Source organism: Sulfurimonas xiamenensis (assembly GCF_009258045.1).
Classification (GTDB): domain Bacteria; phylum Campylobacterota; class Campylobacteria; order Campylobacterales; family Sulfurimonadaceae; genus Sulfurimonas; species Sulfurimonas xiamenensis.
In genome coordinates this window covers 1266707-1497392 of the sequence record NZ_CP041166.1, presented here as the reverse complement: position 1 = coordinate 1497392, position 230686 = coordinate 1266707, and the positions used below count along the sequence as shown (strand labels likewise).

The 230686-nt window shown below is 33.7% G+C and carries 228 protein-coding genes, 3 tRNA genes and 2 other RNA genes (2 of these 233 cut by a window edge); 121 read left to right on the top strand and 112 right to left on the bottom strand.

Annotated features, from left to right (window positions below; genetic code table 11):
* A protein-coding gene (locus tag FJR47_RS07545) for a tyrosine-type recombinase/integrase (protein ID WP_152299831.1) crosses the window boundary here: on the top strand, positions 1-1088 show its 3' portion. 205 nt of this gene lie to the left of the window's left edge; only the last 1088 of its 1293 coding nucleotides appear in the window; its start codon lies beyond the left edge, outside the window; the stop codon is at positions 1086-1088.
* A 21-nt stretch (positions 1089-1109) separates the two neighbouring features.
* Here FJR47_RS07545 and ssrA (FJR47_RS07540) read toward each other — a convergent pair.
* Positions 1110-1484: a transfer-messenger RNA gene (gene ssrA, locus FJR47_RS07540) on the bottom strand.
* A 180-nt stretch (positions 1485-1664) separates the two neighbouring features.
* Here ssrA (FJR47_RS07540) and FJR47_RS07535 point away from each other — a divergent pair.
* Complete coding sequence (locus tag FJR47_RS07535; protein ID WP_152299830.1) at positions 1665-2624, top strand: ArdC family protein; 960 nt, start codon at positions 1665-1667, stop codon at positions 2622-2624.
* On the opposite strand, the gene FJR47_RS07530 is transcribed toward FJR47_RS07535, so the two are convergent.
* From FJR47_RS07530 to FJR47_RS07495, 8 genes are all read right to left on the bottom strand, one after another.
* Entirely contained in the window at positions 2619-3590 is a 972-nt protein-coding gene (locus tag FJR47_RS07530) for a plasmid recombination protein (protein ID WP_152299829.1), read from the bottom strand. The two genes, FJR47_RS07535 and FJR47_RS07530, sit on opposite strands and share 6 nt — an antisense overlap.
* A gap of 155 nt (positions 3591-3745) precedes the next feature.
* Complete coding sequence (locus FJR47_RS07525) at positions 3746-4348, bottom strand: hypothetical protein (RefSeq protein WP_152299828.1); 603 nt, start codon at positions 4346-4348, stop codon at positions 3746-3748.
* Between the two features lie 216 nt (positions 4349-4564).
* Positions 4565-5494, bottom strand: coding sequence for a hypothetical protein (locus tag FJR47_RS07520; RefSeq protein ID WP_152299827.1), 930 nt, complete (start codon positions 5492-5494; stop codon positions 4565-4567).
* Positions 5478-6278 (bottom strand): AAA family ATPase, encoded by an 801-nt coding sequence (locus FJR47_RS07515; RefSeq protein ID WP_188093714.1) that lies wholly within the window; start codon positions 6276-6278, stop codon positions 5478-5480. Before FJR47_RS07515 ends, FJR47_RS07520 begins: the two co-directional genes overlap by 17 nt.
* 1 nt (position 6279) lies before the next feature.
* The gene (locus tag FJR47_RS07510) at positions 6280-6621 is read right to left on the bottom strand and encodes a hypothetical protein (RefSeq protein WP_152299825.1); all 342 of its coding nucleotides are present in this window, start codon (positions 6619-6621) and stop codon (positions 6280-6282) included.
* Between the two features lie 169 nt (positions 6622-6790).
* Positions 6791-7186, bottom strand: coding sequence for a hypothetical protein (locus FJR47_RS07505; RefSeq protein WP_152299824.1), 396 nt, complete (start codon positions 7184-7186; stop codon positions 6791-6793).
* Positions 7173-7646, bottom strand: coding sequence for a hypothetical protein (locus FJR47_RS07500; RefSeq protein ID WP_152299823.1), 474 nt, complete (start codon positions 7644-7646; stop codon positions 7173-7175). The genes FJR47_RS07505 and FJR47_RS07500 overlap by 14 nt, the downstream gene beginning before the upstream one ends.
* A 119-nt stretch (positions 7647-7765) precedes the next feature.
* Positions 7766-8044 (bottom strand): hypothetical protein, encoded by a 279-nt coding sequence (locus tag FJR47_RS07495; protein WP_152299822.1) that lies wholly within the window; start codon positions 8042-8044, stop codon positions 7766-7768.
* A 160-nt stretch (positions 8045-8204) separates the two neighbouring features.
* Between FJR47_RS07495 and FJR47_RS07490 the strand changes: the two genes are divergently transcribed.
* On the top strand, positions 8205-9146 hold the full coding sequence (locus FJR47_RS07490) for a hypothetical protein (RefSeq protein WP_152299821.1): 942 nt from the start codon (positions 8205-8207) through the stop codon (positions 9144-9146).
* 82 nt (positions 9147-9228) lie between these two features.
* Here FJR47_RS07490 and brxL read toward each other — a convergent pair whose 3' ends face one another.
* The 19 genes from brxL to mraY all read right to left on the bottom strand — a co-directional run bounded on the left by brxL (position 9229) and on the right by mraY (position 29928).
* Positions 9229-11253, bottom strand: coding sequence for a protease Lon-related BREX system protein BrxL (brxL, locus tag FJR47_RS07485; RefSeq protein WP_188093713.1), 2025 nt, complete (start codon positions 11251-11253; stop codon positions 9229-9231).
* 9 nt (positions 11254-11262) lie between these two features.
* On the bottom strand, positions 11263-13731 hold the full coding sequence (pglZ, locus tag FJR47_RS07480) for a BREX-1 system phosphatase PglZ type A (RefSeq protein WP_152299819.1): 2469 nt from the start codon (positions 13729-13731) through the stop codon (positions 11263-11265).
* Complete coding sequence (locus tag FJR47_RS07475; RefSeq protein WP_152299818.1) at positions 13713-14624, bottom strand: hypothetical protein; 912 nt, start codon at positions 14622-14624, stop codon at positions 13713-13715. The genes pglZ and FJR47_RS07475 overlap by 19 nt, the downstream gene beginning before the upstream one ends.
* On the bottom strand, positions 14624-16318 hold the full coding sequence (gene pglX, locus FJR47_RS07470) for a BREX-1 system adenine-specific DNA-methyltransferase PglX (RefSeq protein WP_152299817.1): 1695 nt from the start codon (positions 16316-16318) through the stop codon (positions 14624-14626). The genes FJR47_RS07475 and pglX overlap by 1 nt, the downstream gene beginning before the upstream one ends.
* Entirely contained in the window at positions 16315-17361 is a 1047-nt protein-coding gene (locus FJR47_RS07465) for a hypothetical protein (protein ID WP_152299816.1), read from the bottom strand. The genes pglX and FJR47_RS07465 overlap by 4 nt, the downstream gene beginning before the upstream one ends.
* Positions 17358-18326 carry a DUF3644 domain-containing protein gene (locus tag FJR47_RS07460; RefSeq protein ID WP_152299815.1) on the bottom strand — a complete coding sequence of 323 codons (969 nt, stop codon included), beginning with the start codon at positions 18324-18326 and terminating at the stop codon, positions 17358-17360. The genes FJR47_RS07465 and FJR47_RS07460 overlap by 4 nt, the downstream gene beginning before the upstream one ends.
* A 37-nt stretch (positions 18327-18363) precedes the next feature.
* Positions 18364-18618 (bottom strand): hypothetical protein, encoded by a 255-nt coding sequence (locus FJR47_RS07455; RefSeq protein WP_152299814.1) that lies wholly within the window; start codon positions 18616-18618, stop codon positions 18364-18366.
* An 11-nt stretch (positions 18619-18629) separates the two neighbouring features.
* Positions 18630-20267 carry an Eco57I restriction-modification methylase domain-containing protein gene (locus tag FJR47_RS07450; RefSeq protein WP_152299813.1) on the bottom strand — a complete coding sequence of 546 codons (1638 nt, stop codon included), beginning with the start codon at positions 20265-20267 and terminating at the stop codon, positions 18630-18632.
* On the bottom strand, positions 20267-20851 hold the full coding sequence (locus tag FJR47_RS07445; RefSeq protein ID WP_152299812.1) for an Abi family protein: 585 nt from the start codon (positions 20849-20851) through the stop codon (positions 20267-20269). Before FJR47_RS07445 ends, FJR47_RS07450 begins: the two co-directional genes overlap by 1 nt.
* An 84-nt stretch (positions 20852-20935) precedes the next feature.
* A complete protein-coding gene (gene brxC, locus FJR47_RS07440) occupies positions 20936-24418 on the bottom strand; it encodes a BREX system P-loop protein BrxC (RefSeq protein WP_188093712.1) in 3483 nt (1160 codons plus the stop codon).
* Between the two features lie 11 nt (positions 24419-24429).
* Positions 24430-25011 carry a DUF1788 domain-containing protein gene (locus FJR47_RS07435; RefSeq protein ID WP_152299810.1) on the bottom strand — a complete coding sequence of 194 codons (582 nt, stop codon included), beginning with the start codon at positions 25009-25011 and terminating at the stop codon, positions 24430-24432.
* The gene (locus tag FJR47_RS07430; RefSeq protein WP_241855392.1) at positions 25008-25571 is read right to left on the bottom strand and encodes a DUF1819 family protein; all 564 of its coding nucleotides are present in this window, start codon (positions 25569-25571) and stop codon (positions 25008-25010) included. The genes FJR47_RS07435 and FJR47_RS07430 overlap by 4 nt, the downstream gene beginning before the upstream one ends.
* 239 nt (positions 25572-25810) lie before the next feature.
* Complete coding sequence (locus tag FJR47_RS07425) at positions 25811-26113, bottom strand: MerR family transcriptional regulator (protein ID WP_188093710.1); 303 nt, start codon at positions 26111-26113, stop codon at positions 25811-25813.
* 293 nt (positions 26114-26406) lie between these two features.
* Positions 26407-26780: a transfer-messenger RNA gene (gene ssrA / locus FJR47_RS07420) on the bottom strand.
* Between the two features lie 88 nt (positions 26781-26868).
* A tRNA-Phe gene (locus FJR47_RS07415) sits at positions 26869-26944 on the bottom strand.
* 29 nt (positions 26945-26973) lie between these two features.
* Positions 26974-27049, bottom strand: a tRNA-Phe gene (locus FJR47_RS07410).
* Between the two features lie 58 nt (positions 27050-27107).
* Positions 27108-27668, bottom strand: a complete 561-nt coding sequence (purN, locus tag FJR47_RS07405; protein WP_152299807.1) for a phosphoribosylglycinamide formyltransferase — start codon at positions 27666-27668, stop codon at positions 27108-27110.
* Entirely contained in the window at positions 27665-28867 is a 1203-nt protein-coding gene (murD, locus tag FJR47_RS07400) for a UDP-N-acetylmuramoyl-L-alanine--D-glutamate ligase (protein WP_152299806.1), read from the bottom strand. The genes purN and murD overlap by 4 nt, the downstream gene beginning before the upstream one ends.
* Positions 28867-29928, bottom strand: a complete 1062-nt coding sequence (gene mraY / locus FJR47_RS07395) for a phospho-N-acetylmuramoyl-pentapeptide-transferase (RefSeq protein WP_152299805.1) — start codon at positions 29926-29928, stop codon at positions 28867-28869. Before mraY ends, murD begins: the two co-directional genes overlap by 1 nt.
* A gap of 89 nt (positions 29929-30017) precedes the next feature.
* Here mraY and gpmI point away from each other — a divergent pair, with 89 nt between their 5' ends.
* The 12 genes from gpmI (at position 30018) to accA (ending at position 42295) form a co-directional block, all read left to right on the top strand.
* The gene (gene gpmI, locus FJR47_RS07390; protein ID WP_152299804.1) at positions 30018-31493 is read left to right on the top strand and encodes a 2,3-bisphosphoglycerate-independent phosphoglycerate mutase; all 1476 of its coding nucleotides are present in this window, start codon (positions 30018-30020) and stop codon (positions 31491-31493) included.
* A gap of 73 nt (positions 31494-31566) precedes the next feature.
* A complete protein-coding gene (gene fabG / locus FJR47_RS07385) occupies positions 31567-32313 on the top strand; it encodes a 3-oxoacyl-ACP reductase FabG (RefSeq protein WP_152299803.1) in 747 nt (248 codons plus the stop codon).
* 21 nt (positions 32314-32334) lie between these two features.
* Positions 32335-33282, top strand: coding sequence for a YbgA family protein (locus FJR47_RS07380; protein WP_152299802.1), 948 nt, complete (start codon positions 32335-32337; stop codon positions 33280-33282).
* A complete protein-coding gene (locus tag FJR47_RS07375; protein WP_152299801.1) occupies positions 33279-34607 on the top strand; it encodes a cryptochrome/photolyase family protein in 1329 nt (442 codons plus the stop codon). Before FJR47_RS07380 ends, FJR47_RS07375 begins: the two co-directional genes overlap by 4 nt.
* A 276-nt stretch (positions 34608-34883) precedes the next feature.
* Entirely contained in the window at positions 34884-35147 is a 264-nt protein-coding gene (locus FJR47_RS07370; RefSeq protein WP_152299800.1) for a hypothetical protein, read from the top strand.
* Positions 35148-35203: 56 nt separating this feature from the next.
* Entirely contained in the window at positions 35204-36700 is a 1497-nt protein-coding gene (locus tag FJR47_RS07365) for an ABC1 kinase family protein (RefSeq protein ID WP_241855391.1), read from the top strand.
* A 16-nt stretch (positions 36701-36716) separates the two neighbouring features.
* Complete coding sequence (gene pdxH / locus FJR47_RS07360) at positions 36717-37355, top strand: pyridoxamine 5'-phosphate oxidase (RefSeq protein ID WP_152299798.1); 639 nt, start codon at positions 36717-36719, stop codon at positions 37353-37355.
* 111 nt (positions 37356-37466) lie between these two features.
* The gene (locus FJR47_RS07355) at positions 37467-37823 is read left to right on the top strand and encodes a hypothetical protein (protein WP_152299797.1); all 357 of its coding nucleotides are present in this window, start codon (positions 37467-37469) and stop codon (positions 37821-37823) included.
* 4 nt (positions 37824-37827) lie between these two features.
* Positions 37828-39252, top strand: coding sequence for a phytoene desaturase family protein (locus FJR47_RS07350; protein ID WP_152299796.1), 1425 nt, complete (start codon positions 37828-37830; stop codon positions 39250-39252).
* 548 nt (positions 39253-39800) lie between these two features.
* A complete protein-coding gene (gene acpP / locus FJR47_RS07340; RefSeq protein ID WP_137013889.1) occupies positions 39801-40028 on the top strand; it encodes an acyl carrier protein in 228 nt (75 codons plus the stop codon).
* A gap of 98 nt (positions 40029-40126) precedes the next feature.
* Positions 40127-41344: a beta-ketoacyl-ACP synthase II gene (locus tag FJR47_RS07335; RefSeq protein ID WP_152299795.1), complete on the top strand. Its 1218-nt coding sequence runs from the start codon at positions 40127-40129 to the stop codon at positions 41342-41344.
* 15 nt (positions 41345-41359) lie between these two features.
* Entirely contained in the window at positions 41360-42295 is a 936-nt protein-coding gene (gene accA / locus FJR47_RS07330) for an acetyl-CoA carboxylase carboxyl transferase subunit alpha (RefSeq protein ID WP_152299794.1), read from the top strand.
* Positions 42296-42316: 21 nt separating this feature from the next.
* Here accA and FJR47_RS07325 read toward each other — a convergent pair whose 3' ends face one another.
* From FJR47_RS07325 to rpe, 3 genes are read right to left on the bottom strand one after another with little or no spacing between them, the layout of a single operon-like run.
* Positions 42317-43150 (bottom strand): 3'-5' exonuclease, encoded by an 834-nt coding sequence (locus tag FJR47_RS07325; RefSeq protein ID WP_241690988.1) that lies wholly within the window; start codon positions 43148-43150, stop codon positions 42317-42319.
* Between the two features lie 13 nt (positions 43151-43163).
* A complete protein-coding gene (locus tag FJR47_RS07320; protein ID WP_152299793.1) occupies positions 43164-43748 on the bottom strand; it encodes a phosphoribosylanthranilate isomerase in 585 nt (194 codons plus the stop codon).
* Positions 43749-43750: 2 nt separating this feature from the next.
* Positions 43751-44392 (bottom strand): ribulose-phosphate 3-epimerase, encoded by a 642-nt coding sequence (gene rpe, locus FJR47_RS07315; protein WP_152299792.1) that lies wholly within the window; start codon positions 44390-44392, stop codon positions 43751-43753.
* 181 nt (positions 44393-44573) lie between these two features.
* On the opposite strand from rpe, the gene rpmB reads away from it, so the two are divergent.
* From rpmB to argJ, 3 genes are read left to right on the top strand one after another with little or no spacing between them, the layout of a single operon-like run.
* Positions 44574-44762, top strand: a complete 189-nt coding sequence (gene rpmB, locus FJR47_RS07310) for a 50S ribosomal protein L28 (RefSeq protein WP_152299791.1) — start codon at positions 44574-44576, stop codon at positions 44760-44762.
* A gap of 18 nt (positions 44763-44780) precedes the next feature.
* The gene (locus tag FJR47_RS07305) at positions 44781-45917 is read left to right on the top strand and encodes a potassium channel family protein (protein WP_188093709.1); all 1137 of its coding nucleotides are present in this window, start codon (positions 44781-44783) and stop codon (positions 45915-45917) included.
* Positions 45910-47088, top strand: a complete 1179-nt coding sequence (gene argJ, locus FJR47_RS07300; RefSeq protein WP_152299790.1) for a bifunctional glutamate N-acetyltransferase/amino-acid acetyltransferase ArgJ — start codon at positions 45910-45912, stop codon at positions 47086-47088. Before FJR47_RS07305 ends, argJ begins: the two co-directional genes overlap by 8 nt.
* A 78-nt stretch (positions 47089-47166) precedes the next feature.
* On the opposite strand, the gene FJR47_RS07295 is transcribed toward argJ, so the two are convergent.
* The 4 genes from FJR47_RS07295 to FJR47_RS07280 form a co-directional block, all read right to left on the bottom strand.
* Positions 47167-47781, bottom strand: coding sequence for a trimeric intracellular cation channel family protein (locus FJR47_RS07295; RefSeq protein ID WP_152299789.1), 615 nt, complete (start codon positions 47779-47781; stop codon positions 47167-47169).
* Positions 47782-47789: 8 nt separating this feature from the next.
* Positions 47790-48317 (bottom strand): gamma carbonic anhydrase family protein, encoded by a 528-nt coding sequence (locus FJR47_RS07290; RefSeq protein ID WP_152299788.1) that lies wholly within the window; start codon positions 48315-48317, stop codon positions 47790-47792.
* Positions 48318-48320: 3 nt separating this feature from the next.
* Positions 48321-50420: an RNA degradosome polyphosphate kinase gene (locus tag FJR47_RS07285; RefSeq protein WP_152299787.1), complete on the bottom strand. Its 2100-nt coding sequence runs from the start codon at positions 50418-50420 to the stop codon at positions 48321-48323.
* Positions 50421-50502: 82 nt separating this feature from the next.
* On the bottom strand, positions 50503-51741 hold the full coding sequence (locus tag FJR47_RS07280; protein ID WP_152299786.1) for an apolipoprotein N-acyltransferase: 1239 nt from the start codon (positions 51739-51741) through the stop codon (positions 50503-50505).
* 101 nt (positions 51742-51842) lie between these two features.
* On the opposite strand from FJR47_RS07280, the gene yajC reads away from it, so the two are divergent.
* The 12 genes from yajC (at position 51843) to FJR47_RS07220 (ending at position 66301) form a co-directional block, all read left to right on the top strand.
* On the top strand, positions 51843-52109 hold the full coding sequence (gene yajC / locus FJR47_RS07275) for a preprotein translocase subunit YajC (RefSeq protein ID WP_152299785.1): 267 nt from the start codon (positions 51843-51845) through the stop codon (positions 52107-52109).
* Positions 52099-53664, top strand: coding sequence for a protein translocase subunit SecD (gene secD, locus FJR47_RS07270; protein WP_152299784.1), 1566 nt, complete (start codon positions 52099-52101; stop codon positions 53662-53664). Before yajC ends, secD begins: the two co-directional genes overlap by 11 nt.
* Before the next feature lie 2 nt (positions 53665-53666).
* A complete protein-coding gene (secF, locus tag FJR47_RS07265) occupies positions 53667-54638 on the top strand; it encodes a protein translocase subunit SecF (RefSeq protein WP_152299783.1) in 972 nt (323 codons plus the stop codon).
* Between the two features lie 168 nt (positions 54639-54806).
* Positions 54807-55145, top strand: a complete 339-nt coding sequence (locus FJR47_RS07260; RefSeq protein ID WP_152299782.1) for a DUF6394 family protein — start codon at positions 54807-54809, stop codon at positions 55143-55145.
* A gap of 10 nt (positions 55146-55155) precedes the next feature.
* The gene (gene leuS, locus FJR47_RS07255) at positions 55156-57624 is read left to right on the top strand and encodes a leucine--tRNA ligase (protein ID WP_152299781.1); all 2469 of its coding nucleotides are present in this window, start codon (positions 55156-55158) and stop codon (positions 57622-57624) included.
* Between the two features lies 1 nt (position 57625).
* Entirely contained in the window at positions 57626-58156 is a 531-nt protein-coding gene (locus FJR47_RS07250) for an LPS assembly lipoprotein LptE (protein ID WP_241690989.1), read from the top strand.
* 53 nt (positions 58157-58209) lie between these two features.
* Positions 58210-59358, top strand: coding sequence for a bifunctional folylpolyglutamate synthase/dihydrofolate synthase (locus tag FJR47_RS07245; protein ID WP_152299780.1), 1149 nt, complete (start codon positions 58210-58212; stop codon positions 59356-59358).
* Entirely contained in the window at positions 59351-60298 is a 948-nt protein-coding gene (locus FJR47_RS07240) for a M23 family metallopeptidase (protein ID WP_152299779.1), read from the top strand. Before FJR47_RS07245 ends, FJR47_RS07240 begins: the two co-directional genes overlap by 8 nt.
* 59 nt (positions 60299-60357) lie before the next feature.
* On the top strand, positions 60358-63348 hold the full coding sequence (mfd, locus tag FJR47_RS07235) for a transcription-repair coupling factor (RefSeq protein ID WP_152299778.1): 2991 nt from the start codon (positions 60358-60360) through the stop codon (positions 63346-63348).
* Positions 63348-64157: a TIGR00282 family metallophosphoesterase gene (locus FJR47_RS07230; RefSeq protein ID WP_152299777.1), complete on the top strand. Its 810-nt coding sequence runs from the start codon at positions 63348-63350 to the stop codon at positions 64155-64157. Before mfd ends, FJR47_RS07230 begins: the two co-directional genes overlap by 1 nt.
* A gap of 81 nt (positions 64158-64238) precedes the next feature.
* On the top strand, positions 64239-64913 hold the full coding sequence (locus FJR47_RS07225; protein WP_152299776.1) for a response regulator: 675 nt from the start codon (positions 64239-64241) through the stop codon (positions 64911-64913).
* Positions 64907-66301 (top strand): sensor histidine kinase, encoded by a 1395-nt coding sequence (locus FJR47_RS07220; RefSeq protein ID WP_152299775.1) that lies wholly within the window; start codon positions 64907-64909, stop codon positions 66299-66301. The genes FJR47_RS07225 and FJR47_RS07220 overlap by 7 nt, the downstream gene beginning before the upstream one ends.
* Here FJR47_RS07220 and FJR47_RS07215 read toward each other — a convergent pair.
* The 3 genes from FJR47_RS07215 to FJR47_RS07205 are packed head-to-tail and all read right to left on the bottom strand — an operon-like array spanning position 66298 to position 70099.
* Positions 66298-67962: a DNA polymerase III subunit gamma/tau gene (locus tag FJR47_RS07215; RefSeq protein ID WP_152299774.1), complete on the bottom strand. Its 1665-nt coding sequence runs from the start codon at positions 67960-67962 to the stop codon at positions 66298-66300. The two genes, FJR47_RS07220 and FJR47_RS07215, sit on opposite strands and share 4 nt — an antisense overlap.
* A gap of 53 nt (positions 67963-68015) precedes the next feature.
* Entirely contained in the window at positions 68016-69776 is a 1761-nt protein-coding gene (locus FJR47_RS07210) for a GGDEF domain-containing protein (protein ID WP_152299773.1), read from the bottom strand.
* Between the two features lie 41 nt (positions 69777-69817).
* On the bottom strand, positions 69818-70099 hold the full coding sequence (locus FJR47_RS07205) for a hypothetical protein (RefSeq protein WP_152299772.1): 282 nt from the start codon (positions 70097-70099) through the stop codon (positions 69818-69820).
* Positions 70100-70232: 133 nt separating this feature from the next.
* Here FJR47_RS07205 and FJR47_RS07200 point away from each other — a divergent pair, with 133 nt between their 5' ends.
* Positions 70233-70424, top strand: a complete 192-nt coding sequence (locus FJR47_RS07200; protein WP_152299771.1) for a histone protein — start codon at positions 70233-70235, stop codon at positions 70422-70424.
* 48 nt (positions 70425-70472) lie between these two features.
* Here the strand turns inward: FJR47_RS07200 and murI are convergent, their stop codons facing one another.
* The 12 genes from murI to FJR47_RS07140 form a co-directional block, all read right to left on the bottom strand.
* A complete protein-coding gene (murI, locus tag FJR47_RS07195; RefSeq protein WP_152299770.1) occupies positions 70473-71216 on the bottom strand; it encodes a glutamate racemase in 744 nt (247 codons plus the stop codon).
* A gap of 1 nt (position 71217) precedes the next feature.
* Positions 71218-72555, bottom strand: coding sequence for a transcription termination factor Rho (gene rho, locus FJR47_RS07190; protein WP_152299769.1), 1338 nt, complete (start codon positions 72553-72555; stop codon positions 71218-71220).
* A gap of 117 nt (positions 72556-72672) precedes the next feature.
* On the bottom strand, positions 72673-73494 hold the full coding sequence (locus tag FJR47_RS07185) for a sulfite exporter TauE/SafE family protein (RefSeq protein ID WP_152299768.1): 822 nt from the start codon (positions 73492-73494) through the stop codon (positions 72673-72675).
* Positions 73491-74279 (bottom strand): ABC transporter ATP-binding protein, encoded by a 789-nt coding sequence (locus FJR47_RS07180; RefSeq protein ID WP_152299767.1) that lies wholly within the window; start codon positions 74277-74279, stop codon positions 73491-73493. The genes FJR47_RS07185 and FJR47_RS07180 overlap by 4 nt, the downstream gene beginning before the upstream one ends.
* Positions 74270-75295, bottom strand: coding sequence for a FecCD family ABC transporter permease (locus FJR47_RS07175; RefSeq protein WP_152299766.1), 1026 nt, complete (start codon positions 75293-75295; stop codon positions 74270-74272). Before FJR47_RS07175 ends, FJR47_RS07180 begins: the two co-directional genes overlap by 10 nt.
* A gap of 8 nt (positions 75296-75303) precedes the next feature.
* Positions 75304-77541 carry a TonB-dependent receptor gene (locus FJR47_RS07170; RefSeq protein WP_152299765.1) on the bottom strand — a complete coding sequence of 746 codons (2238 nt, stop codon included), beginning with the start codon at positions 77539-77541 and terminating at the stop codon, positions 75304-75306.
* On the bottom strand, positions 77534-78538 hold the full coding sequence (locus tag FJR47_RS07165; protein WP_152299764.1) for an ABC transporter substrate-binding protein: 1005 nt from the start codon (positions 78536-78538) through the stop codon (positions 77534-77536). The genes FJR47_RS07170 and FJR47_RS07165 overlap by 8 nt, the downstream gene beginning before the upstream one ends.
* A 10-nt stretch (positions 78539-78548) precedes the next feature.
* On the bottom strand, positions 78549-78860 hold the full coding sequence (locus FJR47_RS07160; protein ID WP_152299763.1) for a hypothetical protein: 312 nt from the start codon (positions 78858-78860) through the stop codon (positions 78549-78551).
* Positions 78861-78992: 132 nt separating this feature from the next.
* Positions 78993-79769, bottom strand: a complete 777-nt coding sequence (locus tag FJR47_RS07155) for a TOBE domain-containing protein (protein WP_152299762.1) — start codon at positions 79767-79769, stop codon at positions 78993-78995.
* Between the two features lie 12 nt (positions 79770-79781).
* On the bottom strand, positions 79782-80582 hold the full coding sequence (locus tag FJR47_RS07150; protein ID WP_152299761.1) for a metal ABC transporter permease: 801 nt from the start codon (positions 80580-80582) through the stop codon (positions 79782-79784).
* Entirely contained in the window at positions 80579-81331 is a 753-nt protein-coding gene (locus tag FJR47_RS07145) for a metal ABC transporter ATP-binding protein (RefSeq protein WP_241855390.1), read from the bottom strand. The genes FJR47_RS07150 and FJR47_RS07145 overlap by 4 nt, the downstream gene beginning before the upstream one ends.
* A complete protein-coding gene (locus FJR47_RS07140) occupies positions 81321-82148 on the bottom strand; it encodes a metal ABC transporter solute-binding protein, Zn/Mn family (protein ID WP_152299760.1) in 828 nt (275 codons plus the stop codon). The genes FJR47_RS07145 and FJR47_RS07140 overlap by 11 nt, the downstream gene beginning before the upstream one ends.
* Before the next feature lie 116 nt (positions 82149-82264).
* On the opposite strand from FJR47_RS07140, the gene surE reads away from it, so the two are divergent.
* The 11 genes from surE to FJR47_RS07085 are packed head-to-tail and all read left to right on the top strand — an operon-like array spanning position 82265 to position 91026.
* Positions 82265-83068: a 5'/3'-nucleotidase SurE gene (gene surE, locus FJR47_RS07135; protein ID WP_152299759.1), complete on the top strand. Its 804-nt coding sequence runs from the start codon at positions 82265-82267 to the stop codon at positions 83066-83068.
* On the top strand, positions 83058-83717 hold the full coding sequence (locus FJR47_RS07130; protein ID WP_152299758.1) for a ThiF family adenylyltransferase: 660 nt from the start codon (positions 83058-83060) through the stop codon (positions 83715-83717). Before surE ends, FJR47_RS07130 begins: the two co-directional genes overlap by 11 nt.
* Positions 83714-83965, top strand: a complete 252-nt coding sequence (locus tag FJR47_RS07125) for a thiamine biosynthesis protein ThiF (protein WP_152299757.1) — start codon at positions 83714-83716, stop codon at positions 83963-83965. The genes FJR47_RS07130 and FJR47_RS07125 overlap by 4 nt, the downstream gene beginning before the upstream one ends.
* Before the next feature lie 50 nt (positions 83966-84015).
* Positions 84016-84513, top strand: a complete 498-nt coding sequence (greA, locus tag FJR47_RS07120; RefSeq protein WP_152299756.1) for a transcription elongation factor GreA — start codon at positions 84016-84018, stop codon at positions 84511-84513.
* Entirely contained in the window at positions 84500-85504 is a 1005-nt protein-coding gene (argC, locus tag FJR47_RS07115; RefSeq protein ID WP_152299755.1) for an N-acetyl-gamma-glutamyl-phosphate reductase, read from the top strand. Before greA ends, argC begins: the two co-directional genes overlap by 14 nt.
* Positions 85494-86240 carry a UDP-2,3-diacylglucosamine diphosphatase gene (locus tag FJR47_RS07110; RefSeq protein ID WP_152299754.1) on the top strand — a complete coding sequence of 249 codons (747 nt, stop codon included), beginning with the start codon at positions 85494-85496 and terminating at the stop codon, positions 86238-86240. The genes argC and FJR47_RS07110 overlap by 11 nt, the downstream gene beginning before the upstream one ends.
* A 34-nt stretch (positions 86241-86274) precedes the next feature.
* Complete coding sequence (locus FJR47_RS07105) at positions 86275-87399, top strand: ABC transporter permease (protein WP_152299753.1); 1125 nt, start codon at positions 86275-86277, stop codon at positions 87397-87399.
* Complete coding sequence (locus tag FJR47_RS07100; protein WP_152299752.1) at positions 87399-88142, top strand: ABC transporter ATP-binding protein; 744 nt, start codon at positions 87399-87401, stop codon at positions 88140-88142. The genes FJR47_RS07105 and FJR47_RS07100 overlap by 1 nt, the downstream gene beginning before the upstream one ends.
* 39 nt (positions 88143-88181) lie before the next feature.
* The gene (locus tag FJR47_RS07095; RefSeq protein WP_241855389.1) at positions 88182-89144 is read left to right on the top strand and encodes an MlaD family protein; all 963 of its coding nucleotides are present in this window, start codon (positions 88182-88184) and stop codon (positions 89142-89144) included.
* A 2-nt stretch (positions 89145-89146) separates the two neighbouring features.
* Positions 89147-89749 (top strand): ABC-type transport auxiliary lipoprotein family protein, encoded by a 603-nt coding sequence (locus FJR47_RS07090; RefSeq protein WP_152299751.1) that lies wholly within the window; start codon positions 89147-89149, stop codon positions 89747-89749.
* Positions 89746-91026, top strand: a complete 1281-nt coding sequence (locus FJR47_RS07085; protein ID WP_152299750.1) for an aminopeptidase P N-terminal domain-containing protein — start codon at positions 89746-89748, stop codon at positions 91024-91026. The genes FJR47_RS07090 and FJR47_RS07085 overlap by 4 nt, the downstream gene beginning before the upstream one ends.
* On the opposite strand, the gene FJR47_RS07080 is transcribed toward FJR47_RS07085, so the two are convergent.
* From FJR47_RS07080 to gdhA (FJR47_RS07020), 13 genes are all read right to left on the bottom strand, one after another.
* Positions 91020-91451 carry a hypothetical protein gene (locus FJR47_RS07080; protein ID WP_152299749.1) on the bottom strand — a complete coding sequence of 144 codons (432 nt, stop codon included), beginning with the start codon at positions 91449-91451 and terminating at the stop codon, positions 91020-91022. The genes FJR47_RS07085 and FJR47_RS07080 overlap by 7 nt on opposite strands.
* On the bottom strand, positions 91452-91751 hold the full coding sequence (locus tag FJR47_RS07075; RefSeq protein WP_152299748.1) for a hypothetical protein: 300 nt from the start codon (positions 91749-91751) through the stop codon (positions 91452-91454).
* A 3-nt stretch (positions 91752-91754) separates the two neighbouring features.
* A complete protein-coding gene (locus tag FJR47_RS07070) occupies positions 91755-92144 on the bottom strand; it encodes a chaperone NapD (protein ID WP_152299747.1) in 390 nt (129 codons plus the stop codon).
* A gap of 82 nt (positions 92145-92226) precedes the next feature.
* Positions 92227-92670: a PAS domain-containing protein gene (locus FJR47_RS07065; RefSeq protein WP_152299746.1), complete on the bottom strand. Its 444-nt coding sequence runs from the start codon at positions 92668-92670 to the stop codon at positions 92227-92229.
* 18 nt (positions 92671-92688) lie between these two features.
* Positions 92689-93639 carry a WD40 repeat domain-containing protein gene (locus FJR47_RS07060; RefSeq protein ID WP_152299745.1) on the bottom strand — a complete coding sequence of 317 codons (951 nt, stop codon included), beginning with the start codon at positions 93637-93639 and terminating at the stop codon, positions 92689-92691.
* Positions 93639-94121: a ferredoxin-type protein NapF gene (locus FJR47_RS07055; RefSeq protein ID WP_152299744.1), complete on the bottom strand. Its 483-nt coding sequence runs from the start codon at positions 94119-94121 to the stop codon at positions 93639-93641. Before FJR47_RS07055 ends, FJR47_RS07060 begins: the two co-directional genes overlap by 1 nt.
* Positions 94121-94834: a nitrate reductase cytochrome c-type subunit gene (locus tag FJR47_RS07050; RefSeq protein WP_152299743.1), complete on the bottom strand. Its 714-nt coding sequence runs from the start codon at positions 94832-94834 to the stop codon at positions 94121-94123. Before FJR47_RS07050 ends, FJR47_RS07055 begins: the two co-directional genes overlap by 1 nt.
* Positions 94835-94836: 2 nt before the next feature.
* Positions 94837-95664 (bottom strand): quinol dehydrogenase ferredoxin subunit NapH, encoded by an 828-nt coding sequence (gene napH / locus FJR47_RS07045; protein ID WP_152299742.1) that lies wholly within the window; start codon positions 95662-95664, stop codon positions 94837-94839.
* The gene (gene napG / locus FJR47_RS07040; protein ID WP_152299741.1) at positions 95664-96455 is read right to left on the bottom strand and encodes a ferredoxin-type protein NapG; all 792 of its coding nucleotides are present in this window, start codon (positions 96453-96455) and stop codon (positions 95664-95666) included. The genes napH and napG overlap by 1 nt, the downstream gene beginning before the upstream one ends.
* A gap of 57 nt (positions 96456-96512) precedes the next feature.
* Entirely contained in the window at positions 96513-99335 is a 2823-nt protein-coding gene (gene napA / locus FJR47_RS07035) for a nitrate reductase catalytic subunit NapA (protein ID WP_152299740.1), read from the bottom strand.
* Between the two features lie 222 nt (positions 99336-99557).
* The gene (locus FJR47_RS07030) at positions 99558-100577 is read right to left on the bottom strand and encodes a type IV pili methyl-accepting chemotaxis transducer N-terminal domain-containing protein (protein WP_152299739.1); all 1020 of its coding nucleotides are present in this window, start codon (positions 100575-100577) and stop codon (positions 99558-99560) included.
* Positions 100574-101266, bottom strand: a complete 693-nt coding sequence (locus FJR47_RS07025) for a Crp/Fnr family transcriptional regulator (protein ID WP_152299738.1) — start codon at positions 101264-101266, stop codon at positions 100574-100576. The genes FJR47_RS07030 and FJR47_RS07025 overlap by 4 nt, the downstream gene beginning before the upstream one ends.
* Positions 101267-101509: 243 nt before the next feature.
* Positions 101510-102862, bottom strand: a complete 1353-nt coding sequence (gene gdhA / locus FJR47_RS07020; protein ID WP_152299737.1) for an NADP-specific glutamate dehydrogenase — start codon at positions 102860-102862, stop codon at positions 101510-101512.
* 190 nt (positions 102863-103052) lie between these two features.
* Between gdhA (FJR47_RS07020) and FJR47_RS07015 the strand changes: the two genes are divergently transcribed.
* The gene (locus FJR47_RS07015; RefSeq protein ID WP_152299736.1) at positions 103053-106643 is read left to right on the top strand and encodes a bifunctional proline dehydrogenase/L-glutamate gamma-semialdehyde dehydrogenase; all 3591 of its coding nucleotides are present in this window, start codon (positions 103053-103055) and stop codon (positions 106641-106643) included.
* Here the strand turns inward: FJR47_RS07015 and FJR47_RS07010 are convergent.
* From FJR47_RS07010 to FJR47_RS06995, 4 genes are all read right to left on the bottom strand, one after another.
* Positions 106627-106971 carry a translation initiation factor gene (locus tag FJR47_RS07010; protein ID WP_152299735.1) on the bottom strand — a complete coding sequence of 115 codons (345 nt, stop codon included), beginning with the start codon at positions 106969-106971 and terminating at the stop codon, positions 106627-106629. The two genes, FJR47_RS07015 and FJR47_RS07010, sit on opposite strands and share 17 nt — an antisense overlap.
* Positions 106968-107804, bottom strand: coding sequence for a DUF5718 family protein (locus FJR47_RS07005; protein ID WP_241855388.1), 837 nt, complete (start codon positions 107802-107804; stop codon positions 106968-106970). Before FJR47_RS07005 ends, FJR47_RS07010 begins: the two co-directional genes overlap by 4 nt.
* Positions 107794-109398, bottom strand: coding sequence for a ribosomal protection-like ABC-F family protein (abc-f, locus tag FJR47_RS07000; RefSeq protein WP_152299733.1), 1605 nt, complete (start codon positions 109396-109398; stop codon positions 107794-107796). The genes FJR47_RS07005 and abc-f overlap by 11 nt, the downstream gene beginning before the upstream one ends.
* A 221-nt stretch (positions 109399-109619) precedes the next feature.
* Entirely contained in the window at positions 109620-109838 is a 219-nt protein-coding gene (locus FJR47_RS06995) for a cold-shock protein (protein ID WP_137014185.1), read from the bottom strand.
* Between the two features lie 261 nt (positions 109839-110099).
* Here FJR47_RS06995 and FJR47_RS06990 point away from each other — a divergent pair, with 261 nt between their 5' ends.
* On the top strand, positions 110100-110303 hold the full coding sequence (locus FJR47_RS06990; RefSeq protein ID WP_152299732.1) for an RNA-binding S4 domain-containing protein: 204 nt from the start codon (positions 110100-110102) through the stop codon (positions 110301-110303).
* A 23-nt stretch (positions 110304-110326) separates the two neighbouring features.
* Here FJR47_RS06990 and FJR47_RS06985 read toward each other — a convergent pair whose 3' ends face one another.
* On the bottom strand, positions 110327-111043 hold the full coding sequence (locus FJR47_RS06985; protein ID WP_152299731.1) for a DUF445 domain-containing protein: 717 nt from the start codon (positions 111041-111043) through the stop codon (positions 110327-110329).
* A gap of 85 nt (positions 111044-111128) precedes the next feature.
* Between FJR47_RS06985 and FJR47_RS06980 the strand changes: the two genes are divergently transcribed.
* Positions 111129-111602 (top strand): hypothetical protein, encoded by a 474-nt coding sequence (locus FJR47_RS06980; protein WP_152299730.1) that lies wholly within the window; start codon positions 111129-111131, stop codon positions 111600-111602.
* A gap of 9 nt (positions 111603-111611) precedes the next feature.
* Complete coding sequence (locus tag FJR47_RS06975; RefSeq protein ID WP_152299729.1) at positions 111612-114698, top strand: efflux RND transporter permease subunit; 3087 nt, start codon at positions 111612-111614, stop codon at positions 114696-114698.
* Between the two features lie 112 nt (positions 114699-114810).
* On the opposite strand, the gene FJR47_RS06970 is transcribed toward FJR47_RS06975, so the two are convergent.
* Positions 114811-115209, bottom strand: a complete 399-nt coding sequence (locus tag FJR47_RS06970; RefSeq protein WP_152299728.1) for a rhodanese-like domain-containing protein — start codon at positions 115207-115209, stop codon at positions 114811-114813.
* 64 nt (positions 115210-115273) lie between these two features.
* Between FJR47_RS06970 and FJR47_RS06965 the strand changes: the two genes are divergently transcribed.
* The gene (locus FJR47_RS06965; protein ID WP_152299727.1) at positions 115274-115642 is read left to right on the top strand and encodes a hypothetical protein; all 369 of its coding nucleotides are present in this window, start codon (positions 115274-115276) and stop codon (positions 115640-115642) included.
* A gap of 11 nt (positions 115643-115653) precedes the next feature.
* On the opposite strand, the gene FJR47_RS06960 is transcribed toward FJR47_RS06965, so the two are convergent.
* Entirely contained in the window at positions 115654-116103 is a 450-nt protein-coding gene (locus FJR47_RS06960) for a hypothetical protein (protein ID WP_241855387.1), read from the bottom strand.
* Positions 116104-116181: 78 nt separating this feature from the next.
* Between FJR47_RS06960 and gdhA (FJR47_RS06955) the strand changes: the two genes are divergently transcribed.
* From gdhA (FJR47_RS06955) to FJR47_RS06935, 5 genes are all read left to right on the top strand, one after another.
* Positions 116182-117537 carry an NADP-specific glutamate dehydrogenase gene (gene gdhA, locus FJR47_RS06955; RefSeq protein WP_152299726.1) on the top strand — a complete coding sequence of 452 codons (1356 nt, stop codon included), beginning with the start codon at positions 116182-116184 and terminating at the stop codon, positions 117535-117537.
* A 70-nt stretch (positions 117538-117607) separates the two neighbouring features.
* Positions 117608-118225, top strand: a complete 618-nt coding sequence (locus FJR47_RS06950) for a TorD/DmsD family molecular chaperone (RefSeq protein WP_152299725.1) — start codon at positions 117608-117610, stop codon at positions 118223-118225.
* Entirely contained in the window at positions 118226-119329 is a 1104-nt protein-coding gene (locus tag FJR47_RS06945) for a 4Fe-4S binding protein (protein WP_152299724.1), read from the top strand.
* A 1-nt stretch (position 119330) separates the two neighbouring features.
* Complete coding sequence (locus FJR47_RS06940; protein WP_152299723.1) at positions 119331-120128, top strand: hypothetical protein; 798 nt, start codon at positions 119331-119333, stop codon at positions 120126-120128.
* Between the two features lie 17 nt (positions 120129-120145).
* Entirely contained in the window at positions 120146-120652 is a 507-nt protein-coding gene (locus tag FJR47_RS06935; protein WP_152299722.1) for a hypothetical protein, read from the top strand.
* 10 nt (positions 120653-120662) lie between these two features.
* Here FJR47_RS06935 and FJR47_RS06930 read toward each other — a convergent pair whose 3' ends face one another.
* The 5 genes from FJR47_RS06930 to FJR47_RS06910 all read right to left on the bottom strand — a co-directional run bounded on the left by FJR47_RS06930 (position 120663) and on the right by FJR47_RS06910 (position 125629).
* Positions 120663-121823, bottom strand: coding sequence for an MFS transporter (locus FJR47_RS06930; RefSeq protein WP_152299721.1), 1161 nt, complete (start codon positions 121821-121823; stop codon positions 120663-120665).
* 91 nt (positions 121824-121914) lie between these two features.
* Positions 121915-122421 carry a phosphatidylglycerophosphatase A family protein gene (locus tag FJR47_RS06925; protein WP_152299720.1) on the bottom strand — a complete coding sequence of 169 codons (507 nt, stop codon included), beginning with the start codon at positions 122419-122421 and terminating at the stop codon, positions 121915-121917.
* Positions 122422-122455: 34 nt separating this feature from the next.
* Positions 122456-123646: a sulfate adenylyltransferase gene (locus FJR47_RS06920; RefSeq protein ID WP_152299719.1), complete on the bottom strand. Its 1191-nt coding sequence runs from the start codon at positions 123644-123646 to the stop codon at positions 122456-122458.
* A complete protein-coding gene (locus tag FJR47_RS06915; protein ID WP_152299718.1) occupies positions 123624-124511 on the bottom strand; it encodes a response regulator in 888 nt (295 codons plus the stop codon). The genes FJR47_RS06920 and FJR47_RS06915 overlap by 23 nt, the downstream gene beginning before the upstream one ends.
* Entirely contained in the window at positions 124508-125629 is a 1122-nt protein-coding gene (locus FJR47_RS06910; protein ID WP_152299717.1) for a bifunctional 2-C-methyl-D-erythritol 4-phosphate cytidylyltransferase/2-C-methyl-D-erythritol 2,4-cyclodiphosphate synthase, read from the bottom strand. Before FJR47_RS06910 ends, FJR47_RS06915 begins: the two co-directional genes overlap by 4 nt.
* 200 nt (positions 125630-125829) lie before the next feature.
* On the opposite strand from FJR47_RS06910, the gene thiC reads away from it, so the two are divergent.
* The gene (thiC, locus tag FJR47_RS06905) at positions 125830-127197 is read left to right on the top strand and encodes a phosphomethylpyrimidine synthase ThiC (RefSeq protein WP_152299716.1); all 1368 of its coding nucleotides are present in this window, start codon (positions 125830-125832) and stop codon (positions 127195-127197) included.
* A 138-nt stretch (positions 127198-127335) separates the two neighbouring features.
* Positions 127336-128445 carry an Mrp/NBP35 family ATP-binding protein gene (locus FJR47_RS06900; RefSeq protein WP_152299715.1) on the top strand — a complete coding sequence of 370 codons (1110 nt, stop codon included), beginning with the start codon at positions 127336-127338 and terminating at the stop codon, positions 128443-128445.
* Between the two features lie 49 nt (positions 128446-128494).
* Here FJR47_RS06900 and glmS read toward each other — a convergent pair whose 3' ends face one another.
* Positions 128495-130309, bottom strand: a complete 1815-nt coding sequence (glmS, locus tag FJR47_RS06895) for a glutamine--fructose-6-phosphate transaminase (isomerizing) (protein ID WP_152299714.1) — start codon at positions 130307-130309, stop codon at positions 128495-128497.
* Positions 130310-132823: a [protein-PII] uridylyltransferase family protein gene (locus FJR47_RS06890; protein ID WP_152299713.1), complete on the bottom strand. Its 2514-nt coding sequence runs from the start codon at positions 132821-132823 to the stop codon at positions 130310-130312.
* A 189-nt stretch (positions 132824-133012) separates the two neighbouring features.
* On the opposite strand from FJR47_RS06890, the gene metK reads away from it, so the two are divergent.
* Genes metK through FJR47_RS06860 form a run of 6 tightly spaced genes read left to right on the top strand, consistent with a single transcriptional unit; the run spans position 133013 to position 140333 of the window.
* Positions 133013-134212, top strand: coding sequence for a methionine adenosyltransferase (metK, locus tag FJR47_RS06885; protein ID WP_152299712.1), 1200 nt, complete (start codon positions 133013-133015; stop codon positions 134210-134212).
* A 2-nt stretch (positions 134213-134214) separates the two neighbouring features.
* Positions 134215-135276, top strand: coding sequence for an aminofutalosine synthase MqnE (gene mqnE, locus FJR47_RS06880; RefSeq protein WP_152299711.1), 1062 nt, complete (start codon positions 134215-134217; stop codon positions 135274-135276).
* A gap of 7 nt (positions 135277-135283) precedes the next feature.
* A complete protein-coding gene (locus FJR47_RS06875) occupies positions 135284-136102 on the top strand; it encodes a glycosyltransferase family 2 protein (protein WP_152299710.1) in 819 nt (272 codons plus the stop codon).
* Positions 136095-138224 carry an STT3 domain-containing protein gene (locus FJR47_RS06870; protein ID WP_152299709.1) on the top strand — a complete coding sequence of 710 codons (2130 nt, stop codon included), beginning with the start codon at positions 136095-136097 and terminating at the stop codon, positions 138222-138224. Before FJR47_RS06875 ends, FJR47_RS06870 begins: the two co-directional genes overlap by 8 nt.
* A 58-nt stretch (positions 138225-138282) precedes the next feature.
* Positions 138283-139122, top strand: coding sequence for a UTP--glucose-1-phosphate uridylyltransferase GalU (gene galU / locus FJR47_RS06865; RefSeq protein WP_152299708.1), 840 nt, complete (start codon positions 138283-138285; stop codon positions 139120-139122).
* 2 nt (positions 139123-139124) lie between these two features.
* Positions 139125-140333: a glucose-6-phosphate isomerase gene (locus FJR47_RS06860; RefSeq protein ID WP_152299707.1), complete on the top strand. Its 1209-nt coding sequence runs from the start codon at positions 139125-139127 to the stop codon at positions 140331-140333.
* A 41-nt stretch (positions 140334-140374) separates the two neighbouring features.
* Here FJR47_RS06860 and FJR47_RS06855 read toward each other — a convergent pair whose 3' ends face one another.
* The 11 genes from FJR47_RS06855 to FJR47_RS06805 form a co-directional block, all read right to left on the bottom strand.
* Positions 140375-141553: a glutathionylspermidine synthase family protein gene (locus tag FJR47_RS06855; protein ID WP_152299706.1), complete on the bottom strand. Its 1179-nt coding sequence runs from the start codon at positions 141551-141553 to the stop codon at positions 140375-140377.
* A gap of 2 nt (positions 141554-141555) precedes the next feature.
* On the bottom strand, positions 141556-142122 hold the full coding sequence (locus FJR47_RS06850) for a Cj0371 family chemotaxis-regulating polar lipoprotein (RefSeq protein ID WP_152299705.1): 567 nt from the start codon (positions 142120-142122) through the stop codon (positions 141556-141558).
* A gap of 72 nt (positions 142123-142194) precedes the next feature.
* Positions 142195-142668 (bottom strand): Sua5/YciO/YrdC/YwlC family protein, encoded by a 474-nt coding sequence (locus FJR47_RS06845; RefSeq protein ID WP_241855386.1) that lies wholly within the window; start codon positions 142666-142668, stop codon positions 142195-142197.
* Positions 142629-145886: a carbamoyl-phosphate synthase large subunit gene (gene carB / locus FJR47_RS06840; protein ID WP_152299704.1), complete on the bottom strand. Its 3258-nt coding sequence runs from the start codon at positions 145884-145886 to the stop codon at positions 142629-142631. Before carB ends, FJR47_RS06845 begins: the two co-directional genes overlap by 40 nt.
* A 71-nt stretch (positions 145887-145957) precedes the next feature.
* Positions 145958-146719, bottom strand: coding sequence for a rod shape-determining protein MreC (mreC, locus tag FJR47_RS06835; protein WP_152299703.1), 762 nt, complete (start codon positions 146717-146719; stop codon positions 145958-145960).
* Positions 146712-147749, bottom strand: coding sequence for a rod shape-determining protein (locus FJR47_RS06830; RefSeq protein ID WP_152299702.1), 1038 nt, complete (start codon positions 147747-147749; stop codon positions 146712-146714). The genes mreC and FJR47_RS06830 overlap by 8 nt, the downstream gene beginning before the upstream one ends.
* A 9-nt stretch (positions 147750-147758) precedes the next feature.
* Positions 147759-149003, bottom strand: coding sequence for an ATP-dependent Clp protease ATP-binding subunit ClpX (clpX, locus tag FJR47_RS06825; RefSeq protein WP_152299701.1), 1245 nt, complete (start codon positions 149001-149003; stop codon positions 147759-147761).
* A complete protein-coding gene (lpxA, locus tag FJR47_RS06820; RefSeq protein ID WP_152299700.1) occupies positions 149000-149785 on the bottom strand; it encodes an acyl-ACP--UDP-N-acetylglucosamine O-acyltransferase in 786 nt (261 codons plus the stop codon). Before lpxA ends, clpX begins: the two co-directional genes overlap by 4 nt.
* Before the next feature lie 10 nt (positions 149786-149795).
* Positions 149796-150242 carry a 3-hydroxyacyl-ACP dehydratase FabZ gene (gene fabZ, locus FJR47_RS06815; RefSeq protein WP_188093769.1) on the bottom strand — a complete coding sequence of 149 codons (447 nt, stop codon included), beginning with the start codon at positions 150240-150242 and terminating at the stop codon, positions 149796-149798.
* Between the two features lie 51 nt (positions 150243-150293).
* On the bottom strand, positions 150294-151376 hold the full coding sequence (locus FJR47_RS06810) for an epoxyqueuosine reductase QueH (RefSeq protein ID WP_152299698.1): 1083 nt from the start codon (positions 151374-151376) through the stop codon (positions 150294-150296).
* 22 nt (positions 151377-151398) lie between these two features.
* Positions 151399-151902, bottom strand: a complete 504-nt coding sequence (locus FJR47_RS06805; protein ID WP_152299697.1) for a peptidylprolyl isomerase — start codon at positions 151900-151902, stop codon at positions 151399-151401.
* Positions 151903-151964: 62 nt separating this feature from the next.
* Here FJR47_RS06805 and FJR47_RS06800 point away from each other — a divergent pair, with 62 nt between their 5' ends.
* Together FJR47_RS06800 and FJR47_RS06795 are read left to right on the top strand one after the other, a co-directional pair.
* Positions 151965-153182: a sensor histidine kinase gene (locus tag FJR47_RS06800; RefSeq protein ID WP_152299696.1), complete on the top strand. Its 1218-nt coding sequence runs from the start codon at positions 151965-151967 to the stop codon at positions 153180-153182.
* Positions 153182-153838 (top strand): response regulator transcription factor, encoded by a 657-nt coding sequence (locus FJR47_RS06795; protein WP_152299695.1) that lies wholly within the window; start codon positions 153182-153184, stop codon positions 153836-153838. The genes FJR47_RS06800 and FJR47_RS06795 overlap by 1 nt, the downstream gene beginning before the upstream one ends.
* 22 nt (positions 153839-153860) lie before the next feature.
* Here FJR47_RS06795 and FJR47_RS06790 read toward each other — a convergent pair whose 3' ends face one another.
* Positions 153861-154727 carry a hypothetical protein gene (locus tag FJR47_RS06790; RefSeq protein WP_152299694.1) on the bottom strand — a complete coding sequence of 289 codons (867 nt, stop codon included), beginning with the start codon at positions 154725-154727 and terminating at the stop codon, positions 153861-153863.
* A 257-nt stretch (positions 154728-154984) separates the two neighbouring features.
* On the opposite strand from FJR47_RS06790, the gene FJR47_RS06785 reads away from it, so the two are divergent.
* The 8 genes from FJR47_RS06785 to FJR47_RS06750 all read left to right on the top strand — a co-directional run bounded on the left by FJR47_RS06785 (position 154985) and on the right by FJR47_RS06750 (position 163684).
* Positions 154985-156310: an OprD family outer membrane porin gene (locus tag FJR47_RS06785; protein WP_152299693.1), complete on the top strand. Its 1326-nt coding sequence runs from the start codon at positions 154985-154987 to the stop codon at positions 156308-156310.
* An 11-nt stretch (positions 156311-156321) separates the two neighbouring features.
* Entirely contained in the window at positions 156322-156636 is a 315-nt protein-coding gene (locus FJR47_RS06780) for a DUF485 domain-containing protein (RefSeq protein WP_152299692.1), read from the top strand.
* Positions 156637-158304 (top strand): cation acetate symporter, encoded by a 1668-nt coding sequence (locus FJR47_RS06775; protein ID WP_152299691.1) that lies wholly within the window; start codon positions 156637-156639, stop codon positions 158302-158304.
* Between the two features lie 81 nt (positions 158305-158385).
* The gene (locus FJR47_RS06770) at positions 158386-160200 is read left to right on the top strand and encodes a putative nucleotidyltransferase substrate binding domain-containing protein (protein ID WP_152299690.1); all 1815 of its coding nucleotides are present in this window, start codon (positions 158386-158388) and stop codon (positions 160198-160200) included.
* 2 nt (positions 160201-160202) lie between these two features.
* The gene (locus FJR47_RS06765) at positions 160203-160817 is read left to right on the top strand and encodes a 3'-5' exonuclease (protein WP_152299689.1); all 615 of its coding nucleotides are present in this window, start codon (positions 160203-160205) and stop codon (positions 160815-160817) included.
* A complete protein-coding gene (gene acs / locus FJR47_RS06760; RefSeq protein ID WP_152299688.1) occupies positions 160818-162773 on the top strand; it encodes an acetate--CoA ligase in 1956 nt (651 codons plus the stop codon).
* A gap of 65 nt (positions 162774-162838) precedes the next feature.
* Positions 162839-163522, top strand: a complete 684-nt coding sequence (gene pyrF, locus FJR47_RS06755) for an orotidine-5'-phosphate decarboxylase (protein ID WP_152299687.1) — start codon at positions 162839-162841, stop codon at positions 163520-163522.
* A gap of 71 nt (positions 163523-163593) precedes the next feature.
* A tRNA-Ser gene (locus FJR47_RS06750) sits at positions 163594-163684 on the top strand.
* 63 nt (positions 163685-163747) lie between these two features.
* On the opposite strand, the gene FJR47_RS06745 is transcribed toward FJR47_RS06750, so the two are convergent.
* From FJR47_RS06745 to FJR47_RS06710, 9 genes are all read right to left on the bottom strand, one after another.
* Positions 163748-164629, bottom strand: coding sequence for a tyrosine-type recombinase/integrase (locus FJR47_RS06745; protein WP_152299686.1), 882 nt, complete (start codon positions 164627-164629; stop codon positions 163748-163750).
* Positions 164630-165925 carry a rolling circle replication-associated protein gene (locus tag FJR47_RS06740; RefSeq protein ID WP_152299685.1) on the bottom strand — a complete coding sequence of 432 codons (1296 nt, stop codon included), beginning with the start codon at positions 165923-165925 and terminating at the stop codon, positions 164630-164632.
* 119 nt (positions 165926-166044) lie between these two features.
* On the bottom strand, positions 166045-167181 hold the full coding sequence (locus FJR47_RS06735) for a type II secretion system protein GspD (RefSeq protein ID WP_188093707.1): 1137 nt from the start codon (positions 167179-167181) through the stop codon (positions 166045-166047).
* The gene (locus tag FJR47_RS06730) at positions 167120-168208 is read right to left on the bottom strand and encodes a zonular occludens toxin domain-containing protein (RefSeq protein WP_152299683.1); all 1089 of its coding nucleotides are present in this window, start codon (positions 168206-168208) and stop codon (positions 167120-167122) included. The genes FJR47_RS06735 and FJR47_RS06730 overlap by 62 nt, the downstream gene beginning before the upstream one ends.
* Entirely contained in the window at positions 168209-168574 is a 366-nt protein-coding gene (locus FJR47_RS06725; protein WP_152299682.1) for a hypothetical protein, read from the bottom strand.
* Between the two features lie 2 nt (positions 168575-168576).
* On the bottom strand, positions 168577-170325 hold the full coding sequence (locus tag FJR47_RS06720; RefSeq protein ID WP_152299681.1) for a hypothetical protein: 1749 nt from the start codon (positions 170323-170325) through the stop codon (positions 168577-168579).
* 205 nt (positions 170326-170530) lie between these two features.
* A complete protein-coding gene (locus FJR47_RS06715) occupies positions 170531-170884 on the bottom strand; it encodes a hypothetical protein (protein WP_152299680.1) in 354 nt (117 codons plus the stop codon).
* A 160-nt stretch (positions 170885-171044) separates the two neighbouring features.
* Complete coding sequence (locus tag FJR47_RS09795; RefSeq protein WP_277871742.1) at positions 171045-171167, bottom strand: hypothetical protein; 123 nt, start codon at positions 171165-171167, stop codon at positions 171045-171047.
* A 294-nt stretch (positions 171168-171461) separates the two neighbouring features.
* Positions 171462-171809 carry a hypothetical protein gene (locus FJR47_RS06710; protein WP_152299679.1) on the bottom strand — a complete coding sequence of 116 codons (348 nt, stop codon included), beginning with the start codon at positions 171807-171809 and terminating at the stop codon, positions 171462-171464.
* A 565-nt stretch (positions 171810-172374) separates the two neighbouring features.
* On the opposite strand from FJR47_RS06710, the gene FJR47_RS06705 reads away from it, so the two are divergent.
* The 14 genes from FJR47_RS06705 to hypF all read left to right on the top strand — a co-directional run bounded on the left by FJR47_RS06705 (position 172375) and on the right by hypF (position 189184).
* On the top strand, positions 172375-172575 hold the full coding sequence (locus tag FJR47_RS06705) for a MerR family transcriptional regulator (protein WP_152299678.1): 201 nt from the start codon (positions 172375-172377) through the stop codon (positions 172573-172575).
* 8 nt (positions 172576-172583) lie between these two features.
* Positions 172584-173342: a hypothetical protein gene (locus FJR47_RS06700; RefSeq protein WP_152299677.1), complete on the top strand. Its 759-nt coding sequence runs from the start codon at positions 172584-172586 to the stop codon at positions 173340-173342.
* Between the two features lie 170 nt (positions 173343-173512).
* Positions 173513-176509 carry a MutS-related protein gene (locus FJR47_RS06695; RefSeq protein WP_152299676.1) on the top strand — a complete coding sequence of 999 codons (2997 nt, stop codon included), beginning with the start codon at positions 173513-173515 and terminating at the stop codon, positions 176507-176509.
* 55 nt (positions 176510-176564) lie between these two features.
* A complete protein-coding gene (gene dapE, locus FJR47_RS06690) occupies positions 176565-177662 on the top strand; it encodes a succinyl-diaminopimelate desuccinylase (RefSeq protein ID WP_152299675.1) in 1098 nt (365 codons plus the stop codon).
* Between the two features lie 32 nt (positions 177663-177694).
* Positions 177695-178069 (top strand): RidA family protein, encoded by a 375-nt coding sequence (locus FJR47_RS06685; RefSeq protein WP_152299674.1) that lies wholly within the window; start codon positions 177695-177697, stop codon positions 178067-178069.
* Between the two features lie 136 nt (positions 178070-178205).
* Positions 178206-178796 carry a TetR/AcrR family transcriptional regulator gene (locus tag FJR47_RS06680; protein ID WP_152299673.1) on the top strand — a complete coding sequence of 197 codons (591 nt, stop codon included), beginning with the start codon at positions 178206-178208 and terminating at the stop codon, positions 178794-178796.
* Between the two features lie 2 nt (positions 178797-178798).
* Positions 178799-179680 (top strand): NADH-quinone oxidoreductase subunit B family protein, encoded by an 882-nt coding sequence (locus FJR47_RS06675; protein WP_152299672.1) that lies wholly within the window; start codon positions 178799-178801, stop codon positions 179678-179680.
* Positions 179673-180932 carry a nickel-dependent hydrogenase large subunit gene (locus FJR47_RS06670; protein WP_152299671.1) on the top strand — a complete coding sequence of 420 codons (1260 nt, stop codon included), beginning with the start codon at positions 179673-179675 and terminating at the stop codon, positions 180930-180932. The genes FJR47_RS06675 and FJR47_RS06670 overlap by 8 nt, the downstream gene beginning before the upstream one ends.
* Before the next feature lie 156 nt (positions 180933-181088).
* On the top strand, positions 181089-182240 hold the full coding sequence (locus FJR47_RS06665) for a hydrogenase small subunit (RefSeq protein WP_152299670.1): 1152 nt from the start codon (positions 181089-181091) through the stop codon (positions 182238-182240).
* Positions 182241-182255: 15 nt separating this feature from the next.
* Positions 182256-183989, top strand: coding sequence for a nickel-dependent hydrogenase large subunit (locus tag FJR47_RS06660; protein WP_152299669.1), 1734 nt, complete (start codon positions 182256-182258; stop codon positions 183987-183989).
* 10 nt (positions 183990-183999) lie between these two features.
* Positions 184000-184713 carry a Ni/Fe-hydrogenase, b-type cytochrome subunit gene (gene cybH / locus FJR47_RS06655; RefSeq protein WP_152299668.1) on the top strand — a complete coding sequence of 238 codons (714 nt, stop codon included), beginning with the start codon at positions 184000-184002 and terminating at the stop codon, positions 184711-184713.
* 9 nt (positions 184714-184722) lie between these two features.
* On the top strand, positions 184723-185268 hold the full coding sequence (locus FJR47_RS06650; RefSeq protein WP_152299667.1) for a HyaD/HybD family hydrogenase maturation endopeptidase: 546 nt from the start codon (positions 184723-184725) through the stop codon (positions 185266-185268).
* Entirely contained in the window at positions 185265-186938 is a 1674-nt protein-coding gene (locus tag FJR47_RS06645) for a hydrogenase (RefSeq protein ID WP_152299666.1), read from the top strand. The genes FJR47_RS06650 and FJR47_RS06645 overlap by 4 nt, the downstream gene beginning before the upstream one ends.
* Entirely contained in the window at positions 186935-189184 is a 2250-nt protein-coding gene (hypF, locus tag FJR47_RS06640) for a carbamoyltransferase HypF (protein ID WP_152299665.1), read from the top strand. The genes FJR47_RS06645 and hypF overlap by 4 nt, the downstream gene beginning before the upstream one ends.
* Here the strand turns inward: hypF and FJR47_RS06635 are convergent.
* Positions 189169-189849 (bottom strand): transposase, encoded by a 681-nt coding sequence (locus tag FJR47_RS06635; protein ID WP_241855385.1) that lies wholly within the window; start codon positions 189847-189849, stop codon positions 189169-189171. The genes hypF and FJR47_RS06635 overlap by 16 nt on opposite strands.
* A 117-nt stretch (positions 189850-189966) precedes the next feature.
* Here FJR47_RS06635 and FJR47_RS06630 point away from each other — a divergent pair, with 117 nt between their 5' ends.
* From FJR47_RS06630 to FJR47_RS06460, 36 genes are all read left to right on the top strand, one after another.
* Positions 189967-190494, top strand: a complete 528-nt coding sequence (locus FJR47_RS06630; protein WP_152299664.1) for a HupE/UreJ family protein — start codon at positions 189967-189969, stop codon at positions 190492-190494.
* A gap of 23 nt (positions 190495-190517) precedes the next feature.
* On the top strand, positions 190518-190640 hold the full coding sequence (locus FJR47_RS09790) for a hypothetical protein (protein ID WP_277871741.1): 123 nt from the start codon (positions 190518-190520) through the stop codon (positions 190638-190640).
* Between the two features lie 38 nt (positions 190641-190678).
* A complete protein-coding gene (locus FJR47_RS09760; RefSeq protein ID WP_241855384.1) occupies positions 190679-190846 on the top strand; it encodes a hypothetical protein in 168 nt (55 codons plus the stop codon).
* 148 nt (positions 190847-190994) lie between these two features.
* Positions 190995-191783, top strand: coding sequence for a hydrogenase nickel incorporation protein HypB (hypB, locus tag FJR47_RS06620; protein WP_152299663.1), 789 nt, complete (start codon positions 190995-190997; stop codon positions 191781-191783).
* Positions 191783-192073, top strand: coding sequence for a HypC/HybG/HupF family hydrogenase formation chaperone (locus tag FJR47_RS06615; protein WP_152299662.1), 291 nt, complete (start codon positions 191783-191785; stop codon positions 192071-192073). Before hypB ends, FJR47_RS06615 begins: the two co-directional genes overlap by 1 nt.
* A 1-nt stretch (position 192074) precedes the next feature.
* Positions 192075-193217 (top strand): hydrogenase formation protein HypD, encoded by a 1143-nt coding sequence (gene hypD, locus FJR47_RS06610; protein ID WP_152299661.1) that lies wholly within the window; start codon positions 192075-192077, stop codon positions 193215-193217.
* A gap of 172 nt (positions 193218-193389) precedes the next feature.
* Positions 193390-193668, top strand: coding sequence for a hypothetical protein (locus FJR47_RS06605; RefSeq protein ID WP_152299660.1), 279 nt, complete (start codon positions 193390-193392; stop codon positions 193666-193668).
* Positions 193661-194659 (top strand): hydrogenase expression/formation protein HypE, encoded by a 999-nt coding sequence (hypE, locus tag FJR47_RS06600; RefSeq protein ID WP_152299659.1) that lies wholly within the window; start codon positions 193661-193663, stop codon positions 194657-194659. The genes FJR47_RS06605 and hypE overlap by 8 nt, the downstream gene beginning before the upstream one ends.
* 4 nt (positions 194660-194663) lie before the next feature.
* Positions 194664-196319, top strand: a complete 1656-nt coding sequence (locus FJR47_RS06595; RefSeq protein WP_152299658.1) for a hydrogenase maturation protein — start codon at positions 194664-194666, stop codon at positions 196317-196319.
* On the top strand, positions 196312-196653 hold the full coding sequence (gene hypA / locus FJR47_RS06590; protein WP_152299657.1) for a hydrogenase maturation nickel metallochaperone HypA: 342 nt from the start codon (positions 196312-196314) through the stop codon (positions 196651-196653). The genes FJR47_RS06595 and hypA overlap by 8 nt, the downstream gene beginning before the upstream one ends.
* Before the next feature lie 309 nt (positions 196654-196962).
* The gene (gene rplU, locus FJR47_RS06585; protein ID WP_152299656.1) at positions 196963-197271 is read left to right on the top strand and encodes a 50S ribosomal protein L21; all 309 of its coding nucleotides are present in this window, start codon (positions 196963-196965) and stop codon (positions 197269-197271) included.
* 26 nt (positions 197272-197297) lie between these two features.
* Complete coding sequence (rpmA, locus tag FJR47_RS06580) at positions 197298-197555, top strand: 50S ribosomal protein L27 (protein WP_152299655.1); 258 nt, start codon at positions 197298-197300, stop codon at positions 197553-197555.
* A 186-nt stretch (positions 197556-197741) separates the two neighbouring features.
* Complete coding sequence (gene obgE / locus FJR47_RS06575; RefSeq protein ID WP_152299654.1) at positions 197742-198848, top strand: GTPase ObgE; 1107 nt, start codon at positions 197742-197744, stop codon at positions 198846-198848.
* Positions 198849-198852: 4 nt separating this feature from the next.
* The gene (gene proB / locus FJR47_RS06570) at positions 198853-199617 is read left to right on the top strand and encodes a glutamate 5-kinase (RefSeq protein ID WP_152299653.1); all 765 of its coding nucleotides are present in this window, start codon (positions 198853-198855) and stop codon (positions 199615-199617) included.
* The gene (gene fmt / locus FJR47_RS06565) at positions 199617-200525 is read left to right on the top strand and encodes a methionyl-tRNA formyltransferase (RefSeq protein ID WP_152299652.1); all 909 of its coding nucleotides are present in this window, start codon (positions 199617-199619) and stop codon (positions 200523-200525) included. Before proB ends, fmt begins: the two co-directional genes overlap by 1 nt.
* On the top strand, positions 200506-201141 hold the full coding sequence (locus tag FJR47_RS06560; protein ID WP_152299651.1) for a biotin--[acetyl-CoA-carboxylase] ligase: 636 nt from the start codon (positions 200506-200508) through the stop codon (positions 201139-201141). The genes fmt and FJR47_RS06560 overlap by 20 nt, the downstream gene beginning before the upstream one ends.
* Entirely contained in the window at positions 201138-201923 is a 786-nt protein-coding gene (locus FJR47_RS06555) for a ParA family protein (RefSeq protein ID WP_152299650.1), read from the top strand. Before FJR47_RS06560 ends, FJR47_RS06555 begins: the two co-directional genes overlap by 4 nt.
* Entirely contained in the window at positions 201920-202762 is an 843-nt protein-coding gene (locus FJR47_RS06550; protein ID WP_152299649.1) for a ParB/RepB/Spo0J family partition protein, read from the top strand. Before FJR47_RS06555 ends, FJR47_RS06550 begins: the two co-directional genes overlap by 4 nt.
* Before the next feature lie 125 nt (positions 202763-202887).
* The gene (locus tag FJR47_RS06545) at positions 202888-203310 is read left to right on the top strand and encodes a FoF1 ATP synthase subunit B' (RefSeq protein ID WP_152299648.1); all 423 of its coding nucleotides are present in this window, start codon (positions 202888-202890) and stop codon (positions 203308-203310) included.
* 9 nt (positions 203311-203319) lie between these two features.
* A complete protein-coding gene (locus tag FJR47_RS06540; RefSeq protein WP_152299647.1) occupies positions 203320-203835 on the top strand; it encodes a F0F1 ATP synthase subunit B in 516 nt (171 codons plus the stop codon).
* Positions 203836-204369, top strand: coding sequence for a F0F1 ATP synthase subunit delta (locus tag FJR47_RS06535; protein ID WP_152299646.1), 534 nt, complete (start codon positions 203836-203838; stop codon positions 204367-204369).
* Between the two features lie 21 nt (positions 204370-204390).
* Positions 204391-205908 carry a F0F1 ATP synthase subunit alpha gene (atpA, locus tag FJR47_RS06530; RefSeq protein ID WP_152299645.1) on the top strand — a complete coding sequence of 506 codons (1518 nt, stop codon included), beginning with the start codon at positions 204391-204393 and terminating at the stop codon, positions 205906-205908.
* 10 nt (positions 205909-205918) lie between these two features.
* Positions 205919-206806 carry an ATP synthase F1 subunit gamma gene (atpG, locus tag FJR47_RS06525; protein ID WP_152299644.1) on the top strand — a complete coding sequence of 296 codons (888 nt, stop codon included), beginning with the start codon at positions 205919-205921 and terminating at the stop codon, positions 206804-206806.
* A gap of 11 nt (positions 206807-206817) precedes the next feature.
* A complete protein-coding gene (gene atpD / locus FJR47_RS06520) occupies positions 206818-208212 on the top strand; it encodes a F0F1 ATP synthase subunit beta (RefSeq protein ID WP_152299643.1) in 1395 nt (464 codons plus the stop codon).
* Positions 208213-208228: 16 nt separating this feature from the next.
* Positions 208229-208621 (top strand): ATP synthase F1 subunit epsilon, encoded by a 393-nt coding sequence (atpC, locus tag FJR47_RS06515; RefSeq protein WP_152299642.1) that lies wholly within the window; start codon positions 208229-208231, stop codon positions 208619-208621.
* Positions 208622-208624: 3 nt separating this feature from the next.
* Positions 208625-209191, top strand: a complete 567-nt coding sequence (locus FJR47_RS06510; protein WP_152299641.1) for a MotA/TolQ/ExbB proton channel family protein — start codon at positions 208625-208627, stop codon at positions 209189-209191.
* Between the two features lie 4 nt (positions 209192-209195).
* Positions 209196-209588: an ExbD/TolR family protein gene (locus FJR47_RS06505; protein WP_152299640.1), complete on the top strand. Its 393-nt coding sequence runs from the start codon at positions 209196-209198 to the stop codon at positions 209586-209588.
* The gene (locus FJR47_RS06500) at positions 209581-210345 is read left to right on the top strand and encodes a TonB C-terminal domain-containing protein (RefSeq protein WP_152299639.1); all 765 of its coding nucleotides are present in this window, start codon (positions 209581-209583) and stop codon (positions 210343-210345) included. The genes FJR47_RS06505 and FJR47_RS06500 overlap by 8 nt, the downstream gene beginning before the upstream one ends.
* Positions 210346-210347: 2 nt before the next feature.
* A complete protein-coding gene (tolB, locus tag FJR47_RS06495; protein WP_241855383.1) occupies positions 210348-211598 on the top strand; it encodes a Tol-Pal system protein TolB in 1251 nt (416 codons plus the stop codon).
* Positions 211599-211670: 72 nt separating this feature from the next.
* Positions 211671-212246, top strand: coding sequence for an OmpA family protein (locus FJR47_RS06490; protein ID WP_152299638.1), 576 nt, complete (start codon positions 211671-211673; stop codon positions 212244-212246).
* 3 nt (positions 212247-212249) lie between these two features.
* Positions 212250-213191 carry a tetratricopeptide repeat protein gene (locus FJR47_RS06485; protein WP_152299637.1) on the top strand — a complete coding sequence of 314 codons (942 nt, stop codon included), beginning with the start codon at positions 212250-212252 and terminating at the stop codon, positions 213189-213191.
* 69 nt (positions 213192-213260) lie between these two features.
* The gene (locus FJR47_RS06480; RefSeq protein ID WP_152299636.1) at positions 213261-213773 is read left to right on the top strand and encodes an FKBP-type peptidyl-prolyl cis-trans isomerase; all 513 of its coding nucleotides are present in this window, start codon (positions 213261-213263) and stop codon (positions 213771-213773) included.
* Positions 213763-214512, top strand: a complete 750-nt coding sequence (locus FJR47_RS06475; protein WP_152299635.1) for a helix-turn-helix domain-containing protein — start codon at positions 213763-213765, stop codon at positions 214510-214512. The genes FJR47_RS06480 and FJR47_RS06475 overlap by 11 nt, the downstream gene beginning before the upstream one ends.
* A 10-nt stretch (positions 214513-214522) precedes the next feature.
* Positions 214523-215461: an ACP S-malonyltransferase gene (gene fabD, locus FJR47_RS06470; protein ID WP_152299634.1), complete on the top strand. Its 939-nt coding sequence runs from the start codon at positions 214523-214525 to the stop codon at positions 215459-215461.
* A gap of 11 nt (positions 215462-215472) precedes the next feature.
* Positions 215473-216165: a 5'-methylthioadenosine/adenosylhomocysteine nucleosidase gene (locus tag FJR47_RS06465; RefSeq protein WP_152299633.1), complete on the top strand. Its 693-nt coding sequence runs from the start codon at positions 215473-215475 to the stop codon at positions 216163-216165.
* A 2-nt stretch (positions 216166-216167) separates the two neighbouring features.
* Entirely contained in the window at positions 216168-216926 is a 759-nt protein-coding gene (locus tag FJR47_RS06460) for a tRNA 2-thiocytidine biosynthesis TtcA family protein (protein WP_152299632.1), read from the top strand.
* On the opposite strand, the gene FJR47_RS06455 is transcribed toward FJR47_RS06460, so the two are convergent.
* Complete coding sequence (locus FJR47_RS06455; protein WP_152299631.1) at positions 216916-217407, bottom strand: hypothetical protein; 492 nt, start codon at positions 217405-217407, stop codon at positions 216916-216918. The genes FJR47_RS06460 and FJR47_RS06455 overlap by 11 nt on opposite strands.
* 98 nt (positions 217408-217505) lie before the next feature.
* On the opposite strand from FJR47_RS06455, the gene FJR47_RS06450 reads away from it, so the two are divergent.
* Entirely contained in the window at positions 217506-218216 is a 711-nt protein-coding gene (locus FJR47_RS06450; protein ID WP_152299630.1) for a YebC/PmpR family DNA-binding transcriptional regulator, read from the top strand.
* Positions 218217-218315: 99 nt separating this feature from the next.
* On the opposite strand, the gene FJR47_RS06445 is transcribed toward FJR47_RS06450, so the two are convergent.
* From FJR47_RS06445 to hslV, 12 genes are all read right to left on the bottom strand, one after another.
* On the bottom strand, positions 218316-219563 hold the full coding sequence (locus tag FJR47_RS06445) for a type II secretion system F family protein (RefSeq protein WP_152299629.1): 1248 nt from the start codon (positions 219561-219563) through the stop codon (positions 218316-218318).
* A complete protein-coding gene (locus FJR47_RS06440; protein WP_152299628.1) occupies positions 219563-221296 on the bottom strand; it encodes a GspE/PulE family protein in 1734 nt (577 codons plus the stop codon). Before FJR47_RS06440 ends, FJR47_RS06445 begins: the two co-directional genes overlap by 1 nt.
* A 13-nt stretch (positions 221297-221309) precedes the next feature.
* Positions 221310-221855 carry a hypothetical protein gene (locus tag FJR47_RS06435; protein WP_152299627.1) on the bottom strand — a complete coding sequence of 182 codons (546 nt, stop codon included), beginning with the start codon at positions 221853-221855 and terminating at the stop codon, positions 221310-221312.
* On the bottom strand, positions 221852-222718 hold the full coding sequence (locus FJR47_RS06430; protein ID WP_152299626.1) for a CDC27 family protein: 867 nt from the start codon (positions 222716-222718) through the stop codon (positions 221852-221854). Before FJR47_RS06430 ends, FJR47_RS06435 begins: the two co-directional genes overlap by 4 nt.
* The gene (locus tag FJR47_RS06425; protein WP_152299625.1) at positions 222711-223526 is read right to left on the bottom strand and encodes an ATP-binding protein; all 816 of its coding nucleotides are present in this window, start codon (positions 223524-223526) and stop codon (positions 222711-222713) included. The genes FJR47_RS06430 and FJR47_RS06425 overlap by 8 nt, the downstream gene beginning before the upstream one ends.
* Positions 223523-225049 (bottom strand): pilus (MSHA type) biogenesis protein MshL, encoded by a 1527-nt coding sequence (locus tag FJR47_RS06420; RefSeq protein ID WP_152299624.1) that lies wholly within the window; start codon positions 225047-225049, stop codon positions 223523-223525. Before FJR47_RS06420 ends, FJR47_RS06425 begins: the two co-directional genes overlap by 4 nt.
* 9 nt (positions 225050-225058) lie before the next feature.
* Positions 225059-225520, bottom strand: coding sequence for a hypothetical protein (locus tag FJR47_RS06415; protein ID WP_152299623.1), 462 nt, complete (start codon positions 225518-225520; stop codon positions 225059-225061).
* Positions 225520-226158, bottom strand: coding sequence for a type 4a pilus biogenesis protein PilO (locus FJR47_RS06410; RefSeq protein WP_152299622.1), 639 nt, complete (start codon positions 226156-226158; stop codon positions 225520-225522). The genes FJR47_RS06415 and FJR47_RS06410 overlap by 1 nt, the downstream gene beginning before the upstream one ends.
* A complete protein-coding gene (locus FJR47_RS06405) occupies positions 226155-227708 on the bottom strand; it encodes a hypothetical protein (protein ID WP_152299621.1) in 1554 nt (517 codons plus the stop codon). The genes FJR47_RS06410 and FJR47_RS06405 overlap by 4 nt, the downstream gene beginning before the upstream one ends.
* 460 nt (positions 227709-228168) lie before the next feature.
* On the bottom strand, positions 228169-229047 hold the full coding sequence (gene era, locus FJR47_RS06400; protein WP_152299620.1) for a GTPase Era: 879 nt from the start codon (positions 229045-229047) through the stop codon (positions 228169-228171).
* 8 nt (positions 229048-229055) lie between these two features.
* Complete coding sequence (gene hslU, locus FJR47_RS06395; RefSeq protein WP_152299619.1) at positions 229056-230384, bottom strand: ATP-dependent protease ATPase subunit HslU; 1329 nt, start codon at positions 230382-230384, stop codon at positions 229056-229058.
* Positions 230381-230686, bottom strand: the 3' portion of a protein-coding gene (gene hslV / locus FJR47_RS06390) for an ATP-dependent protease subunit HslV (protein ID WP_152299618.1). 240 nt of this gene lie beyond the right edge of the window; only the last 306 of its 546 coding nucleotides appear in the window; the start codon falls outside the window, past its right edge — the gene reads right to left on this strand; the stop codon is at positions 230381-230383. The genes hslU and hslV overlap by 4 nt, the downstream gene beginning before the upstream one ends.

Genomic DNA, 230686 nt, shown 5'->3' with positions numbered 1-230686 from the left:
AGAAAAAATTTATTGAGTCTATCAAGTCAAAAACTAAGCGTACAAGAAGAACAAGACAAAAGCAACCTATTATATCTATTCCTCAACAAGAAAAAAAGTTTTCAGTTCAAACCATTAATGATTTAGCCCAATATTATTTTAATAACAATCAAGACAAAAAAACAATCAACAGAGAAAAAAGAACTTATGAAATATACATTAAAGATGTCTTCGGCACACAGGATGCTAAAAATATAAAAGTGTCTGATGTAAAACTTTTTTATGCAAATCTCAAAGAAAAATTAGCAATAAAAACGGCTGGTAATATTATTTTGATGATGAAAAAATATTACAACTATGCCATCAAGCATCATTATTATACTGGCGTTAATCTTGTAAGTGAAATTGAAATAACTCATCCTGATAATACGAGAACAAAATATCTTACTAAAGAGCAAATTCAAGAGCTTGAAAATGATAAAAGAGTATTGGAGAATGAAGATATACATCTTTTTGTATTGTTATCAACAAGAACAGGAAGTAGAGCTGGTTCAATCATGAAAGCTACCAAGTTTGACGTAGATTTGGAAAAACATACAATCAAATTGCATAATTTTAAAAAGAAAGTAGAGGACACAAAAGAGTACACTGCATACTTTGATGACATTACAAGAAATGCACTTGAAAAAAGGTTTGAAACTTGTAAAACACATGAAAAAATCATCAAATCAACATATGCATCATTACGGAAAAAATTGCAAAGAATTTTAGATGACCTCTTCAATTATACAGATAGAGATAATGAAAAGGAATTAGATAGTAAGGGTAGAGTGAAAAGTTATAAACAGTTACTTTATTCAAAAAAAGGTTTAAGAAGTGATGAGGCTGTTAGTGAAGAAGATTTAGAAGTAAGAGCAAAAAGACGAAAAAATAGAATAGTCATTCATTCTATTAGACACTCATTTGCTTATAATTTTTTAAAACAAGAAAAATCATCAATTTTTAAACTGAAAAATTTATTGAACCACAGTGATATAAAAATGACGCTCAGATACGCCCATGATGATGAAGATGAGAACAAAGAAATTATTAAAAATATGTATAAGTAAAAAGTTATAAAAAGCCCTAAATGGTGGAGCTGAAGGGAATTGAACCCTTGTCCAAAAACAAATGAACCACGGCGTCTACATGCTTAGAGAAGTTGTTTGTGTTTAATTGTGCTTCACACAACTTGCAAAGCTACACACAACGAGCCTCAAAATTCGTACCAAGCCGAGACAAACTCAGTATATATCTGCATAAGGGTTATACTTCGAATCCTATCTATCCAGAGTCCATAGGTGAAGCAGCCCGTCCTCTAAGAGGGGGTAAAACTTAAGCTACTGCTAAAGCTGGGCGATAATTTGTATTGTTTGCGTTTAAGCAATTGTGAGCCGTGTAACGGAAATGCTCAGTCCGACATGCAACCGTAGCCTACTTGCTCCTGTCGAAACCAAGTCAGCCCCATATTTGGAATCATATTATAGCTAAAAACAATGAATATATAACTAACGCCCGTGCGGTTGTTGTTGAGTTATGTTCTTTCAGACTTTCACAACTCAATTTCTATAAGTTTCTTAATAACTTAATTTTTTCTTAAATACTTTTATACTCTTAGTAACAACCAACTAAAAAAGGAAATTACTATGGAGAACAACCTTAACCAAACCAATAACACAAATCCAGCAAGGGATAGATACAACGAGCTTGTCGAAAAGTTCATATCAGATTTAGAGCAAGGTGTAGAACCTTGGAAAAAATCATGGAACCTAAAAAATGGACTGCCACAGAGTGCTACAACAGGCGGTAACTATTCAGGTATAAATCTCATATCGCTAATGAGCGAAAATCAATATAATTCTAACAAATGGATTACAGCTAAACAAGTCGAAAAACTTGGCGGTACCATCAAAGAAGAGGAGCTTGAAAATGCCAAGGACATCTTCTTTTTAAAGAACATGAAAAAAATTATCGAAGAGGTCAATCAAGAAACAGGCGAAGTTGAAGAGAAAGAGGAGTCATATAAAATACTTAGAAGCTATAAGGTCTACAACACTCAACAAGTTGAGGGTATCAACTTTCAGCATGAAGAGCCGAAGTCCGATAACGAAAAAGTTCAAGAGATTGAAGAGTTCTTAAAATCCATCAATCCGATTGTTTTAAGAGGAGAACCAGCTTACAGCAAACAGGGAGATTGTATCTATATGCCTCATATTGGAGATTTTGAGGATAGTGAGAACTACTACAGCACTTTTTTCCACGAGTTGAGCCATTGGACGAACCATGAGACCCGCCTTGAGAGAGATAAATTCTTGCAAAAATACAAGGAAAAAGCTTATGGTGTTGAAGAACTAATCGCTGAGATGAGTTCTGCTTTTTTATGTGCGGAGAAAGGTATATCAATGCAGACCACCCAACACAGTGAGTATCTTGACTCATGGGTTAAAAATATTAAAGAGAATCCTTACATACTCTTCTCTGCTTCATCTCAAGCAAGTAAGGCAACAACTTATCTTGAAAAATTATCTGTCAATAACATTGAACAGAGCCAAGATAAAAAACAGACAAAGAGCAAGAACAAATTTGCCAGACCTAAAGCTTCATAATTTCATATGAAGCTTTTTTTGAATACGCTCAATATCAATCATCACTTCTGCGAGCAGACCCACTATCTCTTTTTTTAAACTCTCATAGAGTTTCATGTTGTCACTAAAATAAGCTCTATCCATCTTGTTTTGGAGTTTTCTGATTTTATAGACCTCTTCTTTTTTCTCAGGGCTTAATTTTCTCCATATAGAGCTTGGAAGCTGTATTAGGCTCGTGAACTCTTTTTTATTGCGGTAGGGTTGATTTTTAGCGATTAGAAAGTCATTCCAGTTATCTTGTAGCTTTTGAAAGATGGGAGCTTCAACATCTTTCATTTTTGGTATCTTATTACCATGCTCATCTAAGAGGTACTTACCTCTATCTTTGCCGTTCTTTACTTTTTTGTATTGAATCTCTCCATTTTTAACCATAGGCTTTTGCCCGACTGTTGGGGAGAAGAAATCCTTGTAACCCCAGTCTTTGTTAATTTTATCGAATGCAGAGAAAGTGACGTGTATATGAGGGTGCTGTGTCTCACCGCCTTGCATACCCTCATCATTATGACAAATAAGGTCAAGCAGTTCAAACCTCTCAATAATTCCCTCTTGTTTTAAGAACTCCACAATGAGCTTTGCTTTATCTTTTGCGAACTCTTTATCGTAGAACTGGTTTGCTTCCTCAACATCAAGGTCTTGAAAACTAAACACCATCTGAAACGCACCTCTCTGGTTTGCTCGATGGGGTATTGCTTTTAGTTTTTCAATCTTACTTGCATCCATTTTTTTGAAGTAGTGATTGAGATGCTCTTTTGATTTATCTATATGAGTATTTCGTTTGGTCTTTACTTCAAACTCATCAAGATATTCCTCTCTGTTGTTGTGACGCATTATCCCATAGCCTCCTCCAGCATCCAGCCCTTTTACAATCTTTCCTGAGATTGTCTTAGTGTTAAAGGTTATCGGTTGTATGGTCATCACGCACGTCATAAAGTTTATCCTGTATTGGTATATAACTACAGTATAAAACTTTTTGACAGAGTTTGTTTTTTCAAAAAAATTTGAGTGTTAAACAAAAGCCAGTTACTGTTTATCATTTCTGATAAACTACTGGCTCTTGCAGAGAGCCTTTTTACAATGTATTACTACACTGTTTTTTGTGGTGGTCTTCTTCGTTTAGGTTTTTGTTGTTGCAGGTGGTCAGTAGAACCTGATGAGTCTTTGTCATCACTATCATCATCTAAGATATTCTCAAAATCTTCATCACTAAGCTGTGAGAAGTCTTGATTGATTTCATCATCATCTTGTTCAACATTGTTGTACTTGGCATTTTCATTGATGAATCCATGCTTGCTTTGTGATAGATTCTTTGGTTTCCAAACTTTAACAGGAGGTTGTTCAACAATAAGTTTAGCATCATACCACTCTCTCGAGTTTTGGGGAATGGAATTGATTCTGTCATCTGCAACAATATCCCATCTGTTATATAGGTCCGTGACCTTATTTTCTACATCTTTGATGTCACTGATAACTTTGAGCTTCCAATCTGAGATATTATTTTTTACTTCACTTAGCTCTTTTGCTAATTTTTTGATGTCATCAGCATTTTTAAGTATGTAATTCTCTATCAACTGTTGATTATGTTCTATTAAACTGTTGGCATCTTCTTCTTTTCTTAATAACTGTAGAACATAGAGTGATAGAAGTATTGAAACAACTGGCAGTAGATTTAATATTGTCTGTAACATAGTGCTCCTTTTTAGTTTGATTATAATCTTCAAGGAACAAATTTATAAATTTATTACGGGGTCTATTACCCTAATAGAGGGAACCAAGTCACCTAATAGAGGGTAAAGACCAACCTAACAGAGGGAAATGACACGCTTGTAATCCCGTAACTACGGGTGTTGATTTATTTATATATATACTTATACATTTAAAATTGAAGCCTTGGATGGCTTCAATTATCTATTAACTACGATGTAAAGAGTTTTAGAACCTTCGATTGTGAGGGTATATGAAGAGTGATTATTTAGCTCGGCTATAGTTCTTTTCAACTTGGCACTTTGGTTGTATTTGCTTTTTTTTGACTCTGTTTTTACAAAGAGCTGAGAGAGTATCTCATCAAACTCAAATCTGCACTCCTTGTGACTTTGAGGCATCGAGGCAAATCTATACTGTATCTTTGAGTAGAGTAATCTTTGTAAATCACTTCCAAGGTCGTAATACTCAGAGTTATTGAGGATATAGTAACTCTGTTTAGGTTTGATGATGTGTTGGTTCTTACTCTCATACTGATAAGAGAGTAACGCAGGATTAAGCTGTAGATTTAAGCGGTTGTCAACACTTAAGAATATTAACAACGGTGCTGTGATGATGTTTCTCTTATCTTTTGTGTAGAGTGATAGTGTGACATGTGCAAGTCTATTTAGTGAGTTGATTATCTTGCTGTATATCTCTTTGGAAGCTCTTGGTCTGGTATTTGGATTTATGATTTGATAGAACTCATTGATACCGATTTGAGCTTGGTTGGAGTAGAGTTCTCTTCTAACTGGAAGATACTCTTCATTAAGTGATTTGGCTTCAATCATATTTGACTCATAGAGTTCCTCTTTTTGCTTATTGACACTTTGCATGATAGCTCTGAATATCTTTTGGTCGTATGCTGATAGATACATCCCTGTTATTTCAATATAATCAAACCCAGTTACAGACCTATCAAGCTCTTTTCTGATGGTCTGTATCTCATTTTTAGTTATGGTCACGGTGCCATCCAAGTTTTTTTCTTCGGTTTCGACATAGTAAGAGCTTGGCACAGCTTTAAAAAAATGAAACAGCACCTCAATAGATGCCATTCTTGCTTCTTTATATGTGTTCTTAGGCGACAAGTTCATGTTCAGATTCCTCACATATTAGAGCACCTTTATAAGCTCTCATGTACTCACATCTCGTTGGAGCAGAGAAGTTGGTCTTGATAGATTGGCAGATGATGCCTGTATCGTACTCATTTTTTGAGAGTGAGAGTACGAACCTTGAGTTATCGACCAAACTTGATGCACCTCTGCTTATGGATTGGTTTATATCAGCGTTTTGTCCGATAGCACCTTTGTTGGTATGATGCAGTAGTAAGACCGAGCATTGATTGTCTATAGCCATATTATTGAAGTGCGAGAGTACCATCGCCATATCAGCGTTGTTGTTCTCTTCAAAGCCCGTATATGACTTGATGAGCGTATCAATTATTACCAGTTCATACTTACCATCGGAAATAATGGAGTTTAGCTCTTGGAAGAACTTGTTATCTTTTTGGTTCACACCTTTTTCAATAAGTCTCTCTGTCGATTTGTTCTCAATAATTTTAAAATCAAGCTCCGTCTCTTGTAGTGTAGTTTCAGAAATATTGAGAGCTTTTTTATAGGCATACAAGCGTCTTTGAATATCTTCAAGTCTGTCCTCTAAACTTACATAGAGGGTCTTTACAGGTTTTTCAATAAGATGGTTATAGGTCAATCCGCAACTGGCTAAAATTAGGTTAAGCACGAACATACTTTTGCCCGTAGCACCTGGGGCGACCAGCAGACCTACTTCAGAGACAGGAAGCCCCTTGATGCTTTGGTGTTGCTCTTCTGGTATTTTTAGTATGTCGAATTTGTTGAGTTCGTTGTTGAAGTAATACATTTTAAAGCACCTCTTTGTAAGATACATAACCAGTAATACGGTTTCCATGAATTTCTAAACCGTTTATAAAATGTGTATCTAAAAATAGTTCCATGTCATCATGTTCTTTATCCACTATTTTAAAGTCATGCTTACCTTGCTCACTTACGATTAAATAAGCATACTCTTTTCTTAGCTCTAAAATCTCATAGAGTGTGGTAGCTGAAATTAAATTTACATTCTTTGTTCTGATAATCTCTCTTAAATATTTGATACCTTCATAGTTCTGCTGTTTTAAGTCATTTATAGTGTTTTTCACACATTTTAAAAATCTTTTAGTTGGAATAATTTTTTTTTGTAGCATAATTGCCCCTTATGTTAAGTGCGATTAAAATAATCGTGAGTCTGAACATATTGTTCAAAGCAGTCGAATCACTTGAATAGATAGGGTTTATAAAGTGGGTTAATATTCATTCCACTTAGTTAGATTTGGAAGCTCTGTCTAAATTGATTATTTTCATATTATTTTTTCCTTAATCAAGCAGTTTATAGTATTGCGTGAGTTCTACTTCTGTAAGTATCTTATGAATTGAGCTATTTAAATTTCCAAGCAAGTCATAAATTTCGAAAAAGAATGAGTCATTTTCCAAGCCTATTTCATAAAGTGCATTTATTGTCTCCGTCATGACAATATTATTGACGATACAACTAAAGGTTTTACTATTTAGTATTTCGTTATCAACCTTATACTCGGTATGATTAGCGAGCAAAAATAGCCATCCATTTTCAAGCTTTTCACTCTCCCAATACCCACCTTTATAGTTGCTTGATAGGTGTTGAGCCACAGTAAAATAAGTACGCTCTAATAGAGAAACAAGTTGCCAGTTCTTTGTAATATCATATAAATCTTCAAATTTATTTGTTTTCATTTAGCATCTCCTCTATAGTTTGCATTGCATCTAAAAGCATTTCATTGTATTCATCTTTGACATCCCTTAAAATATTGATGATTGTTAAATAAGACTCTAAACCTTTTGGTAAATTTTTCATCTGTTTAATATGAATTTTAGATGCTTTTAACCTACGATAAAAATGTTTCTTAAATAGAGCAACATAGGCTTCATCATTAAAATCGCCATGAGCCTCTTGTGTTAATAATTCTTTTGCTTTTTCAATAGCTCGTGTGAGAAGAATAGTTTTATTTTTAGGATAAAGTTTAAATTCCTTCATAGTAATTTTGATTGAACATTCTTGTTGTTTTTTAGACCATTGAGCAACTTCTTCTTTATGTGCTTCAAGGAAGTTTTTATCATGTATATAGCTTGTCGCATATTCATCATCACTGAGCATTTTTGCGTTGGTTCTCATTAAATTGTTAAAGTTTTGCATATTTATAATCCTTTGTTGTGTTTATAATATTTGGCTTCGTAAAGCACCGCAGATTTAGATTGCAATCTCCGTTGAACCCTCATAATGAAGGCTCAAAGAAAACAGCAAGAACCTTTATACTAAAGGCTCCAAGCAGGTTGATTTAGGAGTTCAACTTTATCAATGCTTGATGAAAAATTCTCATCACTTGGATATTGTTTTCCGTCTTTGCGAGTTATATATTTGCACACATGATTGTTCAGCACTTCATAAATCTCTTTATGACCGCACAGCTCACTCATCTTTTCCATGAACTCATCTGCCATAGCTTCTTCCACTATCACTTCATAGGTATAGTGACGAGTGATAATCTCTATTTCACTTGTCGTGACTTTTACAACTCGTTTTGTGTTTCTCATCTTTTTTTCCTTTTGTTTAGATTTTCCGTATTGTGACAGAAGAAAAAATTTGACTTCAAAGTTATAAATATCCCAAGAACAAGGGTTTTAATTAACAGATTTTTTAGTAAAATAAAGCATTAGCAAGGGTTTATATGAATTTTAAGGTGTTTTTAATAATATGATTTTGGTTATGAATAAAAAGCATGGTGTGGGCTGTACGTTGCTTACTTATAATTTAGGTAGATTGTTGAATCTTCCAATTTATGTCGATAAAAATAGCTATATGCTTGATGAAGAGCATAAGTATAAGTTCCCTCAAGTTGCTAAAATTACAGCAAGTAATAAACGGGGCATATTTGATATAGGTACTAATGTTGAAACAAAATATACAAAAAAATTTATTGAAAAAGCTAAGCTGATTGTAATTCCGTTTGAATATGGATATGAATGTATGCTACAAACCATCAAAACTTTAAAGTATATAGAGTCTGTAACATCACGAAAAATACCGACATTACTTATACTAAATAGACTTGATAAGCAAGATAGTGATAGAGATTTCAAGTATACGAAATATATGAAAGGAAAATTTATTGAGAATAATTATAGCTTTAAAAAAATATATGATTACCACGATAATAGTAATCTATACTTAGCATACTTACGAAACTCATATAGCTTACAATCAAACTTGGAGTCTGGAGAATATTTTTTAGATAAGATGTATAACAAAGACTATATACGTGACAGGTTAAACAATCTTAGTGAATTTCGTGCTATTAAAAACTTTGAGTATAGATTTTTTTTGTATTTGGCAAGAGACATAATTGGAAGAGTAGATTATGAAGATGAAGATATCTATAGGCAAGATAAGGATATGGTTATATTTAGAAATAACTATGCCCGAACATATATAGATAAAATAGAGCCTTCTTTGGAAAAAACACTTGAAATTGATATGAATAGGTATTTTGATTACAATAAAGGGCTTCCTCATAATGTATATGTAGATGATATAATAAATAAAATGTATGTAAATAATAAAGAAACAAAGCTCATAAAAGATATGGCTTATATATGTTATTTAACCGATGTGCTTTATCGAGACTTAGATTTTTAAAATTACCAAAAAAGTGATACAAAAGCCTTAGCTAAAAAGTAAACCACTATGATGGCTATGATTCCAGCTCCGATAACTTCCATCACTCAACCCCAACAGCTTTAAAAACAGCGTCAATTGGGTCAGAGTAAATTATTAACTGAAATTTACTCATCAGCTCAGGTGGTACTTTAACCATTTGAGCCATGTCAAGAGCAGGTAATAATATTTTTTTTGCACCGCTATCACTTGCGATTTGCAATGCGTCAGGAAGACTCTCAGTCCCTATAATGGTTCCACCAATGCTCATGCTCCCAAGAACGACCATTTGTGAAAGTAATGGTTTTTCAAGAACACCACTGCATAGCGATACGAAAATAGCCAGTTCAATATCTTTTGATTTGCCAATACCATTCAGGTCAGTAGCTTTTAGATGGTAATCAAAGTCTTTATACTTTGCATTGATAGATACTCTATGAAGATTTGCTTGGATGTAATTCGTTGCTTCTTTTATCTCTTCTTTAATAGCTGTACCGCTAAAGCCTGTACTATCGAGTTTACCATTACCAGACATAACTTGTAGGTCTAATCTAAATAGTCCTTTATGCCCATTATCAGGATTTGATGATACCGTATATAGTGAACCGTTTGGAAGTTGACCATCAGGTATAAGCGAGTTGCCACCGCTCTCAGGAACGGCTACTCTTATTTCACTATCATCTTCTATGTCGATATATGAAAAGTTGACATCATAAAACTCCATACCACCGATTTTTTTGAGCTGTTCTTTAATGCGTCTTCTACCAACCAGTGCATACTCTAAACATGTACGAACATCTTCTTTGTTGTACTCTCCATCTGGGTGCATAAGTTTTAAAAGTCCACTGACTGTTTTTTTGACGGCTTTACTGTCACGCTGATTAAGGTCATGTCCCAGTTTAAAGTATTTATCTATAGCATTGGAGAAATTATATTTTTGTAGTTCTCTCATCCACTCAGCCATAAAATCTGTGATGAATCCATACTCATTTGTAAAAAACTCAGGTCGCATTTTTGGTACTTCCCATCCTGGGAGATAGTTGTGAAATCTATCAAAGAATGCTGTGTCTATCATCTCTTTTGGAAATGGCGAAAGTAGATGAGAGGTTTTTACTATGTTTTCTATACTTCCATCGATATTCCCAACAAACACAAATGAAGCTTTTGCTTGTTTTTGCTCTTTTCCACGTGCAAAGCTTCCACTCTCCATGTAGTCTTTCATAATCTGTATACCGTCTTTGTCTTTGAAGTTTATTCCTGCGACTTCATCAAAGGCAACAATATCCCAGTTTCCAACAAGTCCGATAGTCTTACTGCTCATATTGTAAAAAAGGTTTGCAACCGTCGTTTGTCCACCACTCACTAAGATTGAGTTAGGCGATATCTCTTTATAAACAAATGATTTACCTGTTCCACGAGGTCCAAGTTCACACATATTGTAGTTATTCTCTACAAACGGAACCATACGAGCGAGTAAGTGCCATTTTGCTTTAGTGTCAAAATTGGTCGGCTCCATTCCTGTACTTCTGATGACGACATCCATCCATTCTTCATTATCAAATTTTTTTCTTTGAGATAGAAACTCTTCCATATCCATGTTTGGCATCTGAATTGGTTTTAGGTCTTGGATGTGAAAAGGCGACGCACCTTTTGCATTTTCATCGTAGTAATACTCAAGTGTGACAATAACCCAGATACCGCCAGCTAAAAGCTTTTGATACTGCTTGACATAATCTTCATTGATAACAATTTTGTTGATTCCAAGGTTACTAAACTCCGCTTCATAAACATCATCTTTTTCATTTAGTTTTACCGAGACCTTATCGATTACTTTGTATCGACCTTTTTCTTTTATGCGAGACTTTACAACCTCTTTTTCATCAGGACGGACATAGTTTTTTGCCAAAATATCTTTTACTTTAGCAACACCTTCAAGTATCTGCTCCTCGTTGTCTGTTGCACAGTACATTCCAAGTAGGTACTCTAAAACATATATAGGAACATTCGCTCCATCTTTAATCGATTTTGTAAGGTCTTTTCTAACTACTTTACCTATAAATTCGTTGTTTAGTTTGCTGTTTAAATCCATGTTCATATCCTAAAAATCATCATCGAAGTCATTGAAGAAAGAGAGAGCCAATTTCACTTCAAGTTCTTTATATATTGGAGTTTCACTACTGCCATCAAGCACTTTCTTTGTCACAAGTTTAATGGTTTGATTGTTATACTTATTTATATCTTGTTTAAATGTTAGTCTAAATCTTGACTCTCTGTTTGTATCGTACTGCTCAGTAGAGTCAAAAGTGTGTTTAAATTCATCAGAAAGAGTTACACCATCAACACTTTCAAAAGATATTTTCAGTGTTATTGGTTGCGTTTTTTCATCTACTATTTCAGATTGGTAAAGTGCTACATTGACTGTGTTTGTTGAGATGTTTCTCAGTGGAATAATCTCTACATTTACATCTTTAACATCAGTGCTACGAGCTTTTTTAACGCTTATGAGTGGTATCACTAACTCCTGTAGCGTTGCACCCCCATGTACAAAACGGTTACCACCACCTTGCACTCTGATTTTATTGATAGATTTTGCAATGAGAAAATCATTTTCTCCCTCAATTCCAAGAGATTTTCCATCATATTTGGCAACACAAGTCTGTTTACTTAAGCCTTGTCCTATGATGAAACGACGATTAAGCTTTATAGCTCCTTCTGCTTCTGCTTTACAAAACTCGCTTTCTTCAGTCGCTCTGTTAGTATATAAAAATCCATGGTCACTTGTGATGTAGATGGTAGAACCGTTAAAGTTTGAGATTTGTTTGACTACTTTAATGAGACTATCAAATGTACTAACAACTGCGTCAAAAGTTTTTATCTCATTTTTTTCGCCCATCTTGTCTATCTCGTCATGATAGATGTAGATGACACTGCTGTTTTTAACAAACTCTCTACCATTATTTTTACTAAACTTTAAAAACTCTTCATAGCCAATAGCAGAAGCGTTCTCTTCATATGATTTTAATATCTTATCTCTGTTTGCCATCCCTGATGATGACTTGCCATCAATAAATACGATGTCGTTTTTATCTCCGATAGAGAGCTCTTTATGAGGAAGTAAAGAAGCCATCCCAAGTTGAGTGTAAGATGGAAGTGAACTTACCATACTTTCACATGAAGAGCTGTATTTGTCCATGCTCTCTATTTTTGAGCTAAGTTCAACTCCACATTCATAACGCATTGCGTCTGAGATAATGACGAATACTTTTTGATTCTTCTTCAAATGTGCTTCTACAACATTGCTATAAAAATGTTGTTGATGTGAAGTTGTAGTTTGTGCCGTGTAAGTATCTGCAAAACTTTGCCAGTTGTCATTTAACTCTCTCAAATAGCCATTAAGATAGACATCTTCTATTTTAACATTGAGTGCTTTTAGTAGTTCAAGATGTTCAGCTTTACTTGAAGCAAGAGAGTACTCTCTATAGTATCTGTCTGCTTTATGCCAGTGAAGTGTATACTCTTTTATTCCATCATTAAAACTACTCATACTTAGACGAGTCTCTTTTACAAAGTCAAAAAGCTCAGAAGCACTTAGTATCGCCTGATAGATGTTTTGATAGTTCTCATACCAAAACGTATGCTCACGAATTGCAATGCTCTTTGACATCTCTTTTGAAGAGATATTATCACTATTTAGTTTAGTTAAAAGATGGCTTATTACTGCTTGGTCACATTTTTCATAAGTGTCACACATCATAAGTTTTGAAGCATCAGCGTCAGCTATGATGTTTTTAATATTGAGTTCATTCTCTACTGTTTTTGAGATTCTTTCAAAGCTTTCCTTATGTCTACTGCTGTCCATCCAGCTTTTTACAAATAGTCTGGCATCAGAGTTTAGTGTGCATTTGCTTTTGTCTAAGTAAAAATAAAAATGATTTTGAAGGAGTTTATGAAGTAGGTCTTTAAGACTCTCTCCTTCATAAGCGAACTTGCTTTTTACAGCTTTAAAAAAGAGTCCATCGAGTGCAAACTTACTAAGTGTCTCAAAATGTTTTTCATTTTCAAATACTCTTAGCATTATAGAAGCTATGTTATCATCACATCCTATACTTACAGCCATCATTTTAAGTCCTAAAGAGTCTTGAGTCTCTCTTTCACTTAATGTTGTTTTTAGAGCTTCTACTCGTGTTGGAGCATTAAGAAATTTATCGAATCTTCCTACAAACTCTTTAAAAGTGACATCCAGTCCTAAGTTTTGTAGTATAAGGCTTGTCTTATCAGCACTAAACATGTAGTTTGCAATGTTCAAATCCAGCAGCCAGTTTGCTTCATTTTTTGGTGCATGAGTTGGCGAGTAGATTAAAAACTTGTCATCAGGCTGAAGTTTTAATAGTTGGCGTTTAATGCTAAACTCATTGTTATCTATAACAAGCTTTTCAACACTATCAAGGCTGATGTTATCAAACTGTTCTTTTAGCTCAGCATTGTCGTCATACCAAAACACTAATCGCTGTTTTTCAAATATGCTTGTAAGTCTTTGTTTAATATCTATCATTTGACTATCTTCCATTCATTTTCTTCTAAAGATTCTACACTAACATTTTCTGTTGTTTCATTGATAATGTCAGTATTTTTCTTTTTTACTATTTTCAGCCCAGTTTTTTTGGAAACATATACTTTTTGTTCCACTGGCTTAAATTCTTGCTTTATTTTATTCTTCTTAATAACATTTTTTTTAGATGGTTTCTTAGCCTTTTTTTGATTCTTATTTATTGTAATAGATTGAAATTTATCAAGTTTTATAATTTTTTTATTACCCTTGGTATGCATTACTTCATTAGAGATATCAACACTTTGAGTAAAATCAACTTTACTTAATAAACTGATGATGTATTCTTGCATAATATATTGATTATTAAATCTTTTGTTATTACATAAATGATGATTTTTAAATTTTTTGGTTGTTACTATAATAGTTAAATAAAACCTACCATTGGATTCTCTGACTAAAATCATAGTATTTTGTGTCAGATTTTTATATAGAATATCATCGGTAGTATTAATTTTAATACTTTTTAGAAAACTTGGAACCTCAAATGTAGTCGACCTTCTTTCATAATCTTCATGACGCTGGTAGTAATTATGTGTAGGTATTATTAATGAGTATTTTTCGTCGATATTTTTTGGTTGATATGTTGCTGTAGAGGTACATGGATGTTTATCCCAATCAGGTGCAAGTGAATCAAAAAATACACGACCACCATTTGAACAATTACAATAGTAGACAGCTTCAAAACATTTGGGACATGATGTCAAGTATAGATAACTATCTTTGCTAAAATCACTATGAGCATAAAAGGGGTTATATATACTTTCATGTCTATAGCGTGCTGAATCAGACGAAACGCCATCTTGAACATGACGCTTCCGTCCATACTCGTCTGTATACCAGTAATCACTCATTATTTACAAAGCCCTGTAATTGGATAGAGTATCTCTTTGAATTTACAGTAGTTGACTTTTACTCCATCGTCCAAATCAATATCCACTCCATTTTGAGAGAAGCTCATCATACTTTCTCGGTCAAACTCTATTAGCTCTTTGAGTTTTGTTTCTATGTTTTTTATCTGCTTATCTGCGTCTTTTTTATCTTTGTCTGAAGCTGTTTCAGATGTAGTTGTTAGATGAAGTGTCTCTTTATGTGATTCAAGTTTGCTGATGTACTCTGTGAGGTAACTGTTTCTTACCCTTGCAAATACATCACTCTGGTATCGGTGCATGTATATGAGAACATTGAAACCTTTTTTAGGAGAACTTACCATCCAGTAGATTGGACGTTTTTTATAGCGTTTGATATGGTCTTCGTAGAACCCTTTTACAAAATACTTACGAATTGTTGTACCTAATGCGTTTTCAATAAAGCGGATGTTTTCTTGTAAACTATTCTCTCCAAAAGTAGTTTTAACAAACTGAACAAATCTTGAAGCTATATCATCTTTGAAGTAGTCATCTTCAAGCACAGGGATAACATTGTCATCATCTATCACAAATGTTGTAGAGGTTGGAACTTCTTGACCCATATTTGCAATCAACAGTCCATCACTATCAAGTGAGTATCTACCAAACATCACACCAACACCATAAGAGATAAACTGTTTCATAATCTCATCTGCTTGAAAGACTAACTCTCTATCAACTATTTTCGTTTCATTTTTTAGTATCGTTATATCTTTTAACTCTACCTCTGGTGTAAGTTCATCTTGAAGTTCATATATATCTATGAACAGTCTGTTTAGTTCTTCTTCGTTATGGTGTAGTGTGTTGTGTTGCTCTTTCCAATAGTTACAGTAGTTAGTGTATGCTGTTTCAATTTTAGAATCTGATTTGTGTTTTATGAGTTCATTTTTTGTGAAGTCCCACGATGTTTCTCGGCTGTCCCATTCCTCTTTTGAGATGTCTATGTTTTGTTGGGTTATAGTTTCTATTCTTTGCTTTATATCTTCTGATTCTGAAAAAATAATTGGAAGATTCAAAATGTTTTCTGTCTGAAAGCTTAATGTTTGATTTGTAATTTGAAGTAATGATTTAGCAATTGATAAGTTCAAAAAAGCAAGAATGTAATTATATTTATCTAAATCATTAAAACTAATATTCACTTCATCAAATGTGCATATTTCTGGCAATACTCTAAAACTTGCATTTTTAGATGAAATTTTACTCCAAGTAATACCTTTTTTATACCATAAATACTCTGGGATTAACCTTCCTACCTTATTCTTCTTATAGTGAGTTCTTGCCTCTTCACTCCAATTCATTACATATTCTAAGTTACCATACCATTTTCTAAAATCCCCACCCTTCATCATAAAAAGCCATTTATTATCTTGACCTATATCATTTAAGTTAATTTCCCATATTTGTTTTAGATATTCATCATTATTCCCAGTTACATTTTTTCCATCTGAAAATGAATATTCACTAATCTTTTGATTTTCAAATATTTTTTTCACTTTATCACTAACCCAATAAGCAATAGGGGATGTAGGGATTTTAGAAAAATCCTCTTGTTTAGCTTCATATCTATTTTTAGGTTTAAAAAAACCCTGCTCTTTTTCATCACTACTTTTGTAGTCTGTTAGGCGGACAAATGTGCTCATAGTTTTTCCTCAAAATTAAATAATGTTTTTGGTGTATTACTGATTTCAATAATAATTTTTGGCTTCAATACTCTTGTAGATGCCTTTGACTTTATCGTAGCTTCAAATACAATATCATGGTCATTTTTTTGAAGAATCAACTTTTTCTTAAACAGACTTACATTGTCTCCAACATGTAAATCTTTGATTGTAACAGAGCAATTACTATTTGTTATTTCAATCCATTTTCTAAAAGCATTAGGATTAGGTATATCAAAATGTGGTCTATTGAAGTCAAATGCTCTTTCATTTATACCCATCATCTGATTTAAGTTTTGGACTTCTGGTTTTTCAGGAGCCTTAGGTATTGATGGTATTAGTTTATATATATCCATACCATGACGTGTGATTTCTACTTCATTAAATACAATATTTTTATTTAAACAGTTTATATCAACTTGAATTTCAGAGTCCGATGTTATGCCTGTGTTTTCTATAGAAAAATCAATAAAGTAAAAAATATCACTCAGTTCATCTATTCTTGCAACTAATTTTTCTTTATATTTCTCAGAATTGGATATTATTTTTTCTAATTCACACTTGTAGGATGATAACTCATTATTATATGTTGTTGCTGTTTTAGTATGCAAACCAGCGGATGCTGATATAAGTGAAGATATTTGTGAATATTTCTCAACATTATCTACTTTCACATATGAAGGCATTGATGATAGTTTTTTTTCAACATCTAATCTAATACTCTCAAGCTGTTTTATCAATTCATCTTTTTTAAAATCAACAGGGTGTAGCACAGCTTTTATTTGATAGTTTGTTGGTCCTTCAAGCTTTTTTTCTAAATCTATTCTCTGAAGGTGTTCATCTCTATAAACTTGATATATTGCGTATAAAAATATAATTATTGGAAATCCGATTAAGACATAATCAGGAAATTTATATTCATAGTTTAAGTATGCATTTAATAAGTCATATAATGCTGGAATAAAACCTAAATAGATAATCCACTGTTTGAAAATTTTACTGATAAAATTGACGAATATTGTCATTTTTCTTCCTCAGTATAATTTTTAATGCAATGTTTCCTTACTTCATCTACCCATCGTTCGTACCAGTACCATTGTCCTTCAATTTCAATGCCGAAGTTATTTTTTGGATTTTTTCCATCTCGTTTTTGCCATAAGTAAGTATGTGATGAAATTGAGAACTCATTAAAGCCTTCTTGTTTCATTTTTTCTACGATTTTGCTTGGACGATATTTTTGTTTTTCTGTTTCTTTTATAACTGTATACTCTTTATTAATACCTTTTGCAAGAGGCGAGTCACTTTTTACAAATTCAATTACCTTATCAGCTTGTCCTTTATGATTTACAAGTTTAGGCACGAACAATACCCTGTAAGCATATTCTGGGCTATTGTATTCTTCTGTAGATAAGTCATCATCAAAGGTTTTAATATAGCTCAATATATTTGAAGGTAATTCTGTGTGTTCTTCCAAAAGCTCTTTTTGCTCAGTGTTGATGGTAGAAAATTGTAGACTAAAAGATAAATACTTTGAAATCGAAAATTTTTCTCCAAATAATTGAATGATATATTTGTTGTAATTTAAACACGCTGCTTGAAATCTTGCACTTAAAATTTCATCAATTTTGGAAGTCATTTGATGTTCTATTTCATGCCTCAATCCAATTAGAAATTTTAAATTGTTTGCAGTGTCTCTATCTATAGGTGAATCTTGAAAATTTAAACATTTTTCTAATTCCCAATGTTTATAGGCACCATTCTTGGTCTTTTGATACCTTCGTACACTACCTTTTATATCAAAATATCTGTATTCAATCTTTTTGCTTCTGTAATAAGCATGCAAAAGATATGTCCAAGAAATAATTGTTAAAACTATAAATGACTCAGCTTTAAATGTTATTGTAGGATTATTATATATTTGAACAGCAGCAAGAGTTGATTCCCTTGACTTTTTAACCAGTTCCATTTTTATTGAGCTTATTTTAGACATATTTTAAGTGCTTTTTATGCATTGTTCTACTTTTATTTTATAAACTGCATGGACATTCGCCAAACTCTGCAATAAGTTTATTGATTTGTTCTTCATTTTTATTTGACCATGTTTGTTCACAACGAGTATTGAGCTTTAAAGTGGAAGACATATGTTCCTCGTATTTAAGTGTCAAAACTCTGTTTTCTGGAGAAGACTTAATTTTTTTTCCTGAATCAGTTACTTGTGTTCCTCTTTCCCATCCATTAGGGGTTAAATGCCATTCTGTGTATTCGCCTGCTGTTGTATACATTATTGATTCCTTTATTTTAATTCTAATATTTCTCTATTCTCATTTAAATCATCAAGATTGATTTTAAAGTAAACAGCCTTTGTATTTTCATTCGGTTTTTGTTTTTTAAAGACTGTCGCTGATGTCCCAAATGCTATACCCATAACCATATTATCAAGATGTGCCATTGTCGTTATAGAATAATTTTTCAGTAATTTAACTCTTAGTTTTTCATAACTACTTAAAAACATCCATGATTGCATTGTAATCATTGCCATATAACCATCATTTTTAATCATCTCAAAACCTCGTTCCAAAAATACAGCAAACAAGTCAGACTTACTATTTGGGTATCGTTTTTTTACAAATTCACTCAACTCAGCATTCATTCCCTTGCCACCCATATATGGCGGATTTGTTACTACACAATGAAACTCTGATGTAAGTATCTTTTTTTGAAGTTTGTATTCTCTTGATAACATCCCTTCATCAAAATCCTCATCGCTACTTGGAACCATAAGAGAACCATAGTTCTTGATTCCATCAATACCTTCAAGTTCTACTATATTTGGCTTGACATCTTTTTTGAAAAATCTTTTATGGTACTGTCTTGCTTTCATCGTCAGTGCAAAGTTAGCAAGTACCGAAGCACGTTTGTCGATGTCACATCCAAACAGATTTTTTTCTAAAATGAGTGATGGGATGTCACTTTTACTGTAACCTTGTTCTTCGTAGATGAGTGTGAGCAAGTCAAACGCATATGTAAGTGTATGCCCACTACCACAACAAGGGTCTAAAAATGTCAGCTCTTCTGGAGTTCCCACTTTTATAAAAGTAGTGCTTTCTTTTTCGTTGTCTATATAGTACTTCATATGCTCTTTGAGGCTTGAGTTTGGATGATTCAACATCCAAAGTTTTCCTAAAGAGTTTTCAACCATATACTTTACTATCCAGTGAGGTGTAAAAAGTTGCGTAGCAGCAGGAATATTACTTGGAGTTATTTTCTTGTTCTTTTTCAGCTGAGCAAACACATCATCTTTTTTCTCTGAGATGTAAAACTGATACAACCATCCGATGATTTCAATATCTTGACAATCCTCTTCACTCATGGCTTTAACTACTTTAGCTCTGAGTGAATTTGGACTTAACATGTCATCTGGCAGTAGTAGCTCTGTATAGTCACTTATGCGTTCAAACATAGATGGCATAAGTAAAGAGAAGTGATTACATGTAGATATAAAGAGCATTTTATAGGCTTCGTTATCACTGTCTTTTATACCAGATACCTTTTTATCTATGAGGTCAAAAAAGCGTTCTCTGTTTAGGTTTAACTCTTCATCGATATCTCCAGCTTTAGCTTCGCTGAACATTTGAGGTATTGGCTGTTCATCAGATGTTGAGATTATAGGCGATGATGTTATCTCATTGACATCCATAAATCTAAGTGCTACGAGACGGTTGAACCATGTGTATGCTACTTCTTCTATGAAGTCTTCTTTGCTTTTTTCATATCTATCAGCAATCTGAGCAATGGCTACCTTGTTTGTATTATAAAGTGCTAAGTTTTCTCTATAGCCATCTGAGAGTAAAAAGTTTATCTTTGTTTTAACAAGGCTTATGAGTTCAAGCCTCATAGATGTAGCGAATTTTTTTAGTGCTGATTTGTTCATTAGTTATTTACCTTTGTTGCAAATTCATAGATGTCATTGTCAAAATATCTTAGTATTTCATTTATTTCTTCGAAAACCATATTGTAACCGTCTTTATTAACAACTTTTTCGTAGTGAAATACACGATTTCTGAAGTTTCTTATATGATTGAGTTCTTTGTATATTTTTTCTCTGTTAATAAGTGCAACACTTTTAGGTGGCAAATTTGGAAATATTTTTTTCAGGTCGTTTATTCTGAGTTTTTTGTCATATGGTTTTTTGAAAAGATTAACCCAAAAACCAAAAGAGAGTTCAGCAATGATTTTATGTTTAGAAACACTTTCTCTTCTTCGCTGAAGTAGTTCTATGGCTTGATTTATTTTAAATACACTGTCTTTTGTAAGAAAGCTTTCATCTGTATGCCAGTTTTCATCTACTTTATCACTCAGTAATGCGTCAATTGAATTGCGTAAAGAAACTTCTAAAATAGACAACGGAATATAGGCTCGTTTTGATATGTGTAGATTCTCTTCATACTCATAGATGTCCGCATAACTTTGGAACCGTTTATCAGTTATAAATTTTTTTATTAAGCCATCTTTCATTAACAATTTCCTATAATGCACTTGTAATTCTCTTGTAAGCCTACATCCTTGAGGTGTAGCCGAGAGTAATAATTACTTCTCATTCTACAATAACACCTGTTTCCCATTATCAATTTCATTCAAAAGATTCTCTTTTAACTTATCAATATACTCTTCGACATCTTGAGTGCTCTTGAGTGTGATTTTACTTTTTGGTGTCAGTGTTGCAATACGTACTGTTGTAGGTTGTGGAGCTGTTACTTCCTCTTGTGGTATTAGTTCAAAGAGCGTGTCCAATCCACGATTAAGTTCATCAGCTAAAGCCTCAGCGTTGGTTCTTTGTTTGATTGTATCTATGCTCGTTGTAAATGTTAGGCTATTTTTTAGCTCTTCCCTTGGACGAATGATTTTGTATCTGTCTGCTGATGGAACTTTTTCAAAATGTTCATTACTTTGAAGTTCTTTGATAATAGAATCTATCTTCTCAAAAGCTTCTAATCGTGTTTTTTCAACAAGTGGTTGCAATAATGCTTCAATAGCTGTAAGTGCTTGTTTTGCTTGTTGGATATGATTGCCACTGTATGGTTTTGTTTGACTTGACAAATCTTCAAGGAGACTTTTTTGGGTGTCGTTGATGTAGCGAAGATTGTCTTTGTTATCATGAACAAATTTGACAGCACTGTCATAGATACGACGCTTATCCCCGTTCATAAACTCCATAATTGGTTCAATGATGTCATCTTTAGTATCAAGTAGGTCATCTTCCATATTTGAAAGTTCATCAAATAAAGTCTCTGTAGTAAGCTTTTCAATTGGAGTTAAAATATCTATGATTTTTTGAAATTCACTATTGAAAGGATAGTGTAGGTTCATAAAGTTTTTACAAGTGCTTATGAGTTTCTGTGTCTCTTGTATAGCAATGTCATAAATATCTCTTGTTGAAGTAGAACTAAATGTCGCATTTGGATAAAGCTCGGAGAGTATCTCTTTTGTTTTTTTGACCTTTTTCTCATCAATAATGGTCTTTGGTACAACAAGTGTGTTGAATTGACGGTTATTTGTCAGAGCATTTAAAACCTCTTGCTTATTTAGCGGTGTTGAGTTCTGCTTTAAATCAACTTTTTGCTTCATATACATAGAAGCAATTTGGACTAAAATGGCATTTTGATACCATCCATATGGACGAACTTGAAAATACTCAAGTAGGTTAGAGATAGTCGTTGACTTATGAGACTTTTTCTGTCTATCTATGTAGGTATAAATCTCTTGCTCTGCTGGAGTTAATGCGTCATCACTACCTGTGAGTAAATCATCACTTTGATTTAATACAACACTTATATCTCTCTCTTCATATACTTGTGTTAAAAGTCCAATATATGAGTAAGTGCTGGTTATAAGCTCTTCAAACGCATTTTCAATTTTTGTTTTAATGTCTTTTGTAGCAATATCCAAAACTTTACCGCTTAGATATAGATTTGCCTCACTGATGAAATCTTTTAGGTCGTTTTGAAGCTTTTCCCTACGTTTGTTGTTATCGTTTGCTTTGTTGAATAGAAGATTTCTTTCATTGTCAGAAACACTACCGCCTTGTTTTTGAGGGATATACTTTTTTGTTTTGACATACAGCTCTAAGTCTTGAGAAAAGTCATAAGAACTTGGAAGAGCTAAGATAATACCACTGTCAGCAATAGATTTATGAATGAGCCTTTCAACATCGTAGTCTTGAGAGTTTAATGGTGTGATGATGTTGAGTGTCAACTCTTCTTCTTTGCCCTTGACAATCGTATCATCGAGTTTTCTTGTAAATGAGTAGTTTTGTTTATTGCCAGAGTATCGCACTTTATTTATTTTGATGATATCTTCATAAATCCAGTTGACCAGTTCTCCTACTATCTCAGAAGTCTCTACTGAAGTCGATTTAATCTCTTTTTCGATATCTTTTTCAACATCTGTCAAAAATTCATACTGTTCACCCACTTTTTGGATGTATGTTTGGTCTATAAGTCGGTTTAGTGCACTTTGAACCTGCTTTTTTAAATCGCTGATATCGACATTGATAATTTGAGGAACAAGTAGTGTAGCGATGTTGTCAACGTTTGGAGTGAACTCTTTTACATACTTAATCATAAAAAGAGTCTTTAGTACCTTTGACTCAAACGGTTCTAAAATATCAGAAGCCTTTTGGATTTGTGTTTGCACATCCCCACGGATAATAGCTGAGAGTCCATCAAAGAACATATCAAAAGTTGCAATGGTTCCTATCTCGCCTGTAGATATTCTTTTGGCAATGTTTTGAACCACATCGAGCATACTACGCTCACCCTTTGACTGGTGTTTCCCTTGAAAAACACTATGGTCTGAGAGTCCACTTATACATGACTGAAATAAATCCATCTGATATGGGACGAATGGGTAGACTAAAGTAAAGTGTTCACTATCTTTGTAGTTTTGATATTGTCTGCTTCTGTCACTAAAGTGAATAATTGAAGAGAGTGAATTTTGAATTTTACTGTGAATGGAGCTTAGGTCAACTTTTGCCTCATCAGTCTTCTCAAGAAGTCTTTTTTGTATAACTTCATTCGCATTTTGGCTCGTAAGGTTTAGCTTGACTTTGAAGCGTCCCATAATCTTAGAAAAATCATTTTCCATAGCCGATGTAGAATTTACTAACATATCAACCGCTGACTGAGATGTTACTATTACCCAAGCTTGACCGCCACAAACAGTTGCTAATGTTTCGACAATAGTTTGAAGGTTTAGCATGAGTTTTGTGTTGTCGCCGATGTATTGACCAACTTCATCCACAAAAAATACAAGTCTGAAATTTGGCTCTTTGGAATCTATATATGCTTTGACTTCTTTAGCGAACTCTTCGATTGAGAGTGAATAGTTCTCTTCATATTTGTCAATTAAATCCATTGCACTCTGCTCAGAGATGTCATCAACACTTGAAAGAGCTTTTGCTACGTTATCACTCTCTAAAAAGATTGTCTCTCTTCCACTTTCCCAACTCTCACCGCTTAGCTCTTTGAACTTCTCCTTGAAGGAATTGAATTTGCCACGTTTATCAAGGTCGCTCTCAAATTTAGCGATATATCCAAACTTAGGATAGTATCCACGCATTTCATTGAATACTTTCATAAAGACACCAAGAATAGCGTCATCTTGATTTTTACTACCTATGTCAGATTTTTGGTCTATGTTAAACAAAATCGTTTCTGATGGAGTCTTTAACGCTTTTTCAATGTTGTTTTTAAGCTCAAAATCATCTTCATCAATCTTAGTTAAAAACAGCTCCCCAATAAGGTCTGAATGCTTTCTCTCATTTGTAAGGATGTAAGAGAGAATTTTTAAAAGGTGTGATTTACCCGAACCAAAGTGTCCTGATATCCAAACGCCGACATTTTGAGTGTTTTTACCTATGCTGCCACTATATTCGCTGAAGAACTCATCTAACTTTTTATTGAGGTCATTGGTAATGACATACTCATCAACCTCTTGAAATATCGCTTCATCAGTTAAGTTGTCAGCTTTAATAACACCTTCTATGTTTCTATGAATATCTTTTTTAAATAGTCTTTCAATCACTGTCTCAATCCTTACAAGTTTAGTGTGTCAAGGTTAAATGCTCGGTAGTAGTTGTCATCTTTTAATCTTCCAAAAAGAGATAGGTCACTTCCATAAGTGCCTGGAAAAAACATCACTGTTGGTCTGTCTTTAATACTGTTTTGAAGATTGTTTAAAATAGTGTGAGAACGAATATATGGGAATACCTGTCCAATGCCAGTTAAAAATACTATTTGCGAAACATTCTCTTTACATAGTTCTTCGATACGAGGGATGAGTTTAGTTTCGCTATCAAGCACACCTTGAAGTGTTTTAAAGAGTTTTGCTTTTGATAGCTCACTCTCTTTGGCTACTATTTTTTCCAATACACCACGCTCCTCAAGCATTTCCAATGACAAATCAAATAAATTGATTTCAAAAACACTTATCCCATCACGAGAGAGTCTATCTTTGAGAAGTTTTGTTTTTAGAACGATATCATTCTCTTGCTCAGGGTTGTATGGTACGATATAAAAAGGTATCTCTCCACCCAGAGCACTCATGGATAAGAAACTCTCTTTACTTAGATTGTTAAATAATTTTTCATATTTTGTGTCTAATGATTCTAATTTCATTGATATCTCTTCATATAATCTTTAATTTCATTGTCATTGTATAAAAAAGCAGTTAAATATTTAGGGTCATCCTGAACGATGAGCTTAATAAGCTCTTCAGAAAGATACGGCTTTAGAATATTTTTTGTTTTGACACTATCTATCAAGCCAGCCTGCTCGTAAATTTTAAACATAACTTGCTTGAGTTTTTTCTGAGTCATCTCTGAAATTGTGTTGAGATTGTCATATGCTACTCGTTTACTGTCATAAAACGATTCGTAATCACTGTTTAGAATCTGAAAGTCAAAAAGTAGTAGTTTGTTTCGTATAACCTCTGATGAGAAATCATAGATGAACTGATATAGTTTGTAACAGCTCAAAAGAGTTAAATTTTTTATATCACTACTCGTTGCCTCTGTATAAAATAAGAGTTGAGCAGGAGTTAATGTTTCAAGTCTTTTTCGTATCTCTACGAACTTTCTTTTTCTTGTTGCTAATGTGTCCTTTTGTAAAGAATTATCATCTACAACGCTTTTTCTAACACTTGACCAGTCACTTAATTCATGATATAAATTTGCCATGATTTCCGCTTCATAAGATGCGAGTGATGTTGATGTGTATGATAAAATATAACTTGAACCCACTGAACTAAACCACCAATAAAAAATTAATTTTCTTAAACAGATATAAACGAAGAAAAGTAATCTATTTTACCATTTTTTTAATAACCAACATATAAAAGAAAGTAATTTTTTGTATTAAAATTTTATTTTGGTAAATTTGTATTGTATTAGAGCACTGAGAGTATTCGTAAGTTGAATTATGCAGCGTAAGCAGAGTTCTCATGCATTTGATTTGTAAGGTACTCCGCAACAGCTATAATAGGAAATAAAATTCCAGATTGCATAGAATCTCCAGTTTTAATGAATTTTATATTCATTGTGCCAGTACTCATTTTATTTGAGATTGTGCGAGGACTTTGATTTAAAACCTCCGCAAGCTCATTTTTAGTGAGTAATAGTTTTCCATACCTCTTTTGTAATTCATCTAAAAAATATTCATTGACTTGAATATTTAAATATGAGTTGTATGTATTATTTACTGCTTTTATATTTTCCATCATCAAGTCCTTGTATGTTTAAGATGACGAAAGTATTCCTAAAAAAAATCCACTACTTTAAAGTCACAAACCCCTATAAATAGGGATTTATATGAGTTAAAATAGTGATAAAGTGATTAAAGTAATTAATTTTAAGCTATTTTTAATATATCAAGATAAAATGGATGTAAGAATAGGTTTTATGGATGCACTATATTTACTTTATTAAGTGAGTTTTAAGTTAAATATAAGTGAGTTATAAGCTATGTGAATGTAGAATTTTTTAATAAATCCCTATAAATAGGCAATATATAGATAATTAGAGCAGGGCAATTGAACTCCAGTCCGAAACCACGCTACTCCTAATGTCTACATGTTTAGAAAAGTTGTTTAAGTTTAATCCTGCTTTACACAACTTGCAAAGCTACACAAGACGATCCTCTGAAGTTCTTTTTATGTTCGAGGCGTACATAAAATATATCTACATAAGGGTTATACTTCGAATCCTGCCTATCTAGAGTCAACAGGTGAAGCAGCCCACCTCTTGCGAGGGGTTAAAACTTATGCTACTGCGTAAGCTGGGCGGTAATTTGTATTGTTTGCGTTTAAGCAAGTTGAGCCGCGTAACGGAAGTGCTCAGTCCGACATGCAATTAGAAGCTACTTGATCCCGTCGAAACCAGATCAGCCCCATGAACGAAATTATATCTCAAAAAATTTAATTTTTTGGCAAATAAATAGAATATTGATTAGTTTTAAATTTCTTATAAGATAAAAGGGTGGTGGCCAATCTCGGAATCGAACCAAGGACACAGTGATTTTCAGTCACTTGCTCTACCGACTGAGCTAATTGGCCATTAAAAAATTTGAAAGTCTTTAAAAGGGTGGTGGCCAATCTCGGAATCGAACCAAGGACACAGTGATTTTCAGTCACTTGCTCTACCGACTGAGCTAATTGGCCATCTTTTAAAGAGCGCAATTATATAACTTAAGGACTGAAAGTTAGCTTACAAACTGGTTTATTTGATGTTTTTAAATGCTTCTACTATTGCAAGCTGTTCAAGTTTTTTGATTTTAGACTCTAGCGAATCTACGCTTTCATCTTTGCTAAGTGAGAGTTTTTTTTGTAAAAGTATCTCTCCGTCATCATAGTTTTCATTAACCAGATGAATGGTAACACCGCTCACTTTTTCTCTGTTTTTAATAACGGCTTCATGAACAAAGCGCCCATACATTCCAGTTCCGCCATAGTTTGGAAGAAGCGCAGGATGTGAATTTATAATTTTAAACTTTTTTGTTAAGACGCTTGATAGTTTTTTCATATAGCCGGATAAAAAAACATATTCACACTCATACTTTTTTAAAAGCTGTTCTATTTTTTGGTTTGGATCTGTATCAGTTTTTGAGTTTATAACAAAATTGTCAATTCCATATTGCTTTGCTTTTTGTAAAGCAACTGAATTTGAGTTATTTGAGATAACTACTGCTATCTCTATATTTATCTCTTTTTGTTGAGCGGCTTTATACAGCGCAACAAAACCGCTACCGTTGTGTGATGCCAGGATTGCAACTTTTTTCATTGAAGTTCTTTTACCTTATTTTTAAAAACTTCTCCTCTATGTGCATAGGAGGTAAATTCATCAAGGCTTGCAGCAGCGGGAGAAAGGAGAGCTATTTCATTTCCATGGAGCTGTTTATCAATCCTCTCTACGGCATCTGTTAAATTTTTGCATATCTCAAATGCAATGCTGTATTTTTTTGCAAGTTCACAGAGTTTGTCTTTGTTTGACCCTATGGCGTAAATCTTCACATTACAATTTTGCAGGTAGATAAAAAGTTCGTTCAAATCAACGCCTTTGTCATCTCCGCCTAAAATCAGATGTACATATTGTTTCTTGTATCGTTTGAGTGCGGCGATTGTTGCATCAAGATTTGTCGCTTTTGTATCATTAACCCAGAGCCGATTTTTATTGTCTCTGAGCTCCTCTTGTCTATGCGGATCTATAACAAATGCGTTGATTTTTTCGTAATGGGTTCTGTCAAAAAGTATCTTCTCTACCGACATTGCCAAAAGCGCATCTATCAAAAAAGCGCCTTTAAAATTGATTTTTTCTATATTTATGCCGAAATACGCTGCCAAATCACTCTCATCATTATAGGTAATAAGGTGTGCAGATGTTTTTATATCTTTATACGCTTCAGGTATGATTGCAACTTCTCCTTCGCGCATCATGGTTACAGGTTTTACTTTGGCGCTTATATATGCATCTATATCTCCATGCCAACTGAGATGGTCAGGAGTTATGGGAAGCAGAATATAGATATTTGGGAGAGCTTTTTTTGTGTAGTGAATTGTAAAAGAGCTCGTCTCTAAAATCCAAATAGCTGCATTTTTATCCATATCTGCCAAAGGTGTTCCGATGTTTCCGCCTGCTGCAGAGCCTCTCTCTTGTAAAAGATGCTGCATCATCTGTGTTGTGGTTGTTTTGCCGTTTGTACCGCTTATCCAAATCTTTAAAGGTGCAGTATCTGCAAAAACATCATATTCGCTGATGAGATTTTTAGCTTTTTTTATAAGTGCATTTTTCGGCGGTATACCCGGGGAGACAATTTCCAAATCTGAGTAGCTTGGATTAAACTCTGATGAAGGTTTTACTTTAAAGCCTTTCTCATCTATAAAAGGTTTGATGCATTTATCATCATAAAATAGTGCATTAGGATAGAGTTTTGTCAATGCCTTTGTTGTTTTGCCGTAGCCAAATAGAGAGACTCTTTTCATCAGCGTATCTTTAGAGTGATAAGAGCTATAACATTAGAGAGCATTGCAATAATCCAAAATCGAACAATTATCTTATTTTCTGCCCATTTTTTCATCTCAAAATGATGATGAATAGGTGCCATTAAAAAAACTCTTTTTTTTCTAAGTTTATAGCTTCCTACTTGAAGAATAACGGAGAGTGTTTCTATAACAAAAATAGAGCCGATAAGCAGAAGTAAAATTTCACTTTTAGAGATAATCGCAAGATAACCTAAAAATGCACCGATTGTAAGCGAACCGCTGTCACCCATAAAAACTTCTGCAGGATGGCAGTTGTACCATAAAAAACCTGTTAATGCGCCAATAAGAGCACTTGAGACGATTGCAACCTCTCCTATGTTTATATTTGGCATAAGCAGGTAGGAACTGATTGTAGCATTTCCGGTAATGTAGATAATAATGCTAAAAGATGAAAGAGCGGCCAAAGAGGGTACAGTTGCAAGTCCATCAAGTCCATCTGTCAAATTGACTGCATTTGATGTTGCTATTATCACTATAACCCAAAAAAAGATAGCAAAAAATTTCATGTCGCAAACCGGATTTTTTAAAAAAGGAATATAAAGGTTGGTGTTAAAATCAGATATAGTATATAGAAAAAGAGCTATAGCTGTTGCTGAGATAATTTGTAAAAGGAGTTTTGTTCTTGCTTTTAAGCCTGCTAAGTTTTCATTTTTTTTGATTTTTGCAAAGTCATCCTTAAAACCGATAAGGACAAATATGACAAGCGTAGCAATAGCGCCTAGAGCGTAAATATTTGAAAAATTTATGCTAATCAAAGAGGCTAAAATAGTTGAAAAGATAAAAATAACTCCACCCATCGTCGGGGTTTTTGCTTTGCCCTGATGTCTCTGGGGTGCCCAGCTGTTAATAGGTTGGACACTTGAGTTTTTTTGAGCCCATCTAATAAAACGGGGCATTAAAAAGAGTGTAAAAAACAGAGCTAAAAAGAATGATATTCCAGCACGAATTGTTATATATCCAAGTAAATTTATATGTAGAATTTCTGATAGCCAATATAGCAAAGTAAATAGTCCTTATAAAATAAAAATGACATTATAGTATAATTGCATAAAACTTTCGTTAGAAGAAGATTTGGTAAAAGGAGTCAACATTGACAAAAAAAGCTGTTTTAGTCATAACGGATGGTATAGGCTATAGTGCAAAGACTGAATATAATGCGTTTTATAACGCGACAAAACCTACTTATGACAAACTTTTCAATAGTACTCCGCACTCTTTGATTGATACTTTTGGACTTAGTGTAGGACTTCCTGAAGGACAAATGGGTAATTCTGAAGTCGGGCATATGACTATTGGAAGCGGGCGGATTTTATATCAAGATTTGGTAAAAATATCTTTGGCTTTAAATGAAAACAGATTTAAAGACAATGAAGAGTTTAAAAATCTTTTACTCAAATCAAAAAGATTGCATCTAATAGGACTTATGAGTGATGGCGGTGTTCATTCGCATATTGATCACTTTATGGGCATTGCTGATTTGGCTGAAAAAGAGGGCAAAGAGATCTTTTTGCATCTCATTACAGACGGCAGAGATGTGTCACCAACTTCTGCTAAAAAATATTTAGAACAAGTTTGTAAGCATGTTGGAGAAAATATAAAGATTGCCACAATTAGCGGCCGTTTTTATTCAATGGACAGAGATAATCGCTGGGATAGAGTCCAGAAAGGTTACGAAGCGATTGTAAATGCAACTCCAAAAACCGATATGCAGCCATCTGAATATATTGATGCCTCTTATGCAAAGGATGAGACGGATGAATTTATAGAACCTGTTGCATTTAGTGACTATGAGGGTATGAAAGAGGGTGATGGCATTTTAACGATAAACTTTCGAAGCGACCGAATGCGTGAGATAGTAAGTGCAATTGCAGATAAGAATTTTAACGGTTTTAAAAAATCTCATATAGATGTTAACCTTACAACGATTACAGAGTATGACAAAAGTTTTACTTACCCTGTTTTGTTTAAAAAAGATACGCCGAAAAATACCTTGGCAGAGGTTATATCCAAAGCAGGTCTTAGACAGCTTCATACTGCTGAGACTGAAAAATATGCACATGTAACATTTTTCTTAAACGGCGGAATTGATGAACCTTATGAGAATGAGACAAGAGTTTTGATTCCCTCTCCAAATGTAAAAACCTATGATGAAAAGCCGCAGATGAGTGCGCCGGAAGTCGGAGAAGTAGTACTTAAAGCAATGGATGATGAGTATGATTTTGTAGTTGTAAATTTTGCAAACGGTGATATGGTGGGACACACTGGAGATTTTGAAGCGGCAAAAATCGCTGTAAATACCGTTGATACTCAGCTTGGAAAGATTTTAAACAAAGCAAAAGAGAAAAATTATGCTGTTGTTATCACTTCAGACCATGGAAATTGTGAAGAGATGAGAGATGATGAGGGGCATATCTTAACAAATCACACGGTCGGAAAAGTGTGGTGTTTTGTGGAAGCTGAGGGTGTAAGCAAAGTTGAAAATGGTGGATTAAATAATATTGCACCGACTCTCTTAAAACTGATGGGGCTTGAGGTTCCTTCAGAGATGGATCATAGTTTAGTATAAAAATTTTAAATATTTTACTCTAAACAAATTGTTTGAACAAAAATATAAATCAAAAAAATTAAGGAGAAATAGTATGAAATTTAGCGGAAAAAATGTTTTAGTAACTGGTTCAAGTAGAGGTATAGGCGCAGAGATCGCAAAGGTTTTGGCAACTTACGGACTTAAAGTGTGGATTAACTACAGAAGCGGTGCGGCGGAAGCTGACGCCATAAAAGATGCTATCGAAGCGGCAGGTGGCAGTGCGGCTGTTATCGGTTTTGATGTAAGTGATGAGAATGCTTTTATAGATGCGATTAAAACTATCGTTGATTGTGATGGCGAATTAAGCTACCTTGTAAATAATGCAGGAATCACAAACGACAAACTTGCACTTAGAATGAAGAGCGAAGATTTTATGTCGGTAATCAATGCAAATCTTCTCTCATGTTTTGTTGGATGCCGCGAAGCTATGAAAGTTATGAGAAAGAAAAAATTCGGCTCAGTTGTAAATATCGCTTCAATCGTTGGCGAAACCGGAAATGCCGGTCAGACTAACTACTCTGCTAGCAAAGGAGGCGTTATTGCTATGAGTAAGAGTTTCGCACTTGAAGCGGCATCTAGCGGCATTCGCTACAACACGATAACTCCGGGCTTTATAGCAACCGAGATGACTGATGTTTTAAGCGATGAGATAAAAGATAGTTTTACATCTAAGATCCCTATGGGGCGTTTTGGAAACCCTGCTGAAGTAGCAGAGGCAACGGCATTTTTACTCTCAGATCACTCAAGTTATATTACGGGCGAGACGCTGAAAGTTAACGGCGGAATGAACATGGCGTAAGCCAAAAAAAAGGAACAAAAGATGAATATAGCAGTATCGGCATGTTTACTAGGGGAGAAAGTTCGATTTGACGGCGGGCACAAGCATGACAGATTTGTTACCGATGAGCTTGGAAAGTACGCCTCTTTTGTTCCATTTTGTCCTGAAGCCATAGCTTTTGGCACTCCAAGACCATCTATAAAACTTGTAAACAGAGATGACAATATTGCCGTTGTCTCAAACAAAGACGGCAGTAATTTAACTCAAAAGCTTCTTGATAAATCTTATGAGGAGATTCACAGAATAGCCGATGAGAAGCTAGACGGCATTATATTTAAATCCCGCTCGCCAAGCTGTGGTTTTGGAAGTGCTAAGGCATATCTAGACAATGGCTTTGCCGACTCAAAAACAGACGGTGTTTTTGTGAGTATTTGCAGAGAGAAGTTTCCTCTTTTGCCTATGGAAGAGGAGGGCAGGCTTCAAGATGCTTGGTTAAGAGAGAATTTTGTGATGCAGCTCTTTGCCTATGACTCTATCGAGAAGCTAAAAGAGAGCAGGCCTAGCATGAAAGAGCTTGTAGATTTTCATACAAGAAACAAGTTTTTGCTTCAGGCAAAAGATGAGAAGCTCTACAGAGTGCTTGGAAATATTGTGGGCAATCATGAAAACCTCTCTTTTGATGAGCTATTTGCAAACTATGAGCACAACTTCAAAGTTGCCATCTCGCAAAAAAGCTCGATAAAAAGAAACAGAAATGTACTAGAACACATGGCGGGGTTTTTCAAAAACGAGCTAAGCTCAGTTGAAAAAGAGAGCCTGCATGAGCAGATAGATGATTATGCAAAAAAGATAGTCCCGATCATCACTCCTCTATCAACTATCAAACTCTATGCTAAAAAATACAACACAAGCTATCTTTTGGCTCAAACATTTTTAGAGCCCTATCCAAAAGAGCTCGCTCTTCGCTCAAGTCTGCTTAGCTCCAAATGAAACGCATCCTTTGGTTTCGACGAGATTTGAGGGTTGGGGACAATCCGCTTCTCTCTTTTGGCACAGAAGTTCTTCCTATCTTTATATTTGATGAAAATATCCTCAAAAAGCTTCCTAAAAATGATAAAAGAGTCACTTTTATCTTCTATTATGTAGTAAAGTTAAAATCTGACTTGCAAAAGATTGGGCTTGATCTTAAAATATTCTATGGCAAACCCGAAGAGATTTTTAAAGAGCTAAAGGGTTTTGATGAGGTTGTCGCATCGGCTGATTATGACTCTTATGCGAAAGAGCGCGACACAAAAATCTCTCATATGCTGCACTTTCGCTACCTTAACGATACATACATCTTCAAACCAAAAGAGGTGCTAAAAGATAACGGCGAACCCTACTTTGTTTTTACCCCTTTTTACAAAAAAGCCAGAGCAACTCTTGAGCATAAAAATAAAGATGAGGTAAAAATAGCAGAGCATGTTTTGGCACAAGAGGATTATGAGGGCATTCAAATAAAAGGCAAAAAACTTCCGCTTGAGTTTGAAAGTATAGGGTTTATAAAACAAGACATCGAGATAGTAAATCCGCATGTAAAACTAAAAAATTTTTTAAAAAAGATAGATAAATATCAAGAGATGCGGGATTATTTGTCCTCTGATGCTACTTCGGGCTTAAGCGTTGATCTGCGTTTTGGGACTATCTCTATAAGAGCGGTTTTAAGAGTTCTCTTCTCTTTAAATGACTCAAAAATAGAACCGTTTGTCAGACAGCTTATCTTTAGAGATTTTTATGCCTATCTTCTTTTTCATATCCCGACATTGGAGATTCAAAACTACAAATATGACTTTAACGGTATAGAAGATGGTGAGAAGTTCAGAGCCTTTTGTGAAGCAAAAACTGGCGTTCCTATCGTAGATGCAGGGGTGAGAGAGTTGCTCGAAACCGGGCAGATGCACAACCGTGTGCGAATGGTTGTCGCCTCTTTTTTCACAAAAGACCTGCTTCTGCCTTGGCAATGGGGAGAGCGCTTTTTCGCATCACATCTGCTTGACTACGACCTAGCCAGCAACGCACTATCATGGCAGTGGAGTGCCGGAACGGGAGTTGACCCGCAACCCTACTTTAGAGTCTTTAATCCCTATTTACAGAGTAAAAAATTTGATAAAGAGGCATATTACATCAAAAAATGGTTACCTGAATTAAGAGATATCGCACCAAAATTTTTACATGATGAAACCTATCTTTTAAAAAACTCAATTCCAAATTATCCCAGACCTGTGGTAATACATAAAGAAGCGGCAAATAGAGCGATTTCACTTTTTAAAAAATAACCAATCGACAAAATAAAACTATGAAAAAAGTTTGTAGCAATGTAAAATACTTCTTTAAAATAAAACTTATACATCACTGAAATAAAAAGGAGTATTAATGAAAGTTGTAATGAGTATAGCTGGTTCAGACAGCAGCGGTGAAGATTGGGATGCTCTACTCCAAAGAAATTATTGGATTTATAGGAGAGCTGTTTGATTTTTTTATTCAGTTTGAATTTGATAAAATGTTTGCATATAGACATAAAATTACAAAAAGTATTTTAGAAAGGAAAAAAAATGTTTAAAGATTTACTCTACACGAGCATTGGTGCCGCGGTTGTTTTAAAAGAGAGAGTTGAGGCGGAAGTTAAAAAACTTCAAGATGAGGGAAAAATTAAAACAGATGATGCGAAAAGTTTTTTAGATTCTATCGAAGCAAAAGGAAAAGAGGAAGAGATACGCATCAAAGAGCAGTTTAAGAGTGCTCTCAAAGAGGTTATCGATGAGCTTGGCGTTGCGACAAAATCGGATTTAGATAAACTAAAAGAGGATTTAAAATAAAAACTTTTTTCAAAAATATTGATTTCTACTCACCTATGCGAGTGGTGAGAGTTTTTATGTTTTTGCTTAGCATCTATTTGGTTATAAAAAAGAAAAAGAGTTTCTTTGGTATTAAGCCATTAGGTGCAAAAGAACTCAAAGAGACCATAACTTATTTGGGAGCTAGTTTTGTAAAATTAGCACAAGTTTTAGCTACAAGAGCTGATTTTTTTGATAAAGAGTATCTTCAAGAGCTTAAAGAGCTTCATGATCAGCTTCCTCCGATGAACAAAGCGGAATTTAACGAGGTTTATTCAAAGGCTTTTAGGAGTGAAACCTTTTTGAGTTTTGAAAAAGAGCCTATTGCTTCTGCTTCCATAGGTCAGGTTCATGTCGCTTATACACATAAAGAACAAAAAGTTGCAGTAAAGCTTAGACGCCTAAATATCGAACAGATGGTAAGAGCAGATATAAAAATCATCAACTTTTTTAATACTCTTTTTAAGCCTCTTCTTTCTCACTACACAAAAAACTCTATTGAGGCAGTTGTAAGTGAATTTTCAAAAATGATTCTTCAAGAGGTGAGTCTTGCTCAAGAATTAAAAAACCTTCAGAAATTCTCATCTGTATATAAAGATGCAGGTATAAAGTTTCCAACTCCTTTGGTACAATTTTGCAGCGACGATGCTTTGGTTATGAGTTTTGAGGAGGGATTTCGTTTTGATGACAAAGAAAATATTTTAAAACACAAAGTAGATTTTAACTCCATCATATCTAAACTTGTAGATTTTTATACGACACAGATGCTAATTAAAGGCTATTTTCATGCTGATCCGCATCCTGGGAATTTGCTTGTAAACAAAGAGGGTGAGCTGATTTTGTTGGATTTTGGTATGGTGAAAACGGTGCCAAACAGCTCAAGGGTTGCTATCATAGAGCTTATAAAAGCGGCAAACGAGCAAGATTATGAACGCTATATCGCCGCATCGAAAAAATTAGGCACCGTTGCTTATGAAGCCCCTGTTGCAGAGGTGGCAGAATTTACTTCTAAAATGTTTGAGATATTTTCCAATGAAAATCTAAGCAGCGAATCAATGCAGCAACTTGCTTTTGAAGTTTTAGAATCTACACGAGGTTTGCCTTTTAAACTTCCAAGCGATGCTATTTATATTTTGAGAGTAAGTGCCATAGTTGAGGGCTTAGGAACAACATATATAGAAAATTTTAATGGCATAAAGGATATTTTACCTATTTTGCAAAAGAATATCCCAAGAGCATTGGGAGCAAAAGACAGCATCATAGAGACGCTTATAGATGAGATAAAAGAAATTCCTTTTTTTGCAAAAGATTTTAAATCGGCTCTAAAAAAAATAAGTGCTAATGAACTTCAAGTTGAACTTTCTCTTGATCAGTTAGAGTGGATAAAAAGAGATTTAAAAGAGAGTCATAAATCAAATTCTCTCTCTTTTGTATTTATGCTTCTGAGTGTTTTTATTCTTTTATATGACAAAGAGTTTGCAGTATTGGCTGTAGGGTTTTTCGCTTTTGGTGCAATAAGAATTTTAAACAAATAGATATTTGGAGAAACTGATGTTAAATCTACAAGATATGCGAAGAGAGTATAAACAGAGCGAACTTGATGAGAGCAGCGTAGATGCAAGCCCTTTTGTGGAGTTTGAAAAGTGGTTTAAAGAGGCTCAAAACGCACAAATATTAGAACCAAATACAATGCTCTTAGCTACTAGCAGTGCGCAAAATATTCCAAATATAAGAGCTGTTCTTTTAAAAATATTTGATGAGAAAGGTTTTGTGTTTTTTACAAATTACAACTCCGATAAAGCAAAAGAGATAGAACAAAATCCAAATGTTGCACTGGAGTTTTTATGGTTAGATCTCGAGAGACAGGTGCGTATTATCGGCGCATGTGAGAAAATTTCCCACACAGAGTCGCTCTCTTATTTTATGAAACGCTCTCGTGGCAGTCAAATAGGTGCATGGGTAAGTGAGCAAAGCACAATTATAAGCTCTAGAAAGCTTCTTTCTATCGCACTTGAGAAGATGAAAGAGAAGTTTGAAAGCGGTAAAGTTCCGTTGCCGGATTTTTGGGGCGGCTATAGAGTAAAGCCTAGCAAAATGGAGTTTTGGCAAGGAAGAGAGAGCCGTTTGCATGATAGAATTCTCTATACAAAAGAAGGTAATAGATGGAAAATTTCACGATTGGCACCGTGAGAAAGTTGTTAAAGAGTAATTAAAAGTTATTTATTAGTTAAAACGACAAAAAGAGGGTACAAAACTCTTTTAATTTAATATAAACTACATTAAAAAAATAGGGAGAGATTTATGCCACATATAGTTTTAGAAAATATTAACAAAGCAAGAGATGCTTTTAATGCCGTGCAGCCCTTTGCAAACAAGATAGAGGGTGGAATGTTGAAGGTTATGGATAAATACATAAATGCAAATGAGCAAACAGTTCTTATAGATTCTCTTGCGATAGAAAATGGAAAAAATCAAAACTTTTTTGTGCAGCTTAGTCAAAAAAAATCAAGCCTGACGGTGAGACTTTTACCTCTTACCGACCCTCAAAAAACAGATGGTGTTAAAATAATTATGGCGCATATTGCAAAGCAGATTAAAGATACAGATCCAAATATAAGTTATGGTAAAAATAATTTGGCAGATTTTTTAATAGATTAACTTTATGATAAAAGATTTTGCAGTAGTCGGTTCAGGCATCGGTGGGAGTTCTATAGCGGCGCTTCTGAGTTCAAAAGGCTTTGATGTTATTTTATTTGAAAAAGAGCCCTATCTTGGAGGGTGCAGCTCTTCATTTTCAAGAGCCGGCTACAACTACAACACAGGCGCTACAACACTTGCCGGATATGAAGATGGGCATGTTGTCAGAGAGATTTTTGATGCTATTGGAGTAGTGCCAAATCTTTTAGAGAGCGATCCATCTATTGTTATTATACACAATGAAAATGTAACTCCTAGATACAGAGATTTTGAAAAATTTTTTGAAATATTGCAACTCAACTATCCGCATAAAAAAAATAGAGTATTTTGGGAACTTATCTATGATATAAATAGAGAGTTTTACAGATTTAGCGGACATTACTATGCAAATTCAAATATCTTTTCAAAAGTAGAGTCACTTTTTAGTTTTTTGCCTATTTTTTTAAGGTTTAAAAAGTATCTTGTTGCAAATGCTCATTCGTTTATAAAAAATTTTTTTGCCGATGCGGATGATGAGTATATTGCATTTTTGGAATCTCAAATATTTATCGTTGCTCAAGCTCCACTTAGAGAGATAAACTTCTTTACTGCAGCGCTCTCTCTGGCTTATACATTTAATAAAAATTACTATGTTTTGGGCGGATTTAGCACTCTTTTTGACGATATAACGCAAAATGTCAAAGAGTTACATAGAAAAAGTGAAATAATCTCTATTTCTCGTCATAAAAATCACTTTGAACTTTATACTAAAAATGGGAGATATAAAGCAAAAAAAGTGATTCTTAATTCTACAGTGTATGATAGCGGCAAACTTTTTAATGATATTGAGATAAAAAATTACTATAAAAGGTATAAAAAACTAGATAATTATCAAAGTTCGTTTATGTTTTACATGACTATAAAAAGTGAGAAAAATTTTCATCATCACTACCAAATCATCCAAGAAGATACTCTTCCCTACACTCTTTCAAAGGCGCTATTTGTCTCTTTTTCTGATAAAAATGATACTTTGATTGCGCCAAAAGGGCACTATAGTATTACAGCTTCAATACACACCGACAGCAGATTATGGGAGAATAAAAGTTTTTATAAAGCTAGAAAAAAAGAGCTTGAGGATATACTGCGAGAAATAATTTTAAAGAAACTTGATATAAAAGAGGATGAAATAGTTCAGAGTTTTGGTGCAACCTCAAAAACATTTTATCGCTATATAAGAAGATCACAACTGGGAGGTAATGCCATGACTTTTAAAAATTTTCTTCCGTTTCTACCTGGAAATGATACCTCTATAAAAAATTTATACAATGTCGGTGATACTGTTTTTCCTGCTCAAGGCTGGCCAGGTGTAATGCTTGGTGTAAAAAATCTAAAAAGGCTTTTAGATGCATAATATAGCCCTCTATATAAAAACAAAAGATTGGTTTTATATCTTGTTTATTGGGCTGTTTTTTGGAATGTTTTTATCTCTGTTATTATAGGAGTTTTAACATACACTACTGGAGCGTTACTTTATAGATTTGCGAACAAAGTAAAACTTCATATATAGCCTATACCCAAACACTGGAGTGTGCCAAAGTTTTCCATACAGCTTATTGTAGAAAATGCCATTAAACACAGCTTTAAAGAGAATAAAAAGAGTCTTAATGAATTTCTCTCTTTTTATGAAGATAAGAAGAGTTAAAAATTTGAGGCAGGACTTTCAAATCTAAAATAAAAGATATTCAAACAGTTCAACAGAGCAAACTTAGTTTTACTTTTAGAAATATTTCTGATACCATAGAATCAAGTAAAGATGGTGCAAAAGCTTTTAGAAAAATTTTTGAATAAAAATCGATTATTATGCCTAAAGAGGCTCTTTTTAATTTTATTAGTCTGATAGTTTATTTAAGTTAAATATGCTACAATTACGAAATTTTATATATAAACATAGGAGCTAGAATGGCACTTTTAGATGATATTAGAGAAGTAGTAGTTGAGCAATTAGGCGTTAACGCTGATGAGGTAAAAGAGGATGCAAAGTTTGTTGAAGATTTAGGTGCTGATAGCCTTGATGTAGTTGAATTAGTAATGGCTCTTGAGGAAAAATTTGATATTGAAATTCCTGATGATGAAGCGGAAAAAATTCAAACTGTTAAAGATGTAGTAAACTATATCGAAAACAAGTAATTGTTTTAAACTCTACTGAGGACTCCTCAGTAGTAAGTATTTTTTAGTAATCATTTTTTTGATTTTTAAAAAGTATTTATATTTTTACGGAGATTTTAATGAGAAGAGTTGTAGTTACTGGACTGGGTACGATAAATGCAGTTGGAAATGATAAAGAGAGTTCTTTTAAAGCTATTTGTGAGGGTGAGTGTGGAATTGACACGATCACTCTCTTTGATCCGGAAAATTATAGTGTAAAAATAGCAGCTGAAGTTAAAAACTTTGATCCCTCAACTGTTATGGAAGCAAAAGAGGTTAAAAAAGCTGATAGATTTATTCATCTTGGATTAAAAGCTGCTCAAGAAGCGATGAATGAAGCTAATTTTTCTGAAGACACAGATATGGAAAGATTTGGCATAAGTGCAGCTTCGGGAATTGGCGGTCTTCCCTCTATTGAAAAAAATTCAATCATTATAGAGACAAAAGGTCCAAGAAGAATAAGCCCGTTTTTTATTCCAGGCGCGCTTGTAAATATGCTTGGTGGTTTTATATCTATAGAGCATGGAACAAAAGGACCAAACTTATCAAGTGTAACTGCATGTGCTGCTGGAACACACGCAATTAGTGAAGCTGTAAAGACAATTATGTGCGGCGGTGCGGATAAAATGTTGGTAGTTTCAGCTGAGTGCGCTATAACAGGTGCTGGTGTCGGCGGATTTGCTTCTATGAAAGCGCTTTCAACAAGAAATGATGACCCTAAAAAAGCTTCTCGTCCGTTTGATGCAGATCGTGACGGTTTTATTATGGGAGAAGGAGCTGCTGCACTTGTACTAGAAGTGTATGAAGATGCAGTTGCTCGTGGAGCAAATATTTATGCTGAAATTGTTGGTTTTGGCGAAAGCGGTGATGCAAATCATATTACTACTCCAAGTCTTGACGGTCCGGCTCGTGCAATGAAAGCTGCTTACAAAATGGCAGGTGAACCTAAAATTGATTATATAAATGCGCATGGAACAAGTACTCCTATCAATGATAAAAATGAAACAGCAGCTATAAAAGAGTTGTTTGGAGGCAAAGAAAATTGTCCTCCGGTAAGTTCTATCAAAGGGCAAATAGGTCATTGTCTCGGAGCTGCAGGAGGTATAGAAGCTGTAATCTCTTTAATGGCAATGCGTGATGGAATAATCCCTCCTACGATAAATTATGAAAATCCAGATGAAAATTGTGATTTAGATGTAGTTCCAAATAAAGCTAGAAAAGCAGAATTAAATACAATAATGAGTAACTCTTTTGGTTTTGGCGGAACAAATGGTGTTATTATATTCAAAAAAATCTAAGTATAAGGATCTGATTTGGCAACATATTTAGACTTTGAGTACAAGATTAAGTTTCTTCAAGAAGATATTATATCTGCGCAGGTTCGTCACGATGAGGGTGCAGTTAAAGCACTTCAAGAAAACTTGAATAAAGAAGTTTCAAAAATATTTAATAATTTATCACCTTTTCAGAAGCTTCAACTCGCGCGTCACTTAGATAGGCCATATGCACTTGATTATATTAATTTAATTATGAGAGATAAATATGAGATTCACGGAGATAGACATTTTCGTGATGACGCTGCTATTTTGTGTTATTTAGGATATATCGGTAATGAAAAAGTTATGGTTATCGGTGAGCAAAAAGGTCGTGGAACTAAAAATAAGATAAAAAGAAATTTCGGTATGCCTCATCCGGAGGGATATAGAAAAGCGCTGCGTGCTGCAAAGCTGGCAGAAAAATTCAACATACCTGTTCTTATGCTTATAGACACTCCGGGTGCGTATCCAGGAATTGGAGCTGAAGAGAGAAACCAGAGTGAAGCAATTGCTAGAAATCTGCTTGAACTCTCAGCGCTGAAAACTCCTACTATTTCTGTAGTTATTGGAGAGGGTGGAAGCGGTGGAGCTCTTGCTATAGGGGTTGCAGATAAATTTGCTATGATGCGATACTCTGTGTTTAGTGTAATCTCTCCTGAGGGTTGTTCTGCTATTTTATGGAATGATCCCGCAAAAGCAGAAGCTGCAACAAATGCTATGAAAATAACCAGTCAAGATTTAAAAGAGTTAAACCTTATAGATGACATCGTGGCTGAGCCTTTAATTGGTGCTCATAGAGACAGAGATGGTGCTGCTGCTGCAATAGGCGAGTATTTTTTATCTGAATTATCAAAACTTCGTGAAATGTCTGATGAAGAGAGAATGGAAACTAGATATAAAAAGCTTGTAAGTGTTGGAGCTTTCAGCGAGTAAGTATGCTTTTTTTAGCATTAGTTATTTGATTTTTAATTTATCTTCTTGCGTTTTGCATTGAGACTCTTTTTCTAAAAAAGGGTCAAATTTTAATCTTTTTAATTTTTTTGCCTCTTTAGTGAATTTTATAAAGTCTTCAACTGTCTTCACATCTTTTTTTATATTTGCCATTGATAACTTAAAGAGTTCGTAAGTTGTAAGGACATCGCTCATTGCTCTATGATGTGTTGCACTGGGATGCAGTCCAAATGATTTGTTTAAGTAAGAAAGGGCATATCTATATGATTCTATAGTTCTTTCTGCTAATGATAATGAGCACAAACTTCTATTTAAAAGTGGCGCTAAACCAATTTTTTGCATACTTAATGATATAAATTTATAATCAAACTTTACATCATGCGCAACAAAAACAGCATCTCCCAAAAAGTTTTTAAAATCATACATGACTTTTTTCAGATCTGGTGCATCGCTTGTGTCTTCTGCAGTTATGCCTGTTATTTCTGTTATATGCGGGTTTATCTCTTTGCAGCGAACAAGAGATTCATAGCTATCAATAATTTTGCTATTTTTTACTTTTATGGCAGCTAATTCTATTATTTGATGTTTATCTATTTTGGACCCATTTGTTTCTATGTCAACGATACAAAACTCAGCATCTTCAAGAGAGATAAATTTTGTTGCAAAATAAAAATTTCCCTGGTGTTTTAAAATCTCTAAACCTTGTGAATGCCAAAGTTCAAGCAGGAAATCCAAATCTTCATCTATCTGCTCTTTTAAGGTTTTTAAAGAGAGCCCTTTTGAAGATAATTTATATATGCTTTTAGCATCTAAAGAAAAATTATTATTAAGCAGCATCTACTATAATCCGTTATTTTGCATTTTTTATAAACTCTCTAACTTTAGATGCATCTTTTTTTCCATATGAGAGTTCTACACCGCTGCTTACATCAACAGCGTAAAAACCATACTGTTTAAGAGAGGATACATTTTGAGGATCGAGTCCGCCTGCTAAAATGATTTTGGAACAATCTACATGTTTAAACCACTCTATATTTAGTTTTTTTCCGCTTCCGCCATATGTTTCACAATAGGCATCAATAAGTCTATACTCATTACTAAATTGTAAAATATCTTTAGCCTCTTTTGCTCGTACAACTTTTATATATGGGACGAACAACTGTTCATAAAGTTCATATGGAGCTTCAAAGTGAACCTGGGCAAGTGTCGCCCCGGCTTCTTGGCAGTATGAGTTTATTACCTGTGCATCGCTGTTAACGAAAAGAGCCACTTTTTCTATAAACGGAGGCAGTTTGGCTATAATTTTTTTTGCATCCGATACAGAGATATATCTAGGAGATTTTTCATAAAATACAAATCCCAAAGCATCTGCGCCGGCATCTATTGCTGTCATAGCATCCTCATAAGAAGTAATACCGCAGATTTTAGTACGCATAGTTAAATTTTTAAAGAGGCAATTGCCTCTTTTTTGTCAAAATGATTAAAAACATAACTGCCTGCAACTACGATATCAACGCCCGCATCTTTTAAAAGAGCTATGTTTTTATCATTTACTCCGCCGTCTACTTCTATAAGGCAGTTCGGATTTATTTTATCCCTCATGGCACTTAATTTTTTTGCTTTAGGAATAACACTATCGATAAAACTTTGACCGCCAAAACCCGGGTTTACACTCATTAAAAGAATCATATCCAAATCAGCAAGCAGGTACTCTACAGACTCGGGAAGCGTATGAGGGTTTAAAACGATTGCCGGTTTTATGCCAAGTGAGCGGATTTTTTGGATCAATCTGTGGGGGTGTTTCTCCTCTTCTATATGAAAAGAGATATATTCAGGTTTTAAAGGAGCAAAAAGATCTACAAAAAATGTATTGTTTTCAACCATAAGATGAATATCAAGCGGTTTTGTAGCACATGCGGCAATAGCAGAGACTACAACCGGACCTATTGTCAGATTTGGAACAAAATGTCCATCCATTACATCTACATGTACAAAATCACAACCAGCTTCACAGATGGCTTTAACATCTCTTTCAAGATTGCCAAAATTAGCAGACAGGACACTTGGGGCTACATACATTATATTTCCTTTTTAGCATATAGAGACTTTTTTTGTTATTCTACTGTTTTGGTATTTAGAAGTTGCTTTTATTTTCTTAATTTAACAAAATAAAAATATTTATATTTGCCCTTAAGCAGAAGTTTTGTTTGGGCTTGATATAATTCGCAACTTTAATTAAACCTAACACAAGGAAGCTAAGATGGCAAGAAGATGTGCTATAAGCGGCAAAGGCCCGATGAGCGGGAATAATGTTTCTCATGCTAAAAATAGAACAAAACGTCGTTTTTTATTAAACCTTAGAACAGTGCGTATAACTTTAGAAGATGGCACTACAAAAAAGGTTAAAATCTCTGCAAAAGAACTACGCACGCTTAAGAAAAATTCTTAAGACTAACAGGAAATAAACTTGAATCTCTTAGAGAAGATTCGAAAATTCCTACATTGGGAGTCATCTCCCAAACCTCATATAACACTCAATAATGAGCTGTACTCTCAACTTTTACCATTTAGAACACCTTTAGTATTAATTCAACTTCTTATGATTATAGGAACTTTAGGCTATATTTATATTGAAGATTACACCATAATGAATGCAATTTTTCAAACCGGATATACTTTTACTACAGTCGGATTCGGTGCATTAAATGAGGGAGAATTTTCAGCAGCAGGGCAGATATTTACGGTAACTCTGATTATTTTAGGATTTACGGTATTTACGATTGCAATCGGTATTGTTGTTGATGTTGTCGGAAAAGGAAATCTTAGTAAAATAATTAAGGAGAGAAGAATGTTATATAGTGTAGCAAGATTAAAAAAGCATTTTGTTGTATGTTATCATAATGACTATACCCTTGAAGTCACAAAAGAGTTAAGAAAAAATCATATACCTTTTGTAGTTGTAGATCCAAGAGAAGAGATACATCAATGGGCCGAAGAGCATAACTATACTACATATTTAAAAGCTGAACCGCACGCAGAGCTCACCATGCTTAAAGCGCATCTCTCATCAGCAAAAGGTCTGATAACGCTCTCTAACTCTATATCTGACAATATAGCTTTGATAGCTTCAGTTAGACTTTTTGAAAAAGAGCATTTTTTGCCAAGACCTTATTATGTTATCTCTTCAGCTGAAACGGTAAGTGATATTGGAAAATTAAGAAAACTTGGTGCTGATACTGTCGTCTCTCCTACAAAGTTAACTGCTCAAAGAGTAAGCGCAATGGCAGCTCGTCCAGATATGGAAAATCTGCTTGAAGAATTTTTATATAAAAGCGATAATCCTCTTGATATGGAAGAGATAGAAGTACCAAAATATAGCTGGTCGGTTCTTAAAAAATTAAGAGAGACACATATTAGAGAGATAACAAATACATCTGTAGTAGGTATTACTAAAAAAGATGGTAAATTTTTAGCTATGCCAAAAGGAGATGTTTTGATTACAAGTGAATGCAAACTACTTGTTATAGGAACACAACAAGGTATTAATGTAACAAAAGAGCTCTTAAGAAGAAGAGACAAGCCAAAGGAGCTAAGATTTGTATAATATAGTATATTCGCAAGGCGGAGTATGCGCTAGTGACGGTTTTTTTGCAGATGGCATAAGTGCAGGACTTAAAAAAGGTAACGCTAAAGATATGGCATTTATTTATAGCGAAGATTTGTGTGAGGTGGCTTCTGTTTTTACAACAAACAAGATGTATGCGGCACCAATTAGACATTTTCGCCAAATGGGAGATTTTAAGACAAATTTTGTTCTTATAAATTCTAAAAATGCAAATGCAATGACCGGCCAGGCAGGAGTTGAAGATATAAAAGAGGTACTCTCCTTCTGTCCCTTACAAGCCAAAAATCCTATTATGAGTTCAACAGGTGTAATCGGTGTTCGACTTCCAAAAGCTAAAATTATAGATGGGATGAAACTTTTTGATTTGAGCCGAAGAGATTCTGCTTGCGCAGCAAAAGCTATTATGACAACAGATACATTTCCTAAAGAGATAGCTTTTAAAGTTGAGTTGGATGATGGAAGCAGTTTTAGTATGGGAGCTATAGCAAAAGGTGCCGGGATGATAAATCCTGCCATGGCTACAATGCTATGTTTTATCACAACTGATGCAAATGTTAGTAAAAGTGAAATGCAAGAGGCTTTAGATGAGATAAAAACTACGACTTTTAATGCCATAAGCGTAGATGGAGACACCTCTACAAATGATACTGTTTTGCTTTTATCAAATGGTAGAAGCGGTGCTTACAATAAAGAGGCATTTAAAGAAGTTCTTTTTAAAATTATGCATTTTTTAGCATTAGAGATGGTGCGTGACGGTGAGGGTGCAACAAAACTTGTAACCTACAAAGTAACAGGTGCAAAAGATGATAGAGAGGCGGAGATTGCTGCTAAAGCGCTCTCGGATTCGCTTTTGGTAAAGACTGCACTTTTTGGCGAAGATCCAAACTGGGGAAGAATCGCTTCGACGGTTGGTGCAAGCGGGGTAGAGGCTTATGAAGAGAAGTTGAAAATCTCATTTGACAATCTATGCGTTTATGACAGGGGAGAGATTCTTTTTGATGCTGAGATGGAGAAGAAGTGCGCTGTTATTATGCAGCATCAAAAATTTACTATTTCATGCGACTTAGGTGTTGGAGAGGGCAGTTTTAAAGCGTATGGATGTGATTTAGGACATGAGTATGTAAAGATAAATGCAGATTATAGAACATAAAATCTATTTTTTGCATAATATATTTAATTGACGCTCTTTTTTGCTAGTAAAGAGAGCTGTCCTTTACTTGAAATCTTCTTATTTGTTAAGCCTTGGCAGATGCCATCCTCTTTTAAATGCCAAGAGCCTTAGTGTTATGCTAAGAAGAGCGACAATAATGATATTAAATTCATTAATTGCATTAAAAAAGTTAAGCGCTCCAAGCAAAAATGCTACAATTACTGCGATAGAACCGTAAAAATCGCTAACAAGAACTGTAGGAACTTGATTTATCATAATATCTCTACTAACTCCTCCGCCTACCGCCGTAATAAAGCTTAAAATAACTATGCCAAAAAAATTATATTCTGCATTTATAGCCAAAAGAGCGCCGGTTATACTAAAAGCGACAAGACCAATTGTATCGCTTACTACAAACATCCACTTTCTTTCTATAGAGTCTTTTTTATAAAGCTTAAATATATATGCAATGAAAATAGTTGTTATAAGTGTAAGAGCAGGATGTAAAGTTGTAAATGCAAAGGGAGCAGAACTAAGTATGGCATCTCTAATGATTCCACCTCCAAGAGCAGTAAGTGACGATGCTATTAGCACACCCAAAATATCAAGATCATTTTTTATGGCTATTAAAAAGCCGCTTATAGTAAAAGCAGTAATTCCGATGATATCTGCAAATATAAAATATTCAGGCATAAATCTATTTATTTTTGATAGTGAGACTTAAACTCTACATAGCGTGATGCAGAAGCGTAGAGCTCTTTGACCTCTTCATCGTTTAGCTCTCTAATAACCTTTGCAGGGCTTCCCATGATTAGCGAACGGGGAGGAAAAACTTTGTTTTTTGTTACAAGAGCGCCGGCGCCAACAATAGATTCTTTCCCAATGACAGCACCGTCAAGTATAGTAGCACTCATCCCTATAAGGCAGGCATCTTCTATTGTGCATCCATGAAGCATCACACGGTGCCCAATAGTTACATCATTGCCGATAATAGTAGGATTTCCATCACTCCTATCCTCTTTTTTATAGTGAGTTACATGAACCATGCTAAGATCTTGTATGCTTACTCTATCACCTATTTTTATATAGTGAACATCACCTCTTATAACCGTTCCAAACCATATAGAGCAATCTTCTCCGCATGTAACATCACCTATAACATCAGCTGATTGTGCAACCCAGGTATTGGCGCCAAGTTTTGGTTTTATGTTTTTAAATTCATATAACATAAGTTACTCATTTTCCATAAATATGCGAGATGCTAATTCTTCAATTGAACTTGCAGTTTCTTTTGTTGTGGCTTTAACAATTTTATTTACATAATCTTCTAAAAGTTTATGATTGTTTATAGTTTTTGCACTCTCATCTTTTATCTTTATATATGAACCATCGCTTTGAAGTTCATGTGCTAAAGAGTTGTCCGCACATTGAAGATTAAGTATTTGTATAATCTTATCTTTAGATGTTTTATCTTTAATCGCAGTTAAAAGTTCTATACGCCTCATTAGATTTCTTGGCATCCAGTCAGCGCTTGAGATATAAACTTGAGATTCGTCATTTTTGAAATAAAATGCTCTTGCATGTTCAAGATATTTGCCTAAAATGGAGACAACTCTGATGTTTTCGCTTACATCTTTTATCCCTGGTTTTAAACAACATATACCTCGAACGATAAGATCAATCTTTACGCCGGCTCCACTTGCTTTATATAGAGCTTTGATTACATCTTCATCAACAAGTGAGTTTATCTTTGCAATAATACGGCCTTCAGGACCCCTTCTTGTCTCATTTTGAATAAGTGAAAGCAATTTAGGTTTAATTTGTGATGGAGACATATAGAGCTCATTTAGCTTGCCTTTTTTGCTAAAACCTGTCAAAAAGTGAAAAAATCGTGTCATATCGTTTGTAATTACATCTTTTGAGGTTAGGTAACTCATATCTGTATAGATTTTTGCAGTAGAAGGGTTATAGTTTCCAGTTCCTAAATGAGCATATTGCTTAAGTTTACCGTTTTTTCTTCTTGTAATTAGTGTTGCTTTTGCATGAACTTTAAAACCTTTGATTCCGTAGATAACATGTGCACCAGCTTTTTCAAGTGCTTTTGCCCAGATAAGATTGTTCTCTTCATCAAATCTTGCTTTAAGTTCAACCATAACTGTTACCTGCTTGCCCGATTCGCTTGCACTCATAAGAGCTTTAACGATTGGTGAATCAGTTCCCGAACGATAGAGTGTCATTTTTATAGAAACAACATCTGGATCTTTTGCAGCACTTTGAATCAGTTTTACAACAGGATCAAAGCTTTCATAAGGATGATAAAGCAAAATATCCTGTTTTTCCAAAGTAGTAAAAATGTTTTCACTCCCCTCTAAAGGCGGAATTGTTTTTGGTTTAAAAGGCTCTGTTAAAAGATGGGCAAGCTGTTTATTTGAAACTATCTGCCAAAGACCCGATAGGTTTAAAAAAGTATGATATTTATAGATATCATCTTTATATACATTTGTATGACGGTTAAAGAAATTAATAACCTCTTCATCAACATCACTTCCGATTTCAAGTCTAACCATAGCCCCTTTTTTACGAAGCTTCAATCCCTCTTCAAGTATTTCCAGAAAATCATCAGCTTCCTCTTCTTCAATCTCAATATCAGCATTTCTGGTAACTCTAAAAGAGGCATATTTTATAAGTGTATATCCCGGGAAAAGACTCTCTATATGTTGTGCTATAACGCTCTCTATAGGGATATAAACATTATTTTCAAGTTCTACAAATCTGTTTAAAACCCTAGGAACACGAATAATTCCAAATCTTTCTATGGATGTGTTGTCACTATCTTTTAATTTTACTATAAGTCCAAAACTAAGATTATTTAAATGCGGAAATGGATGTGTTGCATCAACAGCGATAGGAATAATAACCGGATAGATATTTTCATTAAAAAATCTGTTAAGTTGTTTTTTTTGATGCTGGCTTGCATCGTTATAAGATTTGATGCTGACATTTTGGGATTCAAGCTTTTTTAAGATACCGTTCATACAGTGCTCTAGTACCTGCTGCTCTTGGTGAAGATATTTTCTTATTTCACGAAGTTGTTGCAAAGGAGTTAATTTATCAGCACCCGAAACTATAATACCGGCAGCAAAAAGCTTTTTAAGTCCAGCTACTCTTATCATATAAAATTCATCTAAATTTGTTCCATAAATAGCTAAAAATTTAAGGCGCTCCAAAAGAGGAAGAGATTCATCTTGTGCTTGTTTTAAAACTCTTGTATTAAATTGAAGCCATGATAGTTCACGGTTGTTATACAAAACTGGGTTTTTTAGATTTAACATTAGCAAAAACTCCAAATAATTATTTTCTCTTATTATATCTAAGAAGTTGTTACATAAAAATTACAAATAGAGACACTTTTTATTATTTTATAACACTTGTACCTCTGTAATTGGCTGAATGATAGATAGTAGTTTTATTTTTACGCGCATAATATTTCATAAGAAGTTTTTGCAGAGTTGGCTCAATTGAGGGAGCGAACCAGGCATTGTTGCTTATAGCTATAACAAAATTCACATTACCTTCATAAATTTCTTGACATGTAGCTTCATAACAGATGGCATTTCTAAATTTTACATTTTTAATAATAAAATCAGTTGCCTTGTCAGCAGTTTTAAAATCAGATGCTCCCGCAAAAAAGAAGTCGTTTATAAATTTTTGTGCAAATTTCGGCAGGGGAATGTATTCGCCAAAGGGAACCAAAACCAATTTTTTTGCCACTTCATAATGGCCGTTGTTAAATATGTAGGTTACATTATAGTGCATATTCTCTTCACTAAGCAGAGAACCTGCAACGATGGCTATATCATATGATAATGTTTTTAACTTTTCTATAATAAGGGGCGCTTTGTTCATGTAAAAAGGAAAAACTGATTCAGGTAAAACAACGATGTCATATCCGCTGTTTTTTGCATCTTCTATCTCTCTAAAAATCAACTCAATAGTTGCAGATAGATTCCTTTTCTCCCATTTTTGGTCCTGTTTAATATCTGTAGCAACAAGTTTTATCTTTAAGGGAGCTTCTTTGTTTACTGGAGGATTAAAGTTTATAGTGAGTGCTAAAAGCAGCAGAGGAGTAAATTTATATCTTTTTTTTATGTAATTTGGTAAAGAGAGAGCAAGAAGTATAAGAAAAAGATGGTATTTAAATATTCCCAAATAGCTCTCTACAAACAGTAGTTCAATTTGAAGCCAGTTAAAATCAAAAGGTTCAATAAAGCTTAAACAAAAGAGTAAAACAGCTCGAAGCGCCACACTGTTTGTTAATGCCAAAATTCCGAAAAAAAGCATATAGACAATAGCAAAAAGTATGGTAATCAAAGGCTCCATATAACCAACGCCATTGTATTTGAAGCTATATCCAATCCAGTAAAACCAAAATAAACCTATAAAAAAACCTGCTACTAAAAGAGCTCTCTTTGGCATATATAAAAGCATAGACAGAGCCATAAGCCCAAAAATTGTATTTACTATTTTTATGGTTATGTCAAAATGTTCAAAATAGATAAATGCACTAAAAAAAGTCGAAGCTATAACTCCGCATAGTAAATCAAAGAGTGCAGGATTGTAATTATTTTTAATTTTTTGAAATTTTTCGATCATATTTTTACTCTATTTTTAGTGCAAATTATAGCAGTATTCAGTCTTTTATTAATATACTTTTTGTATAATCGTCTCAATTTATTCAAAGGAAACCCTAACTCATGGAAATATTAAGTCAGTTACTGCCATTTATAATTTTAATTGCAATTATGTATTTTGTAATTATCCGCCCACAGCAAAAAGAGGCAAAAAATAGACAAGAGATGATAGCATCTCTTAAAAAAGGTGACAAAATAGTTACTGCTGGCGGAGTAATAGCAGTGGTTTACAAAGTTGAAGAGCAATTTTTCAGTGTTAAAATCAATGATGAAACTATTGTAAAAATAACTAAAGAAGCAGTTGCTAGAAAGTATGAGGATGAAGCTTAATTATCGCGTAGTTATTTTTGCTTTATCTATAATATTTGGTCTTTTTTTTTCAGCTCCGTCTCTGTTTCAGATGCAAGACGGAAAAAAAATTACTTTAGGGCTTGATCTTCAAGGCGGACTTCATATGCTTCTTGGTGTAAAAACTGAAGAAGCTGTAAAATCCCGTATTAAATCAATTGCTGCAAGTATTAAACACTTTAGTGAGAGAAAAGATATCCTAATCGATTCTCTTCATTTTGATGAAAATGAGATAACATTTACTCTTTTAGATAAAGATGATGCAAAAACTGTTCAAACATTTTTACATGAAATAGAGGGTGCCGTTGTAGTTGTTGTTGATGAAAAAATTTCTCTGAGTCTTACTAATGAAGAGATAGCAGAGACAGAGAAACAGGCAATTTCTCAGGCGATTGAAACAATAAGAAACAGACTTGATCAATTTGGTTTGACAGAACCGGTGGTTGCTCGTCAAGGCGAAGAAAAAATTCTTGTGCAATTAGCAGGAATTAAGAGTGCTGATGAAGAGCAGCGTGCCCGTGAACTTATATCTCGTGCTGCAAAACTTGAGCTTATGGCTGTTGATGAAGATAGAGCTGCCAGAGTTCATACTATGAGCGAAAGTGATGCCGCAGCTTATGGAGATGTTATTTTAGAAGATGCCGCAAATCCGGAAATAAAACATTTGGTGCATGAAATTCCCATATTAGACGGAGGAATGCTTACAGATGCTCATGTAGGTTTTGATCAAAACAATCGTCCTCTTATTAATTTTTCACTTAATGCTGAAGGTGCTGAGATATTTGGCGATTTTACCGGTAAGAATGTTGGAAAACGCTTAGCTGTTGTTTTAGATGGCAAGGTTTATTCTGCTCCGGTGATAAATGAGAGAATTGGCGGCGGAAGTGGACAAATTTCAGGCAGCTACTCTGTTATGGAAGCAAAAGATTTAGCTATTGCTCTTCGTTCAGGTTCTTTATTGGCGCCAATTTATCTTATGGAAAAGCGTTCAGTCGGGCCAAGTCTTGGCGCTGACAGCATTAAAGCAAGTATGATTGCGCTTATTGGCGGATTTATATTGGTAATTGTATTTATGATTGCTTACTACAGAGTTGCAGGAATTATTGCAAATATTGCTTTGATTGCAAATCTCTTTATTATTTTAGCGGTTATGAGTCTCTTTGGCGCAACATTGACACTTCCGGGTATGGCGGGTATTGTTTTAACAGTCGGTATGGCAGTTGATGCCAATGTTATCATATCAGAGCGTATACGCGAGCTTATACATGAGGGTGTATCGACTCATAGAGCAATAGAAGAGGGTTATTCGAATGCAATGAGAGCTATTTTGGATGCAAATATTACCACACTTATTGCTGCTGTTGTTTTGTATGCGTACGGAACAGGAGCAATTAAAGGTTTTGCAATCACGATAAGTATCGGTATTTTAGCTTCAATGATTACTGCGATTCTTGGAACACATGGGATTTATCAAATGTTAGAAAAAAGAATTCAAAAAAGCAAAAACAATCTTTTATGGTTTGGAATTAAGGGTTAATTATGGAATTTTTTAAATATACAAGAACCTTTAATTTTATGGGCAAGTCAAAACTTGCAATGATTTTATCAATAGTTTTAGTTTTAAGTTCATTCGCTCTTTTGGCAACAAAAGGTCTTAATTACGGTGTAGATTTTGCCGGAGGAACAATAGTTCAGGTGAAGTACACAACAGATGCGCCAATTGATGATATGAGAGAGAAGCTAAAGGGTAACAAAATTTTTGAGGATGCCACGATTACAGAATTTGGTTCTGCCGAAGAGGTCGTTATCCGTATGAAAACAACTACCGGAAATGTTACCGTCGATATAGGCGATGTTACTCGTGAGTCACTTAAAGATACGGGAGAATTTGAGGTTCGTCGTGTTGATATAGTTGGTCCAAAAGTCGGAAGCGAGTTAAAAGAAAAAGGGATCATGTCTCTTATCTTGGCTATTGTGGGAATTTTAATCTATGTTGCATTTAGATTTGAGTGGAGATTTGCCGTTGCTTCTATTATCGCTCTTGTTCATGATGTCTCTATCGCTCTTGGTGCTATAGTTTTGGTCGGCTTGGAGGTAAACTTAGATGTTTTAGCTGCACTTCTTACGATTCTTGGTTACTCGCTTAATGATACAATAATTGTTTTTGACAGAATTCGTGAGAGTGTAGTAAAAACCAGAGAGAGTGAACTCTCAGAAATTATAGATGATTCTATTACAAAAACATTAGCTAGAACAACTCTGACTTCACTTACAACACTTTTTGTTGTGTTTACGCTTTTTATGTTTGGCGGTGAAATTATTCATGCTTTTGCATTTACTCTTTTGGTAGGTATTGTTATTGGAACTTATTCATCAATTTTTGTAGCTTCACCTATTTTGCTTCTATTTGGTTTTGATGTGAAAAAATATCATATTAAACTCGCTGAGAAAGCAAAAAGAGAAGCGGAGAAAGAGAGAATGAGATCTCAATTTGAATCTGGAGTTATGTAAAAAATTAAAAAGTCTCTATCTTCTTCTTTATATTTATTTTTTCTAGGCTTTTGCCTGGATAATATTTTCATAAAAATTATTTCAAAAACAACTCAATAAACACTTCAGTCACTACTTAAGATACTTTTTGTATAATCCTTCTAATTAATTTAAAACTAAGGTGTTGCTATGGATTGGGGTAAGGTAATATATGTATTTTTCTCGTTAATGAGTTTAACATCAATTGCGGGATTTTTGTATGAGCACAGTGCTGTGGCGCTATTTGTCGCGGGAAGTTTAAATTTAGTTTCAACATTTTTAAAAATAGGTGTTAGAAATCTTCTTTCTGCTGAGCTATTGGCTTCATCTCTCGTAGCTGATTTACATCTTATACCGGCATTTATATATTTGGAAGTTGTTGGAAATTTAGAGTGGGCTATCGCTTTGACTATCGGTGCATTGATAGCAAATTTATTCTCTATGGGACTTGTTTATATAGAGAGTTCGAAAAATCGTGATGAGTATTAGGAGATTATAGTTGGAATACAGTTCAAAAGAGTTAGAAAAAAAGTGGCAGGAGTATTGGGCAAAAAACAGAAGTTTTGAGCCTAATGAAAATTTTACAAAAAAGAAAAAATATATCTTAAGTATGTTTCCCTTCCCAAGCGGAAGATTGCATATGGGACATGTTAGAAATTATACTTTAAGTGATGCTTTTGCAAGATATTACCGCCAACAAGGTTTTAATGTTCTTCATCCAATCGGCTTTGACAGTTTTGGCATGCCTGCTGAAAATGCAGCTATAAAAAATGGCTCGCATCCAAAAAAATGGACTTATGACAATATTGATTATATGAAAGAGGAATTTAAATCTCTTGGATTCTCTTTTTCAAAAGAGAGAGAATTTGCAACAAGTGATGAGCTCTATACAAAGTTTGAACAGGGTTTTATCATCGATATGTATGAAAAAGGACTTCTTTATCGTAAAAAAGGATTTTTAAACTGGTGCCCTAGTTGTCAGACTGTTTTGGCTAACGAGCAGGTAATTGACGGCTGCTGCTGGAGATGCGATACGCAGGTAGTTAAGAAAGATATGAATCAATACTATTTTAAAATCACCCAGTATGCAGATGAGCTTCTTTGCGATTTAAGCAAACTTGAAGGGGGCTGGCCAAAACAAGTTTTAACTATGCAGGAGAACTGGATAGGCAGATCAAACGGTTTGGAATTTAAACTCTGTTTTGAGGAAGCATCTTTAAGCAAATTGGATAATAAATTTGATGGTTTTGATGTGTTTACAACACGCCCTGATACAATCTATGGAGTAAGCTATGCAGCTCTGGCTCCTGAGCATGATATTGTAACTTATATGATTGAGAACTCACTTTTAGATGATGAGACAGTTGTAAAAATCAAAGAGATGAAAAATGCGTCATCTATTGATAGACAAAAAACAAAAAGCGGTGTAGCTTTAGATATAGATGTAGTTCACCCTCTAACAAAAGAGAAGATTCCTGTATGGGTAGCAAATTTTGTTTTAATGGATTATGGAAGCGGCGGAGTAATGGCAGTTCCTGCTCATGATGAGAGAGATTTTGAATTTGCCAAAAAGTACAATCTGCCAATTCGCCCAGTAATCAAATCTTTTGAGGGCGAATTAAGTGATGATCAAGCATTTACAGAAGTGGGTGAATTGTTTAACTCTGCTCAATTTGATGGACTAAACTCCAAAGATGCACAGTCAAAGATAATAGAGTATTTTGAAACAGAAAAAATAGGTAAAAAAACAACCAACTATAAACTTAAAGACTGGGGAGTTTCCCGTCAAAGATATTGGGGAGCACCTATCCCTTTTATTCATTGTGATAAATGCGGCATAGTTATGGAGAAAAAAGAGAATCTTCCAGTAGCGCTTCCTGAAGATATCGAGATTACGGGTGAGGGAAATCCGCTTGAGAAACATCCGACATGGAAGCATTGCAAATGTCCTAAGTGCGGAGAGGATGCAATTCGTGAAACAGATACAATGGATACATTTGTAGAGTCTTCATGGTATTTTTTAAGATTTTGTGCATCATCTAAAAATTGGGAAAAAGAGGCTTTTTCAAAAGAGCAGATTCAGTACTGGATGCATCAGCAAGGGTATCAAGGTGTTGATCAATATATCGGCGGTATTGAACATGCAATTTTGCATCTTTTGTATGCAAGATTTTTTACAAAAGTTTTTCGTGATTTAGGTTATTTGGATTTTGACGAACCTTTTGATAAACTTCTCACTCAAGGCATGGTGTTAAAAGACGGTGCCAAAATGAGCAAGTCCAAAGGCAATACGGTTGACCCCGATGCTATAATAGAGAAGTATGGAGCAGATACAGCAAGACTCTTTATTCTTTTTGCAGCTCCTCCAACACAAGAGTTGGAGTGGAATGACAGTGCTGTTGAGGGTGCGTATAAGTTTATAAAAAGATTTTATGACAGAAGTTCAAATATTTATGAAACAGATGCTGTTCCTGTTATTGAACATGCATCTCTCTTAAAAGAGGAAAAGTTTGCCAGAAAAAAGGTGTATGAAGCATTGGTTCGTTCTATTGATGTTTATACAGAAAAATACACTTTTAATACTATGATAGCCGGTGTTATGGAAGCAATGAATGCTCTGAATCTTCAAACAAATAGAGATGTCTGGTGTGAGGGTTATTGGATTTTAACTTCTATTATGGAGCCAGTAATTCCGCATGTATGTTCTGAAATAAGCAATAAATACTTTAATCTTAAAAACTTGACACCGCAAAAAGTTATAGAAGATGTTTTTGTTGAAGAGGCTGTAACACTTGCTGTTTCAATCAATGGAAAAAGAAGATGCGAGATAGAAGTTGCTGTTGATGCAGATCAGAATAGTATTCTTGAAGCTGCTAAAGAGAAGGCACAAAAATGGCTGGAAGGAAAAACTATAATCAAAGAGATCGTAGTTCCTAAAAAATTAGTAAATTTAGTTATCAAGGGTTAAATTGAAACTGTTTTATAATATTAAAATCTTTTTATTACTATTTTTAGTTTTCATCATATTAAGCGGTTGCGGGTATAAACCCAGTGCTAAATTTTCTCGGGATGTATTAGGAGAGAAGATAAGCACAAGCGTTATAATCTCTGTGCAAGATCCTGAAAATACAGTTGTAATAAAAGATGAGATTGATAGAGCAGTTGTAGAAGTTTTCCAGGCGTCGCTAGTAAGCAGATCAGTATCAGATACGCATTTGGTAATAAAAATGAATGAACCTAGTTACGCGCCAATTACCTATGATGTAAATGGTTATATAACAGGCTATCGAATGAGTGTTGTGTTAAATATTGAAAAATACACAAACGGCTCTTCAAAAAATTATACCACAAGAGGGTTTTATGATTTTTCAGTAGCACCAAATGCTATAGTTACTGATCAAGATAGATTTGAGGCTATTGGATTTGCTGCACAAAGAGCTATTAAATCATTTGCAGCTCAAGTTTCTGCTGAAGGAGCAAGAGCTGAAAAACAGCAGTAACTAAAGTTAATCAAAATAAAGCAAAAAAATTCGAAAGAAAGAATAATCTATAAATGACACTACAAGAGTATTTAAATACTAAACCGCTCTATTATGAGAAGATTGATTATACTCGTATGCCGCGAGTATATGAAAAAATTAAATCATTTTTAAATCATCCTAAGATAATTCATATAATTGGAACAAATGGAAAAGGCACAACCGGCCGTTTTTTGGCTAATGCTTTGTACTCAATGGGTTTTAGTACAGGTCATTATACATCTCCGCATATTTTAGAGTTTAATGAAAGAATATGGAAAAATGGTAAAAATGTAAGTAATGCAGAGTTGGAAGAGGCATATGCAGAGCTTCAAAAAATTTTGAGCAAAGATGATGCATCTTCACTTAGTTACTTTGAATACACTACACTTTTAGCAGTGATAATTTTTAAAAAGTGTGATTATATTATAATGGAAGCTGGCCTTGGCGGAGAGTTTGATGCAACTGCGGTATTTGCTAAAACATTAACACTTGTAACTCCTATCGCATATGACCATGAAACTTTTTTAGGCTCAGATATAGAGCAAATAGCTGCTACAAAATTAAATGCAATTCAAAACAATGCTATATTGGCTATGCAAAACTACAAAGATGTTTATAAGGTTGCTGATAAATTAAGTAGTGAAAAAAAACTCAATATTTACAGAGTTGAAGAGCTTTTAAGTAGTGCAGATAAGCAAAAAATAGAAGAAATTTCAAAAAAACTCTCTCTAGTGCCGTATTTAATAGAAAATTTATCATTAAGTATAGCTGCATTGAACTTTTTAAAGCTTGAATATGCAGCAGCAAATTTCCAAAATCCGCCTCTTTTTGGAAGAGTGACAAAAATAAATGAAAATATAATAGTTGATGTGGGGCATAATGTCTTAGCGGCAAAAAGCTTGGTGAACGCCCTAATAGGAAACAAATATATTGTGATTTATAATAGTTACAAAGATAAAAATTACAAAGAAATCTTATCAATACTTAAGCCAATTATTTTGCAAGTGGAGATAATTGTTATACATGATCAAAGAGCTGCCAAAATAGAGGATATTCAAAGCACTTTAAATAATTTAGAGATAAAACATACTATTTTTCAAGAGATAAAACCCGGATATAAATATTTGGTTTTTGGTTCTTTTAGTGTTGTTGAAACATTTTTAAAGAATTATTATGAATAACCATTTTACTATTACAATAGAGGATGATAGAGGTGTAAAAGAGTTTAATCTTCATAAATTTATAAAAAAAGTTATCTATTATGCTCTTCTATTTATAGGAACTTCTGCTTTTATTGCCGTGGGGACAATTTTATACTTAAATTATACAGTAGAAAAAATAGAATTAAAACGACAAAATATGCAAAAAGCGTATCTGGCGCTTAAAGAAAAAAACAGAGTATTAGATGAGAGCATAAAAGAAACGCAATTATCTCTTATCGATAAAAAAAGAGAACTTGCGGAGGTTTCAGAATCACTTTCTGAGATAGAGACATTAATTGGTTTGACTCCCGCAGCAGAGATGACGCTTGCCGAGAGAGTGAATTTAACAAAGTTAAATTCTGAACATATGACAACGCTTATGCAGTTTGTGCCAAGTGGTTCTCCTGTAGAGTATAAAGGAATTACAAGCAAATTTGGTTATAGAGTACATCCTATATTAAGATCAAAAGAGTTTCATCGAGGCATCGATTTGCGAGCAGCGATTAATACCCCTGTTTACGCAACAGCTGATGGAATTGTTGAATGGGCGGGTTATCATAAGAAGAGCGGCTTCGGCAATCTCGTGATTCTTCAGCATAATTATGGCTTTAGAACTTATTTTGGGCATTTAAACAAAATTGTGATAAAATCAGGAAAATTTGTAAAAAAAGGTGATTTGATTGCATATACCGGCAACTCAGGTAAAAGCAGCGGTCCACATCTTCATTATGAAATCAGATTTATTCAAAGAGCGGTTAATCCTTTGGAATTTGTAAAGTGGAGTCTTAAAAATTATAAAGATATATTTGAAAAAGAAAATAAAATACCATGGCACTCTTTAATAGAAGCTACCGTTTATATAAAAGTTTCAAACCCGACACAATCACTGCCATCATTACAAATGGATTTACAGCAGTAACATGATTGAATGGTTGCAAAATATAATAATTTTAATAAAGATTGGTATAAATTAAATTAATGTCACAAAATACACTTTTCCAATACTATAAAACTGATAAAAAACAAGATTTAGAACTCTTGATCTGTCAAGACTCCAAAGAAGCCCATGAACTTGAAAATGTAGCAAAGTTTTTTAAGCAGGATGTTCTGGTTTTTCCCGATTTTAGAGCTGCTTTTGGAGATGATTTAAGAGTATACAAAGAGGAGCTTCATCAACTTTTTTCTTGTTTGAGAAGATATTATGCTCTGAAAAAAAAGCCTTTGATTATATCGCCTCTTAAGACACTTTTGTTCTATCTGCCAAATGAGAGTTTGTTTGACTCTGTTTCTTTGGAGTTTGGTGCAAAGATAGAGCTGAAAAAATTTCAGAAAAAGATGCTGTTTTGGGGATACAATTTTGTAGATATGGTGCAAGTTGAGGGGGAGATATCTTTTCGCGGAGATATTATTGACATATATCCGCCTTCAAGTAAAATGCCTTTAAGAATTTCACTTTTTGATGATGAGATAGAGCAGATAAAGTATTTTGAATTAGAATCTCAAAGAACCCAAAAAGACGAGATTGAGAGTATTGAAATAACACCGGCTTTTTACTCTTTGAGCGAGGAAAAGTTTGACAGTTTAAATGAAAAAATCAAACAAAGTGAATTTAACTCTTTAGTCAAAGATATAGCATCTTTGGGTTTATGGTATCTTGGTGACAGCGCCATAAATTTTTTAGAGGGTAAAAACGCAAAATTAGTCAGAAATTTAGATGCTCTTTTGACTGATGCTTATGTGCTTAATAAACCTATGCTCTCAAGAGAGTCTTTTGATCTTGAAATTTTACCGACTTCCGATGATTTTAAAGAGCTGGTCGTAACAGATGTTCACTCTCTTTTAAGAGTGCATAAAGATAAAAAAACAACTATTATTGCTTCAAATGAGGCTGTTGTAAAGCAGGCCGGATTGTTTGATTTAAATAAGATTGAGATAGTTTATGCTCCATATATTTTAAATATTCTCAGTAAAGACGAGCTTGTTATTTCTCTTAATAAACCTCAAAGGGCTAAACGAAGAAGAAAAAGCTCAATTTTGCTTGATGATTTAAAAACGGGTGATTATGTTGTTCATGAAGATTATGGCGTCGGTATATTTGAAACCATAGAGCAGACTGAGATTTTAGGCGGTGTTAAAGATTTTATTGTTATCAAATATGTAGGTGATGATAAAATTTTGCTCCCCGTGGAAAATTTAGATGCGATAGACCGCTATATTGCATCAAGCGGTTCGATTCCTGTTTTGGACAGACTTGGTAAAGGGAGTTTTGGCAAACTAAAAGAGAGTGTTAAAAAAAGGCTTATGGAAATTGCAGGTCAAATAGTCAATACTGCAGCTGCAAGAGAGTTGATTCAAGCTCCTAAGATTAGCATCGATACCAATGAACTAAAAGAGTTTCAAAAACTCTCAGGTTTTGAGTATACGGATGATCAGATACAATCTATAAATGAGATAATTGCGCAGATGAGTTCCGGGCATATTATGGACAGGCTTCTTAGCGGAGATGTCGGTTTTGGCAAAACTGAAGTTGCAATGAATACCATATTTGCAGCATATAAATCAGGTTTTCAGTCAGCTTTTATTGTTCCTACAACACTTCTTTCGGCGCAGCACTACCGTTCACTGCATGAAAGATTTGATGCTTTTGGCATTAAATGCTCAAAACTCGATCGCTTTGTAAGCGCAAAAGATAAAAAAAATATTATTAAAGCTTTGGCAAGCGGAGATCTGGATGTCGTTGTCGGGACACATACTCTTTTTGATCTGGATTTTAAAAATTTGGGCGTTGTTATTATAGATGAAGAGCATAAGTTTGGCGTAAAGCAAAAAGAGAAGATAAAAGAGCTTTATCACAATGTGCATCTTCTTAGCATGAGCGCAACCCCGATTCCGCGCTCTCTCAATCAGGCTCTAAGTTCTATAAAAACGATGTCACAGCTGCTTACTCCGCCAAGCGAGAGAGAGCCGGTGAGAACATTTGTCAAAGAGTATGAAGAAAAATTTATTAAAGAGATTATTTTAAGAGAGATTAGACGCGGCGGGCAGATATTTTATGTTCATAATTCAATTGATCATATGCCGATAAAGTTTGGCGAATTAAAAGCACTTCTGCCGGAGTTGAGAGTCGTAATGCTTCATTCAAAAATTTCAGCAACAGAAACAGAGAAAGAGCTCTTAAAGTTTGAAGCAGGCGAGTATGATTTGATGCTTGCTACCTCTATTATAGAGTCAGGTATTCATATGCCTCGTGTAAATACCATAATAGTTGACGGTGCAGACAGATTTGGAATGGCAGATCTACATCAGCTGCGAGGTCGCGTAGGAAGAGGAAAGATAGAAGGATTTGCATATTTTATTGTAGAAAATAGAGAAAATTTAACAGATGATGCAAAAAAAAGACTTTTAGCTCTTGAGTCAAACTCATTTTTGGGAAGCGGCTCAATTTTAGCATACCATGATTTAGAGATTCGAGGCGGCGGAAACCTGGTAGGCGACGCTCAGAGCGGGCATATTAAAAATATAGGCTACTCTTTGTATCTTAGAATGTTAGAAGATGCTATAAAATTACTGAGCAATCAGGCACAGAGCCAAAAGATAAAGGTTGATATAAAACTCACCATCTCAGCTTATATTTCTGATGAGGTTGTAAAAGAGGATAGACTTCGTTTGGATATCTATAGACGCCTCTCGGCGTGTGAGCAGAGTGTAGAGATATATGAGATACAAGAGGAAGTGATAGACAGATTTGGGGAGATTGATACTCCTACAAAACAGTTTTTTGAACTAATGGTTATTAAACTTTTAAGTCTAGAAAAAAAGATAAAAAGTGTAACAAATTATGGACAAAATATTACATTTACATATATGGATGAGAAAAAAAAGAGCATAAAATCAGACTCCAAAGATGATGATGACATTATTAGAGCAACGCTTCTTTATCTTAGAAACAATACATTAAAGGCAGTATGATGAGAGTGGCATTTATAGGCGATATAGTGGGGAGCCCCGGCAGAGAAATGTTAAAGAGTTATTTGTTAAAAACGAAAGAGGAGTATAAAATAGATTTTGTTATAGCAAATTATGAAAATGCTTCTCATGGTTTTGGGCTAACTACAAAAAATGCAAATGAGATTGTTAGTTATGGTGTTGATTGTATGAGCGGCGGAAACCACACATGGGATAAAAAAGAGATTGAAGCACTTTTTGATACCCATGAAATTTTAAGACCGCATAACTATCCAGATGAGGTAAAAGGAACAGGCTGCAAGGTTTATGATGTAGCTGGGGAAAAACTTGCAGTTTTAAATCTGATGGGTCATTATGCAATGCCATATACAGATAATGCTTTTAAAAAGGCAAAAGAGAGCGTTGAAAAGCTTCATTTAGATGGAGTTAAAAATATTTTTATAGATTTTCACGCAGAAGCAACAAGTGAAAAAAGAGCGATGATGATGCTGCTTCAAGGAAGTGTGAGTGCAATAATCGGAACACATACCCATGTAGGAACTGATGATTTTCAGATAGCAGATTCAACTGCATACTTAACTGATATGGGACTTACAGGATGTAGAGATAATGTAATAGGTATGGATAAAAAAGTACCGCTTAAACAGTTCCTTACAGGTCTAAGAGGTCATTTTGATATTTCAAAAAAGTGTAAAAAAATATTTCAGATAGCTATAATGGATTTCAATGAGGGTAGATGCAACAGCGCTTTTAAGTTAAAAATATTTGATGACGGAAGGGTTTTTAAAACGCAAGCTTGGATTGAAGAGTAAGCGTTTGTTTTATGATTTTAAGTGTAATAAAAAAGAGATTCTTTTTTGATACAATAGTAAAAATAAATTTAGGAACGCTTTATGAGTGCAAAAATTGTTATTGTAGAAGATGAAGAGGATATTCTAGAGCTCATTGAGTATAACTTACAAAAAGAGGGGTATGAAGTTATAGGCTTTTTAAATACAAAAAGCGTAGAGCAGATGCTTGTTGAAGAGGATGTCGATCTTCTTATCATGGATAGAAATCTTCCGGGTGTTGAGGGAAGTGAATTTGTCCAAACTCTTAGAAAAGAGGGTTTTGCAACGCCTGTTGTTTATCTAAGCGCAAAAAATCTTGACTCTGAGATAGAGGAGGGCTTTTTAAGAGGCGCAGATGACTATATAACAAAACCTTTTAATATGAAAGAGTTGATGCTTCGTGTTAAGGCGGTTTTGCGCAGAACTTCTAAAAAAATTGAAGATGGTATTTTAAGCTATAGAGACCTAGTTTTAGATAAGAGTTCAAGGACTCTAAAAGTTGATGGCAAAAATGTAGATGTCACAAAACTGGAATTTAATCTGCTGAGTGAGTTCATTTTAAATAAAAACAGCGTGCTTGATCGCGACTATCTTTTGCAAAATGTTTGGGGCGAGGGCGAAGAGTATCAATATAGAACTGTAAATGTTGCCATAAACAGATTAAAAGAGAAAATAGATCCCGATAAAACAAAAGAGTATATATATACAGTTCGAGGTGTAGGTTATAAACTGTGCTAAAAATACATCAAATATTTATACTAAAATTTTTACTGCTTTTTATAAGTACACTTTTGATTACATCCATAATCAGCTATCTTGCTTTAAAAGATATAATAATACAACACAATAAAAATCATTTAAAACATGCTATTGAGTTTATAGAAATTGAGTTGGAAAATATAGAAAATTTAGATAATTTTGTAATGAAAATCAACAAAAAAACCTCTCTGAGAGTTACAATTGTGGATAAAGATGGTTTTGTCTTGGCAGAATCAAATGCAGATAAAAGTAAAATGGATAATCACGCTTCTAGATTTGAGATAATGCTCTCTAATCGAGAAGATTACGGAGATATAACTAGATACTCAAAGACTGTTAAAACTGATTTTTTATATGTAGCAAAAAAAACTGTATATAAAAATGAGCCGGTTTATGTAAGACTCTCTATGAGTTTAGCGCAGATAATGTATGATTTTTACTCTTTGTGGACAAAACTTTTGTTTGTTTTTTTCATAATTGTAATAATAGCTGCTTTTGTATCTAAAAGCATGAGCCAAAAGGTTCTCTATGATATTGATCAGATTACAAAATATTTAGATGAAGTTTCAAACAAAAACTATAAAGCCATTATAAAAACAAAATATTTTTATGAATTTTTACAAATCTCTTTACTCTTAAAAAATTTAGTAAAAAAATTGAGTAAGAATGAGAAAAAAAAGATAAAAAATATGGCTAAACTAAGGCTTATAAATAAACAGAGAAATGATATATTGTCGGCTATCTCGCATGAGTTTAAAAATCCTGTTGCCTCAATAATAGGATATGCTCAAACTATACAAGGCGATGCAGACATGCCGCAAAACATTAGAGATAAATTTTTGTCTAAAATTAACTCAAACGGTGAGAAGATATCAAAAATGCTAGATAGGCTGGCTCTTTCTGTCAAGCTTGAAAACGGTGATTTGACTATAAATAAAAGCGAATTTGATTTAAAACAGCTATGCAATGAAGTGGCCCTAAACCTTGCAACAAAATATAAAAACAGAGAAGTGATTGTTCAAGTGGATCAAAAGATGATATTTAGCGATAAAACAATGATGGAATTAGTACTTATCAATTTAGTGGATAATGCTTTAAAGTATTCAAGCGGCGATGTTATTATAAAGCTTGAAGGAACTAATCTCTCAGTAGAAGACAGCGGAATAGGAATAAAAGAGGAACATTTAGAAAAAATTACAAATAAGTTTTACAGGGTAGATAAAAACAGCTGGGATAATTCTATGGGAATAGGTTTGGCGATGGTCAAATATATTTTAAAAGCACTCGGTTCTTTGTTGGATATAAAATCAGAGTTTGGCAAAGGTTCAATATTTAGTTTTAATATAAAAGAGATGCTAAAGAGTTAAATTTTTGACTGGATAGTCATTTTTTTAGCTTCAAACAACTCTAATGCTTTTTTTACCATAGGCTCATCTTTGATTTCAAGTGCATCTATTTCTCTTGATGATTCACGACTATCGCACTCTGTAACACAACTCCCGCTTCCGCCAATCTCGGCTTCTTCAACCATAGAAGAAGATTGGGCATAAAGCATTGAGGGCTGCCCTAGATTTGAATCAAGATTCTCTTGTTCTATCTTGTTTTTTTTTTCTTCTTTTGGGTTTGTGCATAATTTATATTTTATTTTTGTTTCAAATCCAAACACCTCTCTTACTAATTGTTTTATAACAGAGTAGCCGTGAGTTAGGATTTTTTTACATGTTTCATCGGCACAGCTCTCCCATGTAAGTGTATTGTTTTCAAAAGAGATAAAAGAGATGCTTTTTTCAAAACACTCCCCAAGTTCAAAATTTCTATCTTTTATTTTGAGGATAAGTTTTGCAAATAGCTCTTTATAAGAGTTTTCTTCTATATTTTGTTTTTGTTTATTCTCTTTATCTTTAGGTTCTGGTAACTTGTCTTCAGAAATTGTGGATGTGCACGATATGGCAGGTCTGTGAATCTCTTTTTGCAAAGACTCTATCATCTGATCTACCTCTTTTATGCGCAATGCTTCTACCATTTTAAAAAAGATAAGCGAGAGTACAAAAGAGCCATCCGCATTTATACTAAAGAGATATTTAGAGTCACTTAATATTCTAAAAAATCTATCAAGAACAAGTGTGGAGAAGAGGGCATCGTCCTCGTACATTCTCTCTTTGAGGTAGGCTATAAGCTCATCTACTACCATTTCAGCTTCATAATCCTCTAAAATCTTAGCAAGCTCTATAAGAGTGTTATAGTCTTTTGCAAAAACTGCACGAAACAGATCAGAGATAAATTTTGGATCAACAAGTCCAAGCATATCTGTGACGGTGCGGACATCGACATGATTTTTTGAGTAGATGATAGCCTGATCCAGTAGCGTAAGTGTGTCTCTAAGACTTCCGTTTCCGCTTCTAGCAAGAATTTCCAATGCTTCAGTTTCATACTTTATACCTTCAAGGTTAAGTATATGCGCTAAATGGTCTGTTATTTTGTTTGCAGCAATTGATTTAAACCGAAAGTGCTGTGTACGGCTTAGAATAGTAGCTGGAAGTTTGAGAGGATCAGTTGTTGCAAGGATAAATTTTACATATGAGGGCGGCTCTTCTAATGTTTTAAGCAAAGCATTAAAAGCCTCTTTTGTAAGCATGTGAACTTCATCTATAATAAAAATTTTAAATCTTGCAGTTGTAGGTTTATACTTTGTCTGCTCTATTAAATCTCTTATATCATCTATTTTTCTCGATGAAGCCCCATCCATCTCTACAATATCCATATGACGATTTTCAAGCGAGAGTAGGCAGTTTTGGCATACGCCGCATGGTTGATGTGTAATTCCCTTCTCACAAATAAGAGCTTTTGCAAAAATACGCGCAGTAGATGTTTTACCGCTTCCCCGAAGCCCAGAAAAGAGGTAGGCGTGAGAGAGTCTGTTTGCATCAAGCGCAAGCGAGAGAGTTTGGGAAATAATCTCCTGCCCAATCAGCTCATCAAAACTTTTCGGTCTATATTTTCGCGCTAAAACTTCTGAACTCTCTCTCACATATACTCTCCATCTTTAGTTGAAGTGATTCTAACATTTATAGGGTTAAAAAATCATAACAGACAACTTATAGAGATGTGGCTGCTCTCCTGTTTTGCAACTTTTTTTTGAAGAGATAGGATGTTGTTTATATAATCAGCGTTTCTTCTGTTTGCATTACTGCGCACTACTAGCACTGAAGCGCTTACGCAAAGAAGAGGAAACCTTTTTTTATTCCCTTCTCTATCCGTGGAGATGATGTAGTTTTTCTCTTTATCCTCTTTTGAGTAGAGTTCTCTTGTGTCATACTCAAATTTTTGTACTATTTTAGAGAGTGCTTCCGTGTACTTCTCTTCATTCTCTTTTGTTGATTCAACGGCTACAAAAAAATCATCTCCTCCGATATGCCCTTTAAAAAACTCTGTAGGCAGGTTTTTTCTTAAAATATCTGCAAAAAGCATAATCGCTCTATCTCCGTTTCTAAAGCCGTATACATCATTAAAGGCTTTAAAATTGTCTAAATCAAAGTAGCATAAAATATAAGTTTTTTCACTCTCTATAATCTCTGAGATAAGTTTTTCTATCATGGAGTTTCCGGGGAGTTTTGTCAGAGGATTTTGCTCCCTTGCATGGATGATATTTTGCTCGCTCATAATTGTAATAATTGCTCTTGCAGACAAAAAACCGTAATATTTTGAGTTGTTTGTAAGGATAATGCCGATGGATTCCGAGTTATTTGAAAATAGCTCAATAATTGTAGATATGTTACAGTTTATCTCTGTTGTTCCGCACGGTTCTATAAGATTTACCAGCTTTGATCTTTTAGCAGCGTTGTTTGTCAGCAGTGATCTTCCATAAGGAGAGTAGATAAACTCCTTAATCTTGTTCTCTTGCAAAATGCCCATCGGTTCGTTGTTGGAGTTTACAATAGTAACAGTTTCTGCTTGAGGATTTTTTTGAAAATGCTTTACGATGTTTTTTATTTCGGTATCAATAGAAAAAGGGGGTGTTTTATTTAAAAAGGTCTCAATTTTGTAACTACTCTCGGTCACTCTTTTCTCACTGTTTAAAATATTTAAAACATGAGGATACTCCTGCGCTATTTCCGATGCAAGCAGAGTCGGTTTTTGGATAAAGTATCCTTGAACGAAATGGCACCCTATATCTCTGCAGGTAAGGAGCTCCTCTTTGTTCTCGATTCCCTCGGCTATAACTTTTATGCCAAGTTGAATCGCTAAATGAGTTATGCTTCTTGCCATAAGTTTTTTTTTCTCATCTTTTTGTATGTCGCTTAGGAAAAACCTGTCTATTTTTATGATGTCTGGTTTGCTCTCATAAAGAAGTTTGTATCCTGAATAACCGACTCCAAAGTCATCTATGGCTATGCAGAAATTCTCGCTTTTATAGTGTTCTAAAACCTCCTGCATCCTTGAGCTGTTTGAGATTTCATGTCTCTCTGATATTTCAAAGCAGATGCTGTTTTTACAGATATCGTAGTGTTTTAAAAGTTTGCCGGTATTTCCATGTTTGAAATTTGGCATCTCAAGGAGTCTGTTGTCAAGGTTGTAAAAGAGTTTTATGTTCTCATGAGCGTTGATAGTTGTAAATTTTTTAAAGGCTTTTTTTCTGAGTTTTAAGTCAAACGAGTAGAGCAGATTGTCTTTATACACAGCATCAAAAAGATCAAAAATGGAGTTGAAACCGACTTTCTCATAGTTTCTAAGAAGTGCCTCAACGGCAAAAATTTTCCCTGTATGAATATTAATAATAGGTTGAAATGCAACATCTAAAGTTTTTAAGTTATGAATCCATTTTTTAGGGAGCTCTAATCTCATAACAGAATAATAATGCTCAATTATTTCATAAATGTTACAGATTAAATCTTACTGTTTTCTTTCTCTTTAGGCTCTTTTTTGGCAAAACCAGCACCTTCTTTTGTTTTGGCTTTTAAATTTAATGCTTCTATGATCTCTTTATAGTCAATATTTGCATCTTTCATTGATGCAAAACATGCGGCAATTACAGCTATGGTATTTGGTATCTCTTTTTTCTTTTTGTATGCTTGAATATTTTTTTCGCTCACTTTTATAAGTTTACTAAATTTAGGCAGGCTTATATCTGCGTCAAGAAGTAATTTTTTAAAATCAATAAATGTCATATATCTTCTTTTTTGTAAATTAATATGAAATTATAACATATCTCTATATTTTCTTGACAAAGATATATATAAACTATATAATGACTATAAATTATTACTATTTTTTGGTGATAAAAAATTAAAGGAGTCCTAAATGGCAAAAGAGTTAAAGAAAAAAGATGTAAAAGCAATAGCAAAAAAAGCTATCAAAAAAGTTGATATTGCTAAAAAAGATGTTAAAAAAGCTACAAAGAAAGTGGCAAAAAAAGTTAGTAAAAAAGCTTTAAGTGAAAAAAAAGATGCTAAAAAATTAGCAAAAAAAGTTGCAAAGAAGATTGCAAAGTAGTTGATTTTTGAAAGTGGTTACAGAGCCACTTTCATTACTATGAACAAGCTACAGCTTTAGCCATTTTTTGGCAATTGATTTAAGTGCTTCGGGATTTTCTGAAGCAAAAAATTCAAGTTTGGGTTTTTTATGTTTTGTATTTAAATTAAAAGTTTTTTCTAAATACTCTACTATAGCATCACCAGAGTGAATAAGTATACTATCTTTTCCAAAATGATTTTGCAGTGCTTGAGCAATAAGAGGGAAGTGTGTACAACCTAGAATTATTGCATTTGGGGTTGCTGTGGTGTTAAAATAGTGTTTAAAAGCAGCATCTAGTATTTCACCCTCATAAATCTCCTCCTCAACTATCGGAACAAATAGTCCCGTAGCCTTTACCTGAAGATTATAAAAACCTTCCATTTTTAGTCCAATTTCATAAGCTTTAGAGTTAATAGTTGCTTTTGTCCCAAGTATAAGTATATTTGAGTTTTTATCCTTAAGCGCATTTGAAGTTGCTAAAATACCGGCTTCAACAACGCCTATAACAGGGCATGAAGAAACCTCTCTCATCTCATCAAGCGCATATGCGCTGACTGTGTTGCATGCTACAATAATTAAATCAATTTCAAAATTTTTAAAAAACTCTACAGCTTCTATTGCATAACGAATAATAGTTGTTTTGTCTTTTATACCATATGGAACGCGAGCAGTATCTCCATAATATATAATCTCTTCAAATAGTTGGTTTTCTAATAGTGATTTTACAACTGTCAAACCACCAATTCCACTGTCAAATACGCCGATTTTCATTTTAGTTTGTGTTCATACTCTCTAAAAATTCTTCGTTTGTAGCTTTTTTACCCATTGTAGAGTAGACAAACTTAAGTGCTTCTATCTCATTTTCTTGTTTGTGGATCATTTGACGCAGGATAAATACTTTTTGCAGAACTTCGGGACCGATAAGGAGTTCATCTTTTCTTGTTCCTGATTTAAGAATGTCTATAGCAGGGAAAATGCGTCTGTCTGCTATTTTACGATCAAGAACAACCTCTGAGTTTCCTGTTCCTTTAAACTCTTCGAAAATAACTTCATCCATTCTGCTCCCTGTATCTACAAGAGCAGTCGCAATAATAGTCAAACTTCCGCCGTTTTCTATGTTTCTTGCAGCACCGAAGAATCTTTTTGGTTTGTGTAGAGCGTTTGCGTCAACACCGCCTGAGAGAACCTTGCCGCTTGAGGGTGTAACTGTATTATAGGCGCGGGCAAGGCGGGTAATGGAGTCAAGTAGAATAACTACATTGCGACCGAGTTCAACGCGTCTTTTTGCCTTTTCTATTACCATCTCTGCAACTTTTACATGATTTTTTGCAGGCATATCAAAAGTGGAGCTGTAAACCTCGCCTTTAACGCTTCTTTCCATATCTGTTACCTCTTCAGGTCTCTCATCAACAAGTAAAACCATTAAATCAATTTCGGGATGGTTAGCAGTTATACCGTGAGCAATCTCTTTTAAAAGTTCGGTTTTACCGCTTCTTGGAGGGGCAACGATAAGTCCGCGTTGACCTTTTCCTATAGGAGCAAAAAGATCCATCATACGGCCTGTTAAACCTTTTTCTCTGTATTCAAGCTTGATTTGATCTGTTGCATAGAGTGGAGTGAGATTTTCAAAGAGAGGTCTTTTTTTGCTCTCTTCAGGAGGGAGGCCGTTAACTGCTTCTATCTTGATGAGCGCGTAATATCTCTCCTGCTCTTTTGGAGGACGAACCTGTCCGGTGACAACATCACCGTTTCTTAGGGCAAAGCGTCGAATCTGGGTATTTGAAACATAAGCATCGTTTATACTCTCATCAAAACTTTTGTCAATCGAGCGGATAAAACCGTATCCATCCTGCATAATTTCCAAGATACCGCTAAAGAGGATAAACCCTCCCTGTTCGGTTTGTGCTTTTAAAATTTCAAAGATAAGATCTTGTCTTTTTAGCTCATTTGGATGTTCTACATTGAGTTCTGCCGCAATAGCCGTTAACTCTTCTATGCTTTTTATACGCAAATCATCTACACTTGCGCCTTTTGCCGGTTTGTGAGTTCTTGTTTTTGTGTTGTTTTTGTTACTGTTTTTGCGAGGTTGTTGTGGAGTATTTTCGCTCATACGATTAGCTGCCTTAGTTTTTTTAGATTTTGCCCAGTAGGTATTTCTTGTAAGAAGTATAGGGAAAGTGTAAGAGTTCTTTACACAATTTGATGCCGTATTTTACACTAATAGAAGCTATGATGTCAAGTTTTTGTTTTTTTTAAAGAGTTTGTACGCCGATAACAGCAGTATAAAGCTTAATCCTGCTTCAAGAAATAGAGCATTTACCATGCCAAACAAGAGTGAGCCTAAAAACGCTCCTAAAATAGATCCTAGAGTCATAAAAATAATAATATTTTTAAAAGTTAAGACTTCGATCAATCTCTTATTTTTGTGATACTTAAAAAGTGAAACAATAAGAGTTGGAAGTGAAATTGCCAAACTTAATGTTCCAGCCAATTTTATATCGGTTCCGTAAAGAAGTATAATGGTGGGAATAAGCAGCTCTCCGCCTGCAACGCCTAAGAGCGAACTAATTATGCCGATTCCAAGGCCGGTTATAAAGCCGATGCTAAGCTGCAGGATATATGGAAGCTTTATTGTCTGTGTAAAATCAAGGAAAATATGACTAAAAAGAACAATGCTTAAAAAAAGCAAAAGATAAAAAATATAAGTATTGAGTCTCTCTTTATTGACACTTGTGGCAAAATTTACTCCTATCCATGCACCTGCAAGAGTTCCTAAAAGCAGATTTAAAACAATATAGCCATAAGAGAAAATATGCGCATCTACACCTCTAAAAGCAAGGGCAAAAATTACCGTAACAAGTGAGATTAAAAGATTTAAAATAATAGCATGGAGTGTATCTATCTTTAAAATTCCTACTAAAAAGGGAAGTCTAAACTCTGCTCCGCCAAGACCGATAAGTCCACCAAGTGATCCAATAATCGCTCCTCCTAAAAAACTTTTTGTTTTTAAAGAGATTGTATTTTTAGAAAATTTTTGTTGAGATTTCATTTTATTCCTTGTGCAAAAATCGGTACACATCTTTTGTGTCTATCGTGTGTAATAATGTCGGCGTTAATGCCGTAAACATCTTCTATAATAGAGGATGTTATGATTTTATCGGGTGCTCCGTCTGCAATGATTTTTCCGCCTCTCATAACGATTATGCGGCTGGATATAAGAAGAGCGTGATCCGGATAGTGGGTGGTTTTTAAAAATGTATAACCTTCACGGTTTAGTTCATTTATAAGTTCTAAAAGTCTGATTTGGTTTCCATAGTCAAGGCCGTTTACAGGCTCATCCATAAGAAAAACAGTTACCTCTTGAGCAATAGCACGGGCAAGCAGTACAAGCTGTTTCTGCCCGCCGCTAAGTTCGCTAAAGGCTCTGTCTTTTAAATCTAAAATACCGATTTTATCAAGGGCGTTATGCGCTGTTTCATAGTCATAAGCTGACGGAGATGCAAATATTGAAAGTTTTGAGACGCGTCCCATAAGAACCATTTCAAGCACTGTGTAGTTAAATGGTACGGTATGGTATTGCGGAATATATGCAATATGCGAAGCAATCTCTTTGTGAGAATAGTTTTCTAACTCTCTGTCGTGCAGGGTTATACTGCCATAAGCAGGAAGAAGTTTGAGCATTAAACGCATAAGTGTACTTTTTCCGCATCCGTTTGGTCCTAGAAGCGATATCACTTCCCCTTTATATAGATTTAAATTTATTCCGGACAATACAGGGTTGTTTTTGTATGAGAAATGAAGATCTTTTATTTCAATAAGCGGTCTTAGTTCCATGCTGCCCTCGCTTTTTTTAATACAATGATGAAGATAGGAATCCCTATAAGAGAAGTTAAAATTCCAATTGGTATCTCAACACTAAAAGTCAGTCTGGATACAGCATCAACAAGAAGTAAAAATGCTCCTCCAAAAATCGCTGATAAAGGAATCAGCAGACGATGAGAAGGCCCCACTGCCATACGGATAATATGCGGTATGATAAGTCCTACCCAGCCTATAATTCCTGCCATTACAACAGCAAGAGAGCTTGCAATTGTAGCAAAGAGTATTGCAAGAGTGCGTATAAGTTTTACATTGATGCCGAGTGCTTTTGCCTCCTCATCCCCCAAACTTAAAAGATCAAAATATTTACTCATAAATATCATTGCAAAAATACTAAAAAGTATGGGAGCAGCTATAAGAAGAACTTCATTCAGCTCTGCCATGGAGAGTGAACCCATCAGCCAATGAACAATTGCGGGAAGTGTACTGTATGGATCTGCTATATATTTTATAATTGAAAGTAGCGAAGTAAAGAGTGACCCGCTGATAACACCGCCAAGAACAAGCATAACCGTTGAGCGTGAGGCAGTTATGGTTGAGCCGATAAGCAGGGCAATTGCAACGGCGACAAAACCAAAACAAAAAGCAAATATTTGAACTATATACCAATGCTCACTTATAAGCATGCCCAAAGCCGCTCCAAAAGATGCTCCAGAGAGCACTCCTAGTATTCCAGGAGAAACAAGCGGATTGACAAACATTGCTTGAAAAACAGCCCCGGAAGTTGCAAGTGCCGCTCCTATCAAGAGGGCTAAAAGGATTCTGGGAAGACGAATTTGCAAAATAATATTATCTATAAGCGCAAAAGCATCAGCTTCCATAGTAGTGCTGCCCAAAAATTTATACTCTAAATATTTTATAAAAGTTGTCATATCTATAGGATACTGCCCCCATAAAAGGGAGAAAGTTGCTGCTGCTAGTAAAAGCATCGTTGCAAAGATTAAATATTTGCTATAACTTGTTTGATGCATCAAAAACCTTAATATTTTAGATTTGCACTAAAGTAGATAGCAAAAGGTGCACCTGTTTGATAGGTGCTTGCTGTTGTTGATGCTGCTAAAATATTATCTGCTGCATTAATGGTAGAGATATATTTTTCATCTGTTATATTTGTAGCAGTTGCTCTGAAAATGGTATTTTTTGAACCCATAAATGAGGATGCCTTATAGGAGATATCCATATCTACAAGAGTAAAAGCATCTATTTTTTGTGTATTTTCTACATCCCCATAACGGCTTGATGTATAACGAATGCTTGGAGTGAAGCTCCATTTCCCCAAGTAGTACGAGATCGCTGTTTTTGCCATATATTTGGGTGCATCCGGGAGCTGATTGCCTTTAATATCTGTAGTGGAGGCGGCTGAGCTTTGAAAATTTTGACTATAAGAGTATCTGTTATAGGATAAGCCGAGTAAAAATTCTGTATTTTCACCTATAAGTCCAGATGCTGAAAATTCAGCTCCGTAGCCAAAAGCATCTCCAACATTTGCAGGATAGTTTACATTGTAAGATGAGTCATAAATATTTGCCTGTTTGTTTTTCACAAATGAAACAAAAAGAGACGGATTTAAAGTAATTGCACCTAGATTTATTTTAGCACCAAAATCTATATTATCTGAAGTTTCAAGCTCCAGTGTATCCCACAGTTCTTGAAGAGTCACCCCTTTGCTTACAAAGTTACTTCTTTTATTGAGATAGGTTGAAAAAAGATTAACATCAAAGCCATATGTACGAGAGTAGTCCATATAAAGAGCACTATTCTCAGTAGCTCTATATCCCAAATAGAGTGATGGAAGATAGGTTTTAAATGTTTTTGTATCTACACTTGAGTAGGGATCAAACGCGGCGCTTGTAATCGCTGTATCATAATCACTGCTTGTTGAAGCGTCTGATGCATAACTTTTAATAGCACCTACTTCAAATGTTTGGTACTGAACTCCTGCACTATAATTAAACCTCTCAAATTTGCCGCTAAATTCTAAAAAAGGAGACTGAATGATATGATCATCAGTTTTGGCAAGCGTTGCATAACCATTAAAGACAAGCTCACCATCTACAACTGCATATTTTTTTTGGTCGCTTGCAGGTCCAGGAGGCTCTTGACGATGATAAGAGTAGCCGATTTTGCTTTTTAAAGCGGGCGAAAAGATATGCTCATACGCGGCAATTGCACCATATACTTCATGATCTATATCCCAATTTATAACACGGTTCTTTGATACATCAGCATTTTCTCTTGAAAACCAGTACTCTCCTTTGTCTTTTTTATAATATGGTTTAAAGGTTACAAGATCATCTAAAGTCGCTTGAAGTTTCAAATTTGCCACAACTGTTGTCGTGTCAAAATCTTGCTTATTCCAGTCATAGTAGTTTATGTCATTTGAGGTCGTTGGTTTTATGGTAGCATAATCTTTATTGAAATATCTCTTTAAATCTTGTGTCTGTTGGTAGGTTAAACTATCGTAATTATGATGTTCATCACTGTTTTTTATTGCGTAAATATCAGTTTGAAAAGTATCATTTGGATTATATGAAACTCCAACCATTGCGTTTGTTCTTTCTAAATCTCCGGCGCCTTTTGTTTTATTGTTGGAGAGAGTAGATAGTGAGCCAAAAACTCTAAAATCTCCTATTTTTCCGCTATCAACTCTAATAAAGGTTCTTTGAAAGTTATCAGAACCAAAGGATTGCAAGAGAGTTGTTTTCGTCTCTTCTGAGGGCGCTAAAATATTCATATTCACTTTTCCGATGAGACTTGAAAACCCTAGATTTTTATCAACGCTCATATACCCTTTTAGCAGGTCAATAGATGCAATATTTTGTATATCTACCATCTGTTTTCCGCCGCCTGGATTGCTTGATACAGGCATAGAGTTTATCATAAAAACTCCACCAGGACCTGTCTGGGATTTGCCGCGGATACGAATAGGATCATGAAATGAGGGTTCATTTGAGCCTGCTGCATCGGCCGGAGTAAAATTAACAGAGGGCGAAAATGCTATTACCGTGTAAGAGTTCATGTTGGCATGTGTGCTAAGTGTTGAGATACTTCTTGATGTAAAAGTTTGTATGTTTTTTGCATCTGATAGATTTGTATCATCTACAAAAAAATAAGCATCCTCCTGTACACCGTTTACAACTATCTGTTCTATACTAATCTGGTTGGCGGCAAGTATACCTGCTGTAATGAAAGATAGAACGATACTTTTTTTATTCATCTATTTCTCCCAATAACTGTTTTATATCTTTATCTGTTAGTTCTACATTAAAAAAGAGCTTATAAAACTCAGCTGTTTTTTTGTGAATGTTTACTGCGTACTCTTTTGGATGAAAGAGGTTTGCCAGCCACTGAATTCCCATGATGCGCATAAAAGATGTAGGTCTATCTACCCAGTTAAAAGGATTGTCCGGGATAAGATGGATATTTTTGTTTTTTACTGCCTGCAGATGTCTCCAAAGAGGATTATTTATAATCTTGTTGTAAGTAAAGGCATTTTGGACTATTATAATCTCTGGATTGTAGGATAAAAGCGTCTCAAAATTTATTTTTTCCAGCCCCAAAAGTCCTCTTTGTCGGCATTTATGAACATTTTCTCCATTTGCAAAGTTGAGTGCCTCTACATGAAAAGAGCTGTCGCATTCGGTTGAGAGTCCATCAAGCCCTTCAGCATAGTAGTAGCGAATCGGTTTTGTATCTTTTAGAGATGATTTGATTTCATCAATAATATTATCGGTATAAGAGCTAAGAAGTTCTCCTCTTTGCTCCTCGTCTATAGTTGTTGCGGCTAATCTAATCGATTTTGGCATATCTTCTATTTTTCTAAAAGGGATGGAGATGGTCGGTATATCTGTTTTTGCTATCTCTTTGGAAATTTTTTCTATTAACATATCATCTTCCCAGACAAGAATTAAATCCGGTTTATGCTTAAGAAGCTTTTCAAGGTTTATGCCTTGTCCCTCGCCGTGAAAAGTACCAAGAATAGGCAAAGATAAAAATCTATTGTTAAGAAACTGCTTACCAGCACAGCTGTTTTGCTCTTTTATTTTAAAATTTAATCCTACTGTTTTTTCCGGGTTGAGTGCGTATATAAGATAGTTCATAGGCGGCGATGAACCAAAGACTTTTTTTGTTGTATTTAAATCTTTGATTACTCCGGCATTTAATGATATATTTAAGAGAAGTAGAAAAATAATTGATTTTATGAGCAGAGACATTTTATGTTCCTTATGATTTTTTGTAAAAAAAAGAAAATTGGTTTAAAAAAGAGAGTTGTAATCTAGTGAAGTGCTTTTTTTGTTGTATGGCTGCAACTTGTTTTGGACATCTAACAAGAGAATATAATAAGAAAGGAGAAATTTGCTTCATTTTGCATGGAGCAAAAAAAGATTCACTAGATAAATGAGGCGTAGACGCCTCAGAAAATAGTGCTTTTTTTTGCGCTATTTTCTGAAGAGTCTTTTCTTTGATTTGAAATATCTTATATTCTAATATGTAGTATATCTTTTTTGATACAACGGTAAAATTTAAAGAATTCACTTTTTTCCTTTTTTAAGTTTTTATAGAGATATATAAATAAATAACTTCTTAGCTTTGGATAATCTTCTTTATATCTTAATTGATATAACGAATGATAAACAAAAATTTCTTATATATTTATTAAAGTTACATTCAAGAGCCTATAATTATATTTTTTTTGTTGATTATTGCGTAGGCTTTGGAACCTATCTTTAGAGAATCAATATCTGTTTTATTTAAAAGAGCTATTAATGTTGTGTGTTTGTTTATAGCAAAAGATACTTCTGAAGAGTCTTTTGAGATTTCTATCGTTTTTATAGTGCCTTCTAATATATTTAAATTTTCATTATCATCCGGAACTTTATTTACTATATTTATATCGCTGGATTTGATAATCGCATAGATATCATCGCCAATATTTAGTCCCATATTTTGAACTGATTTAGCTGTGATTACAGAGGTTAGAGAAACACCGCCAGGGAGTGACATAACTATTTGAGCATTAAGTTCATTTAAATTAATAGCATTTATTTTAGAAGGGATCTGATTTCTTGCGCTTGTTGTTAAAAAAGTTCTCTTAAGTATTTTTGCTAATCGTTCCGGATCATCACCGGCTTCGGCAAAACGCTCTATAAATTGGCGGTGTAGTTCATCGAGGCGGTTGTATGTTTCTATAAGTTTATGTGCATAGGGAGTAAGTGTTGTCCCGCCGCCACCTTTTCCGCCGGTTTTTCTTTGAATCAGCGGCTCATCAGCAAGATTGTTCATTCCGTTGATTCTCTCCCATGCAGCTTTATAGCTCATTTTCATCTCTTTTGCCGCGGCATTGATCGAGCCTGTTTTTTCAATCTTTTTAAGAAGTTCAATGCGTCCGGCCCCTAAAAAACTCTCGTTATCTTTTGTAAGCCAAAATCGTCCATCTATCTTCATTTGCAAAAGCCTTTATTTAAATTTTGAGATAAACATAAAAATCATTAGTGATACAGCAGAGACTAAGATAATGCAGGCACCTGAAGTTAAATTAAAACTATAAGAGAACCAAAGACCGATAATTGTAAATAGAGATGCGATAAATCCGGAGAACAGCATCATGCTGTAGAGTGAAGAGGAGAGATTTTGTGCGATATATATAGGAATTGTAAGAAGTGCTATAACCAAAATCAATCCTACAACCTTTATGGCGATTACAACGGTTAATGCTGATAAGATAAGTATCAGTGTATAAAAAAATCTTACATTTATTCCGCTTAGTGCAGCATATTCGCTATCATAAGATACAGCCAAAATATCGCGGTACCAAAATGTTACAGCAAATAGAACAACTGCAAAAAGAATCCCCATAAAATAGAGGTCTTCGCTGTTTACTGCTAAGATAGAGCCAAAGAGATAGCTCATCAAATCTACATTATATCCCGGTGTCAAATCAACCAAAATGATCCCAATAGCCATTCCTACGGCCCAAATAAGCCCTATGAAGGTATCAGTTTTTTCCCTTTGATTTATAGTAACAAAAGCCATAAATAGCGCTGCGACAACGGCAAAAAGAGAGGTTCCTAAAAATATCGGGATGCCGGTAAAAACAGCTATTCCTATTCCGCCGTATGCCGCGTGCGCAATTCCGCCGGCTAAAAAAACCATTCTGTTTGCAACGATTAGAGAGCCGATAATTCCAGAAATAAGGCTGACAATTACTCCGGCAATTAAAGCATTTTGCATAAATTCATAAGATAAAGCTTCTATCATTTTTGCTTTCCTAACATTTGAAGAAGTTCAACTTCACAAAAGTGTTCACCGCTTGTATAAAACTCTTTTTTGATAGAACTTAAATCGTGAAAGAGCAGCTCTTTATTGATATAAGCCACTTTGGAAGCGTATTCTAAAATAATAGATATATCATGGCTTACAACAACAATTGTTATTTTTTTATTTAACTCTTTTAAGAGTTCATAAATACGCTTTTGTCCATCTGCATCAATACTTGAAGTCGGCTCGTCTAGCAGAAGAATTTTTGGGTCCAAACAGAGGGCTCTGGCTATCATTACTCTTTGACGCTGACCACCTGAGAGCAAACCTATTTTACTGTGGGCAAAATTTTGCATGCCTACTTGCTTAAGCATCTCCATAGCATGTGAAACTTCCTCTCTTGAGTAACCAAAAAAAGAGCGTTTTTTTGAGCCTTTTCCCATCATAACGACCTCTATCGCTTTTATGGGAAAATCAAGGTTTACATTTGTGTTTTGCGGAACATAGCCTATTTGTGAGAGGCTTTTGTGTAAAGGTTTGTTTAAAATCTCTATAGAACCTTTTTGCATAGAATTTATACCAAGCATTAGTTTTATAAGAGTGCTTTTTCCACCCCCATTTGGACCGATAAAAACCATAAAATCTTTTTCATAAATTTTAAGATTTATATCTTTTAATGTCAGTTCTTTATCATAAGCAAAAGAGAGATTTTTAATTTCTATAATAGGTGAATTTTTATCAGTTTGCAATTGCTTTTGCCATGTTTATTAGATTTTGTGACCAGTTAGGATTTAGCGGAGAGATTTTTTTAACCACAACGCCGGCTTCCTTTGCAATAATTTGAGCACTTTTATCTGAAAATTCAGGTTGAGTAAAAATTACTTTTATATTCTCTTTTTTTGCTTCATCAATAATTTTAATCATCTCTTTTGGTTTTGGCTCTTTGCCTTCTACTTCAACTGCTATTTGCGTGAGATTGTACTCATTTGCAAAATATCCCCATGATGGATGAAAAACCATAAATTTACTTTTTGGTTCTGTTTCTTTAAGTATCTCTTTTATCTGTGCATCTGTATCTCTGATCTCTTTTATAAAATCATCAAAGTTTGACTTGTAAAGGTTTTTATTTTTCGGATCTACTGTAATAAGCGCTTTGTATATAGAGTTTGCCATTATCTCTACATTTTTTGGTGAAGTCCATATATGAGGATCGTTGTTGTTGTGTTTATGATTGTCTTTTTTTATGGCTATTTTAGGGATATTGTCGCTTATATTTATAAATGTAAGATTAGAGTTTTGTGATTTTATTTTACTTAGCCATACATTTTCAAATTCAACGCCTATACTAAAATATATATCAGCTTTAGAAACAGCTATCATTTGTGAAGATTTCGGTTCATAAGAGTGAGGAGAGTTCCCCGGTTCGACCATAACGGTTATATCTGCCATATCTTTTGTTATTTTTTGAACAAAAGTTTTTTGTGGAAGAATGCTGACTATAATGATAGGTTTAGCAAAAGCTAAAGATGTAAAGAATATAAACAGTAGAAATAAAATTTTTTTCACACACTATCCTTGTGCTATTTAAAAAGAATTGTACTTTTAAGCCACTTAAAGAGATCTTAGTTATATTTTACTTAAAAATTAAGCTCATTTGTAATTACAATGAGTAAAATATCGTTATGAAAAATAAGTATAAAATTTTAGTCACTAATGATGATGGGTATGAAGCAAAAGGTTTGCTCTGTTTAGTAGAAGCTTTAAAAGAGTTGGATGATGTTGAAGTAACGGTAGTAGCTCCCGCAAGCGAGAAATCTGCATGCGGGCATTCTCTAACTATAATTCGTCCTCTTCGTTTTGTTGGAGTCGAGGATAATTTTTTTAAATTGGATGACGGAACTCCCAGTGACTGTATCTATCTTGCATTAAGCACAATGTTTGTAGATGTTAAACCGGATCTTTTAATTAGCGGTATAAATCGCGGTTCAAACATGGGTGAGGATATTACCTATTCGGGAACGGCAGCGGGAGCAATGGAGGGTGTTTTACATAATATTCCATCAATCGCCATTTCTCAAGTTATGGATTTTACAAATCCTCAGGGTGATTTTACTTTAGCGCAAAAAACTATTAAAAAATTGGTTTTAAAGATCAAAGAGGGCACATTTCCTTTACCTGAAAGAGAATTTTTAAATGTAAATATCCCTCCAAACATTGATTTAAAAGATCCAAAAATTTTTATAACATATGCCGGCTACAGGCTTTATGCAAACGATTCGCACCTTCATAGAAATCCTAGAGGAGAGGAGTATTACTGGCTTGGAACTCATCCTCTGAATTTTTCTGCTCGAAAAGGAAGAGAGGGCATAAGCGATTATGAAGCAATAACATCGGGAAATATTTCCATAACCCCGATCAAACTCGATATGAGTGCATATAAAAGCATGAAGAAGCTTAAAACATGGATAGAAGAGAATGAGATATGAGCGCATAAAATCTCTTTTGCAGGATGATTTTTACAAACTTAAAAATGCAAATATTTTACTTTTAGGCGTCGGCGGAGTCGGAGGACATTGCCTTGACTGTTTAAGCAGAAGCGGTGTTACAAATATAACAATTGTAGATTTTGATATATATGATGAAACAAATCAAAATCGTCAAATACACTCAGAAATGCACATAGATGAATTTAAAGTTGAAGCTCTTCAAAAGCACTATCCGCATATAAAGATTATAAATGCAAGAGTTGATGAAGAGTGGATAATAAATTTTGATTTTGATGAATATGATTTGGTTTTAGATGCTATAGATGATACAAAAGCAAAACTTGCTCTTGCTCAAAAGTGTCATAAAAAACTGATCTCATCATTTGGTTCAGCAAAAAGACTTGATCCCACAAAGGTTCAAGTATCAGATATCTGGAAGAGTTATGGCGATAAATTCGGTTCAAAAATTCGTTATGAGTTAAGAAAAAAAGGTTTTGACAAAAAGTATAAAGTTATCTTTAGTTCAGAAGAGGCAAAAGTAAAAGATAAGGGTAGTTTTATTGGTGTGACTGCCACTTTTGGACTTGTTATGTGTAGTGAAGCAGTTAAGATGATAGTGTCAAAAACAAAAAAGGAAATATTTGAATGATTTATGGTTTTAGTTTAGATAGTCCGCTTGCGTGCGAAGGCATTATTGGCGACGGTTGCGGGGGCGGAAGATGGTTTTTGGTAGATGATGAGATGCTTAAAGCGTATGATCCGCAAAGCAAAGAAGTTATAGTTTTGCTGCAAAATGTAAAAAATGCGAAAAAGATAAGCAAAAGCGGATGCGACATTACGATTGAATGTATAGATAAAAATATAAAATTTAACCTCTCTACCATGAGAGAGGGTTGAATTTTTTTGCTATAATGAGTTAAAAATTTATTTCTCAGGGTGATTTATTAATGGAAAAAATTGAGCCGATGACACTGTTTGGATATAAAAAACTCCAAGCAGAAGTAAAGTATTTAAAAGAGGTAAAAAGACCTCAAATCGTTAAAGATATAGAAGAAGCGCTTGAACATGGTGATCTAAAAGAAAATGCGGAGTATCATGCTGCAAAAGAACAGCAAAGATTGACAGATGACAGGATTGCAGAACTTGCAGAGCTTATCGGGTCATCTAAAATAGTTGATCCAAGCGAGCTTGAACACTCAAGAGTAAGCTTTGGTTCAACTGTTGTGATGAGTGATACTCAAACAGATGAAGAGGTTACATATACAATTGTTGGTGGTTGTGAAAGTAATCCAAATATTGGTTTAATCTCTTTTAATTCGCCCTTGGCAAAACAGCTTTTAGGCAAAGAAGAGGGAGACGAGGTTAAAGTACAGCTTCCAGGGGGCAAAAAAGAGCTAGAGATAGTTGAAATAAGATATCAGGAGATAGTCTTTGAGTGTCACTAAAGTCGGTGTTATAGGTGCAAGCGGTTATACCGGGCTTGAACTTTTAAAAATTCTTATAAATCATCCAAAATTTCAGCTCAGTTATGTAGCAAACTCGGAAGGAAATACAACTTTAAGCCAACTTCATCATTCTTTAAATAAAGTATATGAGTGCGATGTTTTAAAAGCTGATATAGATGAGTGTGCAAGTAGCTGTGAGCTTGTTTTTTTAGCACTTCCACATAAAACAGCTATGGTGTATGTAAAACCTCTGATATCAAAAGGCTTAAAGGTTGTTGATCTTTCAGCTGATTATAGACTGCCGCAGGATATTTACGAGCAGTTTTACTGTCCTCATACAGATACAGAAAATCTTTCTCATGCGGTTTATGGTCTGCCTGAGCTCTTTCGCGATGAGCTTCGCAGCGCAAAACTTGTGGCAAATCCGGGATGTTTCCCTACTTCTGCAATTTTGGGTGTTTTGCCATTTATGAGCAGAAGAGTTAAAAACACTCCAATTATAGTAGATGCAAAAACCGGTGTCAGCGGAGCCGGCAAAAAGTTAAGCGATAATACGCACTTTGTAAATGTAAATGATAATCTTTTTGCATATAACCCTCTTATGCATAGACATGCACCTGAAATTGCGCAAAAACTTGGGGTTGATTTTGATGAGGTTCATTTTGTCCCTCATTTAGTACCTCTTACTCGTGGGATGATAAGTTCAATATATATACAGGTAAATAGTGATTTTGATGCTTATGAAGTTCTTGAAGAGTTCTATAAAGAGGCGAAGCATGTAAGAGTATGTAAAAATCCTGTAGATATGAAGAGCGTGGCTGGAACAAATTTTTGCGATATTTATGTCAAAAGAAAATCAAACATGCTTTTTATTTCAAGTGCGATAGATAATCTAATGAGAGGTGCATCATCTGCTGCAGTCGTTAATGCAAATTTGATGATGGGATTTGATGAAGATTTAGGAATACCAAATATAGCCTATGTCCCATAGTTTAGAGATAAGAGAGGGTGCATTTGTTGTTGCAGATGCACACTACTCGTATAAACGCCCGGATTTTTTAGAATTTTTAAAAGATATCTCTACAAAAAAACTCTCTCCTACGCAATTAATTCTTATGGGAGATATTTTTGATGCTCTTTTTGGAGAGATTCCCTATACACATAAAAAAAATCAAGAAGCTATTGAAATTTTAAATAAGATATCTTTTGATATAGAAGTTATCTATTTAGAAGGAAATCATGATTTTAATCTTAAGAGCATATTTCCAAATATAAAAGTATTTCCAATCTCTCTTCAGCCTGTTGCATGCAGATTTGAAAATAAAAAAGTTTTGCTTGCACATGGTGATATAGAGAGTGATTTTGGATATAAAGTATATACGACGGTTATTAGAAATTTTGCAGTTTTGCATTTTTTAAAAGTAGTGGATTTTTTAAGCGGGCATTATATTTTAAAATGCTTAGATTTATACCTTGGTAAAAAAGATGATTGTAAAGAGTTTACAGGATTAGATAAATTTATGTCGCAAAGACTAGATGAAAAGTATAACTGTGATTATTTTGTAGAAGGTCATTTTCATCAAAATAAAATGATGGAGTTAAAAAATTTCACTTATATTAATTTAGGTGCTTTTGTATGCAATCAAAGATATTTTATTGTAAAATCAGACGGAGATAGAGGATTTTTACAAGAAAATTTATTTAAAATGGATTTAGAATATGAATAAAACAATAAAACAGAGAGGTTGTTGACTTTTTATTATGCATGACTCATCTTTGGATATTTTATATATTGACAATAAGCTTTTTTTAAAATTTAAAGGAGAGCTTACTCTTTATAACCTTACAAAATATGAAAAAAGAGTAAACACTGCAGATTTAAGTAAAGTTCATAGTGTAGTTATAGATTTAATGCAATTGCACTTTTTAGACAGTGCTGCATCTATTTTTATATATAATTTACAACAACAACTCTTATCAAAAAATATTTTGCTTGAAGGTCTGCTTTGTGATAATCAAGAAATTTCAGATATGCTAGAACTTGTAAAAAAACAAAAGCTACAGTCTAAAAAAGTTTTACATCGTAAAAAAAGAGGTTTTTTAGAAAAACTGGGCGAAGATACATATAAAAATTATTTTGTTTTTTTATCTTTTTTATCATTTATGGGTGAACTTTTTGCAAATAAAATACAATATCTTATATATTATAAAAATATAAGATACAAAGAGATAGCTTTTGAAATAAATGAAACTGCTGTAAAAGCATTTGGTATTGTTGCTTTGACAAGTTTTTTGATTGGTCTTGTTGTGGCGTATCAATCAGCCTATCAGTTAAAAATATATGGTGCAAATATATTTATAGTTGATATGCTTGGAATATCTATTTTTAGAGAACTCTCACCACTTATTACGGCAATAGTTATTGCAGGAAGAAGCGGTTCGGCATTTACAGCGCAGATAGGAGCAATGAAGATAACGCAAGAATTGGATGCAATGCAAACAATGGGTTTTGATCCTTATAAATTTTTGGTTATTCCAAAGATTGTTGCTCTTATGATTGCTATGCCGATACTTATTTTTATATCAGATATCATGGCAATTATTGGCGGAATGGTTATTGCAAATTTAGATTTAGGCATTACAACTGATATGTTTTTAGATAGATTCAATAGTGTTGTTGCACTGAAGCATTTCCTTGTCGGTATAGCAAAGGGACCGTTTTTTGCTTTTTTAATTGCTTCAATTGCAATATATAGAGGAATGCTTGTAAAGGACAATACGCAAAGCATAGGACTCAATACAACAAAAAGTGTGGTAGAGTCAATTTTTGCTGTTATTATATGTGATGCGATTTTTTCAATTGCTTTTACAAATTTGGGAATATAATGAATAATATTATTGAAGTAAAAGATATAGAAACTAAATTTGGAGATAAAGTTGTCCATGATAAAATTAGTTTAAGTGTGCCAAAAGGGAGTATATATGGACTTTTGGGTCCAAGCGGATGTGGAAAAACAACTCTTTTACGAGAGATGCTTATGCTTCAAAAATTTCAAGATGGAGAAATTGAAATATTGGGGCATAAACTTAGTTCTATTAAGTATAAAGAAGCAGTAAAGTTAAGAAAAGAGTGGGGTGTTTTGTTTCAATCGGGAGCACTTTTTTCATCATTGAGCTTAAAAGAAAATATAGCGCTGGCACTTGTTGAGTATAGTGATTTATCAAAAGCTATGATTGATGATATAGTGGAATTTAAGATAGCTCTTGTCGGATTAAACTCTAGCGATGCAGATCTCTACCCATCTCAAATAAGCGGCGGAATGAAAAAAAAAGCAGCATTGGCTCGTTCTCTTGCAATGGATCCAAAACTTCTATTTTTGGATGAACCTACAAGCGGGCTTGATCCAATTTCTGCTAGAGAATTTGATGCTTTAATATTAAAACTTCGTGATTTACTTGGTTTAACAATTGTTATGATTTCACATGATTTGCAATCAATTTATGATACACTCGATAAAGTTGCAGTTATTGATAATAAAAAAATAGTGTATGAAGGTGATTTGGACAATATATTTGTTGTTGAAAATAGATTTGTTAAAACTTTTTTTAAAGGGACAAAAAGTGTATGATAATAAAAAATATTTGTTACATGAAAGAGAAAAAAAATTATGAATAATAGAGTAAACTATAGCCTAATCGGGTTTTTAGTACTTTTTTCTTTATCTCTTATGATGGCATTTGGGTATTGGCTTTTAAAGCCCTCTAAAGAGATTGAAATGAGAATGTATGCTATCTATTTTAATGAGTCAGTTTCAGGTTTAAACTTAGATTCTCCGGTAAAATACAGAGGTATTGATGTCGGTAAAGTTACAGCACTAAATATTAATCCAAAAAATCCGGAACAAATTGAAGTTTTAGTAAGTATTTTAAAATCCACTCCTATAAAATCATCTACGGTTGCACAACTTACTTCACAAGGCATTACAGGGCTTAGCTATATCAATTTAAGTTTTGGCAATGAAAATGCTGAACCTATAACAGTTCAAAAAGGTGAGAAGTATCCGGTTATCAAAACAATTCCTTCACTACTTATAAAAATTGAAAATACATTTGGAAATGTATCTATAAATATGGTTGAGATACTTCAGAGAATACAGCATTTATTAAAAGATGAAAATCAGGAAAATATCTCTTTAGTGCTAGAAAATAGCGCTCTTTTGCTCTCTAAAATGAATCAGATATTAGATGATAAAACAATTCTTAATTTTAAACAAACTATTGAAAATTTAAATAACTCTTCAAAAAAACTTGATGAAATGATGCCAAAAATAACTGTTTTAATAGAAAAAAGTACTAAATTTGAAGATGATATGGCTTTATCGCTTAATTCAATAATGAATAGTTACCTTGAAGTAGAAGATTCAATGTCAACATTTAAATCCGCATTACAAAGCGGAGAATTTAATATAAAAGCAATTACGAGTGAGATGGTGCATAATATAAACGGGACACTTTTTGAGATGCAACAATTGATTGTAAAAACTCAAGAAGTTATTGACAAATATGAAAGAAGTCCGGCTGATGCTATATTTTTACAAGAAGAAATTAAAAAAGGACCTGGAGAGGAGTAGAGATGAAAACAGCTCTAGCTATAATTATGATCTTGTTTATATCAGGATGTACAACAATTAAACCTGCTGTTACAAAGTATAAGCTTGTTTCAACAGATAATTCAAAGATATTTAGTGCCGATGTAGATGGATGCAAAGATAAGATAATAAAAATTTCTCAAGCATTTAGTTTATCGTCTTTAATGCATTCAGATATGAAATATACAGAGTTTCAAAATAGAGTTTTTTCATATTCTCAAGCTCAGTGGCAAGAGTCACCTAATGATTTTATAACTTTAGAAATTTTAAAAAGCATACGAAACTCTAACTTATTTAAAAGTGTTCAATCTTCAAAATCAAGAGGGGAAAATGATTTTATATTAGAGAGTAATATAGAAGAGTTTATGCAGTTTTACAGTGAAGATTTAAAAAATTCATATGTCAATATGGTTATAAGCTTTACGCTGATTGATTCTAAAACAAACACTATAATTGAATCAAAAACTTTTAATTCAAGAGTTGATGTTAAAACTCCTAATGCACAAGGTGGTGTGGAGGCTTTAAATATTGCTTTGTCTGAAATAATTTTTAAAAATATAGAATGGCTTAATGGAGTTTGCAGATGATAAAAGAGAGTGAGTATAAAAAAAGAAGAGATCTTCTGGCTAAAAAAATGCTAAATAATTCAGTTGGAATTATTTTTAGTGCTGAGTATACAACAAGGTCCCATGATACACAGCACCCTTTCAGACAAGATAGTAACTTTTACTATTTGACTGGTTTTAAGGAGGACAATGCTGTTTTGGTTTTTATAAAAACTAAAAACAAATATAAAACAGCTCTTTTTGTTCAAAAAAAAGATGAATTATTAGAACTTTGGACAGGAAAAAGGCTTGGCGAAAAAGAAGCTAAAAAAAGATTTCAAGTGGATGAGGTATATACAAGCGATGAATTTAAAAAAAGATTTAAAAGCTTTGTAAAGAATAAAAAAAATATCTATTGTGAAGTAAATTCAAAAAAACAAGAATTTAAAAAGATTTTAAAATTAGTAAAAGATTTTAAAAATAGATATGACATTACACAAATAGTACAAAAAATGAGATTATTTAAATCTCCTGCAGAAATAGAGTTGATTAAAGAGTCAATCGCTATAACAGCCAAAGCACATCACAGAGCTATGTGTTTAAATAAAAGAAACAAATATGAGTATGAGCTTCAAGCAGAGATAGAGCATGAGTTTAAAATAAACTCTGCTTACAGCGATGCGTATACATCTATTGTTGCATGCGGCAATAATGCAAATACGCTTCATTATATAGAAAATGACAAGCCTATGATAGACAAAGAGCTGATTCTTATTGATGCAGGTTGCGAACATAACTATTATGCAAGCGATATAACAAGAACAATTCCAGTAAACGGAAGGTATACACAGCCACAAAAAGAGCTCTATAATCTTGTTTTAAATACACAGCTAAAAATTATCAACATGATAAAACCGGGAGTAAAAAGAACTCACTTGCAGGAGATTGCAGAAAAGATGTTGACAAAAGGGATGGTTGAATTGGGAATTTTAAAGGGTGATTATAAAAAATTGATAAAACAGCAAAAGCATAAGAGATATTATCCTCATGGAATAGGGCACTGGATGGGAATAGATGTTCATGATCCTGCGCCATACAAAGATACAAAAAACCAAGAAATATCACTCCAAAAAGGCATGGTTTTAACTATAGAACCGGGTTTGTATATAGATAAAAATGATAAAAGTGTGCCGAAAAAATATCGTGGTATCGGAATAAGAATAGAAGATGACATTCTGGTTACAAAAGATGGAGCACAAAACCTCTCTAATGCTATCGTAAAAAGTATAGAGGAGATAGAGGCTTTAGCTAATTATTGATTATAAGAGTAGCTCCAACCGGTTAAACTTTTCTCTTTTGCTTCATGAAAATTTTCGGAATCAGCGAGAAAATCTATAACAAACATAGGCACATTCGGTATATCTTTTTTGTCTTCCTGCTTAATTAAAAGCATAGGCATAAAAGTTTCTTGAGTTCCTTGAGAAAATCCTACAGGCATAATTTTGCTCATAACTTCTGCAGGATTTTTTATACTGTTTTCATTTAAAAATTTATTAAAAATGGCTTCTTGAATATCTCTTGGCAACTCTTCATGTGTATTTAAAAATATAGTAAAATGAATAGGCGTATTTTTAAAATGCTCAGGAGCGGGTGCTGCCATAATAATATATTCAACACTATTTAAATGCTTTTTAATTTCAGGGATACTTAAATATTTGAGAGTTTTTATAGCTTTTGCTTCCACTTAGCTATTTTCCTCTTTAATAATAGGTTCACCTCTCTCTTCTTCAATCTCCTTTTGGAGTTCTGCCATTTTAAATCTGATTTCATTTATTATTATGGGATGAATATCTTCATTTTTATTCCATTTGACTTCATCTATAATGCCACCATATTTATTTCCAAGTTCTTCTATTTTTTTGGAGTACTCTTGTAAATCTTTGCATATTTCAATAGTGCCATCAATAGTATCTTTGAGTTCAATATACCAATCAGTTTTACTACCTTCAACCATTTTTATAGTTGATTCAAATATAATAGACAAAATTTACCTCTTTGTTTTATCAAAATTTTTAGCAAATGTCGTTAAATCTTCTTTTTTCTTTAAATCACCATTGTATCTTATTGCAGATGCAGGGATACTGTCGTCATTTAACATTTTTGGAACTGCATCGCCATTTGCAATAACTTCCATATGTGCATCGAGCTCATCTTCACTATAAGACATCTGCATATCAGCAGTTATTACATGTGGAATAGCTTCTATAACTCTTAGTTTTTCCAACTCTTCTGAAACTGCTTCACCTTCGATTGTTATAATAATTCGCCCTTTTTCATCATGCATATGATAATCACATACTTCACAATCTTTAAGATTCTGTACCACTTCGTCTAAATATTTTGGTAATGTTTGAACGACAATGCTTGAAATATTCATTTTTTTTCCTTTTGTTTTTAAATTACCGGTGAAATAAATTTTCACAGGCTTTATCAATTCTCTTCTTAAAAGAGTTTTTCAGTTATTCGTAAATTACTCTTCTTGTTTTTTCACCATTTTCTTTACGCATTTTATCGTATAATTTTTGATGTTCTAACTTTTCGTCATACTCTATTGGAGTTCTTAATGATTTATACTCAACAAGCTCTCCATCTTTGTACACACCAGAGACTATAGCTTTGACCCAATAATGACCTTTGTCTTTTCGTAGATTTTTAACAACACCTATCCATTGATTTCCACTTTTTATTGTATCCCATAACTCTTTGTAAACGCTCTTTGGCATATCAGGATGCCTAACAATGTTATGAGGTTTTCCTAAAAGTTCTTCAAGAGAATAGCCGCTTATTTCACAAAAAATTTCATTTGCATAAGTAATATTACCTTTTAAATCCGTTCTTGATGTTATAACTTCATCGTAAGGCACTTCTGTCTCTATTAAAAATTCACTTTCATTATACTCCATCTTCTTCCTCCTGGTTTGTTATTTTACATTATATAAATTAATAACATTTGCATCACTTGAAACTAAAAATTCTTTTTCATTTATAAAAACTATTTTTGAAATTGTCATAGGATTGCCGCCGTATATACCGATCTTGGATTTAGTAATAGTATTTACTAAAGTTACATTGTTGGCTTCATCGCTATAGTATCCTACAATTTTACCGCTTGGAGATAGCCCAACACTGTAAATTAAAAAATCAGATTCTAAATAATAGGATGAGTTTAATTTTGGAGTATATATAACAGTTCTTCTGTCTTGACCGGCTGTTGCAATAATACCGTTTTTATAATCCACCTGAAATACATTGTCTAGGTTTTGACCGGCTAATAATTTTATGCGTTTTCCATCTTTTGTACTATGAATTTTTAAATCTCCGCTCTCATCAGCAACCACAACTTCAGACTTTGACTCATTTAAAACAAAGTCTGAAAATTTTGCGGCTGAAACTTGAATTATCCAATTATTAGAATTATTTTTTATATTGTATGAAACAAGCTCGTTGCTTAACAATCCCAATAAAATAGTATCGCTATTTAAAAATTTAGCTTTTGCTATTGTAAGTGCTTTATTATAATCAAATAAAAGTTCAGTTTTTCCGTTTTGATGAAGATGAACTCTTCTAAAACCCTGTTTGTCCTGTGATAAAATTAGTATTTTATCATCGATAACATCAACAGAGTAAACCTTTGAGTGCACAACATCACCCATAAAATCTGTTATTTTAGGTATCTCTATTTTTTTGATAAGTTCTCTGCTTTTAAAATCAAAAATATCTACACAGCTGGCATTTGTTGCACTGTATACCTTTCCATCTTTATATAACAGATCTACAACTGGTCCGCTTGAAGTAAATTGAGAGACAGGTTGTTTAATCTCCTGTGAAAAAAGAAGTGTTAACAGTAGTGTTATTAGAGTAATGATTTTCATTATAATACCTTTATATGTATTGCATTTGTCGGACACCTGCTTATGCAAAACCCACAAGCTGTGCATTTATCATTTATTGTCGGCATAAACATAGCCTGAAAATCTATCGCATTATCTAAACATGGATCTTTGCAAGAAAAACACATTGTATGATTCCAACTTAAGCAACTGTTTTTATTTATCGTTATTGTAGCATTAATGAGCTTTTTGTTTTCTATATTTAATACTCCAAATTTACATGCTTCAGCACACTTGTCGCAATATGTGCAACCACTATTTGAAAATACTAAATATGGTGTTTTATCATCTGAAATTTTAATTATATCTTCTTCACAAACAGTGGCGCACGCTGCATCACATTTGCTACACTCATTATGAAAAAGAGATTCATCTGTATAATATGGCGGTCTTAATAATTTCTCTTGCTTTCTGCTGCTTTTTAAAGAGGAAGCAAGAGAGCTAAAGAGCTCTCTTCTTTGCATTAGTGAGCTGCACCCTCTAAAACACCAGCTTTTGATTCGCTGTTGTCAAGATCTTCTTCAGTTACATAGCTTGGACCGCCAATAACAGTATCTAAAGATTCAGTAAGCTTTGTTCCGTTCCAGCTTGATTTTTCTGCACCGTCTGCCGATGTATACACAGGCTCAAATGTATTTTCTACAAGTAGATTACCTTGAGATTGCGGAGCATGACATTGTGAACAGTTGTATCTTGCACCTTGAAGTTGTTTATTCTCTTTAATAGCAACTTCATTTTTTAAGTTATCTACTGCTTTTGTAAAAACACCGTTAACCATCTTATGTTTAGGTCTAAAATCCGTGAAATGTGATACAGGAATTGGTGTAGCACCCATTGCAGTAGCTATTTCCGGCATATGGCAGCCAGTACACTGATTGTCACCGATCTTAATCGGTAGCATACCAGTTGTATCATGAGGAACCATTGGCGGAGCATCTTGAAATGCTCTTTGGATTCTTGAACTTGTTGTAGCTTGCGCTGTTCTATATTCAGTTTTTGTAGATACAGTAGCATCTTCAGAGTATAGGTCAGTTTTTCTTAAACCTAATGACTCTTCAGATACAGTTTGTACTACTTCTGTTTTTGATGAAGATTTAGCATTAGTATCACCTACACAACCAGTCATTAGCAGTGTAGCAGCAACTAAACCAACCGATATTTTTATCATTGTTTTCATTATTACTCTCCCTTTTTTTTATCATTTACTAGTTTTCTTATTGAAAAACCAAGAGCATCATCATCACATACTTCTATACATCTTCCACAATTCGTACACTCTCCAGAGAGTACAGGAATGCTTTCTTTACCAATCATATATAGAACCTGCTGCTCAGGACAAACAACTTTGCATTTCATGCATAAAGTACAATTTTCTTCATTGTGATGTACTCTTACTAAGCTGTTCTTGCCTATTAATGAATAAAATCCACCAAGTGGGCAGATATGTCCACACCAACCATTTTTTAAAACAAAAAGATCAAAAAGAAAAATAATGAGCATTGCTGCCCACCCAAAGCCAAAACCAAATATAACACCTCTATGTAACATAGAAATAGGTGATATGTATTCAAAAGCTGTAACACCCATCATAAAGGATATAATCAGACTTAGTCCTAAAACCCAATATCGCATATCGCGTGAGGCTGGTTGTTTTTTTGCAATGTTGTCAATTTTCAACTTTCTTCTTAGTAGAGCTGCTGCATCCGTTATGAGATTTACAGGGCAAACCCAGCTACAAAATGCACGACCGCCGACTATCAGATAAAATATTGCAATTATCAAAGCACCTATTAGTAAATCTGTTGCTATTACAGCACCAGCTGCAAACATTTGTAATGCTGCGTAAGGATCACTTAAAGGAATGATTTCAAATACTAATGATGAACTGAGATTTCCCATAAGGACAGTCCAACCCCATGCATTTGCTCCAAAATACAAAAACAACAAGCCAATTTGAGTGGTTCTTCTAAAGAAAAGATAGCGATATTTATTCCAAAGTGTTTTCATTAGTATAAATCTCCCATCCCGCTATTTAAAGAGTCCATGGCTTTCTCTTTGCTTAGCTCTGTTTCTGTTTTTATTTCTGTAGCTTCTTCCATACGGCTTTCATCAGATTTATCCCAGCCTTTTATGTAGTAATTACCAGCTTTACCCATTGCCACCTCTCTTGGAAGTACAAAGATAGATGCTTTTTCCGTAACACAAGCTTTTTCACAAAGTCCACAACCCGTACAAGCATCTGCATGAACAACAGGTGTCAAATATGCGTGTTTTCCTGTTCTCTCATTTTTGTTGTATTCGACAGTTATTGCTTCACCTAATATCGGACAAGCTCTATAACATGCATCACATTGAATACCCCAAAAAGCAATACAAGTTTCTCTGTCTATAACAGCAAGACCCATATCCGCGATGTTTATGTCAAGTTTACCATCCGTTGTAACACTTGCTTCATCAAGTGCACCTGTAGGACATACAGGCACACATGGAATATCTGGACACATATAACAAGGAATATCTCTAGGAATAAAATAAGGCGTACCTAAAGGTTTGTTATCACCTGGTTTTGCAAGTAATAGAGTATCATAAGGACATGCCTCAACACAAAGTCCGCATTTGATACAAGTTTTTAGAAAATCTTCTTCCTTTATGGCACCAGGCGGCCTGAGTATAAGAGAGCTAGCTGTAACTTCATCTACATATGCGCTCCATACTAAACCACCTAGAGCTGTAATACCAGCACCTCGAGCCATTGTTAAAATAAATTTTCTTCTATCACTTTCTGTTTTGTTTCTCATTCTATATAGATAGCTTTTTATTTATAAAAGCTATCTCTCCTTTTTGTTTTTAGTAAATTACGCTTTATAAATTTTTACAGCACATTTTTTATAGTCTGTTTGTTTTGACATTGGACATGTCGCATCTAAACAAACTTTATTGATAAATACTTTTTCATCGAACCACGGAACAAACACTAAACCTCTTGCAGGTCTGTTTCTACCACGAGTTTCAACTCTAGCTTTTACCTTTCCACGGCGTGATTCTACCCAGCATAAACCGCCTTGTTTAAGGCCTTTAGCTTCTGCATCTTTTGGATTCATGTAGCATAAAGCCTCTGGAACAGCACGATAAAGTTCAGGTACACGCATTGTCATAGTTCCTGAGTGCCAGTGTTCTAGTACACGACCTGTACATAACCAAGTGTCATATTCTTCATCCGGCATTTCCGGTGGATCCATATATGGACGAGCAAATATCTTCGCTTTGTTTGCTAATGATTTTTGTTCAGTATTTTTATCCATTCCAGTTAAGTTACCAAATTTAAGTGATTTAGCAAGTGTTCCATAGAACGCATGTGAATTACCTGTCTCTTTTGTAGCTTTAGCTGCATAAGGATCATATTTAGCGTTAAATCTCCATTGTGTTTCTTTACCGTCAACAACCGGCCATTTAAGACCACGAACTTTATGGTAAATATCAAACGGTGCAAGGTCATGACCATGTCCGCGTCCAAATGCCGCATACTCTTCAAAAAGATATTTCTGAATAAAGAAGCCATATCCTTTAAATACTTTTCCGTCACTTCCTACAACATTTCTGCTGTCTCCGTAACCTTCACTATTGTCATATCCTTTTTGAATTGGATCATTTTGGTCAAGTTTGTATGACTTAGCAATATCGTTTGCATAAAGAATTTCAAACATAGTAGTATCTTCACTATATCCCATTGCTTTTGCTTGTTCTATAACACTAGGAAGAGCTTTTTTTCTTGGACCTGAAGGTGCCCATTCACCCCATAAATCTTTAACTGTAAATCTTTTTGAGAGTTCAACCCACTGCCATGTATCACTCATAGCATTTCCTACTGGAAGAACTTGTTGTCTCCAAAGTTGTGTTCTTCTTTCAGCATTACCATATCCGCCCCATTTTTCATAAATCATCGCAGATGGTAAAACGAGGTCAGAAACTTTTGCAGAGATACCAGGGTATCCATCAGAAGTAACAATAAAGTTGTCCATCTCACGCGCTGCTTTAATCCAGTGTGTAGCACTTGCAGAATCTTGATACGCATTACAAACATTTACCCATGCAAATTTGATAAGCCCATCTTCGATATCACGATGAATTTTCATAATATGTTGTACGCCAACTGGGTTGATTGTTCCTTCTGGAACCATCCATTTGTTTTCAGTGATTTTTCTATGTTTTGGATTTGCAACCATCATATCAGCTGGAAGTCTGTGACAGAATGTACCAACTTCACGAGCAGTACCACAAGCAGACGGCTGACCTGTTAAAGAGAATGCTCCAGAACCAGGAACAGCTTGTTTGTTTAACATAAAGTGTACATTGTATGAAAGTGTATTTACCCATGTACCGCGAGTATGTTGGTTCATACCCATTGTCCAGAATGATACTACTTTTCTATCTTTTTCAATATATAGATCTGCTAATGCTTGAAGTTTTGCTTTAAAGCTCTCTAAATCTTCATCCGGATCACCTTTAACTATCCTAGCTGTGTAGTCTAAAGTATAAGGTTCTAAAGATTTTTTATACTCTTGAAATGAAATTTCCCAGTGACCAAGAGTACCAGGAATATTTTCCATTACATCACCCTCTTTATATCCATAAGGCTCTAATGCAGGTGCTTCTTTTGCAGAAACTTTTTTCTTCATCTCTTTAGAGATAGTTTCCATCTCTTTAGCAGTATATTTACCGTCTTTAATTGATTTTTCATCACTTCTTCTCATACCATAACCAATGTTTACAGGCCCTACTGTAAAGATGATATGTTTTTTAATGAAATCCCAGTCAATAATGCCTTCTGCCTCATCTCTCATTACAATTTCTCTAGCGATATAGTTCCATATTGCCAAGTCTGTATTTGGTGAAAAGATAATCTCTATATCTGCAATATCTGATGTTCTATGTGTATATGTTTGGATTGACACAACTTTTACACGATCTGGATCTGAAAGTTTTCTGTCAGTTACACGAGACCATAAAATCGGGTGCATCTCTGCCATATTTGAACCCCAAGATACAACAGTATCCGTCAACTCGATATCATCATAACATCCTGAAGGCTCATCAATACCAAAAGTTTGATAAAAACCAACAACCGCAGAAGCCATACAGTGACGAGCATTTGGATCAAAAGCATTTGATCTAAATCCGCCTTTCATCATTTTTTGAGCTGCATAACCCTCCATAATAGTATATTGCCCTGACGCAAATACACCGACTCCTTCCGGTCCAGCATGTTTTAGTGCTTTTTTAATATGGAATTCCATCTCATCAAAAGCTCTTTCCCATGATACCGGAGCAAATTTACCTTTTTTGTCAAAGTTTCCATTTGCATCAACTCTGAGAAGTGGTTGAGTTAATCTATCAGCACCATACATGATTTTAGCATTAAAGTAACCCTTAATACAGTTAAGACCACGATTTACCGGTGCAGCTGGATCCCCTTTAACAGCAACGATTTTACCGTTTTTTGTTGCCATCATAATACCACAACCTGTACCACAGAAACGACAAGCTGCCTTGTCCCATCTCCAGTCGCCTTCAGCTTGATTAGCCGCTGCTTTTAGCTCTGTCGGCACATTCATACCAACAGCTGCTGCTGCAGATGCTGCCGCTGAACTTTTAAGAAACTCTCTTCTTGAAAGTGACATATTTTCTCCTATATGATAATTTTTAAAACACTTGTAGTAAAAACTACGACTACTATAATTTTTGTTAAGGTGTCCATTAACAAATCTATAATATCACTTTGGAGCTTTTAAAATCTTTGATCTATGTCAAAATATTAGTTTTTTAAGCTAAGAATAATTTTATATTTCGAATATGTAGATATAAGTAGCACTTAAAAATAAAATAAAATTAAGTATATTTTATTAAACTTTTTGATTCTTAAGATCTTGACAGCTTTTGGTTAGTTTTTCAAGCTCTTTTTTTAGATTCATTAACTTTTTTGTTGAATTTATAAGTTCTTCTGTAGACTCAATAACAATATCTTCACTATTGTTTAAATGCTTAGTTACTAATGATTTGTTTTTTAATTTATTGATAATAGTATCAAACTCATCAGTAAGTTCTTCTAATTTTGATGAAGCTTTTTCCGACTGGTTGAGTGCTTCATTTGAGTACTCAACTGCTAAATTTATTTTTTTGATAAAACAGTTTATTGTGTCACTTACTTCAATAATTTCACTTTCGCTTTCAGACCCTACTTTTAATGGAGCTAAATTTGATATATTTTTACTTTTTACTAACATTTTTGAATATTTCATAAATGAATTAACATGAGATTCTATTGATTTTAACTGCATAAGCGAGTATGCAAAAAGTAAAAAAAGTATTGCACCTGATGTATATTGAAAAGTTTTTATAAAATTTGTTTTATCTTCACTGTATTTTGTGTACATTGCAACCAGTTTATCTACATTGTCGAGCAATATTGTATTGTTTTTGTATATAGATAAAATTATTTCTTTTAGTTTAGCTTCATTGTTTTTGTTTGAGTTTATAATTACTTTGAAATTTTGAACATCTTTGTAAAAAGAGTTCCATAAATTGCTTACTACAATGAGTTGAGTAGATATTTCATTCGTAGGAACAGCTAACACTTTTTTATTGTTATCTGTGTTTTTTAGGATGCTTAGCCCGTTAGCAAATTCATCACAAGCTTCGTCTAATTCAGTAAAATTTTGTGTAGAATCATAATTTATATAGAAAACATTTTTTGCTATTTTTTGGGTTAGCATTCTTTGTTTTCCGGCAATATTTATCGTCAAAGCATCTTTAATATTTTGTTGATTTAAATATATTGTTGTTGCTATAACACTTGTTATTAAAAATATTAGTAAAGCACCGATAAATTTTATTTTTGTACTAATTTTTTTTGTTTTAATCATAATATTTCGCCTCTATATAAATTTTGGAGCATTTTATTGTTTAAAATAACAATCTTTGATTTTTCTATATCTATAATAGAATTTCTTTTAAGTTTTTTTAAAACTCTAGATAAAGTTTCAGGCTGTATATGAAGCATAAAAGAGACTTCATGCCTTTTAAGAGAGTTAAACATCTCTAAATCATCACATAAAGAAAAAGCAACTTTTGCAGTTGCATCAAAAACAAGTTCTCTATTTATAACACAATGTAGTTGTTTTGTTTTTAATAATATTTCATTTATAAATTCATTGTTTAATATATTTTTGGATAAAAAATTCGCTTTAAATTCTAAAAAATCAATCTCTAAAACAATGCTTTCTTCCATAAATTCGGCATTTGACATGCAGTATATTGTGTCGTTTTCGAGTGTTGTAAGCTCAGATATAAGAGAGTCTTTATGTATATGATATAAAAATATTTCATTTTCAAATTTATCTATTTTATATATTTTTAAAAGACCTGATACTAAAAAAAAGAGTTTATTGTTTAAATCATTTTCATAAAAAAGTATAGAGTTTTTTGGATAAGTAATGATTCTTGATATATTATTAAGGATATCTAATTTTTCATTATCAAGAGAATGAAAAAAAGAGAGCTGTTTTATAAAATTTAATTTTTCATTTGTATCTGTTATGTTTTTTTCTGTCATATTTACTTCTTTTTGACTTTTTTAACCAATATTTCGCTGTTGATTTTATCTTGTATTATAAAAAAATTTTAATAATATAATTTTTTTGTTTGATATGGCATTTTTATTTTTAATAAAAATATATTTATTTAATGAATTTCGCAAGAATAGTACAACTAAAAATATGAAGCAATTATCTTAATATATATTTAAATATTTTAGCTTCGAAATTTATTCGAAGCTAAAAAAATTTAGCAAAAATGATTAAACTAACCCCTGCTCAATCATGGCATCTGCCACTTTTCTAAATCCTGCAATATTTGCACCCAGAACTAGGTTTGTAGGCTCACCAAATTCAGCCGCAGTTGTACTTGCATTTACAAAAATATCTTTCATTATTTGAGCCAATTTAGCATCCACCTCTTCAAAAGTCCAGCTGCTCATAGAAGCATTTTGCTGCATTTCCAGCTGGCTTGTAGCAACACCGCCTGCATTAGCAGCTTTACCAGGACCGTAGCAAATTTTTGCGTCAATGAACGCGTGAACCGCCTCAAGAGTTGAAGGCATATTAGCACCTTCGCTTACACAAACACAGCCATTTGCAAGAAGATTTTTAGCATCGTTTAGGTTAAGTTCGTTTTGAGTAGCACTTGGAAATGCTGCATAACAAGGAATACTGTAAACACCATTGCAACCCTCAGGGTACTCTTCAACAGGAGTATATTTTGCATTTGGTCTACTTTTTACATACTCTGTTAATCTTTCTCTTCTTACCTCTTTTAAATCTTTTAAAAGTTCTAAATCGATTCCATCTTCATCATAAATCATACCGTTTGAATCACTGCATGTAACAGGGATTGCTCCAAGATGGTAAAGTTTTTCAATTGTATAGATAGAAACATTACCGCTTCCTGAAACTACACATCTTTTACCCTCTAAAGTCTCACCTCTATCTTCAAGCATATATTTTGCAAAATATACCGCACCATAACCTGTTGCTTCAGTTCTTACCAGTGAACCACCCCATTTAAGTGATTTTCCTGTAAGTACGCCTTCATATCTATTTGCAAGTTTTTTGTACATACCAAACATATAACCGATTTCTCTGCCGCCTACACCGATATCTCCAGCCGGAACATCTGTGTTCGCCCCAATATGTCTGTAAAGTTCGCTCATAAAAGCTTGGCAAAATCTCATAATTTCATTGTTTGATTTGCCTTTTGGATTAAAATCACTTCCGCCTTTTCCGCCGCCGATTTGAAGACCTGTCAGTGCATTTTTGAAAATTTGTTCAAATCCCAAAAACTTAATTACGCCTGCATTTACGCTTGGGTGAAATCTAAGACCGCCTTTGTATGGCCCTAAAGCCGAATTGAACTCTATCCTGTAACCTTTGTTTACTTGGATTTCGCCGTTGTCATCAACCCAGTTTACTCTAAAGAGTATTTGTCTCTCAGGTTCAACGATTCTCTCTATAATTTTGTGCTCTCTATATTTTGGATACTTCTCCATTAACGGTCTCAGTGACTCCAAAACCTCTTCAGCAGCTTGATAAAATTCTGTTTGAGACGGACTTGATCTCTTTAAATATTCAAAAACATCTTTTACATATGGCATATACTTTCCTTTTGTTTGGTTTCAAATAATATTACTATAAGATATATTAAATCTTTATAATATTAATAAAAATTAATGAATATTTAAATAATTCAGCAGATGTTAAGTTGTTTTTAATTTGACAACTTAACTACTTTTTTGTTAGTCTAGTAGTAGATTATGCAAAATAGAGTAGGGAGAGTTGTAAATTATGAAAATATCTAAAGAGAGATTTGACGAAGCAAAAATCGTTGCAAAAGGGTGGCAGCAGTATATAGAACAGCATAGAGAGTCAGTAGAGCAAAAATTTCATGACACAATGGGCAGAATGCTAAAAGACCCCATGAACAAAATGTTTTTGATTGAACTGTTAGATCAGAGTTTTCGCTCAAGAAATCCCCACAGAGTAGCGGACCAAATAGAGTATATTTTCAACAAATATAAAGACACAACATTTTTTACTGCCTTTGAAGAGCTTCTTGTTCTCTCTTTTCGCAAAGTTGGTATTTATATGACCAATGTTTCTGTACCGATTTTTATAAAATATCTTAGAAATGATATTAAAAATGTAGTTATTCCGGGTGAAGAGAAAGCTCTTATCGAGCATATCAAAAAGAGAAAAGCGGAGGGAACCCGTGTAAATATCAATATAATAGGGGAGATAGTTTTAGGAGAAGAGGAGGCTGATTATAGAGTTAATAAATATATTAAAGCCCTTCAAAACCCTAATATTGACTATATTTCTATAAAAATATCTACTATATTTTCTCAAATCAATCCTCTTGCACATGACTGGAGCGTAGAACAGGTTTCAAAAAAACTGGAAAAAATTTATAGTGTTGCTGTAGAGAATAGATTTACAGATATTGATGGTAAAGAGAAAGATAAGTTTGTAAATCTTGATATGGAGGAGTATAAAGATATACATCTTACTATTGATGTTTTTAAAAAAACGCTCTCTCTTGAAAAATTTAAATCTCTTCATGCCGGTATTGTGCTTCAATCATATCTTCCTGATACTTTGGCATTGACAAAAGATCTTGTTCAATGGGCAAAAAAGAGAGTAGAAAATGGAGGAGCACCTATAAAGATTCGTCTTGTAAAAGGTGCAAATCAGGAGATGGAACTAACAGAAGCTAGTTTGAGGGAGTGGGAGTGTGTTACTTATACGAAAAAATCGCAGAGTGATGCAAACTTTAAAATAATTATGGATTATCTTTTGAAACCTGATGTAGCTCCTTATGCACATTTGGGAGTAGCTTCGCACAACCTTTTTGATCACGCATTAGGAATGCTTTTGGCTAAAGAGAGAAAGGTTGAGAAATTTTACAGTGCCGAGATGCTTGAGGGCATGAGCGAGACTGCTTATAAGGTTTTGAAAAAAGAGGGTCTTGATGTCATACTCTATGCGCCGACTGCGACAAAAGAGACTTTTACAAATGCAATCGCCTATCTTGTAAGGAGGTTTGATGAAAATACTGCCCAGCAGAATTTTTTACGCCACAGTTTTGGACTTAAAGTTGATTCTGAAGCTTGGAAAACTCTTATAAAAAGTTACGACGATGCTATAGAAGAGATAAAAGATTTAAGACTTACTCCCTACAGAGTTCAAGATAGAAACAAAGAGCCTGAAAAACCTGATGTTGATCTGGATAATTTTATTTATAAGAGTGAGCCTGATACCGACTTTGTTTTACCGCAAAATAAAAGATGGGCAGAATCTATTGCTGATAAATGGAAAAATATAGCTAAAAGCGGAGGATATAGTGCAAAACCTGTCGTAGCTTCCAAAGAGATTGAGAGTGATGATGCTGTAGAAGTAATAGATAAATCCCAGTATCATGATGGTGTTTTGGTCGGTTCATATGTAAGAGCAGGTGCAGAAGATATGCATGAAGCTGTAAAAATTGCAAAAGAGGATCCAGACGGATGGAGAGATTTAAGCACAAAAGAGCGCCAGAAGATACTTTTAGATGTGGCACATGAGTTTAGAAAAAGAAGAGGAGATCTTATTGGTGTTGCTGCAGCCGAAGTAGGAAAAGTTTTTACAGAAACAGATGTTGAAGTTTCAGAAGCAGTTGATTTTTTAAACTTTTATCCTTACAGTATGAGAAAAATAGAGGCATTAGAGGGTGTGAAAACGACTCCAAAGGGAGTAGGCCTTGTAGTCAGCCCATGGAACTTTCCTGTTGCAATTCCTACAGGCGGTGTTGCCGCAGCACTTGCAGCCGGAAATACGGTTATACTAAAACCTGCATCAGACTCTGTTCTTTGTGCTCAAATGGTGTGTGAATGTTTTTGGAGTGCGGGTGTAAGTAAAAATACGCTTCAGTTTCTTCCATCAAGCGGAACTTTGGCAGGAGAGAATCTTGTCACAAATAGAGATATTGATTTTACTATCTTTACGGGCGGTGAAAAAACGGCTTACAGCATGATAAAGCAGCGACCGGATATTTATCTAAGTGCTGAGACTGGAGGAAAAGATGCTACGATAGTTACATCAATGGCTGACCGTGATCAGGCAATAAAGAATGTTATAGCTTCTGCATTTAATAACTCAGGGCAGAAGTGTTCGGCAACATCTCTGCTTGTTTTAGAGGATGAGCTTTATAATGATAAAGATTTCAAACAAACTTTAGCAGATGCAGCCTCTTCTTTGAAAGTCGGTTCTGTTTGGAACTTTGAAAATAGAATAGGGGCGCTCTCCTCAAAACCTTCAGGTAATTTAGAAAAAGCGCTTGAGTATCTTGATGATGGTGAAGAGTGGCTTATAAAGCCCTCTTGTGCTGAAGAAGAAAACCCCTATATGTTAAAGCCCTCTGTTAGATGGGGGACAAAAAGCGGTGATTTTTGTCATATGAATGAATTATTTGGACCAGTTTTAAGCGTTATGAGAGCAGATGATTTAAAGAGTGCCATAGATATAGTAAACTCTACAGGATACGGTCTCACCTCGGGAATAGAGAGCCTTGATGAGAGAGAGCAAAAAATATGGAAAGAGAAGCTCTTAGCCGGAAATCTATATATAAATCGTGGTACAACAGGTGCTATTGTAATAAGACAACCTTTTGGCGGAATGAGAAAATCTGCCATAGGAAGCGGAAGAAAAGCAGGCGGGTTTAACTATGTAACACAGTTTGTAAATATAGATTCTCAAAATAAAAATATCAAAGAACTGTTATCTCATCCTTTTATAAAAAAGATTGAAAAGTTAGCTTTAAATGACACTTTTTCAAACGAGATTCTTGAAGCATCAAATATAGCAAAAGGATTTTCATATTGGCATGAGAAAGAGTTTGCAAAAGAGCATGATTATGCAAATGTCAGAGGTGAAAGCAATATTATCAGATATTTAGGAGTAGAGAGTGTTCTTTTAAGATGCGAAGAAAGTGACAAATTTCAAGAGATACTTGCATCTATCATAGCGGTTAAAATTGCAAAGGCAAAATTATATATATCTTTACCAAAAAGTATAGAGAATGATGCACTTGTATGGCTAATAAATAATTCTAAAAAGATTTTGGAAAAGGACGATTCTTTGCAGTTGCAAAATGAAGAAGAGCTTATAAGCGCTATGAAAAAAGTTCAGAGAATTAGATTTTTAAATCCAAAACATGTAACCAAAAAAATATATGATGGTTTAAAAGATGAGGCAAAACATATATCAAGTGAGCCATTTATATCTCATGGAAGAGTTGAGCTGCTTCACTACTTTATAGAGCAGAGTGTTACAAATTCATATCACAGATATGGAAATCTAGGAGTTAGAGGGCTTAAGGATAAAGCTAATGTCCACTCTTAAATCTAAAACCATCTTGGGCAAGCAAAGCTCTTAATTTATCTTTAAGTTCGCCTTGAAACTCCATCCAGCCGTCTTTAAAAGTTCCGCCGCAGCCGAGTTTTTTCTTTAAAGCCTTTAACAGTGCTTCTGAGTCGTTTTGCGGTGTATGAAATTCGCCGACAAGAGTTACCGTCTTGCCGCGTCTCTTCTCTTTTTTAAAAACTAAAAAATGTTTAGAAGGCTCTAATATCTCACCTGATATGACACTTTTTCTGGGAGTCTCAACTTTTGCCCAGCCATCTTCTATTTCTGCACCGATAAAGAGGTCAAGCTTTTTTCCTCTGCTCATAAGATTACTTTTTGTTTGAGAAGACTCATATTTGAAGACTCAAAACTACTCTTTTTTATGCTTTTGATTACATCATCCAAAGAGAGTTCCGTATGACTGTAAAGCACTACAAAAACCTCGTCTCCCTCTTGCAAAAATGTGCTCTCTCCATAAGAAGTATATCTTGTGGCACCTATGCTGATAATGGCATCTGAAGGATTATTACATGATGCTATATAGTCGCTTAAGGGCTCAAGGGGACCGAAATCTCTCTGGATATTTATCTGCTCTACCATCCACTCTTGGAGTTTTTCATAGAAGTAGCTGTAGCCTTTTAGTTCAACATTTTCACCGTAAGCATGAAGTTTGCCATCTCTTTTTAAAAAACTGCAAATGGAGTAGTTATCCATTATGCCGCCATCGCTAAAGCGGTCTATTTTGATGAGATTTTCACTCAGTCCTTTAGAATTTTCGCCCCAGTTTTTTTTGTCACTTATCTTGGAAGCACCTGCAACTCTGATTGAACAGTCATTGTATGCGCCAAAGTGTGTAGGAATTATTTTGCTTGGTTTGTTGTTTTCGTATTCAAGTCTGCAGATAAGAGCGACTTCAGGCTCTGCTTGAATATTAAGTTCTTTGTTTGGTATTTTAATGGTGGAGCTTGAGAGAGGGTAGGTGCTTAAGATCTCTTTGGCTTCTCTGACTCTTTTTGGCAGATAAAAAGGAAACATCCCTTTAGGTGCTGCCTCATCTGCCGTGATAACATCTTTAAAATCTTCTAATTCTCCTGCTTGAGCTAGGTGCAGAGCAAAATTACCTGCGATCCCAAGACCTAAAAAATCTCTATAGTTCACCTTTTTCCTTAGCTTCTGCAAACTCTTCATAACTTCCTTTGAAATCTACGAAAGTGCCGTCTTCTCTTAGTTCGATTATGCGGTTTGCAAATGCATCCAAAAGTTCACGGTCATGTGATACACAAATAACATTGCCTTTAAAGTTGTAAAGTGCCTCTCCAAGTGCCACGATTGCCTCAAGGTCAAGATGGTTTGAAGGCTCATCCAGAACCAAAAAGTTTCCACCCTCAAGCATCATTTTAGAGAGCATCATTCTATGTTTTTCACCACCTGATATGCTAGCAACCGATTTTTCTTGTTGTTCGCCTGAGAAAAGCATTCTTCCCAAACAGTTTCTAATCTCTGCTATATCTCGTTTTGGGTCAAATCCTCTTAGCCAGTCATATAGAGTTCCATCACCTTTGATAATGTCTGCTGTATCTTGAGGAAAATAGCTGTTTTCTATGGTTGCTCCCCAGTGAATCTCTCCGCTTGTCGGCTTCATCTCTTCCATTATAATCTTTAACAGAGTTGTTTTACCTACACCGTTTGAACCTATAAGAGCAACTTTTTCATCCGGATCAAATTTAAGATTGATATCTTTTAAAACTTCATTGTCGCCGTAAGAGTGGTTTACTCCAATAACTTGAAGTGCTTCATCTCCCATAACTCTTTTTGCTTTAAAAACAATGCTCGGGTCACGGCGTGAAGATGGCTTGATATCATCGATTACTAGTTTTTCAAGCTGCTTTTGTCGTGAAGTTGCCTGTTTTGCTTTTGAAGCATTTGCACTAAAGCGGCGTACAAAAGCCTCTAGCTGCTCTTTTTCTTTCTCTTTTTTTGCATTGTTAAGCTCTTGCTGTTTTGCTATTACATTTGCGGCAATATACCAATCATCATAATTACCCGTAAACTCACGAATTTTTTGATAATCAACATCGAGAATATTTGTTACAACAGCATTTAAAAAGTGTCTATCGTGAGAAATAACTACCATAGTACCTTCATGACGCTTTAGTTCATCCTCTAGCCAGCTAATTGTTTCAATATCAAGATTATTTGTAGGTTCATCTAAAAACAAAACATCAGGTTTTGGAAAGAGAACCTGTGCAAGAAGAACTTTAAATTTATCTGCACTGTCAAGCGTGCTCATAAGCTCATTGTGCTGATTTGCAGGAATTCCCACATTCTCTAATATTTTTGCAATATTGACATCATATTCATAGGTAGGATCTTCTTCAACGGAAATTACTTCTAATTCTGCAAGGCGATTATTTACAGAATCATCTTCAAAGTCTCCTGTTGCATAAAGATGCTCTTTCTCTTTTATTGCATCATAGAGTCTTTTATTTCCATATAAAACTGCATCTGCTATGGTGAAGTTTTCGTAAGCATATTGATTTTGACCTAAAACACCTACTTTATTTGATTTTGGGATAATAACTTCACCCTCATATTCATTGATCTGACCGCTAAGTATTTTTAAAAAGGTTGTTTTTCCGGCACCGTTTGCTCCGATAAGTCCATATCTTTTATGACGATCTAGTTTTAAATTTATATCTTGAAATAGAACTCTATTTCCATAACGCATTGTTAAATTTTGTACAGTTACCATTGTTAGTTTCTTTCATGCAGGCACATATATTACGCACCTATTTATTTTTCGCGATTATATCCAAGAGTTGTTTAAAGCCTATTTAATAATTGAATATAGTGTAAATTTATATATTATAGAGTATTGTAGAATTGAGGGTATTAGTAAGAAAATATAATCTATTTTTAGTTTTATAAAAAAGTTATATAAAAATTGCAGGCGCTAAGCCTGCAATATAAAAGTTATAGCGGAGTTACATTCTCAGCTTGAGGACCTTTTTGTCCTTCGCCTAGTTCAAAAGTTACCCTTTGACCTTCAGCTAAAGAGACGCGACCTGGTCCCGTTCTGTTCACTTGGCGAAAGTGTACGAATACATCTTTGCCACCATTGTCTTGTTGAATAAAACCATAACCTTTTTCTTCATTGAACCATTTAACTGATCCGTCTAGCAATTCTGCCATGTTGTAGTACCTCTTTGGTAAAAATTCACTTCTTTTAGAAGAGGAGTCAAAATATAGGGGAGTCGTTTGTCTAGCAGAATATACTAATAGATGAGCTCACACACACAAATCTTTCATCAAAAACATTATATCAAAAGTTTTTAAATTTTGTATGTAAATATAAAAATTTTATATAATTTTCAATTTTCGATAATTTGTATATATGTTTTATATCTATTCATATTATAATTATATAAGAAATTTTAAATAAAGAAGAAAAGTATGAATTATAAGTTAAAAGATGAGTATATAGAACTTTATAAACTTTTAAAAGTTCTAGATTTGGTCGATAGCGGAGCAGAAGCAAAGCTAATAATTGCTAATGGTCATGTCAGAAGAAACGGTGAAGTTGAGTTAAGAAAAAGAGCAAAGATTCAAGTGGGTGATATTATAGAGATTGCTGATGTAGTTATAGAAATCTCTTAAGTTGGATTTTGTTAAGTTTGAAGCTACATTGATAGCATAAAAGAACTTAACAAGCCAATCAGTCCACCAAAAACTCCACCCCAAACTATAAGCCAAGAGAGATGTTCTTTTATAAGCTGTTGTACTATCTCTTTTACCATATGTGGAGTTAATTCGTTTAATCTAATTTCAATAATATTTTCAATAGATTGAATCATATCCTCACTTAAAGATGAATTTTGCAGATGCTTTTGCAGAGTGTAGTTAAAAGTTTCGCTCTGTACTATTTTAATAACGGCGTTTTTCATTTTTAAAGAGAATGGTTCACGAAGTCCTTCAAGTGCATTTGCTCCTCCAAACATCCCAAGCATTCCTCCAAAAGAGGACTCCATAACAGTTTTGCTTAACGCGTCAAAAGCGGGTGAGAAATCAGTTTTTTCTATAATAGGAACTAAATTTATCTTTCTCTCTTCACTTTTAAAAAAGTTATCTAGTTGATTTCGGGTGAAAAATTGGCTCATCATAAGGTTTTTAATAGCATCTTTAAAAGCTTCAAATCTAGCAGGTATTACTCCTGAACCATATAAAAAAGGTACTTTTTCAAATAGCATATGAATTGCAAGTTGATTTGTTACTGCACCCGAAAGTGCAAATAAACCTGTATATAGCAACAAAGAATTTAAAGTACTTTCAAATAAAAATGATAAAAAAACAAGTATTACGGCGATGCTGTTTGTAAGAAAAGTTTTAGATAACTTCAATTTTTGCTCCTAGATAATAATAAAAGCAAAATTATACTAAAAGTATTTTATAATGGCACAAATTTAATATAAAATGAGTATTTGAATGAAACAGCAAAGTTATGATCTTCTTAAAAATGCAGATATACAAACAATTTTACAAACTTTAGAAGATGAACTAAAAAGTAAAGAAGAGTCTCCTTTTTGGAAAGACAGAGTAATCCCTTTTAGTCAAGCTATTTTGAGTGTTTTGATTCCGCTAAGAGATGCAAATATGCTTTTTAGTCCTGAAGGAATTGCTCAAGATGAGCTTACTCCGGAACTTTTTTTAAAGTGGAGCGATCTTGTAAGTTTAAAAACTTTGGCATTTACGATTCAAAAATCCAATGAAGCGGGAGTTTTGTTAAGAACTGAACTTAATGAAAATGTCTGTAAAAATTATAAGAGTATAGATTTAAAGATATTGGGCGATTATCTATCAAAAAACAGTATAAATCTTCAAAACGAATTTTTGGATTTTCCAATAGCAAACTATAACTTGCATCAGGGTGTAAGCAGTGTAATAAAATCGCTTTTATAAGAGTGTTCATTGAATAGATTTATTGAATATTTTATAAAAAACAGCAGATTAAATTATGCTTTGCTGGTTTTTCTAATTTTTATGGGCATTGATGCTTATATAAAAATACCCAAAGAGATTTTTCCTGATGTAGAACTTGATAAAATCAGTGTTTTAGGCTCTTACCGCGGAACAAGCGCCAATATTATGGACAAAATGGCTGTTCGTGATATAGAAGATGAGATAAGCAATATTAGCGGTATTGATAAAACAGAGACCACCATCACTCCCGGTGCATTTGCGATACTGTTAACACTTAATGAAAATGCAAATAAAGAGATAACGCTTGGTCGTGTGAAAGATGCCATAGCGCTAAGCAGACAGTATCTGCCTTCAGATATGAATGAACCCGTTGCACAGTTGCTGGATAAAACAAGACCTCTTATAAGGTTGGCTCTTTCATCATCTACCCTCTCAATAGGCGAATTGACTCTTATTGCCCAAGATTTGAAATCAAAAATATCAAAACTAGATAATATTAGTGAAGTTTTGATTCGCGGTGATTCTGATGAAGAGGTGATTATTAAAATAGATTCAGAAGCGGTTTTGGCATATGGACTTCAGCATGCAAGTGTACAAAAAGCGATAGCAAATTTATCATACATATATCCTGTCGGCAACATAGAGCAAAAAGGAAAATTTGCTTATGTATCAACTGTTAACGGAAAAGCCGACGCACAAGAGTACAAAGAGAGCATTTTAAATATTGATGAAAAATATATAAAGCTGGGTGATATAGCTGAGGTAAGCATAGAGTATCCGCAGACTGAAACTTTGGCAACTTTTAACAATAAAAAAATAATTTCTTTAGTTATATCAAAAGGAACAAAAGGTGATGCGCTTGTTCTATCAAAAGTACTTAGAGAGTATATTAAAAATATAGAAAAAAATTATGATGGAGTTGATTTTAATTTTTATCAAGACTCTTCTAAACCCATAAAAGAGAGACTGGATACCATTATTTCAAATTTGATGTTTGGTCTGATTTTGGTTTTTATATCAATGTATATATTGATAAATTTAAGAGTTGCATTTATTGTGACTCTTGGAATTCCGTTCTCTTTTATAATAGGACTTTTAACTATTTACCATTTGGGATATTCAATAAATATGATTTCTTTGCTTGGAGCATTGATAGTTATAGGTATAGTAGTTGATGATGCAATTGTTGTAGGTGAAAATATTCAACGATATATAGATGAAGGGATGGACAATTACAGTGCTGCAATTAGAGGTGTTAAAGAGATGGTGCTTCCCGTAACACTTGCAACTGTAACAACAGTAGCAGCATTTTTGCCCATCTTTATGATGCAGGGGGAGATAGCACTTTTTATTTTGCTTATTCCTATTACTGTAGTTATAATTTTAATAGCTTCTCTAATAGAGAGTTTTTTCTTTTTGCCTCTTCATGCACAGGAATTTTTAAGAAAAAGCAATAATTTAATTAGCTGGGTACCTTTACAAAAGTTTTATGTTAGGCTGATTTTACATTTTTTACATTTTAAAAAAATATCATTGTTGCTTTTTTTAATCTTAATTCCGCTGGCAACCTTTTATATAGCACAATCTATGAAATTTCAATTTTTTCCTAATTTTGATGGAAACTATCTATATATATCAGGAAAACTAAATATCAATACTCCGTTGGAAGATACATATGAGATATCAAAAGAGATTGAAGCAAAACTGATGGAACATTCAGAAGAGTTTTCTCTTAAAGCAATATCTTCTGTTGTCGGTTATAGAAGAAGCCTCTCAGGAGAGACGCAAAGAAACAATAGTGTTTTTATGATTACCATGGAGCTTTATGACAGGGTTGATACAAACTGGGTTGACAAATATATAAATCCAATTTTAAATTTTAGTTTTGAATTTGACAATCCTAATAAAATAAGACAAAAACAGACCTTTGAACTCTCTCCGCGAGCAAAAGAGATAATTGATGTTTATAGAAGTAAATACAATATGGAAGATCTTGGTGTTATGGAAGATAAACCGGGACTTATTAAGAGCGATATTCAGATAAATTTATCTGGAAGCAATGATGAGATACTTCAAAAAAATATAAAAAAACTAGAAGATGAACTCTCTAAAATGGAGTATATTAAAGATTATAGCAATAATATAAAATATGGAAAAATGGAGTATAAAATTAAAATAAACTCTTATGGGGAAAGCTTGGGGTTGAGTGAAGCTTCTGTTGCTAAAACACTTAGCGCTTATTTTTTAGAGCAAAAACAGACAACCACTTTTAATGAATCGGGAATAATGGAGATAAAAACAGAAGATAGTTCAAAAGACAATATTGAAAGATTTTTAAACTTTAATTTAGCGCTAAGTGATGGTAGATATGTGAAATTATCTGATATTGCCGATATTTCAGAGATAAAAGATTATGAAAAAATAGACAAGCTCAATGGAAATATAATTAAAACGGTATTTGCTAATGTTGATAAGAGAAAAATTACAGCTGAAGAGATTTTAGAAAAATTAAAACCGACATTGGATTCAATAGCAAAAATGGGTGTGCATGTTGAACTTTTAGGAGAAAAAGAGAAGAATGAGCAATTGAAAAATGATATGAAAAAAGCAGTTTTTTTAGCAATATTTTTGATTTTTTTAACTCTGCTGCTTATTTTTTCAAAAATAAAATATGTGCTTATGGTCATGAGCGTTATTCCTCTCTCTGTATTAGGAGCCCTGATTGGGCATAAAATAATGGGAATAAATCTCTCTATGGCTTCAATAATAGGAATTTTAGGATTAGCAGGCGTTGTTATTAATGATGGAATAATAATGATAGATTTTTTGCATGGAACTCATAAGCTAGAAGATTTTCTACAAAGAGCAAAACTGAGACTTCGTCCAATTATTATAACATCGGTAACAACATTTTTAGGACTCTTCTCACTTATATTTTATGCAACGGGACAAGCTGTTATACTGCAACCGATTGCAATATCTTTAGGTTTTGGTCTTGTTTGGGGAACATTTTTAAATCTTATTTATCTGCCCACACTTTATGCCATGGTAAATAAAATAGAGCCAACTAAATAAAAATGGCATATAAGAGTGCCCAAAGCAGAAAAACAATAAGCGCTATAATAGCAAAAGTCAAAAAAACTCTTGTAGTGAAATAGAAAAGAAATTTTAAGAATTGCATAATTTTTTAATTAGGTTTATAAGGCAAAATATCCAATTTTAGATATTTTGCATAAAGAATACCTCTTTTTATATTTATAACATCATAATTTAATTTTTGAGATAAAAAAGATGCCAGAATTCTTGTTCTGCTTCCTGTTCTGCAGATGATAGCAAAAGGCTTTTTTGTATCAACAGCACTATTTAGTTTTTGTAAAAAATCATTTATATCATAATTGCCTTTTTCATCAAAAAACATAATAGGTATAGAGCCTTTTAAAAGTCCAGTCTCTCTCCACTCGGCAGGAGTTCTTATATCAACAATCGGTATTTTTGAATCAAGCAGTGCCTGAGAAGCTTCTTCATTTTTAACAGTAGCAAAAAGCCAAGTGGATAAAAGCAAAAGTGATAATATTGTTTTTTTCAATATAATTCTCCATTATAAATAATTAAGTGTATAATTATACTAACAAATAAATAATAGGTTAAAAATGGCATCACAAAAAGCGATAAACAATTCACTTAGACTTCGTTATATAAGAGCATTAGAGAGATTTCACAAGAGTGTTGTTTCTTATTTGTCGAGTACATCAGATATCACTAAAGAGGGATATGAAAAAAAAGTCAATAACAGTTTAAAGCTACTACAAAGGGTTGAAGAGACAGCTCTTTACAAAGGTGACTTTCAAGATCTTGAAAAGTTGATTAAAAAGATTATCAACTATAAAAACAGTGATAAAAACATAGATGATATAAAAGAGGAAATTCTTTATGAATCAAATCAGTTAGATAAAACTAAAAATGCCAGACATTATAAAAAAGACAAACATTCCCACTCTAAATTTAATGACTGGGAATAGTTTAACTGCCGTTATAAAAACATAAATTGTGATAATAAAATAATAATTACAACCAGGCTAAATGGGAAGAAGTGGCTTTTAAATACCCAGGGGTTTATTTTAAAAAGTTTCTGATTGATTCCTCTTATGCCTAACCATAAAGCAAAAAAAGCTTTGATGGAGAGTAGAGTTTGAAAATATGAGAGTGTACCGTTTTCTATTTTTCCAAATATTTGAGAAATAAGGTACAATCCGCTTGCAACAGCTACCATTAAAGCATATGGAACAACTTCTCTTACATGCATCATAATAGCTTCTCTTGCTTTTGCATGTTCGTCATCGTTTAAAGTTTCTTTCATTTTAGAAAGAAATAAAACATCAACAAATAAAAATCCGCCGTAAATAAATACTGAGAAAATATGAATTGTATGAACTAGAGTATAAGTGATGGAGTATCCTTTTTTTGATTTGAATTTTAACATAAAATAGGGCTGATATATTTGTTTTATATTAATTGTTGTAAAATGTAAAAATAAATTTATAAAAAAAAATGGAAAAATATGGATATAACACGGGAAAATATTAAAAAATCATTGACAGGTGATAGTGCTCAAAATAATGTTTTTTTTCAAGCGGTTCAAGAAGTTCTTTACTCTATATCTCCACTATTAGAATCAGATAAAAGATATGATAAATACTCTATTTTAGAGAGATTGGTAGTACCGGATAGAGTTATAAAATTTAAGATAGTTTGGTTGGATGACAGTGGGAAGATTCAAGTTAATACTGGATATAGAGTTCAGTTTAACAATGCTATTGGACCATATAAGGGCGGACTTCGCTTTCATCCAAGTGTTAATGAGGGTATCTTAAAATTTTTAGGATTTGAGCAGATTTTTAAAAATTCACTTACAGGTCTGCCTATAGGCGGAGGAAAAGGCGGAAGTGATTTTGATCCTAAAGGAAAAAGTGATTTTGAAATTATGAAATTTTGTTCAGCTTTTATGACTGAGTTGCATAAGTATATAGGTCCCCGCATAGATGTTCCTGCCGGAGATATCGGAGTGGGAGCACGAGAAATAGGGTATCTTTTTGGAGAGTATAAAAAAATCACATCATCTTATGACGGTGTTTTAACAGGAAAGCCATACATGTTTGGAGGCTCACATATGAGACCGGAAGCAACAGGATATGGAGTTATATATTTTACTCAAGCAATGCTTGAGATGGAAAAAAAAGAGAGTTTAGTCGGTAAAAAATGTGCAGTAAGCGGAGCAGGTAATGTTGCTTTGCATGCAATAGAAAAACTTTTACAAATTGGGGCAATTCCGGTTACATGTTCAGATTCAAAAGGAACAATATATGATTCTCGAGGCCTTGATTTAGAGCTTTTAAAAGAGTTAAAGTTAGAAAAAAGAACTTCGCTTGAAAAGTATATAGAGTCTCATCCAGAAGCTAAATATATCCCTGTTTGCGATTATATTGACGGTGAGCATGCAGTTTGGAATATTGAGTGTTATGCCGCTTTTCCGTGTGCAACACAAAATGAGCTCAATGAAGCAGATGCTCAAAACTTAATCTCTAATGGCTGTGTATGTATAAGTGAAGGAGCAAATATGCCTTGTACCCCTGAAGCAATAGATGCTTTTTTAAATCACAACATCTGTTTTGCTCCGGCAAAAGCTGCAAATGCCGGCGGTGTCGTAGTCAGCGAATTTGAAATGAGTCAAAATGCTTCTATGCAGAGATGGAGTTTTGAAAAGATAGATTATAAACTAAAAGATATTATGCAACAGATTTGTAAAAGAGTGGTACTTACCGCAAAAGATTACGGGGTTGAAGGAAACTATGTTGATGGTGCAAATATAGCAGGATTTAAAAGAGTCGCAGATGCTATGATAGCAGAAGGAATTTAGTTTTTTACTCTATATTTAGACTTTTTTGATAAAATCTAAAATAAAAAAAAATTATATATAAAGAAGAAATATGCAAAACACAAAAGCAAGAGTTAATATCTATGCACTTTTATCTCGAATATTATTGCAAGAGTTAGATGAAAATATGCTAGATACAATAAAAAAAGATGAAAATATTTTGGATTTTCTCCCAACTTTAAAAAATTGGGAGCCTTTTAAAGAGTTGCAAAATAACAAACTACTGGAGGAGTATTTTAATCCAGATTTTGTAAATCTCTCTCTTTTGCATCTTATCCCTTATGAAACATTTTACACTAGAGAAGATCAGAAGATTGAGACAGGCGGAGCAAATCCTGTAACCGATATATACAGCGCATATGATTTTATGGTTGATTTTGAAGCAGCTCGTACTATTTCAGCGGATCATATCGGAGTTGAACTTGAGTTTATGCATCATTTGGCAGAAGCTGAATTAAAAGCTATTGAAAATAATGATAAAGATGCTATAAAAAATCTTAGAGAAGTGCAAAAAGAATTTTTAAATAAACATCTTTTACAATGGGCTCCGATGTATTTGATAAATGTTAAGTATGAGGCGAGAACTCCTCTCTATTATGATACTGCGGATATGACTTTGGAATTTATCTTAAGTGATAATGAATATCTCAACAAAGAGTTAAGTGCGTAAATGATACAACTTAAAGCCAGTCGTTGTATTCGTTCTCTCTCAAAAGAGAGTAATTGCAACAGATGTGAAATTATCTGCCCGACAGGGGCTATTGTTGTAGGAGACAATCCTCTTCCGGCAATTAATTTTTCTTCATGTGTGGGATGCGGAGCGTGTGATGCAGTCTGCCCGAATGAGGCACTCTCTTTAGATGATTTTAATTCTACAAATTTCTTTTTTAAATATATAGAAGAGAGTGATAATCTTATCTCATGCAGAAAAAATGTTCCATGTATAGCAGCTTTAAATGTAGAAAATATAATCTCGATGGCTCTGCTGAAAAAAAAGATGATTTTTGATATTGGACATTGTGATGCATGTGCAATAGCACATAAGTGCAAACCTGAGATAGAGAAAAACTATGAAGAGGCTTTATATATATTAGAGGCTATACAAAGTGATGCCGTTATAGAATTAAAAGATGTTAAATATGAAGATAAAGACGAAGTAAAAGAGAGTAACAGAAGAGAGTTCTTTAGCAGAATAAATTTAAAAAATGTCGCTAAAACCAAAATGAAATTTGAAAAAGAGATACAAAAAGCAACTGATGCATTAGTTGAACATACTTTGCAAAAAAGTGATATTGCACTCTTAAAACAAAAACGCATAACAGATAGAAGAAAGCTTCTGTTTATGGCTCTTAGAAGGGTCGATAAACCATCTATATATCACACAATTGAAGCAGGTGAACTAACATTTACCTCAATGAAACAAATAGATAGCAAAACATGTACTGCCTGTCAAATGTGCTATAGAGTCTGTCCGAGCGGCGCACTTAGTTCAGATATAAAAAATTCAAAGATAGATTTTGATCCGTTATTGTGTATAAAGTGTCATATTTGTCATGATGTGTGTGAACCTAATGCAATCATACTTTCGCCTGTTTATAAAATAAAAGAGTTTTTTGAACCTGAAGTTCACAATTTGATAAAATTTAATGTTAAAAGATGTGATGAGTGCAATATGATTTTTAGTACAAACAATAGCAGTGATAAACTCTGCTACAGATGCAAAGCAGAAGAGGAAGAGGCTAGAGAACTTTGGGGAATAAAGGAAAATATATAATATGATGAACAATGCAAATGAGATATCACATCATACAAAGCTTTATGGTTTTATAGGGGAATTTGCAGGACAGAGTAGTTTGTCTGCAATATTAAATAAGCTTTTTAAAGTAAAAAACAAAGATGCCATGATGATACCTATGAACATTAGGGAGGATGATTTTTATTATACTGTAGCAAATATGAAAAAATCGCATGTAAATGGTGCGTTTATATCCAATGAGTATACAAAAAATGTAGTAGAACTTTTGGATGAAGCAAGTGAGGCAGTTTTAAAATCAGGCATGTGTGATATTATTTTAAGAGAGGGAGAAAAACTTATTGGTGATATTTTGGGCATAAATGTATTGGCAAAATTTTTAAAAAACAGAAATTGTAAAAAAATAGCACTCATTGGAATTGATTCAAGAGCGAAAGCATTTTGCTTTTTAAGAGATGATTTTGAAATAAGTTACTTTTATAATGATTTGGAAAATCTTATGAATTTTACTATTGAGATGGGAGTAATAAATCCTGATATAAATCGTATATCAGATAGTGTAAATATCGATTTTTCAAATTATGATGCAGTTATAGATTTTTCTGATTTAGAGAGTTTGGATATGGTCGATAAATTTAGTGATATAAATTTGGATATGAAGCAAAAAAAAGAGTTTTCAGCACTTAAATTAAGAGCAGATGAACTTAAAGCAAATTATATTGGGTTTGATGCTATGTTAGAAGAATTAAGCAGCGCTATTTTTGAATTTTTAGAAAAGAAGCAGCATCTAGATTATGACAAAAGCAATATGAGATTTTAAAAAAATAAAGGAAAAAAATGAATCAACATGATTTAAGTGATTTAAGAGCAGAGTTTGATAAGTTTGTAAAAGAGAGATGTTCAACAGATCCTGAAAATTTGCAAGAGCAAAATCCGGATGCTTCAGACAAAGAGGATGAAGAGAGTGTTCCACAATTTGTAGAAACACTTACAAATAAGCTTTTAGCACCTGCAATTAGCGGCGTCTATCTCTCAAGACTTGATATAAAGAGAATAGCTGAAGCTATAGATGAGTCTATTCCTATTAAGGAGCGTATTAAAATGATTCGAGCTCTTTTTAGACATACAACTACAAAACAGTATTTAGAAGATGCTTTTGCTGAAATAAACAGACATATCAATGGCCGTATCTTAATCTATCAAGAACTTGGTGAAGCATTTCCGGCATCTAAAGCAATCTTTGATGAGCATTCTAACAAGGCGAGAAAAATTATGAAAATATTTGAACACATTATAGAAGATTTTGAAGAGATAGAACCCTCAGAAGATCCTTTGTTTGTTTAGTTTTGAAAGTTTAAACGAGAAAATGTCTTCTCATTTTGTAGAGCAGTATAGATAATAGTATCGCTGCTATCGATGCAATCATAAAAAGAGTAGTGCTCCCATAATTGTCCCACAGCCATCCGCCAATAGTAAGCGATAGCAGGGTCATTACTCCTATGGAGGTATAATAAACTCCATATGCAGTTGCTTTAAGCTCCTTAGGTGAAGTGTCTGAAATAATGGCTTTGGCAAGTGCATTAAAACCGCCGGCGAAAAAGCCGTAGATACCAAATCCTATCCATGCTCCCCAAATATCTCCTGAAACCATAGCAAGTGCTCCCAATCCAAAAGCCATATAGACAACGGATAAAAGTGTTGCTTTCCCAAATCGATCTGCCATTTTTCCAATTGGTATGGCAAAAATCGAGAGAATAAGATTATAAAGAGTATAGGCGAGCGGAATAATTGCTAATGCCATGCCGTTGTCTTGAGCCTTAAGAATCATAAAAGAGTAGTTCATTGCAAAGAGGCTGAAAAGACTCTGAAAAATGAGCAACCAGTAGAACTGCTTACTTAGTGATTTAGGACGAAATTGTTTTAGAGGCACCGGTGTAAAAGAGGTGTCTGTAACAAAAAAGATAAGAATTGCCATGGCAATAAGACCGGGAATAAGACTTAGAGCAAAAATAGTTCGAAAAGATGCCTCGCTCTCTCCCAAAAACCAGAGCAATCCAAAGGCACTTAAGCTTCCTACAACGGCTCCTGCACTGTCCATCATTTTATGAAAGCCAAAAACAAAGCCGCTGGACTCATTTTGAGCAGAGTCGCTGATAAGAGCATCGCGAGGTGCGCTGCGGATTCCTTTGCCGATGCGATCAGCCACTCTTATGGTGGCAATCATGGCAGCACTCTGAGCAAAAAAAGCAAAAGGTTTGATGATGTTAGAGAGACCATATCCGATAATTGTGAGTACTTTGCGTTTTCCGATTCGATCAGAATAAAAACCAGATAGTGCAATTAGCAGAGCAACTCCGAGCTCAGCCACTCCTTCTATTAGACCGATTTCTCCTTTGCTTGCATGTAAAAATCTATCTAAAAAAATGGGCAAAAGAGGAAGTATCATTTCTGTTGAGAAGTCTGTAAAAAAGCTATTCGCACCTAATGCGATAACATTTTTATCTATTTTATTCATAAGAACATATCCTCTTTTATCTGCTTCCAACACTACTGTTGTAAAAGCAAATTGATATAGAATTAAGACTATTTATCTTATATAAGTTATGCTACATCATGCCTTGAAGTTGTAAAAATCCCTGCCAAAGAACAGCACTTAAAATTCCCGCTACAAATCCTGCAACGATATCATCGCCAACGACGCCGACACCACCTTTGGCCTCTCTGTCCAGTCTACCGATAATAGATGGTTTTTTTATATCAAAATATCTAAACAGTACAAAAGAGAGTAAACTTTGAATTAAAAAACCATTTTGCAAATCAGCAACTTCATTTAAATTTACACTAATTGCAGGTGCAACGCTAAGAGCAAACCACATTCCGATCAACTCATCAATAACTATGCGTTTATCATCATGTATAGCGCTTTTTTTTTCGTACTTGTTTATTTCACGAATGGCTATTGCAGAGATTAAAACAGTAGCTAAAAAAAGAGTTTGAGCATCAAAATATATAAGTATAAGCATACCAAGAGGCAAAGAGACGAGTGTTCCGACAGTTCCCGGAGCTTTTGGTGCAAGCCCGCTGTATCCCAAAGTTATAAAAAACCAGTTCATTTTTTTCCTTCAGTAAATTTGTAAAACAACAAAATTATGTTAATGATGTTGTTTGATAGAGTTTCATTAGTTCCAAGTAGAAGTCATTTTCAGTATGCTCTTCTAAAAGCCCTTTGCTAGGGAGTATGTCATAATAGATTTTTTCTAAATTTTTAAATCTATTTGGATGAAGTTTAGATAGGACTACGGCTGAAATCTCTTTTCTCATTAGTATTGTAGGCGGTAAAATGCCAAGTTCTAAAAGTTCCAGTATGGAGTTTGAATGATAAGAAATTTGATGATGCTGGCCATGCGGGCAAGTATTTTTACTCACAAGTGTAGTACATTTGTCGCAATAAACATACTCGCTTGCAACGGTGATTTCAATATCTATTCCTATTACTTTGTCAATGATGGATTTATTTGAATTACAATCATAAAACATTCCAAGCCCGGCATGATTTCTGCCAATTGTTAATCTGTTGCAGCCATAGTTTTTAGCAACTACAGCATCAATTATTATTTCATTGTATCCTGCAAAAATATAACTGTTTTCAAGCGGTACAACAACTACATGATTTTTTGTTAAAAAATTATTTATAAAAAATTCAAGAGACTCTTTTCTTATTTCAAAAGATAAATTTGATTCTGAATATGGTTTTAATAAAAAAATTACAAGCAAATCAGTGCTGTCGAGTGTTTGACGAATCAGTTTTTCATGTGCTCTATGCAGGGGATTTCCTGCCATTACAAGAGCTGTTGTATGTTTTGCATTTATAAGTTTTTTAGCTTCTTGTATTTTTTGTTTGTTTGTATTGCTGGATTTATTTAAGAGAGTATACTCTCCGCTGACGGCCAATGAACCAAGTCTGTTCAGTGTTGTCATAACACCGGGATGAGAGATGTCATCTGTTCCATATATATGTTTTATTCTATCTCTGGGGTCTATATGAAAAACTTCATCAACTATTAAAGAGGCAAAAGGTTTTTTATCGAAGAGAATAATAATCTCCTCTCCTTTTTGCAATGAACGCAATACCTCTGCATTTATTTTGCCTGATGGGGCCAAAATAAAGGGAAAAGGAAAAGATTTACCATTGATAAGCCCTGTTTTTAGTACGCTTTCACTCTCTTTTTTATTCATTAACGACTCAACTGGAGAGAGTAAGCCGTCTTTGAGAAGTTCAAGTGCCGCCGCTGCTTCTTTGTCTATTAAAAGAGTTTTATTTTTTCTTGACAATGTCATACTTCTTTCTTTTTTCCCATAAACTTTTACGGCTGATTCCTAATTTTTTTGATAGTTCGGTATCAGGAAATTTATGTTGATAGTTTAAAACGATAAATTTTACATAATCTTCAATAGGGAGAATTTCTCCCTCATCGAAGATATTGTTTTCACTTTTAATTTCTATAATATCATATGTTTCATCATCTATTTTGTCAGTACTTGAAATTATAGCTTTTTTATTTTCAAGTGATGAATAAAGAGCTTTTCTCTCGCTTTTTTTAAGAGTTTGAAAATCTATAATATAAATAAGCGAATTATCTGTAATTGATTCTATCTCATTTATGGCTTTTGGGTCACTAAGGGTTATAAAATGTAGTGGTAAATTTTTCTTTTTTGCATATTCAAAAGCGAAAGAGTCTGCATGTTTCTGATATGGTGAAAAGATAAAAAGAGGAAGTTGCAGATTATCAAAGTTGTGCTCGCTGTCAAGAGATGCAAAGGAGTGTGTCAAATATTTTTCATAAGCTTTATTTCTTCTTTTTAACTTTTCATACTCTTGATAATGATTTATCTTCCTAATAAGTTCTTCAATCATAAAAGGTTTGAGTATATAATCTTTTGCCCCTGCCGAGAGAGGTTTAGACACGGTATCGTTGCTTATATATGAAACCATAAGAATTATAATAGATTTTTTAAATGTCTCTATTACAGGATTAAAATCCTGACCGTTTATGTTTGTTGAAAGCAAAACGACATCATAGTTGTTGCTTTTTATTGCATCTCTTGTTGATGTGCACATTTCACACACATGACCCAGTTCACTTAGTTTTGTAGCTATGCTTTGCGCTAAGTAAACTTCATTTTCTATAATTAGTATCTTCAAATTTTTGTCCAATCAAAATATTTTAAATTTGCGTTGGCAATAACACCAACACCTTCGCATCTGCCGATAAAACCAAGTTTTTCAGTTGTTGTGGCTTTTATGTTTACCCTTTGGCTCTCTATATTTAAAATAGTACTGAGCACTTTTCTCATTTGCAGCTTATAGTTGCCGATTTTAGGTTTTTGGGCTGCTATTGTCAAATCTACATTTATAATTACAAATCCAAAATTACAAAGTGTTGTAACAACTCTTTTTAAGAGCTTTTTTGAGTCTATATTTTTATAAGCAGTATCATTGTCCGGAAACATCATACCGATATCTCCCATTCCGGCAGCGCCGAGAAGAGCATCAATAAGAGCATGAATTGCCACATCACCGTCACTGTGAGCTTTAAATCCATATTTGGAATCTATCTTTACACCGCCAAGATACATTTCGCCCTTTTCATCAAAAGCGTGAACATCAAATCCAGTTCCGCTTAATATATCATTTGAGGGCGGGGTAAGGCATTGTAACTTTTTTAAATCTTCTATATGAGTTATTTTATGGGCACTGCTTTGGCCTAAAATAAACTCTCTTGAGCCTCCGTTTGCAACTATTGCACTGCTCTCATCCGTAAATTCCTCTTTTTGCTCAAGAGCACTTATGAGTGCAGAGGTAATTGAAAGTTGTGGTGTTTGAACAACTTTTACTCTATCTCTGTCAATTGTTTGATCATCATATACTATAGTATCATTTACTTTTAAGTAAGGAACAATGCAGTCACTTTTTCCTCTATATGAAATAATATTTTGCAAAAATTCTTCACTTATGCAAGAACGGGCAATATCACTTACTAAAACAAATTCTGTATCTACCTCTTTAAGAGAGTTTTTTAAAGACTCTTGTCTGCTGTTTCCGCCCTCTATAAATACAAAATCAGAGTAATATTTCATAAATTCTATATCATCTAAAGATGAAGTTATGATAATTTTTTTAAAAAGTTTTGTTTTTTCACATTTTTCGGCGACAAATTGCCATAATGGTTGATTTCCAACTCTAAGCCATTGTTTCTTTATATCTAGTTCAAAGCGTGTTGAACTGCCTGCTGCAAGTAAAATAAGTGTTACATTAGACAATAAAACTCCTAAAATATATAAGTGTTACGAAATTATACACATCAAAAGCTTTTTTTTCTCTTGAAGCAGGTAATAATTTCGCAAAAATTTAATTTAATATATAAATTATTAGAGCAGATAATCAACTTAATATTATATTAACTTTATTTGACTATATTTTCAGTGCATGATAGTGGTATATAATTAAAGTGGGAGAGAATATGAGAACTTCATGGGTAAAAAAGCGTCAAAACGACCCTGTTAAAACACAAATGCATTACGCAAAGCAAGGTATTATTACCGAAGAGATGGAGTATGTGGCAAATATAGAAAATCTATCTCCTGAGTTAGTTCGCAGTGAAATAGCAAGAGGAAGATTGATTATTCCTGCAAATGTAAATCATACTTCACTAGAACCAATGGCAATAGGTATTGCAGCAAGATGCAAAATCAACGCAAATATTGGTTCGTCCGCAATAGCATCTGATATACAAGGCGAGGTTGAAAAGATTCAGGTATCTCAACATTACAAAGCTGATACTGCGATGGATCTTTCAACAGGGGGCGATTTGGATGAAATTCGCAAGGCTGTAATTGCTTCATCTAAAATACCTATAGGAACGGTTCCAATTTATCAAATACTACATGATGTCGGAAATAAAATAGAAGATTTAAGCATAGATGTAATGCTTGAAGTACTCGAGCGTCAAGCAAAACAGGGTGTTAGTTATTTTACTATTCATGCAGGATTTTTATTGGAGAATATGCCAAAAATTGCTAAAAGAAAAATGGGAATAGTAAGCCGCGGAGGCTCTTTAATGGCTGCATGGATGATGCACTATCATAAAGAAAATCCTTTCTATACGGCATATGACGATATTTTGGATATTTGTGCAAAATATGATGTTGCACTTTCTCTAGGTGATTCTCTTCGTCCTGGATGTTTGGCAGATGCAAGTGATGATGCTCAGCTTGGCGAACTTAAAGTATTGGGTGATTTGACTTTAAGAGCATGGGAGAGGGATGTTCAAGTTATGATAGAAGGACCGGGGCATGTTCCATTAAATCAAATTGAACGCAATATGAAACTTCAGCGTGAACTTTGTCATGAGGCACCTTTTTATATTTTAGGACCATTGGTAACAGATATTGCTGCCGGATATGATCATATAAGTTCAGCAATCGGTGCTGCGGTCGGCGGATGGCACGGAGCATCAATGCTTTGCTATGTTACTCCAAAAGAACATCTAGGACTTCCAAACGCAAATGATGTAAGAGAAGGTATTATTGCTTATAAAATTGCTGCTCATGCAGCTGATATTGCAAGAGGGCGCAAAGGTGCTAGAGATGTTGATGATGCGATGAGTGATGCAAGATATAGTTTTAATTGGGAAAAACAATTTGAACTTGCGCTTGATAGCGAAAGAGCTAGAGAGTACCATGATGAAACGCTTCCTCAAGATGTTTTTAAAGAGGCGGAGTTTTGTTCAATGTGCGGACCGAAATTTTGTTCATATAAGATAACGCAGAATATTATGGATAATCCGCAAGCAATTGATAAAATCATACAAGATTCAAAAGAAAAATAAAAAATAGTTTATAAAATAAATTTTATTGATATAGGATAATTTTTGTCTTATTTAATTATGGTAAAATTTTGTTCTAAAAACAAATAGGGCTTTGCCCTAAAGGCGTTATTAAATTAAATAAAAAGGAAAATATATAGAATGACAAAAGATATTGTAAATTCAGCACTATCAAAAGTTATGTATCCAGGTTTTACAAAAGATATCGTAACTTTTGGTTTTGTTAATAGTATAGAAATTAACGGTAATGATGTTAGTTTTAATGTTGAAATTACATCAAGTGCTCCAGAGGTGAAGCAACAAATTATTGATGATGCAACAAAAGAGCTAAAAGCAGTCGGTGCGGGGAATGTTACGGTAAATATTAATGCTCCGAAAATGCCTGAGCCTCCAAAGCCAAAGAGCAAAAATATTGCTCCGCATATTAAAAACTTTTTGATGGTCAGTTCAGGAAAGGGCGGAGTCGGTAAATCGACAACATCAGTAAATATAGCTATTGCTCTTGTAGCACAAGGTAAAAAAGTCGGTTTACTAGACGCAGATATCTATGGACCGAATATTCCTCGTATGTTAGGTGTAGCAGATGTTAAGCCTGAAGTTTCAGGAAATAAAGTTCTTCCAATTAAAGCGTATGGATTAGAGATGATTTCAATGGGCTCATTGATGGAAGAGGGAAAATCTCTTATGTGGCGCGGACCAATGATTATAAAAGCAATCGAGCAGTTCTTAAGTGATATATTATGGAGCGATTTGGATGTTTTAGTTATAGATATGCCTCCTGGAACAGGTGATGCACAATTGACATTGGCGCAAAGTGTACCGGTTACTGCGGGTCTTACAGTAACTACTCCTCAATCAGTTTCGCTTGATGATTCTCGTCGTTCACTTGATATGTTTAAAAAATTAAATATTCCAATTGCAGGAATTGTAGAAAATATGAGCGGTTTTATTGCACCGGATACAGGTGTTGAGTATGATATTTTTGGTAAAGGAACTTCACAGCCAATGGCAGAAGAGTTTGATACTAAAATAATTGCTGAAATTCCTATCGAACCAAGTATAAGAACCGGTGGAGATGAAGGAAAACCAATTACATTTGTTAATCCAATGAGTGAAAGCTCAAAGCGTTATATGGCTGCCGCTGAATCTATTTGGGCTACTATCGAAGAGGTAAATGCAAGTGGTGGAGTTAGCAATGAAAATGTTCAACCAGTCACAGCACCAGGCGGTAAATCTGCTTGCAGTATGTAAAAATATGACGCATTTTATGCGTCATATTATTTATAAAGCTAGAAAATAATTACTCTACAGTTACACTCTTTGCTAAGTTCCTTGGCATATCCACATCATTTCCCAATCTTATAGATATCTCTAAAGACAATAGTTGTAAAACTACCATCATCTCGAAAAATTCCAGCATATAGTGCTCACAAGAGGAGATTTGTATAAAATCATCTGCTTTATCAAACTCACTCTGACTTATTGCACAAATAGTAGAATCTCTGGCACTGAGCTCCTCGACATTGCTTTTTGATTTTTCATAATGAAGATGTTTTGGAAGAAGAGCAATGGTAAATAGTTCTGGATCTGCAAGGGCGATCGGACCATGTTTCATTTCACCTGCGGGATAACCTTCTGCATGCAGATAAGAGATCTCTTTAAGTTTTAGTGCACCTTCAAGAGCAAGCGGATAGAAGATATCTCTTCCGATAAAGAAAAAACCATGTCCGTGGAGATATCTTTTGGATAATCTTTTGATTCGTTCATGCATAGCATCTGTTACTTTTATATGTGAAGGAACCTCACGAAGCAGTGAAATATGTGAAGCTATCTCTTGTGCATTTAGCGAATTTTTTCTCTTTGCAATATATAGGCTTAACATCCAAAAAACACTAACTTGCGTAGCAAAAGCTTTGGTTGAAGCCACTCCTTTTTCTATTCCTGCTCTAGTTAAAATAGTTGCATCTGCCAATCTTACCATTGAAGAGTTGTCAACATTACAAATAGCTAAAGTTTTAAGATTAGCAGCTTTTGCCATTTTGAGGGTTTCCAAAGTGTCAGCTGTTTCACCGCTTTGAGAAATAACGACAAAAAGCGTGTCTTTTGTCATAATTGGTTCTCTGTAGCGAAATTCGCTTGCAATTTCTAATGAAGTTTTAATTTTTGAATATCTCTCAAAAAGATATGAAGCACTCATAGCTGCATGATAAGATGTTCCGCATGCGCAAAGTTTTATCTCATTTATACCGTCAAAAAGAGTTTTGTCAAGTTCATCAAAAATAATTTCATTTTCACCCAATCTTCCCATTAGAGTATCTGAAATTACAACACTCTGCTCATATATCTCTTTTTCCATAAAGAATCTGTAGCCATCTTTTTGAGCAAGAAGTTTATTTTGTGAAAGTGCGGAGAATTTTAACTCTTTCTTAGCTCCATCTTTGTTAAAAACAGCTATCTCTTTAGAAGTTGCATATCCGTAATCTCCATCTTCAAAATAGTTGACGCTTTGACAGTGTCCAATTAACGGCGTGTCGGAGGATGCGAAATATTTTTCATTTTCTTTATTTATTCCAATTAGCATCGGAGAGCCATACTTCGCAAAAAAGATTCTATCAGGTTCATTTTTTGTAACAAGCAAAATTGCATAAGCGCCTTGAAGTTCGCTTACAGTTTTTGCAAATGCCTCGAAAGAGTTTTTTGCGCTTTTTTGATTTTTTTCAAATTGGTGAACAATCACTTCCGTATCAGTTTGGCTTAAAAACCGTGCGCCATTTGCTTGAAGCTCTTTTTTTAACTCTACATAATTTTCAATGATTCCATTGTGAACAACATAAGAAGATTCTCCTAAATGCGGATGTGCGTTTAGTTCTGTAGGCTTTCCGTGTGTTGCCCATCGCGTATGCCCGATGCCGAGTGCAAAGCCTTCTGTTTTAAAATCTTTTGTTTTTTCTTTAAGGTTAACAAGTTTGCCTACGGCTTTGTAGTTTGAAAAATTTCCATTTTGTAAAACGGCTATTCCTGCTGAATCATATCCGCGATACTCTAACTCTTTTAGACCCTCTAGTAAAATCTCTTTTGTATTTTTTTGTCCAAGATAACCAACAATTCCGCACATCTATTTGCCTTTTGTAATCAATAATTTATAAATATTTTCGACATTATTACATAGTTCGTTTTGTTTTTCTATTAAGAAACTGTCTCTTACTTTATGTTTTGTGCTGTGAATTTTTGCTGATACAATGTTTATGCCAAGTTCTTCAAAACACTCCATTATGTAAGCTAAAAGACCCTTTTGGTTTTGTGTATTTATATTTATTTCTGCATGTGTAAGCGAGTGCTCAAAATCTATGTTTATTTCATGTTTATATATTGTAACTTCTTTTAGTTTTATATGCTTGCTCATATCAAAAGCATTGTTTATAATATTTTCTATTTGACGAAGCTCATCTTTGCCGACATGCTCGATAAATTCAATTTTAAAATATTTTATATCATCAAAAAGTGTGAAAATCTCCATAGATGCAACATCGAGATGACTTAAAGATGCAAGAAGATATCCAATGTTTAATGGAATTTTTCTATAAATTTCTATAACAAGAGAGCTCTCTGTAGAGATTGAAAAATCATACTTTTTTGTTTCTTTTGCTTTTTTTGCAATTTCTATGATATCTAAAGGCGTGTGTTTAAAAAAGAAAAGATTTGATTCAATGCCTAAGAGTTTCTTTTGAAGTAATTTTGGAAGTTCAAGAAATTCAGGAAGTTTTTGAACCCTTTTTTCACTGTTTATTCTTTTGGAAGCATCTGTAATTCTACCTTTGTTTTGTGCAACTTCAAGAGCATTTATATAGAGTTCGCGAAGAAGTTTTGAGCTAAAAGAGTTATAAACTCCTTCACCCACACCATTAATATCGGCATAAGTTAGAACATAAAGAAGTTTTAGATTTTTGATATCTTCCACATTTGACATAAACTTATAGAGTGTTTTTTCATTATGAATATTTTGTCTAAAAGCGACATTGCTCATGGTTACATGTTGCTTTACTAAAGTTATAGATCTATGTATATCTTCATCTTTTAGTTTCATTTTTTTAACAAACGGCGCTATAAGTTTTGCACCTACCTCGCTATGGTCTTGAACTCTTCCTTTTCCTGTATCATGAAAAAGAGTTACAATTTTTAGCAACAGTTTTTCATCATTGCCAAATTCATCATAAAGTTTTTTAATAAACGGCTCTTCAATATTTTCCAATGCTTCTACACATTTTATGGAGTGAATGTCTACGGGATAGTGATGATATCCGTCAAATTGCGGCAGATGAAGCACTTTTTTAAAATTATGAAACAGATGATGAAGTATGCCTGCATCATAAAAGAGTTTTAAAAAACAGTACATATGTCTTTTTTTAAAGAGTTCTTTGAGCAGCATATATGTTTTTGATTTTAGCGGATACTCTATCTTTGTATAGGTAAACTGGTTTAAAAATCCGGCATCAAAATGGTATGTTTTATTTTCAAGAGAAACTAAAATTTCTAAAAGCTTGTTTAACGGCTGAATCGCTAGATTGTAAGAGGCGTAAATTCTGTTATCTAGTTCGTAAATACCTCTGCTTAAGCGGTGATGTCTAAATTTTTTCACATTAGAGATATCCGCAATATATGGTCTAACCATTTTTTTAACAAATATTTGAGTAAAATTATTTATGCGCCATTGCGCCTCAAGTACTTTTGTAATCATCTTTTGCTGATTTTTAAAACCAAGCATATGACTTACCTCTGGTATATACTCTAAAAGAAGTCTATCTTCTTGTTTGCCTGTAATAAGATGAAGAGCACTTCTTACGCGAAACAACAATTCTAGTGCTACTCTGTACTCTTTATACTCTTCATCAGAATAGAGAGAACCTGTTAAATCTTTTAAGCTTGTAATTGCATAAATAGTCTGTGCTATCCAAAATATAAAGTTAGAATCTCGAAGCCCGCCAACGCTCTTTTTGATATTTGGCTGCATCGAGTTTGGATATTTTTTTCTTCTAGTTTGAGCCTCTTTAATTTTTGCAAGAATAAACTCTTTTTGTTTATAAAGTCGTATTCTATTTAACTCTTTGCTTGCTGCATGCCAAGTCAAACTTGATCCGGTAACAAATCTTGCTTCCATAAGTGAAGTTCTTATTGTGATATCTTCATTGCTGGCTTTAAAGAGATCATCTACCTCATGTACTCTATGGCTTAGTTTCAGTCCTGAATCCAAAATTAGATAGAAAAATTTTTCTATAATAAGCTCACTGTTAAAGCCGTCAATTTTTTTATAAACTATAAGCAGATCTATATCGCTGTGAACGCATAGCTGTTCCCGCCCGTAACTTCCAAGAGCAACAACGGCTATGGGAATAGAGCTTCTCATGGGAAGGTAGTTTCCAAATATACGCCTTAAAGTAGTTTTGTACATTAATGAGATAATGGAATCTAGCTGTTTTGTGTGGCAAACGAGAAAATCTTTGCCTTGATTTTTTTTAAAGAGCTCACTAAGAGAAGCTTTATACTCATTTATAAAAGTTTTGAAGAGTTTAGATAGCTCAAAATCACTACCATTTTTTTCTATTATATCTTCAATATGAACTGCTAAATCCAAGGCAATTGTCCTGCTTTTTTTATAATTATAGTGTAATTACTCAAACAGGGCAGAGACAAAGAGATAAAATAGTATAAATTTTAATTTTTGAAAAAGATTACGAAGTACAATTAAAGTTAGTAGATGCTAATATTACGACTTTAATATGCAAAAAAGCATCAGGATTATAATAGTTAGGAATAAATAAAAATGTATCTATTTACAAGTGAAGTAGTCAGCCCGGGGCATCCTGATAAGTGCGCTGACATTATAGCGGATAGCATAGTCGATAGACTAATTATAGGAGACTCAAAATCAAGAGTTGCATCAGAGGTTTTTGTTGCCGGAAAACATATAGTAATCGGTGGAGAAGTAACATCAAAAACTAGAATAACTACCGAAGAGTATAAGAAAATTGTTCATGACGCTCTTGTAAATATCGGTTATGACGGAAATCCATACTTTACGAAGGAGGAGTGCCTTCATCCTGAAGATATAGAACTTCAAGTGCTTTTAAATGCGCAGTCTCCCGATATTAATCAAGGAGTGGATCAAGAGAGCGGCGAGATAGGTGCCGGTGATCAGGGAATTATGTTTGGATATGCTGATATTGAGACGAAAAACTATATGCCAAGTGCTATCACATATGCAAGAATTTTGATGGAAAAAGTTTATAACTATGCAAAAGAGAATCCATCTAAACTTGGTGTTGATATCAAAACACAGGTTACTATGGATTACGGCAAGAAAGAGAATTTCGAGAGCTGCAGACCTCAAAAAATTCATACTATTGTTGTTTCAGCTCCTTGTGTAAATACGATGGATATAAACAGTGTAAGAGCTTTAATACAAGAGTTGATAGATGATGCAGGACTTCCTGAAGAACTTTACAATAAAAATGAGTGCATTATTCATATCAACCCGACAGGAAAATATGTATCCCACTCATCTCTGCATGATTCAGGACTTACGGGAAGAAAACTTATCGTTGACAGTTTTGGCGGATATGCACCCATCGGAGGCGGAGCGCAGAGTTCAAAAGATTATACAAAAGTTGACAGAAGCGGTTTATATGCAGCCAGATGGATAGCCAAGCATATTGTAGCTGCAGGTTTAGCAAAAAAAGCGCTTGTACAGATCTCTTATGCAATCGGGGTTGCGCGTCCAACCTCTATTGCGGTCGATACATATGGAACAGTAATACAAAGCTTGGACGATGATAAACTTTCAGAATTTGTACAAGAAAATTTTTCTCTTACTCCAAACTGGATAACAAATAAATTTAGTCTTGACAAACCATCAAAAGAGACTTTTTTATATGCTGATGTAGCTGCTCGTGGACAGGTTGGACAGAGTGATTATCCTTGGGAAAAGCTTGATGAGCTTGAAAAATTTGAGGCATTAAGATAATTATGGATTTAAAAGAAAAAATTTTGGCAGGAAAACGGGTAAATTTTGAAGAAGCGCTTGCGCTTTATGATATGGATCTTTTTGATCTTGGTGAGCTGGCGGATGCGATTCGCAAAAAAAAGCATGATAAAAAAACATACTTTAATATCAACCGTCATATAAATCCGACAAATATTTGTGCTGATGTGTGCAAATTTTGTGCATACAGTGCAACAAGAAAAAATCCAAATCAGTATACTATGAGCCATGACGAGATTATGGAGATTGTAAAAGATATTGACTCCCGTGGCGCAAAAGAGGTCCATATAGTTTCTGCTCATAATCCAAATACAGGTTTGGAGTGGTACCTTGATATATTTAAAAAGATAAAGAGTGCTTATCCTCATCTGCATGTAAAAGCTCTTACTGCCGCAGAAGTTGATTTTTTATCGCGTCAATATGGTAAAAGTTATGATGAGATACTTGATTTGATGGTTAAAAACGGTGTGGATTCTATGCCAGGAGGCGGAGCAGAAATATTCGATGAGAAAGTAAGAGATTATATTTGTAAAGGTAAAGTCACATCAGATCAATGGTTTGAAATTCATAAAAAATGGCATGAGAGAGGAAAAAAGAGCAATGTTACAATGCTCTTTGGACATGTTGAGAGCAGGGCAAATCGCATAGATCATATGATGAGAATTAGAGAGCTTCAGGACAAAACCGGCGGCTTTAACTGCTTTATCCCTCTTGTTTATCAAAAAGAGAATAATTATTTAAATATAAAAGAGATTATAACTGCAAACGAGATTTTAAAAACGATAGCAATAAGCCGCATAGTTTTGGATAATGTTGATAATATAAAAGCATACTGGGTAACTTCTACAGTAAACTTGGCATTAGTTGCTCAAGAGTTTGGCGCAAATGATTTAGACGGAACGATAGAAAAAGAGTCTATAAATTCTGCAGCGGGTGCAAAAAGTGCACATGGCATGAAACTTGAAGATTTTACTGCGCTTATAAAAAACAGCGGTTTTATTCCGGTTGAAAGAGATAGCCTTTATAATGAAATAAAAGAGTGGTAAGAAAAATATGGATATATCGGTTATAATCCCAACTTATAACCGTTTTGAACTTCTTAAAAGAGCCATAAAATCTGTATATGCGCAAACTTTTAAACCAAAAGAGATTATCGTTGTTGATGATGGTTCAATTGACAGTACTTTAAAAATCCAAAATTTATTTCCAGACATCAAATATTTTTATCAAAAAAACTCAGGTGTCTCAAGCGCAAGAAATCTGGGTATAAAAAAAGCTGCGTATAAGTGGTTGGCGTTTTTAGATTCTGATGATGTATGGCATAAAGAGAAGTTGGCTTTTCATGCGATATTTCATAAAAAAAATCCTCACATATTGATGAGTTACACAAATGAGAGATGGATAAGAGATGGTGTTGAAGTAGCTATGCCTCAAAAATATCAAAAATTTCACGGAGATATTTTTGATGCGTCCCTTTCTCACTGCATTATTGCTCCCTCGGCAACGCTTATGCATAAAAATTTATTACAAGATGTCGGCTTTTTTGATGAGAATTTAGAAGTTTGTGAAGATTATGATATGTGGCTAAGAGTGGCATTAAAAAACAATATAGGGCTTATAGATAAAAAGCTTATTACAAAATATGGCGGAGCAGACGATCAGCTTAGTACAAAATTTTGGGGAATGGACAGATTTAGAGTTAAGGCTTTAGAGAAGCTGCTTGATTTAGAGCTGCCAAAAGATAAAAAAGATTTAGTTATAAAAACATTAGTGCATAAGTACACACTACTATTAAAAGGCGCCATAAAATATGATAGAATATTGGATATTAATGCGTATAAAACAAAAATAGAGAGATATACATTTGAATAATTTAACACAAAGTACAAAAGTAACACTGCTTTATATAGCGATAGCGTTTCTGTTTTCAGTTGCTATAAGGATGATTTGGTTTTATCAATTTTTTGGGTATGAACCTTTTATGTTTAATTCTCAGCTTATGATAAACACAAATGATGGCTATTTCTGGGCAGAGGGTGCCAGAGATATTCTTAGCGGCATAAGTCAAGAAAACGATCTCTCTCCCATAACTACTGCTGCTTCGCAGTTAACTGCACTTTTTGCTTATATATTGCCTTTTTCGTTTGAGAGCATAATCTTATTTATGCCTGTTTTTTTAAGTTCGCTTGTTGTTGTTCCTATAATACTTATTGCAAAGAGTTTAGATAATTTAGAGATGGGTCTTATAGCTGCACTTTTAGCTAGTATTGCATGGAGTTACTACAATCGAACAATGATTGGTTATTATGATACCGATATGCTAAATATAGTACTTCCAATGTTTCTGCTTTGGTCGATAATTTGGGCTATAAGAACAAATGAAAACAGGTATCTTCTTATAACAGCTCTTGATATTTTAGTTTATAGATGGTGGTATCCTCAAAGCTACTCTTTGGAGTTTTCATTTTTTGGTTTAATCCTTTTTTACACACTTGTTTGGGATAGAAAAAATTTTTATAACTATAAACTTTTAGCTTTAATGATGCTTGCAATGGTAAATCTTGACGGCTTTATTAGATTCCCTCTGGTTTTGGCTGTTTTTTATATCTTTAAAGATAAAAGATTTGATAAATATACATACTCTATTTTAGTTGCTTCAGTTGTTGTGTTTTTCGCATCAGGCGGTTTTACCCCTATCTGGAATCAGTTAAAAGGATATGTATTTAAAGATGCCGTAACTGCAGCCGATGAGGGCTTGAAGCTTCACTTCTTCTCTGTAATGCAGACAATAAGAGAAGCAGGACATATACCCTTTGAGACATTTGCAAACCGCATAAGCGGACATGTAATTACTTTTATTTTATCTCTTGGAGGATTTATATATCTCTCCTACAGACATAAAATAATGCTTTTTGGACTTCCTATGATAGGTCTTGGTTTTTTGGCTTATTTCGGAGGGTTGAGATTTACTATCTATGCAGTTCCAGTTTTAGCTTTTGGTGCTGCTTTTTTAATAACAGAAATTGCAAGATATATGCCGACAAAAAGATTAAAGTTTTTAGCTATAACTGCTTTTACATTAGCAGTTTTATATCCAAATATAGCTCATGTACAGGAGTATAAAGTTCCAACGGTATTTAATGTTAATGAGATTAAGGTTTTAGATAAGTTAAAAAATATAGCAGATAGAGAGGATTATGTAATTGCATGGTGGGATTATGGATATCCTATTCGATATTACAGTGATGTAAAAACATTGGCAGATGGCGGGAAACATAGCGGAAGTGTGAATTTTCCTGTTAGTTTTACGCTAACCAGTCCTCAAAATATTTCAGCAAAAATGGCAAGACTTGATGTTGAATATACTGAAAAAACATTTAGATTTAAAGAGGAGAATAAAGAGCGTATTGAAGATGAAAATATAACGATATTTTCAAATATAGAACAGATGACAAAAGAGTACGGTTTTGATGATGCAAATGATTTTCTTCTATCGCTTCAAACTGATATAGAACTTCCTTCAAAAACAAGAGATATCTATTTTTATCTTCCATATAGAATGTTAGATATCTACCCGACTGTCAAGGCATTTTCAAACATTAATCTTATGAATGCAAAGATGAAGAGTTCACCTCTTTTTTATATGAGCAGAGTATTTAAAGAGGAGCAAAGCGGTATAAATTTGGGGCAGGGAATTTTCTTGGATCTTCAAAATTCAACTATAACTTTTTCAGATCAAAAAATGCCAATTAAAAGATTTGTACAGACTTCATATGATAAAAATATGAAATTTAAAAAAGATGTAAATATTTTAAATATAACGGCAGATATAAATGTTATTTATATGTCAAGCTACAATACATTTTTAGTGCTTGATGAAAAAACCTACAACTCTTTGTATATACAGTTAATGGTTTTAGAAGAGTATGACAAAACTCTCTTTGAAGAGGTTATTTTAACCCCGCATGCAAAAGTTTATAAACTAAAAATTTAACTTTTTTTATGGCGCAGTTAGATAAAATAAAATAAATATAATTAATGAAGGTTAAAAGATGCCAAAAGATAAAACAAAAGTTAAAAAATGTCTTTTTCCGGCTGCCGGATATGGAACAAGATTTCTTCCCGCTACAAAAGCGATTCCAAAAGAGATGCTTCCTGTACTTACAAAGCCTCTTTTGCAATATGGTGTTGAGGAGGCAATAAGTGCCGATATTGACACAATTGCCATTGTAACGGGGCGCGGAAAAAGAGCAATTGAAGACCATTTTGATATATCTTATGAGCTTGAGCATCAAATAAAAGGCACATCAAAAGAGCACTATCTGACTGAAATAAAAGATGTTATTGAAAAATGCACTTTTTCTTATACCAGACAGATGGAGATGAAGGGTTTGGGACATGCGATACTTACCGGTGAAACTCTTATAGGGGATGAGCCTTTTGCAGTAATTTTAGCAGATGATTTGTGTGATAATAACGGCGAATCTGTTATTTGTCAAATGACAAAATTATTCGAAGAGTATAAATGCTCAATAGTGGCTGTTGAAGAGATTCCTCCGCAAGACAGCAATAAGTATGGTGTTATAGCAGGTGAAGCGGAAGAAAATGGCGTTATTAGAGTTTCTGATATGGTGGAAAAACCTGATCCAAAAGATGCACCTTCAAATTTGGCGATTATAGGCAGATATATCTTAACGCCTGATATTTTTGATATTTTAAGAGAGACAAAACCTGGCAAAGGCGGAGAGATTCAAATAACAGATGCGCTTTTAGCCCAAGCAAAAAAGGGTAGAGTAATTGCTTATAAATTTAAAGGTAAAAGATTTGATTGTGGAAGCGTAGATGGTTTTGTAGAGGCTACAAACTATTTTTATAACAAAAGCAAGGATTGAACATGAAATATCAACATAACTTTAATCCAACAATATCTGATGAAGATATTTTTAGCGAAATTGTAAAAGAGAAAGAGTATATAGGGTACTATAATCTTGTTTTTCAAGATACATTAGAGTATAAAGAGTATGCTAAGTCCGTTAAACAAAAAAATATAGTCGTAATTGGAATCGGCGGAAGCACACTTGGAACTTACGCTATATATAAGTTTTTAAAATACTCTAAAAACTTAACTAAAAAACTCTATTTTTTGGAAACTACAGATCCGATTGATATAAAATCAAAATTGGAAAATATTGATCTAAATGATACTCTTTTTATAGTTATATCAAAATCTGGAACCACAATTGAGACTATTTCTATTTTTAAGTATATAAACTCTCTTATTACATGTGACAGAGACAATACTCTTGTTATAACAGAAAATGATTCTAAACTAAATGAATACGCAAAAGCAAATAAGATAAAATCCTTTGAAATACCAAAAAATGTAGGTGGAAGATTTTCAGTTTTTAGTGCAGTTGGATTAGTTCCGTTGGCTATCGTTGGAATAGATATAGATGAGATTTTACATGGTGCCAAAAAAAGACATGATTCATTTTTTACTCAAGGCAAAACATATGCTCGAATAGTTAAAAAAGCAAGATTTTTTATAGAGTATAAAAATAGTTTTAATATAAATGTGGTTTTTTCATACTCATCCAGACTTGAAGGATTTAACAAATGGTATATACAACTTTGGGGAGAGAGTCTGGGCAAAGTTGATATAAACAGCAGCAGACAAGGCTTAACTCCTATTGGAATTATAGGTCCGATAGATCAGCACTCCTTTTTACAATTAATTGTAGAAGGCAGAAGAGATAAAACGGTTACTGTTATAAAAGTTGATGATTTTTACAATCATTTAAAAATACCAAATATAGAGTTAACGGGCTTAAGCGAGCTGAATTATGTTGATGATATAGAGTTTTCTCTGCTTATCAACAAGCAGGCAGATGCTACAATAGAGTCAATTAATAATTTAAAAGATATACCCTGCGATGTAATTACAATAGATAGTGTGAGTGAGAGAAGCATTGCCGGTTTGATGTATGAGTATGAACTTTTAACATCTGTTTGCGCTAAATTTATGTATATAAATGCCTATGATCAACCGGGTGTAGAAGCCGGAAAAATTATTTTAAAACAAAAGCTTCAGACAAAAAGTTAAAAGTATTTGCTAATGTAGGAGAGATGCATCTCTCTTACAAACTAAGCGATAAAGTGTCCCACGAATTTGCTCATATTGTTCATAATTTCTGAACCTTTTCTAAAGCTGAGTCCGCACGCCTCATAGGCAAAGAAAACACCTGCTTGATACTTCGCACCGCTCTCATCCATATTTAGTTCCACATACTCCTGATAAACCTTTTTATAGTTGCCGTAAGGCCCATCTTGCTGGTTTAAAAGCTTTTTATCTGCACTAAATATTTTTATATTTGCACCCTCTCTGCCAAAAACACTTTTTTCTACATGCTTTACTCCCTCTAAAGGTTCAAAAGATGTTTTTAAAAGATATGGTGAGTCGGGAAATAGATCATATAAAATTTTCAGCATGCCTTTGGATTGAAAAAGCAGAGTGTATGCCGGATTTAAAATAATAGCACTTTGATTTTGCATAATATTTGTAAGTATGGTAGCAAGCTCGGGCTCATCTACTGCTATATCTTCCCATGGATAGAGTTTAAACCAGTATTCATATTGATTGTCATCTCTGTCAAAGATTCCATTTTCATCAAATTTTACATTTTCAAGATACTCAAAACCGGTGTTAAAACCTGCATCTGTTGCAATTTGCTGCAGAAGCCTTGTAGTTGCCTCCTCCTCTTCATTGCCATAAATCGAAGAAAAAAGTATCTTCCATCCATCATATCTTTTATCAAAAAGCTCTGTATCATCAAAGAGTGTTATTACTCTTTTAAAATTTTGCTGGATAGCCTCATAAACACTATTAAACTGCTTACTTTCATCCATTGCATTTTCTTTGAGAAGAGCCCATTGTAAAAGAGCAGTTTCAAATAGAGATGTTGGAGTGTCTGCGTTAAACTCCAAGAGTTTGATTGGTTTTTCGTCAATACCGCCGGCTAAATCAAATCTGCCGTAAATATGCCAATGAACATCATTTTCCCAGCTTTTTTTAATTGCATCAATAAGGTTAAAAGGGATTCCCAGCTCAAAAAATAGATTATTCTCTATAACATACTCTGCAGCTTGAACATACATATCATAGAGTTCATTTGCCGCGTTATAATAAGCTTGCGCTTCATCTGTAGTAATTTGTACCAAACTTTCACTTATATATTTGCTATTGTCGCTATCAGTGTGCCATGTAAAACCCAACTCCTCGAGCTGCTCATTTTTAAGAGGCTTAATTTTATTTAATTTAACCAATGTTATCCGCCATATCTTGTAGTTGTTGATGATGAAGCTGTACTAGAACTGCCAAAAAAGCTTTTTCTAGCAGATGTGCTGCTTCTTGATGCACCTGCAGCAGAACGACTGTAAGCACTTTTATTTACAGAAGATGCTCTTGAAGCAAAATTTTTATTATTCATTAAAGCATTTCCGATCATATTCCCTAAAAGCGAACCTGCTGCAACAGCAAGTATAGTTCCTGCAAGCCCCATACCGGCACTTCCTTCACTGCTTTGTAGTGTTTCAGATGTACCTTCTTGAACTTTTTGATACTCTTGTTCGGCTAATGCTTTCATCTCTTCTTCGTTCATAAAACGCTCAATTGTATTGCCGTTTTCATCTTTTTCGCGGATAATTGCTCTGTTTGGACCTTCTGTGGGCATCTCTTCAACTACAATGTATTTTCCGCTTGCTTGCTGTTCAATAACCAAATATCTGTTTTGCGGCTCCTGTTGTTGCGATGTACATCCGCTCAGTACGCTCATCATAACAATACCGGTACTTCCAAGTGCAATTCCGTTTGCTATCGAAGAAATATATTTCAATATTCTGTCTCCCTTTTGCTAAGTTTGATAACTCTTTTGCAACTATATTTTTTATTCATTAAAACAACTCTCTTATCTTATTTTTTTACTTTTTACTCTATTTATTTTTATAAGAGCTGATGATTTTTTTTCAATTAAACCATTTATATCTTCTATTATTATGTCAGCTTTTGATTCACAAAAATCTCTACTAAATTTTTCACTGCTTTTATTTGCAGATGTGGAGTAAAACCATGAAATATCTCTTAATAGTTGTGAATTTAGGGGAATAGGTGCAACTCTAAAAGCAAAATCATTGATGATAAATGTAGTTTTTTTAGCGCGTCTGACTAAATTTTTTCTATTTTCAACAACTCTATTGCCATCAGCTAAAAAGCTTTTAAAATCTTTATAAACTTTTATAAAAGGTTTTGTTGAGGGACGAGATTTTATCTCATAAAGTTTTTGTGAATTTTGAGATAAAAAACCGACAGTAGTGTCGGTTTGGGTTAAGAAAACAGGCATTTTTATGCTAGAAAATCTTGCAGCGCTTTTGAGTTTGACCATGAATCATCTTTCATTTCATCAAGGGCAAGAATAAGTGCTCTTGCAGCACTTAGGGTTGTAAAGTAAGGAATATTTCTTTTTAAAACTTCTTGACGGATAACAATAGCATCTTTTTTTGAAGTATTGTTGTCAGATGTATTGATTGCCATATGAATTGCATCGTTTTTCATACTGTCTTCAATATTTGGACGGCCTTCAGAGATTTTTAAAACCACCTCACACGGAATTCCTGCATTTTCAAGTACTGCTTGAGTTCCTTTTGTGGCAACTAAAGTAAAACCATGTTCTACAAGACCTTTTGCTATCTCCGGCGCATGCTTTTTATCTGTATCTACAAAAGATAAGAAACAAGTTCCCTCTGTAGGAATTTTATTTCCCGCTGAGAGTTGAGCTTTTGCGAAACTAATACCAAAGTTTGAGCTAATTCCCATGACTTCACCGGTTGATTTCATCTCAGGACCTAAGACCAAATCAGCACCGTATAATTTATGGAAAGGAAAAACTGCTTCTTTAACAGAGATATGACCTTTTAAACGAGGTTTTAAAAGTCCATTTTCTTCTGTAACAATATTGTATTTATCATAATATTTAAGCGCATCTCTTAGAGTCTCACCAACCATAACGCGTGTTGCAACTTTTGCCAACGGCATTCCTGTAGCTTTACTTACAAACGGAACAGTTCTAGAAGCTCTTGGATTTACTTCAATTAGATAGATCTCATCTTCATAAATGGCATACTGAACATTCATCAGCCCGCAAACTCCAAGACCAAGCGCGATAATTTTTGTCTGCTGTTCAACCTTTTCAATCATCTCTTTTGATAAATTTACAGGAGGAAGAGAACATGCACTGTCGCCTGAGTGAATACCAGCTTCTTCAATGTGCTGCATAACAGAACCGATATAAACATCTTTACCGTCGCAAATAGCATCAACATCAAGTTCAACTGCCTGATCTAAAAATTTATCTATTAAAACAGGAGCGTTGTTTGAAACTGATACTGCCAAATCCATATATTGTTTAAGTTCATCTTCGCAATAAACAATTCTCATTCCGCGGCCGCCAAGAACAAATGATGGTCGAACCAGTACCGGATAACCAAGTCTTTTTGCAATAACATAAGACTCCTCTTTTGTTCTAGCCAATCCGTTTGCCGGTTGTTTTAATCCATGTTGATTTACAAAATTGGAAAACTGCTCTCTATCTTCAGCCAAATCAATGACAGCAGATGGAGTTCCTGCGATTTTTGCTCCGATTTGAGTCAAGCCATTTGCCAGTTTAAGAGGAGTTTGTCCTCCAAAATGAACAATGATTCCATCAGGTTTTTCATAATCTATAACTTCTCTTACATGTTCTAAATCAATTGGCTCAAAATATAGTACATCAGAAGTATCATAATCAGTTGATACTGTTTCAGGATTACAGTTATACATTATGGTCTCTATGTCCATCTCTTTAAGGGCAAATGCAGCATGAACACAACAGTAATCAAATTCAATACCTTGACCGATCCTATTTGGCCCACCGCCGAGGATAAGAATTTTTTTCTTATCGCTTGCACGATTTGCTATATTTGGAAGTTTTGTAATATTTGTTGTAGAGTAAAGATATGGGGTTAATGCTTCAAATTCAGCAGCACAAGTGTCAACTTCATTATATTCTAAATTTATATCCATAGCTTTTCTAGCACTATAAACATCCTCTTCATCTATCTCTTTATTTGTATTTTTAGATATTAGCTGAGCAATTTTTTTATCTGAAAAGCCATCAACTTTTATCTTTCTTAAAAATTCTTCATCAGATAAAATTTTATCTGTAATACTATTTTCTGTTTTTACTATCTCTTCTATTTGATACAAAAACCAAGGATCGATATTGCAAGCCTCGAACATCTCCTCAACGCTCATTCCACGACGAAAGCCCTCCGCTACATAAAGAACTCTGTCCATATTTGGACGGCGAATCTCATGTTTAATAAAGTCTATATCTGAATTTATTTCATCAAATCCACACAAGCCGGTTTCAAGTGAACAGAGAGCTTTTTGCATAGACTCTTTAAATGTTCGCCCGATAGCCATAACTTCACCGACTGATTTCATACTTGTGCTTAAAGTGTTTTCTGCTTCAGGAAATTTTTCAAATGTAAAACGAGGAATTTTTGTAATTACATAATCAATTACCGGCTCAAAAGATGCAGGAGTTCCTGTAATGTCATTTGTAATTTCATCAAGAGTAAAGCCAACAGCTAAAAGAGTTGCAACTTTTGCAATAGGGTATCCAGTTGCTTTGGAAGCAAGAGCTGAAGAGCGCGAAACTCTAGGATTCATCTCAATTACTATCATACGCCCTGTTTTTGGATCAACTGAAAACTGAACATTGCTTCCGCCGGTATCAACGCCGATTTCACGCAAAATAGCAAAGGAAGCATCACGCATTCTTTGGTACTCTTTATCTGTTAATGTTAAAGCAGGAGCAACAGTAATACTGTCTCCCGTATGAACGCCCATCGGGTCAAAGTTTTCAATAGAACAGACGATAATGCAGTTATCTGATCTATCACGGATGACTTCCATCTCATACTCTTTCCAGCCAAGAAGAGACTCTTCTATTAAGATTTCAGTAACAGGAGATTCGTCTAACCCGCGCTTTGCAAGTTTTTTGAACTCATCCATATTGTAAGCAACGCCGCTTCCGCCGCCTGCTAAAGTAAAAGATGCACGAATAATTATAGGAAATCCGATTTTTTCCGCTGCAGCAAGAGCGTCATCCATATTGTAGGCGTACATTGAAAACGGCAGATCCATTCCAATTTTTATCATAGCCTCTTTAAATGCTGAGCGATCTTCGCCTTTATGAATAGCTTCAGGGGATGCACCTAAGAATTCTACTCCTTCTAACATTCCTTTTTCATACATTTTTGTAGCTACATTAAGTGCAGTTTGTCCTCCCATTGTGGGCAAAACTGCATCTACTTTTTCATCTTTGATAATTTTAGCAATTATCTCTTCTTTTATAGGCTCAATATATGTTCTATCTGCAAATTCAGGATCTGTCATAATTGTAGCTGGATTAGAATTGATTAGAATTACACGATAACCTAGCTCTTTTAGTGTTTTTACGGCTTGCGTTCCTGAATAATCGAATTCACAAGCTTGACCAATGATTATTGGACCTGAACCAATAAGTAAAATAGTGTTAATGTCGGTGCGTTTTGGCATTTTTTACCTTTTGTATTTATACATAAAAAAATTTGTTTATTATAGGCAAAAAGCACTTAAGATTTGATGAGTTATTTTACTTTTTTTATTATGTGAAAATAATTTGGATTATTTGCTTTATAGTACGGTTCTATAGTAGCAATTTGATATCCTTGAGATTTATTAACAGATAAAACAGTTCCGACTTTTAAATCTTTAAAAAATATTTCATCCAGTCCTGATGTAATAACTTCATCTCCCTCTTTGATGTGATACCAAGCAGGGATAAACTTGACTATTAAATATTGCGTATTGTTTCCATGCACAATTCCTGGTGCTTTTTCTTCGCCAATGTAGACTGCATAGGAACTTTTTATGTCTTTATTTAGTAGTCCCAAAGCTCTTCCTTCATTTGAAACTACAATTCCTGCGGCGAGTTCTTTATATACAAGTCCGTAAACTTTTGACGCATTATAATCTTCTATTTCTAGCCATATTCTGTTAAAATCGCCAAATTTTTGATATGAGATGGTTCTTACAAGTTCTACATTTGGGTCTGTTTTTAGAGAAGAGTTGTTTTGTGCAAAAAAATCATTTATTTCAGAGGCCAACTGCTGCATAATTAAATGATCTTTTTCATATTTTTGAAGTTTTTTTTTCAGTTCTGATATTTGTTCAGCTTGAAAAAAGTGTCTATCTAATTGATCTTGTATAAATTCAGTTGTATCATGATATTGCGATTTAATATTGTTTAAAGTAGAGATAAATGGAGATTGAATAGATTTTGAAAAATATAATGCACCCATCAAGAGTGCAAAAAATATTGAAAAAAAACCAAATAATCCTTTATTCATTTTCAAAAAGTTCTTGCAATAAATCTATCTCTTCAAGTGCTCGACCTGTTCCGCGGGCAACTGCAAGAAGCGGTTCATCTGCAACATAAACAGGGATTTTTACTATATCCGAGAGGTATTTGTCAAGTTGGCGGATAAGTGCTCCGCCGCCGGTTAATATAATACCGTGATTTACTATATCACCTGCTAAATCAGGCGGCATCTGCTCTAGCACATCGCGAAGAGCTTCTCCTATCTCTTTAAGCGGATCTCTCATCGCTTCTCTGGCATCTTCGCTTGTAAGTTCAACAGTGCTTAAAAGTCCTTCTACCTGGTCTCTTCCTGTTATTGTCATTTTTAAATCTTCATCAAGAGCTACAGCTGTTCCAATAGCGATTTTAATCTCTTCGCCAACTCTTTCTCCGATTAAAAGATTATATTTTTTTCTGATAAAGTTTACAATGCCCTGATCTATTTTATCTCCGGCTGTACGGATTGATTTTGAAAGAACAAGTCCGCCTAGTGATACAACACCGATTTCGGTAGTACCTCCACCTATGTCAACTACTAAATTTCCTCGTGGTTCTCTTATCTCTATACCGGCCCCAATTGCTGCTGCCATTGGTTCTTCTATTAGAAAAACTTCTCTTGCTCCGGCACTTAATGCAGATTCTCGAACAGCTTTTCTCTCAACCTGTGTTAATCCGTAAGGAACACAGATGATAATTCTAGGGCTTACAAGAGATCTTCTTCCATGTGCTTTTTCAATAAATTTTCTAATCATTTTTTCTGTTATATCAAAGTCGGCTATAACACCGTCGCGCATAGGACGGATTGCTTTGATATTGCCTGGAGTTTTTCCGACCATCTCTTTTGCTTCTTGACCGACTGCCAAGACTCTCTGTCTGCCATATTTTTCAGTTTTTACCGCAACAACAGAGGGCTCATTTATAATTATGCCTCTGCCTTTTGCTATAACAATTGTATTTGCAGTTCCTAAATCGATAGCTAAATCATTTGAAAAAAGACCGACTAATTTGTTAAATATCATTGTATTGCCTTATGCTATTTGTTTTGAGTGTTTTTTTATATAGACTGGAGCTTCGCCATCATCAATTACAGCTTTTGTAATTAATAGTTCGTATCCACTATACTCTGGAAGTTCATACATAATATCTATCATATTTTCTTCTAAAATAGCACGAAGCCCGCGAGCACCGGTTTTTCTCTTTAGAGCTTTTGTTGCAATAGCTCTTAATGCATCCTCTTCAAAATTGAGTTCAACATTATCAATTGAAAATAGTTTTTTGTATTGTTTGATAATCGAATTTTTTGGTTCAGTCAGTATTCGAACCATATCATCTTCAGTAATTTCATTGAGTGATGCAATGATAGGAAGACGCCCTACCAGCTCTGGAATAAGACCATAACTTACCAAGTCATCAGGCTCAACTATGTCATAGCTTAGTTTTTGTTCATTTTTGCTCTTTTTCTCATGACCGAAACCTAAAATATTTTCGCCCTGTTTTCTTTTTAGTATCTCATCAAGACCGTCAAACGCACCGCCGCAGATAAATAAGATTCCTGTTGTATCAATTGAAATAAACTCTTGATTAGGGTGTTTTCTTCCACCTTTTGGCGGGATATTTACAACAGCACCCTCTATAATTTTTAAAAGTGCCTGCTGTACGCCTTCGCCTGAAACATCACGAGTAATAGAACGGTTTTCGCTCATGCGCGAAATTTTGTCTATCTCATCTATAAAAACTATTCCTCTTTGTGCTTTTTGAACATCACCCTCAGCTGCTTGCAGCAGCTTTGTTAAAATATTTTCAACATCTTCTCCGACATATCCAGCTTCAGTAAGACTTGTAGCGTCAGCTATGGCAATAGGAACATTTAGGACTCTGGCAATTGTTTGAGCCATAAGAGTTTTTCCGCTTCCTGTCGGTCCAATAAGAAGTATATTTGATTTTGCAATTTCTGTATCATCATCTTCTAGATTTTGATTTTTAAAAATTCTCTTATAATGATTATAAACTGCAACACTTAAAAGTTTTCTTGCTCGTTCTTGCCCGATAATATAATCAGATAAAAAGTTGTTTAACTCTTTGGGAGTCATAAGATTTTCAACAGTTTCCATCAACCCTTCATCTTGTGAAGAGATTGAAGCGCTGTCGTCTCCAAACATTATCTTATATGCCGAAATAACACAATTTTTACATATATACACACCGTTTCCGGCAATTAAAGGATTCGTGTCACTCTCTTTGGCACCGCAAAAGCTACATGTTCTGTTGATCATAAATTTTTCCTCTCATATGGAATTCCGCGTTTTGTTTTAAGAACAAAGTTGCAAAGTTTTTGAACATTATGGTTTTTAGTTTTTTCAAGCAGCTCATTTGCAACATCTTTTAGCGGTTTTCCAGCTTCAAATAGCTCTCTGTAAGCAGATTTTAACTCATCTATATCTTCACGGCTTAAATTTCTTCTAAGTCCTGTTAGATTTAAGCCTCTAAGCGTTGCACGATTTCCCTCTGCCATACAAAATGGGGGAATATCCTGCGCTAAAGCAGAAGCTCCTGCAACCATTGCGTAATCACCGATATGAACAAATTGATGGATAGGAGTCATTCCGCCGATAACTGCATAATCTCCCATTTCTACATGTCCTGCAAGTGTTGCTGCATTTGCTAAGATACAATGGTTTCCGATAATTACATCATGTCCAATATGCACATATCCCATAAAAAGGTTGTGTGAGCCGATAATTGTTTTTCCGCCTCCGCCTTTTGTGCCTGGATTGAAAAGTGTAAACTCTCTGATTTTATTGTTATCACCTATAATAAGCTCTACATCTTCACCGGCAAATTTGAGATCTTGTGGAGCTGAACCTATAACGGCATGTGAAAATATATGATTATTTTTGCCTATGGTTGTTTTTCCGTAAATGGATGTACTTTGCTCTATTTTTGTGCCGTCACCGATAGTGGTAGCCGAAGAGATAAAGCAGTACGGTCCGATCTCAACATCTTTGCCGATAACAGCACCTTTTTCAATAATTGCCAGGGGAGAAATTTTATTCAATGATCTACCTTTATTTATCTACAATCATAGCTTTGAGTTCAGCTTCTGAAACTAAAACATCATCAACATAAGCTTTGCCATCAAGCATCCAGATAGCACCTTTATTTTTTATAACCTTAAGACGATACTCTAGTCTATCTCCAGGTTTTACAGGATTACGAAATTTAGCTTTGTCAATACTCATAAAATATACAACTTTATTAGCAGCTTCTTCCTCTGTCATATTTCCCATGCTTTTAAATGCCAAAATACCGCCTGCCTGAGCCATACCTTCTAAAATCATAACGCCTGGATAGATGGGATGACCCGGGAAGTGGCCTTGAAAAATATTATCACCGATTGTTATATTTTTAAATCCTACTAAATATTCATTTTCTTTGATCTCAGTAACTCGGTCTAAAAGTAAAAAGGGATAACGATGAGGTATAATTTTTTGAATCTCTATAACATCCATAATCATAATACAAAAGCCTTTATAATAATTTTGGCTATTTTAGCGAAAAAAAGATTATAGAATCATTAGTTTTTCTTTAGTGTCTTCGTAAACTTTAGCATCAAGTTCTATAGTAAGTTTTGTTTGAGGGATTTTATCAATTATGATGATTGGGCTTAAATCATAATTTGTATTTGTTAAAATTTTTCTAAATTTTAGTTCATCATCATAAGCCGGAGGATTAAAGAGCAGCTCTTTTAATGTTTTATAATGTAAGTTGCATGTTTGATTAAAAAAATCCAGTGTTACAAATTTTATCTCTTCTCGATTAAAATAACCGATATTATTGTGTAAAAACTCTATTTTTCCCTGTGTTTTTTTTCTTGGAAGAGTAGAGTAGAAGAGAGCATATGCGGGGATAACTTCACTTTTTTGTGAAATTAGTTTAAAGTTAAATTGGCGATAGTTTAAAAATTTCTCTTTTATGATTTTATAAGTAATATTTTTATCTTCAAGTTTTATGCGATATCTGTATAGCTCTAAACGCTCTTCTATTGATGCTGGCAAGATTTGGTTTGAAACTGAAGAAAACATCTCATCCATTAAGCGGTTTTGTTGCTTTCTTTGCATAGTGAGTCCATAAATGCACCCGCAGTAATCCTGGCGATAGAGCTGCTTCTCTTTTGTTACACGGCTCTGATCCTGTGTTCCTCCGTTTGAACGATAATCAACAGCTATAAATGAAACGCCATATTTTTTAAAAAAAAGATCACCGCTTTTTTTAAGCTGTTGCTGTGATTTTAAAGGACTGACAAGCAGCGTTGTTGTTACTTTTTTTTCACCAAGTTCAAGAGCTTTTTGCACACTTACTTCAAATCTTTTATCGAAGCATGCCTCACATCTTTTACCTTTTTCAGGTTCATCTTCCAAGCCTTTTACTGTTTTTATCCATGTTTCAAAATCATAAGGACCTTCAAGAAGTTCAATGCCCAGTTTTTTACATGAACGCTTTACATCAAGCAGACGAAGCTGGTACTCTGAATAGGGGTGAATATTTGGGTCATAGAAGAAGCCTATCAGCTTCTCCTGCGGATAGTCACGCTGCAGCTTTTGTAGAAAAAAATGTGAATCAACGCTGCAGCAGATATGTACTAGCATAAAATTTTATTTACTGTTTTTTTTATTTACGAGTTTCAAAAATCTCGATAGAGTTGATTCCGTCTTGACCTTGGATACTATCAAGAACTGCAAAACTTTGGGCATCATCTTCTTCAATAACACCAAAAACAGTGTGCACTCCATCAAGGTGCGGTGTTGGAACAAATGTAATAAAGAATTGGCTTCCACCTGTATTTGGTCCGGCATGTGCCATAGATAGAGCACCTCTTTTGTGTTTTGTAATGTTTTTGTCTGTTTCACAAGGAATTGCCCAGTCAGGTCCGCCCGTTCCTGTTCCATGTGGACAGCCTCCCTGTGCCATAAATCCTGGAATTACACGGTGAAAATTAAGACCGTTATAAAAACCTGATTCTGCTAAATGTGCAAAGTTTGCCACAGTATTTGGAGCTTCTTCGGGAAGCAGTTTTAACCATATATCGCCTTTACTTGTTGCAATTTTTGCCCATTGAAATTTATTTATCTCTTCAGCGCTTAATTCATATCTTCTTAGTTTTTTTCCAAACATATTTTTGCCTTTTTATTTTTTTTAGAATTATAATCTAAGTTTAATAATATATAATCATATACATGAAAATAAAATCAATTTTTCAAAATATAACAATAAAACGGGCTAATCTTTTTACAATTTTGTTTATATTTTTACTTACTATGATTTTTGTTACTCTTCTTGTTGATGAGATGTATAAAGATTATGAGAGAGCACTTCAGCAGAGCTCTTTAGTTAAAAGTGATACTTTTTCAGATTCCAAAAAATTAGAGCAAAATAAAAAAAAGTTAAAAGCGCTTCTTGTAAAAACAGTTTTAGCAATTATGACGCTCTCTTTTATACTGTTTGGAGTTTTTTTAGGTTTTAATACTCTTTTTAACAAATTACTACAGAGAGATACGCAAACTTTTTTGGATTTTTTTAAAAAAGCTGTTGACCATGATGAGGCGATAAACCCGAATACCATATTTTTTCAGGATTTTAAAGATATGGTCGGTTATGCAAATGAGATGGTCAGTAAAATTAATGAGCAAAAGAAAAGTCTCAAAGAGCTTAATCTTGGGCTTGAAGAGAGAGTAAAGAAAAAAACTGCGGCACTTTTAGAGATTAATAAAAATCTAGAAGAGGAAAAAACATTTTCGCAAGATCTTCTTAATGCTCAAAAAGAGTTTTTGCGTTACACGGTTCATGAAACAAATACGCCTCTTAGTGTTATATTAACAAGTATTGAGCTTTATTTAATGAAACATCCAAAAGATAGACAGCTATCTAAAATAGAAGCTGCCGTTAAAAATATTTTTAGTATATATGATGATTTGAGTTACTTGGTGAAAAAAGATCAGATAGAGTATAAAAAAACTGTAATAAATTTAAATAATTTTTTAAACAGCAGAATAGATTTTTTTACAGAAGTTGCTGAATTTTCAAAAATACATTTTAACTTTATCTCTCCTGATGAAGAGTTATATATATATTTTAATGAGACGAAACTTCAAAGAGTAGTAGACAATACATTGACAAATGCTATAAAATACACGCTTCCGGGTGAAAATGTTTATATAAAATTAGTAAAAGTTGGTGCATATGTAGAGTTTATAGTAAGCAGCAGATCAAAAATTATTAAAGATACAGATAAAGTGTTTGAAGCTTACTATAGAGAAGAGAAGAGCAGAGACGGATTTGGACTTGGACTTGGACTAGTAAAAAGCATATGTGAAGAGGAAAATATAGAAGTAAGTGTTACCTCCAGTGATAAATTAACTACATTTAGCTATAAATTTAAAATAATGGGAGACTGATGAAAATATTGCTTTTAGAAGATGAGGTAATGCTTAATGAGTCAATTTGTGAATATCTTGAATCTGATGGACATCAAATAGAGAGCTTTTTTGACGGAATTGATGCACTTAAAGCTATAAAAGATAACTCTTATGATCTGCTGGTACTCGATATTACCGTTCCAGGTCTTGATGGTCTCTCCTTTTTAGAACATATTCATGCGTTGAAGATTCATGTACCTGCCATCTATATAAGCGCTTTAGTCGATATTGAAGATATTTCAAAAGCTTATGATTTGGGATGTAATGATTATCTAAAAAAACCTTTCCATTTAAAAGAGTTATTGTTGAGAGTAAATAGAGTAAAACTTCTAGTCAATACCCCAAGAGTACATCTAAGACTCTCTAAAAACTATAGTTACGATCAGGAACACAGCAGATTGCTTTTTAACCAAGAACCGCAAATTCTTACAAAAAGACAGTCTCAAATCATAGATATTCTTTCCCGTAATCGCGGACGCATTGTTGATTTTGAACAGTTTCAGAGCTATGTCTGGAGTGAGCAGATGGTTGATAACGCTACTATTCGTGCAGAAATAAACAGGTTGAAAAAAAACCTCAAGGAAGATTTTATTATCAATGTGCGCGGCATGGGATATATGATAGATAAGCCGTAATACCCCATGCTATTTTATAAAGTTAATTATCATCCTTTGGCGTTGCTTCTTGAATAGTTTTATAAAAATAACCAAGCCCTACAAACATAATTGTTGTTCCTATAAGCAGATAAAAGGCTGAGAGCATATTTGAAAGATCTCCAAGTGCAATTTTAAACACTACCATTAGTGATTCAATAGATAGTGCGATAATTATAGAGATTAAAAATTTACCCAATACTTTGTACTGTTTATCTTCAGATTTATGAAATGACTGATACATAACCTCATGTTCAAAAATTTGTTTTGCAAGATCGTAAATTGCCAATCCAAGGGTTATGGAAATAATTGACCTGAATATATCATTTAGAAAGTTTGACATTGATAGAGAAAACATAAGCATAAAAAACACGAATACGCCATATCCTATAAGAGCGATAGAAACCAGAGCCAGAGAAGTAGAGCCAAAAAGGTAGACAACTCTTTTGACTTTATCATGAAAACTGTTGTATTCAATTAGTTTAAGCCCTTCAAGCAGATGGATAAGATCTATATCAAAAACATAATATGTTGAATCTACTAAATGAACAACTGAGATGCTTGCCTTACCTGTTTTATAATGAATATATGGGTTCGAGATATAAATATTATCTTCATCAAGATTGAGTTTTACAAAATAGTGGCTTTTGTTGTTTCCTATCTGAGAAGTATCAGACTCTTTTTTATATACAGTAGGTGTTGATTGCTTAAATTTAGCATCAACGCCATATATAAGCTGTATATAATTATATCTACTAAATATTTTTGCAGACTCTTTTATATAGTCACTCGGCAAACTTTTTATAAGAGTCTTAATATAAGAATCTACACTGATTTTTTGTTTTCTATAAACATTTATAATTTCTCTCATTGTGTCCATCCCTCTTTTATAAATTTAGATATCTTATTATAAAACAATCATTATAGTATGGTGTAAATATATTAAGTATTTTTTTTATGGAAATTTAAAAAATTTCTTTTAAGGTGAGCTAGATATTAAAAATAAGTTACTTTTCTACTCATTTTTTGAAATTAAAAATTTAAAACATAACTTTTCTTCACATTGCTATGTTCGTGCTATTTTTCTTTTTTACTATTAGTTTGATGAAATTCTTTAAAGGAGAAAAAATGAAAAAAGGGTTGATGTTAAGTGTAGTAACATTTGGATTAATTGCTTCTTCGCATTTAAATGCTGCGGAAGATTTAAGCAGTATGTTTTCTGAAGGAAAAGCTAGCGGTCAAATTCGTATGTTTTATATAGACAGAGAGTATCAAGGAAGTGCAGGAAATACAACACATAGAGGTTCAACTGCAATTGGCGGATATTTAAAGTATGAGACGGCTTCTCTTAACGGTTTAAGTTTTGCAACTGCATTTTATACTACAAATGAGATAGATTCTCGCGAAACTATGGATCCGACTCTATTTGGTGAAGGCAATGACAACTATTCAATGCTGGGTGAAGCTTATCTTCAGTACAAATTTGAAAATACAACATTTAAAGCAGGACGCCAAAAACTTTCAACTCCTATGCTGGGTGATGATGATGCAAGAATGCTTCCAAACTTATTTGAGGCTTATGTTTTAACAAACAAAGATATTACAGATACAACGCTTACTCTTGGACATGTAACAAAGTTTGCACAAGGAACATTTGGTCGTGCTTATAATGGTGGAATTTTATCTGCAACAGCAGGTTACTCTTATGTTAATTCTCAAGATTATGCGGGAGAATTTAAAAATGTAGGAACATATGCTTTTGATGAGTCAACAGACGGTATCACAATGGCTTCTGTTACATATACAGGCATAGATAACTTAAAACTTCAGTTGTGGGATTATTACGCACATGATATTATGAACATAGTATATGGAGAGGCTAACTTTTCATGGAACTGTTTAATAACTGATGCAATCAAGCCTTATGCAGGAGTACAGTTTATCAAAGAGAACTCTGTCGGAGATGAATTTGGCGGTGAGATAGAGAGTACATACGGTGCGGCAAAAGTTGGATTTAAAGTACAAAATTTTAATCTATCGTTTGCTTATTCACAAACAGGTGAGAATGATGCAGCAGACAATAATAACTATCTTGAAAATGCAATTGTGTCTGCGTGGGGTGGAATGCCGGCATATACACAAGGTATGGTAACGCGCCATATGTTTTTAGCTGGTACAAAAGCTGCAAAGGTAGCTGCATCATATAATTTTAAAGATATGGGCACAAACTTAACAACTGCAGCTTATTATACTGAGTTTGATATGGATGAAAACAGTGGATATGGTGTAGAGAGAACTGCTAGTGAAGCAGGATTTGATGCAATCTATAAGCCACAGGCTGTAAAAAATCTTCAACTTCGTCTCCGCGGAAACTTTCCAAGAGGTTTTGCAGAGAGCACAAGCGGTAAAACTGGCTGGAATGAGTACAGATTTATTGCAAACTATAACTTTTAAAGGAAAAAAAGATGCATAAAGATATCGTAGAAGTGGTCAAGAATGACCCAAATTATCAAGAGTTAGTAGCAAAGAGAAGCTCTTTTGCCGTGATGCTCTCCATCATCATGCTAGTAGTCTATTTTGGATTTATCCTTATGATTGCCTATTTTCCAGAAGTGCTTGGAACTCCGCTATCTGAGGGTTCTGTAACAACGGTAGGAATTCCAGTCGGGATGGGAGTTATCTTTTTTGCTTTTATTTTAACGGGTATTTATACAAAAAGAGCAAACGGCGAGTTTGATGACTTAAATAACAAAATCAAAGAGAAAGTGAAGGGAATGTAGATGATAAATAGAATATTTTTATTTTTAATTCTCGGCAGTGTTGCAGTTTTTGCAGCAGGAGCAATTGAGGGTGAAGTAGCAAAACAAGATCTTAATGTACCTGCAATTGTAATGTTCGTTATTTTTGTCGGTGCTACACTGGGAATAACATATTGGGCTGCAAAGCGTACAAAAAGTGCAAAAGATTTTTATACTGCAGGCGGTGGAATAACAGGTTTTCAAAATGGTATGGCAATTGCAGGTGATTATATGTCGGCAGCATCGTTTTTAGGTATATCAGGACTTGTTTATCTTAACGGATATGACGGACTTATCTACTCTATCGGGTTTTTGGTCGGTTGGCCGGTTGTTCTATTTATGATTGCAGAACCGCTTCGTAACTTAGGAAAGTATACATTTGCCGATGTTGCATCGTATAGATTACGCCAAACACCTATTCGTATTTTAGCGGCATCGGGTTCGATAGCAACGGTTATTTTGTATCTTATTGCTCAAATGGTTGGTTCTGGAAAACTTATTCAACTTCTTTTTGGTCTTCAGTATGAAATAGCTGTAATTATTGTAGGTGTTTTAATGATTCTTTATGTAACATTTGGAGGTATGCTTGCAACTACTTGGGTTCAAATTATTAAAGCATTCCTGCTTCTTGCAGGTGCAACATTTATGGCACTGGCTGTAATGGCACACTATAACTTTAACTTTGGTCAGTTATTTGCACATGCAACAGAGTTAAAAGGAATTGAGATTATGAGTCCGGGTGGTTTGGTAAGTGATCCAATCTCAGCGATTTCTCTTGCAGTAGCTCTTATATTTGGTGTTGCAGGTCTTCCTCATATCTTAATGAGATTTTTTACCGTAGGTGATGCAAAAGAGGCTAGAAAGTCGGTATTTTATGCAACAGGTTTTATCGGTTACTTTTATATTTTGACTTTTATTATCGGTTTTGGTGCTATCGTTATGGTTTTTCAAAATCCTGAGTATTTGGATGTTGCTAAACAAGCAGTAAGTGGTGGAGCTCCGATACTTGGCGGAAACAATATGGCGGCTATTCACTTAAGCCATGCAGTTGGCGGCGACTTCTTCCTGGGCTTTATCTCAGCTGTTGCATTTGCTACAATTTTAGCGGTTGTTTCAGGTCTTACACTTGCAGGTGCTTCTGCAATAAGTCATGACCTTTATGCTTCTGTTATTAAAAAAGGACAGATTGACTCTATTACAGAGATGAAAGTTTCAAAAGCTGCTACTATAGCGCTTGGAATTATCGCGATTATTATGGGTATCTTGTTTGAACAGCAAAATATTGCGTTTGTTGTGGGTCTTGCGTTTGCTATTGCGGCATCTGCTAACTTCCCGATTCTTTTCCTTTCAATGTACTGGAGAGGTTTAACAACTCGCGGTGCTGTTATTGGCGGTAGTTTAGGTTTAGCGACAGCTGTACTTTTAGTTATCCTTGGTCCAATTGTGTGGGTTGATATTTTAGGAAATGCGACAGCAATTTTCCCTTATAAATATCCGGCACTCTTTTCTGTAATTGTTGCTTTTGTTGGAACTTACATCTTCTCTGTAACTGATAAATCTCAGGGAGCAAAAGATGAAGCAGAAGCTTTTGAAGCGCAATATATCAGAGCACAAACTGGTATCGGCGCTGAAGGTGCGACTGAGCATTAATAACATTAGAACAAAAGGAAAAAATTCCTTTTGTTTGTATAGTGAAATTTTTTTAAAAGAGTCAATAATGGAGTTAATCTTGTGAGTATACATGATCAAAGAAAACTTATAGAATCTATCCATCCCTTTGAGCTTTTAAGTCCGATTACATTAGATAATTTGATGAAAAAGATTGATATAGCTTACTACCCAAAAGACACTCTTCTTATCTCAAAAAATCTCCCTTCTGTTGCATTTTACATTATTATCAAAGGCTCTGTTAAAGAGATTATTGACGGAGAGATTCATACAGTTTTTACTCGAGAAGACAGCTTTGATGCTGATGCTCTTATATATGAAAAATCAAATGGAGATTTTATTGTAGAAGAGGATCTGATCTGCTATGAGATAAAAAAAGATGATTTTATAGATCTTATGCAAGACAAACGAGTTCAAGGATATTTTTTACAAGATTTTGTAACCCGTCATCAACATTTAAAAAATTATGCAACGCAGAGTGAATTAACACCTTTTCTTATCTCAAGAGTAAATGATATTTTTCTGCATAATGCATGTATGGTAGATGAGACTGTCTCTATACAAGATGCACTTAAAAAACAAAAAGAGTTAAAATCCAGTGTGATAATTGTAAAAAATGTTGATGAATACGGGATAATTACAGATAAGGATTTAAGAGAAAGAGTTTTGCTTGCTAGTATTGATGTAAAAGATAAGGCGTATAAAATAGCGACATACGGTTTAGTTTGCATCGATAAAAATGATTTTTTGTTTAATGCACTTTTATTGATGACACAAAAAGAGATAAAAAGGGTTGTCGTAAAAGATAAAGAGACTATTGTAGGTGTTTTAGAGCAATTGGATTTGCTTAGTTATTTTGCAAATCATTCACATTTAATAGCAGTTCAGATTGATAAAGCACAAAAACTTGATGACTTAAAAGCTCTTGGAGATGATCTAAAAAATTTAATCATATTGCTTAGAGCAAAAGGTGTGAAAGTAAGATATATTACAAAACTTCTCTCCTCTTTAAATGAGAAAATATATAAAAAACTTTTTGATATGTGTGTTGAAGATGATTTAAAAAAAGATTGTGCTTTAATAGTTATGGGAAGCGAAGGCAGAGAAGAACAGACTATAAAGAGTGATCAAGACAATGCGCTTATTATTAGAGACGGTGTGGATGTAAATCTATTTACAAAACCTATGATGAAGTTAAATGCATATCTGCTTGAGCTTGGATTTCCAAAGTGCGGCGGAGATGTTATGGTAAGCAATGCATTTTGGCGTAGAAATATGACTTCTTATAAATCGCTTATAGATGAATGGACATATGAGATGAGTGAAGAGAGTGTTAAAAATCTTAGCATATTTTTAGATTCAAAATGTGTCGCAGGTGATATCTCTTTATTGAATGAGTTAAGAGAGTATCTTCACAATAATTTTTATTCAAGAGATGATGTACTGGCACATGTAGCAAAGGCGATACTCCATTTTGATACGCCTTTGTCTCTGTTTTCGGGTTTTGTAATAGAAAAAGAGCATGACAATAGGTTAAATTTAAAAAAAGGTGGCATTTTTGCTTTAGTTCATGGCATAAGAACATTAAGTCTTAAGCATGGAATAGATGCTACAAATACAATTGAGAGAATAAAAGAGCTAAACAATATAGGCGTAATTGATAAAACATTCGCAACAGAACTAATAGAGAGTTTTGACACGCTAAGTTCTATTCGTTTACAAGCTATGCTTGAAGCGAAAAACATTGAAGAGAGTAACTATATTAATCCAAAAAAATTGGAGAAAATACAAAGAGACTTGTTAAAAGACAGTTTTAAAATCATAAATAAGTTTAAAAAATTTATGGTTTTTCATTTTCATCTTAATATGGTTTCTTGATAATGTTTTCATTTATCTCAAAGCTAAAAACTAAAGCAAATTTTTCTAAACTTAAAGATAAAAATTTTAAATTTTTATTTGATGAAGATAAAAGCGGAGAACTTGTTGTAGTAGATACTGAAACAACAGGTTTAAACACAAAAAAGGATGAAATACTTTCTATCGGGGCTGTTAAAATTAAAGACAATAAAATTCTTACATCACAAACTTTTGAAGTTTTTTTAAAGAATTCTAAGGAAATAGACTCTAGCAGTATTAAAATTCATGGTATTCGTCCATTTGATTTAAAAAATGCAAAAACAACAAAGGAGGGTATTTTAGAGTTTTTAAATTTTGTAGGTTCTAGACCACTTGTAGGATATTATTTAGAATTTGATGTGGATATGATAAATAAATATACCAAAGAGATTCTTGGAATAACACTTCCTAATAGAATGATTGAAGTATCTGAAATATACTTTGACAAATCAATTTCTTTGATTCCTCAAGGAAATATTGATTTAAGATTTGATACAATTTTGAAAAACTGTGACATCCCTAATATGGGGACACATAATGCTGTCAATGACGCAATTATGACGGCAATGATCTATTTAAAACTAACAAAGGAAAGATAAATGACAAAAAATATTTTCAAACCAAATAAAGAGTTTGCGAAAAATGCTAGAATTAAAAATATGTGTGAATATCAAGAGTTGCAAGATGCGGCGATGGAAGATTATGAAGGTTTCTGGGGCGGTTTTGCAAAAGAGAAATTAGACTGGATAAAACCTTTTGATAATGTACTTAATGAAAGTAATTTCCCGTTTGTTAAATGGTTTGAAGGCGGAAAATTAAATGTTTCAGCTCAATGTATTGATCGTCATTTAAACAGTCGTAAAAACAAAGCGGCTATTATTTTTGAGGGTGATCGCGGAGATAAACAAATTATTACCTATCTTGAACTTTATTATAATGTAAACAAGTTGGCAAATCTTCTTAAAAATGAGTTTGGTGTAAAAAAAGGCGAGCGTGTAGTTATCTATATGCCGATGATTCCGGAAGCTGCTTATGCAATGCTTGCATGTGCTAGAATCGGAGCAATTCACTCTATAGTATTTGGCGGTTTTTCTGCTGAAGCATTAAGAGACAGAATTGTTGATGCTGAAGCAAAAGTAGTTATTACAGCTGATGGAGCTTATAGAAAAGATAAGCCTTATATGTTAAAACCTGTAGTTGATCAGGCTCTTGAAGAGAAAACAACAGTTGAGAAAGTTTTAATTGTTGAGAGAAATAATGAGGATATAACCTGGGTTGCTGGGCGTGATTATTCATATAACGAATTGATTAAAAATCAAGATGTTACATGCGAGCCTGAAGTTATGGATGCAGAAGATCCTCTTTTCTTATTATATACATCAGGAAGTACTGGAAAACCAAAAGGTGTACAGCATAATTCTGCAGGTTATATTCTTTGGGCTCAAATGACTATGGAATGGGTATTTGATGTTAAAGAGAATGATACATATTGGTGTACTGCAGATGTCGGTTGGATTACGGGACATACATATATCGTATATGGACCATTGGCAATGGGTGCAACAACTGTTATGTTTGAAGGTGTTCCAACATATCCTGATGCAGGGCGTCCATGGAAAATGGTAGAAGAGTATAAAATTAACCAATTCTATACAGCGCCTACGGCTATCCGTGTTCTTCATAAAACAGGAGAAGATGAACCTTCTAAATATGATCTTTCAAGCCTGAAAGTTCTTGGAACAGTTGGTGAGCCGATTGACCCTCCGGCATGGAAATGGTACTATGAAGAAGTTGGCGGAAGCAGATGTGCAATTGTGGATACATACTGGCAAACTGAAACAGGCGGACATATTGTTTCTCCTCTTCCTGGAGCTACACCAATCAAACCTGGCTGTGCAACCATGCCTCTTCCTGGAATTATGGGAGAGATTTTAGATGAAAATGGAAACAAAGCAGAAGTTGGAGAAAAAGGGTTAATGTGTGTAACTCGTCCATGGCCATCAATGATAAGAGGCGTTTGGGGTGATGAAGATAGATTTATAAAATCATACTTTGGCGATGTAAAAAAAGATGGCAAACCAGTTTACTTTACAGGTGACGGCGCTATTTATGATGAGGATGGATACATTACTATTACTGGAAGAACTGATGATGTTATCAATGTAAGCGGGCACAGAATGGGTACTGCTGAAGTTGAAGCGGCTATTAAAAAGCATCCAAATGTTGCTGAAGTAGCAGTTGTAGGAAAACCTCATGATATCAAAGGTGAAGGTATTTTTGCTTACATAGTTTTAAAAGAAGATAATGGTATTGCTGATGAAGTTGAAGAGGTAAAAGCAATTAATAATGTTATTAAAAAAGAGATTGGAAATATCGCTCTTTGTGATGATGTTGTTTTTGTTCCTGGACTTCCAAAAACTCGTTCTGGTAAAATTATGAGAAGAATTCTTCGTTCAATAGCAAAAGGTGAAGAGATTACACAAGACACATCAACTCTTGAGGATCCTTCAATAGTTGCAACTATTGCTACTGCGGTTCAATCTTGTAGATTATAAAAAAATAGAGTAGATTTTTCTACTCTATACCCCTTCATTTAAAATAAAAATACAAAAGAGAAACAATGGAACTTTGCGTAGCCCTTGATTTACCTACAAAACAAGAAAATTTAGATTTAATTAAAAAAATAAAAGATTATCCTCTTTGGCTAAAAGTCGGACTTCGCAGTTATATTCGCGACGGCGAAGAGTTTTTAAAAGATATTAAAAAAATAAATCCCGATTTTAAAATATTTTTAGATCTTAAACTTTATGATATTCCCAATACAATGGCAGATGCTGCTGAATCGATTATCGGACTTGGAGTTGATATGTTCAATGTGCATGCAAGTGCAGGTAAGCGCGCTATGAAAGAGGTTATGGATAGAATAGCTCCGTATGAAAACCGCCCAATAGTTTTAGCTGTTACCGCATTGACTTCTTTTAATGAGGAGGAGTTTGCAGAGGTTTATGAAAGTAAAATAGCACAAAAAGCTGATCAATTTGCAAAAGACGCATATGACAGCGGACTTGACGGTGTCGTCTGTTCTGCTTATGAGAGCGCATCTATTAAAAAAATAACAAATGAAAAATTTATGACATTGACTCCAGGGATTCGTCCTTTTGGCGAAGATGCACAAGATCAACAAAGAGTAGCTGATGTAGCATTTGCAAAAAAAGCAGATGTAGATTTTATAGTTGTCGGTCGTCCAATATATAAATCTGATAATCCTGCCTTAGTTGTCGCGAAAATATTAGAACAAATTTAAATATATAGCTTTGCGTGAATAAGTTTTAAGCTATATATTATTTATATATGACTATAATTGCACTCTTCAACGGATAGATGGGTGAGTTGGCTGAAACCACATCCCTGCTAAGGATGCGTATGGGTAACTGTACCGAGGGTTCGAATCCCTCTCTGTCCACCATAAAGCCCTATTTTTAGGACTTTAAAGACACTTTTTTAAAAAATAAAAATCCCCTACTTACCATTATTTATAAATAGAAATACTTCTGTCAAAATCTTTATAATTTGAATCAATATAACTAACATAAACATCATAAACCATTTGAGTATTTGCATGCCCTAAAAGTTGTGCAAGTTGTACAGGAGATACTAAACTGTTATAAAGCATATTTGTTGCATATGTATGTCTAGTATTATACGGTCGTCTATAATCTATCTGTAACTTATCAAGACTTGGTATCCAATACTTATTGGTAAAAACATTAGTATCACGATAAGGTTTTTTATATTGAGTAATAAAAAGATATTCATTATCATGTAAATCAAAAAGTTCTTTAATATAAGGCTCTAAGAGTTGTATGATAGGAATCTCTCTTATACTGCCTCTTGTTTTTGGAGTACTCTCTCCAAATCTATTACGACTTCTTTTTACATATAAAACTTTATTTTTAAAATCAATATCTTCTTTTTTTAGTCCTATTATTTCACCAGAACGCATACCGGTATAAAATGCTATAGCTAAATAGTACTTATAGTTATTATCTTTAACATTATTCATAATCATTTTTACTTCATCAGCATTAAAAGGTTTAATATCAGGTTTATTATATTTTGGAAGTCTTACAAGCTTTACAGGATTACGCTGAATAACTTCATCAAAAAGAGCCTCTTGAAAGATACCACTAAGAACACCAAGATAATGTCTTTTACTCTTTGAACCTACATCATCAATACTATAAAGCCATTTTTTAACATCACTCACTTTTATATCTACTATATTTTTATCTCCAAAAAAAGGATCTACTCTATTTTTAACTATATTTGTATATTTATCAAGAGTAGAGTTTTTTAACTCATGTTTTTTAAAATCAAGATATAGAGATGAGTAATGAGAAAATTTAGTCATTTAAAATAATTCACTTTCAAATTTAAAAAAATCATCTTGATATGAAGCTAGATTGATTTTAGACTCATCTAATAAACCTTTGTCTATTAAAATATTTTTAGTATATGCATAATGATTTAAATCTACTGTTTCAATATCTATATTTTGATAATAATCCCAAAGCTCATAAACATTCATTTGATAAGGCTTTTTAATAACTTTAGAATATCTTTTATTAAAATAAATATATGATTCACCATCAATAATAACATCAATAGGTTTTTCAATTTTTTCTTTAAATAACGGCTCAAATTCAGCTTCTAAATATGTATAATCTTCTAATTTTTCAGCCCAATTAACAGGTTTACGAGTATAAATAATGCCATGTTCATTGTCTATTCTAAGAACTTGCTTAGTTTTAGAATCAATATAAATATTAATATCCTCATTATGATATGCAGCTGTTAAGTCCAAGAGCGTATACATGCCGTTAAGTTTGCGATACACTTCAAGAGCTACAAAAGTGCGGCTAGTATAAAATCTGCAAATGCCGTGATAGAGATACCAGAGTGTAAGATTTGTTATTTTGTCGCTATCCTCTCTTAAATCATCAAGAGTTTTTAAAATATATTTCATCAAGTAAGAGATAGGCGAATTTACATCTGTTTCAACCTTAGAGAGTGGAGCAGGGAAGAGCCTATTTACTGCATTAACAATTGAATCAAGACTATCAGCAGGAACAAAAAGAGAAATATGTAAATGTGGTGTACCGTCCTTATGAGGCTCTGTAACACGAAGATAACATCTATCGTCTTTTTCGATATTTTTATAACTTCTATCATCAAATATCTTTTTTAACATTTTAGAAAGCTCTTTAGAAGCATTATGAGGAGTATATTTTTCAATAGTATTACTAAAATCAAGAATTGGATCTATAAAAGGAACTCTTTGAATAACATGACAATTTAAAAACTTTATTTTATTGATTGTAGTAATATATTTACGACCACCAAATTTTCTATTATTTACAAGTTTATTTTTATAAGTTTTTTTAGGATGCCAATGAGATGGCAAAGTAAGAGTAATAAAAACATTTTTTAAATCTTTTTGTTTAGCATAGTCAAATATAGACCAAGCTCTATGTTGCAGTTCAGCAATGTATCTATCTGCATTCATATAGCTATTTGCCACAAAATCAGCAAAAGGAATAATTTTATTATCAAGATGTATTCCATTATTATGCATAAACTCTTTATTTTTTGCGAGTTTTTCTTTTGATTTTTTAATTTGATATTTTGTTAAACCGTAATTTATCATATTGTCACTTCCTATTTTTAATTTTTAATCGTGTCCGATAACTTTTTATAGATAGCCAAGAGGCTCACCGCCGTTTGGTCGCAAGCTCCCAAAGCGGCGATGAAGCCCAGACTACAAAATCACCTAATAACCTCTATCGCAATAGATATATTAGACTTAACCTCTGATTCACTCTTATATTTAAAAAGCTCTCCAAGATATGGAATATTGCTAATAAAAGGTATAGAAAAATCTGTTTTATTTATTTTTGTTTGATTAATTCCACTTAAAATAAGAACTTCGCCATATTTAAGATTTGTATTTGATTTAAGTTGCCGTTTATATGTTGTAGGAATATTATTTGTAGTACTCAATATATCTTCAATAATTAGATCTAAATCAAGATTTACATAATCGTCATAAATAGAAGTCTTACCATTAATTTTAAGACCAACATCTTTATATTCTATACTCACCTGTTCTGATGTGTTTGTAGCCTGTGTAACAGTAGTAGAAGTCTGATAAGGTATATTATTAACAGCAGAAAAATTAAAATCTTTATTATCTTGAACTAAAATATATGGATTTTGAATAATTTTAAAAAATTTAAACTCATTAAAAAGTTTTAATGCACTATAGAAAGTAGACCGCATAAAAATAGGACTAGTAGACTGAAAAGGTAAAACAAAAGTATTTAAAACATTCTTATAAGTATCATCTGCTGATTGATAAGTAGTTGAAAATTCAAAACCTTGTTCTTTTAAATCATCTTGATTAATTTCTATAATTGTAAATTTAAGAGTAACTTGTTTCTTTTGAGAATCTATTTTTAAAATATCTTTATAAAGTGCTGCATAATCTTGCTGTTTACAAAAAAAGATAATTACATTAGTAGTATCAATATACTGGTATTGTATATTTTTAAAAGTAAGATATTTAGATACAGCTTCAAAACTATTAGTTTTTAAATCAAAAAAATAAGAATAAACATCATCTAAAGGTATTTTAGTAAGATAATAAGTATTATTAAAACTAGTAACTTCATAACCCAACTTTTTAACTGATTCACGATAAAGATATAAAAATTCATTATTACTGATATACTCAGGAACAAAAAGAGAAACTTCTTTAGATTTTATATTTTCATCAATATAAACATTAATATTATTTTGAGTACTAAGCTGCTCCGTTAAATCAAGCAAAGTAATATTTTTTTCATTTGCTACTAAATACGGAACTATGAGTAGAAGTATCATCAACAGTTTTATAATCATCATCTTTTCGCCTTTTATTTGAAATATATTTATAAAAATCATCAGTAGAATCTAAATAAAACTTAGATGAATTTTTATTGATTTTTACAGAATAAAAAAAAGTAATAGATTGATTTTTAATAAAATATTCAAGTAATGCAAGAGGAAGCAATATATCTTTATTATAGCAATTTGTATTATTGCAAGTGAGATTAAAAAATTGTCTATTATTAGGATCAATAGAATCATGAGAATTAATAGAAGAAGCAGAAACATTTTGAGAATTTTTATCTATAACAACAGAAGTAGAATTATTATCAATAGGTTTATTATCAAAAACTTCTTCAGGATAAGAATCTGAAAAATAAGCATAAGCAAAAACAACACCTAAAAAAATCATAATTAAAGAAAAAATAATGAAACGAACTAATATATTTTTAGAATTAACAGAATCACCACTCTGGTAAAGTTCAAAAACTTCTTTAACCTTTGGTAATTTTTCTGTGTGACTTCTAGCATTCATAGATAGACGGGAATTTATATAAACATCATATTTAAAAGTATTTCTATTTAATGATACAGTAGTCGCTTTAGCTCTATAAAAATACTCTGAAAAAGATTTATATTTTCCAAAAACAAGAGAAAGATTTTGAGTAATTAAAAAAATATCTTGATATAAATGTCTATGATAAGAAAGCCACCAAATAAGAACAGGATCATTTTTATCAAAAATATTATGACATTCATCTATAACAAAAAGAGTCTTATAAATTTCATATTCTTTACATTTTTCAATAAGAAACTCATCGGTTACTTTATCTTTATAATATCTATGTAACTGTTTTAATTTACGCTTTAAATCATCGAAATCAAGCGGATTAACATCATGAACTTTATCAAATTTAAATTCATTTATATTTGTATAACAATTATAATAATCTTTTTTTACATCTTTTTTAGCTTTTTCATCTGTAGAAAAATTATTAAAAATAGTATAAACAGCTTTATATGTTTTACCACTTCCAGGAACGCCAACAAGATAAACTATCATTTATTTAACCAACGGAGAAATAATTCTTAAAACAGTAAAATAAAGAGATACAACTTGAGCATAAAGTATACGCCAGAGCAAAAATAAAATTGCTGCAATTAAAACAGCTTTTTGATCATTTAAAGCATTTGTAAAACCAATACAAGATAATAAACCATAAACTTTATCTATCATATCACCTGAAGAAGTTGCAGTAAAATTTAAAAAATTTGTAATTAAATTATAAAAAACTACAAAAGCAGCAATAAAAGAAACAAACATAGAAAATAAAATAGTATAAAAAGAAATAGCAGCAATAGAATAAAGATATTTTCTAGCATATTTTAAAGCTAATTCAAATATGTAAGCAAGATTAAGTGTCGGCATAATTAAACCCTCATTTTAAATGCAAGATAATAAATTTTTAATGCAGCAAATAAAAACAATGCAGTAAAAATATAATAAAAGACAGAATAAAACTGACCAAACGAATCACATAAATTTATACATAATTGTTTTCCAAAAACAACAGCACAAAATTCCGGAGCGGAACCGCTAGACATTGAAGAAGCAGACAAACCACCATCTAACATGCTTTTCATATTATTAAAATCATTAGTAATATTGTCTAAAAAAGTATAAAACTCAGACAAAGAACCATCTATATTACCTCTATCAGTTGCTTGTCCATCAGATTCAGTATAATCTCCAGAAACATTAGAATCACCATCAGAAGAAGTATTTAAATCTGTTATAAGACCTTTAATATCTTCTAAAAGAGTATTACCAGTGTCTTGACCATCAACTAATTGACCTAAAAGATTATTACTATTAACAACACCAACATTAATACTATCAAGAGAATCACCTATAACTTTTTGATTTGAAGTTGCAACAGCGGAAAAATTTTTTAAAGAAGATTCAATATCTGTAAGTTTAGAATTTGCACTAACTAGCTGTAAACTTTGAATTTTTGATTCAGATAATAAATCTAACTGAGTTGATTCTTTAGATGCCGCATAAGACTCTAAAGCAACTTTCATAGAAGCAGAAACATCTAAATCAGCCGAAGCATTTGAATCTATCAATAAATCTGTAGGAAGTGTTTTATTAGTATCATCATTTAATCTTAAATCATCTAATTCCGAAGCATCATCTTTAATATTAGCACATGAAACTTCTTCATAAAAATAACCAGTTGTTGAATCTGGAACAGGATGTTCAACTGTTAAACAATCACAAGATTTAAAACAAGAAACATTAGGAGATACACCAAAAGAAATAATACGACAAACAGAACGACCAAGACAATCATCTACATCTGGTACAACACTTTGACAACGACCATCTTTTATAGCTTGACCATAAGGACATGTTAAAACATCAGCCATACAAGATTTACGACAATCGTCCCACATTACATAAGAAACATATCGAAGTTCACCATCAGGAACAGTAAACAAAGGATTTGACATTGAACAAGAAGCTTCATCTTTAACAGGAGTCATAGTCAACGCAGTAGCAGGACATACCTTACTGGAATCTTCTGAACTTGAATCTGAATCATTAACATAAGGATTTGAATCATTACCATTTAATATTCCGTCACCGTCAATATCAGAATCAACACCATTTAATATATTGTCACTATCACAATCTAAATTTTCAAAATCAGGATTATCAGGGTCACATTCATTTAATATGCCATCGCCGTCATTATCAGGATTAATACATTGTTCCAAATTAACATCGAAATATTCACCATCTGCACAGGTAGGCTTTTGTTTTAAAATATATTTTCTAGCATATTTTTTAGCAGAAACATAGCCAGAAGAACAAGTTTTACCCGGAGTTGAAATCAAAACTGTAAAATAAGTAGTATGTCCAACAGTAGAACCACATGTGCCTGAAATTAAACTTAAACTACTTTCACACGATAAACCACCATAATAATCAGAATAAGGCTCATAAACACCATAATATTTATTTGCATAAAAATTCAATTCAGGATTTTTACTATCACAGTATGAAGTAACATTTTCATTTGTTAAATCTGATTCAGAGCCTAAAACATAATCAGCAAATAAGGAAGAACTAAAAATAAAAAGAGTTATAATAAAAAATAATATTTTTTTCATAATATTAGACCTATTTTTTCTAAATAACTAAAAAGAAAAAAAGAAATTATTATTAATGTAATTGTTTGAAAATAAAAAAATAAATTCATTTTTTAATGCCTTGTAAGTGCTAAAGCACCAAAAAGAGGGGCTATAACAGCAGTTAAATTTATAAATATACTTGCAAAGTAATTTATTATTTGCATATCTGTAAGTTCTATTAATATCATCTACGACCGCCTACAGTTGTAAAAATTTGAGTAGTAAAAAACATAAAAACAGCTCCAAAAATAACTCCAACAATACCTAATAAAAAGTTGTATTCTGTTTCTTGCATACCTAAAATAAAAGCAGGATTTGCAACACATTTATTTAACTCAGTATCAAAAATAAAATTAGGAATTATTGTTTTTACTTGTTCTAAATCTGTAGATGAATACCAGGTATTATTTGAAGATTTTAAAAAATAGAAAGTTTGATTTTGTAGATAAAAATCATCTATACAAGTATTTTGAGAATCTAAAAGCATAGAAGCATTTAAAAAATTTAGTAATAAAATTAAACTTATTAAATATTTCATTTTTTCCTCTTTTTATATAATCTCAAAAGCTCCTAAAAGCTAATGAGATTTAGCAATTATTATTACTTTATTTACAGCCCAAACAGAAGCAAGAGCAGTTAATACAATCGTAAAAAGTGCAAAAACTACATCTAAATTAATGTTAGGCAACTCAGGCATTTTAAGCTCTATTTGCCATAGAAATAGCTTTAATTGCACCCCAAATAACAGCAGTTGCTGCTAAAACCAAAGAAGCTACCGCTAACACATCAGTTGTGTTAAATGCTACACCAGTTAAATCCATTGTGAAACCCCCATGTTTCTAAAAGTATCGGGCATACTCTTAACCGCTATCTGCGACCCCGTATATTTAAAAATTAAGTTCTTTTATCTCTCGAACAAACTTCATCTTGCCTTTATAATATTCTGGCGAGTGTCTAGCGTAACTAAACCGTGCTTGAACCGATTTGGCAATATCATTTAGGAGAAAGATTTCATCTTTCAACTGGTCTTTGCTGCCATAAGATTTTTTGTAAACCTAAAATTTTTAATCCCTTAGCGATGGGACACAACGGGCTACGCCCTCTACCTGCGGTGCTTATTTTGCTACCGTCTTAGATTTTCTCTCAAATTTTGAATAATCAAGAGGATTTTTTTCAAGAACAAGAACAGGCATAGAACGGTCAGGATAAACTTTAACACCGTATTGGTCTATTTTCATAACATAAGGAAGAGATACAGTAAAACCGATTTTTTCTTTTAGATCATCGTAATACTCTTCATCTGTAGAGATAGTTTCAACAGAGATTTTTTTATATCCCTCTTCATCTACACCATTAAACATCACTGTAAGTTCAGTGTTGTAATTCATCTTACCTGTCTTTTTATCCTCGTACTCTGTAGGTTTTACTTCCATTAAAGTACCTATCATATGTAAAGTTGCCATTTGTCACTCCTCAGTGAAAGATTTTTTTTGACTTAACCACTGTCGTAATTAAGTTTTAAGAACATATGTAAAAGCAGTCCGCCATACACGCCTCTGAACCTTATATATGCTCATAAAACCTAATTTATCACTCTGTTTTAACCCGCCAGAAGTGACTGAGGCGGAAAGACTAGCTTTTAACGGGTTCAAGCTCATTGCCCGTGATATCAACGACTTACATCAAACTCTGTATACAGTTCCGTGATTGCGTATCTATCTTTCTTAACGACTTATTGAACATCAGAGTGAAAGCGTTGATTTGATTTAAGAAATTTTTTATTATATTTTTATGGTTTATGGTAATATTATGAGTTGAAGAAGTGACAACACCATATTTTTTTAAATTATCTACATGAGATAACTTTTGATTCTGAAAACTGTTAGAGTCAATAAATTTGTTTTGTGCCTGCATGTGTCACTCCTTAAATATGCAATATTTGCGTATAATTAAAACTATATCTGCAAAAACATAAAAGAAAGCTTAAGTTTATGCAATAATTGCATAATTAACAAGGAAAATACGAAAATGACAAGAAAAGAACTAGCTGATATACTTGGAATATCATTAAGAACTTTAGATAATTGGGAAAAAGAAAAACCTGATCTAGTTAGACTGATAAATCAAGGCATGGCATTAGATGAAAGTATAGAGGCAACAAAAAAACATTTACAAGAGTTAGAAAACATAAAAGCAAAAGCCAACAATGGAAAATTTAAATTAAAATAGGAAATAACATGAAATATTTTTTAATAAATGTATTAATAGTAACAATAGCATTTGCAAATAGTATAGATGTAAAAATGAATATAAAAATTGAACAAAATATAAGAGCACTATATAAAGATTTAAATCTTAATCAAGAACAGAAAGAATATATAGAAGAAAGTGAAGAAAAAAACATCAATACAATAAATAAAACAATAATAAAAGAAGCAATAAATAATATTTTTACAACAAAAAATATAAGAGATAAAAATATAGTTCAATTTGATTTAGAAAAAAACGGAACTATAAATAATATTAAATTAATTTTGAAAAGTGATAACATAAAACTAAATAAAACTACAAAATCAACAATTAAAAAAGTAGCTAATAAGCTGCTATTACCAAAAGAAAAAATAACACTAAGATATATATTTAGATATGACATTATAAATAACAACAAAAATATAGTTTATAAAAATGCAGAAAAAGATTATTCATGGTTATATGCAAAAAATGAAATTAACATAAACAAAGGAACAACACATTTTAAATACAATAGTAAAGAATACTCGAGAGTATTTAACACAAATAGAGATGGTTTTATAGATGTATCACAAGAGCCGATTGGTTGTGCTAAAAGAGTGACAATATTAACAGAAAAAGGACAAAATTTTGCAGAAGCAAAAGGGCTTTTATTTTCAAGAATAAATAAAGAAGCACCAAAAGGAAAATATAAAATATTAATACAAACAAAACAGGATTGTAATATAAATTTACAATATCAATAACGGAAAAAAAGTACTTTTTTAAGGGTAAGTTTTTTTCGAATCCCTCTCTGTCCACCATAAAACTCCAACAAAAAAATCTCAAATTTTTATTAGTAACAAATTGTTGATACTCTTTATCTTCATTATCTATTGTGCTATAATCTCGATAAAAATAATCAAAAAAGTTATAAATGCGTTCATCTGAAATCGAATCACTTTTAAACAATAAAGATAAATTGCTAACTCAAGCCTACTTTGATCTGCAAAGATATTTCGAAAAAAAATATGGTAATGATACTGTTCTTTTTATGGAAATAGGGACCTTTTTTGAAGTTTATGAAGTAAATAACGATGAAGAGCAGATAGGTAAAGCCAAAGAGATAGCTGAGCTTTTAAACATACAACTTACCAAAAAAAATAAAAACATAATAGAAAATAGTGATAAAAATCCCCTTTTAGCTGGAGTTCCTGCAGTATCTTTTGATAGATATTTAAACCGCCTTATAGCAGAACAAAAATATACTGTTATAGTTGTAAAACAAAAGGGAAATCCACCAAAAATAAGCAGATATGTTTCCCAAATTGTATCTCCTGGAACAAATTTTGATTATATAATTGATAATGACGACAATTATATAGTTTCAATTTTGGTGGATAAATTTAGAGGAATATATACAGTAGGTTATAGTGCCATAGATGTAACTACGGGTAAAACATGGCTTTATGAAAGTCATGGAACAAGTGAAGATCCTGCTTATGCTTTAGATGAACTCTTTAATCTTTTAAATACATATCGAACATCAGAAGTAATTGTTACATTTTTGGATGGAGTGGATGATCAAAGGCATGTAATGCACTATCTTGAAATTCCCGAGCATTATAACTACAGCGTAAATAATCAAAGATTAAAGATAGAGTTTCAAAATAGACTTTTTTGTGAAGTATATCAGATTAAGTCGCTGCTCTCTGCCATAGAGCATTTGGATTTGGAAAGAAATCCAATGATAACAGAATCGTTGGCAATTCTTATAGATTTTATTATTGAGCATGATATTCATATAATTCAAAAGTTGGATTATCCAAAGATAATAGACAATCGCCGTTTTATGTATCTGGGAAACAGCGCACTTGAACAGATGGGCGTAGTCTCAAAAGATAAAAAAGAGTTTACTCTTTTAAAAATGCTCGACAAGAGTGCAACGGCAATCGGCCGCAGACTTTTAAAAGAGAGACTTCTTAATCCTATTATGGAGAAAGATGAGCTTGAAAGAAGGTACGATTTAATTGAAAAAGTGTCATCGCATACAAGATATCTTGATGAGATAATGCGTGGGATATATGATTTGGAGAGATTGTCGCGTAGGCTTGATCTGGGCAAACTTCATCCATTTGAGATGAATCATATATATGAATCAATGTTAAGTGTAAAAGAGTTGATAATATATGCAAAAAAACATAAAATCCAAAAAATACCTTTTCACGAGAGTGAAGTTGATGAATTTTTAAGAGATATTACAAAGAGTATAGATTTAGATATCTCACGCCGTTTTACAAATGCAACGATTGATGAAAATTTTTTAATGGGCGGTGTTGATGAGGCTATTGATACTTTAGTGAAAGAAAATAGAATTATATTTATTGCGTTTGAAGATATTATGAATAAAATCGAGCTTATTTTAGAGAGTGCAAATGCAAGCAGTTCAAATAAATTGGTGACTCTTGGATTTTTGGAAAAAGAGGGATACTATCTCTCTCTTAGCAAAAATAGATTTTCGATGATAGAATCTGAGTTTTACAAGCACAATGATTTTAAAGATTATATGGTTAAAAAATTAACTAACAGTGTAAAAATAACATCAAATTTTACCGATAAATTATCGGATCAATTGATGAAAAATCGTCGTAAGATTATCGCATTGGTAAAAGATAGATTTATTGGGCTGCAAAGTGTTTATGAAAGAAGATATTCTCTTCTTTTTGACCGCATAATAAGCTATGTTGCTGATTTGGATGTAGGAGTGAGTTCATCAAAAGTTGCTCAGCTTTACAAACATTCAAGACCTAAAATTTGTGATGTAGAAAGTGATGAAAATTTTATTCAAATAATGCAGCTTCGTCATCCTCTTATCGAGATACAAAGTGACAGTATCTATGTGCCAAATGATGTTATTATGGGAAATCGCTCTTATATGGATCTGCCATATCCCAAAACTGTTATGTTGGACACAGCTTCGCATAACGGACACGAAATAAACGGCGTTTTGCTTTATGGCATAAACTCCAGCGGAAAATCATCTCTTATGAAAAGTATCGGACTTGCCACATTGATGGCTCAAGCAGGCTTTTTTGTAAGTGCTTCTGCTATGAAGTTTTCTCTTTTTGATTCTCTTTTTACAAGAATTGTTTCAAAAGACAATCTCGCTAAAGGATTATCAACATTTGCGGTTGAGATGCTGGAACTCAAAAATATATTTAACCGTGCTACGGTCCGCTCGCTTATTTTAGGAGATGAGATAAGTCATGGAACAGAGACGCTCTCCGGTGTTGCGATAGTTTCAAGTGCTATTATAAAACTGGCTAATCTTCGTTCTATATTTCTTTTTGCAACACATCTACATCAGCTTTCAACTATGCAGGAGATAAAAGAGTTAAAAAATGTTGTAGATCTTCACCTAAGTGTTAAGTATGATGAGCAGATGGACAAACTTACTTTCAATAGAATTCTTCAAGCAGGAAGCGGAAGCAGTATCTATGGGTTAGAGTTTGCAAAGTCACTTCATATGGACAGTGAATTTTTAGAAACTGCAAATAGGATTAGAAAGCGTCTTGCGAATGATTTTGATGAGCTAGAGCTTCTTGTAAAGAAGAAAACAAGCAAATATAATAAAGAGCTCTATATAACAAAATGTGTGATTTGTGGAGCGGTAGCTGAAGATGTACATCATATAAATCATAAATCAAAAGCAGACAGCAGCGGTTTTATAGGCCATTTTCATAAAGATGTAAAACACAACCTTATTCCTCTTTGTAAAAAACATCACAAAGAGATACATGAACAAAAGATAAAAGTAGATGGTTTTGTAATGACATCAAATGGATTAGAGTTAAAGTATAAAGAACAAATCAATAACAAAGAAGATAAAAATCAAGATAATTTAAAGGAGTTTACTTTAGATAATTGGGATTAAGCACTATAGAAAATAGTATAATTTGCTTTTAGATAAACTAAAAATTAGGTATAAAATGAAAATAATTGAACTGTTTAAATTTATGATTGAATCAAAAAGTGAAACACCGCATGACGGGGGACTTTTGGATTTTATAGAGAGTTATCTGCCTGATTTTAATGCTGTTAGAGTAGATGTTAAAGATGTAAAAAATCTTTTTATTTATAAGAAATTTGGAAATGGGGAGCATCTATGTTTTGCCGGACATGTTGATGTGGTTCCGGCGGGCAGCGGTTGGGATAGCGACCCTTATAAAGCAGATGAGAGAGATGGGTATATCTACGGTCGTGGAACACAGGATATGAAGAGCGGTGTTGCGGCTTTTACTCAGGCTGTTAAAGAGAGTAAAAATTTCAATGGAACACTCTCTTTGCTTTTAACTTCAGATGAAGAGGGAGAGGGAACATACGGAACAATAGAGGTTTTAAAGTATCTTAAAGAGCATAATATGCTTCCGGATGTCGCCATTGTTGCAGAACCTACATGTGAGAGTATCTTTGGTGATGCCATAAAAGTAGGTCGACGCGGCTCTATCAATGGTTATATTACTGTAAAAGGCAAGCAGGGTCATGCGGCATATCCTGAAAAATCTATAAATCCAATCAATTTAATAGCTCCAAGATTAGCCAATATGGCAGGAGTGGATTTGGATAATGGCGATGAGTTCTTTGCTCCAAGTAAATTTGTTATAACAGACATTAGGGCGGGCATGGAGGTTACAAATGTAACTCCAAACGAACTTAAAATGATGTTTAATGTAAGAAACACTACTCTGACAACACAAAAAGAGGTAGAAGAGTTTGTAGCTAAAAATTTAGATGGACTGGAATATACGCTTAGACTTACTCAAGGCTCATATCCCTTTAGAACAAATACTGATACAAAATTGGTAAAAAATATTGATAAAGCAATAGAAAGTGTAACGGGTATCAAACCAAAACACTCAACCGCAGGCGGAACTTCAGATGCAAGACATTTGGCTCCTTTAGGTGTTGATGTAGTAGAATTTGGCGTGATAAATGATACAATTCATGCAGTAAATGAGAGAACAACAAGAGAAGAGGTTGAGAAACTTTATGAAGTTTTCAAAAATTTAATCAAGATGTGGAAATAAAAGAGATAAAAATTTATTAATAGGAGAAAAAAATGAAGTTCGTACAAACAAACAAGGCGCCATCGGCAATAGGTCCATACTCTCAGGCAGTAGTAGCAAACGGTATGGTTTTTACATCGGGGCAGATTGCACTTACTCCAGAGGGTGTTATGCTTGAAAATGATGTGGTTATTCAGACAAAACAGGTTTTAAAGAATCTTCAAGCAGTTTTAGAAGAGGCGGGGGCTTCAATGCAGAGTGTTATTAAAACGACGATATTTTTAGACTCTATGGATGATTTTGTAACGGTTAATGAAATATATGCAGAGGCTTTTGGCTCTCATAAACCTGCTCGTTCAACCGTTGCAGTAAAGACGCTGCCAAAAAATGCCCTTGTTGAGATTGATGCAGTAGCGTTGGTAAAATGACAAAACTTCTCTTTTGATGCCGTCTTTTTTATATAGAGTTATAGTTCTCTCAGTCTTGTGGTTAAGTGATTTTATAAAGAGGATTGAAACGGCTTTATAGTATAATTTTTTCATGTAAATAGAGTAGGAGAGTGTTTTGTTAGATAAAAAGCAGTTAAAAAAAGAGCAGATAATACAAACGGCTCTAGAACTATTTGCCTCAAAAGGGTTTTATAGCACTACCATCCCCGATATTGCACTTTCGCTAAAGATGAGTGTCGGTAACATGTATAACTACTTTAAATCTAAAGACACTCTAGCAATAGAAATCATAAAATATATCTCTGCATATTTAGGCGAAAAGTTAAAAGAGATAAACGAACAAGAGATATCCACTAAAGAAAAAACAAGAAAAATAGTAGAAATATATTTTAAGACAGCCTCTTTAAAACCTGAAATGATAGACTACTTTTTAAGAATATACCTCTCAAACCGCGAAGTTTTTAAAGAGAGCTGCGAGGGAATGCTCTGCGTAAACGAGTTTGTCACAGAGATAATGATTTACTTTGAAGAGGGCGTTAAATGCGGCGATTTGAGAGAACAGGACTTTTTCAGCGCATTTGGTCTTTTTATGGGTTATCTCGGCGGCATGGTCTTTTTAAAAGGTGAAAATGTTTTACCAAAAGATTTAAACGACTATGTAGATGATATAACATTTAATATCTATAAAGCGTTGAGCGCAGAATAATTATGAAAAAGAAAATGAGAGTATTATGGCTTAGCGCAATCGCTTGCAACGGCAATACACACTCATTTTTAAACTATCCGTACATGGAACAATTTTTAGATGATTTTGAGTTTATTTATCATCCCGTCATAGATTCTGAGTACTCGCTTGAAGATATAGTCTCAAAAGAGATTACATGTGATATCTTGCTAATAGAAGGCGCAATATCAAAAGAGTTTAAAAGAGCCGATGTCTCTGTTGTCGATATAATTGAAAAATATTCCAAAATAGTCCAAAAAATTGTTACGGTCGGTACATGTGCAACTTTTGGCGGGATTTTTAGAGAGAGCGGTTATGAAGAGACTTCAGGTCTGCATTTTGATAAAGAAGAACCGCTAAAAACACATAAAGATTTGCTGGATAAAACCATCTCGGTTTCAGGGTGTCCCGTTCATCCCGAAGTTTTGGTAAACACTCTTTATGCAATCAAAAAAAGCGCTGCATTAAAACTGGATAATTTTCTTAGACCAAAAGAGTTTTACGCTTATACCGTCCATAACGGCTGTACGAGAAACGAATATTTTGAGTACAAAGTGGATAATCACCGTTTCGGAGAGCTTGAGGGGTGTATGTTTTATGACCACGGCTGTCAAGCGCCCTTTACCCACGGAAGTTGTAACAAAATACTTTGGAACGAGGTAAACTCAAAAACCAGAGCAGGAGTTCCTTGCATGGGTTGTACCGAACCTACATTTCCGAGACAAAATCTCTTCAGTACGAAAAAAAATATGGCAATACCGGAAAATCTCCCCGTTGGTGTGGGTAAAAGAGTCTATCTTACTCTCGCAGGTATTTCAAAAGCATTTAAAATTGATAGACTAGAAAAGAAGTTGATTGATGATTAAATTAATAGAGAAGATAGAGGGCGAGGCGAAGCTCAACTTTAATTTTAAAGAGGGCAAGATTGATTTTGTTGATATAGAGTTTATGTCGACAAGAAATATCGAAAATATTTTAAGAGGTAAAAATGCTTTTGATGCGCTTGTTATAAATCCGAGAGTCTGCGGAATCTGCGGACATGCTCACTTAATAGCTACAGTTCAAGCACTAGAGAGCTGCTATAGTAATTTAAAGCTTTCAAACAAGGCGAAGATTATAAGAGAATTAACGCTTAATTTCGAGCTTATCCAAAACCATTTTAAATGGTTTTATCTCACAATGCTGCCTCTATTCGGACATAAGCAAGAGATTTTAAAAGCTACATATCCGTCTCAGCTTATGGGAAAAGCGATTGCAATATTCGGCGGACAGTATCCGCATACTTCTTACGCAGTTGTCGGCGGAGTAGTTTGTGAAATAACAGAGATAGATATTATAAAACTGCAACACTATATGGCTGAGACGCTTAAGTTTGTGGAAGAGAATCTGGTAAAAACCAAGAGTGAGAATTTTTTAACATGTGAAGATGCAGATGCTCTTTTGGATTATGAGGGAGATTTGCCTGACATACTGAGACAGATAAAAAAAGAGAACTTGTTAGAGTACGGAAAAAGCTATGACAGATTTATCTCTTTTGGACACAACAGCTACTTTAAAAAGGGCAAATCGCTAAAGGCAAAAATAACTCATAATATCTCCGTATTACATGTCAAAGAGTCTGAAATGCCTTCATCGTTTGCAAAAAATGTAAGCTTTAAAGATAAGTATTATGAAGTAGGTCCGCTTGCCCGCGCCATGGTGAACAAAACTCCGCTTATAGCAGATGCCCATAAAAAATACGGCGACAGTATCTTTAGCAGAATACTGGCAAGGGTTTGTGAAATATCTCAACTTTTACAACACTCAAAAGAGTTGATTAAAGATTTGGATTTGAGTGAAAAGTCATATATTGAACCCTCAATTGATATATCAAAACTAAGTTCCAGCGGATATTCTGCCGTAGAAGCTGCGCGCGGCACGCTTATTCATAAAGTTGAGATAGAAAACGGAATGATAAAAAACTATGAGATTATCACGCCGACACAATGGAACTTAAGTGGCGGAACAAAAGATAAACATGGTGTTTCGCAAAAAGCGATGATTGGTTTAAGCGATGTTAAAACTGCCGAACTTGTTTTCAAATCGTTTGATGTCTGCTCAGTTTGTACTACCCACTAAAATAAAAAAAAATAATTATTTTTTAAGCTAATAAGAGTATATTTATATAAATAATAGTTATATAAGACATATTAATTTTAGTTTAAGTTTTTTTCATATACCATTATTGAATGAATATTCATTTTTGAATATAATTAAAATTAAAGGGGGTTTGTCATGAAAAACAGCAGTCTGTTTAACAAGTTGTCTTCTAGATTGGATGAGTTGTCAAATTTACCAAAACTTGATGATGAGGTATCAATATCAAAGTTGATTGAAGAGAAAGGCTTTTCAAGAAGAGAGTTTATGGGTTGGGCTGGGGCGATGACATCCATGCTGATGTTGCCTGCCAGTTTTACCCCTCTTGTTGCAAAAGCTGCCGAACTAGCCGATAGACTTCCTTTAGTTTGGCTTCATATGGCGGAGTGTACGGGATGCAGTGAATCATTGCTTAGGTCTGCAACTCCAAGTATAGATAGTCTGATATTTGATTATATTTCACTAGAGTATCATGAAACGATTATGGCAGCGGCGGGTTGGCAAGCTGAACACAATCTTGAACATGCCATGGAAAAATATAAAGGCAGATACATCTTAATGGTTGAGGGCGGTATCCCGCACGCTCAGAGTGATTATTTTTTAACTATCGGTGCTCACGGTAAAACGGGAGAACAGAGTGCAAGGGAAGCTTCAGAAAATGCTGCGGCTATTTTTGCAATCGGTTCTTGTTCATCTTTTGGCGGTGTTCAAGCAGCATATCCAAATCCTACAAATGCAACGGCACTTAGTAATGTTACAAACAAGCCTGTTATAAATGTACCTGGGTGTCCTCCAAGCGAGAGCAATATTGTGGGAACATTGCTTCACTTTATTCTTTATGGAACGCTTCCCGCGCTTGATGTTTTTAACAGACCGAAATGGGCTTACGGACTTAGAATCCATGATGCATGTGAGAGAAGAGGCAGATTTGATGCAGGTGAATTTGTAGAGCAGTTCGGCGATGAAGGTGCAAAAGAGGGTTACTGCCTTTACAAAGTAGGCTGTAAAGGACCGTACACTTTTAACAACTGTTCAAAACAGAAGTTCAATCAAGGTACTTCTTGGCCTGTTCAAGCAGGGCACGGTTGCATGGGATGCAGTGAGCCTGACTTTTGGGATAAAATGGGAATCGTTCACGAGCCTCTTGGCGACAGACTTTATCATACGGTTTTTGGCGGTCTTGGTGCAGATGCAACGGCGGATAAAATCGGTGTTGGGATTTTAACGGTTACTGCAATAGGTATAGCGGCACACGCGGCGATTTCGCTAATTAAGAACCCAAAAGAATAATTAAGGAGTATAGATATGTCAAAAAGAGTAATAGTTGACCCCATAACAAGAATAGAGGGACATTTAAGAGCCGAAGTAATAGTAGGGGATGACGGAGTAGTTCAAGACGCTTTTGTATCTTCTACTCTTTGGAGAGGCTTGGAGGTAATAGCAAAAGGGAGAGACCCTCGAAACATACCTCTTATGATGCAAAGAATTTGCGGTGTTTGTACCTATTCACACTATTTAAAAAGTACGGTTGCCGTTGAAGATGCACTTGGAATTAAGATTCCGTATAACGCGGAGCTTGTAAGAACTTTGATGAATGCGGCTCTGTTTTTGCATGACCATGTTGTTCATTTTTATCATCTTCACGGTGTTGACTGGGTCGATATCGTCTCTGCACTCTCAGCCGATGAGGCAAAAGCTAGTAAATTGGCTTTTAAATATACGGACAATCCTATAGGAACAGGCGAAAATGAGCTTAAAAAAGTAAAAGAAAAAGTGGCAAAATTTGCTAAAAATCCTCAAGGACTAGGACCGTTTGCAAATGCATACTGGGGGCATAAAACATATAGACTCACACCTGAGCAAAACCTTATAGCGCTTTCGCACTATTTAAAAGCACTTGAGATTCAAAGAACGGCGGCTCAGATGATGGCGATATTCGGCGCTAAACAGCCTCATCCGCAAAGTTTGGCAGTCGGAGGAGTTACATGTGTAATGGATCTTCTGAATCCTGCTAGAATGGGAGAGTATCTAGTTAAGTATCAAGCAATAGCAGATTTTGTAAACAACGCTTACTATGCCGATATCGTAATGGCGGCAGAGATGTATAAAACCGAGCCTTCGGTTATGAAGCCTATGGGTGTTAAAAACTTTATGGCGCATAAAGAGTTTATGATAGGCAGAGAAGAGTATCTTTTTGATAGCGGAATAATTATGAACGGAGAATTGAGTAAGGTTTTTGAGATTGATGAAGATAAGATAACGGAAGAAGCTACCCACTCTTGGTATAAAGACGATGCGCCGCAACATCCATACGAGGGAACTACAAACCCGAACTATACGGGTTTTATAGACGGTCAATCAGTCGGGCCTGACGGCAAAATGGTAGACTCTAAAATGATTAACGAAAAAGAGAAGTACAGCTGGATAAAATCGCCTAGATATAACGGCGAGCCTATGGAAGTCGGTCCGTTGGCATCGATACTGGTCGGTTACGCAAAAGGGAACAAAAAAGTACAAGCAGTTGTAAATGAGTTCTTAGCTAAAACAGGCGTTCCTGCAGCTGCTCTGTTTTCTACTCTTGGAAGAACGGCAGGGCGAATGCTGCAGGCAAAACTTGTTGCCGATAATGCGCTTGTTGCTTTTAATAATCTGATAGAAAACCTAAAAGTTGATCAAGAAACTTGTGCTACTTATGTTATCGATAAAGATAAAGAGTATAAAGGCAGAGGCATAGGCGATGTACCACGCGGGATGTTAAGCCACTGGATTAGAATCAAAAACGGCGTTGTCGAAAACTATCAAGCGGTAGTTCCTTCAACATGGAATGCGGGACCGATGGACTCTAAAGGTGCAAAAGGACCTTACGAGGCGGACTTAATCGGACTAAAGATAGAGGATTTAACTCAGCCGCTTGAGATAATCAGAATCATCCACTCTTATGACCCGTGTATAGCATGCGCAGTACATGTAATGGACACAAAGGGCAAAACATTAAGCCAGTATAAAATCGACCCGCTTTACGGCGGATGCACTATTTAAGGGAGTCATTATGCAAAGTGTTGATACATTAGAAAAAAATTCTCTTAATCATGCTGATGAAACCATTGAGAGAGAGCTAGAGTTTACTTCGTTTTATAGATGGCACCACTGGATTAGGGTGTTTAGTATAATTATATTAACGGTTACGGGGTTTTATCTCTCTGTTCCTTTTATAATTCCTGCAGTAAATGCAGAGCCGACAAACTTTTTAAATGCAGAGTTTAGAGGTTTGCATGAGATATTTGGATTTATTATGATTTCTATGTTTATAGGAAAGACATACTACTTCTTCTTTTCGGTAAAAGATAAGATTGAAATCAACTCTTTTAAGGATGTTTTGAGCCTTAAAAATTGGCTTAGTCAGATAGGTTATTATCTGCTTTTAACAAAGCATCCAAAGCTAAGCGGAGCGTACAATGTTATACAGCTTTTGGCTTATTTTGTCTTTTACATCGCTATTACAGGTTTGATTATAACAGGGCTTATTCTTTATGTTCATAGTTTTCATCTTGGAATAGGCGGAATGCTTTATGATATTATGAGAGAATTTGAAGTGATGCTAGGCGGACTTGCTGCCGTGAGAGAGCTGCATCATCTGCTTATGTGGGGAGTAATATTTTTTGTAGTCGGACATGTTTACATGGTAGTTTTTAATGCAGTTCACGGAAAAGAGGGAACAGTTGATTCTATATTTAGTGGATATAGATGGAAAAGAAAACATTAAGGGTTTATATTGAAAATTTTAGTTCTTGGCATCGGTAATATTCTATTTGGAGATGAGGGGATAGGTCCTCATCTTGCAAATTTAATAGATGAAAAGTATGAGTTTGTATCAGATGAACATGTTGTTGATGTTCTTGACGGCGGTACATTGGCACAGAGACTTATACCCATAATTACTGATTATGACAATGTTTTACTTATAGACTGCGTTAATGTAGCAGATGGAGAAATCGGAGATGTTTACAGTTTTGACTTTAACGATGTGCCTGAATGTATAACATGGAATGGAAGTGCTCATGAGGTCGAAATGCTTCAAACTCTTCAGATGATAGAGATGTTAGGCGATTTGCCTCCAACTAAAATAGTGGGTGTCATTCCTTATGTAATCGGGGAAAACAGTACCTTTTCAATGACAGCGGAAGTTTTAAAAGCAAGTCTAACTATGGAGCAGGTCATTACAAAATATATAGAAGATTTCGGGGTTAAAGTTCTCATCAAAAAAAATGTAACCTTAGAAGAGGTTTCAAAATATACATACTTAAAAGGCACGCAATGATATTGGAGTTTTCGTTTAACTATCTCTCATCATCTTTGATTTATGAAAAAATAATTTTAAATACGCTTGAGCTATTTTCTCTTGAATCAAAAATTGTAAAAGACGGCGATAATCTTTTTTTGTATGTAAAATCAGACGATAGCGATGAGCTGGAGAGTTTTGCAAACAGACTCTCACTTGAACTGCCTCACTCGATTTTTTTATACAATACTGATGTCAAAATCGTAGATGAGATGCCACAAGAGAGTTCTGCGCTGCCTCTGATATCAAAATTTCCTATGGCATTTTGCCCTAAGTGTTTGCGTGAAGTTATGGATGAATCAAATGAGAACTATTACAATATTTTTCATGAGTGTGAAGTCTGCGGATACTCGGTTGAGGGCGAAAAAAAGAGCTATAAAGATGATTTTGTAAATCTTGCTAAATCAATAAGCAGTGGTTTGGTAGTTGAAGTAAACACATTTTACTCAAAATATTTCGTTGGTCAATTAGGTAAAAAATGTAATGAGGTTGATTTTGATATTATCAGTTATGATTTAGCGACAACCGCACACTATACAAATGCTACAAACAGCGAAATGGCGGCACTTGGAGCTATTGAGAAACCTTTTGTAAAATTAAAAACAAACATTAAATTTAAAATAGATTTTGAAGATATTGCAGATGAACTTATCCGTTTTAAACTCCCTGATGATTTAGTTTTGCATTTTTTACTCAGTGAGCTTAACAAACTCGGAATCAACTTGATTTTTATAACAAAAGAGAAGCTTCCTTTGGATGTTAAGTTTGATTTAGCGGAGTATGAAAAAGAGCTAGAGCCTATCGAAGTTGTCGTCGGCGATAATCACATCGCTATAGTTAGAGGAGAAAAAGGTCTGCCTTATCAAGATTTGGCAAGCAACAATAATAATTTGATTCCTCATATAGGAGCTTTTTTTTCAGTTATAAAAGAGCATTCTCTGTTTGATAAAACCGTTGCAGGCGTAAATATCTCCAAAGAGTATCACAATAATATTTTAGTCTATTGTAAAAAATTCGGAACTATAGAGTATCTCTCATTTGCGTTTAAATTTGACTCTGTTAAAGATGTGTTTGATTCTATTATGAGTTCAAACGAAAGCGGCGAGAAGCTTGTAGAGAACTTTAAAAACAAATTTCTACAGCATTTTGAAGCAATATCTGCTATAACATTTAATGAAGAAGAGTTTAATGTTTATAAGCTGTGGGGTATAGTTTGCATAGTTTTAGGTTACTCGAAAGATAGAAATCTTTTAGCATCTGCAAAAGTTCTTGAAGATAGCGCAAGCTCATTTTTGGGAACAAAAGGACCAAGAATTGATTATAAACTAAAAAGAGTTGACTCTAAAGTTTACTTAGATCCATTGATGACTATTAGAACTGCCATGAGTTTCAAACTTGCGGGAGTTGACCGTCTTACTCTTAGTTACGGGGTTATTGAGAGTTTTGTGGAGTTTGTCTCATCACAGCTTGATGATATAAAAGAGGAGATGAAAAGTGACGCGGTTGTTGTAACGGGTTCACTTTTACAAAATAGACATCTTTTTAGTAAACTTAGCAAAGAGGTTTCTGTAAATCATAAGCTATACTTCAATAAAGAGTTGCCTGTAGATGGAAAAAATATTTTATACGGCGGAAATGAATTGTTTTGAAAAGATATAGATATTTTATAAAAGGACAGGTTCAAGGTGTCGGATTTCGTCCTTTTATATATAAGTCGGCACTCTGTTTCAAACTCGCAGGTTTTGTCAAAAACGACATAAACGGAGTTGAAATTGAAGCAGAAGCACAGCAGAAAGATATAGAGCTTTTTGAAGAGTCGCTCCGCTTAAAACTCCCGCCGCTTGCAAGAATAGACGAGATACAAAAAACAGAGATAGAACCGCTTTTAGAAAAAGGCTTTGCGATTATACAAAGCTGTGATGACTCAAAAACCTCATACAAATCTGCTCTTATTCCTCCCGATACCGCTACATGTCAAGAGTGTTTGGCAGATATAAAAGATGAGAAAAACAGAAAATATCATAACTACTTTGCCACAAACTGTACAAACTGCGGACCGAGATATAGCATCATAAAAACAGTTCCCTATGACAGAAAAAACACATCTATGCAGAAGTTTAAGATGTGCAGATCGTGCGAAGAAGAGTACAATAATCCCTTAAACAGAAGATACCATGCACAGCCTATTTCATGCAACGAGTGCGGACCCTCTTTGTCTCTTTTTAGAGGCGATAAAAAAGTAGATATTGCTCAAAAAGAAATTATCCAAAAAGTTGCATCTCTTATAGAAGAGGGAAATATTTTAGCCATAAAAGGCATAGGCGGATTTCATATAGTCTGCGATGCAACGAATGATGAGGCGCTAAAAAAGTTAAGAGAGTTTAAACACAGACCCACAAAACCTTTTGCCATCATGTGTAAAGATTTGGAGCAGATAAAGGCTTTGGCGTATGTAAATGAGAAAGAAGAACAGCTCCTAACATCAAAAGAAGCGCCCATTGTCGTACTGAAAAAGCTTACATGTCAAAACAATCTACATGTCAAAATATCATACTTTTTAGCTCCAAATATTGACAGAATAGGCTGCTTTTTGCCATACACCGCTCTTCATCATCTTCTCTTTGCTTATCTGCAAAATCCCATAGTTGCCACAAGCGCAAATCTCGGCGACGAGCCTATCATCATAAACGCAGAAAATATTTTTAAAAAGCTTCCTTTTGTTGATTTTACTCTTGATTTTGACAGAGAGATAATTAACGGTGTTGACGACTCACTTGTTCAGGTGGTAGATGACAAAACCCAGATACTAAGGCTTGCACGCGGATACGCTCCAAAGGTAATAAAGCTTCCCTTTAAGAGTGAGAAAAAGATTTTGGCAGTCGGAGCAAACCAAAAAAACTCCATAGCTTTTGTGATGGACGACAACATAATCATATCTCCGCATATAGGGGATTTGGGCTCTATGGAGGCTTTTGGATTTTTTGAGAGAACATTGGAGAGTTTTAAACGCTTTTACGATTTTGAACCGGGTGTCATAGTGCATGACAGACATCCAAACTATGAAACGACCAAATGGGCGAAAAAACAGAACAAAAAGCTTGTAGAAGTTGGGCATCATTTAGCACATATCTACGCCTGTAAAGCGGAGTTTGGACTTAGGGGTGATTATCTTGGATTCAGTTTTGACGGCACGGGTTACGGCGATGATGGTACTCTATGGGGCGGAGAGATTTTTGTAGGAGACAAACGCAAATACAGTTTCAAAACGGTAAAACTTCTAGGCGGAGAAAAGGCTATAAAAGAGCCTCGTAGAGTAGCACTCAGTATGCTTTTTGACAAACTCTCTTTAGAAGAGGTTTTAAAGCTTGAACTAGATGTTGTGAAATCCTTTTCAAAAGATGAGATAAAAATACTTCATCAAAGCTACCTAAAAAATCTAAACGCGCCAAAAAGTAGCTCAGTAGGAAGACTCTTTGATGCCGTGGCTTCATTTTCAGGTATTGCCCAGAGTGTAAGCTATGCGGGCGAGAGCGGACTTTTGTGTGAGAGTTTTTATGAGAAGAACATAGAAAAATATTTTGATTACGACATAGAAGAGGGCGTAATTGAGATAAAAATAGCAGAGTACATGTTAAAAAACAAGCCGGATAAAAAAGAGCTAAATACCATGTTCATAAACACGCTTGTAAAAATCATCGTTGATATCTCAAAGCGAGAAAAACTTGAAGTGATTTTAAGCGGCGGAGTATTTCAAGACAAAACTCTGCTTGAGCTTACATGTCAAGAGTTAAAACAAGAGAAAATCAAATGCTACTTTCAACAAGAAACGGCTACCAATGACGGCGGAATCGCTTTGGGGCAGGCTTATTATGTTTTATCTCACAGTGAATTTTGATACAACTCTGCTAATATTTCTTTCTGCATCTCTTTAGAGTAGTTAAACTTAAACTCAATCTCTTTCAAGTAGTAAAAAAAGTTTTCACTTCTAACTCCTTTGTATTTTAAAATAGACTCTTCAAAAAAGAGCCAGAACTGTGTGATTCGGTTTTCTCTTTTTTTTGTTTTTGAGATTTTGTTGCGCATCATAAATTTTGAAAATTCTTTGAAATAGACTTCTTCTATGTTATTGTCTAAAAACTGATTTTTATACTTGTTTAGGTTTGGCATAAGCAGGTTGTATACTTTGTCATCGTAGGCAAGAGTCAGAAAGTTCTGCGCATCAAAAATGTTCTCTTTTACTTTTTTCTTGCTTTTCTCAAGGTAGATATATTCATCGTACTCTATGATCTGTTTGTTTTGATACGCTTTTTCTAAATAGTTTGCGATTAGTTGACGAAAAAATTCATATCTTTTTTTGAGGGTTATATAGTTGATAAAGAGTTTTTTGCTTGCTTCATTTACTGTGAAATTTTCGCAAAAATACTCCATAATTTTTAAATCTGTTTTTATTTTTTTTTCAGAGAACTTTTTTTTGCATTTTGCACACTTCATCTGTCCAGATTTCAGCTCGTAGAGTTTGGTATGTTGGCAGTAGATACATTTCATAAAATATTCTACCATGTTTAGTACCAAAAATAACTAAGAAATAAGAAAATTAATGTTACTTTTACAATAAAGATATAAAATATGAACAGCTATTCAGAAGAATAGAGATACAATCAATTTAAGGAAAAAATCATGAAAATGTTATTGATGCTTTTATCATTCTCGGCGTTGGCTTTTGGACACACTACTACTTTGGAGAGTGGTGGATTTGGGAGTGGATTTTTACATCCTATCAGCGGTTTAGATCATATCTTGGCGATGGTGGGCGTCGGTATGGTTGCTTTTCTTTCTCAGAAAAAAGGTTATTTACTTTTAGTGGCATTTATGGGTGCAATGATGTTAGCGGCAGTAATTGGTTTTATGGGTGTTGAGATATTGTTCATCGAAGAGGGCATTTTGCTTTCCATCGCAGTTGTTTTTGCACTTATCGGTTATGCGAAAAAGATTTCATTAAATGTTATTATTGCAATCATTGCATTTTTTGGAATGTTCCACGGTTTTGCCCACGGGTCTGAGTTTCAGGGCAGAAATTTTGTAACTTATATGCTAGGATTTAGTCTTACAACTCTTATGCTTCACCTTAGCGGAATCGTTTTGGCTTACGGATATACGCGTATTCTTGAAAAACGCTCACAAGTTGAGGCGCTAGAATTAGCGTAGTTTAAAAACACAAAAGGTTTTGTATGGAGCACTTAGGCTTACTTCTTATATTTTGGTATGGTGTGCTTCATGCTTTTGGACCTGATCATTTGACTGCAATTGCAGATTTCTCAATCGGCAAAAACAAAAAAAGACGATACTTATAACGCTTGGAGTAATTAAGGAACAGAGTGTTGATTTTGTAATGGTTTTTGCGTTTACGCTTAGAGTTATGAGTATATTTGTAGGTTTCGGGGCAGTTATACTCTATATTAATAAAAATCTATTAAACTCAAAACAGAATTTAAGAAGAGTTTTTGCAACTGCCGGAGTCGTCTCAGTCGTTGTCGGCTCTAACATGTTAATCGGATAGAAAATCAGATAGAAAGAGGCATAAGTGCCGAGGGTCTTCTGCCGAAGGAAACAAAGTGTTAATGTAGGTATCGGAATTACTTCCGATACCGTAATAAATCAGATGAAGGGTTTCCTTCATTTTATGAAATAAAATTAAGGATATAAATATGTGTAAAGATTGCGGCTGCAGCATTGTAGAACATAGTCACTCTCACAAAGAGAATCATTCACATGAACATCATCATGGGGATTCTCATGAACATCAGAGCGCTCATAAACATCTGCATGACAATCCACAGCTAAATGACCCTAAAACCATCTCGGTAATTACAAAAATTTTAGATAAAAATGACCAAGAAGCACAGCATAATCGTGAGCATTTTAACTTTCACGGCGTTTTATGCATAAACCTTATGAGCTCTCCCGGAAGCGGAAAAACGGCACTTTTGGAGAGTTTGTCGGATTTGGGCGAGTTTAAATTTTGTGTCGTTGAGGGTGACTTGGAGACGAGCCGCGATGCGGACAGACTCAAAGCAAAAGGGATAGAGGCTCATCAGATTCAAACGGGTTCGGCTTGTCATTTGGACGCGTTTATGGTTCATAAAGCTTTGCATCACATGGATTTGGACAATATGGATGTATGTTTTGTAGAGAATGTCGGAAACCTCGTATGCCCTGCTAGTTATGATGTAGGAAGCCACTTAAACATAGTACTTGTCAGTGTTCCCGAGGGCGAAGATAAGATAGCAAAATATCCCGTTATGTTTCGTCAAGCAGATTTGATTCTTTTTACTAAAACCGACCTGCTTCCATATTTTGAATACGACATCCAAAAAGAGAAAGAGACTGCAAGAAAGTTAAAACCTAGTGTTGACATACTTGAAGTAAGTACCAAAGATGAAGAGTCCATCAAAAAAGTGGCTGCGTGGATAAAGTTTAAAATAGGAATGAGATAATGTGCCTTTCAATACCCTCAAAAGTAGTAAAAATAGATAAAAAAAATGAAATAGCGACAGTCGATACGATGGGCGTGCAAAGGGAAGCCTCTTTATCTCTGATGAGCCAAGAGGATATACATGTAGGCGATTATGTGCTTTTGCATATCGGATTTGTGATGAACAAAATCGATGAAAAAGAGGCGTTAGAGAGTTTGGAGCTTTATAGAGAGATTATAGATGCTATGAACGAAGAGGATAGGCGGCTGGCGATTTTAGAAGTAGATGAGTGTCCAAATAGAGAAGTCTAAAATGGGTTTGGAACTTAAAAATCTTTATGATGACTTTAGAGACGCAGACACCATAAAAGCCTATGCAAAAATCATAAAAGAGGATGCGGCAAAGCTGAAAAATTCTATAAACATCATGGAAGTCTGCGGCGGACATACGCATACTATTATGAAGTACGGTCTTCCTCAGCTTCTGCCATCAAACATCAAGTTTATCCACGGTCCCGGCTGTCCGGTTTGTATCATGCCAAAAGAGCGCATTGATCATGCTTATGTTTTAAGTATGCAGCCTGATGTGATACTTGTGACTCTAGGCGATATGATAAAAGTACCCGGAAGCAACGGAAGTCTGCAAACTGCAAGAAGCAATGGTGCAGATGTTCGTTTTGTCTATTCTCCGCTAGAGTGTCTAAAGATTGCAAAAGAGAATCCTACTAAAAAAGTCATCTTTTTTGCCATAGGATTTGAAACGACTACGCCGATGACAGCTGCACTTCTTGATGCGGTTATAAAGCAGAACATCAAAAACATCTTCTTTCACATAAACCATGTAACCATTCCCGAAGTTATGCGTGAGCTGATAGATAGCAGAGATGTGCATGTAGATAGTTACAACAATAAAATAGACGCATTTCTAGGACCCTCACATGTAAGCGTGATAAGCGGAAGTAAAATCTATGAAGAGTTTCCGCGTGATTATAACCGCCCCGTGGTTGTCTCGGGTTTTGAGCCTGTTGATGTCATGCAGGCAATCAGCATGATAGTCAAGCAGTTCATAGAGGGCAGATGCGAGCTTGAAGTGGAGTACAAACGGCTTGTGACATATGATGGAAATGTCAAAGCGCAGGAGCTAATAGAGAGATATTTTGAAAAAAGAGACCTGTTCAAATGGCGAGGTTTGGGCAATATTCCTAAAAGCGGACTAAAACTAAAGCCTGAGTTCAAAGAGTATGACACAGAGATAGTCTACAAAGATGTTCTGCCACTCGGCGAGATAGAAGACCACAAACTATGCATCTGCGGAGATATACTGAGAGGCATGGCAAACCCGCCCGAATGCACTCTCTTTGGAACCGCATGCAAACCGACTTCACCCATTGGAAGCTGTATGGTAAGCTCTGAGGGCGCGTGTGCCGCGTACTATAAATATGGGAATTTAATTTAATATGAAAGAAAAAACCCTACTTCGGATAAAATATACATGTTGATTGTGAAAGGTATGTTTTAGAAAAAAGTGATATTCAAAAATTGCAATTTTATAACTTTTGAAAAGAGAGTGCGAGAGGTACAACTTGTGTGATGCTAGATGAAAATAGCGCTATGGCTGAGGAAGTAATATGTTAAATATAATATATGAATACAGTAAAGTAAAAGATAAAAAGCTAAAAGAGCATATCATAGATACGCCACTGCTTCATAAATATTTTAAACTTGATAGGAAAATTTCTCCTCGTTCCCATCTTCTCCGATGGGAGTGCATACATCGCTTCCTAATTTTGAAGTCTTTACAGCCTTTGGAGCATTGGAACGAAAAAAATACAAAACAAGCAGGTGCGAACAAAGGTGGATACTGGAAAGTGAATATAATAAATACAATGGAGAAAGCAGATGACTAAAACCATAACATTAGCACAGGGTAACGGCGGGCAAGAGAACAACGAACTTATCTCTAAAGTTTTTTACAAGGCTTTTAAAAACGACATCCTCGACAAAAGCGAAGATGCGGCTATTATCCATAACGGGGAGTTGGCATTTTCAACTGATAGTTTTACGGTTTCGCCTCTTTTTTTTGCGGGAGCGGACATAGGTAAGCTTGCTATCTGCGGTACATGTAACGACCTTGCCATGATGGGGGCGAAGCCGAAATATTTGACATGTAGCGTGATTATCGAAGAGGGTTTTGAGACTAGAGAGTTAGAGAGAATCGTGCGAAGTATGAAAAAAGAGCTTGAGGTAAACGGTGCGATTGTCGTGAGCGGAGACACCAAGGTTGTGCCTCGCGGAAGTGTCGATAAGATTTTCATAAACACTACGGGAATCGGCGAAGTTTTGAAAAAGGGTATCAGCTCCAACAACATAACAAAAGATGATCTCATCATCGTAAACCGTGATATCGGCTGTCACGGTGCGGCTATCTTTGTTGCGCGCGAAGGCATTGAGATGAGCAGTTCTTTGCAGAGTGATTGTGAGTCGCTTTTTCCTCAGGTAAAGGCTCTTTTGGACGCAGATATAAAGATAACGGCTATGAGAGACGCAACCAGAGGCGGAGTGAGTGCAGTGCTAAATGAATGGTCGAAGCAGTCAAATATCTGCATAGAGGTTGAGGAGGAAAGTATTCCCGTCAGTGATGAGGTAAAAGGCATCTGTGAAATGCTCGGTTTTGAAGCGACGGCTTTGGCAAATGAGGGTACTTTTGTGTTGGCGATAAATCATGAAGATGCACCAAGAGCAGTTGAGATTTTAAAAACTTTTGAGAGTTGCAAAAATGCAGCGATAATTGGCAAAGTAACGGATACGCATCTAAAAAAAGTCGTTTTAAAGAGCAGTTGGGGAACTTCACGGTTTTTAGATACGCCAAGCGGCGAGCTGCTTCCAAGGATTTGCTAAAGCTATGAAAATACTTCTTATCGTATCTGCCTTTAACTCTCTTACGCAAAGAGTTTTTTGTGAGCTTCAAGAGATGAATCATACGGTCTCGGTGCAGTATGCCATAAGCAATGAGGCGATGATGCAAAGTGTTGACGCGTTTGCGCCCGATATTATCTTTTGTCCTTACTTGAAAAAATACCTCCCATGTGAGATATTTCTAAAAACTCCCACTTTTATTCTCCATCCCGGCATAAGAGGAGACAGAGGACACAACGCGCTCGACCATGCCATAAGGGAAGATAAAAAAGAGTGGGGCGTTGTCATACTCAGAGCAAACGAAGAGTTTGACGGCGGAGATATATACGCCGAGGTCAGGTTTGAGATGAGAGATGCGACAAAGGCTTCCATCTACAGAAACGAAGTCGCAGATGCCGCCTCAAAAGCGTTAAAAGGGCTGCTTAAAAATTTGGACGACAAAGAGTTCAAACCCACTCCTCAACTCAAAATGCCGATGCATAATTACCTGAGCCAAAATGACAGAGCCATTAACTGGGAAAAAGACACTACTCAAGAGATCATAAAAAAGATACATGTAAGCGATAGTTTTCCCGGAGTAAAAGATGAGTTTTTTGGGATAGAGTGTTATCTCTTCGGAGCGTGGGAAGAAGATAAACTCAAAGGCAATCCAAAAGAGATAATCGCCAAAAGAGACGGTGCGATTTGTGTCGGCACGATTGACGGGGCAATCTGGATAAGTCACATGTCAGAAGTCGGCAGGTTTAAACTCCCCTCAACCTATGTTTTAAAAGAGAAAATCAAAGGCGTTAAAGAAGAGCGGCTTCCTCTTATTTTTGACATGAGCTATAAAACATTTTATGAAATCAGCTCCCATAATGACGGCGATGTGGCGTATTTGTGTTTTAACTTTCACAACGGTGCTATGCATTCTGAGCAGTGCATCAGGCTAAAGTATGCGTTTGAGTATCTCAAAGAGAGTGCAAAAGTCATTGTGCTTATAGGTGCGCAGGATTTTTTCAGCAACGGAATCCACCTAAATATACTTGAAGATTCCAAAAAGCAGGGAGAAGACGGCTGGAGCAACATAAATGCCATGAATGATTTAATAAAGTCAATCATATTCGCAGATGACATAATTACGGTTGCCTCTTTGCACAAAAATGCAGGAGCAGGCGGAGTGTTTTTGGCTTTGGCATGTGATTATGTTCTTACATGTAAAGATGTTGTTTTAAATCCGCACTACAAAACTTTGGGGCTGAGCGGAAGCGAGTATCATACATTTACGCTGCCAAAAAGAGTAGGTGCGCACAAGTCAAAAGAGCTGCTGGAGCGTTGTCTGCCGATAAATGCCGCTAAAGCGAAAGAGATAAATATGGTGGACGAGGTTTTTGAAAAAGAGAACTATTTTGAACAATTAAGAAGTTTCTCCGATAAACTGGCAAATATGCAAGACGAGTATGATGATTTTATATATGAAAAAGAGGATTATCTGCAAAGAAACAGAGAGTTTATAAATGAGTGCAAAGAGAATGAATTAAAAATAATGTATCCTGAATTTTGGGATAAAGAGAGTTCGTTTCACAGACTGAGACATGATTTTGTTTATAAAGTCTGCTCAATTGAAACACCACAAAGATTAAAAGGAGTTACAGATGCATGAATACAGCATAGTGCAATCTCTCTTGGATTCATGTGAAGAGAATGCCGTACAAAACAGAGCTACAAAAGTAACAAAAGTCGTAATAAAAATAGGCGTAATGAGCGGAGTTGAACCTGAACTTTTAAAAACTGCCTTTGACACATTTAAAGAGAAGACGCTCTGTGAAGAGGCGGAGTTTGTTATAAATATCCAGCAAATCGTTATAAAATGCAACAAATGTTTAAATGAGTCAGTTTTAAAAAGTATAGATTATTGTTGTCCTAAATGTAAAGATACGGATATTGAAATTCTTGATGGTGAAGATATGTATCTGATGCAGTTAGAGCTTGAGTAGATGTGTGAAATATGGTTGAATTATTCTCTTTATATAGTTACAGTAGAAAAATAGAGTAAATAAATAGCAAATTTATAATTTTTATACCTTTTTTTCAATAAGTTTACAATATTTTGAAGAAATGATGTTTATAAAAGTAGCTAAATTTGTAGTTTAGATATTTAAATTGAAAACTTTTTATTTAAGTTAAACAATACTTAAAGCTTGTAAGAGTATAATTTCGAACTTTTTGTAGAAACAAAACCAATGGGAATGTAAATTTAATGCGCCCATAGGGACCCAAGTATTTAAAGATTTAAGGAATTGTAGATGTACGCAATTATCAAAAACGGTGGCAAGCAGTATAAAGTTCAAGAGGGTGATATTTTATTATTTGATAAAATGTCTCTTGAACCTAAAGCTTCTATCGAGATTAAAGAAGTTCTAGCTGTTAACGCAGGTGAACTTAAAGTTGGAGCACCATTCGTAGAGGGTGCTGTTGTAACTGCTGAGGTTATCAATGAAGGTCGTGATAAAAAAGTTATGACTTTTAAGAAGCGTCGTCGTAAAGATTCTAAAGTAAAAAGAGGCTTTAGAAGAGATTATACGCGCGTTCGTATTACAAAAATAGCGGCATAAGCTAAAAAAACTCAAGGAGATTTAAGATGGCACATAAGAAAGGTCAAGGTAGTACACAGAATAATCGTGACTCGGCTGGTAGAAGACTTGGTGTAAAGAAGTATGGTGGAGAAGCTGTAATAGCAGGAAACATTATTATTCGTCAAAGAGGAACTAAAGTTCACCCTGGTAAAAATGTAGGCATGGGTAAAGACCATACTATATATGCATTGGTTGACGGTGTTGTATCATTTCATAGAAAAGATAAAAAACGCCAACAAGTTTCAATTATCCCCGCTGCATAATTCTACAATATTTGAGCCTAGGCTCAAATATTTCTACTTCAATATTAGGTCGTGCGCCTAAAAAATTTTAAATATTTAATAGTTTACTTTTTATTGTTACTAGTAAATTTTTAAGTATTAACTGACTTTACACACCTTTTATAATAGTGCGTAACATCAGGTATTTAAATATCAAGGAAAATATATATGTTTACAGATAGCGTTGAATTAACGGTCTCTTCAGGAAAGGGCGGTCAAGGGTGTGTAGCATTTCGCCGTGAAAAATTTGTTGTAAACGGTGGACCAAACGGCGGAGACGGCGGCAAAGGTGGTGACATCTGGTTTAAATGCGATAACAACACTCATACGCTTTCTCATTTTCAAAAAAAGATGCATATAAAAGCAGATAATGGTGCTCCAGGTGAAGGTTCAAGCATGACGGGAAAATCTGGTGCAAAAAAAGTTATTATAGTACCGCCGGGTACACAGATAATTGATCAGGACAGTGGTGAAATACTGTTTGATATGTTAGAAGATGGGCAAGAAGAGCTGTTTTTAAAAGGTGGAAAAGGCGGGCTTGGAAATACCCACTTTAAGTCATCTACAAATCAAAGACCTACTTATGCGCAACCCGGAGAAAAGGGTGAAACAAGAAGAATTAAACTTGATCTTAAGCTTATTGCCGATGTTGGTTTGGTCGGTTTTCCAAATGTAGGTAAATCAACCCTGATTTCAACACTCTCAAATGCTCGTCCTGAGATTGCAAACTATGAGTTTACTACTCTTACGCCAAAGCTCGGTCAGGTAAATATTGGTGATTTCGAGTCGTTTATAATGGCTGATATTCCAGGAATTATAGGCGGAGCTCATGAGGGCAAAGGTCTTGGAATAGAATTTTTGAGACACATAGAAAGAACGGAGATTCTTCTTTTTATGGTTGACTTGGCATCGTACAGAGATTTAAAAGAGCAGATAGACACCTTAAAGGCTGAAGTATCTGCGTTCTCAGATAAGCTGGCAAATAGTAAATATGCCATTGCATTAACAAGATCAGATGCAGTTTCTCCAGATGAAATAACTGATCTGGTCAGTAATTTTTTAGAAATAGTAGGAGTAAAAGCCACTAAAAACAGTGATATTGGGTTTGACGATTCAATTCCATATTTTATTCAAGATAGTGCAGATGAAACACTTGGATATGATAGATCACTTCCATATTTTGTTGCACCGATATCATCGGCGACACAAAAAAATATTGAATCGCTTAAAAAGGCTTTATTTAAATTAGTTCAATCCAAACGATCCGAGTTATAAAAAAATGAGAAGAGTAGTTGTAAAAGTAGGAAGTGCTGTTTTAACGCAAGACGATTCCATTGCGCTTGCTAGAATGAGAGAATTAGTAGATTTTTTGGCAGAATTAAGAAAAAACAATGAAGTTATACTGGTTTCATCAGGTGCAGTTGCAGCTGGATATACAGCGTTAAAATTAGATAGAGGCATATTGCAAAATAAACAAGCTCTGGCATCTATTGGACAGCCAATTTTGATGAACAAATATAGTAAAAAATTTGCAACTCACAATATTTTGACAGCACAAGTTTTAGTAACGGCTGCAAATTTGCAAAGAGATGATGAGATACAAAGAATCAAAGATACCGTCAATACGCTTCTCTCAAACAGTGTTATTCCTATTATTAATGAAAATGATGCTACTTCCACAAAAGAGTTAGTCGTTGGAGACAATGATCAGCTCTCCGCATATATTACAAAATATACCGATTCTGATTTACTTATTATTCTTTCAGATATTGATGCTTATTATGATAAAGATCCGAGAAAATTTTCAGATGCAAAAATACTTAAAATTGTAAACAGTATTGATGAGAATGAGTTAGAGAAAGAGGCTAGTCCACATGGAGCTTTTGCAACCGGCGGAATTTTAACAAAGCTTAAAGCTGCTAATTATCTTTTAAAACACGGCATAGATATGGTTTTAACAAGCGGATATGATTTGAGCGATATAAAGAGTCTTATGTTGCAAAACAGGCATTTAGGCGGAACTCTTTTTACTAAGGTCAAGTGATGAAAATAATTTTCATGGGAACACCGGAGTATGCCGCTAGGATTTTAGAAAAAATTATAACCACAAAAGATATGGAAGTGGTTGCTGTTTATACACAGCCGGATAAACCTGTAGGAAGAAAAAAAGTTCTTACGCCTTCAATTGTTAAAACTGTAGCACTTCAAAATAACATTAAAGTCTATCAGCCAAATCGATTAAGAGAAGCGGATGTTATTGAAGAGCTTAAAAAAATAGAGTGTGATTACATTGTAGTGGCAGCCTATGGGCAGATATTGCCTCGTGAAATATTAGAACATGCCCCATGCATAAATCTTCATGCCTCGATACTGCCACAATATAGAGGAGCAAGTCCAATCCAGCAAGCTCTCTTAAAGGGAGAAAGAAAAACCGGCGTAACAGCAATGCTTATGGATGAAGGTCTTGATACGGGAGATATCATAAAAATTAAAGAGATTGATATAGATAAAAATGAGATGGCAGAATCACTCTTTAATAAACTTGCTGATGTTGCATGCGAGCTTACTGTTGATGTTTTAGAGAATTTTAATAAATATACCCCGGCTAAACAGGATAATTCTAAATCTTCTCATTGTACAAAAATTACAAAACAAGATGGTGAAGTTACATTTGAAGAAGCAAAAACTCTTTTTAACAAGTATCGCGCATTTACTCCTTGGCCGGGAGTATACCTCTCAAGTAAATTGAAACTAAAAAGGATAGAGTTTTTAGAGAATGAGACTCAAAACGAGAGCGGTAAAATTTTAAAAATTGAAAAAGATTCTATTATTGTAGGATGCAAAAAAGGCAGCATAAGAGTCTATAATGTACAACCAGAATCAAAAAAAGAGATGGACATCCTCTCGTATATAAATGGAAAAAGGATAGGGGTTGCAGATACTCTATCTTGAGAGTGTAGACTCAACGCAAAAATATCTAAAAGAGCTTATTCAAAATAATAAAATTTCTCCTCCTTATGCCGTGGTTGCAAATTTTCAAACAGCAGGAATCGGAAGCAGAGGAAACTCTTGGAGCGAAGGCAGAGATAATCTTTTTTTATCTTTTGCGCTTTCTTTGCAAGATTTGCCAAAAGATCTGAAACTTGAATCTGCATCTATTTATTTTTCTTATATTTTAAAAGAGACTCTTAAAGAGTTTGGTTCAAAAGTTTGGCTTAAGTGGCCCAATGATTTTTACATAAAAAATAAAAAAGCAGGCGGTATGATTACTAATATAATCAAAGAGAGCCTTGTTTGCGGAGTTGGATTAAATATAACAGAGGCGCCTGAAAGTTTTGAAAAATTAGATATAAAAGTTAACAGAGAAAAGTTGATTGAAAGATATTTTATAAACATTAAAAAAAAGAGTTCATGGAAGCAAGTTTTTAGTAAATATAAGTTAGAATTTTATAGAAATCAAAACTTTTATACACATGATAAAAATTTAAGAATTTCTTTAGAAGATGCGTCACTACAGAGTGATGGTTCGGTTGTAATCAATGGTGAAAGGATATATAGTTTAAGATGAGTGAAGTAATTGTAATTGCAAATCAAAAAGGTGGTGTAGGCAAAACGACGACAGCCGTAAACTTAGCTGCATCACTTGCAGTTGCAGAAAAAAAAGTGCTCTTAATAGACTCTGATCCGCAAGCCAATGCTACTACATCTTTGGGATTTCACAGAAATGATTATGAATTTAATATTTATCATGTACTAATCGGAACAAAAAAATTAAAAGATATTATTTTAAAATCTGAACTGCCTACACTTCATTTGGCACCTTCAAATATAGGGTTGGTTGGAATTGAAAAGGAGTATTATGATGCGCAAAACTCTAAAGGGCGTGAACTAGTTTTGAAAAAAGCTATAGCAAATGTCTTAAAAGATTATGACTATATCATTATAGACTCTCCTCCGGCACTTGGACCGATGACCATAAATGCACTCTCTGCTTCCAATTCTGTAATCATTCCTATACAGTGTGAGTTTTTTGCACTTGAAGGTTTGGCGCAGCTTTTAAATACTGTAAAACTAGTAAGAAAATCAATTAATCAAAAGTTAAATATTAAAGGATTTTTACCAACTATGTTTAGTGTTCAAAATAATCTATCCAAACAAGTTTTTGCTGATTTAAAACAACATTTTGACAGCAAACTTTTTAAAGATGAAAATGGAGAAATTATAGTAGTGCCAAGAAATGTAAAATTAGCAGAGTCTCCATCATTTGGGAAACCTGTGATTTTATATGATGTAAAATCAAGCGGTTCTATATCATATCAAAATTTAGCACAAGCGATTATGGAAATATGAAGTCACAAAAATTAGGTAGAGGTTTAGGTGCACTGTTAGGTGAAATAGATGAGGCGTATGAGAATGAAGTTTCTCAAAAAGATTCTATTGTAGAGATTCCACTAAAAGATATTAGACCCAATCCATTTCAGCCAAGAAAACATTTTGAAGAGAGTTCATTGTATGAACTTAGCGAATCTATAAAAAGCAACGGGCTGCTTCAACCTGTAGTAGTAACGGAAGATGTTGACGGGTATATGCTTATTGCAGGAGAGAGAAGACTTCGTGCATCAAAGCTTGCAAAATTAAAGTCAATTCGTGCCATTATTTTAAATAGTGATGAGCATAAAATGAGGCAGTTTGCACTTATTGAAAATATTCAAAGAGATGAGTTAAATTCAATAGAATTGGCACATGCTTATGCTGAGCTTATTAAGCTGCACAGTATAACACAAGATGAGCTTTCTGCTAGAATTCATAAAAGCAGAACACATATCACAAATACTATCAGATTGTTGCAACTTTCGTCAAAAACGCAAAAAGCTTTAGTAGAAAAAAAAATTAGTACAGGACATGCTAAAGTTTTAATTGGTCTTGATGAAAAACAGCAGCAGCTAATCGTTAACTCAATTGTTGGACAAAAGTTAAGTGTAAGGGATGTTGAGTCAATTATAAAAAACATTAAAAACAACAACAAAGAGTTGAATGATAAAATAGAAACAGTTTCATATAATTTTAAAAATATTAAAGATAAATTATCAGAACTTGGATTTAAGAGTAAAAGTTCTAATAAAAAATTAATAATAGAGTTTGAAAGCGAAGATCAAATAAAAGATTTGTTGAGTTATTTTTCAAATTAAAATAGTATAAATTAAAATAAATTTATAATTTTTCATAAAAATATAAAAAAAATTTAAATATTTTGTCAGTTTAACAATTCTTTTAATTTTAAGATAGTATAATCACGCAACTTTTAGGAGGTGCTATGTTAGATATAAATCCGATACTACTTGTAGCTACATTAATCGTGTTTCTTACACTTATTGCCGTTCTAAACAGTTGGCTTTACAATCCATTATTCGCTTATATGAAAAAAAGAGATGAGGACATCAAGAAAGACTTGGAAAAAGTAGGTTCTAATGATGATGAAATCAACGAGCTTGAATCAAAAGCGCAATCAATAATTGCAAACGCTAAATTGGAAGCTGCGGCCTTAAGAGAGAAAGTTATTGCGGATGCTAAAGAGTTAGCAGATAGTAAGTTAGAAGCAAAGCGTGCTGAATTAGCTAGTCAGTATTTAGAATTTGAGCAAGAACTTGCTCGAAATCGTGAACAATTGGAAAGTGATCTTAAATTACAAATCCCAATGTTTAAAGAAGCTGTCAAAGCTAAATTTAGTCAAATATAAGGATGTAATGTGAGTAGAATTTTAGTATTTATGCTAATGATATCAACCTTTGCATTAGCATCTAGTGGTGCAGAACATGCAGAAACAGATATTGTTCAAAGAACAGTTAACTTTTTACTATTTGCAGGGCTTATTTGGTATCTTGTTGCCGAACCTGTAAAAAACTATTTTTCTTCAAGAAGTCAGTCTATTGCTGATGAAATGAAAAAAGTACAAGAAAAGTTAAAAGAGACTGATTTATTAAAAAAAGAGGCGCTTGCTAAAATATCAGCAGCTGAAAAATTTGCACAAGATTTGATAGTTAGTTCTAAAAAAGAGAATAAAATTATTAATGATAGTATTATTACTCAATGTGATGCAGATATTGAAACAATTGTTAAACAACAATCTATACTAATTGAATTTGAGCAAAGAAAAATGGTTAGAAATGTTGTTGAGAATACACTTAAAGAAGTATTAAGTCAAAGTGATGATAGTTTTGATAAAGAAGCTATGGCTAATGTTATCTTAAAGAAGGTGGCATAAATGGAAGAGTTAATTGCAAAAAGATATATAAAAGCTATTAAGCAAGGTCTTGATATTGAATCGATACAAAAAATAGCTTCTATATTTTCTGTTTTAGCTGAATCTTTTAATAATGAAAAGTTTAATCAAGTTATGAACAATCCTGATATCAGTAAAAAACAAAAAGCTGATATTTTGTTATTGGCCGTAAAATCAGCTGATTCTAATATTGTTGAAAACTTAATTAAACTACTTGTTGAACACAATCGTATTAACATTATTCCTGCAATAGCAGAAGTGATGAGAAAAGATATAGCAATAACAACTAAAAACTATAATGGAATTATATATAGTGATAGTGATATGGATTCAAAAGTTATAGAAGATTTAGGTAACGGTTTAGGCAGTAAATTTGATTCTAATATATCGTTGAAATTGGTAAAAGAAAATTTTAATGGTATAAAAGTAGATGTTGAAGATCTTGGTATAGAGATAAGTTTTTCTAAATCAAGAATTAATAGTCAAATTATAGAACATATTGCAAAAGCAATTTAACTTCATGAGAGGAGATGTGTAGTGGTAGCAAAAATTCAAGCTGATGAAATCAGCTCAATAATAAAAGAGCGTATTGACAACTTTGAACTAAGTGTTGATATTAATGAGACGGGTAAAATCGTTTCTTATGCTGATGGTGTTGCGCAGGTTTATGGCCTTAGCAATGTTATGGCTGGAGAGATGGTAGAGTTCGAAGAGGGAACAAGAGGTTTGGTTATGAACCTTGAGGAAAGCACTGTGGGTATCGTTATTCTTGGTGCAGGAGCAACATTGAAAGAGGGCATGACTGTTAAAAGACTGGGCAAACTTCTTCGTGTTCCTGTTGGTGATGCACTTCTTGGGCGTGTTGTAAATGCTCTTGGTGAACCAATCGACGGTAAAGGCCCTATTGAGACAACAGAAACTCGTTTTGTTGAAGAAAAAGCTCCTGGTATTATGGATAGAAAATCTGTTCATGAGCCATTAGCAACTGGTATTAAAGCAATTGATGCACTTGTTCCAATCGGTAGAGGTCAAAGAGAGCTTATTATCGGTGATAGACAAACTGGAAAAACAACAGTTGCGCTTGATGCTATTATCAACCAAAAGGGTAACGGTGTTGTATGTATCTATGTTGCAGTCGGTCAAAAAGAGTCGACTGTTGCACAAATTATTCGTCGTTTGGAAGAGCATGGCGCAATGGAATATACTATTGTTGTTTCTGCTACGGCGTCTGAAGCAGCAGCACTTCAATTTTTAGCTCCATATACCGGTGTTACTATGGGCGAGTATTTCCGTGATAACGCTAGACATGGTCTTATTGTATATGATGACTTAAGTAAACATGCAGTTGCTTATCGTGAAATGTCACTTATTCTTCGTCGTCCTCCGGGCCGTGAAGCATATCCGGGTGATGTTTTTTACATTCACTCTCGTCTTCTTGAGAGAGCTGCAAAAGTTTCTGATGAAAGAGGTGCAGGTTCGTTAACTGCTCTTCCAATTATTGAAACGCAAGCAGGCGATGTTTCAGCATATATTCCGACAAATGTTATCTCTATTACTGATGGTCAAATTTTCCTTGAAACTGAGCTTTTTAACTCAGGTATTCGTCCGGCAATTAATGTTGGTCTTTCAGTTTCTCGTGTTGGTGGTGCCGCTCAGATTAAAGCAACTAAACAAGTTGCAGGTACATTAAGACTTGATCTTGCTCAGTATCGTGAACTTCAAGCTTTTGCACAGTTTGCATCTGATCTTGATGAGACATCTCGTAATCAATTAGAGCGTGGACAAAGAATGGTGGAAGTTTTAAAGCAGCCTCCATTTTCTCCGCTTTCTGTTGAAAAGCAAGTTATGATAATATTTGCAGGGAATGAAGGCTTTTTAGATGATATGGATTCATCTAATGTTGTTCGTTTTGAAGCAGAGATGTATCCATTCATTGAAGCATCTTATCCTCAAATATTTGAGAATATTAGAAGCAGTTCTAAAGTAGATGATGATACTAAAGCACTAATGTTGAAAGCACTTGAAGAGTTCAAAGCTAGCTTCGTAGTAGCGTAAGGAAAAACTTATGGCAAACTTGAAAGATATTCAAAGACAGATTAAGAGTGTTTCTAACACTCAAAAGACGACTCGCGCTATGAAGCTTGTATCGACTGCAAAACTTCGTCGTGCAGAAGAACTTGCAAAGCGTTCTCGTCTTTATGCTGCAAAAATGAATCAGGTAATTGCCGAAATTGCTGGGCGTATAAAATGTAACAAAGTTGGTGGACTTGACAATCGATGTTTTGTAGAGATTGAAAATCCAAAAACTGTTGACATTGTTTTTGTAACTGCTGATAAAGGTTTATGTGGTGGTTTTAATATTCAAACTATTAAAGCTGTTAAAAAATTATTAACAGAGTATAAAGCAAAAAATGTAAAAGTGCGTTTACGCGGAATCGGTAAAAAAGGCATTGAGTTCTTTAAATATAACGAAGTTGAACTTTTTGATGCAGTTGCAAATCTTAGCTCAAATCCTGACAAAGATCGTTCGGATGAGTTTATCATCTCTTCCATTGAAGATTTTAAAGATGGAAAGATTGATGCTTTACATATTGTGTATAACGGCTATAAAAACATGATAACTCAAGAGTTGCATGTAAATAAGTTATTACCAGTTGATTCAACTCAATTTGAGTGTGGTGAAGCAGAAAAATCTATGCTTGAGATAGAATCTCAAGATGAAGAGAAGATGTTAGATTCTTTGGTAAATAGATATGTGCAGTATGCAATGTACTATTCATTGATTGATTCTGTGGCTGCAGAACATAGTGCTAGAATGCAGGCTATGGACACGGCGACAAACAATGCAAAAGATATGGTTAGGTCATTAAATGTTCAATTTAATAAAGCTAGACAAGCAGCTATTACTACAGAGCTTATAGAAATTATAAGCGGTGTGGAGTCTATGAAATAATGGAGAAAAATATGATTGGTAAAATAAGCCAGGTTATGGGTCCGATTGTTGATGTTGATTTTGATGGATATCTTCCGATAATTAATGAAGCAATCGAAGTTAATATTAATTTAGAGGGCAATGTAACTCGTTTAGTACTTGAAGTTGCAGCGCACCTAGGTGATGGTCGTGTTAGAACGATTGCAATGGATATGAGTGAAGGTTTAGTTCGTGGTATGGACGCAAAAGCTACAGGTGCTCCTATTAAAGTTCCTGTTGGTGAAAAAGTTCTTGGGCGTATTTTCAATGTAATTGGTGAAACTATTGATGATGGTGAACAAGTTACAGATTCTCCTATGTGGTCAATCCACCGTGAGCCTCCAAAATTAGTTGAACAATCAACTACTACAGAGATGTTTGAGACTGGTATTAAAGTTGTTGATCTTTTAGCACCGTACTCAAAAGGTGGTAAAGTTGGACTGTTCGGTGGTGCAGGTGTTGGTAAAACAGTTATTATTATGGAGCTTATTCATAATGTTGCAATGGGTCACGAAGGTCTATCTGTATTTGCAGGTGTTGGTGAGAGAACTCGTGAAGGAAATGACCTTTACCATGAGATGAAAGACTCAAATGTACTTGATAAAGTTGCACTCTGCTATGGTCAAATGAGTGAGCCTCCGGGAGCAAGAAATCGTATTGCATTAACAGGTCTTACAATGGCTGAGTACTTTAGAGATGAAAAAGGTCTTGATGTATTGATGTTTGTTGATAATATCTTCCGTTTTGCACAATCAGGTTCAGAGATGTCTGCACTTCTTGGTCGTATCCCTTCAGCGGTTGGTTATCAGCCAACTTTAGCTCGTGAGATGGGTGCTTTACAAGATCGTATTACATCAACAAAGAATGGCTCAATTACTTCTGTTCAAGCAGTTTATGTTCCTGCGGATGACTTAACTGACCCGGCTCCGGCTTCTGTTTTTGCTCACTTGGATGCAACAACAGTTCTTAACCGTAAAATTGCTGAAAAGGGTATCTATCCTGCAGTTGATCCATTGGATTCATCTTCAAGATTACTTGATCCGCAGATTTTAGGCGAAGAACACTACAGTGTAGCTCGCGGTGTGCAGCAAACACTTCAAAAATATAAAGATTTGCAAGATATTATCGCGATTCTTGGTATGGATGAGCTTAGTGAAGAGGATAAAAATGTTGTTGAACGCGCTCGTAAAATTGAGAAGTTCTTATCACAACCATTTTTCGTTGCTGAAGTATTTACAGGTTCGCCAGGTAAGTATGTTTCTTTAGCTGATACTATTAAAGGATTTAAAATGATTCTTAATGGTGAATGTGACCATATGCCAGAAGGTTCTTTCTACATGGTTGGTGGTATAGATGAGGCGATTGAAAAAGCTGAAAAAATGAAGTAATTCATAAAGGACTGACATGGATAAGTTAAAACTTGAAATCCTGACTCCTAACGGTGTAATCTATAATGGTGAAGCCCTTAGTGTAACTCTTCCGGGTGAAGAGGGCGAGTTTGGAGTTCTAGCACAACACTCTTGTTTAACTACACTGCTTGAAGCAGGTGTAATTGATATAGAGAAAGAGGATAAATCAGTCGAATCAATTCTAATCAACTGGGGCGTAGTTCAGGTTGATGAAGAAAAAGTTATTGTATTAGTTGAGGGTGCTGTAGCGATTCGTGGTGAGACTGAAAGTGCAGTTGCAAAAGCTCTTGGTGATGCTAAGGAACTTATTGAATCTATTAAAGACAATAATCCTGCCATTGCCTCTGTTACTGCCAGAATAGAATCAGCAGCTCAGAGTTTATTATAAATAATGATTAACGAATTAATAGATTTTTATCTTAAAAGTCACCCGGTAACTTTGGGTGTTTTAGCTCTTTTAGCACTATATTTCATAGTGCTAAATTGGGTTTTTTTCTATCGATACTTCTCTCTTAATAGTTGGTTTGAAATAGAAAATAGATCTCTTGAGGGTCTTCTTATGGGAGCCAACAGTGTTGATTCTCAATCTTTTTTAAGTAATTTTTTAAAAACTAATTCAAATATCACAAAAAATATTTTAGATTTAGCTAAACTAGCAGCGACAAAAGATGCTACAAAAGGTTTATCTATACTTTCCGTATTTGCTTCTACTACTCCTTTTATAGGTCTTTTTGGAACTGTTGTTTCAATTTTAGATACATTTACACACATTGGACAAAGCAGCGGTGGCATGTCCGTGATAGCCGGGGGAGTTTCTGATGCGCTTGTCGCAACTGCAGCAGGTATATTTGTTGCTATTTTTGCATATACTTATCATCAAATACTTAAGAGAAAATCATTTGAACTTATTAGCTTTATCGAGATGCAAAGTGATGCAATCATAGCTAAAAAAGTGTGAAAAAATGGCTTATAATTGGGAAGAAAAACCTGAACTGAACATTACTCCTCTTGTAGATGTAATGTTGGTTCTTTTAGCAATTATGATGGTAATTGCACCAAATATGATATATGAGGAGAAGATAAATCTTCCTCAAAGCTCAAAAACTAAATCACTATCTAAAATTCCACCTGTTCATATTACAATAGATAAAGATTTAAATCTGAAAGTCAATAAAGACAACTACCAGCTTAATGCATTTTTAGATAATTTTTTTCTCTATTCAAAAAAACTTGATTTAAAAGCAACTGTACTTATCAGTGCAGATAAAAGTTTGGATTACGGTGTCGTTATGTCTGTTCTGGCTGCTGTTAAACAGGCAGGTTTTACCGAGGTATCATTAGCTACTAATGGATAAAAACAATTTTTATTTTTATATTAGTGGTTTTATATCACTGCTCTTATTTATATTTTTTTCAACTCTTTTTGTCATATCTATTATCCTGTCAAAAAAAAATGATAGCTTTGCTATAAAAAAAGATAATTATATTTCAGTATCAATAGATATGCCAAAGATTGAAACTTCTAGTATTAAAAAAAATGTAGAGTCTCCTAAAGAAATTGATAAAAAAATAGTTGTAAAAGATGAAGCTCCAAAAGAGAGTACAAAAGTAGAAGAAAAAAAAGTAAGAAATGTTGAAGATCTTTTTAGTCAAGTGTGGACTAAGGATATCAAGAAAACTCAAGAAATTAAAAAACCTACAAATGACAAAAGAGTTTTAGATGAGATTCAAAAAAAGATTAAAAAATCTGATTCCAATAGAGCTGAATCAATATCCCAAAAGATTATGAGCATGGATACTACAAAGAGAGAAAATGAAAATTCAAAAGCTTCTACTGCTACAGAAGTTAATGAATATTTAGCTAAAATTCAAGCTTTAGTATATCAATATTTTAAACCGCCTGAAAATTCACAGGGCAATAGTGTAACTGCTGTTATTGAACTTAGTTCTATGGGTAAAGTTATAGATTTTAGAATCTTAACATATTCTGATAATGAAGCACTCAATAGAGAGTGTGATAATATAAAAGAAAGACTTCTTAATGTGCTTTTTCCAGAAAATCCCAGCGGTCGTTCTAGCTTACACAAAGTAAAATTAATTTCTAAGGAGTAGTTTTGAAAATTTTTATTTCATTTTTGATGGCAATTGCTATATCATATGCAAGTGATGCAACAATTGAGGTTATTAAAAAAGCTGATTCTTTGCCTACTTTGGCTATTGAAGACTCTTCTGTTAGTTATGATGAAACTTTTAAAAATAAATTTTTCAAATCACTTTTAGCTGATTTAAATGTTCTTTCTATATTTAATGTAGACAGATATCACCGCAGAGTTAATTATGATGCAAGCAGCGTATTGGTAGAAAATAAAGACATGAATTATGTTTTAAGATATAAGCTAAGTGAAGATGATAATCTTGCATTAAGCGTAGAGCTTAAAATGATAAGCGGGGATAATGTTGTTTTTAATAAAAAATATAAAGTAAATAATTCTAATATATATATGTTTGTTTCTCACACAATTGCGTATGATATAAATGAGTTTATGGGTGAAGCGCCGGTAGAGTGGATGAAAAGAAAAGTTATTTTTTCAAGAATTGTTGGACCTAAAAAAAGTGAATTAGTCATTGCTGATTATACACTTGCATATCAGCATGTAGTAGTAAAAGGCGGGTTTAATATATTTCCAAAATGGGCAAATAAAGAGCAGAATGCATTTTATTACAGTTCTATGGATGAAAATAAACCTACTTTAAAATATGTTGATATAACAAGCGCGAAAAGCAGAGTTATAAAATCATCTGATGGCATGATGATCTGTTCGGATGTTAATGATGACGGCAGCAAGCTTCTTTTAACAATGGCTCCACAAGGTCAGCCTGATATCTATTTGTATGATGTTAAAACAGAAAATATAAAAAGAGTTACAACTTATGGTGGAATCGATGTCGGCGGTCAGTTTATGGACAACAATAGCATAGTGTTTGTATCAGATCGCTTAGGATATCCAAATATTTTTTCTAAAAATATTAATACAAGCAGTGTTGAGCAAATGGTCTATTATGGAAAAAGTAATGCAGCATGCAGTGTTTCAGGAAAATATATAGTGTATAAAGCAAGGGAGAGTTCAGAATCATTTGCAGACAATACATTTAATCTGCATCTAATATCTATGGAAACTGATTTTATTCGAAGATTGACGGCAGTTGGTGTAAATGAATTTCCAAGATTTTCAGTAGACAGTGATGCAATAATTTTTATAAAAAATTATAAGGCTCAAAGTTCTATAGGTATCATAAGATTAAATCATAATAAAAACTATCTTTTTCCTTTAAAATATGGAAAAGTACAGTCAATGGATTGGTAATAGTAAAATTATAAAAATATATTAATTTTATTTTGCTACAATTATGACAATTAAAATTGAAGGTTGAAAAACATGAAAAGTATAATAGTATCAAGTGCAATAGCAGCACTTTTAGTATTAAGTGGATGTGGCGACAAAGATCCTAAAGTTGATGAGTCGGCAGTTGATAGTGTTTCTCAGGAACAAATGCAAGGGGATTCTGCTCAAGAGGTTTCTGCTGTTGAAACAGAAACAGTATCATCAAGTGAGGCTTCAGTTTTAGATGAGAGCAGTAAAAATGCGTTAAGTGCTCAAGCTATGATGAATCTAGAAAATGAGCTGTTGAGTATATATTTTGACTTTGATAAATTTAACATTCGTGAAGATATGCAAGATAGAGTTTCTTCTGATGTAGCTATCGCAAATGGAGAAGCTGAAAAATTTTTGGTAAAACTTGAAGGTAACTGTGATGAGTGGGGAAGTGACGAGTATAATTTTGCACTAGGTTTAAAAAGAGCAAATTCAGTTAAAAAAGCTTTAGTTGCTGAAGGTGTTGATGCTAATCGCGTTACAATGGTGAGTTTTGGTGAAAGCAATCCTGTTTGTAATGACAAAACAAAAGAGTGTTGGGCTAAAAATCGTAGAGTTGACTTTAAACTTTTACCATAATTAATGAACAGAACTAAATTAATTGCTTTACTGGCAATAATCTCTCCTTACTATTTAACCGGTGCTGAACCTTCTGCGTTTGGCGCCGGCGACTTAAATAATCCAAACCCTTATGGTTTGACTTCAACAGAATCAGTTTTATTAGAAACAAAAAAAGATCTTAATAAAGTTGTTATAAAAAGTAATAATCAAGCAAACGAAGTTGATTCTCTAAGAGAGAGAATAGATGGCTTGCAGACTATTATTGAAAGTATAAATTCATCAACACATGAAAACAGACTTCAAATAAAATCATTATTTGATGAAAATGAGATTCAGAAAAAAAATAGTAATGAGTATGATCAAAGAGTAACAAAATTTTTTCAAGAAAATAGCGATAATATAATAATAAATAAACAAGAGATAGAAAAAATAAAATTACAAATTGCAGAAATTTCTAAAATTGTTGATTCTATAAATGAGTCCTATATTACAAAATCTGAATTTAATGCGCTAGTAAATGATGTCAATAAATTTAAAGATCTTGTTGCAAAAGAGTTAAAAAAGCAAATAGAGCCAAAAAAATCTTTATATGATGGTATGTCAAATGGAGAAATTGAAACAAAAGCAAAAGACCTTTATGACAAAAAACATTATACTGAATCTATAAAATATTATAAATATCTTATAGATAACAATTATAAACCTGCTCGCTCTCACTATATGATAGGAGAGATCTATTATTATAAAAAAAATTATGCTGAAGCAATAGCATATTTTAAAAAAAGTGCCTCTCTTTATGATAAAGCTGATTATATGCCTCTTTTAATGCTCCATACAGCAATTTCTATGGATGAAACAGGTGATAAAAATAATGCAAAAAATTTTTATAATGCTGTAATTCAACAATATCCCGAAACAACATATGCAAAAAAAGCAGAAGATAAATTAAATTTAATTAAATGATAGATATCAATAAATTTGTAATTGATATTATATTATGATAAAATCTCAAAAAATTAAAAGGTACCTATAATGGCAATAGAAACAAATCAAGTTGTATCAATAGAATATGAAGTCCGCGATGGAGAAAAAATTGTAGATAGTAATGTTGGCGCTGAGCCGTTAGTATTTATGTTTGGAAGAGGTCAGATTATTCCGGGATTAGAAAATGCAATCGCAAATATGTCAATAGGTGAAAAAACTGATGTATTAGTAAAAGCAGAGGATGCATATGGTGAACATAATGCTGAAGCTAAGCAAGAAGTTCCAAAGGATCAATTCGCAGGAATAGATCTAGAAGTTGGTATGACTCTTTATGGTCAAGGTGAAGATGGAGGAACTATTCAAGTTGTTGTTCAAGAGATAGGAAGTGAAAGTGTCATTATTGATTTTAATCACCCACTAGCAGGCAAAGATTTGGCTTTTACTGTATCAATCAATAATATTAGAGAAGCATCTGCTGAAGAAATAGCGAGTGGAATTCCAGCTGAAAATCAGCAAGAGAGCTGTTGCGGCACAGGTGCTGGCGCTGGTTGTGGATGCTAGTTATATAACTGCTTCCGCTTCTTCAGCGCAAGCATTTAAAACTGCCACTCTTTTAAAAACATTAAGTGTAAATTCTCTTATAACTGGAGAATCAGGTGTTGGAAAAAAAACTTTAGCTCGCTATATACTTCCAGATGCTCCAATATTGGAAGCATCTAACTATAATGAACTCTTAATAGCTTTAAATAGTGTTAAAGAGATAATTATTACAAATTTAGAAAATTCACCAAATATAAACAAAATTTTAGAAATTTTAGATAGTCAAAATATAAAAGTTGTAGCAACAGCAAAAAATTTATATCATAATGAAAATGTCGATAAATACTTTAGTGTAAAATTTAATATACCATCTTTGTCAGAGAGACCTGAAGATGTTGATATATTAGTAAAAACATTTATAAAAGAAGCAGCTCTTTTGTTTTATGCAAAAGATGAGTTTAAGATTAAAAATTTCAAACCAGATTTGAGTCAAAATTCACACTCTTTAAGAAGACAGGTAATGATAAGCTATCTTTTGCAAGATATAAATGAAAATGAATTGATGACTATTATTCAAAACTATCTAACGGATAAGTTAGGCTCTAATAATGATTATAAAAATTTTTTACATCTGTATGAAGTTCCAATAATTAAAGCAGGATTACAGAGATTTAAATCACAGTTGCAGCTTTCTGAAAAACTAGGTTTAAACAGAAACACACTTAGAAAAAAAATAGCTGAAAATCAAAAATATTTATAAAGGGTATAAAATGAAAAAAATAGCAATGATTTTTGCAGGACAAGGTTCTCAATCTTTGGGAATGGGAAAGAATTTTTATGAGAATTCAGATATGGCAAAAGAGATGTTTGAAAAAGCGGGTGAAAGAATTGGTGTAAACTTTGAAAATTTATTATTTGAAGAGAATGATATGCTAGGACAAACTGCTTATACGCAGCCTGCAATTCTTTTAGTGCAGATGATAGCTTATCGTCTGTTTAAGGAGAAATGCCCCGATTTAAAAGCTGAGCTGTTTTTAGGACATTCATTGGGTGAATTTTCGGCTCTTTGTGCAAGCGGTGCAATCGATTATGTTGATGCTGTTGAACTTGTTCATAGACGCGGGCAGCTAATGCAGGATGCTTGCAGTGATATAGAAGCTGGAATGATGGCTATAGTTGGACTTGATGATGCAAGTGTTGAGAAAGTTTGTGTAGAAGCTTTAAGTCAAGGTAAAAAGGTTTGGCCGGCAAATTATAATCAAGACGGACAGTTGGTTGTTGCAGGTATGAAAGCTGATTTACAATCACTTGAACAGACATTTAAAAATGCAGGTGCAAAAAGAGCACTGCTTCTTAATATGTCTGTAGCAAGCCACTGTGAACTTTTATCTTCTGCTCAATTACCTCTTGCAAGTTTAATGGAAGGCATGATTGAAGATAATTTCGAAGCTCCTGTAATCTCAAATGTTACCACTTCTCCATACTCCACAAAAAAAGATGCAGTTTCACTTCTTAAAGAGCAGCTTATAAAACCTGTGAAATACAAACACTCTATTCTTGCAATTGCTGATAGTGTTGATATTGCAATAGAATTTGGCAACGGTTCAACATTAAAAGGACTCAATAAAAGAATAGCCAAAGATTTGGAAACATTAAATGTTTTTGATATGGAAACTTTAGATAAAGTAGTTAAAGAAATTTGTAATTAAGAGGAGAGTAGATGAAAATTGCTATCATGGGAGCAATGCCTGAAGAGATTGCCCCAATACTTGAAAAGGTCGGTTCGTACAAAACAGTAGAGTATGCCGGAAATAGATATTATGAGGCAACATACAGAGGTGTTCGACTTGTGATAGCGTACTCTAAGATAGGGAAGGTTTTCTCGACACTTACTGCTACAACCATGATCGAGCATTTTAGAGCTACAAAACTTTTGTTTTCAGGAGTTGCTGGGGCAATATCTCCCACCCTAAAAGTTGGCGATTTAATTGTTGCTACAAAACTTACTCAACATGATTTGGATATTACGGCATTTGGTCATCCATATGGCTATGTTCCCGAGGGAGCCGTTTTTGTAGAGACAGATAAAGAGATGATAGAGATAAGCAAAGAAGTTGCTGCAAGCATGGGTAAAAGCGTACAAGAGGGCATCATTGCAACCGGAGATCAATTTGTTGCCGACGAAAAGAGAAAAAATTGGATAGGAACAACATTTGGCGCAGATGCTTTAGAGATGGAGGGAGGAAGCGTTGCTGTTGTATGTGACGCTCTAAATATACCGTTTTTTATTCTTCGCTCAATCAGTGATGCTGCAGATATGGATGCAAGCTTTAGTTTTGATACATTTTTAGAAACGAGTGCAAAAGAGAGTGCTGAGTTTGTGATGAAAATGGTAGACAGGATAGTAGAGTAGTTATGTCTATAAAGATTTCTAAAAAAATAATGAGTAAGCTTGGCAAAACAAATGCAGAGTTTAATCTTATAGAAGAGGGTGACAAGATTTTAGTAGGATTAAGCGGTGGCAAAGATTCGCTTACTATGGTACATGCGCTAAAAGAACAGCAGCGCCGAGCACCATTCAAATTTGAATTTATTGCAGTAACTGTCTCTTACGGGATGGGTGAAAATTTTGATAATCTTATTGCACATTGCCAAGAATATGAAATTCCTCACACAATACATGATACGCAAATTTATAATTTAGCAGAAGAGAAGATTAGAAAAAATTCATCTTTTTGCAGTTTTTTCTCTCGTATGAGAAGAGGTTCTCTTTATAGTGCTGCACAGGTACATGGATGTAATAAAGTAGCTCTTGGTCATCATATGGATGATGCTGCAGAGAGTTTTTTTATGAATTTTATTTACAATGGGCAGTTGCGCTCACTTGCGCCAAAATATAAAGCAGATAACGGCTTAATAGTTATTCGTCCGCTGATTCAGATGAGAGAGCGCCAATTAAGAGCATTTGCAGATGATAATAGTATTCCTACTATTGGCGATGAAGCATGTCCTTCTATGCGTTTTGATGTAAAAATGCCATATGCTAGAGCAAATACTAAAGAGATGTTAGCAAAGATGGAAAAAGATTTCCCTTCATTTTTTACCAGTTTAAATGCAGCATTTAAAAATATATCAGTTGAGAGTTTTTTTGATAAAGAGAAGTTTAATATTTAGACTCTATATTCTCTTCATCTTTAGCAATCTGCACTCTTTTCTCATGTAGTGTTTCTACTTTTAGTGTTTGTAAAAACTCTATCATATTTTCTTGATAAGAGATAACATCTCCATCATGTGAAAGATTAAGCAGTTCTTTGAGCGAGTCAATATCTATTTTTTTAGCATATCTTGGCATAAGTTTTAGATCTTTTTGAATATTTAATACAAGTGTGTCTATATCTAAGCCATTGTTTTCTTTTACTTTTTCAATAAGTTCTTTTGTATTTAGCACTAAAAGATCTGCTCTCTCTTCATCATTTTTATATATTTTCATACCTATCTTTTTTATAATTGAATAGTCGTCTATTTTTGCATTTTCATTTGCAGAGAGAATTAATGCAAAAAGTTTCGCACGAAACTCTAAAGAACTATGATTATAAACAAATAATTCACGAAATGCATTGAAAAGATAGTGTTTAATCTTAAAAGCTAGCTGCATTTAAATACCCCATATAGTCTAATATGCTATTATACATTTTTGATTTTTAAAATGAGTGTAATTACACAAAGTATATTATAAATAATAAAGGAGAATTGATGGGTAGAGCTTTTGAATATAGAAAAGCATCAAAACTAAAAAGATGGGGAGCAATGTCAAAACTGTTTCCGAAATTAGGAAAAATAATTACCTTGGCTGCAAAAGAGGGCGGAACAGATCCTGATATGAATCCTAGACTTCGTACAGCAATTCTTAATGCCAAAGCTGAAAATATGCCAAAAGATAATATAGAGGCAGCAATTAAAAGAGCAACGGCAAAAGATACGGCAAGTATGTTGGAAGTAAGTTTTGAAGGTAAACTTCCACACGGGGTACAGCTTTTTATTGAGTGTATGACTGATAATAATACCAGAACAGTTGCAAATGTTAAAAATATACTTACTAAAAATGGTGGTGAAATGCTTACAAAAGGATCTTTGGAGTTTATGTTTGATAGAAAAGCTTTAATAGAATTTCCTTTAAAAGATGATATGGATTTGGAGGAGTTGGAATTAGAGTTAATTGATGCCGGATTAGAAGAGATAGAAGCAGAAGACGGTGTTGTTATAGTTACAGGAGATTATACAAGCTTTGGTGCATTAAATAGCGCTTTGGAAAATATGGGTATTGAAATTACAAAAGCAAATTTAGAAAGAATGCCAAACTCACCAATTACAATTACGGAAAAAGAGCAGGCTGAAATAGATAAAATTTTGGATAAACTTGAAGATGATGAGGATGTTCAAAAAATATTTACAAACATAGCATAATTAAATTTGCAAATAATAATTTTATAACAATATAAAAATTAAATTATAAAAAATTGAATAGTGGATAAGATAGAGTAAATATAAAATTATATTTACTCTTTATCCTCTTCCTTGAACAGCATTTCCTAAATCCCACATTGGTAAAAATATACCAAGAGCAAGTAAAAGAACCATAGCAGCGAGAATTAGCAGCATTACTGGCTCTATCGCCTCATTAAGGCCATCAATAATAGCATCAAATTTCATTTTATAATACTCAGCTACTTTACTTACCATAGAGTCTAAAGTACCACTGTCTTCACCGGCACTAATCATTTGAATAATCATATTTTCAAATAATTGTGTTTCTTCTAAACCTTCATGCAGAGATGTACCTTTTTCAACAGATATTCTGACGGATGCAAGTTTCTTTTTTAGAGGAAGATTTTCTAACATTGATATAGAAGTATCTAGAGCTTCTGCAATGGGAATACCGGCACGGACTAACTCTGAGAAAACAAGTGTAAATCGGCTAAGTGTAGCATAAATAATAATATCCTTAATGAGATATGTTTTTAACAAAAGTTTATGCCAGTTATACCTAATATCTTCATAGTTGTTTATTAGATATTTAAAAATAATAAGACCTATAATTAAAGCAGCCAATACATAAAGCCCATAATTGTTGAAAATATTTTCAAGCTCTAGTAAAATCAGCGTAGGCAGTGGTAATTGAGCATGCAACTCTTCAAAAATAACTTTAAATTGAGGAACAACATAAGATATTAGAATTGTAAAAGCAATTGCCATTGCAATCATAACATTTCTTGGATATGCCATTGCTTTTTTAAATTTGATATAATTTGCACGAATTTCTTCAAGCATATTAGCAAGCGAATACAACGAATCATCAAGGTTACCTGTTTTTTCACCAAGTTGAACCATGGCGATAGTTAAATTTCCTAGCTCAAATTGGAAATTTTTCATAGATTTTGACAAGGAATAACCAGAATTTATATCTTCTGCCAATTTATTAAAAACCAATTTTAAATTTTTATCTTGTGTAGACTTTGCAATTTCATTAAGAGAATCATAAATTGAAATCCCTGCATTTGTCATAACAGCCAATTGTCTAATAGAAGCTATTAATGCATCGGGCTTTATTTTTCGCTTTTTTACATTGCTTAACAAGTTTGTTTTAAATCTTTCAAATTGCTTCTCTAGCGGCTCTTCTTCTTCAGAAATTTTAAGAATAATTCCTGGATATTTTAATTTTGTAAGCTCACTAGCATGTTTTCTGTTCTCGGCATACATTCCTATTTGTTCTTTTTTACCCTTAGTGAGGATAGTTGCTACAAAGTATTTCATTATTTTGCCACCCTTAAAATTTCTTCTAAACTTGTAATACCTTCAAGAGCTTTATCGATTCCATTTTCAAATAGCCCAACAAATCCATCTTCTACTGCTTGGGCATGTAAAGTCTCAATTGAGGCATTCTTAGCAATAAGAGATGTCATTTTTTCATTAACAGTTAAAACTTCACAAATCATCTCTCTTCCCAAATATCCAGTTCCATTGCACTCTTTGCAACCTGCTCCAGTATAAAATTTACTATTTTCAGGTATAAATTGGTGTAACTCCTCTAAAGTATTTGCTGGAACTTTTTCCTCTATTTTACAATGCGGGCATATTTTTCTAACAAGTCTTTGAGCCTGTATTGCAACTAACGAACCGCTTATCAAGTAAGAAGGAACTCCCATATCTACCATACGAGTTATAGCACTAATGGAATCATTCGTATGGAGTGTAGAAATTACCAGGTGGCCCGTTAGTGCAGCTTTAATGGCAATTTCAAGTGTTTCTGAATCACGAATTTCACCAATCATAATTTTATCCGGATCCTGTCTTAGTATAGATCTAAGAGCTGCTGCAAAAGTAAGACCTATTTTAGGGTTTACCTGTACCTGTTGAATAAGATTCATCTTATACTCTACAGGATCTTCAACCGTAATAAGCTTGTCTTCAACATTTCTAAGTTCATTTAGCGCTCCATATAGTGTTGTCGTTTTACCGCTGCCTGTAGGACCGGTTACCAATATGATACCATAAGGACTTTTAAGTGCTTTTGTAAATTTTTGATAACTCGCACTGTCCATGCCGGCATCTTCTAATTTTACAAGCGCCTTTTGTTTGTCAAGAATTCTCATAACAATAGATTCGCCGTAAATTATGGGAAGAGTAGATACACGAAAATCATACTCTTTTGATCCAATTGTTGTAGAAAAACGACCATCTTGAGGTTTTCTTTTTTCTGCTATATCAAGGTTTGAGAGAAGTTTTAATCTTGAAGCAAGCGGAGGATATATATCTTTTTCAAATATAAAAATTTCTATCAATTTACCATCGATACGGGTACGAACAACACAATTTTTTTCTGTCGGCTCAATATGTACATCACTCGCTCGATTTTTAATGCAAGCTTTTAGAATCACATCAATTAAAAGTAAAATGGAAGAAGCTTCTTGTTTTTGATCTAGAGAACTTATAGAATTTAATTCATCTTTGATTTTTTTCACTAAGCCTTTTACACTATCTTTTAATTCTACCTTAGTAAGGTATGATTGAATCTGTTTTTTAGTTGCAACTACTGTTTTAATTGGTTTATTTGGAAAAAGTCTCTGTACAGCTTCTTGAGCTTCAATATCAAGAGGATCGCAAAAAGCTATTGTAATGCTTAAATCATCTTCTGATATTGGAAGAGCATTGTATTTTTTTAATTGAGAAAGTGATGCTTTCTCCATAATTCTATAATCCATATCTATTGAATCTAAATCAAGAAACATAAGATTCTGTTTTTCTGCAAGTTTTGCTAACACATCTTTTTCTTGAATATAGTCATAATTATCAATAATTGATAAAGGATACTCACCGCTTTGAATTTTATCGACAATAAAACGAACAAGCCTATCCATTGTCATAAATCCAGATAAGGTAATATCTCTAAGAATTAAATTTGAATTTAAGCCTTTTGCGATCAGTCTGTCAACTTGACTCTTCATTATAGAGCCATTAGCTAATAGATCAGATGTTATTCTATCCATAATGCCTCTTCCCCTACCAATAAATATGTTTTTTAACGCTAATAGAGTTATAAAACTCTTCAATAACCATTTTATCTATTTTATCATCTTTTAAAAGATAAAGCTTATATTTTAATTGATTGTCATTTTCATCTTCAAAAATATAAACATCTTTAAGTTCATCTTTTTTAAGTTTACTATATAAATCAAAAACTTTTGATAAAACATGATCTGTTGAGGGTAAATTTAGAGATGATATATCATAATTATCCAACATTGCATGATAGAGAAGCTTTTTTTGCATTAAAATAATAGAAAAATAGGCAGCATTAGAGCGTGATTCTTGAGAATATTTTAATTTTGCTATAGGAACAGACAGGCGATCTATATAATCAGCATTTAAACATGAAAAAGCATATAAAGAGATATACTCTTCATCTCTTGAATATTCGCTAAAATGATTAAAACCAAGATTGCACGCCTCTTTATACTCTTTATCTTGATATTGACTTAACATTTTTTGTTTTATATTTCCATATAAATTTATTGTTATAAATAGTATTAACAGTAGTATTTTCATTTAAATTTTCCTGATAAGATTTCATCTAGAAGCTGCTTTGCTTGTGATGAATTAGAGTAGTTTATGTATTTTCTGAGTGTATCTATTGCCATATCTTTTTTATCTAGTTTTACTAATGATTTTGAAAAAATTATCCAGCTTGCTTCAATATTGTTATTTAATTCATTTGTTGCCAAAGCATAGTTATACGCTTGTTCATAGTCTCCTAATTGATAATACTTTTTTGCAACAAAAAGGCTTAGGGCAGGATTGTGATTTATATTAAACCTTTTTATAACATCTTGAATATCTTTTTCATCATCATTTCTTGTTATAGAAATAGAACTTTTTTGATTAACATTTTGCAAAGATTCTTTAACTTCTTCCACTGCAGGCTCTTCTACAGGGAGTGCCGTTTTTTTCTCTTCACTAACTTTTTTTATCTCTTTTTTTGTATCAATATTATTGCTTATATTTTTAGAATATGTTTCTTTTTCTGCTTTTATATTGTCTATAAATTTTAATGATGGAGAGAGCATAACCTTTTCTTGTTTTTGCAAGCTTTCTTCTTTAATAAGTTTTGGCTCTTGCGCTATGATCTCTTCTTCTATCTTAGCAGGTTCCGCCATTTTTTCTTGTTCTATTATTTTTTCCTCTTTTTTGGCAGGTTCTGCTTTTGTATTTTGTAATATTATATTTTCTTTTTTATCAACAGTTGATTTTATAATATTTTTTTTCTCTATATTAGAATTAAAATTGTATAAAGTAAAAAAAGCGATAGAAGAGCTAACAATAATTATACTCGCAGTTATTGTAAAGTAAGGAATGATTTTTTTTTGTTTATATTTTTTATGTCTGATTTCTAAATCATCAATATTAAGCATTAATAAGTCCTGTATGAATAGCAGACATCTCTATAATTTTTTTCGAAATCTCATTTCCTTTTATTTTTTTATAATTATTATTTTCATAATGCATGTATATATCAAATAATGTATATACTAGTTTATTTGTGTCTCTATAATTTCCATTTGTTAATTTATGAATCAAATTAACTGATTTTTGATTAAACATACTTGCAACATCCAGGCAATTTACTTTCATAAGTTTTTTTTGAATGTAAATTTTCAATTCTGAGGGTGAAGCATTTTCAAGCTTGATACTTTCCCAAATTCTAGTTTGAAAATGCTCTTTTGCAATTAAATCCTCTTTTTCTGTTTTATGAAGAGCAATAACAAATTTTACTTTTCTTGTGTCAGAGAGCAGTCTTATCTTTTCCATCATAAAAGTTGAGTATAGTTGAGCTTCATCTAGCATTATGATTGGCATAATTTCTGCTCCAACTTCTCTATTTTCAACAACTTTCATAAATTGTGTAAAATTCAATTCACCATCATATTTAATGTCATATAAATCCTGAGCAAGTGTTTTAAAAAATTCACTTTCATCTAAAATAGGTGTTTTATATAGATAAACTTTTTGTTCAGAGACAAGGTCTTGGTGAAGCCTTGAGAGAAACATACTTTTTCCAGTACCAGGTCTTCCATATAAAAGCACCATTTTTAGAGGTTTAGCTATTGAGTCCTTTAATGCCTGGTAAATCATAGAGATTCTTTCAAGCTGGATGTAATCTTTAGCATCAACAGTATCTAAAAAAACATCCCTTGCGTTTTTATAGATACTTGTTTTCAATTTTCTTCTTTTGCACTATCAGTAGTAGCGGTAATTGCATCTTCTGCATTAAGTAAGATTTTCTCTGACAGGCCTTGATAACCTAAGTCTGATAAAGATAAATCATTCTCTTCTTTACGAATAATATGCGGTTCTATAACAATGATAAGCTCATGAACAGTTTTTTGTTTATCCTCATATTTAAACAGATAGTTTAAAAGAGGAATATCTCCGAGTAAAGGAACTTTGTTTACATTGTTTTCAACATTTGTATTGATAAGACCACCTAAAATAATACGATTACCATCTTTTACAGTTACAACAGAGGAGAGCTGACGGCGAGTAAGATCCGGCGGCATTGTTCTGTCTTCTCCCGGGATACTAGATATATCTGAAGCTGTTTCAGATAGAGAAGGGTTTATTTTTAGTGTTATCATATTGTTATCAGAAATTTCTGGAGTAATATCTAGTAAAACTCCGGCAAAAACTGATAAAACATCTTCACTTTCACTTTGAGTTCCGGTTGTTCCGCCTGCCAATATTTCAGTACTTATAATTTTATAAAAATATTCAGTTCCGGCTGTTATTAGAGCTGCTTGATTATTAAGAGTTAAAACTTTTGGGTTAGATATAGAGTTCACTTCACCTTGAGTTTTAAGAAATTTAATAACTTCATTTAATTTTATTCCGCTTGAGCTGTTGAGTGTAATAAAACTATCCTGCGTATTGCCTGTACCAGTACCTGTTCCAAAGCTTACATCAATATCTTGAAGAGCATATAGCTGGCTCCAGTCAACACCTGTTGTTTTTCCTTCATTTAAAGTTACAGACAGTAGCTGAACATCTATTAAGACTTGAAGCTGTACTTTGTCTTGAAGATTTTTAAGGTATTTTTCAAATCTTTGCATCTGTTTAGTTGTTGCAGTAACTGTAACAATACCGGCATTTTTATTTATAATAGGAGCTTCAGCTTTATAGATATCTTGTGGTCTGTTAAGAATTTTTTGAAATTCTAAATCTAGTTGATGCCAAAACATCACTTCATCTGAACTATCTATTTTCATACCTGATTTACCTGCACTGCCTCCACCTACTTCTGCGTTTGCTGTTGTAGTTGTAGTTCCAGAAGAAACGCCAGCACCTTCTGATGAGAGAGTTATATCTGTTTTAGATTCACTTTTTCTTTGTGAAAGAATATAGTCTATGCTAAACATTTTAGTTTCAAGATATGAAATTTTTAAAATATTATTCTCAAGAGTATATGTAAGATTATTCTCTTTCAATATAAGTTCTAAAACTTCATTAATCGTTAGGTTGTTTAGATTTGTTTTATTTAAATTAGTATTTAAAAACTCTTGAGCAGTCGGATCAGTGACAATAATGCTAAATTCACACTCATCACTAAGCTGTTCTATAAAATCTATTATCTTAGTGTTTTTTGTGGAACTAATGCTAAAGAGTTCATAAGAACAATCAGCTAAAGTATTAACTGATAACAAAAGTGTTAAAAGAGTCGAGTACATTGTTGTTTTTATAAGTTTCATAAATCTGCCCTACTTATTTTTGAATTTTAAATTTGAATTTCTGCTAATTGTTGATAAGATAATTTCCTTATCACCTTTTTTTAAAGTTACCGAAGTTTTGTCAATATCAGTAATTGTATAATTGCTGATATTCTCATTCTTTTTATACCAGTTACCGTCAATCATAGCAGATGAATTGACAATAGCACTCAAGACAAAAGTGTCTTTTTTAATGCTTTTTTCCGAAGTAGCTACAGCAACAGCTTTTGAAGACGAAACTGTTCTTCGAGCTACTGAAGAAGTTTTAGCTCCTTTTTTTACTTCAGGTTTGCTTTTGTCTAAAAATATAAAAGGATCTTTTACTTTCACAACTGTAACTCCTTTTCTTGGAGGTTTGATTGCTTCTATTTGTTCATCTACCCACTCTAGTTCTGTAGCATAAAGGAGGCTGCTTAAAAAAACTGTAAGTAATATTATTAATAATGTTTTCATTAGTAAGTAATCCCCCAAATTGAAATATTTAAATCTGTACTCAGCTCATTCTGTGCTTTAATGCTTAAATCATGAACATCAACAACTAATTCACTTTTTTCAAGTGAATTGATAAACTTAACTGTATTCAAGTAATTTCCCTTAACTTTGAGTTCAACATCCAAAACATGACCAAAAGTTGATGTTTCGTTTTTTGGATAACTCTCTTCAAAGTTAATTATTTTTACATTGTGCTCTTTTGCATTTACAGATATAGAATTAAGATACTCACCCCATGCAATTTCATCATAGATAAGTGAATATATAGTTTCTATCTTCTCTTTTATATATTTATTGTTGTCTTTTTGAACCAACAATTCATTTTCAAGATTTTTAATTTCTTGAACAAGTTTAGCGACTTTTTCTTCTGTGTTTATTTTCAAATAAATTTTGTCAGAATCTATTTTTTTTGTAATATCTTCAACTTTTTTTTTCGCGCTATTAAATTCATTAACTGATGAATCATAAAACGGGTAAGCCAAAAAAAACAAAATAGCAACTATGATAATATATATCATATAAACATCTTTTTGAGATTTTTCCTTAAAAAAATTATCAATTCTTTGTAAGGTATTTTCTATCATTAATTTAAAACTCATAATAAATTCACCTTTAATTCACCAAAATATAATTTTGTTTTTTCTTCATATGATATTTCATCTATCCAAAAATAGAATTTACCTTCATAAATTTTTGTTAAATATTTAATTAGGTCAGTTATCTTTTTATCATTAGAAGAGACTAGTCTAAGCTTCAACTCTTTTGTTTCATCATCTTTATTATACTTATTTGATTCTGTATAAAAAGCAGATTCCAATCTAACATCGTATCTATTTAAATCTTTTGTAAATGTATATATCAAACCAGCTTTCATAGGATAATTTACTTTAACATCGTGAATTTTTATAAGTGTGTTTTTCTTCTCAATATATTCTTGTTCTTCCTGAGCTAGTAATTTTGAAACTTTTTCTTTTTCAGCTTCTCTGCTTTTTATAGTAGCTTCTCTTGTAACTTTAATGTTGTGAACATTTTTATACTCCTCTTCAAGAAGTTTGTACTGGAGTGATTGCGCATATGTAAGTGTCCAGTATGTTGCAGGATACAAAAAAGCAAGCACAAGAGCAGCAGCACTAAGTAAAATAGCACGACCGCTTTCTCTCTTTATGAATTTTGGAGGACGATGATATGTAGTGAAATTACACTCATATCTCTCTTTTTCAGAAAGAGTAGTATAAAGATGCATAAGAGAATGAAGATGATCAATATTATTTTCACTCTTCTCAAATCCATAGTCAAAATTAAAATTATTACTTTTAATACTAAGTTCAACTTCTGATATCTCATCTAGTTTAGTTACAGATGCAAGTTGCGAATCTATGTAGATACAATCTATTTTATTTATATCTAAAGCTCTTTTTACATATGTTAAAATGTCATTGATATTTGTAAATATCTCTTTATATAGCCTAATTACATCTGTTTTATAGACACTTTCAGTAGTTTTAAGATCTTCATTTTTAAGAAAATTGATAAAGTCTTCATACTCAATCATCTCCCCATGCAATTCACAAAATCTTTCGTGCATTTGTAAAAATGAGTAATTTATAGATTTAGTATATATAAAATTTTTCTCATTATATATAGTAATAAAAGTGTCGTTTTCTTGAAAATATATAAAGCAGTGGACACCGCTGCTTTCTATAATCTCTTTAGAATAAAGAGATTTTAATAGAAGAGGAGACGGTATAATATAGTCTATATATTTTACTTTTTCAACTACATTTTTAAATACATCATCTATTACAGCCGGATCTATTATAAATACATGAAAGTTTCTGTTTTCTTCATCTAAATTGTTAAAAGTTTCAATATATTCTATTTGATACATAATAGCTTGATCAAGACCAAGCTCATCGTATGCTTTATTATAAATAGCATCATATAAATCATCATCTGGAATATTTTTACTTACAGAAATATGACTATTGATAAAACTTTTTGTGTTTAGATATGAGACAACATACTGCTCTTTATTGTATGTTGGCGATGCGATTTTATTTAAAAAATTTGAAATTGAACTTACATATGTACCCTTGTAAGGGTTAATAGAAAGTACGCTGGAGAAAGAGTGTTTTTCTTTTTTACTCATTTTCATGATCCTGTTTAAAATAAATTTTAACTAAAGTGCAAAATTTATTATTTTTATAAAACTAAATCTTGTAAATTTAATTAATCTACATGATAATCATTTTCTTTGGCAATGTTACATCATTGTTTACAATAGTATTTGAAGTTTATTTAAAAAAGCTTTAATTCTTTTTACAATAACCTCGAATATTTTGTAAATATTTTACTCTTTTTTTAAATATTGTAGTTTAAGAGTTGCTGCTTTATGTAATAAAACTTTAACTTTACTATCAATACTCTTCATAAATCAGAGAACTTAATTACTTTACTCTTTGATTTTATCTGAAGAAAGCTTAAAAATTTTTTTTTATTTAAAATTTTAAATAAATATTGTTGTTTTTGTTCATTTAACTATATGTTTTCTGCTATTTTTTATCGTAATATAGGAAAATAAATTTTACTTTTTTTTTGTAATAACTATTTTATGAGATATAACCAATCTCTTTTAAAAATGATTTATCTTTTGTCCAGCCTTTTTTTACAACAACCTGCAGATCAAGATAGACTTTTTTTCCACTTAGAGCTTCTATTTTTTCTCTGGAATATTTTCCGATTCTCTTGATTGATTCGCCGCCTTTACCAATTATAATCCCTTTTTGAGACTCTTTTTCTATAATGATAGTAGCAATAATTTTGTCTATATTTTTATCTTCATAAATTTTGTCAATTATAACATCAGACTCATACGGTATCTCATCACTGACATTTTGAAATATGCCCTCTCTTATAAAACCGGCATATATATCTCTTACCAATTCGCTTGTCAAATCTTCAGGATCATAAAGAAAAGGGGATTTGGGTAAAAGTTTTGAGATAGTTTCGAGCAGATCCTGATGACCGATTTTTTTTGGTACTGCCATTGGAATAAGAGCTTCAAAATAATCTGAAAACTGGTTGTACTGCGCTATTTTTTTAAAAAGTTTCTCTTGTGAAACCTGATCTATTTTACTTAATACTATAATATGTTTGATTTTTGAATTATTTAGTTTTAAAAATTTTTCATAATTTTCAATGCTGTCAGTAACTGGGGCAAGATAGACTATAAGGTCACAATCTCCCATAGCCTTAAGTGCTTCATCAAGCATAAACTGATTTAGTATTTTCTCTCTCTCATGCAATCCTGGAGTATCAACAAAGATGATTTGTGTATCTTTATGCATTACTATTGCATTTGATCTTTTTCTAGTTGCATTTGCCTTTTGGCTAACCATTGCAATGTTTTCGCCCAGTAGCGAATTCATAAGTGTGCTTTTTCCAGCATTTGGACGACCGATTAAGGAGACGAAACCTGCTTTTGTCATATTTGTTCCTATAAGATATATCTCGACAAGTCATCATTTTCGACAACAATGTCTAGTTTTTCATGTACCAACTTTTCAGTGATAACAAACTCTTTGTCTTTGTATTCATCAGCATGAAAACTTATATCTTCTAGAACTCTCTCTAGAACTGTATGAAGTCTTCTAGCACCTATATCTTCAGTTATTTCGTTTGTGCGATGAGTCAGCTTTGCTATCGCTCTAACTGCCTCGTCTTCAAAAACAAGCTTCATCCCCTCTGTACTTAGCAGTGCTTCATATTGGTGAAGCAGTGAATTTTTAGTTTGGGTAAGAATTTTATAGAGAGTTTCTTGTGTTAAAGATTCAAGTTCTACTCTTAGAGGAAACCTTCCTTGGAGTTCGGGAATAAGATCGCTTGGTTTACAGAGATGAAATGCACCTGCTGCAATAAAAAGAATATGGTCAGTATTTATCACACCATATTTTGTGCTTACGCTGCTACCTTCAACTATTGGAAGCAGGTCTCGCTGTACTCCCTCTTTGCTAGGGTCGTTTCTTCCCTGAAATTTTTCACTGACAGCTATTTTGTCAATCTCATCGAGAAATATTATTCCGCCGTCCTCGGCACGCTTTAGCGCTTCGGCATTAATGCTTGCAGAATCAATAAGCTTTGCACTCGCTTCGCTTTTTAGTATCGATTTTGCATCTTTAACCGTCACCTCTTTTTTATTATCTTCTTTATTCATTTGAGAGAATACTTTAGAGAATGATTCTTGAACTTTTGCCATCTCCGGAGGTAGATTTGTGTCGTTGAATTCAACATGTATTTTTTCAACTTCAAGTTCTATGATTTTATCATCCATCTCACCTGAGAGAACTCTTTGCTCCATAGCCTCTAAAAGTCTTTGATAGTCATCTTTCTTAGATTCACTCGCACCTGAGGGAAGAGGGGGAAGAAGTTTTTCGACTATTTTGTTTAAAACATAATTTTCAATTTTTTCTCTGTTTTCTTCCTCTTTTTCAGCTTTGACAATGGAGATAGATGCCACAACCAAATCTCGAATCATGGACTCAACATCGCGTCCTACAAAACCGACCTCGGTATATTTGCTTGCTTCTACTTTGATAAAAGGAACTTTCATCATGCCCGCCAAGCGTCTTGAAATCTCTGTTTTACCGACACCCGTAGAGCCTATCATAAGGATATTCTTTGGCGTTATATCTTTTTGGAGCTCTTGGGAGAGCTGCATTCTTCTGTATCTGGTTCTAAGCGCTAGAGCAATTGTTTTTTTAGCATTGTGCTGAGAAATAACATATTTATCTAGGTAGTCGACTATCTCTTTTGGCGTCAAATTCACTTCGTTTCTCCCTCTAAGATAAGAGTTTTTATATTATGGTTTGTGTAGATACATAAATCAGCCGCAATACTAAGGCTCTCTCTTACCAAATCTTCTTCATCCATTTCTGCATGTTTTTTAAGGGCCCGCGCAGCAGATATGGCAAAGTTTCCGCCGCTCCCAATGGATGCTATCTCGCCGTCTTCGGGCTCAACAACATCTCCGTTGCCTGTTAGTATGAAAATATGCTCATTGTTTAAAACAATCATCATAGCTTCAAGACGGCGAAGTACTTTGTCTTTTCTCCAAGCTTTGGAAAACTC

Bases quoted from the DNA above. Each gene is read 5' to 3' on its own strand.
- murD (WP_152299806.1), bottom strand. From the start codon at position 28,867: ATGAAAAGAGTCTCTCTATTTGGCTACGGCAAAACAACAAAGGCATTG.
- FJR47_RS06875 (WP_152299710.1), top strand. From the start codon at position 135,284: ATGGATATATCGGTTATAATCCCAACTTATAACCGTTTTGAACTTCTT.
- FJR47_RS06735 (WP_188093707.1), bottom strand. From the start codon at position 167,181: ATGATGATTATAAAACTGTTGATGATACTTCTACTCATAGTTCCGTAT.
- FJR47_RS07225 (WP_152299776.1), top strand. From the start codon at position 64,239: ATGAGTGCAAAAATTGTTATTGTAGAAGATGAAGAGGATATTCTAGAG.
- FJR47_RS06695 (WP_152299676.1), top strand. From the start codon at position 173,513: ATGCGTTCATCTGAAATCGAATCACTTTTAAACAATAAAGATAAATTG.
- pdxH (WP_152299798.1), top strand. From the start codon at position 36,717: ATGTTAAATCTACAAGATATGCGAAGAGAGTATAAACAGAGCGAACTT.
- FJR47_RS06960 (WP_241855387.1), bottom strand. From the start codon at position 116,103: ATGTTAAAATTCAAATCAAAAAAAGGATACTCCATCACTTATACTCTA.
- FJR47_RS06720 (WP_152299681.1), bottom strand. From the start codon at position 170,325: ATGAAAAAAATATTATTTTTTATTATAACTCTTTTTATTTTTAGTTCT.
- FJR47_RS07515 (WP_188093714.1), bottom strand. From the start codon at position 6,278: ATGTATTACTTCAACAACGAACTCAACAAATTCGACATACTAAAAATA.
- FJR47_RS07335 (WP_152299795.1), top strand. From the start codon at position 40,127: ATGAGAAGAGTTGTAGTTACTGGACTGGGTACGATAAATGCAGTTGGA.
- FJR47_RS06920 (WP_152299719.1), bottom strand. From the start codon at position 123,646: ATGACATTGTCAAGAAAAAATAAAACTCTTTTAATAGACAAAGAAGCA.
- glmS (WP_152299714.1), bottom strand. From the start codon at position 130,309: ATGTGCGGAATTGTTGGTTATCTTGGACAAAAAAATACAAAAGAGATT.
- FJR47_RS06555 (WP_152299650.1), top strand. From the start codon at position 201,138: ATGAGTGAAGTAATTGTAATTGCAAATCAAAAAGGTGGTGTAGGCAAA.
- FJR47_RS06775 (WP_152299691.1), top strand. From the start codon at position 156,637: ATGATAAATAGAATATTTTTATTTTTAATTCTCGGCAGTGTTGCAGTT.
- FJR47_RS07245 (WP_152299780.1), top strand. From the start codon at position 58,210: ATGACACTACAAGAGTATTTAAATACTAAACCGCTCTATTATGAGAAG.
- FJR47_RS06990 (WP_152299732.1), top strand. From the start codon at position 110,100: ATGAATTATAAGTTAAAAGATGAGTATATAGAACTTTATAAACTTTTA.
- brxL (WP_188093713.1), bottom strand. From the start codon at position 11,253: ATGGATTTAAACAGCAAACTAAACAACGAATTTATAGGTAAAGTAGTT.
- FJR47_RS06635 (WP_241855385.1), bottom strand. From the start codon at position 189,849: ATGGTAGAATATTTTATGAAATGTATCTACTGCCAACATACCAAACTC.
- FJR47_RS06510 (WP_152299641.1), top strand. From the start codon at position 208,625: ATGATTAACGAATTAATAGATTTTTATCTTAAAAGTCACCCGGTAACT.
- hypE (WP_152299659.1), top strand. From the start codon at position 193,661: ATGACTAAAACCATAACATTAGCACAGGGTAACGGCGGGCAAGAGAAC.
- FJR47_RS06805 (WP_152299697.1), bottom strand. From the start codon at position 151,902: ATGTTTGGAAAAAAACTAAGAAGATATGAATTAAGCGCTGAAGAGATA.
- era (WP_152299620.1), bottom strand. From the start codon at position 229,047: ATGACAAAAGCAGGTTTCGTCTCCTTAATCGGTCGTCCAAATGCTGGA.
- FJR47_RS06730 (WP_152299683.1), bottom strand. From the start codon at position 168,208: ATGATAGTTTATCTTGTTGGCGTTCCTGGAAGTGGTAAAACATATAAA.
- FJR47_RS07150 (WP_152299761.1), bottom strand. From the start codon at position 80,582: ATGATAGAAGCTTTATCTTATGAATTTATGCAAAATGCTTTAATTGCC.
- FJR47_RS06790 (WP_152299694.1), bottom strand. From the start codon at position 154,727: ATGAGAGAAATTATAAATGTTTATAGAAAACAAAAAATCAGTGTAGAT.
- FJR47_RS07010 (WP_152299735.1), bottom strand. From the start codon at position 106,971: ATGAGCAGAGGAAAAAAGCTTGACCTCTTTATCGGTGCAGAAATAGAA.
- FJR47_RS07460 (WP_152299815.1), bottom strand. From the start codon at position 18,326: ATGTCTAAAATAAGCTCAATAAAAATGGAACTGGTTAAAAAGTCAAGG.
- FJR47_RS07130 (WP_152299758.1), top strand. From the start codon at position 83,058: ATGAGATATGAGCGCATAAAATCTCTTTTGCAGGATGATTTTTACAAA.
- FJR47_RS06630 (WP_152299664.1), top strand. From the start codon at position 189,967: ATGAAAATGTTATTGATGCTTTTATCATTCTCGGCGTTGGCTTTTGGA.
- hypD (WP_152299661.1), top strand. From the start codon at position 192,075: ATGGGTTTGGAACTTAAAAATCTTTATGATGACTTTAGAGACGCAGAC.
- FJR47_RS06485 (WP_152299637.1), top strand. From the start codon at position 212,250: ATGAACAGAACTAAATTAATTGCTTTACTGGCAATAATCTCTCCTTAC.
- acpP (WP_137013889.1), top strand. From the start codon at position 39,801: ATGGCACTTTTAGATGATATTAGAGAAGTAGTAGTTGAGCAATTAGGC.
- FJR47_RS07450 (WP_152299813.1), bottom strand. From the start codon at position 20,267: ATGAACAAATCAGCACTAAAAAAATTCGCTACATCTATGAGGCTTGAA.
- FJR47_RS07290 (WP_152299788.1), bottom strand. From the start codon at position 48,317: ATGTTATATGAATTTAAAAACATAAAACCAAAACTTGGCGCCAATACC.
- FJR47_RS07090 (WP_152299751.1), top strand. From the start codon at position 89,147: ATGAAAACAGCTCTAGCTATAATTATGATCTTGTTTATATCAGGATGT.
- FJR47_RS06500 (WP_152299639.1), top strand. From the start codon at position 209,581: ATGGATAAAAACAATTTTTATTTTTATATTAGTGGTTTTATATCACTG.
- carB (WP_152299704.1), bottom strand. From the start codon at position 145,886: ATGCCAAAACGCACCGACATTAACACTATTTTACTTATTGGTTCAGGT.
- obgE (WP_152299654.1), top strand. From the start codon at position 197,742: ATGTTTACAGATAGCGTTGAATTAACGGTCTCTTCAGGAAAGGGCGGT.
- secF (WP_152299783.1), top strand. From the start codon at position 53,667: ATGGAATTTTTTAAATATACAAGAACCTTTAATTTTATGGGCAAGTCA.
- FJR47_RS06410 (WP_152299622.1), bottom strand. From the start codon at position 226,158: ATGAGTTTTAAATTAATGATAGAAAATACCTTACAAAGAATTGATAAT.
- FJR47_RS06595 (WP_152299658.1), top strand. From the start codon at position 194,664: ATGAAAATACTTCTTATCGTATCTGCCTTTAACTCTCTTACGCAAAGA.
- gdhA (WP_152299737.1), bottom strand. From the start codon at position 102,862: ATGCCATATGTAAAAGATGTTTTTGAATATTTAAAGAGATCAAGTCCG.
- FJR47_RS07210 (WP_152299773.1), bottom strand. From the start codon at position 69,776: ATGAGATTAGAGCTCCCTAAAAAATGGATTCATAACTTAAAAACTTTA.
- FJR47_RS07280 (WP_152299786.1), bottom strand. From the start codon at position 51,741: ATGATCGAAAAATTTCAAAAAATTAAAAATAATTACAATCCTGCACTC.
- FJR47_RS07430 (WP_241855392.1), bottom strand. From the start codon at position 25,571: ATGGCAAATTTATATCATGAATTAAGTGACTGGTCAAGTGTTAGAAAA.
- FJR47_RS06930 (WP_152299721.1), bottom strand. From the start codon at position 121,823: ATGAATAAAATAGATAAAAATGTTATCGCATTAGGTGCGAATAGCTTT.
- rho (WP_152299769.1), bottom strand. From the start codon at position 72,555: ATGAGCGAAAATACTCCACAACAACCTCGCAAAAACAGTAACAAAAAC.
- pyrF (WP_152299687.1), top strand. From the start codon at position 162,839: ATGGAACTTTGCGTAGCCCTTGATTTACCTACAAAACAAGAAAATTTA.
- fabD (WP_152299634.1), top strand. From the start codon at position 214,523: ATGAAAAAAATAGCAATGATTTTTGCAGGACAAGGTTCTCAATCTTTG.
- hypB (WP_152299663.1), top strand. From the start codon at position 190,995: ATGTGTAAAGATTGCGGCTGCAGCATTGTAGAACATAGTCACTCTCAC.
- FJR47_RS06715 (WP_152299680.1), bottom strand. From the start codon at position 170,884: ATGAAATATTTAATAAGTTTAATTTTATTACTAAATTTTTTAAATGCT.
- FJR47_RS06845 (WP_241855386.1), bottom strand. From the start codon at position 142,668: ATGGTCAAACTCAAAAGCGCTGCAAGATTTTCTAGCATAAAAATGCCT.
- FJR47_RS07500 (WP_152299823.1), bottom strand. From the start codon at position 7,646: ATGCAAAACTTTAACAATTTAATGAGAACCAACGCAAAAATGCTCAGT.
- FJR47_RS06705 (WP_152299678.1), top strand. From the start codon at position 172,375: ATGACAAGAAAAGAACTAGCTGATATACTTGGAATATCATTAAGAACT.
- thiC (WP_152299716.1), top strand. From the start codon at position 125,830: ATGAGAACTTCATGGGTAAAAAAGCGTCAAAACGACCCTGTTAAAACA.
- FJR47_RS06795 (WP_152299695.1), top strand. From the start codon at position 153,182: ATGAAAATATTGCTTTTAGAAGATGAGGTAATGCTTAATGAGTCAATT.
- FJR47_RS06950 (WP_152299725.1), top strand. From the start codon at position 117,608: ATGCAAAACACAAAAGCAAGAGTTAATATCTATGCACTTTTATCTCGA.
- FJR47_RS07070 (WP_152299747.1), bottom strand. From the start codon at position 92,144: ATGAATATTTCAAGCATTGTCGTTCAAACATTACCAAAATATTTAGAC.
- FJR47_RS06925 (WP_152299720.1), bottom strand. From the start codon at position 122,421: ATGAACTGGTTTTTTATAACTTTGGGATACAGCGGGCTTGCACCAAAA.
- FJR47_RS06935 (WP_152299722.1), top strand. From the start codon at position 120,146: ATGAATCAACATGATTTAAGTGATTTAAGAGCAGAGTTTGATAAGTTT.
- FJR47_RS06415 (WP_152299623.1), bottom strand. From the start codon at position 225,520: ATGAAAACATTATTAATAATATTACTTACAGTTTTTTTAAGCAGCCTC.
- FJR47_RS07030 (WP_152299739.1), bottom strand. From the start codon at position 100,577: ATGATTAAAACAAAAAAAATTAGTACAAAAATAAAATTTATCGGTGCT.
- FJR47_RS06505 (WP_152299640.1), top strand. From the start codon at position 209,196: ATGGCTTATAATTGGGAAGAAAAACCTGAACTGAACATTACTCCTCTT.
- rpmB (WP_152299791.1), top strand. From the start codon at position 44,574: ATGGCAAGAAGATGTGCTATAAGCGGCAAAGGCCCGATGAGCGGGAAT.
- rpe (WP_152299792.1), bottom strand. From the start codon at position 44,392: ATGTATGTAGCCCCAAGTGTCCTGTCTGCTAATTTTGGCAATCTTGAA.
- FJR47_RS07375 (WP_152299801.1), top strand. From the start codon at position 33,279: ATGAAACGCATCCTTTGGTTTCGACGAGATTTGAGGGTTGGGGACAAT.
- FJR47_RS07465 (WP_152299816.1), bottom strand. From the start codon at position 17,361: ATGACAATATTCGTCAATTTTATCAGTAAAATTTTCAAACAGTGGATT.
- FJR47_RS07095 (WP_241855389.1), top strand. From the start codon at position 88,182: ATGAATAATAGAGTAAACTATAGCCTAATCGGGTTTTTAGTACTTTTT.
- FJR47_RS06405 (WP_152299621.1), bottom strand. From the start codon at position 227,708: ATGAGTAAAAAAGAAAAACACTCTTTCTCCAGCGTACTTTCTATTAAC.
- FJR47_RS09790 (WP_277871741.1), top strand. From the start codon at position 190,518: ATGGAGCACTTAGGCTTACTTCTTATATTTTGGTATGGTGTGCTTCAT.
- napG (WP_152299741.1), bottom strand. From the start codon at position 96,455: ATGAGAAACAAAACAGAAAGTGATAGAAGAAAATTTATTTTAACAATG.
- FJR47_RS06450 (WP_152299630.1), top strand. From the start codon at position 217,506: ATGGGTAGAGCTTTTGAATATAGAAAAGCATCAAAACTAAAAAGATGG.
- FJR47_RS07170 (WP_152299765.1), bottom strand. From the start codon at position 77,541: ATGAATAAAAAAAGTATCGTTCTATCTTTCATTACAGCAGGTATACTT.
- FJR47_RS06780 (WP_152299692.1), top strand. From the start codon at position 156,322: ATGCATAAAGATATCGTAGAAGTGGTCAAGAATGACCCAAATTATCAA.
- mreC (WP_152299703.1), bottom strand. From the start codon at position 146,719: ATGAATAAAGGATTATTTGGTTTTTTTTCAATATTTTTTGCACTCTTG.
- fabG (WP_152299803.1), top strand. From the start codon at position 31,567: ATGAAATTTAGCGGAAAAAATGTTTTAGTAACTGGTTCAAGTAGAGGT.
- cybH (WP_152299668.1), top strand. From the start codon at position 184,000: ATGCAAAGTGTTGATACATTAGAAAAAAATTCTCTTAATCATGCTGAT.
- clpX (WP_152299701.1), bottom strand. From the start codon at position 149,003: ATGATCAACAGAACATGTAGCTTTTGCGGTGCCAAAGAGAGTGACACG.
- FJR47_RS07285 (WP_152299787.1), bottom strand. From the start codon at position 50,420: ATGTTAAATCTAAAAAACCCAGTTTTGTATAACAACCGTGAACTATCA.
- FJR47_RS07060 (WP_152299745.1), bottom strand. From the start codon at position 93,639: ATGAAAATCATTACTCTAATAACACTACTGTTAACACTTCTTTTTTCA.
- FJR47_RS07495 (WP_152299822.1), bottom strand. From the start codon at position 8,044: ATGAGAAACACAAAACGAGTTGTAAAAGTCACGACAAGTGAAATAGAG.
- proB (WP_152299653.1), top strand. From the start codon at position 198,853: ATGAGAAGAGTAGTTGTAAAAGTAGGAAGTGCTGTTTTAACGCAAGAC.
- pglX (WP_152299817.1), bottom strand. From the start codon at position 16,318: ATGAGCACATTTGTCCGCCTAACAGACTACAAAAGTAGTGATGAAAAA.
- FJR47_RS07175 (WP_152299766.1), bottom strand. From the start codon at position 75,295: ATGCATCAAACAAGTTATAGCAAATATTTAATCTTTGCAACGATGCTT.
- FJR47_RS06725 (WP_152299682.1), bottom strand. From the start codon at position 168,574: ATGCCGACACTTAATCTTGCTTACATATTTGAATTAGCTTTAAAATAT.
- FJR47_RS07110 (WP_152299754.1), top strand. From the start codon at position 85,494: ATGTCCCATAGTTTAGAGATAAGAGAGGGTGCATTTGTTGTTGCAGAT.
- FJR47_RS07240 (WP_152299779.1), top strand. From the start codon at position 59,351: ATGAATAACCATTTTACTATTACAATAGAGGATGATAGAGGTGTAAAA.
- FJR47_RS07230 (WP_152299777.1), top strand. From the start codon at position 63,348: ATGAGAGTGGCATTTATAGGCGATATAGTGGGGAGCCCCGGCAGAGAA.
- FJR47_RS07425 (WP_188093710.1), bottom strand. From the start codon at position 26,113: ATGATGGAAAATATAAAAGCAGTAAATAATACATACAACTCATATTTA.
- FJR47_RS06535 (WP_152299646.1), top strand. From the start codon at position 203,836: ATGGAAGAGTTAATTGCAAAAAGATATATAAAAGCTATTAAGCAAGGT.
- FJR47_RS07100 (WP_152299752.1), top strand. From the start codon at position 87,399: ATGAATAATATTATTGAAGTAAAAGATATAGAAACTAAATTTGGAGAT.
- pglZ (WP_152299819.1), bottom strand. From the start codon at position 13,731: ATGGAAGATAGTCAAATGATAGATATTAAACAAAGACTTACAAGCATA.
- atpD (WP_152299643.1), top strand. From the start codon at position 206,818: ATGATTGGTAAAATAAGCCAGGTTATGGGTCCGATTGTTGATGTTGAT.
- FJR47_RS07085 (WP_152299750.1), top strand. From the start codon at position 89,746: ATGATAAAAGAGAGTGAGTATAAAAAAAGAAGAGATCTTCTGGCTAAA.
- FJR47_RS07370 (WP_152299800.1), top strand. From the start codon at position 34,884: ATGTTTAAAGATTTACTCTACACGAGCATTGGTGCCGCGGTTGTTTTA.
- FJR47_RS07505 (WP_152299824.1), bottom strand. From the start codon at position 7,186: ATGAAAACAAATAAATTTGAAGATTTATATGATATTACAAAGAACTGG.
- yajC (WP_152299785.1), top strand. From the start codon at position 51,843: ATGGAAATATTAAGTCAGTTACTGCCATTTATAATTTTAATTGCAATT.
- rpmA (WP_152299655.1), top strand. From the start codon at position 197,298: ATGGCACATAAGAAAGGTCAAGGTAGTACACAGAATAATCGTGACTCG.
- FJR47_RS06665 (WP_152299670.1), top strand. From the start codon at position 181,089: ATGAAAAACAGCAGTCTGTTTAACAAGTTGTCTTCTAGATTGGATGAG.
- galU (WP_152299708.1), top strand. From the start codon at position 138,283: ATGCCAAAAGATAAAACAAAAGTTAAAAAATGTCTTTTTCCGGCTGCC.
- FJR47_RS07365 (WP_241855391.1), top strand. From the start codon at position 35,204: ATGTTTTTGCTTAGCATCTATTTGGTTATAAAAAAGAAAAAGAGTTTC.
- mfd (WP_152299778.1), top strand. From the start codon at position 60,358: ATGTCACAAAATACACTTTTCCAATACTATAAAACTGATAAAAAACAA.
- rplU (WP_152299656.1), top strand. From the start codon at position 196,963: ATGTACGCAATTATCAAAAACGGTGGCAAGCAGTATAAAGTTCAAGAG.
- FJR47_RS07155 (WP_152299762.1), bottom strand. From the start codon at position 79,769: ATGAAGATAGATGGACGATTTTGGCTTACAAAAGATAACGAGAGTTTT.
- FJR47_RS07065 (WP_152299746.1), bottom strand. From the start codon at position 92,670: ATGGAGTATAATGAAAGTGAATTTTTAATAGAGACAGAAGTGCCTTAC.
- FJR47_RS06830 (WP_152299702.1), bottom strand. From the start codon at position 147,749: ATGATATTTAACAAATTAGTCGGTCTTTTTTCAAATGATTTAGCTATC.
- FJR47_RS06700 (WP_152299677.1), top strand. From the start codon at position 172,584: ATGAAATATTTTTTAATAAATGTATTAATAGTAACAATAGCATTTGCA.
- FJR47_RS07475 (WP_152299818.1), bottom strand. From the start codon at position 14,624: ATGAGTGATTACTGGTATACAGACGAGTATGGACGGAAGCGTCATGTT.
- fmt (WP_152299652.1), top strand. From the start codon at position 199,617: ATGAAAATAATTTTCATGGGAACACCGGAGTATGCCGCTAGGATTTTA.
- FJR47_RS06945 (WP_152299724.1), top strand. From the start codon at position 118,226: ATGATACAACTTAAAGCCAGTCGTTGTATTCGTTCTCTCTCAAAAGAG.
- FJR47_RS06550 (WP_152299649.1), top strand. From the start codon at position 201,920: ATGAAGTCACAAAAATTAGGTAGAGGTTTAGGTGCACTGTTAGGTGAA.
- purN (WP_152299807.1), bottom strand. From the start codon at position 27,668: ATGAAAAAAGTTGCAATCCTGGCATCACACAACGGTAGCGGTTTTGTT.
- FJR47_RS06445 (WP_152299629.1), bottom strand. From the start codon at position 219,563: ATGAAATACTTTGTAGCAACTATCCTCACTAAGGGTAAAAAAGAACAA.
- FJR47_RS07435 (WP_152299810.1), bottom strand. From the start codon at position 25,011: ATGAAATTAGAATCATTAGACACAAAATATGAAAAATTATTTAACAAT.
- FJR47_RS06785 (WP_152299693.1), top strand. From the start codon at position 154,985: ATGAAAAAAGGGTTGATGTTAAGTGTAGTAACATTTGGATTAATTGCT.
- FJR47_RS06465 (WP_152299633.1), top strand. From the start codon at position 215,473: ATGAAAATTGCTATCATGGGAGCAATGCCTGAAGAGATTGCCCCAATA.
- FJR47_RS07510 (WP_152299825.1), bottom strand. From the start codon at position 6,621: ATGCTACAAAAAAAAATTATTCCAACTAAAAGATTTTTAAAATGTGTG.
- murI (WP_152299770.1), bottom strand. From the start codon at position 71,216: ATGAAAATCGGCGTATTTGACAGTGGAATTGGTGGTTTGACAGTTGTA.
- FJR47_RS06740 (WP_152299685.1), bottom strand. From the start codon at position 165,925: ATGATAAATTACGGTTTAACAAAATATCAAATTAAAAAATCAAAAGAA.
- FJR47_RS07325 (WP_241690988.1), bottom strand. From the start codon at position 43,150: ATGCTGCTTAATAATAATTTTTCTTTAGATGCTAAAAGCATATATAAA.
- FJR47_RS06710 (WP_152299679.1), bottom strand. From the start codon at position 171,809: ATGGCAACTTTACATATGATAGGTACTTTAATGGAAGTAAAACCTACA.
- FJR47_RS06645 (WP_152299666.1), top strand. From the start codon at position 185,265: ATGATATTGGAGTTTTCGTTTAACTATCTCTCATCATCTTTGATTTAT.
- FJR47_RS07320 (WP_152299793.1), bottom strand. From the start codon at position 43,748: ATGCGTACTAAAATCTGCGGTATTACTTCTTATGAGGATGCTATGACA.
- napH (WP_152299742.1), bottom strand. From the start codon at position 95,664: ATGAAAACACTTTGGAATAAATATCGCTATCTTTTCTTTAGAAGAACC.
- greA (WP_152299756.1), top strand. From the start codon at position 84,016: ATGGAAAAAATTGAGCCGATGACACTGTTTGGATATAAAAAACTCCAA.
- FJR47_RS07445 (WP_152299812.1), bottom strand. From the start codon at position 20,851: ATGAAAGATGGCTTAATAAAAAAATTTATAACTGATAAACGGTTCCAA.
- FJR47_RS06765 (WP_152299689.1), top strand. From the start codon at position 160,203: ATGTTTTCATTTATCTCAAAGCTAAAAACTAAAGCAAATTTTTCTAAA.
- metK (WP_152299712.1), top strand. From the start codon at position 133,013: ATGTATCTATTTACAAGTGAAGTAGTCAGCCCGGGGCATCCTGATAAG.
- acs (WP_152299688.1), top strand. From the start codon at position 160,818: ATGACAAAAAATATTTTCAAACCAAATAAAGAGTTTGCGAAAAATGCT.
- FJR47_RS06900 (WP_152299715.1), top strand. From the start codon at position 127,336: ATGACAAAAGATATTGTAAATTCAGCACTATCAAAAGTTATGTATCCA.
- FJR47_RS09795 (WP_277871742.1), bottom strand. From the start codon at position 171,167: ATGGATTTAACTGGTGTAGCATTTAACACAACTGATGTGTTAGCGGTA.
- dapE (WP_152299675.1), top strand. From the start codon at position 176,565: ATGAAAATAATTGAACTGTTTAAATTTATGATTGAATCAAAAAGTGAA.
- FJR47_RS06480 (WP_152299636.1), top strand. From the start codon at position 213,261: ATGGCAATAGAAACAAATCAAGTTGTATCAATAGAATATGAAGTCCGC.
- FJR47_RS06860 (WP_152299707.1), top strand. From the start codon at position 139,125: ATGAAATATCAACATAACTTTAATCCAACAATATCTGATGAAGATATT.
- FJR47_RS06615 (WP_152299662.1), top strand. From the start codon at position 191,783: ATGTGCCTTTCAATACCCTCAAAAGTAGTAAAAATAGATAAAAAAAAT.
- FJR47_RS06490 (WP_152299638.1), top strand. From the start codon at position 211,671: ATGAAAAGTATAATAGTATCAAGTGCAATAGCAGCACTTTTAGTATTA.
- FJR47_RS06940 (WP_152299723.1), top strand. From the start codon at position 119,331: ATGATGAACAATGCAAATGAGATATCACATCATACAAAGCTTTATGGT.
- atpG (WP_152299644.1), top strand. From the start codon at position 205,919: ATGGCAAACTTGAAAGATATTCAAAGACAGATTAAGAGTGTTTCTAAC.
- FJR47_RS06605 (WP_152299660.1), top strand. From the start codon at position 193,390: ATGTTAAATATAATATATGAATACAGTAAAGTAAAAGATAAAAAGCTA.
- FJR47_RS07490 (WP_152299821.1), top strand. From the start codon at position 8,205: ATGATTTTGGTTATGAATAAAAAGCATGGTGTGGGCTGTACGTTGCTT.
- FJR47_RS06980 (WP_152299730.1), top strand. From the start codon at position 111,129: ATGAAACAGCAAAGTTATGATCTTCTTAAAAATGCAGATATACAAACA.
- FJR47_RS07165 (WP_152299764.1), bottom strand. From the start codon at position 78,538: ATGTCTCTGCTCATAAAATCAATTATTTTTCTACTTCTCTTAAATATA.
- FJR47_RS06810 (WP_152299698.1), bottom strand. From the start codon at position 151,376: ATGCTAGTACATATCTGCTGCAGCGTTGATTCACATTTTTTTCTACAA.
- FJR47_RS07050 (WP_152299743.1), bottom strand. From the start codon at position 94,834: ATGAAAACAATGATAAAAATATCGGTTGGTTTAGTTGCTGCTACACTG.
- FJR47_RS07125 (WP_152299757.1), top strand. From the start codon at position 83,714: ATGATTTATGGTTTTAGTTTAGATAGTCCGCTTGCGTGCGAAGGCATT.
- FJR47_RS07525 (WP_152299828.1), bottom strand. From the start codon at position 4,348: ATGTTACAGACAATATTAAATCTACTGCCAGTTGTTTCAATACTTCTA.
- FJR47_RS07025 (WP_152299738.1), bottom strand. From the start codon at position 101,266: ATGACAGAAAAAAACATAACAGATACAAATGAAAAATTAAATTTTATA.
- FJR47_RS06745 (WP_152299686.1), bottom strand. From the start codon at position 164,629: ATGACTAAATTTTCTCATTACTCATCTCTATATCTTGATTTTAAAAAA.
- FJR47_RS06420 (WP_152299624.1), bottom strand. From the start codon at position 225,049: ATGAAACTTATAAAAACAACAATGTACTCGACTCTTTTAACACTTTTG.
- FJR47_RS07260 (WP_152299782.1), top strand. From the start codon at position 54,807: ATGGATTGGGGTAAGGTAATATATGTATTTTTCTCGTTAATGAGTTTA.
- FJR47_RS06455 (WP_152299631.1), bottom strand. From the start codon at position 217,407: ATGCAGCTAGCTTTTAAGATTAAACACTATCTTTTCAATGCATTTCGT.
- napA (WP_152299740.1), bottom strand. From the start codon at position 99,335: ATGTCACTTTCAAGAAGAGAGTTTCTTAAAAGTTCAGCGGCAGCATCT.
- FJR47_RS06545 (WP_152299648.1), top strand. From the start codon at position 202,888: ATGTTAGATATAAATCCGATACTACTTGTAGCTACATTAATCGTGTTT.
- FJR47_RS06430 (WP_152299626.1), bottom strand. From the start codon at position 222,718: ATGCTTAATATTGATGATTTAGAAATCAGACATAAAAAATATAAACAA.
- FJR47_RS07530 (WP_152299829.1), bottom strand. From the start codon at position 3,590: ATGACGTGCGTGATGACCATACAACCGATAACCTTTAACACTAAGACA.
- surE (WP_152299759.1), top strand. From the start codon at position 82,265: ATGAAAAATAAGTATAAAATTTTAGTCACTAATGATGATGGGTATGAA.
- FJR47_RS07380 (WP_152299802.1), top strand. From the start codon at position 32,335: ATGAATATAGCAGTATCGGCATGTTTACTAGGGGAGAAAGTTCGATTT.
- atpC (WP_152299642.1), top strand. From the start codon at position 208,229: ATGGATAAGTTAAAACTTGAAATCCTGACTCCTAACGGTGTAATCTAT.
- FJR47_RS07180 (WP_152299767.1), bottom strand. From the start codon at position 74,279: ATGGAACTAAGACCGCTTATTGAAATAAAAGATCTTCATTTCTCATAC.
- abc-f (WP_152299733.1), bottom strand. From the start codon at position 109,398: ATGGTAACTGTACAAAATTTAACAATGCGTTATGGAAATAGAGTTCTA.
- FJR47_RS06685 (WP_152299674.1), top strand. From the start codon at position 177,695: ATGAAGTTCGTACAAACAAACAAGGCGCCATCGGCAATAGGTCCATAC.
- gdhA (WP_152299726.1), top strand. From the start codon at position 116,182: ATGGATATAACACGGGAAAATATTAAAAAATCATTGACAGGTGATAGT.
- FJR47_RS07200 (WP_152299771.1), top strand. From the start codon at position 70,233: ATGGCAAAAGAGTTAAAGAAAAAAGATGTAAAAGCAATAGCAAAAAAA.
- FJR47_RS06965 (WP_152299727.1), top strand. From the start codon at position 115,274: ATGGCATCACAAAAAGCGATAAACAATTCACTTAGACTTCGTTATATA.
- FJR47_RS07105 (WP_152299753.1), top strand. From the start codon at position 86,275: ATGCATGACTCATCTTTGGATATTTTATATATTGACAATAAGCTTTTT.
- FJR47_RS07520 (WP_152299827.1), bottom strand. From the start codon at position 5,494: ATGAACTTGTCGCCTAAGAACACATATAAAGAAGCAAGAATGGCATCT.
- FJR47_RS07185 (WP_152299768.1), bottom strand. From the start codon at position 73,494: ATGAAATCTCAACAAAAATTTTCTAAAAATACAATCTCTTTAAAAACA.
- FJR47_RS06995 (WP_137014185.1), bottom strand. From the start codon at position 109,838: ATGGCAGAATTGCTAGACGGATCAGTTAAATGGTTCAATGAAGAAAAA.
- hypA (WP_152299657.1), top strand. From the start codon at position 196,312: ATGCATGAATACAGCATAGTGCAATCTCTCTTGGATTCATGTGAAGAG.
- FJR47_RS07205 (WP_152299772.1), bottom strand. From the start codon at position 70,099: ATGACATTTATTGATTTTAAAAAATTACTTCTTGACGCAGATATAAGC.
- secD (WP_152299784.1), top strand. From the start codon at position 52,099: ATGAAGCTTAATTATCGCGTAGTTATTTTTGCTTTATCTATAATATTT.
- FJR47_RS07455 (WP_152299814.1), bottom strand. From the start codon at position 18,618: ATGTATACAACAGCAGGCGAATACACAGAATGGCATTTAACCCCTAAT.
- FJR47_RS07295 (WP_152299789.1), bottom strand. From the start codon at position 47,781: ATGCCTGAATATTTTATATTTGCAGATATCATCGGAATTACTGCTTTT.
- FJR47_RS06460 (WP_152299632.1), top strand. From the start codon at position 216,168: ATGTCTATAAAGATTTCTAAAAAAATAATGAGTAAGCTTGGCAAAACA.
- mqnE (WP_152299711.1), top strand. From the start codon at position 134,215: ATGGATTTAAAAGAAAAAATTTTGGCAGGAAAACGGGTAAATTTTGAA.
- FJR47_RS07055 (WP_152299744.1), bottom strand. From the start codon at position 94,121: ATGCAAAGAAGAGAGCTCTTTAGCTCTCTTGCTTCCTCTTTAAAAAGC.
- FJR47_RS06800 (WP_152299696.1), top strand. From the start codon at position 151,965: ATGAAAATAAAATCAATTTTTCAAAATATAACAATAAAACGGGCTAAT.
- FJR47_RS06440 (WP_152299628.1), bottom strand. From the start codon at position 221,296: ATGGATAGAATAACATCTGATCTATTAGCTAATGGCTCTATAATGAAG.
- FJR47_RS06660 (WP_152299669.1), top strand. From the start codon at position 182,256: ATGTCAAAAAGAGTAATAGTTGACCCCATAACAAGAATAGAGGGACAT.
- FJR47_RS07015 (WP_152299736.1), top strand. From the start codon at position 103,053: ATGAAAATATCTAAAGAGAGATTTGACGAAGCAAAAATCGTTGCAAAA.
- FJR47_RS07355 (WP_152299797.1), top strand. From the start codon at position 37,467: ATGCCACATATAGTTTTAGAAAATATTAACAAAGCAAGAGATGCTTTT.
- FJR47_RS06435 (WP_152299627.1), bottom strand. From the start codon at position 221,855: ATGAAAATACTACTGTTAATACTATTTATAACAATAAATTTATATGGA.
- FJR47_RS07535 (WP_152299830.1), top strand. From the start codon at position 1,665: ATGGAGAACAACCTTAACCAAACCAATAACACAAATCCAGCAAGGGAT.
- FJR47_RS06675 (WP_152299672.1), top strand. From the start codon at position 178,799: ATGAAAAAGAAAATGAGAGTATTATGGCTTAGCGCAATCGCTTGCAAC.
- FJR47_RS09760 (WP_241855384.1), top strand. From the start codon at position 190,679: ATGGTTTTTGCGTTTACGCTTAGAGTTATGAGTATATTTGTAGGTTTC.
- FJR47_RS06670 (WP_152299671.1), top strand. From the start codon at position 179,673: ATGATTAAATTAATAGAGAAGATAGAGGGCGAGGCGAAGCTCAACTTT.
- FJR47_RS07350 (WP_152299796.1), top strand. From the start codon at position 37,828: ATGATAAAAGATTTTGCAGTAGTCGGTTCAGGCATCGGTGGGAGTTCT.